Source organism: Paenibacillus sp. FSL R5-0345, from assembly GCF_000758585.1.
In the GTDB taxonomy this organism is placed as follows: Bacteria; Bacillota; Bacilli; order Paenibacillales; family Paenibacillaceae; genus Paenibacillus_AQ.
On record NZ_CP009281.1, the window covers coordinates 5012370 to 5243055 of the forward strand.

Annotated in this window: 204 protein-coding genes, 2 tRNA genes, 1 other RNA gene and 2 other annotated features (2 of these 209 only partly in view); of the genes, 33 read left to right on the forward strand and 174 right to left on the reverse strand. The window is 44.8% G+C overall.

The window, feature by feature from the left end; translation table 11 throughout:
- Nucleotides 1–96, reverse strand: partial view of a hypothetical protein gene (locus R50345_RS31420; RefSeq protein ID WP_156114850.1) — the 5' portion only. The gene continues 51 nt to the left of window position 1, outside the view; the window shows 96 of its 147 coding nt (coding positions 1–96); its start codon is at nt 94–96; its stop codon lies beyond the left edge, outside the window.
- 150 nt (nt 97–246) lie between these two features.
- Between R50345_RS31420 and R50345_RS30940 the strand changes: the two genes are divergently transcribed.
- From R50345_RS30940 to R50345_RS31425, 3 genes are all read left to right on the forward strand, one after another.
- Nucleotides 247–423 carry a YjfB family protein gene (locus R50345_RS30940; protein WP_076098563.1) on the forward strand — a complete coding sequence of 59 codons (177 nt, stop codon included), beginning with the start codon at nt 247–249 and terminating at the stop codon, nt 421–423.
- A 151-nt stretch (nt 424–574) separates the two neighbouring features.
- The gene (locus R50345_RS22210) at nt 575–1108 is read left to right on the forward strand and encodes an ImmA/IrrE family metallo-endopeptidase (RefSeq protein WP_042132383.1); all 534 of its coding nucleotides are present in this window, start codon (nt 575–577) and stop codon (nt 1106–1108) included.
- A gap of 49 nt (nt 1109–1157) precedes the next feature.
- The gene (locus R50345_RS31425; RefSeq protein ID WP_231573877.1) at nt 1158–1349 is read left to right on the forward strand and encodes a hypothetical protein; all 192 of its coding nucleotides are present in this window, start codon (nt 1158–1160) and stop codon (nt 1347–1349) included.
- 123 nt (nt 1350–1472) lie between these two features.
- Here the strand turns inward: R50345_RS31425 and R50345_RS31430 are convergent, their stop codons facing one another.
- Nucleotides 1473–1643 (reverse strand): hypothetical protein, encoded by a 171-nt coding sequence (locus tag R50345_RS31430; protein WP_156114852.1) that lies wholly within the window; start codon nt 1641–1643, stop codon nt 1473–1475.
- Between the two features lie 77 nt (nt 1644–1720).
- Here R50345_RS31430 and R50345_RS22215 point away from each other — a divergent pair, with 77 nt between their 5' ends.
- The 4 genes from R50345_RS22215 (at nt 1721) to R50345_RS22230 (ending at nt 4344) form a co-directional block, all read left to right on the forward strand.
- Nucleotides 1721–2053 carry a hypothetical protein gene (locus R50345_RS22215; protein WP_052414697.1) on the forward strand — a complete coding sequence of 111 codons (333 nt, stop codon included), beginning with the start codon at nt 1721–1723 and terminating at the stop codon, nt 2051–2053.
- Nucleotides 2054–2232: 179 nt separating this feature from the next.
- Nucleotides 2233–2727, forward strand: coding sequence for an RNA polymerase sigma factor (locus R50345_RS22220; protein ID WP_042130179.1), 495 nt, complete (start codon nt 2233–2235; stop codon nt 2725–2727).
- A complete protein-coding gene (locus R50345_RS22225; protein ID WP_042130181.1) occupies nt 2724–3713 on the forward strand; it encodes a hypothetical protein in 990 nt (329 codons plus the stop codon). The genes R50345_RS22220 and R50345_RS22225 overlap by 4 nt, the downstream gene beginning before the upstream one ends.
- A gap of 283 nt (nt 3714–3996) precedes the next feature.
- Nucleotides 3997–4344: a hypothetical protein gene (locus R50345_RS22230; protein WP_042130183.1), complete on the forward strand. Its 348-nt coding sequence runs from the start codon at nt 3997–3999 to the stop codon at nt 4342–4344.
- A gap of 156 nt (nt 4345–4500) precedes the next feature.
- Here R50345_RS22230 and R50345_RS22235 read toward each other — a convergent pair whose 3' ends face one another.
- The 5 genes from R50345_RS22235 to R50345_RS22255 all read right to left on the reverse strand — a co-directional run bounded on the left by R50345_RS22235 (nt 4501) and on the right by R50345_RS22255 (nt 7865).
- Nucleotides 4501–5004, reverse strand: coding sequence for a DUF2798 domain-containing protein (locus R50345_RS22235; protein WP_042130185.1), 504 nt, complete (start codon nt 5002–5004; stop codon nt 4501–4503).
- A 588-nt stretch (nt 5005–5592) separates the two neighbouring features.
- Nucleotides 5593–5832: a hypothetical protein gene (locus tag R50345_RS22240; protein ID WP_042130186.1), complete on the reverse strand. Its 240-nt coding sequence runs from the start codon at nt 5830–5832 to the stop codon at nt 5593–5595.
- A 207-nt stretch (nt 5833–6039) separates the two neighbouring features.
- Nucleotides 6040–6642: a restriction endonuclease gene (locus R50345_RS22245; protein WP_042132385.1), complete on the reverse strand. Its 603-nt coding sequence runs from the start codon at nt 6640–6642 to the stop codon at nt 6040–6042.
- Nucleotides 6643–6858: 216 nt separating this feature from the next.
- The gene (locus tag R50345_RS22250; protein ID WP_042130188.1) at nt 6859–7335 is read right to left on the reverse strand and encodes a GNAT family N-acetyltransferase; all 477 of its coding nucleotides are present in this window, start codon (nt 7333–7335) and stop codon (nt 6859–6861) included.
- Between the two features lie 74 nt (nt 7336–7409).
- Nucleotides 7410–7865: a GNAT family N-acetyltransferase gene (locus tag R50345_RS22255; RefSeq protein WP_042130189.1), complete on the reverse strand. Its 456-nt coding sequence runs from the start codon at nt 7863–7865 to the stop codon at nt 7410–7412.
- Nucleotides 7866–8046: 181 nt separating this feature from the next.
- Here R50345_RS22255 and R50345_RS32035 point away from each other — a divergent pair, with 181 nt between their 5' ends.
- A complete protein-coding gene (locus tag R50345_RS32035) occupies nt 8047–8112 on the forward strand; it encodes a hypothetical protein (RefSeq protein ID WP_231574298.1) in 66 nt (21 codons plus the stop codon).
- Nucleotides 8113–8291: 179 nt separating this feature from the next.
- On the forward strand, nt 8292–8594 hold the full coding sequence (locus tag R50345_RS32040) for a site-specific integrase (RefSeq protein WP_231573879.1): 303 nt from the start codon (nt 8292–8294) through the stop codon (nt 8592–8594).
- Between the two features lie 119 nt (nt 8595–8713).
- On the opposite strand, the gene R50345_RS22265 is transcribed toward R50345_RS32040, so the two are convergent.
- From R50345_RS22265 to lspA, 14 genes are all read right to left on the reverse strand, one after another.
- A tRNA-Ile gene (locus R50345_RS22265) sits at nt 8714–8787 on the reverse strand.
- A gap of 44 nt (nt 8788–8831) precedes the next feature.
- Nucleotides 8832–8908 (reverse strand) — tRNA-Met (locus tag R50345_RS22270).
- Nucleotides 8909–8990: 82 nt separating this feature from the next.
- Nucleotides 8991–9155, reverse strand: coding sequence for a hypothetical protein (locus tag R50345_RS31740; RefSeq protein ID WP_019909365.1), 165 nt, complete (start codon nt 9153–9155; stop codon nt 8991–8993).
- 112 nt (nt 9156–9267) lie between these two features.
- Nucleotides 9268–10755, reverse strand: coding sequence for an ABC transporter substrate-binding protein (locus R50345_RS22275; RefSeq protein WP_042130191.1), 1488 nt, complete (start codon nt 10753–10755; stop codon nt 9268–9270).
- A 568-nt stretch (nt 10756–11323) separates the two neighbouring features.
- Complete coding sequence (gene pyrE / locus R50345_RS22280) at nt 11324–11962, reverse strand: orotate phosphoribosyltransferase (RefSeq protein ID WP_042130193.1); 639 nt, start codon at nt 11960–11962, stop codon at nt 11324–11326.
- Nucleotides 11959–12705, reverse strand: a complete 747-nt coding sequence (gene pyrF, locus R50345_RS22285) for an orotidine-5'-phosphate decarboxylase (RefSeq protein ID WP_042130195.1) — start codon at nt 12703–12705, stop codon at nt 11959–11961. Before pyrF ends, pyrE begins: the two co-directional genes overlap by 4 nt.
- 110 nt (nt 12706–12815) lie before the next feature.
- Complete coding sequence (gene carB / locus R50345_RS22290; RefSeq protein ID WP_042130197.1) at nt 12816–16043, reverse strand: carbamoyl-phosphate synthase large subunit; 3228 nt, start codon at nt 16041–16043, stop codon at nt 12816–12818.
- 1 nt (nt 16044) lies between these two features.
- Nucleotides 16045–17223, reverse strand: coding sequence for a glutamine-hydrolyzing carbamoyl-phosphate synthase small subunit (gene carA, locus R50345_RS22295; RefSeq protein WP_042130198.1), 1179 nt, complete (start codon nt 17221–17223; stop codon nt 16045–16047).
- Between the two features lie 118 nt (nt 17224–17341).
- Entirely contained in the window at nt 17342–18625 is a 1284-nt protein-coding gene (locus tag R50345_RS22300; RefSeq protein WP_042130200.1) for a dihydroorotase, read from the reverse strand.
- 110 nt (nt 18626–18735) lie between these two features.
- Entirely contained in the window at nt 18736–19641 is a 906-nt protein-coding gene (locus R50345_RS22305; protein ID WP_042130201.1) for an aspartate carbamoyltransferase catalytic subunit, read from the reverse strand.
- 4 nt (nt 19642–19645) lie between these two features.
- Nucleotides 19646–20209 (reverse strand): bifunctional pyr operon transcriptional regulator/uracil phosphoribosyltransferase PyrR, encoded by a 564-nt coding sequence (gene pyrR, locus R50345_RS22310; protein ID WP_042130202.1) that lies wholly within the window; start codon nt 20207–20209, stop codon nt 19646–19648.
- 431 nt (nt 20210–20640) lie between these two features.
- The gene (locus R50345_RS22315) at nt 20641–21894 is read right to left on the reverse strand and encodes an LL-diaminopimelate aminotransferase (protein WP_042130204.1); all 1254 of its coding nucleotides are present in this window, start codon (nt 21892–21894) and stop codon (nt 20641–20643) included.
- 207 nt (nt 21895–22101) lie between these two features.
- On the reverse strand, nt 22102–23073 hold the full coding sequence (locus R50345_RS22320) for an RluA family pseudouridine synthase (protein ID WP_042130206.1): 972 nt from the start codon (nt 23071–23073) through the stop codon (nt 22102–22104).
- Complete coding sequence (gene lspA, locus R50345_RS22325; RefSeq protein ID WP_042130207.1) at nt 23066–23578, reverse strand: signal peptidase II; 513 nt, start codon at nt 23576–23578, stop codon at nt 23066–23068. The genes R50345_RS22320 and lspA overlap by 8 nt, the downstream gene beginning before the upstream one ends.
- A 246-nt stretch (nt 23579–23824) precedes the next feature.
- Between lspA and R50345_RS22330 the strand changes: the two genes are divergently transcribed.
- Complete coding sequence (locus R50345_RS22330) at nt 23825–24550, forward strand: TraR/DksA C4-type zinc finger protein (protein ID WP_042130209.1); 726 nt, start codon at nt 23825–23827, stop codon at nt 24548–24550.
- A 426-nt stretch (nt 24551–24976) separates the two neighbouring features.
- Here R50345_RS22330 and R50345_RS22340 read toward each other — a convergent pair whose 3' ends face one another.
- From R50345_RS22340 to R50345_RS22520, 37 genes are all read right to left on the reverse strand, one after another.
- Nucleotides 24977–25348, reverse strand: a complete 372-nt coding sequence (locus tag R50345_RS22340; protein WP_419886804.1) for a DUF5665 domain-containing protein — start codon at nt 25346–25348, stop codon at nt 24977–24979.
- 256 nt (nt 25349–25604) lie between these two features.
- Nucleotides 25605–28697, reverse strand: a complete 3093-nt coding sequence (ileS, locus tag R50345_RS22345) for an isoleucine--tRNA ligase (protein WP_042130213.1) — start codon at nt 28695–28697, stop codon at nt 25605–25607.
- Nucleotides 28698–29068: 371 nt separating this feature from the next.
- Nucleotides 29069–29343, reverse strand: a binding site (T-box leader).
- A 240-nt stretch (nt 29344–29583) separates the two neighbouring features.
- Nucleotides 29584–30096 carry a DivIVA domain-containing protein gene (locus R50345_RS22350; protein WP_042130215.1) on the reverse strand — a complete coding sequence of 171 codons (513 nt, stop codon included), beginning with the start codon at nt 30094–30096 and terminating at the stop codon, nt 29584–29586.
- 229 nt (nt 30097–30325) lie between these two features.
- On the reverse strand, nt 30326–31108 hold the full coding sequence (locus R50345_RS22355; RefSeq protein WP_042130217.1) for a YlmH family RNA-binding protein: 783 nt from the start codon (nt 31106–31108) through the stop codon (nt 30326–30328).
- A gap of 9 nt (nt 31109–31117) precedes the next feature.
- The gene (locus tag R50345_RS22360) at nt 31118–31357 is read right to left on the reverse strand and encodes a YggT family protein (protein ID WP_042132388.1); all 240 of its coding nucleotides are present in this window, start codon (nt 31355–31357) and stop codon (nt 31118–31120) included.
- A 34-nt stretch (nt 31358–31391) separates the two neighbouring features.
- Nucleotides 31392–31832 carry a cell division protein SepF gene (locus R50345_RS22365; RefSeq protein WP_042130218.1) on the reverse strand — a complete coding sequence of 147 codons (441 nt, stop codon included), beginning with the start codon at nt 31830–31832 and terminating at the stop codon, nt 31392–31394.
- An 11-nt stretch (nt 31833–31843) separates the two neighbouring features.
- Complete coding sequence (locus R50345_RS22370) at nt 31844–32530, reverse strand: YggS family pyridoxal phosphate-dependent enzyme (protein WP_042130220.1); 687 nt, start codon at nt 32528–32530, stop codon at nt 31844–31846.
- A gap of 3 nt (nt 32531–32533) precedes the next feature.
- A complete protein-coding gene (gene pgeF, locus R50345_RS22375; protein WP_042130222.1) occupies nt 32534–33391 on the reverse strand; it encodes a peptidoglycan editing factor PgeF in 858 nt (285 codons plus the stop codon).
- A 135-nt stretch (nt 33392–33526) separates the two neighbouring features.
- Entirely contained in the window at nt 33527–33880 is a 354-nt protein-coding gene (locus tag R50345_RS22380; protein WP_042130223.1) for a YlmC/YmxH family sporulation protein, read from the reverse strand.
- Nucleotides 33881–34043: 163 nt separating this feature from the next.
- Nucleotides 34044–34826, reverse strand: a complete 783-nt coding sequence (sigG, locus tag R50345_RS22385) for an RNA polymerase sporulation sigma factor SigG (RefSeq protein WP_036683631.1) — start codon at nt 34824–34826, stop codon at nt 34044–34046.
- A gap of 78 nt (nt 34827–34904) precedes the next feature.
- Complete coding sequence (sigE, locus tag R50345_RS22390; protein ID WP_375103692.1) at nt 34905–35624, reverse strand: RNA polymerase sporulation sigma factor SigE; 720 nt, start codon at nt 35622–35624, stop codon at nt 34905–34907.
- A 94-nt stretch (nt 35625–35718) separates the two neighbouring features.
- The gene (gene spoIIGA, locus R50345_RS22395; protein ID WP_042132391.1) at nt 35719–36666 is read right to left on the reverse strand and encodes a sigma-E processing peptidase SpoIIGA; all 948 of its coding nucleotides are present in this window, start codon (nt 36664–36666) and stop codon (nt 35719–35721) included.
- A 459-nt stretch (nt 36667–37125) separates the two neighbouring features.
- Complete coding sequence (ftsZ, locus tag R50345_RS22400) at nt 37126–38247, reverse strand: cell division protein FtsZ (protein ID WP_042130228.1); 1122 nt, start codon at nt 38245–38247, stop codon at nt 37126–37128.
- Between the two features lie 61 nt (nt 38248–38308).
- Nucleotides 38309–39571, reverse strand: a complete 1263-nt coding sequence (ftsA, locus tag R50345_RS22405; protein ID WP_042130230.1) for a cell division protein FtsA — start codon at nt 39569–39571, stop codon at nt 38309–38311.
- Between the two features lie 354 nt (nt 39572–39925).
- On the reverse strand, nt 39926–40696 hold the full coding sequence (locus tag R50345_RS22410; RefSeq protein WP_042130232.1) for a cell division protein FtsQ/DivIB: 771 nt from the start codon (nt 40694–40696) through the stop codon (nt 39926–39928).
- 63 nt (nt 40697–40759) lie between these two features.
- Entirely contained in the window at nt 40760–42043 is a 1284-nt protein-coding gene (gene murA, locus R50345_RS22415) for a UDP-N-acetylglucosamine 1-carboxyvinyltransferase (protein WP_042130234.1), read from the reverse strand.
- Nucleotides 42044–42351: 308 nt separating this feature from the next.
- Nucleotides 42352–43464: an undecaprenyldiphospho-muramoylpentapeptide beta-N-acetylglucosaminyltransferase gene (gene murG / locus R50345_RS22420; RefSeq protein WP_042130236.1), complete on the reverse strand. Its 1113-nt coding sequence runs from the start codon at nt 43462–43464 to the stop codon at nt 42352–42354.
- A gap of 5 nt (nt 43465–43469) precedes the next feature.
- A complete protein-coding gene (gene spoVE / locus R50345_RS22425) occupies nt 43470–44567 on the reverse strand; it encodes a stage V sporulation protein E (RefSeq protein ID WP_042130238.1) in 1098 nt (365 codons plus the stop codon).
- A gap of 54 nt (nt 44568–44621) precedes the next feature.
- Nucleotides 44622–46043 carry a UDP-N-acetylmuramoyl-L-alanine--D-glutamate ligase gene (gene murD / locus R50345_RS22430; RefSeq protein ID WP_042130239.1) on the reverse strand — a complete coding sequence of 474 codons (1422 nt, stop codon included), beginning with the start codon at nt 46041–46043 and terminating at the stop codon, nt 44622–44624.
- A gap of 3 nt (nt 46044–46046) precedes the next feature.
- On the reverse strand, nt 46047–47012 hold the full coding sequence (gene mraY, locus R50345_RS22435; RefSeq protein ID WP_042130241.1) for a phospho-N-acetylmuramoyl-pentapeptide-transferase: 966 nt from the start codon (nt 47010–47012) through the stop codon (nt 46047–46049).
- Nucleotides 47013–47033: 21 nt separating this feature from the next.
- A complete protein-coding gene (locus R50345_RS22440; RefSeq protein ID WP_042130242.1) occupies nt 47034–48440 on the reverse strand; it encodes a UDP-N-acetylmuramoyl-tripeptide--D-alanyl-D-alanine ligase in 1407 nt (468 codons plus the stop codon).
- Nucleotides 48437–49924: a UDP-N-acetylmuramoyl-L-alanyl-D-glutamate--2,6-diaminopimelate ligase gene (locus R50345_RS22445; protein ID WP_042130243.1), complete on the reverse strand. Its 1488-nt coding sequence runs from the start codon at nt 49922–49924 to the stop codon at nt 48437–48439. The genes R50345_RS22440 and R50345_RS22445 overlap by 4 nt, the downstream gene beginning before the upstream one ends.
- A 55-nt stretch (nt 49925–49979) precedes the next feature.
- Nucleotides 49980–51905: a stage V sporulation protein D gene (locus R50345_RS22450; protein WP_042130246.1), complete on the reverse strand. Its 1926-nt coding sequence runs from the start codon at nt 51903–51905 to the stop codon at nt 49980–49982.
- A gap of 80 nt (nt 51906–51985) precedes the next feature.
- Complete coding sequence (locus tag R50345_RS22455) at nt 51986–54151, reverse strand: penicillin-binding transpeptidase domain-containing protein (protein ID WP_231573881.1); 2166 nt, start codon at nt 54149–54151, stop codon at nt 51986–51988.
- Nucleotides 54152–54263: 112 nt separating this feature from the next.
- The gene (locus tag R50345_RS22460; RefSeq protein WP_042130250.1) at nt 54264–54656 is read right to left on the reverse strand and encodes a septum formation initiator family protein; all 393 of its coding nucleotides are present in this window, start codon (nt 54654–54656) and stop codon (nt 54264–54266) included.
- Between the two features lie 23 nt (nt 54657–54679).
- Nucleotides 54680–55633, reverse strand: coding sequence for a 16S rRNA (cytosine(1402)-N(4))-methyltransferase RsmH (gene rsmH / locus R50345_RS22465; protein WP_042130253.1), 954 nt, complete (start codon nt 55631–55633; stop codon nt 54680–54682).
- Between the two features lie 36 nt (nt 55634–55669).
- Entirely contained in the window at nt 55670–56107 is a 438-nt protein-coding gene (gene mraZ / locus R50345_RS22470; RefSeq protein WP_042130255.1) for a division/cell wall cluster transcriptional repressor MraZ, read from the reverse strand.
- 419 nt (nt 56108–56526) lie between these two features.
- Complete coding sequence (locus R50345_RS22475) at nt 56527–57795, reverse strand: adenosylhomocysteinase (RefSeq protein ID WP_042130258.1); 1269 nt, start codon at nt 57793–57795, stop codon at nt 56527–56529.
- A gap of 188 nt (nt 57796–57983) precedes the next feature.
- Nucleotides 57984–59615: a bacillithiol biosynthesis cysteine-adding enzyme BshC gene (bshC, locus tag R50345_RS22480; RefSeq protein ID WP_042130260.1), complete on the reverse strand. Its 1632-nt coding sequence runs from the start codon at nt 59613–59615 to the stop codon at nt 57984–57986.
- A 231-nt stretch (nt 59616–59846) separates the two neighbouring features.
- Entirely contained in the window at nt 59847–60767 is a 921-nt protein-coding gene (locus R50345_RS22485; RefSeq protein ID WP_042130261.1) for an ABC transporter ATP-binding protein, read from the reverse strand.
- The gene (locus tag R50345_RS22490) at nt 60764–61759 is read right to left on the reverse strand and encodes an ABC transporter ATP-binding protein (protein WP_042130263.1); all 996 of its coding nucleotides are present in this window, start codon (nt 61757–61759) and stop codon (nt 60764–60766) included. Before R50345_RS22490 ends, R50345_RS22485 begins: the two co-directional genes overlap by 4 nt.
- 12 nt (nt 61760–61771) lie before the next feature.
- Complete coding sequence (locus tag R50345_RS22495; RefSeq protein ID WP_042132392.1) at nt 61772–62686, reverse strand: ABC transporter permease; 915 nt, start codon at nt 62684–62686, stop codon at nt 61772–61774.
- A gap of 33 nt (nt 62687–62719) precedes the next feature.
- Nucleotides 62720–63652 (reverse strand): ABC transporter permease, encoded by a 933-nt coding sequence (locus tag R50345_RS22500; RefSeq protein WP_042130265.1) that lies wholly within the window; start codon nt 63650–63652, stop codon nt 62720–62722.
- Between the two features lie 222 nt (nt 63653–63874).
- Nucleotides 63875–65584 carry a peptide ABC transporter substrate-binding protein gene (locus R50345_RS22505; RefSeq protein WP_042130266.1) on the reverse strand — a complete coding sequence of 570 codons (1710 nt, stop codon included), beginning with the start codon at nt 65582–65584 and terminating at the stop codon, nt 63875–63877.
- A gap of 151 nt (nt 65585–65735) precedes the next feature.
- Complete coding sequence (locus R50345_RS22510) at nt 65736–66122, reverse strand: DUF3397 domain-containing protein (protein WP_042130267.1); 387 nt, start codon at nt 66120–66122, stop codon at nt 65736–65738.
- A 21-nt stretch (nt 66123–66143) separates the two neighbouring features.
- Nucleotides 66144–67106, reverse strand: a complete 963-nt coding sequence (locus tag R50345_RS22515; protein ID WP_042130269.1) for a ketopantoate reductase family protein — start codon at nt 67104–67106, stop codon at nt 66144–66146.
- 163 nt (nt 67107–67269) lie between these two features.
- The gene (locus tag R50345_RS22520; RefSeq protein ID WP_042130271.1) at nt 67270–67920 is read right to left on the reverse strand and encodes an RsfA family transcriptional regulator; all 651 of its coding nucleotides are present in this window, start codon (nt 67918–67920) and stop codon (nt 67270–67272) included.
- Nucleotides 67921–68265: 345 nt separating this feature from the next.
- On the opposite strand from R50345_RS22520, the gene R50345_RS22525 reads away from it, so the two are divergent.
- Nucleotides 68266–68502: a DUF2626 family protein gene (locus tag R50345_RS22525; RefSeq protein WP_042130273.1), complete on the forward strand. Its 237-nt coding sequence runs from the start codon at nt 68266–68268 to the stop codon at nt 68500–68502.
- A 420-nt stretch (nt 68503–68922) separates the two neighbouring features.
- Nucleotides 68923–70050: a coiled-coil domain-containing protein gene (locus R50345_RS22530; protein WP_231573883.1), complete on the forward strand. Its 1128-nt coding sequence runs from the start codon at nt 68923–68925 to the stop codon at nt 70048–70050.
- Here the strand turns inward: R50345_RS22530 and R50345_RS22535 are convergent.
- Nucleotides 70042–71268 (reverse strand): extracellular solute-binding protein, encoded by a 1227-nt coding sequence (locus tag R50345_RS22535; RefSeq protein WP_042130275.1) that lies wholly within the window; start codon nt 71266–71268, stop codon nt 70042–70044. The two genes, R50345_RS22530 and R50345_RS22535, sit on opposite strands and share 9 nt — an antisense overlap.
- A 385-nt stretch (nt 71269–71653) precedes the next feature.
- The gene (locus R50345_RS22540; RefSeq protein WP_042130277.1) at nt 71654–72985 is read right to left on the reverse strand and encodes a PhoH family protein; all 1332 of its coding nucleotides are present in this window, start codon (nt 72983–72985) and stop codon (nt 71654–71656) included.
- A 105-nt stretch (nt 72986–73090) separates the two neighbouring features.
- On the opposite strand from R50345_RS22540, the gene R50345_RS22545 reads away from it, so the two are divergent.
- A complete protein-coding gene (locus R50345_RS22545; protein WP_042130279.1) occupies nt 73091–73666 on the forward strand; it encodes a YhcN/YlaJ family sporulation lipoprotein in 576 nt (191 codons plus the stop codon).
- Nucleotides 73667–73695: 29 nt separating this feature from the next.
- Here the strand turns inward: R50345_RS22545 and R50345_RS22550 are convergent, their stop codons facing one another.
- From R50345_RS22550 to R50345_RS22575, 6 genes are all read right to left on the reverse strand, one after another.
- On the reverse strand, nt 73696–74148 hold the full coding sequence (locus tag R50345_RS22550; RefSeq protein WP_042130280.1) for a PNPOx family protein: 453 nt from the start codon (nt 74146–74148) through the stop codon (nt 73696–73698).
- 101 nt (nt 74149–74249) lie between these two features.
- The gene (locus R50345_RS22555) at nt 74250–75350 is read right to left on the reverse strand and encodes an LCP family protein (RefSeq protein ID WP_042130282.1); all 1101 of its coding nucleotides are present in this window, start codon (nt 75348–75350) and stop codon (nt 74250–74252) included.
- A gap of 83 nt (nt 75351–75433) precedes the next feature.
- Nucleotides 75434–75730 (reverse strand): YlaH-like family protein, encoded by a 297-nt coding sequence (locus R50345_RS22560; RefSeq protein ID WP_042130285.1) that lies wholly within the window; start codon nt 75728–75730, stop codon nt 75434–75436.
- 125 nt (nt 75731–75855) lie between these two features.
- Nucleotides 75856–77697 carry a translational GTPase TypA gene (gene typA / locus R50345_RS22565; RefSeq protein ID WP_042130287.1) on the reverse strand — a complete coding sequence of 614 codons (1842 nt, stop codon included), beginning with the start codon at nt 77695–77697 and terminating at the stop codon, nt 75856–75858.
- Nucleotides 77698–77905: 208 nt separating this feature from the next.
- Entirely contained in the window at nt 77906–78409 is a 504-nt protein-coding gene (locus tag R50345_RS22570) for a hypothetical protein (RefSeq protein ID WP_042130289.1), read from the reverse strand.
- 219 nt (nt 78410–78628) lie between these two features.
- Nucleotides 78629–79288 carry a TerC family protein gene (locus R50345_RS22575; protein ID WP_042130290.1) on the reverse strand — a complete coding sequence of 220 codons (660 nt, stop codon included), beginning with the start codon at nt 79286–79288 and terminating at the stop codon, nt 78629–78631.
- Nucleotides 79289–79461: 173 nt separating this feature from the next.
- Here R50345_RS22575 and R50345_RS22580 point away from each other — a divergent pair, with 173 nt between their 5' ends.
- Nucleotides 79462–80154, forward strand: coding sequence for a TerC family protein (locus R50345_RS22580; protein WP_042130293.1), 693 nt, complete (start codon nt 79462–79464; stop codon nt 80152–80154).
- A gap of 37 nt (nt 80155–80191) precedes the next feature.
- Here the strand turns inward: R50345_RS22580 and thiI are convergent, their stop codons facing one another.
- The 6 genes from thiI to R50345_RS22605 all read right to left on the reverse strand — a co-directional run bounded on the left by thiI (nt 80192) and on the right by R50345_RS22605 (nt 85040).
- Entirely contained in the window at nt 80192–81478 is a 1287-nt protein-coding gene (thiI, locus tag R50345_RS22585) for a tRNA uracil 4-sulfurtransferase ThiI (protein WP_231573885.1), read from the reverse strand.
- Nucleotides 81479–81481: 3 nt separating this feature from the next.
- Nucleotides 81482–82633 carry a cysteine desulfurase family protein gene (locus R50345_RS22590; protein ID WP_042130295.1) on the reverse strand — a complete coding sequence of 384 codons (1152 nt, stop codon included), beginning with the start codon at nt 82631–82633 and terminating at the stop codon, nt 81482–81484.
- Between the two features lie 129 nt (nt 82634–82762).
- Nucleotides 82763–83473 (reverse strand): lytic transglycosylase domain-containing protein, encoded by a 711-nt coding sequence (locus tag R50345_RS22595; protein ID WP_042130297.1) that lies wholly within the window; start codon nt 83471–83473, stop codon nt 82763–82765.
- 184 nt (nt 83474–83657) lie between these two features.
- Nucleotides 83658–84071, reverse strand: coding sequence for a DUF5353 domain-containing protein (locus R50345_RS22600; protein WP_231573887.1), 414 nt, complete (start codon nt 84069–84071; stop codon nt 83658–83660).
- Nucleotides 84072–84083: 12 nt separating this feature from the next.
- Nucleotides 84084–84305: a DUF1540 domain-containing protein gene (locus R50345_RS30945; RefSeq protein WP_076117472.1), complete on the reverse strand. Its 222-nt coding sequence runs from the start codon at nt 84303–84305 to the stop codon at nt 84084–84086.
- Nucleotides 84306–84542: 237 nt separating this feature from the next.
- Nucleotides 84543–85040 (reverse strand): YpuI family protein, encoded by a 498-nt coding sequence (locus R50345_RS22605; protein WP_042130298.1) that lies wholly within the window; start codon nt 85038–85040, stop codon nt 84543–84545.
- Nucleotides 85041–85349: 309 nt separating this feature from the next.
- On the opposite strand from R50345_RS22605, the gene R50345_RS22610 reads away from it, so the two are divergent.
- A complete protein-coding gene (locus R50345_RS22610) occupies nt 85350–87287 on the forward strand; it encodes a S8 family peptidase (RefSeq protein ID WP_042130301.1) in 1938 nt (645 codons plus the stop codon).
- Between the two features lie 6 nt (nt 87288–87293).
- Here R50345_RS22610 and pdxR read toward each other — a convergent pair whose 3' ends face one another.
- On the reverse strand, nt 87294–88733 hold the full coding sequence (pdxR, locus tag R50345_RS22615; protein WP_042130302.1) for a MocR-like pyridoxine biosynthesis transcription factor PdxR: 1440 nt from the start codon (nt 88731–88733) through the stop codon (nt 87294–87296).
- A gap of 93 nt (nt 88734–88826) precedes the next feature.
- Here pdxR and R50345_RS22620 point away from each other — a divergent pair, with 93 nt between their 5' ends.
- Complete coding sequence (locus R50345_RS22620) at nt 88827–90047, forward strand: aminotransferase-like domain-containing protein (RefSeq protein WP_042130304.1); 1221 nt, start codon at nt 88827–88829, stop codon at nt 90045–90047.
- 527 nt (nt 90048–90574) lie between these two features.
- On the opposite strand, the gene rnpB is transcribed toward R50345_RS22620, so the two are convergent.
- From rnpB to R50345_RS22765, 30 genes are all read right to left on the reverse strand, one after another.
- Nucleotides 90575–90990, reverse strand: an RNA gene (rnpB, locus tag R50345_RS30585) — RNase P RNA component class A.
- Between the two features lie 64 nt (nt 90991–91054).
- The gene (locus R50345_RS22625; protein ID WP_042130305.1) at nt 91055–92170 is read right to left on the reverse strand and encodes a Nif3-like dinuclear metal center hexameric protein; all 1116 of its coding nucleotides are present in this window, start codon (nt 92168–92170) and stop codon (nt 91055–91057) included.
- Nucleotides 92146–92916, reverse strand: coding sequence for a tRNA (adenine(22)-N(1))-methyltransferase (locus R50345_RS22630; RefSeq protein WP_042132396.1), 771 nt, complete (start codon nt 92914–92916; stop codon nt 92146–92148). The genes R50345_RS22625 and R50345_RS22630 overlap by 25 nt, the downstream gene beginning before the upstream one ends.
- A 5-nt stretch (nt 92917–92921) precedes the next feature.
- Nucleotides 92922–93746: a hypothetical protein gene (locus R50345_RS22635; RefSeq protein WP_042130307.1), complete on the reverse strand. Its 825-nt coding sequence runs from the start codon at nt 93744–93746 to the stop codon at nt 92922–92924.
- Nucleotides 93747–93853: 107 nt separating this feature from the next.
- Nucleotides 93854–94987: an RNA polymerase sigma factor RpoD gene (gene rpoD, locus R50345_RS22640; RefSeq protein WP_042130309.1), complete on the reverse strand. Its 1134-nt coding sequence runs from the start codon at nt 94985–94987 to the stop codon at nt 93854–93856.
- 40 nt (nt 94988–95027) lie between these two features.
- Nucleotides 95028–96848 carry a DNA primase gene (dnaG, locus tag R50345_RS22645; RefSeq protein ID WP_042130311.1) on the reverse strand — a complete coding sequence of 607 codons (1821 nt, stop codon included), beginning with the start codon at nt 96846–96848 and terminating at the stop codon, nt 95028–95030.
- A 39-nt stretch (nt 96849–96887) separates the two neighbouring features.
- Complete coding sequence (locus tag R50345_RS22650) at nt 96888–97364, reverse strand: YaiI/YqxD family protein (protein ID WP_042132397.1); 477 nt, start codon at nt 97362–97364, stop codon at nt 96888–96890.
- 239 nt (nt 97365–97603) lie between these two features.
- Nucleotides 97604–99679, reverse strand: coding sequence for a glycine--tRNA ligase subunit beta (gene glyS / locus R50345_RS22655; RefSeq protein ID WP_042130312.1), 2076 nt, complete (start codon nt 99677–99679; stop codon nt 97604–97606).
- Entirely contained in the window at nt 99672–100559 is an 888-nt protein-coding gene (glyQ, locus tag R50345_RS22660) for a glycine--tRNA ligase subunit alpha (protein ID WP_042130314.1), read from the reverse strand. Before glyQ ends, glyS begins: the two co-directional genes overlap by 8 nt.
- A gap of 520 nt (nt 100560–101079) precedes the next feature.
- Complete coding sequence (gene recO, locus R50345_RS22665; protein ID WP_042130315.1) at nt 101080–101835, reverse strand: DNA repair protein RecO; 756 nt, start codon at nt 101833–101835, stop codon at nt 101080–101082.
- Nucleotides 101836–101871: 36 nt separating this feature from the next.
- Entirely contained in the window at nt 101872–102015 is a 144-nt protein-coding gene (locus tag R50345_RS30950; RefSeq protein ID WP_076117313.1) for a YqzL family protein, read from the reverse strand.
- A gap of 112 nt (nt 102016–102127) precedes the next feature.
- Nucleotides 102128–103021: a GTPase Era gene (gene era, locus R50345_RS22670; protein ID WP_042130317.1), complete on the reverse strand. Its 894-nt coding sequence runs from the start codon at nt 103019–103021 to the stop codon at nt 102128–102130.
- 692 nt (nt 103022–103713) lie between these two features.
- Nucleotides 103714–104133 carry a cytidine deaminase gene (locus R50345_RS22680; RefSeq protein ID WP_042130321.1) on the reverse strand — a complete coding sequence of 140 codons (420 nt, stop codon included), beginning with the start codon at nt 104131–104133 and terminating at the stop codon, nt 103714–103716.
- A 265-nt stretch (nt 104134–104398) separates the two neighbouring features.
- Nucleotides 104399–104794 (reverse strand): diacylglycerol kinase family protein, encoded by a 396-nt coding sequence (locus R50345_RS22685; protein WP_042130323.1) that lies wholly within the window; start codon nt 104792–104794, stop codon nt 104399–104401.
- Entirely contained in the window at nt 104794–105291 is a 498-nt protein-coding gene (gene ybeY, locus R50345_RS22690; RefSeq protein WP_042130325.1) for an rRNA maturation RNase YbeY, read from the reverse strand. Before ybeY ends, R50345_RS22685 begins: the two co-directional genes overlap by 1 nt.
- Nucleotides 105288–107543, reverse strand: a complete 2256-nt coding sequence (locus R50345_RS22695) for an HD family phosphohydrolase (RefSeq protein WP_042130326.1) — start codon at nt 107541–107543, stop codon at nt 105288–105290. Before R50345_RS22695 ends, ybeY begins: the two co-directional genes overlap by 4 nt.
- A gap of 14 nt (nt 107544–107557) precedes the next feature.
- On the reverse strand, nt 107558–108529 hold the full coding sequence (locus tag R50345_RS22700; RefSeq protein WP_042130328.1) for a PhoH family protein: 972 nt from the start codon (nt 108527–108529) through the stop codon (nt 107558–107560).
- Nucleotides 108530–108544: 15 nt separating this feature from the next.
- Complete coding sequence (gene yqfD, locus R50345_RS22705; protein WP_042130330.1) at nt 108545–109726, reverse strand: sporulation protein YqfD; 1182 nt, start codon at nt 109724–109726, stop codon at nt 108545–108547.
- Nucleotides 109723–110016: a sporulation protein YqfC gene (yqfC, locus tag R50345_RS22710; RefSeq protein WP_042130332.1), complete on the reverse strand. Its 294-nt coding sequence runs from the start codon at nt 110014–110016 to the stop codon at nt 109723–109725. Before yqfC ends, yqfD begins: the two co-directional genes overlap by 4 nt.
- Before the next feature lie 169 nt (nt 110017–110185).
- The gene (locus R50345_RS22715; protein WP_042130333.1) at nt 110186–110737 is read right to left on the reverse strand and encodes a YqfB family membrane protein; all 552 of its coding nucleotides are present in this window, start codon (nt 110735–110737) and stop codon (nt 110186–110188) included.
- Nucleotides 110738–110755: 18 nt separating this feature from the next.
- Nucleotides 110756–111757, reverse strand: coding sequence for a flotillin-like protein FloA (gene floA, locus R50345_RS22720; protein ID WP_042130335.1), 1002 nt, complete (start codon nt 111755–111757; stop codon nt 110756–110758).
- Nucleotides 111758–111818: 61 nt separating this feature from the next.
- Nucleotides 111819–113183, reverse strand: a complete 1365-nt coding sequence (locus R50345_RS22725; protein WP_042132398.1) for an NfeD family protein — start codon at nt 113181–113183, stop codon at nt 111819–111821.
- Between the two features lie 237 nt (nt 113184–113420).
- Nucleotides 113421–113864, reverse strand: a complete 444-nt coding sequence (locus R50345_RS22730; protein ID WP_019909242.1) for a GatB/YqeY domain-containing protein — start codon at nt 113862–113864, stop codon at nt 113421–113423.
- Between the two features lie 15 nt (nt 113865–113879).
- Nucleotides 113880–114053, reverse strand: coding sequence for a 30S ribosomal protein S21 (gene rpsU, locus R50345_RS22735; RefSeq protein WP_036657994.1), 174 nt, complete (start codon nt 114051–114053; stop codon nt 113880–113882).
- A gap of 140 nt (nt 114054–114193) precedes the next feature.
- On the reverse strand, nt 114194–114553 hold the full coding sequence (locus tag R50345_RS22740; protein ID WP_042130338.1) for a histidine triad nucleotide-binding protein: 360 nt from the start codon (nt 114551–114553) through the stop codon (nt 114194–114196).
- Between the two features lie 366 nt (nt 114554–114919).
- Nucleotides 114920–118336, reverse strand: a complete 3417-nt coding sequence (locus R50345_RS22745; protein ID WP_042130340.1) for an AAA family ATPase — start codon at nt 118334–118336, stop codon at nt 114920–114922.
- 1 nt (nt 118337) lies between these two features.
- Nucleotides 118338–119519, reverse strand: coding sequence for an exonuclease SbcCD subunit D (locus tag R50345_RS22750; RefSeq protein WP_042130342.1), 1182 nt, complete (start codon nt 119517–119519; stop codon nt 118338–118340).
- 40 nt (nt 119520–119559) lie between these two features.
- Nucleotides 119560–123687: a helicase-exonuclease AddAB subunit AddA gene (gene addA, locus R50345_RS22755; RefSeq protein WP_042132399.1), complete on the reverse strand. Its 4128-nt coding sequence runs from the start codon at nt 123685–123687 to the stop codon at nt 119560–119562.
- Nucleotides 123688–123689: 2 nt separating this feature from the next.
- Nucleotides 123690–127202 (reverse strand): helicase-exonuclease AddAB subunit AddB, encoded by a 3513-nt coding sequence (gene addB, locus R50345_RS22760; protein ID WP_042130344.1) that lies wholly within the window; start codon nt 127200–127202, stop codon nt 123690–123692.
- Nucleotides 127203–128096: 894 nt separating this feature from the next.
- Nucleotides 128097–128891, reverse strand: a complete 795-nt coding sequence (locus tag R50345_RS22765) for a MerR family transcriptional regulator (RefSeq protein WP_042130345.1) — start codon at nt 128889–128891, stop codon at nt 128097–128099.
- Nucleotides 128892–129286: 395 nt separating this feature from the next.
- Between R50345_RS22765 and R50345_RS30440 the strand changes: the two genes are divergently transcribed.
- The gene (locus R50345_RS30440) at nt 129287–129961 is read left to right on the forward strand and encodes a DUF4097 family beta strand repeat-containing protein (RefSeq protein WP_052414699.1); all 675 of its coding nucleotides are present in this window, start codon (nt 129287–129289) and stop codon (nt 129959–129961) included.
- 282 nt (nt 129962–130243) lie between these two features.
- Here R50345_RS30440 and R50345_RS22780 read toward each other — a convergent pair whose 3' ends face one another.
- Nucleotides 130244–131668, reverse strand: coding sequence for a class I SAM-dependent rRNA methyltransferase (locus tag R50345_RS22780; protein ID WP_042130349.1), 1425 nt, complete (start codon nt 131666–131668; stop codon nt 130244–130246).
- A gap of 99 nt (nt 131669–131767) precedes the next feature.
- On the opposite strand from R50345_RS22780, the gene R50345_RS22785 reads away from it, so the two are divergent.
- Nucleotides 131768–132754, forward strand: a complete 987-nt coding sequence (locus R50345_RS22785; protein WP_042130351.1) for a Na/Pi cotransporter family protein — start codon at nt 131768–131770, stop codon at nt 132752–132754.
- Between the two features lie 53 nt (nt 132755–132807).
- Here R50345_RS22785 and R50345_RS22790 read toward each other — a convergent pair whose 3' ends face one another.
- From R50345_RS22790 to R50345_RS22805, 4 genes are all read right to left on the reverse strand, one after another.
- Nucleotides 132808–133638, reverse strand: coding sequence for an energy-coupling factor transporter transmembrane component T family protein (locus tag R50345_RS22790; RefSeq protein ID WP_042130353.1), 831 nt, complete (start codon nt 133636–133638; stop codon nt 132808–132810).
- Entirely contained in the window at nt 133635–135341 is a 1707-nt protein-coding gene (locus R50345_RS22795; protein ID WP_042130355.1) for an ABC transporter ATP-binding protein, read from the reverse strand. Before R50345_RS22795 ends, R50345_RS22790 begins: the two co-directional genes overlap by 4 nt.
- A gap of 110 nt (nt 135342–135451) precedes the next feature.
- The gene (locus R50345_RS22800) at nt 135452–136021 is read right to left on the reverse strand and encodes an ECF-type riboflavin transporter substrate-binding protein (protein WP_375103717.1); all 570 of its coding nucleotides are present in this window, start codon (nt 136019–136021) and stop codon (nt 135452–135454) included.
- A 143-nt stretch (nt 136022–136164) separates the two neighbouring features.
- Nucleotides 136165–138393, reverse strand: coding sequence for a hypothetical protein (locus tag R50345_RS22805; RefSeq protein WP_042130359.1), 2229 nt, complete (start codon nt 138391–138393; stop codon nt 136165–136167).
- Nucleotides 138394–138602: 209 nt separating this feature from the next.
- Here R50345_RS22805 and R50345_RS22810 point away from each other — a divergent pair, with 209 nt between their 5' ends.
- Entirely contained in the window at nt 138603–139337 is a 735-nt protein-coding gene (locus tag R50345_RS22810; protein ID WP_042130361.1) for an AzlC family ABC transporter permease, read from the forward strand.
- Entirely contained in the window at nt 139328–139654 is a 327-nt protein-coding gene (locus R50345_RS22815; protein ID WP_042130362.1) for an AzlD domain-containing protein, read from the forward strand. The genes R50345_RS22810 and R50345_RS22815 overlap by 10 nt, the downstream gene beginning before the upstream one ends.
- A 938-nt stretch (nt 139655–140592) precedes the next feature.
- Here the strand turns inward: R50345_RS22815 and mtaB are convergent.
- From mtaB to R50345_RS22870, 11 genes are all read right to left on the reverse strand, one after another.
- Nucleotides 140593–141936, reverse strand: a complete 1344-nt coding sequence (gene mtaB / locus R50345_RS22820; protein WP_042130364.1) for a tRNA (N(6)-L-threonylcarbamoyladenosine(37)-C(2))-methylthiotransferase MtaB — start codon at nt 141934–141936, stop codon at nt 140593–140595.
- A gap of 3 nt (nt 141937–141939) precedes the next feature.
- Complete coding sequence (locus R50345_RS22825) at nt 141940–142704, reverse strand: RsmE family RNA methyltransferase (RefSeq protein ID WP_042130366.1); 765 nt, start codon at nt 142702–142704, stop codon at nt 141940–141942.
- Nucleotides 142705–142982: 278 nt separating this feature from the next.
- On the reverse strand, nt 142983–143666 hold the full coding sequence (locus tag R50345_RS22830) for a site-2 protease family protein (RefSeq protein WP_042130368.1): 684 nt from the start codon (nt 143664–143666) through the stop codon (nt 142983–142985).
- Between the two features lie 2 nt (nt 143667–143668).
- The gene (gene prmA / locus R50345_RS22835; RefSeq protein WP_042130370.1) at nt 143669–144724 is read right to left on the reverse strand and encodes a 50S ribosomal protein L11 methyltransferase; all 1056 of its coding nucleotides are present in this window, start codon (nt 144722–144724) and stop codon (nt 143669–143671) included.
- Between the two features lie 256 nt (nt 144725–144980).
- Nucleotides 144981–145559, reverse strand: a complete 579-nt coding sequence (locus tag R50345_RS22840; protein WP_042130373.1) for a DNA-3-methyladenine glycosylase I — start codon at nt 145557–145559, stop codon at nt 144981–144983.
- Nucleotides 145560–145695: 136 nt separating this feature from the next.
- Nucleotides 145696–147372: a DUF4179 domain-containing protein gene (locus R50345_RS22845; protein ID WP_042130375.1), complete on the reverse strand. Its 1677-nt coding sequence runs from the start codon at nt 147370–147372 to the stop codon at nt 145696–145698.
- Nucleotides 147332–147892: an RNA polymerase sigma factor gene (locus tag R50345_RS22850; RefSeq protein ID WP_042130377.1), complete on the reverse strand. Its 561-nt coding sequence runs from the start codon at nt 147890–147892 to the stop codon at nt 147332–147334. Before R50345_RS22850 ends, R50345_RS22845 begins: the two co-directional genes overlap by 41 nt.
- A 198-nt stretch (nt 147893–148090) precedes the next feature.
- Nucleotides 148091–149002: a methyl-accepting chemotaxis protein gene (locus R50345_RS22855; protein ID WP_042130379.1), complete on the reverse strand. Its 912-nt coding sequence runs from the start codon at nt 149000–149002 to the stop codon at nt 148091–148093.
- A 168-nt stretch (nt 149003–149170) separates the two neighbouring features.
- Nucleotides 149171–149545, reverse strand: coding sequence for a hypothetical protein (locus R50345_RS22860; protein WP_042130380.1), 375 nt, complete (start codon nt 149543–149545; stop codon nt 149171–149173).
- 91 nt (nt 149546–149636) lie between these two features.
- Complete coding sequence (locus R50345_RS22865; protein ID WP_042130382.1) at nt 149637–149816, reverse strand: YfhD family protein; 180 nt, start codon at nt 149814–149816, stop codon at nt 149637–149639.
- Between the two features lie 42 nt (nt 149817–149858).
- Complete coding sequence (locus tag R50345_RS22870; RefSeq protein WP_042130384.1) at nt 149859–150218, reverse strand: hypothetical protein; 360 nt, start codon at nt 150216–150218, stop codon at nt 149859–149861.
- 285 nt (nt 150219–150503) lie between these two features.
- Here R50345_RS22870 and R50345_RS32240 point away from each other — a divergent pair, with 285 nt between their 5' ends.
- From R50345_RS32240 to R50345_RS22885, 3 genes are all read left to right on the forward strand, one after another.
- Nucleotides 150504–155051, forward strand: coding sequence for a S8 family serine peptidase (locus R50345_RS32240; RefSeq protein WP_052414700.1), 4548 nt, complete (start codon nt 150504–150506; stop codon nt 155049–155051).
- A 108-nt stretch (nt 155052–155159) separates the two neighbouring features.
- Nucleotides 155160–155558: a helix-turn-helix domain-containing protein gene (locus tag R50345_RS32060; protein WP_042123336.1), complete on the forward strand. Its 399-nt coding sequence runs from the start codon at nt 155160–155162 to the stop codon at nt 155556–155558.
- Nucleotides 155510–156310 carry an IS3 family transposase gene (locus R50345_RS22885; protein ID WP_231574208.1) on the forward strand — a complete coding sequence of 267 codons (801 nt, stop codon included), beginning with the start codon at nt 155510–155512 and terminating at the stop codon, nt 156308–156310. The genes R50345_RS32060 and R50345_RS22885 overlap by 49 nt, the downstream gene beginning before the upstream one ends.
- A 249-nt stretch (nt 156311–156559) precedes the next feature.
- Here R50345_RS22885 and dnaJ read toward each other — a convergent pair whose 3' ends face one another.
- From dnaJ to gpr, 17 genes are all read right to left on the reverse strand, one after another.
- Entirely contained in the window at nt 156560–157681 is a 1122-nt protein-coding gene (gene dnaJ, locus R50345_RS22890) for a molecular chaperone DnaJ (RefSeq protein WP_042130386.1), read from the reverse strand.
- Between the two features lie 257 nt (nt 157682–157938).
- Nucleotides 157939–159786, reverse strand: a complete 1848-nt coding sequence (gene dnaK, locus R50345_RS22895; RefSeq protein WP_042130388.1) for a molecular chaperone DnaK — start codon at nt 159784–159786, stop codon at nt 157939–157941.
- A gap of 218 nt (nt 159787–160004) precedes the next feature.
- Nucleotides 160005–160586 (reverse strand): nucleotide exchange factor GrpE, encoded by a 582-nt coding sequence (gene grpE / locus R50345_RS22900; RefSeq protein WP_042130389.1) that lies wholly within the window; start codon nt 160584–160586, stop codon nt 160005–160007.
- 49 nt (nt 160587–160635) lie between these two features.
- On the reverse strand, nt 160636–161667 hold the full coding sequence (gene hrcA, locus R50345_RS22905) for a heat-inducible transcriptional repressor HrcA (protein ID WP_042130390.1): 1032 nt from the start codon (nt 161665–161667) through the stop codon (nt 160636–160638).
- Nucleotides 161668–161771: 104 nt separating this feature from the next.
- Complete coding sequence (locus R50345_RS22910; protein ID WP_042132402.1) at nt 161772–162263, reverse strand: N-acetyltransferase; 492 nt, start codon at nt 162261–162263, stop codon at nt 161772–161774.
- 93 nt (nt 162264–162356) lie between these two features.
- On the reverse strand, nt 162357–163529 hold the full coding sequence (hemW, locus tag R50345_RS22915) for a radical SAM family heme chaperone HemW (protein WP_042130393.1): 1173 nt from the start codon (nt 163527–163529) through the stop codon (nt 162357–162359).
- A 196-nt stretch (nt 163530–163725) separates the two neighbouring features.
- Nucleotides 163726–165975 carry an FAD-dependent oxidoreductase gene (locus tag R50345_RS22920; protein WP_042130395.1) on the reverse strand — a complete coding sequence of 750 codons (2250 nt, stop codon included), beginning with the start codon at nt 165973–165975 and terminating at the stop codon, nt 163726–163728.
- A 19-nt stretch (nt 165976–165994) separates the two neighbouring features.
- On the reverse strand, nt 165995–166822 hold the full coding sequence (locus R50345_RS22925; RefSeq protein ID WP_042130397.1) for a carbohydrate ABC transporter permease: 828 nt from the start codon (nt 166820–166822) through the stop codon (nt 165995–165997).
- A 62-nt stretch (nt 166823–166884) separates the two neighbouring features.
- Complete coding sequence (locus R50345_RS22930; protein WP_231573337.1) at nt 166885–167769, reverse strand: carbohydrate ABC transporter permease; 885 nt, start codon at nt 167767–167769, stop codon at nt 166885–166887.
- A gap of 91 nt (nt 167770–167860) precedes the next feature.
- Nucleotides 167861–169024, reverse strand: a complete 1164-nt coding sequence (locus R50345_RS22935; protein WP_231573892.1) for an extracellular solute-binding protein — start codon at nt 169022–169024, stop codon at nt 167861–167863.
- A complete protein-coding gene (locus R50345_RS32065) occupies nt 168985–169164 on the reverse strand; it encodes a hypothetical protein (RefSeq protein WP_231573894.1) in 180 nt (59 codons plus the stop codon). The genes R50345_RS22935 and R50345_RS32065 overlap by 40 nt, the downstream gene beginning before the upstream one ends.
- 95 nt (nt 169165–169259) lie before the next feature.
- Nucleotides 169260–170027: a response regulator transcription factor gene (locus R50345_RS22940; protein ID WP_042130400.1), complete on the reverse strand. Its 768-nt coding sequence runs from the start codon at nt 170025–170027 to the stop codon at nt 169260–169262.
- Nucleotides 170012–171817 carry a cache domain-containing sensor histidine kinase gene (locus tag R50345_RS22945; RefSeq protein ID WP_231573896.1) on the reverse strand — a complete coding sequence of 602 codons (1806 nt, stop codon included), beginning with the start codon at nt 171815–171817 and terminating at the stop codon, nt 170012–170014. Before R50345_RS22945 ends, R50345_RS22940 begins: the two co-directional genes overlap by 16 nt.
- A 108-nt stretch (nt 171818–171925) precedes the next feature.
- Nucleotides 171926–173740, reverse strand: a complete 1815-nt coding sequence (gene lepA, locus R50345_RS22950; protein ID WP_042130404.1) for a translation elongation factor 4 — start codon at nt 173738–173740, stop codon at nt 171926–171928.
- 134 nt (nt 173741–173874) lie between these two features.
- Nucleotides 173875–174360, reverse strand: coding sequence for a hypothetical protein (locus R50345_RS22955; RefSeq protein WP_042130406.1), 486 nt, complete (start codon nt 174358–174360; stop codon nt 173875–173877).
- Nucleotides 174361–174521: 161 nt separating this feature from the next.
- Entirely contained in the window at nt 174522–175892 is a 1371-nt protein-coding gene (locus R50345_RS22960; RefSeq protein WP_042130408.1) for a stage II sporulation protein P, read from the reverse strand.
- 156 nt (nt 175893–176048) lie between these two features.
- Complete coding sequence (gpr, locus tag R50345_RS22965) at nt 176049–177050, reverse strand: GPR endopeptidase (protein ID WP_042130410.1); 1002 nt, start codon at nt 177048–177050, stop codon at nt 176049–176051.
- Between the two features lie 318 nt (nt 177051–177368).
- On the opposite strand from gpr, the gene rpsT reads away from it, so the two are divergent.
- Nucleotides 177369–177641, forward strand: coding sequence for a 30S ribosomal protein S20 (gene rpsT, locus R50345_RS22970; protein ID WP_042130412.1), 273 nt, complete (start codon nt 177369–177371; stop codon nt 177639–177641).
- A gap of 201 nt (nt 177642–177842) precedes the next feature.
- Here the strand turns inward: rpsT and holA are convergent, their stop codons facing one another.
- From holA to R50345_RS22995, 5 genes are all read right to left on the reverse strand, one after another.
- Nucleotides 177843–178862, reverse strand: coding sequence for a DNA polymerase III subunit delta (gene holA / locus R50345_RS22975; protein ID WP_042130413.1), 1020 nt, complete (start codon nt 178860–178862; stop codon nt 177843–177845).
- Between the two features lie 381 nt (nt 178863–179243).
- Complete coding sequence (locus tag R50345_RS22980; RefSeq protein WP_042130415.1) at nt 179244–180491, reverse strand: anti-sigma factor family protein; 1248 nt, start codon at nt 180489–180491, stop codon at nt 179244–179246.
- A complete protein-coding gene (locus R50345_RS22985) occupies nt 180488–181036 on the reverse strand; it encodes an RNA polymerase sigma factor (protein WP_036677530.1) in 549 nt (182 codons plus the stop codon). Before R50345_RS22985 ends, R50345_RS22980 begins: the two co-directional genes overlap by 4 nt.
- Nucleotides 181037–181411: 375 nt before the next feature.
- Nucleotides 181412–181648, reverse strand: coding sequence for a hypothetical protein (locus R50345_RS22990; RefSeq protein ID WP_139328458.1), 237 nt, complete (start codon nt 181646–181648; stop codon nt 181412–181414).
- A 235-nt stretch (nt 181649–181883) separates the two neighbouring features.
- Entirely contained in the window at nt 181884–182525 is a 642-nt protein-coding gene (locus R50345_RS22995) for a bifunctional 2-keto-4-hydroxyglutarate aldolase/2-keto-3-deoxy-6-phosphogluconate aldolase (RefSeq protein ID WP_042130419.1), read from the reverse strand.
- 344 nt (nt 182526–182869) lie between these two features.
- On the opposite strand from R50345_RS22995, the gene R50345_RS23000 reads away from it, so the two are divergent.
- Nucleotides 182870–183820, forward strand: coding sequence for a sugar kinase (locus R50345_RS23000; protein WP_042130420.1), 951 nt, complete (start codon nt 182870–182872; stop codon nt 183818–183820).
- A 409-nt stretch (nt 183821–184229) separates the two neighbouring features.
- On the opposite strand, the gene R50345_RS23005 is transcribed toward R50345_RS23000, so the two are convergent.
- From R50345_RS23005 to R50345_RS30450, 7 genes are all read right to left on the reverse strand, one after another.
- Nucleotides 184230–185374 (reverse strand): IS3 family transposase gene (locus R50345_RS23005; protein ID WP_156114702.1). Its coding sequence is split into 2 segments (ribosomal slippage): nt 184230–185086 and nt 185086–185374, totalling 1146 coding nucleotides; the frame shifts between segments, so codons are not numbered across the junction.
- A gap of 138 nt (nt 185375–185512) precedes the next feature.
- A complete protein-coding gene (locus R50345_RS23015; RefSeq protein WP_042130422.1) occupies nt 185513–186529 on the reverse strand; it encodes a LacI family DNA-binding transcriptional regulator in 1017 nt (338 codons plus the stop codon).
- Between the two features lie 72 nt (nt 186530–186601).
- A complete protein-coding gene (locus R50345_RS23020; RefSeq protein ID WP_042130424.1) occupies nt 186602–187720 on the reverse strand; it encodes a hypothetical protein in 1119 nt (372 codons plus the stop codon).
- Nucleotides 187717–188268, reverse strand: coding sequence for an RNA polymerase sigma factor (locus R50345_RS23025; protein ID WP_231573897.1), 552 nt, complete (start codon nt 188266–188268; stop codon nt 187717–187719). Before R50345_RS23025 ends, R50345_RS23020 begins: the two co-directional genes overlap by 4 nt.
- Before the next feature lie 986 nt (nt 188269–189254).
- A complete protein-coding gene (locus tag R50345_RS23030) occupies nt 189255–191957 on the reverse strand; it encodes a ComEC/Rec2 family competence protein (RefSeq protein WP_052414702.1) in 2703 nt (900 codons plus the stop codon).
- Between the two features lie 111 nt (nt 191958–192068).
- A complete protein-coding gene (locus R50345_RS23035) occupies nt 192069–192587 on the reverse strand; it encodes a deoxycytidylate deaminase (RefSeq protein ID WP_042130426.1) in 519 nt (172 codons plus the stop codon).
- Between the two features lie 115 nt (nt 192588–192702).
- Nucleotides 192703–193359 (reverse strand): ComEA family DNA-binding protein, encoded by a 657-nt coding sequence (locus tag R50345_RS30450; protein WP_052414703.1) that lies wholly within the window; start codon nt 193357–193359, stop codon nt 192703–192705.
- Between the two features lie 187 nt (nt 193360–193546).
- On the opposite strand from R50345_RS30450, the gene comER reads away from it, so the two are divergent.
- On the forward strand, nt 193547–194398 hold the full coding sequence (comER, locus tag R50345_RS23045) for a late competence protein ComER (protein ID WP_042130429.1): 852 nt from the start codon (nt 193547–193549) through the stop codon (nt 194396–194398).
- 59 nt (nt 194399–194457) lie between these two features.
- Here the strand turns inward: comER and leuS are convergent, their stop codons facing one another.
- From leuS to R50345_RS23075, 6 genes are all read right to left on the reverse strand, one after another.
- Nucleotides 194458–196908, reverse strand: coding sequence for a leucine--tRNA ligase (leuS, locus tag R50345_RS23050; RefSeq protein ID WP_042130431.1), 2451 nt, complete (start codon nt 196906–196908; stop codon nt 194458–194460).
- Nucleotides 196909–197080: 172 nt separating this feature from the next.
- Nucleotides 197081–197343 (reverse strand) — a binding site (T-box leader).
- A gap of 79 nt (nt 197344–197422) precedes the next feature.
- Complete coding sequence (locus R50345_RS23055; RefSeq protein ID WP_042130433.1) at nt 197423–198490, reverse strand: AI-2E family transporter; 1068 nt, start codon at nt 198488–198490, stop codon at nt 197423–197425.
- Nucleotides 198491–198703: 213 nt separating this feature from the next.
- Entirely contained in the window at nt 198704–198913 is a 210-nt protein-coding gene (locus tag R50345_RS23060) for a hypothetical protein (RefSeq protein ID WP_036677557.1), read from the reverse strand.
- Between the two features lie 14 nt (nt 198914–198927).
- Nucleotides 198928–199449, reverse strand: a complete 522-nt coding sequence (locus R50345_RS23065; protein WP_042130435.1) for a PRC-barrel domain-containing protein — start codon at nt 199447–199449, stop codon at nt 198928–198930.
- 100 nt (nt 199450–199549) lie between these two features.
- On the reverse strand, nt 199550–200695 hold the full coding sequence (locus R50345_RS23070; protein WP_042130436.1) for a cysteine desulfurase family protein: 1146 nt from the start codon (nt 200693–200695) through the stop codon (nt 199550–199552).
- Between the two features lie 229 nt (nt 200696–200924).
- On the reverse strand, nt 200925–201374 hold the full coding sequence (locus R50345_RS23075) for a 2-thiouracil desulfurase family protein (RefSeq protein ID WP_042132406.1): 450 nt from the start codon (nt 201372–201374) through the stop codon (nt 200925–200927).
- Between the two features lie 125 nt (nt 201375–201499).
- Between R50345_RS23075 and R50345_RS23080 the strand changes: the two genes are divergently transcribed.
- Nucleotides 201500–202168 (forward strand): SOS response-associated peptidase, encoded by a 669-nt coding sequence (locus R50345_RS23080; protein WP_042130437.1) that lies wholly within the window; start codon nt 201500–201502, stop codon nt 202166–202168.
- A 249-nt stretch (nt 202169–202417) separates the two neighbouring features.
- Here R50345_RS23080 and R50345_RS23085 read toward each other — a convergent pair whose 3' ends face one another.
- The 3 genes from R50345_RS23085 to R50345_RS23095 form a co-directional block, all read right to left on the reverse strand.
- Complete coding sequence (locus R50345_RS23085; protein ID WP_042130440.1) at nt 202418–203515, reverse strand: glycosyltransferase family 4 protein; 1098 nt, start codon at nt 203513–203515, stop codon at nt 202418–202420.
- 26 nt (nt 203516–203541) lie between these two features.
- Nucleotides 203542–204750 (reverse strand): glycosyltransferase family 2 protein, encoded by a 1209-nt coding sequence (locus R50345_RS23090; RefSeq protein ID WP_042130442.1) that lies wholly within the window; start codon nt 204748–204750, stop codon nt 203542–203544.
- A 160-nt stretch (nt 204751–204910) separates the two neighbouring features.
- On the reverse strand, nt 204911–205285 hold the full coding sequence (locus tag R50345_RS23095) for a hypothetical protein (protein ID WP_042130445.1): 375 nt from the start codon (nt 205283–205285) through the stop codon (nt 204911–204913).
- A gap of 264 nt (nt 205286–205549) precedes the next feature.
- Here R50345_RS23095 and R50345_RS23100 point away from each other — a divergent pair, with 264 nt between their 5' ends.
- Both R50345_RS23100 and R50345_RS23105 read left to right on the forward strand, forming a co-directional pair.
- Nucleotides 205550–205915: a hypothetical protein gene (locus R50345_RS23100; RefSeq protein ID WP_042130447.1), complete on the forward strand. Its 366-nt coding sequence runs from the start codon at nt 205550–205552 to the stop codon at nt 205913–205915.
- A 114-nt stretch (nt 205916–206029) separates the two neighbouring features.
- Nucleotides 206030–207166 carry a sialidase family protein gene (locus R50345_RS23105; RefSeq protein ID WP_231573899.1) on the forward strand — a complete coding sequence of 379 codons (1137 nt, stop codon included), beginning with the start codon at nt 206030–206032 and terminating at the stop codon, nt 207164–207166.
- 195 nt (nt 207167–207361) lie between these two features.
- Here the strand turns inward: R50345_RS23105 and cymR are convergent, their stop codons facing one another.
- On the reverse strand, nt 207362–207781 hold the full coding sequence (gene cymR / locus R50345_RS23110; protein ID WP_042130450.1) for a cysteine metabolism transcriptional regulator CymR: 420 nt from the start codon (nt 207779–207781) through the stop codon (nt 207362–207364).
- A gap of 292 nt (nt 207782–208073) precedes the next feature.
- Here cymR and mnmA point away from each other — a divergent pair, with 292 nt between their 5' ends.
- Nucleotides 208074–209195, forward strand: a complete 1122-nt coding sequence (gene mnmA / locus R50345_RS23115; protein ID WP_042130452.1) for a tRNA 2-thiouridine(34) synthase MnmA — start codon at nt 208074–208076, stop codon at nt 209193–209195.
- A gap of 349 nt (nt 209196–209544) precedes the next feature.
- Here mnmA and R50345_RS23120 read toward each other — a convergent pair whose 3' ends face one another.
- The 16 genes from R50345_RS23120 to R50345_RS31450 all read right to left on the reverse strand — a co-directional run bounded on the left by R50345_RS23120 (nt 209545) and on the right by R50345_RS31450 (nt 227582).
- On the reverse strand, nt 209545–211392 hold the full coding sequence (locus R50345_RS23120) for an oligopeptide ABC transporter substrate-binding protein (RefSeq protein ID WP_042130453.1): 1848 nt from the start codon (nt 211390–211392) through the stop codon (nt 209545–209547).
- A 19-nt stretch (nt 211393–211411) separates the two neighbouring features.
- A complete protein-coding gene (locus R50345_RS23125) occupies nt 211412–212317 on the reverse strand; it encodes an ABC transporter permease (protein ID WP_042130455.1) in 906 nt (301 codons plus the stop codon).
- Nucleotides 212318–212344: 27 nt separating this feature from the next.
- On the reverse strand, nt 212345–213307 hold the full coding sequence (gene opp4B, locus R50345_RS23130) for an oligopeptide ABC transporter permease (protein ID WP_042130456.1): 963 nt from the start codon (nt 213305–213307) through the stop codon (nt 212345–212347).
- A gap of 4 nt (nt 213308–213311) precedes the next feature.
- Nucleotides 213312–214247, reverse strand: coding sequence for an ABC transporter ATP-binding protein (locus tag R50345_RS23135; RefSeq protein WP_042130458.1), 936 nt, complete (start codon nt 214245–214247; stop codon nt 213312–213314).
- Entirely contained in the window at nt 214234–215250 is a 1017-nt protein-coding gene (locus tag R50345_RS23140; RefSeq protein WP_042130459.1) for an ABC transporter ATP-binding protein, read from the reverse strand. Before R50345_RS23140 ends, R50345_RS23135 begins: the two co-directional genes overlap by 14 nt.
- Before the next feature lie 374 nt (nt 215251–215624).
- Entirely contained in the window at nt 215625–216929 is a 1305-nt protein-coding gene (locus R50345_RS23145) for a replication-associated recombination protein A (protein WP_042130461.1), read from the reverse strand.
- 197 nt (nt 216930–217126) lie between these two features.
- Nucleotides 217127–217408, reverse strand: coding sequence for a CD3324 family protein (locus tag R50345_RS23150; RefSeq protein ID WP_042130463.1), 282 nt, complete (start codon nt 217406–217408; stop codon nt 217127–217129).
- A 391-nt stretch (nt 217409–217799) separates the two neighbouring features.
- On the reverse strand, nt 217800–219983 hold the full coding sequence (locus tag R50345_RS23155) for a HelD family protein (protein ID WP_042130465.1): 2184 nt from the start codon (nt 219981–219983) through the stop codon (nt 217800–217802).
- 129 nt (nt 219984–220112) lie between these two features.
- A complete protein-coding gene (locus R50345_RS23160) occupies nt 220113–221411 on the reverse strand; it encodes an NCS2 family permease (RefSeq protein ID WP_042130466.1) in 1299 nt (432 codons plus the stop codon).
- A gap of 238 nt (nt 221412–221649) precedes the next feature.
- Complete coding sequence (locus tag R50345_RS23165; RefSeq protein WP_042130468.1) at nt 221650–222405, reverse strand: tRNA threonylcarbamoyladenosine dehydratase; 756 nt, start codon at nt 222403–222405, stop codon at nt 221650–221652.
- 66 nt (nt 222406–222471) lie between these two features.
- Nucleotides 222472–224250: an aspartate--tRNA ligase gene (aspS, locus tag R50345_RS23170; RefSeq protein WP_042130469.1), complete on the reverse strand. Its 1779-nt coding sequence runs from the start codon at nt 224248–224250 to the stop codon at nt 222472–222474.
- 83 nt (nt 224251–224333) lie between these two features.
- Nucleotides 224334–225587 (reverse strand): histidine--tRNA ligase, encoded by a 1254-nt coding sequence (gene hisS, locus R50345_RS23175; protein ID WP_042130470.1) that lies wholly within the window; start codon nt 225585–225587, stop codon nt 224334–224336.
- Between the two features lie 197 nt (nt 225588–225784).
- Nucleotides 225785–225925, reverse strand: a complete 141-nt coding sequence (locus R50345_RS31445) for a hypothetical protein (RefSeq protein WP_156114854.1) — start codon at nt 225923–225925, stop codon at nt 225785–225787.
- 350 nt (nt 225926–226275) lie between these two features.
- Entirely contained in the window at nt 226276–226725 is a 450-nt protein-coding gene (locus tag R50345_RS23180; protein WP_042130472.1) for a hypothetical protein, read from the reverse strand.
- Between the two features lie 44 nt (nt 226726–226769).
- The gene (locus R50345_RS23185; RefSeq protein WP_042130474.1) at nt 226770–227279 is read right to left on the reverse strand and encodes a type 1 glutamine amidotransferase domain-containing protein; all 510 of its coding nucleotides are present in this window, start codon (nt 227277–227279) and stop codon (nt 226770–226772) included.
- A 147-nt stretch (nt 227280–227426) separates the two neighbouring features.
- Nucleotides 227427–227582 (reverse strand): hypothetical protein, encoded by a 156-nt coding sequence (locus R50345_RS31450; protein ID WP_156114855.1) that lies wholly within the window; start codon nt 227580–227582, stop codon nt 227427–227429.
- A 284-nt stretch (nt 227583–227866) separates the two neighbouring features.
- Between R50345_RS31450 and R50345_RS23190 the strand changes: the two genes are divergently transcribed.
- From R50345_RS23190 to R50345_RS23200, 3 genes are all read left to right on the forward strand, one after another.
- Entirely contained in the window at nt 227867–228559 is a 693-nt protein-coding gene (locus tag R50345_RS23190; protein ID WP_042130475.1) for a response regulator transcription factor, read from the forward strand.
- A gap of 2 nt (nt 228560–228561) precedes the next feature.
- Nucleotides 228562–230025 carry a sensor histidine kinase gene (locus R50345_RS23195; protein ID WP_197069708.1) on the forward strand — a complete coding sequence of 488 codons (1464 nt, stop codon included), beginning with the start codon at nt 228562–228564 and terminating at the stop codon, nt 230023–230025.
- A 130-nt stretch (nt 230026–230155) separates the two neighbouring features.
- Nucleotides 230156–230686, forward strand: the 5' end (the start) of a protein-coding gene (locus tag R50345_RS23200; RefSeq protein ID WP_042130479.1) for a TolB family protein. 591 nt of this gene lie beyond the right edge of the window; 531 of the gene's 1122 nt are visible here — the first part of the coding sequence; the start codon lies at nt 230156–230158; its stop codon lies off the right edge, out of view.

Sequence of the window (230686 nt, forward strand, 5' to 3'; positions counted from 1 at the left end):
AATAGCTCCCGTTGAAGTAAAAGGACTACACACCGGACCTACGTTTGCTGGGCTTACTACAGGACCTACGTTACAACCACAATGTTCCATTCCCATTTTTAATTCCTCCTAATGATTAATGACTACAGCACAAGATATGTAAAAAGGAGATAAGCCGTTTGGGCGAATTGGCAAACAAAATGCCGAACACCTAATGAATTAAATGGACAGAGTCGATATACAGGATATACACGAAGGAGGTGCAATATGGATATAGCTGCATTATCAATGGCAATGAGTCAAGCATCCTTAGCTCAGAATGTGGGGATACAGGTCATGAATATAGCCAAAAATCAGGCTGAAACCCAGAGTCAAACGATGGTGGAAATGCTGGGGAAAAGCGTTGCTCCGAATTTAGGAAAAACACTTGATATTAGTGTTTAATTGCATTATGCTAAGGACACACAAGAACACTCGTTCTTATGTGTCCTTATATTTTTTTTACTTTACATAGCCTTCGGGCTTTTCTTTTGTTCATTTATACGAACATACGATCCTATAATTGATTCTGAATGAGGTGAATGATGTGGATAACATGAAATCCTATTATCAAATGACTGCACTGGAGAAGTGGACGGAAGATTTATACAAACGTCTAAACCTTACTCAGCCTTCGCAAATTTCGATTGCCTATATTGCAGAACGGCTTAATATTTGGGTTCATTATTTGGATGTAAGAAGCAAGAGTATCGAAGCATCAGCGGGGATGTACACCATGTTTATCGATAACCGGCTTCCAGCTAGCCTGCAGCGGCTAGAGTTTCTCCACGATCTCTGTCACCTGCTCCGGCATGGTACCAATCATATATTGATGCCAGAACATTTTACGCGGGCACAGGAGGATGAATCCGAGCGTTTTATTCTTTATGCAGCTATGCCCTACTCCATGATCTCCCGTTTGAAATTGCCAGAACAACGAGAGGAAGCCATTAGCTATCTTGCAGCAGAATTTCAAGTGCCAAGCGAGCTGGCTTTACAGCGGATTGATCAGATCCAAAGACGTGTTTTTCAGGGGCAATTATTGGCCGTGATGGGAAGAAACGAAGAACGATTAACACATATTCAATAATGACTGCGGAGATAATAAGGGTAGTCGCAATGAAGGACCATTAATGATTATGGTGGAATTTCTCGCAAGGGGGAACGATATGGAAGCCATTAAAGTAATTGAATTATTGATGACTCATCCAGATTATAACGTAGATGCAGTACACCCCGAAATTCCGGATTTTGTTGGGATCGAGTCGATTGAAGTGGATCATGAAACAGGGACCTTCTCCATTTTATTGCAAGAACCCAAAGACGACTGAAGATGATTTGTGTAAGCTCATAATAAAAAGGCAGCAAGTATAGTATACCCAGGCAATTCTTTACCTACACGGGTTTAACTATCGGCGGGAAATTTGCTGCCTTATTTGTAATTATAAGCTCTGTTATGCGACAAATTGAATCAAACCAATAAGAATTAGAATGAGGAATATACCCACAACACCCCAAATAATAAACCATAAGACTCTTAGCCCTGGCAGTTTTGGACTTGAATGATTCTCGAGTACCTTAATACGTCGCTCCAACTCCTGTATTTTTTCCTCTTGCTGCGTCATCTTTTTTCCTCCCTTCTAATGTGTAAACTAATATATTATCTTATAATATATACATTTTATCTAAATGGAGGAAATTAATGAAGAAAAGAACAAAAATAATTCTTGTTACTCTCATTATTGTATATGGAGTTGCTTCCTTAGCGCTTCACTCCTTCCGAAATCAGATGAACAATGAGATCATTCATTATCTAGTAGATGCTAGAGATTATATGAATGAAGATCTTTATAAAGTTTATACCCAGATTGGTAAGGCTCCCGTAGTAAGCACAACGGTTATCTTTGCAGATGAACCTAACGCAAGATACTTTTATAGAAAAGAGAAGGATCTGATTTATCAATACAGCATGGCTCCTGTAAAAGGTTCTGATCCAAAATATACATATAAACATATTGAGGAGCGTCTCCCGTAAAGGGGGAACTTCTATTATAAAAACGCGATTGTCTCAGCAGTCAGGATTATGGCTACTAAGACAACCGCGTTTTTTTAGATCCTAACCCTTGATCTATATGTCTAACAAAATTTTCTCAGGAACATAATGTGACCAAATGCCGTCCTAAATGGTGTTATAGGTAAAGGGGGCATAGAATCATGCAGCGATCCATGACCCGGCCGGGAAATCATGTGATAAAGAGTTACGAAATCTACGCAGATATGCTGTTCCGAATCGCCTTGGTCCATCTAGGCAGCCGCCAAGATGCCGAAGAAGCTACTCAGGAGACCTTCATCAAACTGATAGAAAAGGTGCCAAAGTTCAAAGATGCTGAACATCAGAAAGCATGGCTGATCCGCGTAATCACCAATCATTGTAAAACATTACTGGGTAGAGGCTGGCGAAAGCGTGAGGTTAAGCTGGAAAGCGCTGAGCCGATTGCGGTAGACAACCCCGAAGAATTGGCTCTATTGCAATTAGTTATGGCGATGCCCATGAAGTATAAAACTGTAATCCATCTTTATTATTACGAGGATTATCCCATCCAGGAAATCAGCAAGATTCTGCAGATTAGTCAGTCTGCTGTGAAGATGAGACTTCAGCGGGGACGGCAACTGTTAAAACTGGAGCTGGAAGGAGCGGAATCACAATGAAGGAAGATCAGTTTCGAACATTATATACGAAAGCGGTGGATTCTATGAAACCAGGTGAAGAGATGAAAAAAGAATTGATCGACAAACTGGTGCACCAGCAGGAGCGGAAACGTCCACGCAAAACGGTTTATATCGCGGCAAGTATCGTGCTTGCTGCCGGAATCGGCTTGGCTGCACCGAATATATGGCAGCAGTTGAACGGTCAGAGCACCCAAGGACAGATTGCTCAGGTAACTCCGGGCCCAAGTGATGCAGGCAATCCTAGCACAGATACATCCAGAAGCATTATCATCCCCAAGCTGGAACTGCCGGATCCCAAGTCTGGTGTTAAGGCAGATATGATCGCTCTAGTCGTGTATAAAGATAATATTTATACACAGTCTGCAACTCGCATCGACGCCACCGACGCTGCCGCTCTGCGCGGTGACAAGCTGGGACGGACTACAGGCGGCATCGATGAATGGAGCGGTAAAGACAAATATATTGAGCTAGCTTCTAACATCGGAGAGACGGATATCTATTCTGTGAAGGGATATGATTCCAATTTCCTGATTATGTCCTATTCGGAAATCAACGGCGAGGTATTCGCCGAACTGTATGAACATACGAACGGCATCACCGTAAACAGCGGTGCTGATCTGTTCGGCAAGCTAAATCTTGAGGGCAGAATTACTTCAGCTCAGTGGGAAAGCTTCGACAGCTGGAACAATGGACTACAGAAGTACACACCGCTTGCTGTCGACGAGGCGTTTAGCGGCTTCCTGACGGCACTCAACGGGGCTAAACCACTGGCAGCAGAGCCACTTATCGAGCAAGGCATCTACGACAGCGAAGAGCGCAAGATCATCTATCTACAGTTGGAAGACAACGCCCGGGTAGAGCTGACGCTGTTCGGTCAAGGACTTGTACGTTACGGTCAGGCACCGGTATTCTTCGAAGTCGAATCTGGGGCATTCCAGAAGCTCTGGGATAGTATGAAACTATAGGGATGTTGGTCGGAAACCCAGCATACAGCGATTGGGACAACGATTACTACAACGTTACGGGCGCTATCCCCATTAGAGAAGTCTAGCTGGATACGCAAAAAGGGCACTGCTTCCAAACCATTTCATGGCTTTGCGACAGCGCCCTTTTTATGTTGGCTATATGGTTTGCATTGCACCATGCCAGAATATCAGATTCTAAATAAAAATCCATATATCGCCAAAAGTTTTTGTGTAGTAGAATGATTTTGTCGATTAATATATGTGTTTAAGAAGGAGTGATTAGATGGGTGCAAAAAATAAAGTTATAGCTGGTGACTATGAAGGTAAAGTAATAATGTCTACTCTTGGAATTGTAAATTTGCAAACTGGTTTTTTAAAAACAATCACACTAGACAAAAACACTGTAGAGGATTATGAGATAATGGACGAAACTCATTCCAAAAGTGCTGTGAGTGCTGTAGGAAGAGGATTAGTGGGAGGATTTCTACTCGGACCGGTTGGTTTGCTTGCTGGCCTTTCAGCTAAGAGCAAAGGGGTTCATATCATTGCAGTTCAGTTCAAGGATGGAAAGAAGAGTTTAATAGAAATAGACGAAAAAATTTACAAAGCTTTTTTGAAGAATTGTTTTTAGAGAAAGTATATAGTGTAAAAGAGCCGTTGTAGGTTAATCCTATGATGGCTCTTTTACTTGTTCAATGTTGCTATAACATAGGGAATCAAAAAAGGAACGCCCACCATGGACGCTCCTTGAATTTGTTATTCGTCTACTCTACAACATTCTAGCTAGTTACGCATTTACACTTTCCGTTTTACGATCCTGTCTAGCATGTAATGTTTTCATCGCAAATCTTGCGATCGGCTGCGCCACCAATAGTTCAATCCAAAATGCTATACCAAAGTTTCTTGGCCAGATGTGAAGAAAGTTTTTAAGTGGCTCTAAGCTTATTTGCTTCGTCCCCACCCACGTGCCGATAATCGATAGTAAAATAGATAACACTGTAACATTCAAAAAAGTATTCAACAGCACCCTAGCATTAAATCCATCGGTTTGTCCCATGAATTTCGGCATCACTTTCCCAACAATCGGCCCTGCAACTAATCTTACGGATAAAACTACGATCATCCACATAAACGGAATAACCTTTAGTGTATCTATATACACTTCCTTACTGAAGCCACGTTCCAATCCCACAATAATAGGGGCAATAGTGTTTACTGAAATGATTGAAATAATGAGTAAAAATAATATACCTTCTTTTCCGTTTCTGGGCAGTCTTGTGTCTCCATGCATGTTTGTCATCTCCGTGAATCATATTTCAGATGGCAGACGTATCATGAGACATATATTTTTGGCCCAATAAAAAGACCAATATCTCTACACACTGATTTAATAATTATAGCACTTTCATCAAATGAATGTCAGATTTCTATTTAAGATTTAATAAATCCCTCTGCTCTTTAGTGCATTCAAAAGATTTAAACTATCCCTGCGGTAAGCGCATGACGATAAATCTTGCATCAGTAAATCCGTTAGCAAACTCGAATTTCGGGCCTTCCTAGTTCTCTTCCCTTTGAATCTATGTGCCTATAGACAGCAAAAAACCCTTACAAAGTAAGGTTTTTGATAAGTGGGCCCTGAGGGACTCGAACCCCCGACCAATCGGTTATGAGCCGACCACTCTAACCAACTGATATAGAGGAAAGGGGTAAATACCTTAAACTCTATTCAGGAATTCTTGTTATTATTGGGATTATCTAATATTGATTAAACTTAATTAAAATGAGTTTGTGACCAAATTCGTGACCAATGTGACCATTGAGTTTGTCCTGGTTTCTTTATGGGCTTTTAAGCACAACTACAATCTCAACATGATCACTTCTAAAAAGATAAGTTACAAAGCGCTAATCCTAATACAATAACTCCTACGATCATCACAACAACACCTTTTCTGTTTTTCAAATAGTTATATCCACCAATAGATATGAGCGCTCCACACATCATTACAACCAACAAAGATTGTTGTTCCTCAACATCATAATCATTGAACAATAATGAAATGCCTAGAAGAATTGTTGCCGCACAAAAATGGACACCAAATTCTTTGAAGATTTTCTTCATTAAAGCACTCCTATGTATTAGAATACCTGGCCTCATTTTCTCTGCTTTATGTATTTCTTAATCAAATAAAACAATACAAATCCTAACAACACAAAGCCAAGTATGGTGATCCATAGAATCGTTTGATTCCCTACGAAAAAGTATGTATTTCTGTATTAAAAATCTTCATTGTTCATCAGTATAAAAGCTCCTTGTTCTACGAACTATTTATTTCTTCGCAACCCATCGGTTTTCAACTTTGAAGTCCTTCTTAATTACTTTATTATCCCATGAATCCAGTATAATCCTGGGCTCTGACTCAAGGATATCCTTTGCTTTATCAATCTGCCCTGACTTGAAAAAGTTTATAATTTCTATAAGGTCACTTCTACTATGTAATCTTACGGCGTTATAACTAGCAAGTTCTTCACACGCTGAGGTATATTGATTTGAGGATATTACCATGGACTTTTTTGCCCTGTAATATCTCATGGAACTATAGATCTCTCGAACAGCTCCTAACCCTACTGGATAGGAATAACGCTTTGCCTGAACGACATTCCGAACCCCCTCCCCGTCTGTAAACACTAAGTCAGATCCAAAATTTCTGCCTCCTTTCGTTTTATATGCATCACTATAACCCATGGCCAAAAATAAACGATACAGATATTCTACAAAGCCAGTTCCGTCTTCCATTCGGTCTATGTCCTGGATCGTAATCTTAAGTGGATCAATTACAATACTTTGGGTAGGGTAACTCTTCTTTCTTGATAAAACTTTGAATACAAAAACAGCAGTAACGATAACAAGAATAACCAACAAAATTATCATTTTTATCAACCAGCAACCCCCATTAATATAAGAACCTCGCCAATGTCGGCGAGGTTCTTCCAAATTGCAATGCCATTACTCCCAAACTCTATAACCTTAATATAAATTATTTGGAACATTATGTATATGTTACTGGTAAGAAAAAGTCCTAAACTACTGTTGGTTTTTGGACTCACGTTTCCCGTTAGCGTAAGCCCTTGCTAGTCCTGAATATCATTAACTAATGAATACTTGTATTCTTCTTCCTACTTCAATTCGTTCAGTAAATTTACCTCCTGTATACTCTTCTATTGCCTTTTTCCAAAAGAGTTGAGCGGGCTTGTTGTTATCTATTTGGTAAACTTCCCATTTTCCCTGGTGCATATCAAATATATCTTTAGCAACCAATCTCCCTAATCCCAGCCTACGATACTTCTTCGCAATAAAAAATTCAGCAATAGAAAAATATGCGTCATCTTCTTCCCGATTTTTTAATTTGACTAAGACAAATCCAATAATTTCCCCATTGAGACTGATTAAATATGGATAATTGGGGGCTTTAGACCAATATTCATCAATTGGATAATTACCATATTTACCGTTTGCCTCAAACTGCAACTCCATAAATTCTGAGAAATCATAAATATAGAATTGTAACAGGTTGCTGAGTATTTCTTTATGTTCCAAGGTTGCTATTTTGATTTCATAGTCCATGTTTGATACCATCCCTCTGTAGATTCAACTATCGTTTCCCGTTAGTTAAGTCCAAAAAAACATATTGCGATAAATTACTTTATAGTATCGTGCTCATAGATTTTGGTGGGTCGTCCCCATTCGAAATTATCCAAACCGATTTCTCTGAATCCATATTTCTCATAGTAACGGATATGGTCAGTCGTTATATAAACCTTCGTATATCCCAATTGCCCCACAATTTTTCTGGCATGCTCCAACAATACTGAACCTAAACCTTGCCCTCGCTCATTCTCGTCAATGAACAAAGGAGCAATCCATGGCGATAAATCTTTTCGAATTATATATTCCTGTTCAATCAATTGATAAAATCCAATTATTTTGTCGTTTTTTAATAACAGAAATGTTAATGGCAAACCATCTTCAGCCGATAAACTCTCGTCAATTTTAGGGAGTACCACCTTCTGTACGTTTGGCCATTTTTCTTTAACATATTCAGCAAACTCTATATGACGCTCTGGACAATCTATTATAGATTTAATAGCTTGCATTAAGTCACTCCTTCATAAATACGGTTCTTGATGAGTATCACCTTCAAAAAAGGTGCTTTCAGATTACACCTTATGTTAACTGCGGGAAACGGAAAGTTTAGTTTAAGTTAAACTATACTGCCTGTTGGCTTGATGAGGCGCCCGCCAGTCTATTGTGTTTTCATTGGCAATTTATACTGGAATGAGACGTGGTGAGATCCTTGGAATTCGCTGGGATGATATCGACTTTGAAAAGAAAGAACTCTAGGTGATTCAGACGGTCAACTGGACACGTGATGGTTTAGTCATTCAACGTCCAAAAACGAATGATTCCATACGACGGGTAAAACTTTTTCAGAATATTATTGATGACCTTAAGGAACGCTACAAGCAAATCGGGGCTGATAAAAAAGAATATGGAGACTCATATGAGGATAATGACTTAGTATGTTGCTAGCTGGCGGAGGTTATATAAAGCCAAAACGAATTACTGAAGGTATGTTCATACTTGTTCGTAAAGCAGGTGTCAAAAAAATTAGTTTCCACGACCAGCGACATACACATGCATCATTCTTATTGGCGATCGGAATAAATCCAAAGGTAGCTGCTGAACGACTGGGTATGACTCCATCGATGTTCAACGAACGATACTCAAACCTACTCCCAATCATGCAGGAAGAGGCCATTGACAAAATTGAAGCCGAACTGAATAAATATGCTGAAAAACAGCTCGAAACTGCAGAAAAATAATTCACGTTAGCAAATCCGTTAGCAAACTTAAAATCCCGGCCTTTCCCCATCCTATTTTCTTTATATCACTAATCCTATAGACAGCAAAAAACCCTTACAAAGTAAGGGTTTTCTCTAAGTGGGCCCTGAGGGACTCGAACCCCCGACCAATCGGTTATGAGCCGACCGCTCTAACCAACTGAGCTAAGGGCCCGGATCTAAAAATATCCGAATGTACAATTGCTGTTGTAAATAAATTGGTTGCGGGGGCAGGATTTGAACCTGCGGCCTTCGGGTTATGAGCCCGACGAGCTACCGGGCTGCTCCACCCCGCGTCAGAAAAAATATTCAAACAGCGACAATAAATAATATACATTACAAATTGGGTCTACGTCAAGGAAGAATTTATAAAAGTTCTTAAGGCAGAAATCTAACTCCGTACCTTCCCTTACGGGATCGATAAATTTCTACAAAACGCGGGTCATGATAACCGTAAATCCAGCCATCTTGCTCCAATCTTTTAGCCAAACAACCTGCTTGAAATCTGGTCCTGAACAGTTTCGCGAAGTATATCCAATTCATGATGCCCTCTTCTCCTTTTCGCAAATTTATGATACACCGCTCTGAACTTATCATGCCCAAGTTCCACAAAATAAGCCACCAGAAAACTGGTGGCTTAGGGCATATTTCAGAGTCATTCAGCGATCGATTCGAAATAGACCGCGGGATCTTTTTCAAGTGTATCCAGCATGGTATTTCCTTGCTTCTCCCAAGCTTTGAGCGCACTCTCGACCGTTTTCTTCCCCTGATAGACATCAATGAATAATTGCCGCCCAACATCGCTAATTCGGCTAATCCCAGGCTTCTGCATCTGTAGATTGATCAATAAAGGATCCGTTGCAGGTAATGGTCGAAGCGTATAAAAAGCTTCCAAATTTACAGAAGGGGTCTGAGCGGTAATATAATCCTTGCGGGAAGTCAGTTCACTCTTGTTATGGGCTTTAATTTTGGCAACCTCATTACTGTTGACGAACTTAATCAAATCCCAAGCATCTTCTTTATTAGTAGCCGTAGAACTAATAGCCATCATATTCCCAAGCCATGTTCCAATAGCAACACCAGGCTTTTCTTGATAAGTGGGTACATTAACAACCCCCCATTTGAAAGGATGGTAATTCTTGATCTTAGCAGCATTACGCTCCACTACCGCCAGATCATTGAGATAGCCGTATTCCCCAACGACCATTGCCGCTTTTCCTGCGAGGAATAAATCCCCTTGGATTGGACTATAGCTATCCCCTTCTGTTCCTGCAAAATCCAACCCATTTAACCCAGGTACAATTTTCTTTTTAACCAACTGACTGTAAGTAGTCCAAGCCTGATGCCATTGTGTAGTATTTACAGTCATATGCTGACCTTTATTATCGTACATTGTAAGTTCTAGCGGTGCGACGTAGCTCTGCATATCCCAGAATGGATCACTTAAGTAACGGTTCATCGAGAACCCATATATCTGTGTTTCTTTATTTGTTGATCTCTTCGTCACCTTATCTGCCAGCGCAAACAGTTCATACCAAGTCATCTTGTCCGTTGGGTAGCCGACACCAGCAGCATCAAAGATTCCCTTATTATAAAATAGCGCACTAGATGAGAAGGTCGGCGCCAACGCAAAAAGACTTCCTCTTCCTAGCTCACGAACTCCATTCAGCGTTGTAGGCGCTATATTGCTTAAATCATACTGATCACGCGCTATAAGCGGCTCCAGCGATTGGACAAGATTATGATCTACCAAACTCTTCACTAATGCGCTATCACCGACAATCACATCAACAGGCTTATCCCCGCCCATAATCGCACGGATATTCTCTAAATTATCAGAGCTTGTGTCTGTGGAGGTGTTAATGTACCGAAGCTCATTCGTATCTATGGCCGGAATAATCTCCAACTTGATCTCTGGATGCTGCAATTCATACATATCCGTAAACTGCTGACGAAAAAAAGAATCGTCCTCCCCAGACCATAGACTCCCAATACGCAATACACGCTGCTCCGTTGAAGCCTTAGAAGGCTCAGCCCAAGCTGTATTCCACCCATCTGATATTAGTGGTAGTAACAGCGCAGCACATACTCCAAAGCTTAACCAGCGGCGCCACAGTCGCTTATTGTTGTTTATATGATTCATTATTGTATCCTCCTATAAAATACTTGATCCTTCTACAACTTATGGATAAATAATCCATAATGCTAGTAACAGTATAAAGCTTTAATCCGGAGGGGAAGTTACAGGTCGTTTAAAGTTATACTACGATTTCTTCATATTATTCCTATAAAAATGTTACTAGGAGGTTTCAAAAGGTGCCGTTACCTGCACAATTCCACCCTCTGCGACTGGATAGTTGCACTTTCTGCATCTATTAGTGGTGATTAAGTTCTGTTTCTACTTTTAAGTGCACTCTATGCAGTTAAAACACGTTACTAAGAGCTTCCGGCGAATAACTAGCTGATTATAATTGCATAAAGTGCAACTATAGTGCCCGTTCCACTAAGGGAAGTTAGTTTAAGTGCACGAAGTACAACTATTGGTGTCTGAGATGAAGGAGCGATATAAGTGTCAAGACATAGAACAACTGTGCATTGAGCTACTGTGACATAGATCAACGGTATGCAGAGCATCTGTGCAGTTAAAAAAAGCCCCCCACTATAAAGTGAGAGGCTCGCCAAAACAAAACTATACTCAATTTATTTAAAAATTAAACACCAAATGATGACGGATCTTTTCTCCAAGACTTCAGTACTTCTACGTCTGTCGATTCAATTTTGCCTTGTGCAAGAGCCACATCAATCAATGTGCTGTAATTGGACAAGCTTTGTAATGGCATTTCAGCTGCAGCAAAAGCATCCACTGCACGATCCAGCTCATAGCTGAAGATTGCAAGTACTGCTAATACTTCTGCGCCTGCTTCTTGCACGGCCTGAGCGGCTTTAATGGAGCTTCCGCCAGTGGAGATCAAATCTTCAATAACAACTACCTTTTGTCCCGGCTTAATCAGTCCTTCGATCTGATTCTGCTTACCGTGGCCTTTAGCTTTATCACGGATATAAGCCATTGGCAGATTAAGTTTATCTGCTACCCAAGCCGCGTGTGGAATACCTGCGGTTGCTGTACCTGCGATCACTTCAGCGTCCGGATACTCGCTCTTAATAAGCTGTGCGAAGGCATCTGCAATATAGTTACGAACTTCTGGGTAAGCCATAGTCAGACGATTGTCGCAATAGATCGGCGATTTGATACCAGAGGTCCATGTAAAAGGCTCCTGTGGACGCAGTGCTACTGCTCCAATCTCCAACAGATAACTTGCTACTTGTTCGCTTCTATTTAATGTGCTCATGCTAGGGTCATCTCCTCAATAATGTTTAGTGCTGCTTGACGTGGATCTGGTGAAGCTGTAATCGGCCGTCCTACAACAAGGTAATGGCTACCCTGACGAATGGCTTTTCCAGGTGTCATAACCCGGGACTGATCGTCCAGAGAAGCACCTGCAGGTCGAATACCTGGTGTAACCGTGCAAAATGCTGGGCCGCAAGCTTCTGCGATAGCTGCAGATTCTTGTGGTGAAGCCACTACGCCGTCTAGACCTGCATCGGCTGCCAGCTTAGCGTATCTTACCACAGTATCCGCTACCTCACCTGCGATCCCAATTTCATTATTCATCACTTCTTGACTCGTACTGGTTAGCTGGGTAACTGCAATAATCAAAGGCATCTTAAGTGCAGCATTAGCACTGATTGCTGAAACCGCTCCTTCACGTGTTGCCGCCATCATAGCTGTGCCCCCTGCCGCATGTACGTTAAACATATCAGCGCCAAGAGTAGTAAGACTTTGAGCGCCACCTTTGACCGTGTTAGGGATATCATGCATTTTCACATCGACGAACACAGAATAGCCACGAGATTTCAGCTCTTGAATAAATTCAGGTCCTGCCGCATAGAACAACTGCATGCCTACCTTCATATAGCAAGGAATGCCTTCAAGCTTATCGATCAAGGCTCTTGCTCCAGTCACATCAGGATAATCCAAGGCGATCATCAGTCGATTCGCCATTGCTTTCCACTCTACATCTCCAACTCCCATAACCATGCTCCTATCCAGTGCAGACTACATCCACACCCTTTATTTATTAGACCCTAGGCATAGCGGAACGGTCTGCGTAAACGCAAACCGCCCTATGCATCTTTATGAGATTAGTTCAATTGTCCGACAAAAGCAGGCATGGACTGTGACGAGAAGTTAATCGTCTGCAGCATTCTGAGAAGTGCAGTTACTGTATCCAGTGAAGTCATACATACGACGCCATTCTCAACCGCTTCACGGCGGATACGGAATCCGTCACGTTCTGGTGTTTTGCCTTTAGTCAGTGTATTAAAGACGAAGTTGGCTTGCCCGCCACGAATCAAGTCGAGAATGTTTGGCGCACCTTCATCCAGTTTATTCACATTCATTACGTTGAGGCCTGCTTCTTCAAGCGCTTGTGCCGTGCCTCCAGTAGCAATGATTTTGTAACCCATGGAGTGGAAGCCTTTCATAAGTTCTACAGCTTCTGCTTTATCCTTATCCGCCACCGTAACGATGATAGCGCCTGTAGCTGGAATTTTCATCCCTGCTCCGATCAGACCTTTGTATAAAGCTTTGGCGTACAATTTATCACGGCCCATAACTTCACCGGTTGATTTCATTTCAGGTCCGAGTGTAGGTTCTACTCTGCGCAGTTTAGCAAAAGAGAACACCGGCACTTTAACCGATACATAATCGCTTTCCGGCCACAAACCTTCTGTATAACCGTCATCCTTCAGCTTGCTGCCCAGAATGATCTTGGTTGCCAAATGCGCCATTGGGATTCCTGTCACCTTGCTCAGGAAAGGAACCGTACGCGAGGAGCGCGGATTTACTTCGATTACGTACACTTCGTTCTGATAGATAACAAACTGGATGTTAACCAGTCCAATCGTCTTCAGTTCCTTAGCGATCTTGATAGTGATTTCGGCAATTTTCGCTTTCAGACCTTCATCCAGATATTGCGGAGGATATACAGCGATGGAGTCACCGGAGTGAACACCTGCACGCTCGACATGTTCCATGATACCTGGAATAACTACTGTCTCACCGTCACAAATCGCGTCTACCTCAACCTCTTTACCTAACATGTAACGGTCAATCAATACCGGATGCTCTGGATTCACTTTCACCGCTTCTACCATGTAGCTGAGCAGTTCAGTATCGTTATATACAATTTCCATTGCACGTCCGCCTAGTACGTAGGAAGGACGAACCAGCACCGGATATCCAAGGGATTGTGCAGTTTCTACGGCTTGATCCACGTCTGTAACTGTCTTACCCTTCGGTTGAGCGATATCAAGACGAGCCAGCAATGCTTCGAATTTCTTACGGTTCTCAGCTTCATCAATGCTGTCAAGACTAGTTCCGAGAATCTTCACACCAGCAGCACTTAGAGGTGCCGCAAGGTTAATCGCAGTCTGACCACCGAATTGAACGATAACCCCAATCGGATTTTCTTGTGCAATTACGTTCATAACATCTTCGAAGAATAGTGGTTCAAAATACAACCGGTCCGAAGTATTGAAGTCTGTAGATACCGTCTCAGGGTTATTATTGATGATAACCGCTTCATATCCAGCCTTCTGAATAGCCCATACTGCATGCACTGTAGAGTAATCGAACTCAATCCCCTGACCGATCCGGATTGGACCAGATCCCAGCACAATAACCTTTTGCTTGTCAGAATGAATGACTTCGTTCTCAGTCTCATAAGTCGAGTAGTAGTAAGGTGTAGTAGCTTCGAACTCAGCCGCACAAGTATCTACCATTTTGAACACAGGTGTTAAACCTTGCTCCAAACGTAGCGCGCGCACATCCGCTTCTTTAGTAAACTTGCCGTCCGCTTGTCCTTCTGCACGAATCTCAGCAATTGCACGGTCTGTAAAGCCCTTGCGTTTCGCTTGGTATAGAGTTTCCGCAGACAACGTTTCTTCACCGCGAATCACATCTTCAAAGTTAATCAAACCTTCAATTTTGGAGAGGAACCACCAGTCTACGTTCGTAATATCCTGGATCTCTTGCAACCCGTAACCACGACGGAAAGCTTCAGCAATCAGGAACAGACGCTCATCGTCAGGCTTCGCAAGACGTTCACGCAGTACGCTCTCTTCCAATGTCTCTGCACCTGGCAGACGGAAACGGTGTACACCAATTTCCAAGGAACGAATCGCTTTATGAATCGACTCTTCAAAAGTACGGCCGATCGCCATTACTTCGCCTGTCGCTTTCATTTGCGTACCCAGCTTACGGTTCGCGTGAATGAACTTGTCGAACGGCCAGCGTGGAATTTTACTTACGATATAGTCAAGTGTAGGCTCGAAGCATGCATAGGTCTGTCCGGTAACCGGATTGATGATTTCATCCAGCGTGTAACCCATTGCGATTTTGGCAGCCATTTTGGCAATTGGATATCCAGTTGCTTTGGAAGCCAAAGCCGAGGAACGGCTGACACGCGGGTTTACTTCGATTACATAATATTGATAGCTTTGTGGATCAAGTGCGAACTGTACGTTACATCCACCCTCAATATTCAGGGCACGGATGATTTTGAGCGAAGCTGTACGCAGCATTTGATATTCGCGATCTGACAACGTCTGGCTAGGTGCCACAACAATACTGTCACCTGTATGTACGCCTACAGGATCAAAGTTTTCCATGTTGCAGACAACGATACAGTTGTCATTAGCATCACGCATAACCTCATATTCAACTTCCTTCATGCCGGCAATACTCTTCTCAACCAGACATTGTCCGATCGGGCTATAACGAATACCTGCTTTAACGGTTTCACGCAGTTCTTCTTCATTATCGCAGATCCCGCCGCCTGTGCCGCCAAGTGTATAAGCTGGACGAACAATCAGAGGGAAACCAATTTCCTCAGCGAATTTCATTGCTTCATCTACAGTAGTAATAATCGTGCTATCTGGTACAGGCTGTTCCAATTCACGCATTAGATCACGGAACAAATCGCGATCTTCTGCTTTCTCGATGGAATCAAGCTGTGTACCAAGAAGCTTAACATTCTCTTGCTCAAGTACACCTGCACGAGCCAATTCTACAGCCATGTTCAGGCCGGTTTGACCGCCCAGCGTTGGAAGCAAGCCATCCGGACGTTCCTGGCGAATAATCGCAGTTACGAATTCAAGCGTAATAGGCTCGATGTACACTTTATCTGCGATATTTGTATCTGTCATAATCGTTGCTGGATTGCTGTTAATCAGTACGACTTCCACGCCTTCTTCTTTAAGGGCTTGGCAAGCCTGAGTTCCTGCGTAGTCAAACTCCGCGGCTTGACCGATGACGATCGGTCCGGAACCGATCACTAGAATTTTTTTAAGCTTATCGTTCTTTGGCATGTTATAGAGCTCCTTTCACGGCTTCAAGCTGTAAGTTAGTTTTTGGCGCCGTGATTCTGGCGTTTGCCGCAAGTTGTGCTTGACGTGAAACAACAGGTGTCTTAGCTTTATGATCTGCAATCATTTGCAGGAAGCGATCAAATAAGTAGCTGCTGTCATGTGGTCCTGGCGCTGCTTCCGGATGATATTGCACCGAAAATGCAGGGTAACGGGTATGTTTAATTCCTTCAACAGTCTTATCATTATTATTAATGTGAGTAACTTCTAGTTCAGTGTTCTTCACAGATTCCTCATTGACGGTATAACCATGGTTCTGGGAAGTGATGAAGCAGCGTCCGCTTTCCAGTTCCTTCACAGGGTGGTTCCCACCGCGGTGACCGAATTTCAGCTTCTCTGTATCTGCTCCGCAAGCCAGCGCAAACAACTGATGACCTAGGCAGATACCGAAGATCGGATATTCGCCAAGCAATTCGGAAATCGTCTTGACAGCATGAGGCACATCTTTCGGGTCCCCAGGGCCGTTAGACAGTAGGATACCATCTGGGTTCAGACGGCGAACTTCTTCCGCTTTTACATCATGTGGTACAACAACAACATCACAACCACGGTCGTTAAGTTCACGTAGGATACCAGCTTTTGCACCATAATCCACAAGCACAATTCTTTCTTTGTTGCCTGGGCTGCTGTACGAACTTGCAGTTGATGTACGAGCTACCTGATTGCGCAATTCCTCAATCGTAGTATTTCCCATCATTTCCATCAGTTCCTCTACACGTTTGTTAGAGGTGGTCAGGATCGCTTTCATTGTTCCGTAGTGGCGAATAATCCGAGTCAACATCCGAGTATCAATCTCGCTGATCCCAGGAATATCGTATTCTTTCAGCAAGTCGTCCACACTATATTCAGCACGCCAGTTACTAGGAACTTCTTCATGACGACGCACTACAAAACCGTGTACGAAAGGTCTAACCGATTCAAAGTCATCCCGAGTAATCCCGTAGTTCCCGATCAATGGGTAAGTCATTGTAACGATTTGTCCGCAATATGAAGGGTCAGACAGCACCTCTTGGTATCCTGTAATTCCTGTATTAAAAACAACCTCGCCTGTCTTTTCGCCTTCAGCGCCAAATGCGGTACCTGTAAATAAAGTTCCGTCTTGCAGCAGCAATCTCGCCTGCATTCCATTCCACTCCTTCATGTTTCTGTAGTCTAATGCTTATGCCTTACAAGCCTTCCGGAGTGTACGTGTATTCAATCGCTGCATCCATTAAGATCAGCAACTCCGCCCCACCGGTCCGCTAGTTTTTCTCAGTCCATACGGCTTTGCCGTCTACCCATGTCATTACTGGCCAGCCCTTAAGCTTCCAGCCACCAAAAGGAGTATTACGTCCTTTACTTGCGAATGATCCTGGGTCTACTTCTTTCTCTTGCTCCAGGTCAATCAGTGTCAAATCTGCAGGAGCTCCGATATCCATCACACCGGTGTTCAGTCTGAATACCCGTGCAGGGTCAGCGGTCATTCTTTGTACTAGTAAGGATAAATCCCATTTTCCGGTTGCTACAAACGCTGTGTACAGTAGTGGAAAAGCTGTTTCGAATCCAACGATACCAAAAGGTGCAAGTTGCATGCCTTTAGCCTTCTCTTCCTCACTATGCGGCGCATGGTCCGTAACGATCATATCTAGTGTGCCGTCAAGCAAACCTTCGATACATGCCTCAACATCGCGGCGGGAGCGTAGCGGCGGGTTCATTTTCCAATTCGCATCTAGGCCTGGAATATCTTCTTCAGAGAGCAGCAAGTGATGCGGACATACCTCAGCAGTAACTTTAATGCCGATTTCTTTCGCTTGGCGAATCAATCGCACCGATTGTTCAGTACTTACATGGCATACATGGTAATGAACGCCTGTCGCTTCAGCCAGCAAAATATCGCGTCCAACATGGATGGCTTCCGACTCATTTGGAATTCCTTTGAGGCCATGCTTTCTTGCGAACTCACCTTCGGCTACACAGCAGCCTTCAACCAGTGAGTTATCCTCGCAGTGAGCAATGACTGGCATATCGAGCGATGCTGCGATGTTCATTGCATCTTTCATCATTTGAGCGCTTTGGACGCCCACGCCGTCGTCGGTGTAACCGATAGCTCCAGCTTCTTTAAGCGCCGCAAAATCAGTCAGCTCACGTCCGAGCTCGTTTTTCGTAATGGCTGCATAAGGAAGTACTTTAACAAGTCCTGCTTCACGCGCTTTGTCTTTCACAAATTGTACGATTTCCGGCGTATCTGTTACCGGACGGGTATTAGGCATACAAGCGATGGTAGTAAATCCGCCTTTGGCAGCCGAGCGACTTCCGGTTTCTACGGTTTCCTTGTGTTCAAATCCCGGTTCGCGTAAGTGCACATGCATATCAATGAGCCCTGGAATGAGCAGCTTGCCTTCTGCATCAATGATCTCTCCCGCTTCTGGAGCAGCTTCATTTCCGTCGATTATGGTCGAGATAACACCTTCTTCAAGTACAATATGTTTCCGCTCTAACAAGCCTTCCTCATTCAATACACTGGCGTTTCTAATAATCACTGTCATGATTCTACCTTTACCCTCAGATCCCAGCTGCGGGCCCTCTCATCATTATATAATAAAAATTCATGTTTGTGTATATTTATTAGTCCTTATACATCATCATTCTTAGAACTTTATAGTAAAGCTCTTTCGAGAACTGCCATCCGAACCGGCACCCCATTAGACATTTGCGGGAAAATCCTTGATTGACTGCACTCTACAACTGCATCATCAATCTCGACATTCCGGTTAACCGGTGCTGGATGCATAATGATTGTATCTTTTGCAAGCTTAGCAGCGCGTTCTACCGTTAAACCATAATGTCTGCGGTAATCCTCTGCGGAAAGTACGATTCCGGAAGAATGGCGTTCCAGCTGCACACGAAGCATCATGACTACATCTGCTTTAAGTGCTTCCTCTATAGTTACATAAGGCGCGTATTCCATAAGCTCAGGAGCCTTCATATTCTCCGGTGCACAGAATTGCACTTTAGCTCCCAGCTTTGTGAGTCCCCATAGATTGGAGCGCGCTACCCGGCTATGCATGATGTCCCCGATAATAGAAACCGTGAGACCCTTTAAATCTCCAAACGTTTTAGTCATGGTGTAAAGATCAAGCAGCGCTTGTGTTGGATGTTCATTGTTGCCGTCGCCCGCATTAATAAGCGGTATGGACACCTTCTCAGCTAACTGCTGCAGCACACCTGCAGGCTTCAAACGCACAACTCCGGCATCGATCCCCATCGATTCCAGTGTGCGTACTGTATCGTAGATCGACTCCCCTTTTTCTACACTAGAAGCTGCAGCCGTAAAATTAAGTACTTGTGCACCCAGTCGTTTCTCTGCCATTTCGAAAGAGAAGCGTGTGCGTGTGCTGTTCTCAAAAAACATGTTAGAAATAAAATGCGAGTTCAAAATGGGAGTTAGCTTCTCACTTTGATTGTCCCAGTATGCTGTTCTATCCAGCAATTGGGTGATTTCCGACCGATCAAGCTCTTTTATACCCAGCAGACTACGTTCCTTTACCTTGGTAAGCGTCATGATGTTATCGTTCCTCCCGGTTTGAAATAATGTAGACCTCGTCTTTGCCGTCGTATTCCTTCAGCGCCACTTCAATCTGCTCATGCTTTGAGGTAGGTACATTCTTACCGATGTAGTCCGGCCGGATTGGCAGCTCGCGGTGTCCACGGTCAGCCAGTACTGCCAGTTGAATCATTCGTGGGCGTCCGCAATCCATCAAAGCATCCATCGCCGCGCGGATCGTGCGTCCGGTGTAAAGCACATCGTCGAACAAAATGACCTTCTTATCATGGATGCCATCACTGCCGGAAGTAATAATGACGTTACTCTTCACTACAGCTTCACTGCCTCCTACTTCACGGTCATCCCGATAATGTGTGATGTCGAGTTCGCCGTAAGGAATCTCGACGCCTTCAATTTCCTTGATACGCTCAGCGATGCGCTGTGCCAGATATACGCCTCTTGTCCGGATACCCACCAGTAGACAATTCTCAATTCCTTTGTTTTTCTCCAAAATCTCATGAGCAATACGGGATAATGCCCGGCGGATCGCCGTTTCGTCCATAATTACATTTTTCTCAGTAACCATAATCTTGTCACCCTCCACTTGTTTCGCCTATTCAAGTTCCCGGAAATCAAAAAACTCCTTGCCTATAACAGGCAAGGAGTGAAATCCGCAGATGAAGAAGATGATGGCCGCGCGCATAAAAAGACAGTCCGGTGTATACACACGGATACCTTTCTAAGAGTCGCGAACCTCGATTCACGTTACCTTGCCAGCCTCACAGGACTGAATTAAAGGCGCTATTCATTTAATGAGAATTATGACAGAACAAACCCTGCATGTCAACTTTATCTGCCTAAACTACAACACTTTCCAAACTTACTTCTATTAACAACAAGAGGAAGCCATAACGATGGATATAGCTTTTATTTTCGTATTTTCTACCTGGATTAACGTCTAACATAAAGAAAAGCCACCCAAGGTTACCCTAGGCAGCTTCAATTTCTAACTATAGATTAAAATTCAAATTCCACATCGCTTAGGCGTCTTTGGATTTCAGAAATGACACGTCTTTCTTCCTCTTCCCCTTTAGCAATAAAGGTAACGGAGAAACGTACAAATGGACCTGCATCATCCCAAGGCACAGTGGAGATTAGCTTCTCACGGATCAGGAATTGCGAGAAATCTTCACCAGATTCAAAACGGCGACCGCCTTTGACACCTTTTGGCGCAGCAACATAAAGGAAGAAAGAACCCTTTGGTTTCTCAGCTTGGAAGCCGAGGCTGTTCAGTGCATCAACCAACAGGTTATGACGACGAGAATACTTGGCCGCAATCGCTTCAGTAATCTCTGGATGAGCAAGACCGTAAGCCGCAGCTTTTTGAATCGCAATAAATTGACCGGAATCATTATTATCCTTCACATCACTGAAGGCTTTAACAACTAAAGGATTCCCGGCAACAAAGCCAATTCTCCAGCCTGTCATATTGTAGGATTTGGACAAGGAATGTAGTTCCACGCCAACATCCTTCGCACCCGGCACAGAGAGGAAGCTAAGTGGCTTCAAACCATCATAGGTTAAAGCCGCATATGGCGCATCGTGGATAACGACTACATCATATTTTTTAGCCCATGCAACGACTTCAGCAAAAAATTCAGGAGTCGCGCTAGCGCCCGTTGGATTGTTTGGATAGTTCAAGTAAAGAAGCTTAGCTTTATGAGCAACTTCTTCTGGAATTTCGTTGAGATCTGGAAGGAAGTTATTCTCCTTCTTCAGTTCTACTGTAAACACTTGTCCACCCAAGTATTTAGTATGTGTACCCAGCACTGGATAACCCGGCACCGTCATAATCGTAATATCTCCCGGATTGATAAAGCAAGAAGGCAACATCGCCAGCGCAGGCTTAGATCCGATAGAGTGAACTACCTCTGTAACAGGATCAATACCTTCCACACGGAATACTTCCCGCAAATATTCGGCAGCGGCTGTCTTAAACTCAGCAATTCCATTGTCCGCATAACCACGGTTTTCTTCCTTAGCTGCTTCTTCAGCAAGCTTAGCCACGATACCGGCATCAGCCATCTCATCCGGCTCGCCTACGCCCATGTCGATCAATTCAATATCAGGAAAATCCTGTTTAGCGGATGCTTTGGCACGTTTGATTTTCTCGAATTTATAAATCGAGGTATCTTTGCCATAGTTCGCACCACCAATGCGGTCTGCAAAATTAGTCTGAATGAAGCTGTCTTGGTATTGTTCAATACTCATACTTTCATCTCATCTCCTGGCTATCTATTCTAATTTCAGAAGAAACGGCTTCGCCGTCCCTTGGATGGCTTATGTTTCTAGAGATCCGTTTCTGTGATAAAAAATAAGGATAAAGAATAAGGCATAACCTTCTCTTTATCCTTATGTTATTAAATATGATGGAAAGCAGAGTTCAATACCATAGACTATTTATCACTTCATTTGTACTTATCTGCTGCGCAATGCGAGTAGAACTTCTTCCATGTCTTCCGGAATAGGTCTGCTGAATTCTTTATATTCACCTGTCGTAGGATGAATAAATCCAAGCACCGCCGCATGTAATGCCTGTCCATTCATAGTTATTCCCTTGCTGCGACCGTAAACCGGATCGCCCACAAGCGGATGACCTATGAATTTCATGTGCACTCTGATCTGATGCGTGCGACCAGTCTCTAGCTGCAACTCCAGCAGTGTACATTCGCCGAAACGCTCCATGACCGTAAAATGGGTCACAGATTTCTTGCTGTTCTTTTCCGTTACAGTGTATAGCTTGCGATCATGTGGATCTCTACCGATCGGAGCGTCAACCGTTCCTTTGTCATGCGACAAGTTGCCGTGCACAACAGCTATATAGCGGCGTGTTACACTGTGCTCTTTAAGCTGTGCTGCGAGCGATGCGTGACTGGCATCATTCTTAGCCACCATAATAAGACCAGAGGTATCTTTATCAATACGGTGGACAATACCCGGACGAATCTCACCGTTAATACCGGACAGATCCTTGCAATGATACATCAGTGCATTCACCAAAGTGCCTGACGGATGACCAGCTGCTGGGTGCACAACCATTCCACGTGGCTTATTAATCACAATGACATCGCTGTCTTCGTATACAACTTCAAGAGGAATATTCTCTGGGATCAAGTCCGTCACTTCTGCTTCTGGTACGACAATGGAAACTTTATCGCCTTCTGAGAGCTTATAGTTAGCTTTAACCGGTGCCCCATTAACCGTAACATGCCCGCCACTGATCCACAGCTGTACCTGAGAACGAGAAATATCCTCTTCCCAAGATTCCGTAATATATTTATCAATTCGCTCCCGCGCGTTCTCCGCCGAAACGGTCCACTCCGTGACGTCCCTCTCTTCTTCGCTCGTAGATGCCGCTTGGTGATTGACGTCTTTACTCAAATCATTCATTCCCTTCTTTTACTTCCTTTGCTTCTTTTACTTCTTTGATTTCCGTGATTTCTTCACCATTCTTAAGATCGCGGAAGGAGTCCAAAAGAATCAACCCAACCCCAATGACGATACATGAATCCGCAACGTTAAAAATCGGGAAGCTATAGCTTCCAAAATTAAACAGAAGGAAATCGACAACCTCACCACTGATCATCCGGTCTAGGAAGTTACCAATCGCCCCACCCAGAACAAGCCCAAGGGCAACCGATAGCATCTTCCGCGAATGTCTAGTTTTGTTTAAGTACCAAACGATACCTGCAACCACTACAACCGTAACTAAAAAGAAGAACCATTGCTGACCTTGTAGAATCCCAAAAGCAGCCCCGCGATTACGATGTGAAGTAATTAGGAAGAAATTACCAATCACCGAAATCTGTTCCCCAATCTCCAGACGTGTGGCAATGAGATACTTCGTTCCCTGATCCACCAAAAATACAATAAGAGCAATCAAATAGTACACCACAGAAGTTGTCACTCCGTTCTTATTTTTCCCGCCAAATGCGGTACGAATACTGTTATAAGACTTGTATATTGTAGCACAGCCCTTAGAAGATCGTCTATTGCGTGACACCTCTCGGGCGCTTAATCTTGGGGACTATTTTCCATCGCTAAAATAACGCCTCTCAGGTCAACCTAACAAAGAACCATCCGGTGCAAATCGGTAAGTCGGAAGGATTCTTAAAAAAGTACAGAAAGGAGCTTACTCATCATGACGCACCTGACAGTACAGCAGCTCTCAGAGCTACGCGCCCGATTAGAAAAAGATCGTGATACTATTCAGCAAAGGCTTCAGAATAATGAAAATTACGGCTTACAGGAATCCATGCGAGATGGCACCGGAGAACTTTCCGAGAATGACAACCATCCGGGGGACGCAGCCACCGATTTGTATAATCGCTCCATGGATATTTCACTGCTTGAGCGGGACGAGCATGAGCTGGATGATATCGAAGCTGCTCTCTCCGCAATGGATGAAGGCACCTACGGGATATGTAAGGCTAGCGGTAAACCGATCCCTTTTGAGCGTTTATCTGCCATTCCTTCTACACTTTACTGTAAGGAGCACGCCCCACGTCAAAATGCACCTTTTACTCGGCCAATTGAAGAAGAATTTTTGTCTCCTCCATTTGGGCGTACCAGTCTCGATGAGCGAGAGGATCAAAACGGCTTTGACGGTGAAGATGCCTGGCAGATAGTAGAAAGCTATGGTAACTCCGATTCCCCCGCTATGGCGGAGGGCAGCAATATTGACTCTTATAACGATATGGAGATTGAAGCGGATGAGCTGGAAGGCTGTGTAGAGCCTTGGGAGAACTTTATTGCCACCGATATTACAGGGAACCATTTAATTGTAGTACCGGGACGCAGCTACGAACGCTATAAGGATAGTGGCGAGGGAAGTTACATGCTTGATCCGCTCGAAGGCGAAGAGTAAAAGCATTATCCCTACTAGAAAAATGAACAGCGTGCGGTTCCAGTTTTATTGTGGAATGCCCGCTGTTTTTTTGTTTTTTTATGCTCTATGTCATTTTGTTAAGAAAATGTTCAGATTCAGATGTTAAACTGATCTAACGCATGATGAAATCGACATACAAGGAGTGTACCGTAGTGAATCACGATTATTTCAAAAATGTACAACAACTCAGTCATGAAGATGACCGACGATATTTATTATTAATGAGAGGCTTACGCATCATACACGAGGAAAATAAGCAGCGCAGCCCTCTCCAAAGATTAAAGAAGGAAAGGTCAGGACTGGGGAGAAACATAAAAGCTCAAGGTTGGGTAAATCCACCTAAGAAAATGGACCGGACTCTAATCTCTCCTTCAACCCAAATAAAGACGGCTTCGCCTTAACAAGCTATTTGAATTCCAGCTGACGCTGTACAATCCGTACAATATCCGCAATATAATCTCCGATGATCGGTAGATTCAAGGCTCCAAGCCCCTGAAGGACATAAATGATCGTTGCCGCAAAAAAAGTAAAGCCTAGCGCGATCCCAACTCCACGAGCCGTTCCATATAAGATGTTTCGCCAAATGAGACTCCAAGGTGAATATAGCAGCTCTGTATACTTATAAATTCGTGATTTTTCTAAAATATGGGCCCATTCAAAGGTTAATCGATACATTGTATTCATTTTTTCTTCCAGTGGAATATCTTCCGGATTACGATGATCTGCTGTTAAACGCTCAGGGTTTGCCTCAGGAATAGCCTTTTTCTCCGCTCCCATGTCTGGGCTGTTCTTGTTGCCCGATGTCTTGACGGAGATTCTGTTCTTCTGATCCTCCACAGCCACAGCTCCTCTCATACGTCTATACACGCCCACAAAGTAAACGAGCCCGGTCAAAGAGAATGAATCTCCTTGAGCACGAGGCTCGTTATTTTTTGCGGGCGAAATATAAAGACTATATTTCCCGCATAAACAGAAGTTCTCCGTTTACACTTGTGCCGCTAGTATATGCTGTTTTGGGACAGGTAATGCAGATTTACGCTCCAATATGGATACCGATAGATTTACCACCAACATCTACCGTTTCAAAAGCGTGTTCTCCGCCAAAATCAACCGTAGTCACAAGTACATTGTCTCGCAATACATTCTCAAATGCTGTAACTGCTGCTTTGAGCTCATCGTCTACATTCAGCGTGAGTGCGATCCGTTTCTCGATCGGCAGATCCAGACGTTTACGGTAGTCTTGAACCGCACGAATGATCTCACGAACCCAGCCTTCTTGTTCAAGCTCAGGCGTGATTTCAGTATTGAGCGCAACCGTAATTCCATATCCAGAAGCTGCGGCGAAACCTGCTTTGGCTTGTTTTTCAACGAGTAGCTCTTCGGAAGTGATTACGAGCTCTTCTCCCTCTGGCGTCGCAATCGTGATTGAGCCATCTTGTACCGCTTTGCGGGTAGAGTCACTATCCAGAGCTTTCAGGAAGCCTTGCAGGAAGCCAACGTTTTTACCGTATTTTTTACCGGCAACCTTAAGATTCAGCTTAAGTGTGAAATCCACAAATCCGCTATCACTAGTCTCCAGCACGATGTTCTTGATGTTGATCTCTTCTTTGATGATCTCTTCATACTCAGACAAATGGAAGTCACGGTTCATCGAAACGATCAGCTCAGACAGTGGTTGACGATTCTTAATGCCTGTTTCGTTACGCACGTTGCGCGCCAGCTCAACGATCTGTCTTGCACTTTCCATATCCTCTTCCAGCTCTTTATCGATCAAGCTCTCATCAGCAACCGGATAATCTGCTAAATGCACGCTTTCTCCGCCGCCAAGGTTCGTGAAGATATCTTCAGACAACATTGGTGTAAATGGAGCCATCAAAGAGGCTGTCGTCAAAAGCACATGGGTCAGTGTACGATAAGCATCAAGCTTATCTTCACCTAGACCACTCCCCCAGAAACGGTCACGGGAACGACGGATATACCAGTTACTCAGCTCATCCACAAAGTTCTCAATTGCTTTGGACGTGTTTACGAAGTCATTTACCGCAAGTCCTTTATCTACCAAAAGAATCAAGCTGTTCAGACGGGATAGAATCCAGCGGTCCAGCTTATGTTCGGATACTTTAAAAGGATGATCGGCTGGATCGTAACCATCGATGCCTGCATAAAGCGTCAAGAACGCATGTGTATTCACCAGTGTATCTACAACTTTAGATTTGGTTTCCCCTACAAGACCACGAGAGAACCGTTTGTTGTTCCACGGTGCACTGTCAGACAGAATTGCCCAACGGAAAGCATCCGTTCCGTATTCATTCATGATTTCCCAAGGATCAATAACATTGCCTTTGGATTTGGACATTTTTTGACCGTTCTCGTCGAGGATATGGCCTGTAGCGATTACCGCTTTATATGGTGCTTTACCTTTAAACAAGGTAGATACTGCTAGCAAGCTATAGAACCATCCACGGGTCTGGTCGATCCCTTCACAGATCATATCCGCTGGATACTGATCATTCAGCTTATCTTCGTTCTCAAATGGATAGTGGCTTTGGGCAAAAGGCATTGAACCACTGTCAAACCAAACGTCGATAACTTCCGGTGTGCGAACCATCTCTGCACCTTCACTGAAAGGACTACGTAGCTTGATCTTATCTACAAAAGGCTTATGCAGCTCGATATCCTCAGGCACATCGCCGATTGCCATGGCTCTCAGTTCTTCAATGCTGTGTGGAGCGAACTCTTTGCCCGTTTCTTGACATACCCAAACATTAAGCGGTGTACCCCAGTAACGATTACGGCTGATATTCCAGTCCACCAGTTCATCCAAGAACTTACCAAAACGGCCTTCGCGTACATGCTCAGGGTACCAACTTACGCTGTTGTTGTTAGCAATGAGCTGATCCTTGATCGCTGTAGTGTTGATGAACCAGCTGTCTGTTGCGTAATACAAGAGCGGTGTATCACAACGCCAGCAGAACGGATAGCTATGCTCGTATTTTTCTTTACCGTAAAGTAATCCTTTTTCAGACAAAGCTTTAACGATATCCAAATCGCAATCTTTTACGAAGCGTCCGGCAAAATCAGACACTACATCGGTATACTTACCGGAATTATCAACCACGTTTACGAAGCTGATACCGTTCTCGCGGCAAGTCTTGTAGTCATCTTCACCATGCGCTGGTGCCATGTGTACGATCCCTGTACCGCTGGAATCTGTAACGAAGGAAGCACCTACGATGACATTGCTTTTCTCTGCTTTGATGTATCCGAAAGGAGGAGCGTAAGTTTTGCCGATGAACTCGGAACCTTTATGTGTCGAAAGGACGGTGTGCTCGCCTTTCATTACTTCTTCCACCAAATTCTTAGCAACGATGTACACACCATCTTCTTGTTGTACACGTACATAATCCATGTCAGGGTTCATGGCTAAAGCCATGTGCGCTGGCAATGTCCAAGGTGTAGTCGTCCAAGCTAGTACGTAGTCTCCACTGTCATCCAGTTTGAACTTTGCAGTCGCACTAAGATCCTTGACGGTTTTGTAGCCTTGAGCTACTTCGTGGGAGCTTAGGGTAGTCTGGCAGCTTGGGCAGTAAGGGCTAACGCGGTGTCCGCGATAGAGCAACCCTTTGTCATGAACCGTAGCCAAGATGTTCCACACGCTTTCGATATATGTGTTATCCAAGGTTACGTAAGGATTATCTAAATCCGTCCAGTATCCGATACCCTCTGTAAACTCGCGCCATTGCTTCTCGTAGCCGAAGACGCTGTCTTTACATTCCTGAATGAATTTCTCTACACCATATTCTTCGATCTCTTGTTTACCGGAGATCCCAAGCTTCTTCTGCACGCCTAGCTCTACTGGAAGACCATGTGTATCCCAGCCCGCTTTACGTACCACACGATAGCCTTTCATCGTTTGGTAACGACCGATGAAATCCTTGATTACACGGCCCAGCACGTGCCCGATATGCGGTGCACCGTTCGCTGTAGGAGGACCTTCGTAAAATACATAGTTCGGACGTCCTTCACGGTTCTCCATGGATTTGCGGAACGTATTTTCGTCGCTCCATTTCTTCAGTATGCGGACATCTCTTGCCCGCGCTTTTTCTCTGACATCTACTTTTTGCATGTGATGGTCAATCCTTTCATGATTTAGTCTCTGAGCGACCTTGCACAGCTGGTCGCACGTGCTTTTGTTCTTGGCACCCGAGCCGCGATCCCGCAGGGCAGCAGGGGCTCGGGGGGCCAATTCGCGATCTTGCGCAGCTGGTCGCTCACCGCTTTTGCCGTGAAGGCCCCGCAGGCGAACCCGCCAGGGGAGCCTAAGAAGGGCCGCTCCTTCAGCCACATGAGTCCGTTCGCTTCCACCACCGTACCCATTTGCACGAGGCTTTACTTTGCGGGTGTCCAGAGGGCGGCAGCCCTTGGGGTCCCCCTTAGCAAGGGGGATTTAGGGGGATGGCCCGCCCCGGAACAACAAAATAAGCGTCATCCCACCCCCAAAGGGGCGAGACGACGCTCGCGATACCACCCTAATTCTGCGCATGAGCACATCCTTAAGGGGAGTGTATTCAGCACAATCTCAGTCCCGCGCGTAAATCTCATGCACAGGTCCGGTGTAACGTCCGGCAGACGGCTAAGCTTACGCACGATCAACGCTTCAGCTTAACTTCTAGGGGAAGATCTTCCGGCAGGGTTCGAACAATCGGCTCTCAGCAATCGCCGACTCTCTGGAGAACGTTACCTTGTCGTACTTGTCCCGTCATCGAATACATATAAACATTATACAGATATGTTCTATTTATAGACTTTTTGAGTCTAAATGTCAACAACCGCTTGCCAAATCTGCAAATAGGAGCATACCTGCGATGGCGGAAGATCCTTTATTATGATCGATTTTAACGGAAAATAAAAATAGAGGGAATAGCTCCCTCTATTTAGCCAATTCTGGTTTGAAATTATAAAAGTCCAAAATCCTTCCTACTCACAAACCAAATCAGCATTCATCACAATGATTAGATACGATGTAGAACATCATCCTTAAAAGTTACGTTCTCGCTCGCCTCACGACTCTCCAAGGCATTCCAGTCATCCTGTGACAACAGCTCCAGCTGAGCTTCCACCAATGTCCGGAAACGAGTACGATAGATTGAAGCTTGCTTGCGCAACTCTTCAGTCTCAATAGCAACTTTACGGGATTTGGATAACGCTTCGTTAATAATCCGATCTGCGTTCTTTTCCGCTTCCTTGATAATAAGCTGCGATTCCTTCTTGGAGTTGTTCTTCACATCATCTGCCGCTTCCTGAGCGACTAAGATCGTCTTCGATAAACTCTCTTCAATGTTTACAAAATGATCCAAACGCTCTTGAATGGACAAAAGCTGATTCTGCAGCTCTTTGTTCTCACGGATAACACTTTCGTAATCTTTAATTACTTGATCCAGAAATTCGTTGACCTCGTCCTCATCATAACCGCGAAGTCTCCGAGAGAACTCCTTGTTATGTATATCGAGCGGTGTTAATGGCATGCTGTGCACCTCCTAGAAATTTCGGACCTTCTAAGTCTCTGAACCATACCTGTGCAGCAGACAAAGAAGAAAGACTGTACTTCAAGTAAAGGCAGAGGATATATATCGACGATCCAACTGCCATTCATGGTTCGCCTCTTCTATAAAATATCGGCGTCCTGCTTTAAAAATGTTTGATTCCCTCGAAATAATCAATTTCGACAAGTAAAGCCGGATTCCTGCAAGGGATTCACACAAATTTACCAACCTGAACACGGTATCGGCCCTTTTTCGTCAAACTACCGACTTCTAAAACCTTGAAACGACCGAATCCTTGAATAGATACCATGTCACCATCTTTAAGTCCGCAGGAAGGGTCTTCCTCCACTTTCCAATTTACCCGAACGCGTCCAGCCTTGATGGGAGCAAGAATTTTGCTGCGGCTAAGCCGTGTTACATCTGCGGCAATGCCATCCAATCGTAGGGACGCTACAGTCAAATCCATCATTTCCAGCTTCACCTCACTATTACGCAAGGAAGAAAGTGGCAATACCTCCGTACTCACCTGTATCCGGTGTACTCCGGTTAAATTCATAGCTAAATAATCCGCAATATCTGCAGCTACCACCACATGACAGCCATCATCCAGAACATGAATGTCCCCGATTTTACCGCGTTTTACTCCGAGTCCTAGAATAGCACCCATGTAGTCCCCATGCTCAAGCGCCAGAAACTTCTGTTCACCAGAGGTTATCGCAAGAACCTTCAGCTCCATATCCTCTTGATCCAAATCACGATAATCGGGAGCAACGAGCGCTCGCTTTCGTTCTGCCTCTGCATGCCCCCCCTCCCATGTGACAATTACATCAGGATGGCGGTTGACGAGACTTTGCAGAATAAAGCCTTGGCGCGGGTCTAGAAATTCGGTCAGTTTCGTCTCATGATATTCTCCGGCATGGGTAACCCATTCCCAAGCCTTGTCCACAAATTGTCTTTCATCGGGATGAAAATGCCCGTAAACTTCCGTCTTCATCACTTCTGCCTAAAAAATTAAGTGCAAAATGGATTTGAGTCCACCTGCCGCAAATTCCAAGACGAGTAGTGCAATGATCGGGGAAATATCAAGCGTACCGAAGAGTGGCGGAATAAACCGACGAAATGGTGTTAAATACGGTTCAACAAGCTTGCTTAGCAGTTCACCAATAAAATTATCACGAACGTTTGGCAACCACGACATCAGTACATAGAAAATAATCATGTAAAAATAAATATTGAAAAGCATATCAATAATGGAATCAATTTGGAGCAAAGCTCATTCACCTCATTCTGTTATATTCTGGATCGTCACCGAGGATTTCCGTGATAGCACCTTGAATTTCAACGGTATCTGGCGTGCACATAAATATATTGCCCCCAATTTTAGAGATTCCTCCCCCAAGGGCATAAACAGTTCCACTTAAAAAGTCAATAATTCTCATCGCTTGATCATTGCGAACACGCTGAAGATTGATCACTACCGTCCGGTGAGAACGGAGATGGTCCGCAATTTCCTGAGCCTCATCGTACGAACGTGGCTCATAAAGTACAACTTTTACATTCTTCTGCGAATGGATACTGACAACGTTGCCCCTTTGATTTTTGCGGGTTTCGACAGGGGCTGGCTCATACTCATCCTCTTCGTGGATTTGCTCCCGCTCCACAACTTCTTCTTCCTCCTGCAAGCCCAAAAAACTCATAAATCGGTTCATAACGCTCATCACGATCCCTCCTAATGGCCTACTAACACCGTACCCAGGCGTACCCAGGTAGCTCCTTCCTGTATCGCTACCTCAAAATCATTCGACATTCCCATCGATAGCTCCGTAATCGGCTCAGGTGTCAAAGCAAGTTGATTGAGCTCATCGCGCAGCTCACGAAGTCCGCGAAATACAGGACGGGTAAGCTCCGGATCACCTTCTAAAGGCGCCATTGTCATTAGTCCAATTACTTTTACACGGTCGAGACTAGCAATTTCACGTAAAAATCCAGGTACTGCCTCAGGCGACAGACCAAATTTCGTATCTTCTCCAGAGATGTTCACTTGAAGAAAGACATTCACTTCTTGATCTGCGGCAATCGCCTTTTTGTGTAATTCTTGTGCCAGGGATATCCGGTCCAAAGAGTGTATATATTGAAACTTGCCAATAACGTCTTTAACCTTATTGGTTTGCAAATGCCCGATAAAATGCCATGTCCCTTGCTCCCCTAAAACCTTCCATTTGTGCTCAGCATCCTGCCAGCGACTCTCGGCAATATGCTCAAGGCCTGCCTCCAATACGGAGGACACCATTTCCAGAGAAACATATTTCGTCACCGCAATTACCTTGACGTCATTTCGATCCCGGCCGCTTGCCGCGCAGGCACGTGCTACACGTTCCTCTACCTCAGCAATTCTCTCCTGCAGTGTTAAAGCCAACTTTCAACTCTCCTTTATTCCGATCCAGCTCGTCATCCTACCTGTAACCCCATTTTCTTTACGATAAGAAAAGAACAAATCCTGATTACAGCTTGTACACCAAGATGTACATTCGATATGAGTCGGCAAGATTCCTGCTTTAATCATAATGCGTCGATTCATTTCTTTCAAGTTTAGCATGTATTTGTTCTTATCTGTGTCAGATGTTCTGTATAGCCCCACAGTGTCAGTTGTTTCTGTCAGCTTGCTCAGCTCATCCTCCAATTGACGAACATGCTCCATCACATAATCATCCACCTCATAACAGCAGTCGCCAATGGACGGTCCGATCGCTGCGATAATGTCCTGTAGATGGCTTCCGTAAATGTTCTCCATTTTACTCACCATGGCGGCTGCAATCTGGGCCACAGTTCCCTTCCAACCGGCATGCGCAAGACCGACGACTTGATTCACTGGATCATAAAAGTAAAGAGGCACACAATCCGCATAAAAAGAAGTCAGCAAAACTCCCGGTACATCCGTAAGTAAACCATCCGTTGCCTGAAATGCCGAGGCTCTATCCTTTTGCCCACGACCACGATCAGCTTCCCTTACCACTGCTATTTCTGCTCCATGGGTTTGTTCTCCACAGGTCCAAGCTTCCGGCTTGAAATCAAGCGCTTCAGCAAGTGCCCTACGATTCTTTAAAACATCATCTGGAGCATCCCCAACATGAAATGCACAATTCAGGCTGTCATAAGGCTCTTTGCTAGCCCCTCCCTGTCTACCGGTAAAACCTGCTGTAATTTCTTTATGCTTCACACGCCAAGGCTCCAGATGGAGCAGCATAAGTGTTTCCTTTCCCTGCACAAACGGTTCCATTTCCTCACCTCCGCCTTAGTGTACCACATGTAAATACCCCCACAAAATGCCGATTAAGCTAGAAAGCTCAATTTATTAACTTTTTAAGCTATGTCATTTCGAATCTTTTTATAAAAAAACAAAAAACGCACCTAATTAATAAGTGCGCCGTTCGCTTCGGTCCCCTCGTTCCCCTCGTTCCAGATACATCGTCTCCCGCTCGTCCTGCCCTTGAGGCATTCTTGATTCCTCAATCTTCACAAGCACTACATCAGACCCGATTTTGACAATATTTCGCCATGGAATAATCAGATCTGTTCCACCTCCGAACAATCCCATAAACCGAGTGTATCCGGGAATTACGATGGCATCAATAACACCTCGGCGTAAATCAAGCTCCAAGTCGCTGATTTGGCCCAGCCGCTTACCGTCCACAATGTTAATAACGTCCTTAGTCTGAAAATCAGAGATTTTCATTTTTTTAGCTGATCCTACATAATCCTCGTTCATTTCACCACCCCTGTACAATCAGACCTACAGTCCAATATATGTTATGAAAGCTTGGCCACATGCATGAAAAATCCCCACAAGTATATACTTCCTGAAACCATAAAAAGAGGAGATCACCTAGAATCCTTAAACGGATTCTAGATATCTCCTCATTTCAGACGATTTAAGACTTCACATGCTTTTGCATTTGCTGAATCGCAGATTTCTCTAGGCGTGAGACCTGTGCCTGTGAGATACCAATCTCATCTGCGACCTCCATTTGAGTCTTTCCTTCGAAAAACCGCATGGATAAAATTCGTTTCTCCCGCTGACCTAGCTTTCGCATCGCTTCACGTAAGGCGATTTCTTCGATCCACGACACATCCTTATTCTTATCATCGCTAATCTGGTCCATTACATAAATAGGATCGCCACCGTCATGATAGATCGGTTCGAATAAGGACACTGGATCCTGAATAGCATCAAGGGCAAACACTACATCTTCCTTCGGTACACCAAGCGCTTCAGAAATTTCGAATATCGTCGGTTCCCGCGAATTCTGATTGGTCAGACTATCGCGTACCTGCAGCGCCTTGTAAGCAATGTCTCTGAGTGAACGCGATACTCGTATTGGGTTGTTATCACGCAAGTAGCGGCGGATCTCACCAATAATCATCGGAACCGCATATGTGGAGAACTTAACGTTTTGTGATAAATCGAAATTATCGATGGCTTTCATCAGACCGATGCAGCCCACCTGAAACAAATCGTCAACAAATTCTCCCCTGTTATTAAACCTCTGGATAACACTTAGAACGAGCCTAAGATTACCATTTACCAATTTCTCTCTGGCGGATCGCTCGCCCTGCTGCTGCAGCGAAGTGAACAGTTGCCGCATTTCCACGTTCGTTAGAACAGGCAGCTTAGCAGTATCCACACCGCAAATCTCGACTTTATTTCGGGTCATGATGATTTACCTCCCAAGGAGAAACATTACTGTACATTATCTCCCGGGCTGGCCATTTTATTCCTTGCTAATTTCACCCTACACCATCTTGTTAAACTCCTTACGTAGCCGCTTAATAATTCGTTTCTCCAGACGAGAAATGTAAGATTGGGAAATACCAAGCAGATCCGCCACATCTTTTTGTGTCTTTTCTTCGCCTCCACGCAGTCCGAATCGCAGCTCCATAATGAGTCTTTCTCGTTCGCTCAGCTTTTCCAGCGCCTTCTGCAGCAGCTTGCGATCGACCTGTTCTTCAATGTTTCGGTAAATGGTATCATTTTCAGTTCCTAATACGTCTGAGAGCAGCAGCTCATTACCATCCCAATCAATATTAAGAGGTTCATCAAAAGAAACCTCACTCCGTGTCTTACTATTACGCCGCAAATACATCAAAATTTCATTCTCTATGCAGCGAGATGCATACGTAGCTAGTTTTATTTTTTTCTCGGGATCAAATGTGTTCACCGCCTTGATTAATCCGATAGCCCCTATCGAAACCAGGTCTTCAATATTGATTCCGGTATTCTCAAATTTGCGAGCGATATATACTACGAGGCGCAGGTTACGCTCAATCAGCATCGCACGAACAGCTGCATCACCGCTGGATAGCCGCTGAAGCAGATACTCTTCTTCTTCCCGTGTCAGCGGTGGAGGAAGAGCCTCGCTCCCGCCAATATAATAGATTTCCTGACTCTTCAGCCCCAGTAGAAACAGCATGCGGTAATATTGCAGCTGCAGAGCAATTTTCCATTTGATCATTATTGTTCCTCCTCCAAGAAGTACACGGTTCGCATATGAAGCTTTCAATTCCCGCTTTCAGCCCTCAAAAGTTTAGCTCAGCTAGATTTTAAGATTAGGAAGGTAGTGCTGCATCAGTAGTGCTCTCTCTTTGAGTTAAATCCGGATGAATGATCGCCCGATAGGCCCCATCTCCAGACAGTGTCCCGCCATCCAGCCCAATTAAAACTCTTTTACTATAAAAGGTATCTTCACCAAGCTTTATTGTCACAAGGTCCGGCTTCAGTGCGAGCATAAATGATGACCCTCGGTTAATCCCCCTATAAGGTACTAGCCGCATCCTATCCTGCCAAGCGAACGACTGCCCGTCCGTTTCTAGCAAAAGTCTGTCCGCACCATCCTGAGTGAGTCTCCCTTTCCATGTAGCAGGCAGATGCCCCTCCCATAGCGTCGATTCCATCACCATCACCGGAATGCGAGTCAAAGGGTCACAGAGCCGGTTACCTGTGTCTAACAGGCCAGGACAGGAAACACTTACCCCATCAATTTCAACAACCACCTCACCGATATAGGTTTCAAGCTGCTCCCTTCTGATTCGTGAAGATTGCACTGCCTTGAAGCAGATTAACACCAGGGGAAATACCGCAATGACAAACCAGAAGCCGATCTTTAAGCCGTAAGCATGCCCTCCTGAAGCGGTGAACATAATACCATTCCAAATCTCGCTGGAGCTCTGCAACAAATAGTGAATACCAACGATCCCACCCGCAGCTGCAAAATTGATAATATAGAAAGCTCCCATAGTGCGAAGGTAGCTTTGCAGACTCCCAAAACCAAAGGCAATCCATAGCATAACCACCGACAATCCAAACTTAATAAGGAAGGTATACATGAAAGACAGTTCCGGTACAAACATCATCACCACATACAGTGCGCCAACAAGTGCTGAGAGGATTAAACGCCACCATGAGATTCTCAGCTTAACCATCCAGCCTGTCAGCCACAAAAGAATTCCGTCGATCACTAGATTGGCGGCGAATATCAAGTCAATATAAACAACCAGTGCATTCACCTGCTTAATGGCGGAATCTATCCTGTAGCCAAAATGGATCAGGCTCTGTTTTTTGGACGATATGATTAGTATAGAAAGTCTCGCATTCAAAGTCTGTCTAAACTTGGGGGGCATTCTTGCGGTTTTTTTGTCGAGTTATAGCGCGTGAGGATTTATTCCTTCTTTATGGAAATTCTTTAAAACTGCAAATATATAGCTTTATCCTTACTTTTGGCTAGAAATCATTTTCTGGTGCAAGAAAAGCTGCAGATTGGCAGGATTCGCCACCGGACGGCGCTTGGCGGTTTCCAGTTATCGTTAACGTTTAGCCAACCATGAACATCTGTGAGCCACACCATGCTGTTGACTCTCTTGATCGATCCTTACTTACATGTATGCAAAAAACACCGTACCGCCATAGCTAATCAGCTAAGCGATACGGTGTTCTCGTATAATCTTAATACTTTTTAATTAATCGTTGTTGCCCCGAGTCCGATTACGCAGGAACGTCGGAATATCGAGCTGATCAGAAGAACTCTGATTGCCGAAAGGACGTAAATTAGCTGAACTCTTATCCGGTGCTGCCGCAGGCTCGTTATTCGTCGAGACTGGACGACGTCCTGGAGTTTCAGGCGATGGTTTATGTTCAAAGCCAGTAGCAATTACTGTTACTTTGATATCATCCTTCAGGCCTTCATCAATAATCGCACCAAAGATCATATTCACTTCAGGATCAGACGCGGATGTAACGATCTCAGCCGCTTCATTAACTTCATATAGAGAGAGGTTGGATCCTCCCGTAATGTTCATGATTACGCCGCGGGCGCCTTCAATAGACGTTTCCAAGAGTGGGCTCATAATGGCTTTACGTGCTGCTTCAGACGCACGGTTCTCACCATTTGCAATACCAATACCCATAAGCGCTGAACCGCGCTCTGTCATAATCGTCTTTACATCCGCAAAGTCAAGGTTAATCAGACCAGGAACCTTAATTAGGTCAGAGATACCTTGAACAGCCTGCCGGAGAACATTATCTGCTTCACGGAAAGCTTCCAACATCGGTGTTTTCTTATCAACGATCTCAAGCAAACGGTCATTTGGAATGACGATTAGCGTATCGACTTTTTCTTTCAAAGCTTCGATTCCAAGCATTGCCTGATTATATCGTTTTCTTCCTTCAAAAGTGAACGGGCGAGTAACTACACCCACAGTCAAGGCTCCACACTCTCTAGCAATTTCAGCTATAACTGGTGCTGCACCTGTTCCAGTACCGCCACCCATCCCTGCAGTAACAAACACCATATCTGCGCCCTTAAGGGTATTAGAGATTAAGTCACGGGATTCTTCCGCTGCCTTCTTACCGACTTCAGGATTAGCTCCTGCACCCAACCCGCGGGTCAGCTTGTCCCCGATTTGCAGCTTGTGCTCCGATTTGGCCATATGCAACGCTTGGGCGTCTGTATTAACCGTAATAAATTCTACACCCTGAACGCCATTTTCAATCATCCGGTTGACAGCATTACTACCGCCGCCGCCCACGCCGATGACTTTTATTTGCGCCAAGCTCTCCATTTCAAAATCAAATTCTAACATATTGTTCCATCTCCCCCTCAATGTGCTTGGATGGCCAGTCCAAGTATATCTGGACTTACACTTATATAAACTCGCTGAACATGTTCTTTAGACGCTCGACAAACCCGGTCTTATGAACCGTTTCCTGATTTGGAGCAGCGTTCTGCTTACTCCGGTTGACCGTCTTTTTGTTGCTGCTTCCGCCACTACTTCTTCCACGGAAGCTACGGACAACATTATGCAGGATACCGACACCTCCGGTAAACCCAGGGTCCCGCACACCGATATAATCCGGTACAGCGATGCGTACAGATGCGGCCAGCTCAGTCTGAGCCGCTTTTAATACGCCAGGCATCGAGACAGTTCCACCCGTTAGTATATAACCTCCAGGCAGTTCACTGTAACCAAGCCGTTTCACTTCCTGTTTAATCAGATGGAAGATTTCTTGCACCCGTGGCTCGATAATTGCCGCTAAATCCTCTTGGTTAAATTCCTTCTCCACGTTACTGCCAATGCGCAGCACTTTGAAGACAACGTCAGAAGCTGCATCGTCAATCCATGCGCAACCATACTTCAGCTTTACTTTCTCCGCTTGATCAGTAAGTGTACGTAGTCCGTATGCAATGTCATTAGTTACAAATTCTCCTCCGATCGGAATCGTGGAGGTTGCACAAAGGGAACTTTCTTCGTATATGGCGATCGTTGTCGACCCGGCACCGATATCAACCAGAACAGATCCCATCGATTTCTCGTCCTTGGATAGCGCCAATCCACCAGCTCCAAGAGACATCAGCACAAGATCCTTCACTTTCAGTCCTGATTTCTCAACACAGCGTAGTAGATTATGTATTGGCGTCTTAGCACCCGTAATGATGGTTGCGTCAACTTCAAGACGAACGCCAATCATCCCGCGCGGGTCCTGAATACCTTCGAGACCATCGACGATAAATTGTTTAGGAACAACATCAATCACTTCTCGCTCCGGAGGCATTGCGATGACTTCCGCAGCTTTAATAACGCGATCGATATCATCCTCACCGATTTCACGATCCTCATTCTGAACGGCCACGACACCGTGGCTGGATTGCAGGCCAATATGATTACCGGAAATGCCTACATAAACCTCTGATATTTGAATACCCACCATTTGCTCTGCATGATCTATAGCACTTTTGATCGATTGCACAGTTTGGTCGATATCTACAATCGCGCCTTTACGTATTCCTTCCGAATCAGCAGATCCAACGCCAATAATATTAAAGGTTCCATTGGTAACTTCCCCAATTATTGCCCGAACTTTGGATGTACCGATGTCCAAACTAACAATGATGTCATTGTTGCTCAAGTCCTATGGCACCTCCTGTTATAATCGAAATAATTTGCATAACCTTATCCCTGTCCCGGGAAACTTCTCTGTACATATTCAACATACCTAACCCTTTCCCTCTTTTTTCTACAAATTTTTTGAACGGAATAATATTCCAACATCCCTTAATGTGAATAGTTAATCATAATTTTTTATAAGAATGACAAATATCACAAGAAATATAAGCCTTTTTTTGGTTATTTGAACATTTACAACCACATAAAGCATTATATTTCAAAAAAATCGAAGAAAAAAGAGGGATATAGCTTCTTGCCCGTAAATCCGATTGTAGCATTTTTTTAACTCTATTAGTAGGGACTATTGACCTCTACTCTACTCTTGCACATCTTTTTGCTCATCGCCCTTTTGCTCCTCACTTTCGACCTGAAAAGGAACATACGAGTCGGCTTCCAGCATCGTGATAAGTCCAGGCTCCTTGGTCTCTATTACCTGATTCAAATAGGACACTTTACTCTTCAATAAAGAGATAGATGTAATCACCTCGAAACGGGATCTTGTATAGAGCTTGATACGGTCTGGAAATGACAAAGTTGGTGAGGGAACAATCTCAGAAATATCACTTGTCAACTCATTAGCAATACTTCCTAGCGTTTGACATAGGATAGCCTTATTAGGATCGGCTGGATCCCAGTTAGTTAATATAGGCTTCTCTACAGCAATACCAGTCTCATTAATAGACACCGCTGCCCCACTCGACAGAATCGCCTTTAAGACGCCCCCCTGTTCCAGTTCATAGGCCACCGCAGGAAATTCTTCAATCTTCACTGTGATTACCCCGGGGAAATCCTTCTTTACGGTCACATTCTTAACCGTCTTAAGCTCTAACAGAGATTGTTCCACATCCTTCGTAGAAACAGCAAAGAATTGTCCACCTATATGAATTCCACTTTGCGAGAGTAATTCTTCACTAGTAGAATACTTGCTTCCCTGAAAATCTATCACTGTAATGTGACTAATAGACGATCTGAAAAAAATCACAGCAAGAAGTGCAGTGAACAATAGCAGCAGGATCGCCGTAATTTTACGGCTCATTTTTTTCTTAGGCTTGTCCTCTTTAAGAAGAGGTAATCGGGTTGTTGTCATTCTCATATCTCCGTAATAAGGCCCTGTCTCCTTCCTAGCTAGAACTGAAGGAGACAGGGAGCTTTAATTGGCCAAATCAAGTGGATCCGGTATGGGTACCTTGCGGCTTATACGCGCGCCAAGCTTCTGAAACAGCATCTCTATTCCATCATACCCACGGTCAATGTGGTGTGCTTGCTCAACGACTGTAGTCCCTTGTGCAGCAAGACCAGCAATGACCAGAGCAGCACCAGCCCGCAAATCAGTAGCTTCCACAGTAGCACCATACAATCTCTGAACACCGCGTATAAACGCACGATTCAAGTCGATAGAAATATCAGCGCCCATCCGAGCCATTTCTTCAACATGCTTGAATCGTCCCTCAAACACCGTCTCTTTGATTACACTGAAGCCATCGGCAAGAGACAACAGCACCATGACCTGAGATTGCAGATCTGTTGGGAAAGAAGGATAAGGAGAAGTCACAATTCTCTCAACAGCACGCGGGCGCCCCATACAACTGACATTAATTATATCATTGCACACTGTGATTTGAACACCAGCCCGCTTGAGCACATGAATAAGCGAAGTCAGATGCCCCGCGTTGGCATGTGTCAAAGTCACATTCCCCCGTGTAGCCGCCGCCGCAATCATTACGGTTCCAGCCACAATCCGGTCAGGTATCACCTCGTACGTACAGGGATACAGGTTCTTAACACCTTGAATCGTAATGGTGTCCGTACCTGCACCTATAATCTGAGCACCCATACTATTCAAAAATTGCTGCAAGTCCTGTATCTCCGGCTCTCTCGCTGCCCCCGATATCGTTGTTGTACCCTCTGCCTTTGCGGCAGCCATCATAATATTCTCCGTTGCCCCTACACTTGGATAGTCGAGATGAATATCACTCCCTATAAGCTTAGAGCCTCGACAGAATATTCGTCCATTGCTCTCTTCGATCTCCGCACCAAGCGCCTTAAGCCCTTGTAGATGAAGATCGATTTTACGCTCTCCGATTGCACAGCCCCCTGGCTGATAGATCGTTACCTCTCCAAATCTGGATAACAGCGGTCCCATTAGAAAAATAGAAGATCTCATCTGCCGCATTAAATCCTCAGGGATATGAGATGTCCCGACGGCAGACGTATCTATCGTCACCGTATCCTCTTGATGCACGCACCTGCAGCCCAGCCGATCTAGGATGTCTAGCATAGTCTCGATGTCCAGCAGCTTCGGCACATTATGCAGTGAGTGAACTCCTTCGGCCAGCAGGCTTGCCGCTAGAATCGGCAGCGCCGCATTTTTTGCTCCATGGATACGAATGGTGCCTGACAGGGGATTTCCACCCTCAATCACCAATTTGTCCAATGTATCACCTCCGAGATTACCGCTCACCCACCACAAACACTTCCGTTAAAAGCTCATATGAAATGTACAAGTATAAACGTCTTCGGCGTCCTTTATAAGGACGATAGGCGTTTAAGCGAGAAATATAAGGATAATGTATAACGTGAAACTTATACTTTCTTATATTTCAAGAATATCCTGCACTACATCTCAGGTTTGGAAGTGTCCTGGGTGATTGTCACGATTATAGGATTATCCTATGTTCGTTCCTCCAAGTGTGTGACAGAGAGCTGCCAATAAGGAAAACCCATATAGAAAAAGAGGATTTCTTAAGACTTCTTACCTGTAAGTCTTCGGAGCTCGCTTGTGATCACTGCTGCAGAATCTCTTTTGCCGAGTCGCTTGGAAGCCGCGGACATCTGCTCACGCACTTCGTCTGCTCCGATGATTTTTTGAACCACCTCATAAAGAGCCGTGCCGTTTAAATCTTTCTCAAGCAGCACCACAGCAGCACCCTCACGTTCCAGCTGTCTTGCATTCGCTTCCTGATGGTTGTTAGTCACGTTAGGAGAAGGAATGAGTACAGAGGGAATACCCAGCGCTGTAATCTCAGCGAGAAAAGATGCTCCAGCCCGATTAACGATCAAAGAGGTACAAGCCAACACCTCTGGCATATTATGAACATAAGGAAGGACATGCAACCAGTTTGGTAAGCTACCCAGCTTTTGACGCAATTCCACCCGGGTCTCTTCAAAATAGGGTTCACCAGTAACATACACATAATGAACACCATTACCCTTACCCACTAATGGGGCCATTTCAATCATGGCTCTATTAATAGCCTTAGCTCCCTGGCTGCCTCCAACTACCAAAACTACAGTACTGCCATCCGAAATACCCAGCGATGCGAATCCTCGTTGCGGACTTGCTGTAGTAACTGTTGTAGCACGTGGGTTACCAGTATAAATCACATGCTTGCTCCCCGGAAAAGAGGACTCTGTGCCTTCAAAACTTACGGCAACCGTACTCGCATATCGACTCAAAAAGCGATTAGTTAAACCTGGTATAGCATTTTGTTCATGGATCAAAGTAGGAATACCTAACCGGGATGCAGCATAAACAACCGGACCACATACATAACCGCCTGTTCCAATCACAACATCTGGCTTGAATTCTCTTAACATCTCTTTGGAAGCCTTAACACCCTTCAAGAAACGCATCACGGTCTTGACGTTGTCTATGGACAGCTTGCGCCGAAAACCGGTGATGTCAATAGATTTGAAAGGGATATTTTCTTGTGGAACAAGCTTACTCTCTAAGCCACGCGATCCACCTATATACAGGAAGGTAGATTTGCTATCTTCCAACTCCATTTGCCTAGCAACAGCGAGCGCAGGATAGATATGTCCACCCGTGCCTCCGCCGCTTAATACGATACGCATCTCTTTCACCTCGCAAAACGGGATAAGTTCAATAGAATGCCAAGGGATGTCAGCATCAGTGTAAGCGAAGACCCGCCATAGCTAATCAGAGGAAGCGTGATGCCTGTTACAGGCATTAGACCGATAACAACACCAATATTAATAATGACTTGCACAGCCACCATACAGACGATGCCAACGGCCAGATAGCTTCCAAAACGGTCAGGCAGACTCATCGCCACCTTCATCCCACGCCAGATTAGAATAAGAAATAGGATCAACACAGCCAAACCACCGATAAACCCCAGCTCCTCGGCCAATATAGAAAAAATAAAATCAGTTTGTGGCTCAGGAACATAACTGTACTTCTGCCGACTCATTCCTAATCCGAGACCACCGAGCCCCCCAGGACCGATCGCATATAGCGACTGAATAATCTGGTAGCCTGCACCAAGGGGGTCGGACCAAGGATCAAGAAAAGCGGTAATCCGCTGCAGCCGGTAAGGCGCTGCTGCAATCAAAGCAACAAACCCTGCTGCTCCAGCTACGCCAAGTGAAAGTAAATGCTTCATTCTAGCCCCAGCTGTGAAGACCATCATCAAGGCTGCACCAAACATAACAGTGCCTGTACCCAGATCCGGCTGCAGCATAATCAGTGCGAAGGCTGACCCAATGAGCGCAAGCGGTGGGAGCAAGCCGCGTGTGAAGGAGGTGATGTCGTATTCCTCTTTTCCTAGCCAGTTGGCTAAGAATAGAATCATCCCCATCTTCATGAACTCGGAAGGCTGAATCCCGAAAGAGCTAATTCCTAGCCAACTGCGCGCGCCCCCACGTACTACACCAATACCGGGGATAAGCACAATAACAAGTAAGAAAAAGCAGATCAGAAGTGCCGGCTTAGCCAGCTTTTTCAACACCCTGTAATCGGTATTCGCCGTAACGAACATTGCGACTAGTCCCAGTCCTGCAAACAAAAGCTGTCTTTTTACAAAGTAAAACGAATCTCCATAATTGCGGAAGCCCAGAACGGACCCGGCGCTGTATACCATCACCATGCCGATCACCAGCAAAGATAGAATAGGAATCAGCAACCAAATATCGGGAGCATGACGAGTTTTGTTCATCAGGAGCACACCTCTTGCATCCGTAGTAGGGATGGGGCTTATCCACCCCCCTACTTAAAGGTTATGCACCGCCTCTTTAAAAATACGCCCGCGCTCTTCATAGGATGTAAACATATCCCAACTTGCACATGCAGGAGACAAAAGAACGATATCTCCTTCTTCCGCCAGAGCGGAAGCTTCCTGCACAGCTTGCTCAAGCACGGCGGCGGCACTCTCCCCATTATCGACGGAGATAATCTGCTTTAATCCTGCCAGCTGCGCTACATTCGTTAGCTTGTCCTTAGTTTCCCCTAACGCTACTAGCGCTTTAACACGACCGCTCAGGACAGGCAGCAGCTCCAAATAATCGGAACCACGGTCTAATCCGCCAGCGATCAGCACTACGGGGCGTTTGAAGGACGTTAATGCCATAATCGTCGCTTTGGAGTTCGTTGCTTTGGAATTATTATAATAAGTGGCCCCAGCCTTATCAGCTACATACTCCAGCCGGTGCTCCACACCGCGAAACGAAGCAAGCACTTCGCCCAATAAAGAAGGGTCAGCTCCAGCAGCAATGGCAATGGCACATGCAGCCAGTGCATTTCCCACGTTGAAACGCCCCGGAAGGCCAATGGAATCTACATCAGCAATGATTGTTTCTTGTTCTGCAGATTCGCGGTAGATGATCCGGCGCTTCAGGTCGTCGTCTTGATCCGTAATATAGGACGGGCTAACAAACACACCATGAGTGAGCTCCTCGGACATAGAGAACGGAAGAATAGTAGCCTTCATATATGGCACAAGTTCCCGGCAAAAGGGATCGTCCCAGTTCAGCACAGCCGTATCCGTAGCTACTTGATTAGCGAACAGCTTTGCTTTGGAATCGACATAATCCTTCATGCTCCCATGATAATCCAGGTGGGTCTCCGCAATATTCAACAAACAGCCTATTTTGGGGCGGAAAGTTTCCGTACCTTTGAGCTGGAAGCTGCTGAGTTCGACCACCATCCAGTTATCCTCTGTAGCTTCTTGCGCAGCCTCACAGAGAGGCGTGCCAATGTTACCTGCAACAATCGGATTCATACCTGCGGCTTCCAGCATTTGACCCACCCAGGTCGTCGTTGTTGTCTTGCCATTGGATCCCGTGATGCCAATCATCGGCGCTGCACAAAGACGGTAAGCAACCTCTACCTCTGTAACTACTTCAATGCCAAGCTCAAGAGCCTTTTGCACAGGAGGCGCAGAATAAGGAATGCCTGGATTCTTAATGACCAGACTTACACCTTCATGAATCAGTCCATCCGGATGCCCACCGCTTATAACACAAATTCCCAAAGATTCCAATTCGGAAGCTTCGGGACTTTGATCTCTTTCCTTTTTATCGTTCACCGTAACTACAGCGCCTCGATCATGCAGCACTTTAGCAACCTGGACACCGCTTTTTGCGAGCCCAAGAACTACAACTTCTTCACCACGATACATATCTGGATGTTTCATTCGCTACAACCCCTTGCTAATAAATAGTCCAACAGCGGCTAATACCAAACTTACCGCCCAGAACGAAATTACCACACGCCATTCCGACCAGCCACCAAGTTCAAAATGATGGTGAATCGGGCTCATTCTAAATACACGTTTTCCACGGGTTTTGAAAGAGACCACCTGTATCACGACAGATAACATTTCCACCACAAACACACCGCCAATGATAAGAAACAGCAGTTCGCTCTTCGTGACAATAGCAATTGCACCTATCGCGCCGCCAATACCAAATGATCCGGTATCTCCCATGAACACCTTAGCTGGATGGGCGTTAAAGACCAGAAACCCGAGAACTGCCCCAATCATTGCCGCTGCGCACACTCCAGCTGCAATCGAGGTAGCCTGCATAGCTACAACAGCATAAGCCGCCAAAGCAATAGCACTTACTCCTGACAGCAAACCATCTACTCCATCAGTAAAGTTAACAGCATTCGTTACGGCCATCATCATAATGATAATGAATGGATAGTAGAAAAAGCCGCCCCAGTCAAAGCTGAAATCAGTTCCCGGAACGCTGATACTTGTGCTATGTCCAGCAGAAATTAGCAGACCGCACATTACAGCACCTACCAACAGCTGTCCGAACAATTTTTGACGCGCAGTAAGACCCAACGAACGCTTGAATACGATTTTGATATAATCATCCAAAAATCCGATCAGTCCAAAACCAAGCGTAGCCACTAGTAGTACGTAAAAATCGTTATTCACCACAGAAAATTTCAGATAAGCCAATGTAAAAGCCACGATGATTACGATACCGCCCATCGTTGGCGTTCCCGCTTTCTTTAAATGGGATTGCGGTCCGTCATCTCGCACCTGCTGTCCGAATTTCATCCTGCGCAGAAGCGGAATGAAGAGCGGAGCGGCAATGACCGCAAGGATAAAAGAAACAGCAATAGTCAATAACAATAGTTGATAATCCATGGGTGCACCCCCTCCATTTATTTAGGTCTGTTTATTCTCTTGATTAAGGCTCTGAAGTACTTCCTCAAGCCTCATCCCTCTAGATCCTTTGAACAGAACAATATCCTTAGAACTGCATTTCTCGATAAGAGCAGCTGTTAATTCTGACTTATCTGTAAAAGCCAGCACACGCTCGTTACCGAATCTTTCCTTCGCAGCTTCTGCAATATGGACTGACAATGGGCCATAGGTATATACAAAATCAGTCACTGCGGGGTCAAGGTAGTAGCCAATTTCTTTATGAAACTGTATTTCATCCGGCCCTAGTTCCAGCATGTCCCCCAGTACTGCGATTTTTTTGCCACTGCATTTCATAGTTTGGAGCACGTCAATGGCCGCCTTCATAGAAGTCGGACTGGCATTATAAGCATCATTCAAAAGTGTAAGCCCGGAAGAAGCCCGAATCACTTCAATCCGCATGCCCGTCAACTTGAGCTTACTTAACCCATTCTCTACATTTTGATCCGTTACCCCAAAATGGCGAGCGACCGCTAATGCAGCCAACGCGTTAACAACGTTATGCTGACCTGGCAGCGGTAATGTAAAAGCATGTTCCTTATGAAGGTTTGACGTAAACGTCATACCACCATTATGGGACATCATCCCTGTCGGATAATCATCATTATCCCCGTTCAGGCCAAAACGAAAGGATACCATCCCCTCCGGAGCCTCAAAAGTGGACTCTTGCATTACCTCAGTCAGCAGCGGTTCATCACCGTTATAAATTAGCAATCCACCGGGCTTTAACCCTTCAACTATCTCCAGCTTGGCACGGGCAATTTCTTTGCGTGATCCTAGTTGCAGCAGATGCGACTCGCCTATATTAGTAATGACTGCAATATCAGGTCTAGCCAAAGAAGCCAGCAGAGCAATTTCTCCCCGCGAGCTCATACCCATTTCAAGAACAGCAATCTCTGTATCCTCAGCCATAGATAGAATCGTAAGCGGAAGACCAATATGATTATTGAAGTTCCCCTCTGTCTTATGCACCTTGTACTGCATTTCGAGCAAGGCCATGATGATGTCTTTTGTCGTTGTTTTTCCGTTGCTGCCCGTAACAGCGACAACCTTTGGAGCGACCTCATTCAAGTACGCAGCGGACAGCTTTTGAAGCGCCTCTAGCGTATCTTCAACAATAATGACCCCGCCGCCCTCAGGTGCAGGACCTTTATCACGCTGCCACAAGGTCCCTGCAGCGCCAGCAGCAAGAGCTGAAGCAGCATAATGATGACCATCAAATTTGTCACCCGATAGAGGGACAAATAGACAGCCTGTTGTTATCTTACGGGAGTCAGTAACGACGCCCGTAAGAGGTATATTCATAGCTTCGGCAGCAGGAAGTTCACCTGCGCACATCACAGCAATTTGTCCCAGTGTTCTTGTAATCAATAGCTTCGACCCCTTATAACTTCTTTAGCGACGATGCGGTCATCGAAATCGTGAACCACTCCACCAATTAGTTGATAGGTCTCATGACCTTTCCCCGCAATCAATACTACATCGCCAGAGCTTGCCATTTCAATAGCCTTCCCAATCGCTTCACGGCGATCAACAATCATATGATATCGATCAGAGGTAACTCCATCCTCCACTAATCCTGCTTCTATATCCTTCAGAATTAGCCCAGGGTCCTCCGTCCGAGGGTTGTCAGAGGTTACGAACACCATATCGCTATATTTTGCGGCTATCTTACCCATTAAAGGGCGTTTTGTGCGATCTCTGTCTCCTCCACAGCCAAACACAGTAAGCACTTTTCCTGTAGCAAATTCGCAGACCGTTCTTAATACATTTTCCAGCCCGTCTGGTGTATGTGCATAGTCAACGATAACGGCATATTCTTGCCCCTCATCCACTGACTCCACCCGTCCAGCTACCCCATCAATCGCCTCAAGACTAGTCTTGATATCTGACAATGACACATCTTCCAACAGTGCAGCCGTAATTGCTGCAAGTGCATTATAGACATTGAACTTGCCAACCATACGAAGTGAAATGTCCGTCTCACCCTTAAACGTATCCACATGGAAAAAAGTTCCTTTTGCAGTGATCGATATTTGCGAAGCCCTGACATTAGCGTTGTTATCAATGCCATATGTAATCACTTCCGCCGCAGTTTGGGCTGCAAAATAATGGCTGGCTTCATCATCAGCATTAAGTACTGCATATTTACGTTCTTCTTTCCAAGGGGAGATCACATTTCCTAGTCTAGAGAAGAAGAGACCTTTAACCGCCCGATACTCCTCCATTGTATGATGATAATCCAGATGATCCTGGGTTAAGTTCGTAAATATTGCCGTACGGAAGTCCGCACCCTTCACACGTCCTTGCTGAAGCGCGTGAGAGGAAACCTCCATTACACAACACTCCACACCTTTGGATGCCATATCATGAAGCGAGCGCTGCAGATCTAGCGATTCTGGAGTAGTGCCTGACATCGGATAGCTTTGGCCGTCATAACGCATTTGAATGGTTCCAATCAGACCCGTCTTCATATTCTGGTCTTGCATAATCCGCTCAATAAGATAAGTCGTTGTTGTCTTACCATTTGTACCCGTAACGCCGATCATTCTCATACGGCTGCTAGGTGAGCCAAAGAATGCATTCGACATGACAGACATCGCGAACCGGCAGTCGTCGACAACGATCTGTGGAATATCAAGCTCTAGCTTACGCTCACATACGATAGCGGATGCTCCAGAGGCTACAGCTTGCGGAGCATACTTGTGTCCGTCTACGGTGTGACCGGGTAAACAAATAAATAGATCTCCCGGACTTACACGGCGGGAATCCGTCTGAAGATCAGTAATCTCCACCTCCCCATCCCCATATAGACGCGAAGTAGCAAGACAAGCAGACAATTCATTAACTTTCATAGTAATCCCTCACTCTACATTTTCGGATACGAACTTAAACCTTATACCTTTATCATTATTCACTAGAAGCTCCCATATAAATCCTGATGGTTGAGCCCTGTTCTACTCTAGCCCCAGCTTTCGGAGCTTGGTTGATGACTGTATTGCCGGAGCCTGAACGCGCCAGATTAAAATTCATATTTAAATCCTCATAGATATCCTGCACCGTTGCTCCTGTAAGATCAGGCACGGTCACAATCGGAGTTTCCCCATACTTATACGTTTTTGGAAGCTGGTCACTGCGTTCCGGGACTTTCATATAGTGTAGTGAGTCCTCCAAAATATTCTGCACAATTGGAGCTGCAACAACACCTCCGAATTGAATCCCTTTCGGGTTATCAACCGCAGTATACACCACAATTTGTGGATCATCCGCAGGTGCAAAACCTATAAAAGAAACGATGTGCTCCGTTGGAGAATAACGTCCGTTAATGACCTTTTGTGCAGTACCCGTCTTACCACCTACACGATAGCCGTCTATGAAAGCCGGCCGTCCCGTGCCTTTGGCAACTACGCTCTCAAGTGCTGCCCGCACCTTCTTAGACGTTTCCTCCGAAATAACTTGCCGTACAAGCTCTGGCTTTACTTCCGATACGGTTTCACCAGTTTCCGGATTCACCCATGCTTTTGATACATGCGGTTTATAGAGATTACCACCGTTAATAGCGGCCGATACCGCAGCAATCTGCTGAATAGGCGTAACCGAGACCCCTTGGCCGAAGGCTGTAGTCGAGAGTTCTACCGGACCTACTTGATTGAGCTTGAACAGAATCCCATTAGATTCTCCATTTAAATCAATTCCGGTTTTGCTGCCGAAGCCAAAATCACGGATATATTTGAAGAGCGTTTCTTTTCCCAACCGTTGCCCAAGAGCGACAAACCCGGGGTTACAGGAGTTCTCAACTACTTGTAGAAAGGTTTGACTGCCGTGCCCGCCTTTTTTCCAACAGCGCAGCTTTGCACCTGCAACTTCGATAAACCCGGGATCATAGAAATGATCATTTTGCAGGTCTACCTTCCCTTCTTGCAGTGCTGCAGCCAGTGTGATGATTTTGAACGTCGAACCAGGTTCGTAGGTCATCCAAATGGGCAAATTCCGATTATAGATCTGTGGATCATATTCCTTATATAGCCCCGGTTCATAACCAGGTCTACTAGCCATGGCCAGAATCTCACCATTCTTCGGATTCATCGCTATAGCCCAAGCACCCTGCGCCTGATATTTTACCATAGCTTGATCAAGCTCGCGCTCCATAATGGATTGAATCTGTTTATCAATCGTCAATTGCAGATTAAGTCCATCCTGAGGGGCAGAATACTTCTCCGATGATCCAGGCATGAGTCTTCCACCTGCATCAGACAAATACGAAATATTGCCTGCTATGCCTTTAAGCAAATTGTCGTATATGTTCTCGACTCCGGTAATCCCTTGGTTATCAATACCTGTAAAGCCTAGGATGTGTGCGGCAAGATCGCCGTAAGGATAATACCTTTTGCTATCCTCAGCGACAACGATGCCCGGCAACTGCAAATCACGGATGCTCGCGGCAAGTTCCATCGTAATTTTGCGGCCGCCGGGCTGAAGTTTCACCGACATTGATTTTTTAGTCAGCAAGCTCATCAGCTTCTCCTCGGTCATCCCAAGCAGAGGCGCCAATTGCTGCGCTGTCTTTTCCTTCTCCTTTACCTGCACAGGCACCGCATAAACTGTAGGTGTGCTGATATTATAGGCCAGCGGTATTCCTTCACGATCCAAAATTTCACCACGCTTGGCGGTAAAAGGAATATTGCGGCGCAAGGAATCTTCTACCTTGTCACTTAATTTCTCGCCTTGGGATAATTGCACGTAAGCAAGACGCACGACCAGCGAACCGAATAACACTGCCAGTCCCAGCAGCGTCCACAGCATTCTCCGCCGTGTTACAACTTTCGAAACCTTCATTCCGTTCTCCCCCGCTTTCACCTATAGACATGAGCTCTTATCTTCATGACTATTCGGGACAAACAGGGGTTAGAACAAGCCTATGGCCCGCTCTCCGATTCTGTACCCTCATCAGCAGATGAGGATGCAGGAACATCTTCACTATTATCGTTTAATGGCTTCATCTTCAAGGTTACCAATGTCTTGCCGTTCTTTGTTCCTTCAATCTGTTCCGAGACATATCCTTCGCCTTCTACCGCAATCTCCACTTTTAGTAGGGTAAGAACCTCAAGTGCATCACGCAGAGACTCTCCTTGTAACTTAGGAATAGTAGGCTTGTCCCCTTGCTTGCTTAATAGATATATACGCTGTCCTTGAACAAGCTTGGTTCCAGCCTCTGGATATTGGGTTTCAACAGAAGCTCCTTCACCGACCACTTCAAAATCAAAGCCTTGATCCAGAAGCGTTTCTCTTGCTTCCTTCATCGTTTTCCCCGTCAGATCAGGTGTGGTCCGGAGCGCAGGGGCATCTGTTTTAACTGTTTTTTTACTATCCTTATCGCTAGTTTCAGTTGCCAACTTTGGAACTCCCATGTATTGGAGAGACTGAGATACGATTTCTTTAAATACAGGAGCTGCAGCTTTACCACCGCCAACCTCAACGTTCGGTTCATCAATAATAACAATAACAGCGATTTTTGGATCATTCACAGGCGCATAACCAATAAAGGAAACCAGTACTTTGGACTTCACGTAATCCTTACCTTCAACCTTGATAGCCGTTCCTGTCTTCCCTGCCACACGGTAACCTTCAATATGAGCGTTGCGTCCGGTTCCTTTGACTTGGTCGGCAACAACCTGCTCCAAATATTCACCGGTTTTCTTGGCGCTTGCCTCATCAATCACCTGACGCACTACACTAGGCTGAGTAACCTTAGTGTCTCCGGTGTTTGGGTTCGTAACCTCTTTCACCACATACGGAGTCATCAGTTTCCCTCCATTAGCGATGGCAGATACAGCAACCAACTGTTGAAGCGGCGTGACACCTATTACTCCGTGCCCATAAGCAAGTGTAGCAATTTCAATAGGTCGGTTAAGATTCGGATTTACGAACCCCTTTGCTTCTCCTGGCAGGTCAATGCCAGTCTTCTCATTGAAGCCAAAATCATCAATATACTGTAAAAGTCTGTCTTGTCCTAGCATTTCATAAAGTTTTACAAAAAGGACGTTACTAGACCGCTTCACACCTTCGAGGAAACTGATTTGTCCCCAACCGGAACGATTAATATCATGTAATGCCTTACTGTATCCCTTAATTCTGATAGATCCTGACAAAAATGTAGCTACAGGATCAAAAAGCTTCTCTTCTACAGCTGCAGCAAGTGTAACAATTTTGAAGGTCGAACCAGGCTCGTAAGTTGATTTAATAGCATGATTATAGAAACCTGCGCCTTCAGCCCCTGTTTTCCAAAATTCATTTGGATTAAAGGTAGGCATATTCGCCATCCCCAAAATCTCCATTGTATTCGGATCAGCGGCAATGACACTCATACTTTTCGGCTTATATTGCGCATATGCCTTTTCCATAGCCTCTTGTATATATTTCTGGATCGTACTGTCGATTGTAAGCTTGAAATTACTTCCATTTACTACGGGTTTATAGGTATCTTTCGAATCCGGCAGCTTAACCCCTTGACCGTCACTTTGATAAAGCAGCTTGCCATCGGAACCCTTAAGCTGTTCATCTAAGGATTTTTCCAGACCCATAATCGCCTTGCCATCCCGATCTGTATACCCTAAAATATGCGCAGCAAGCGAACCCTTAGGGTAATATCGTTTCTGCTCTCTAACCAGACCAATCCCAGTCTCTTGAATTTTATGTTCTTTACCTAGGGCTACATAAAATTCTTTCACCTTATCAGCAAGTTCCTGATCGATCTTCCAGCCTTCGTTACGAACTTCACGGTTCTTGAGGTATTTGCCGTTCTCGTCTTTAGCTTCTATCAGCTTCCGTAGCTCATCTTCCGGCTTGCCGAGTAGCTCATGCAATCCCTTGACGACCTCATCACCGATTCCCTTTTCAGCAATGACTGCCGGATTCACAACCACAGTATAAGCGGGGACATCACTAGCGAGCACACTCCCATTACGGTCAGAAATCGTCCCTCGCTCTGCTTTGATAGTCGAGGTATGCGCCCAAAGTGTAGCAGCCTTTTCTTGCCAATCCGAACCCTCCACAACTTGAATCCAGAACACTCTAGCTATCAAAACAAGAAAAAAGAGGGTAATACACCCTCCTATAAACAGCGTGCGAAGTTTTATTCTCTTTACCATAAGCGAACCTCACAACTTTTTTTATTGCGATCTTGCCAATCGCTCACTAATTATCGCCTTCAGTCGATAGCGGACTCGCCGGAATAAATATGGTAGTATTTTCATCCGGTGCTACGTAGCCAAGATCCTTTGCCTTTTGGGCAACCTTCTGCTCCAAATTTTGCTTCTCCATCTCATACGTGGAAATCTGCTTCTTAGCACTCGCTATCTCCTTATCTAATTTCTGGGCCTGCAAGTTCAAATCATAAATATGAACGTAACGTGAAATCAGGGTGATAGCCACCAAAACGCATACTCCTAGCGTCAGCATATACAAAAGTTTCTCTTGCAGCGGAAGTACTCTTCGTTTGGTAACTACTTTTGTCTTCTCGCGGTAAAGGGGGTTTACCTCTTCTTTTCTTTTGGGCTGAACTGCTAAATTGCCGCGGGTATAGGCCATCTCTGACTCTCCTTTATCGTCAATTACAATTTTTCTGCAATGCGCAGCTTAGCTGAACGGGCTCGAGTATTAAGCTCAAGCTCTTCCTCAGAGGGCACAAGCGGTTTGCGGTTGATTAACTTAAGCGTGCCTTTCGCGCCGCATACACAAAACGGAAAGTCAGGCGGGCATGTACATCTGCTTAAATAACTGCTTAGTATTTGTTTGCAAATTCGGTCCTCGAGTGAATGAAAAGTGATAACGGAGACTCTACCTTCTGGTGCAAGGCAACGTACTGCGCTATGTAATCCTTCTTCAAAAGCACCCAACTCGTCATTAACAGCAATCCGTAAACCTTGAAAGCTCCGTTTAGCGGGATGCCCTCCCGTTCTTCGTGCAGCAGCCGGAATACCTTCCTTGATAAGCTCTGCTAATTCTCCGGTGGTCTCCACAGGACTTTCTTCTCTTCTGTCTACAATTTTCTTAGCGATTCTTCGCGAGAACTTCTCTTCTCCATATTGAAAAAGCACACGGGCGATCTCTTGCTCAGACCACGTATTCACAATATCAGCAGCCGTTAAAAGGGCTGTCTGATCCATACGCATGTCCAGCGGAGCATCATGATTGTAACTAAATCCGCGCTCTCCCTCATCAAACTGCGGAGATGATACGCCAAGATCAAAGAGCACTCCATCCACTTGGGGAATGCCATCTTTTTGTGGTACAAAGGGCACATCCTTTAGTACACTCTCCAGATCACGGAAATTGGTCTTAATAAGTACAACCTTGTCTCCGTATTCGGCCAGTCTCTCTTTAGCGTTCTCCAGCGCCCAATCATCTTGGTCCAAACAGATTAATCGGCCTTCGCCGCTAAGCTTGGAAGCAATTAGTGAGCTGTGACCCGCTCCACCGAGAGTGCAATCTACATAGATTCCGTCTTTTTTGATGTGCAGCCCTTCTGTCGCTTCTTCTTTAAGCACCGTGATGTGGTGAAACAAGCTGCATCCCTCCAGGACAGTATTCGATATTGTGTTTTATAGATCAAAATTGAAATCCACCAATTTTTCGGCAATTTCGTTGAACGATTCCTCGGACTGTTCGAAGTACTGCTCCCATAGCTCTTTGTTCCAGATTTCCACCCGGTTCGAAACGCCCAGAATAACACAGTCTTTGTCCAGTTTGGCATACTGCCTTAAATTGGCCGGCAGGTTTACCCTTCCCTGCTTATCCCATACACATTCTGTTGCGCCTGAGAAAAAAAAGCGGCTGAATGCGCGGGCATCTGATTTCATCAGTGAAAGGCTTTTTAGCTTTTGTTCCATGATTGCCCATTCTTCCATGGGATAAACAAATAGACAGGAGTCTAGGCCGCGGGTCGCCACAAAGGAGGTTCCAAGCAATTCACGAAGTTTAGCCGGAATAATGATTCGGCCTTTGTCGTCAATGCTGTGTTGATACTCTCCCATGAACATCCTTTTCCCACCCCTAATCCCCGAATCCCCACTTTGCCCCACTTTTCACCACTTAAGCATAATAGATTCGCCATTAAAAATCAAAAACCTTTTTCTGGCGCAAGGAAATTTTTTCTAAATCAGATAGATCATTACCCGAAAAACATTTCTCCACCTAGCATAAACGCCTGGAGCATCCTAATACGGACGTTTAGCGTCTAAATGTGTAATATAAAAAAAGCCATACAATCGGAATCTTGTCCGTTGCATGGCTTTTCAAGCATAAACGTCCTCGGCGTCCTTTTAAGGACGCGAAACGTTTAAGCGAGAAATATAAGGATAATGTATATCGTGAAACTTATACTCTCTTATATTTTTAAAAAGTTGCTTCAGTTCAAGGTAGACTTGGTTAATACTCTTTATCGTTGTGCGTACCGCAATTAATCGTTTAAATTCCAGCTGTCCAAATAATCCACTTGTGCTGGAGTCAGGCTATCGATGTTAATACCTAGACTTTCCAGCTTATAGCGTGCTACCTGCTCATCCAGCTCATAAGGAACATTCTCAACTTTTACGCCAATGCTCTTATAATTATCATTTACATATTTCAGCGACAGCGCCTGAAGCGCAAAGGTCGTATCCATAATTTCGGCAGGGTGTCCATCCGCAGCACCCAGATTTACAAGTCTGCCTTCTGCAAGCAGATATAGTTTACGGCCGTCGCGAAGCTGGTATTCTTCGATATTTTTGCGAACAGTTCGCTGGGATACGGATCTTTCAGACAATTCAGGCTTATTCACTTCAACGTCGAAATGGCCTGCGTTGCACATGATTGCTCCGTCCTTCATAACATCATAATGCTCCCCGCGAATGACATAACGGTTACCTGTAACTGTAACGAAGAAATCACCGACCTTAGCAGCTTCCAGCATAGGCATCACTTCGAAACCGTCCATATGTGCTTCAACGGCTTTAATGGCATCGACTTCAGTGACAACCACTTTGGCACCTAAACCTTTGGCACGCATCGCAACACCTTTACCACACCAGCCGTATCCGACAACAACTACGGTTTTGCCCGCAACGATCAGGTTAGTTGTCCGAATAATGCCATCCCATGCAGATTGGCCTGTGCCATAACGGTTATCAAACAAATATTTGCAATAAGCATCATTTACTGCGACCATTGGGAACTTCAAAACACCCTGTTTTTGAAGAGCTTTTAGACGAATGATGCCGGTTGTTGTTTCTTCAGCACCCCCGCGAATATTCTCCATCAGATCAGGACGCTCCGAATGCAGCAATGTAGCAAAATCCCCGCCATCATCAATGATCAAATCCGGTTTGCTTTCGAGTGCCTTGATATTCAGAGCTTTGAACTCTTCGGGAGACGGGTTGTATTTAGCAAATACTGTGATGCCGTCCTCAACAAGTGCCGCACATACATCATCCTGGGTGGAAAGCGGATTCGATCCGGTAATAGTTACTTCTGCACCGCCTGCTTTGACAACCTTCGCAAGATATGCGGTTTTAGCTTCCAGATGAAGCGTAATTGAGACTTTTAGACCTTTAAATGGCTGTTCAGCTTCGAACTGCTCACGAATACGGTTCAATACCGGCATATGTTGACGGACCCAGTCGATTTTCAAATGTCCTTCGGGTGCGAGTGACATATCAGCCACGATACTATTTTGATTAGTTGAACTCATAATGAAACCTCCTAAAAGTTTTGTGAGCGTTACTACATTGAATATACTTCGTACAAAACTTGCTTCGTAAGCATAATCCATGTTTTGTGAGCGTTACTACATTGAATATACTTCGTACAAAACTTGCTTCGTAAGCATAATCCATGTTTTGTGAGCGTTACTACTTTGTTTTGTGAAGCATTACTTCCCTACATATAAATGATGCGATGTGTCCCACTATAATCCGGTTCTATCGCCATCAGCTCATCCAACCATGGAAGTCCGTAGCGGTTCAAGTAATACATGATATTGTATACTCTTTCTTGCAGTTTACCCAGTGGCATTAACGACAGCTCGATTCGCTCCCATTGTCGGATTGCAGCTTCATTCTGTTTCGCCATTGCATCTAGGGCCTTTGCTTGTAAGAAAGTAATCTGATCCAAAATCTTATCTTTATTGTTATTTCCTAGTTTAAGTAGACCTGCCTGTATGGATCCAAGCTGTTCGATGAGCGGTTCGTACATAGCTGAGAAAGATGCTTTAGTTTCCTCAAATCGACGTTCGATTCCCAGCTCATCCTGTGCAGCCAGCCATTCATGTCTTTTACGATCTAGTCCCTGTCTTACATCCTCAAAGCTTAGTTGATATTTATCCATATGCTTATGAAGCGTACCTTCTACCACAGTGAAAGACATTCTTGGGATGATTAAAGGCATTTGTCCCCCGACCACCTCAAACGCACGATGCGGAATGGCCCAATAAGCAATCTCTCCTTGACCTAGCACCGTTGCTATAACCGGCAACACATAATCCTGCATAAGCGGGCGTGTCAATACGTTGTTGCTGAAGCGTTCCGGATGTGCTTTTACTTCCTCTAGTAATTCCTCACGGGTAAATGATACCTGGCCCTTGCGATCGGCAAAGACTCCATCCTTCTTGTGAAGCAATAACCGTACACCTTCATGAATATAAAAGAGGTTGGCATTGCCTGCCGTAACGTCGGCTTGAAGTTCATACCCAGCGTTCACGATATCAGAAGCAGAATTCATATACGCTGTTTCCAGTGCATCGTTCTGCATAATTAGCGATGTAAAGAATGGCTCTTCTAACTTGCGTAGATTAGGATCAGCAGAATCAAGCAGGATCAGACCAAATTTACCAAATAAAGAACCCATTAGCTTGGCAAAAGCATCCGTCATACTATCTGCTCTAAACGAAGAAGATCGAATGAATTCCATAATTTGCGGTTTAAAGTCACTATCTTGAAGCATCCCATCCAGCTGTTCCACCACTTGCTGCCAGCTTTCCTCTTCTACACGAATATTACTCACTGAGGAACGTTTCTCCTCTGATTTCTCTATCTTAATCTTTGTGATCTCCTGCGTACGATTCAATACATACGTATGATTCACTTCATCCCAGTCATGATCCTCACCTGCGATCCAGAATAATGGCACTACAGGTCGATCGAGCTGCTCAGCAGCTTCTTTTGCAGCCATAATGGTTGTCATTGCTTTATACACTACAAGTAGTGGTCCTGTAAATAATCCGCTTTGTTGCCCACCAGTAACTACTAACGTTCCCGGCTGTTCCAAAAGCGCCAACGAAGCCTTCACCGCATCATGTGAATTATGCTTCTCATTATATTGACGGAGACATTCAGCAATTTGTGTTCGGTCGGCACGGAGATTCTCACTGCGATCCAGCCACTCTGCCCGAGTGCTTCTACGCTCTTTACTTCGGAAATCCCCACCATACAAATGACTAACCTTTTCAAAATTTTCTATATAGTCGCGCGCGAGTGCAGATCCACCCGGGAGCGGTTCCTTTACAATATTCATTTGCTAGTGCCTCCAGTTCTACTGAGCAGTTATATGTAAACCCAAGTTCGTAAACTCTTTATGATTGTATCCAAAGTCAGAGGCCACGTCAAAAGAAATGCATCCTGCAAAAAAAGCAATGCATTAGCAGCCGTATTATTTTTTCGTACTATAAACTAATTTTTAAATATCCCCACTACATACAAGAGGCGAGAGCATAACGCTCCCGCCTGTCTAATATTCGCTATGGATTTAAGCAAATTTTTTGCTTACCCAGTGTCCTTTTGATACTTCTACTAATTCAAAGTCGCTATCATTGCTCTTTTCGTTAGCGGAATAAATAGGACTACCAAGCTCATCATGTAAGTGAATGCGTTTCTTGTTCACTTCAATTTCCGGATCCGGAATTGGAATAGCTGACAAGAGAGATTTGGTATAAGGGTGGATAGGATTCGCATAAAGCTCTTCACTTTCCGCCAATTCTACCATTTTACCCAAGTACATAACAGCTACGCGATCACTGATATGTTTAACCATGGATAGATCATGCGCGATGAAAAGATAAGTCAATCCCAGACGATCTTGCAATTCTTTAAGCAAGTTAACGACCTGAGCCTGAATGGATACGTCAAGCGCGGAAATCGGCTCATCACAAACGATGAACTTAGGATTTACCGCTAACGAACGGGCAATCCCAATACGTTGGCGTTGTCCACCAGAGAATTCATGCGGATAACGAGTTGCGTGATCGTGGTTAAGACCAACCATATCGAGCAGCTCTTCGATCCGCTTTTTACGTTCTGCACGGCTACCAGCCATTCCGTGAATGTCCAGTGCCTCGCCGATGATATCAGAAACCGTAAAACGCGGGTTAAGCGATGCGTACGGATCTTGGAAAATCATCTGCATGTCACGACGCATAGCTTTCATTTTGTTAGAAGGCAATTTATAAATGTCTGTACCATTATATTTCACACTTCCGGCAGTTGGCTCATACAAACGAAGAATTGTACGTCCAGCAGTAGTCTTACCACAACCGGATTCTCCTACCATTCCAAGCGTCTCGCCCTCACGGATGGAGAAGTTAATATTATCAACAGCCTTAAGAACCTTGCCTTTACCTACATTAAAGTATTTCTTAAGACCTTCTACCTCTATTAGGTTCTTACTCAAGAGTACTGCACCTCCTTGGCCATCGAATGCAGATTCCAGCAACGCGCCATATGCGTTTCGCTGAATTCTGTGGCGCCGGGATCGATTTGTTCGCAAACATGCATTGCTTCGTTGCAACGCGCGGTGAACGGACATCCGATCGGCGGCTTGATCAGATCTGGCGGTGTGCCGATGATCGGAATAAGCGGCTCGCCTTTCTTTTGGTCCAGACGCGGCATTGAGCGCAGCAGACCTTTGGTATATGGATGTTGTGGATTCTTAAAGATTTCCCATCTTGTTCCAGTCTCCACAACTTCACCTGCATACATTACGATAACCCGATCACACATACCGGCAACGACGCCTAGATCATGGGTAATCAAAATAATGGAGGTACCTAGTTTTTGCTGCATCTCTCTCATAACTTCCATGATCTGCGCCTGAATGGTTACGTCAAGAGCCGTTGTAGGCTCGTCCGCTATGAGCAAAGCCGGACGACAGGCCAACGCGATTGCAATCATTACACGCTGGCGCATGCCGCCTGAGAATTCGTGGGGATATTGGTTAAAGCGAGCCTCAGCATTTTTGATACCAACTAAATTAAGCATCTCAATACCTTGCTTTTTCGCTTCGGCCGCTGACATTTTCTGATGTTTAATCAAAACTTCAGTGATCTGTTTGCCCACTTTGATGGTTGGGTTCAAAGATGTCATCGGGTCTTGAAAAATCATGCCAATATCTTTACCGCGAATGGATTCCATTTCTTTCATGCTTTTGTCTAGCAGGTTTTGTCCTTGGAAAATAATTTCTCCCTTTTTCACTTTAGAAGGTGGGGAAGGGATCAAACGCATAATCGATTGTGCAGTTACACTCTTACCGCTGCCGGACTCGCCGACGATGGCAACCGTTTCACCTTTGCCAATTTCAAAATTCATACCACGGACAGCTTGTACCTCTCCGCCTTTAACAAAAAATGAAACATGCAAATCTTTGACTTGTAAAATAGGTTCCATCCTTAATCCCTCCTATTTCTTCAGCTTAGGATCAAGCGCGTCACGAAGACCGTCACCGAAAATATTGAAAGAAAGCATGGTTAAACTGATCAGAATGGCAGGGAACAGGAAGCGCCATGGATAGTACAACCAACCGGTGAGTGAATCGTTAATCATAGATCCTAGTGAAGCGATAGGAGCTTGTACACCAAGACCCAAGAAGCTTAGGAAGGCCTCAGCAAAAATTGCATTTGGTACAGAAAGTGTAATGGTTACGATAATCGGACCAACTGCGTTCGGCAGAAGATGCTTGAACAACAGTCTTGCAGAACCAGCACCCATGGAACGGGAAGCCAATACGAACTCGCGATTCTTGAGTTGCATAATTTCTCCACGTACAATCCAAGACATCGTAATCCAGCCTGTTATGGTTAAAGCTAGGATGATTGTACCAAGACTTGGCTCAAGCACGACCAAGAGCAAAATTACAACCAGCAAATAAGGAATAGAGTACAAAATTTCAGAGAATTTGTTCATGATATTATCTACACGGCCGCCGAAGTAACCCATAATCCCACCATAGATAACACCAATAAACAAGTCGATGGCTGCAGCAGCTAAACCTACGATCAAGGAGATCCGTGCACCGTACCAAGTACGAACGAAAATATCACGTCCAAGATCATCCGTTCCAAACCAGTGTTCAGAGGAAGGGGGCTTATTGGTGCTCATCAAGTCATTGGAATAATAGTTGTATTTCGAGAAAAAAGGAGCGAAGATCGCTGCAAGCACGATCAAACCTAGAATACCAAGCGCGGTCATTGCCATTTTGTTCTGACGCAACCGTTGCCAAGAATCTTTCCAGGCAGAGAGACTCTCCCGCTGAATTACCTCGGCTTCTTTTTCATCTATACCGACTTTTTGAAAGTCTTCCGGTTTTAGATTCATGTTCTTTAGCAAGTTATTATCACTAGCCACTAATTAGCCCTCCTTTCCTCCACTTAGTTTCATACGTGGGTCAATCAATACATAAGCAATATCAGTAATGAAACGGGCTACCATGAGTAGTACACCATAGAAAATGGTAATCCCCATAATAACGGTATAGTCACGAACACCAATCGCTTCCACGAACTGTTTACCAATGCCCCCAACACCAAAGATCTGCTCGATTACAACCGAACCAGTTACGATGTTAGCTGTCATAGGTCCCATGTAAGTAACAACAGGCAGGATACCATTGCGAAGTACATGGCGGCTCAGAATAGCCATCCAGCTTAATCCTTTAGCCTTAGCCGTTTTGATATAATCCGCATTCAGAACCTCAAGCATACTTGAACGGGTCAAGCGAGCTATAAAGGCTATCGGCTGTGCCGAGAGTGCTGCTACAGGCAAGAAATAATAGATTGGCCCTTTAAATCCTGAAACCGGTACCCAACCCAATTTGAAAGCGAACACATACTGTAATAATGACGCGACTACAAAGCTCGGAACCGCAATCCCCAGAACTGCCAACACCATCGCGGCGCTGTCAAGAAACTTTCTGTGATAGAGTGCCGCTAACATGCCGAGAAGAACCCCAACAATAACCGCCACAACAATTGCGACGAGTCCCAGCTTCAGCGACGCTGAAAAGGTTTGACTGATCAAATGAGATACATCTTGATTCAGGCGTTTCATGGATACACCCAAATCACCTTGGACAATATCACCTAAATACTTAAAATACTGATGAGAGAGCGGCTTGTCCAGACCATATTGCTCCATCAAACGTGCTTTAATTTCTGGCGGTACTTTTTTCTCAGAAGTAAACGGATCCCCTGGAATAGCTTTCATCAAGAAAAAAGTTGCTGAAATCAGTACAAATAATGAAACCAACATATAGAAGAATTTATTTGCGACATAACGAACCATCCCCATCACACCTCCTCCGACAAATTTTTTGAGAGCATTATATTGATTTTATGAAAAAAACGGATTTTTGTCCATTTTCTAAATATGTTATAAATAACAATAAATAACAAATAGACTGGAATACAAAAAAAAGGGATATATATGGAGTTCCACATATATATCCCGAAGTATTGTGTTACTTCAGTCAACTAACTATTCTGTTTAAATTACTAGAGCAAAATCTTAGTGCTCAAGCAAGTATCCACGAGTCAAGTCAATTGCACCACTGAAGTCAAGAGTAACACCTTTAAGGTACTCTTTAGTCAGGGAGTTGTTAGTGTAGTAGTACAATGGAATCAAAATTTGATCTTGCTCGATGAGCAATTTCTCTGCTGCTGCAAACTTGTCTTGACGTACTTTCAAGTCAGTGCTTGCTTTAGCTTCGCTGATCAATTTGTCATATTCAGGATTAGCGTAACCAGTATCATTGTTACCGCCGCCTGTTACCCACATATCAAGGAAAGTCATTGGATCATTGTAATCCGCAGTCCAACCAGCACGTGCAACTTGGTAGTTCAGGTTTTGACGGTTTTCGATAAATACAGCCCACTCTTGGTTAACGGTTTGTACGTCAACACCAAGATTGTTTTTCCACATATCAGCAATTGCCAAAGCAATTTTCTTGTGACCTTCACTTGTGTTGTAAGTCAAAGAGAATGTAGGCAATTTGTCAAGGCCTTCTTCTTTCAGACCTTCAGCAAGCAATGTTTTAGCTTGTTCTAGATCTTCAGTGAAGTAGCTATCTTTAACTGCTGTACGGAATTCACCATCAGCACCAGCAATACCTGGAGGTACAAAACCGAATGCTGGGAATTGTCCACCTTGTACTACATTGTCAATCAAAGCTTGACGGTTAATGGACATTGCAAGAGCTTTACGGATTTTTGCGTTAGTGAAAGGTTTTTCAGTGATATTGAATTCGTAGTAGTATACGGAAGCAATACCTTTACGGCTAAATTCTTTTGGAAGTTCTTTTTGTACGATTGGAATTTGTTCTGATGGAATTTCACCAGTTGGTCCACCTGCACGATCGTATTCACCGTTCTTGTAGCTGAGCAACTCAGTTGCACCGCTGTTTACAAGAGAGAAATCGATTTTGCTAAGTTTAATGGAATCTTTATCCCAGTATTTATCGTTTTTAGTTACAACAAGTGTTTGACCTGTAGTCCACTCAGTAAGAGTGAAAGCACCGTTAACGATCATAGTGTCTTTGCTTGTTGCCCATTTTGGATTACTCTCAATGGATTTGTGTACAGGGTAATAAGTGTAGAAGGAAAGCAATCCAAGGAAGTAAGGAGTTGGGGCTTCAAGAGTAACTTCTAGAGTTTTCTCATCAACCGCTTTGATACCTACTTGACTGAAATCAGTAATTTCCTTGTTATAGAACTTTTCAGCATTTTTGATGTAATACAATTGATAAGCGTAAGGTGCAGCGGATGCAGCAGCAGGATCGAGCACGCGTTTCCAAGCGCGAACGAAGTCTTCTGTTGTTACAGGATCGCCGTTACTCCATTGTGAATCACGGAGTTTGAAAGTATATACCAGACCGTCAGCGGAAATGTCCCAGCTTTCAGCAACACCTGGTTCAGCTTGACCAGATTCAGCATTCATGCGAGTCAGACCTTCGTACATTGTTGTCAGGACAGTGTGAGCTTGGCTATCTTGAGCCAATCCTGGATCAAATGTTGGAGGCTCAGAGCTTAGGTTGATTCTCAATGTTTGGTCCGCAGCCAATTTCTCTTCTGTAGCCGCATTACCAGTTGCCGTGTTACCAGTGTTACCAGCGTTACCTTTGTTGCCGCTGTTTGCATTGTTTCCGCCGCAGCCAGCAAGCACTGTGCCGATAACAAGTACTAATGCAAGCATTAGCAATAGACTTTTACTCTTCTTCATCTAGCAGTTCCCCCTAAATAGAATGTGGTATATGGTTTATGATTATACAACCAGTGGTCAAAAAAATCTAGTGGAATGTTTTCAGAAAATTCTTTTTTTATTAAAACTTTAAACTTTTGTGACGTTGCCGCTTCACCGGAGCAGTGGAACATTACATCGCTTGTGATATGTACTTAATTAGCCCTACAAACATAAATAATAAATATCCTACACTCATAAAAAAGAAAGAAAGTCTCCAAACTGCCCGAAATAACCGCTTTCCATCTACCTTTCCTTTCAGTCGATTCTGAGCGCCGCCAATCAATCCAGTGGATATTAATACAATAAGTAGTATAAGATAAAACCCAAAACCGTTATTAAATAAGTTGTTAAATAATGCTGAGACCGATAATAATAAAAAAAATGTAGTCACGTCCATAGCGAGCATAAAAGTTTTCTTTTTATCTTTTTTTAAGCCTCTTCCAATGAAATAAACAATTAAAAACGGTACTATTGGAATCAAGCTTAAAGTAATGACCGAATTCATCAGCAATCCCATAGCTTCACCTCTCCTCCGAGATCATACCTTTATTCCTTCTACTAGTTGACAGATCAAGCGATGTAAAGGAACCAACGTTCCCGTTCTTTCTGCCATATTAACAAGACTTCCATTGATCCATTGAATTTCTGTGGTTCTCGAAGCGAGAACATCTGCCAGCATGGACGAAGTATTGCCAGCCGTATTCCTGCAGACTTTAAGGATGTTATCCCACGCATCGTGATCATAAGCAACTCCGCAGGCATCATATACCATAGTAGCTTCTCTAAAAAGTTCTTTCATTAACTGCAGGCGCCCTTCTGATGCAAGCAGCTCACCATTTGGAACACGCCAAATCGCCGTGAGTGGATTAATTACGGCATTGATTAGGAGCTTCCGGTAAATCATGGTACCCACTTCATTCGACAAAAAGGCGGAGAATCCTGCCAAAATGAGGACTTCTATTAAATATTTCGCTTGTAAATCAGTATGTATGATATGAGCTTGTCCATTCTTTAAGCCCCATCTCCCTATCCACACCTCCCCGGCACCTGCATGAATCACCTCATTCATAGATTTGCGCTTCGCAGCTTCTGTTGTAACGGCAGCATATAAATTAGCTTTCGGTAACAAGTCTCTGAGCATCTCCATATGTCCTATGCCATTTTGAAAACAAATGATGTGTGCCTGTTCTTCCCTAAGGGGGGATAGAAATTCAGGTAAAACATTATGTAATATATCCTGTTTAACCGTCACTATGATCCAATCACTTGGCTCACGAAAATACGCATCTGTAAACTCCTCTATGTGTGCGAACGCAAATCGAGCCCCCGAAATCGAAATCGAATCGCGGCCATCTTCATAACTCACAGTTAAGCCCTCGTTCTCTAATTGCCGGCACTGCTCTATCCCTCGACACCACAATCTCACTTTATTCCCGGATGCAATCAGCCTTCCTGCCAAAAGCAGACCAAGTGAACCCGCACCGATTATATCGATTCTCATCTGATCCTCCTGTTGATCTCAAGCGCAATTTTTCTAAGTATAGCCTTAATATACCAAGAAGAAACGTCGTTGTCCTCCTTTATAAGGGGCAATACCCAATCAAAACACCCGCAAATGGCGCTAATAAAGCGAACCACTTACGGGTGTTTAGTTTGCAAACCGTTTATTCAATACGTTCTAAATTTCCATTCCCATCCATTTTAAAACGAGTCTTCATTTCTTCTTCTTCTTCGTTTAAGAAAGCGAGCCTACGAGCACGATCCATAATCTGAATTAAAGCTTTGTAATCATCGTTGACTACCCGGTAGTCACTTTGAGCAAGATTAACCTCTTTGGACAACCGCTCGTTCTCAGATCTTAATTCTGTTAATTCATCTTCCTTCTCACGCAAATCTCTCTCCAGCATTTTCAGCTGACGTCCTGCTTCCTGGATTGTACCTTTCCATTGTCTCAGGAAACGTATAACCGCATCAATGGATAATGTGTTCTCGCTTAATCCTTCGCCTCGTCCGAATTCCTCGTCGGTATCCCCGAGAATCAGACCCGCTACCTGTGCTCCTCTAACTGACGGTTGCTTTTTCAGGTAACTTCGTTTCTGACGTTGACCTTTTGCAATTCCGATTGCGCCTTCATAGCTTTTTCGAACACAGCTGTTCCAGCGGAATCCGCACGCAGCCGACGTTCTGCCGATTTTCTCGCCCACTTCTTCAAAAGCAGCAAGTTGTGTACTGCCCTCCCGAATGTGACGCAAGGTTACTTCTGCCAGTATTAGATCATCTTCTGCACTCCAAGCATCCTGTCTAACGGCTGTCATCCAACCAAACCTCCTAACAACATCTTGAAATAACCATCTCCATAACCGGCAGCTCTGCCGGGTAGTGAATAGGGATAAAAGCTGCTTACTCCATTTCTATGCTTCTCATAGAGTTCATAGAATCTATTTGATACTAAATTGTATTTCCATTATCTGCCCACATCATACGCTTTAAGTTATAAATTCTCTTTTTTCAAGCATTAATCACCTCAGTCAATTATAAAAATCACATTTTATGAAGATTAGTACATTTTTTTCAATGAATTCGTTTACACATTTTTACTGAACGGGTATAATAAGTCGAAGGAATATTCGTGAGATACATACTGGAAGGGGGACTCTCTCTTGGACCGCATGTTTCGGGTATTAGGTTTTTTTACACTGGCTATTGGATTGATGGCTTTTGCCGGAGGTCTGACAGAAATGGCCTTGCTTTTCTTTTTACAAACCGCTTTTTTCGTAATTCTCGGTTATTTGAAGTTTACTGAAAAAACTTATGTCCTACTTTTTTGGGCATACATGATTTTGACTTTCACCGGTTTCAGCTATTGGACGATCTTTCAAATGGGTCTTCCACTATAAATTGCAGTACTCTCTTGAAGCGGATGAGGTCCTTATCTAATAAGGATCACTTCCGTTTTTTTGTTTATAAGCTAGTATATATATGAGGCCCCCACAAAATACCCGAGTAAGCATCGAAGCAATAACCCCTTCGGTGTCCTAAAGGACGGTAAGCGTTTATGCGCGAGATATAAGGATGCTGTATAACGTGAAGCTTATACTTTCTTATATTTGAAGGATAGCCTCACTTTGTGGGGATATTTTTGTATGTATGCTATTTTAGAAGGGTTAAACATATTATTAGTACATACATATATCAATTCAAGAAGAATCGGCTTTGCCGACCCTTTTTGGGACGGTTTCCGTTTCTACGAGAAATAGAAGGATGATTTATGGAGTGAAACAGAAATTTCTTATATTTCAAAAAAAGGTGGTGGTGTGGTGCGCTCCCGCAATTCCCTAAGCCGCATGATGGCAACCATACTAATTCTCTTCTGCTGTACATTGTTTCCGTTACAATCTACGATGTACCTGTCTGCCGATCCAAGCGGTTCTTTTTTCAATTCCTCTATACCAGATAATGAAGAAACCCGTAAACTTCTGGAGCAGACTTTGTCATCCGCAGAAATCGAGCGGGAAATCATCAAGATTACAGCCGAGCAAAAAGCGCTTGAAGAAAAGGTAGAATCCCTCGAAGAGCAAGCCAGCCAGAAAAAATCTGCCATCGCAAACCAACAAGAGCGTGCAGGCGCAGTCTTGCGTTCTTATTATATGGGGGATAGAGACGGTCTCATGGCTGCATTTTTATCCGCGAAAAGTATTAGCAGATTCCTGGCTCTATTCGATTATTATGAAATTATTATTGGAAATGACCGCGACATTCTCACACAATACGAGGATCAGTACAGGGATCTAAAAAAGACCCTCCAAGCTGCTCAACGCAGCTCGAAGGATCTTGCGGAGCTGCGAACTGCTCTTGAGGAACAGAAAATTCGGGTAGCTGCGCTCAATAAAGAAATTGAAGGAGGGATTAAAGACAGTAGTGATCCTGATAATATGAGCGCTCTTCTTCAAGAATTCACATTATATTGGGAGAATATTGGTTTACGCGAGGTAAAGACCTACTTCAAAGCATTATCATCTGCTATGAATAAGTTACCGCAGTTTGTCCAGAATCGAGAGGGCGTCCTTACTCGTAAGGGGATGACCTATGTTCTGAATCTGAAAGAAGAGGATCTCAACGAATTTCTTCAATCCCAGAATAAGCTATTTAACGATTTCGCTTTTCATTTCAATGACGGATCGATTACTGCCACTGGAAAAAGCGGAGCGTTAGCCCTTTCATTAACCGGTCACTACATCATTCAGGAGGAACCCATCAACGGACTTATATTCCAAGTAGATCATGTTGTATTTAATGGTCTCGAATTACCTGACACCACAAGAAGGACACTGGAAGAGGAATTTGATTTAGGTTTTTACCCTGGGAAAATCGTTTCTTTTCTACGTGCCACAGAAGTAGATAGTAAAGAGGGCGTCCTTCAAGTTAAACTTTCGATCTCATTCTAGACCTTCCTTAATGAAGTCTTTGTACCCTGCCGTATCAATTTTTCCTGTAAGCAGTAAGGATACTGCTTCAGCAATCTTACTCCAGCCGCCTTGGGATTCGAACTCCGGGGCGGTTTCTTCTGTCAGTAAGAGTTCGACTCCGAAAGGAAGCTTATATTTAAAAGCATGCTCCGAACGATAAAGGACATCCAGTGCAGGCAAGCTCCCCGTGTTCTCCAGCCAATCCATCTGAGAATCCTCCGAGGTAATAAATGTCAACCAATTCACGGCTTCCTTTGGACTTTGAGATTGCGCCGGAAGCGCAAAGGAACGGCTGTAATAGGATTCAAGTCCTTTCCCGTCACTTGCGGTCAGTGGTGCTTCAGCAACTAAGGAAGAATTGCCATGTTTTTGCCACTCTGATAGTGGTAGAGCAGCAACAGCAACGCTTCCGCTCTGAATCATATCCCAAACATCTTTGTTATATCGACTGGTAAGGTAAAAATAACTGCGAGCGTTCTGAGTCCAATTCATCACTTCTTGGTTATCCGATAACAAACTGCTGTTCATACTCTCCATAACCGCCGACAATCCATATGGATTACGTGTATCCATCGCGAGCAAATATTTCCCTTGCTCTTTAAGCACATTCTGAAGCAATGTATTCCACTGTTCCAGACTTCTTGGTAAGGTGGTGAACCCCAGTTCCGCAAGACGCTGTGGTGAATAAACAAGGATATAAGGGTCTATATCCAGCGGCACTCCCCAATTATATCCGTTCCATTGCATCCATGGGATCAACTGAGTTAACGGTGCAGTTCCTGGAATGCTCTGATAAACATCCACCGGTAATAAATATCCTCGTGTAGCCCAGTCGAGAATACTTCGTCCATCCGCCATGACGATATCCGGACTGTCTCCGATGGTTAGATCATGCTTCAAAACTTCGTCTGCATCCTCGCTATCAATATTGCTTAATATCACCTTTACTCCACTTTCTAAAGTATAACGATTGCTTAGAAGCTCCAACTCACTGAATTCCTCGCTATTTAGCGATACTGTTATACGCAGACTATCTATAGAACCCTCTTCCCCTGAAGAAGGATTTGTTGACTGACTTTGAGGCTTTTTCATAGGATGTGGGTCGTTATTGGTACTCAATTCCATACTGGGCGACAAGCTTGTCAGCGATAGTAGTAAAATTGCAAAAAGCAGCCAATAATTTTTGCGTTTAAGCACGATTTCCCACCTTCCCCATGATTCGTCTCCACTATTTTACCAAACCCGTCGCTGCTTGTCTTTAGAATGTGAAAACGTTCTCTTTCTATTATATAGGTGAAACGAACGGAGACAATTAAAAGACTGGGTAATCTTAGCGCTAAGGGCGCTCCGTGTGCAGATTATTCTTCCGATCGCTGTTGTCTCCAGATTTATGGATTATATTCCTAAACGGTATAAATCCGGAGACAAAGGCGAGCGCTAACGCTTCTACAGAACAATTCCTCCCCCTCCGCTGACCGCGCTCATTCTATAGCACCACAACCGTTAATTCCCTCCGTCGTTTCTGAGCGGGCAGGAAAAAGCCGGGAGTTATGTTTCTCCCGGCTGAAAAGAGGATTGAAGGTTAGAGAAGATCCGCGGCCAATTGGGCCAGACGGGAACGCTCGCCTTTTTCCAAAGTAATATGTCCGCTAATCCCTTGCTGCTTAAACTTCTCAACGATATAACTAAGCCCGTTGCTCGCAGCATCCAGATACGGATGATCGATTTGCTCCGGATCGCCCATAAGAATGACCTTACTTCCTTCACCCGCTCTGGAAACGATCGTCTTCACTTCATGACGGGAAAGGTTCTGAGCTTCATCAATAATGATGAACTGTGAAGGGATAGAACGTCCACGGATATAGGTCAAGGCTTCTACCTGTATGCTGCCTAAGCCCATTAATATTTTATCAATATCTCCAGCTTTTTTGGTATCGAACAGGAACTCTAAATTATCATAAATAGGCTGCATCCACGGTCTTAACTTCTCATCCTTCTCCCCGGGTAAATAACCAATGTCTTTCCCCATGGGAACTACTGGCCGGGCAATGAGCAGTTTTTTGTATTTATGCTCATCCTCAACTTTGAATAGTCCGGCAGCAAGCGCCAATAACGTCTTCCCTGTACCAGCCTTACCTGTAATGGTGACAAGTGGGATTTCATCATTTAGAAGCAGTTCCAAAGCCATTCGTTGTTGAGCATTTCGGGCGCTGATCCCCCAAACCGAATCATTGCCTAGATAGAGCGGATCTAGACGGGTCGCATCACTATTCACTTTGAGAAGAGCTGATTTGCCCGTGCCGATCTCATCCTTGAGGATCACAAATTCATGAGGGTACAAGGGATACGACAACGCGAGCTGTTTAACCGTTAAAGAACGGTGACTGTAATATTCATCAATCAATGCCGGATGAACCTGCAGAGATTGGTAACCAGTGTAAAGTTCATTTAAATCTCCAGTACGATCTGACAAATAATCCTCTGGTGTAATCCCTAGCACATCCGCTTTAATACGGACCAGCACATCCTTACTCACAAGCACTACGGGACGCGGATCTGGCTTCTCCTTCTCTTCGATTAAATAATTGAGAGCTACAGCCAAAATCCGATTGTCGTTAGATACCTCACCAAACATTTCCTGTACCTTCACAAAACTGCGATGGTTAAGTTCTACCTTCAGCTTACCTCCATGCTCCAGTTCCACACCACTATGCAAATGCCCTAGTTCACGAAGTCCATCAAGCAATCGGGAAACCGTGCGGGCATTCCGACCGATTTCGTCAGCGTTGCGCTTTTTGGAGTCGATTTCTTCCAGCACAACCGCCGGAATAACCACCTCATGCTCCTTGAAAGAGAAAATCGAATTGGGGTCGTGCAAAAGCACGTTGGTATCTAGCACAAATATCTTGTTCATATTATCCCCTCCACAGCGCCTGGTTTGATTGATCATACATAACTCTTTCCGCCAAGGGAAAAGATAAGGTACAGAAACGATCTTGGCTGAAAGGAGTAAGCACATATGAGAAAATCAATGTGTCTGTTGCTGGTACTGCTGCTACTGACAAGCTGCGGTATCGCTAATAAAAAGACATCACCCTCTCCTCAGAATAAACAATCAGCGAATGCTGTAAAGGGTCCGGGGAACCATGAGGTTCGACAATTGTCCAATGATGGTGTGACTAATCCTAAGGCCACCTCAAAAGCTGGTCAAGCCGTTAGTGTTAAGGGCGAAAGTGAAATTGCACTTAAGGACCATTTTGAACAGTTAGCAAAAAGAGTCCCTGGTGTGAATGGTGCACACTGTGTAGTCATGAACAAGGTGGCCATCGTTGGTCTTGACGTAGAAGGTTCTCTAGAACGGTCACGGGTAGGAAGCATTAAATATTCTGTAGCGGAAGCTATTCGCAAAGACCCAAGAAGTGTACGTGCGCTTGTCACAGCCGATATGGATCTCTCCAGCAGATTAGCAGACATGAGTCGCCATATCTCCGAGGGACATCCGATTTCCGGATTTTCATCCGAATTGGCTGATATCATCGGTCGAATCATGCCGCAGCTGCCAGAAGATACAAAACCGCGAAAAAATGCACAGTAGAGGACAAAAAAAGCCCAGTGATATTCTCACTAGGCTTTTTTCATGGCAGCAAATACTTGTCCGTCCAGCTTCTCAGCGGCACGTCCATCATAAACCTTCGCATATCTTGGGGCGGATTCAAGCTGCGCTCCATAAAAAAGCGCATTACGCACCGCCATAATTTCAACATCAAAGCAGCACATTTTGAAAGGGACATCCTGAAGCGGATCCTGTCTTACAACGGCAGTGCCGTTAATAGCATGAACAGTTCCCTCACCAAACACAGTAATAGTTACTAAAGGGTTGATCTTCATGTTGTTCACGAGTCTGGAACGATGATCTACAGCCAGACGCACAGTACTAGGACTAACTGCATAAATCCACGATATGGCCGTGGACGTTGGACCTCCTGATTCCGCATCAACTGTGTTGAGAAGAACAAAGGTTTCCGATTGCAGCATCGATAACAAGGTTTCGTTCAGCTGAGCAACGGCTTCGGACATAAGTACTGGCCCCCTATGCGGCGTAAATTCATTCAATTTATTATATTATAGCACAGGCTGAAACTTGCATTCAATTTTAGAGCGAAGTGTTATTAAGGTCTTTAAGGCGCCTCAGTGGATTCCGAAGTGGAGCTAGCAGAAACTCCTGCTAACCGATCCTGCAGGCTTTTCTTGGCAGCCTCAAGCTCCTCATCATTAATATATACATACGGACTTCGCCATGTTCCAGTCACAGGCTTGAATTCGATATCCTCTTTGGAAATCTTCCAATAAGTCGCAATCATATCTTTAATCTGCGAATTTTCGATATCAGTCTGCATGTTGCTGTCCACTGCGTCAAGAACCTTGCCTATTTTTAATACTCCGCCAAGCGATTGCATCTGATCCACCAATGAATGAAGGACCTCATTCTGACGTTTGTTCCGATCAAAATCATCTGAAGCCTTAGTCTTAGGCTTACAATTAGATTTACGATATCGCACATAATCTAGCGCTTTATCTCCATTAAGCTCTGCCGGACCTTTTTTCAGATTGATATTCGTACCGTCTACACTGTCTGTATAACACATATTATCGCTAATGTTGACTTTGACTCCGCCAAGCTCGTCCACCACATCACGGAAGCCTTGGAAATCCAGAATCGTTGTATAATCCACATCAATATCTAGATATTTCCCCATCATGGTCTTCATCTCATCTTCTGCCAAAATACCAGAGGACTTCTCCTTACCTTTGAAGCGAGCATAGAATTCGTTAATCTTCGTTTGCTTGTATCCACTGAGCTCAACTAAGGTATCGCGTGGAAGAGAGACAATGGTTGCTGATTTTGTCTTAGGATTAAGCGCTGCAACCATAATAACATCTGTCAATCTAGATTCATGCTTCGGTCTATTATCCGTACCTAGTATAAGCATCGTCAATGGTTTTTCTGTAGCTGAATGTCCTGGGGCAACCGTTCCTTTGTTCCCTGCGTTAAAGACCCCATTCTCAAGCTTCCAATACAGATAGCCGCCGTAGCCCAATACGCCAAGAATCGCAATAATCAGCAGGGTTAACAAGATTCTAACTAATCTGCCAAAAAAACCTCTTTTCTGCGGTTTCTTACGCTTTTTTTTCTTAGGAGCACCCTTTACAGGCTGTTTTCTATTATTGGGTTGTTGCCCACTTGCTCTTGGAGGTAAACTGCTGTTTCGTGTACTCATAGTAGAATAAAGTCCTCTTCATTTCATTTGGAATTAAAATTGCCACACTTAAATAGACGTTACATAAGCAGTAAAAGTTTCGTTTACTGTCTTTTTGCTGCAGTTGCAGCCTTTCTCTTCTGCCGAGCTTCCATGATATAACGTACTCGTACGAGCAACATCAATCCGACAGCAACCAGCAGACACTGGATGATCGGTAGCTTATCATGTTGAAAAATGAGGAGCATGCCGGAGCCGATCGCCATCATTATGTAGAGCATAATCTCTTTGCCAATCGATAACTTCTGATTCACACGAAATACCTGATTATACACAAATGTCAGCAATATAAAAATAACAATATAGGCGACGATTGGATGCTCAGCAAACCAGACCTGCATAGATACCGCACTCCTCCCAAATTTAAGATACGTTTACATTATATCATCAGTAGGGGAAGTTTTTGTTATAAAAAAAACCGCCGAAAGTTAAACCTCCGACGGCTCTTTACTATGATAAGTTGATCTTACGCGTTTGCTTGTGCCATTTTACGCTGCTTCTCTACACGTTCGCGTTCGCCTTTGTTCAAAATCTTTTTGCGCAAACGAATGGATTTAGGTGTGATTTCACAATATTCATCATCATTCAAATATTCAAGCGCGCCTTCCAAAGAGAAGGTACGTGGTGTCTTCATTTTTACAGTATCATCTTTGCCTGAGGTACGCATGTTTGTAAGTGCTTTTTCTTTACAGATGTTAACGATAATATCGTTATCACGGGTATGCTCGCCTACGATCATACCTTCATAAATTTCTGTACCTGCATCCAAGAAGAGAATACCACGATCCTCAACACCCACGATTCCATATTGAGTTGTTGATCCAGTCTCACTTGATACAAGAACACCTTGATGACGTCCGCCAACTTGACCAGCAACCAGTGGAGCGTAGCTGTCAAAAGCATGGTTCATAACGCCGTAACCGCGTGTCAAAGTCAAGAAGTAAGTGTTGTAACCAATCAAACCACGTGCAGGAATCAGGAACTCCAGACGTACTTGACCCGTACCGTTGTTAATCATGTTGACCATTTCGGCTTTACGGGTACCCAGACTCTCCATAACAGAGCCCATGCTTTCTTCTGGAATATCAATCATTAGACGCTCAAGCGGCTCCATTTTGACACCGTCGATTTCTTTAATGATTACTTGTGGTTTAGAAACTTGCATTTCATAACCTTCACGACGCATATTCTCGATCAGAATACCAAGGTGAAGCTCACCGCGTCCAGAAACGATAAATGCATCAGGACTATCAGTTTCTTCCACACGCAAACTCACATCTGTTTCAAGCTCTTTAAAGAGACGCTCACGTAGTTTACGGGAAGTTACCCATTTACCTTCTTTACCAGCAAAAGGACTGTTATTCACAAGGAATGTCATTTGCATGGTTGGCTCGTCAATCTTCAGAACTGGAAGTGCTTCAGGGTGTTGTGGGTCAGCAATGGTCTCACCAATGTTGATATCCTTGATCCCTGCGATAGCAACGATATCCCCTGCGCCCGCTTCTTCTGTTTCAATACGTTTCAAACCTTGGAAGCCGAACAATTTCTCAATACGCGCGGTCTTACTCTTACCGTCACGCATAATAACTGTTACAGATTGACCTTGTTTGATTACACCACGGTTTACACGGCCAATAGCAATACGTCCCAGGTATTCATTGTAGTCCATCAAAGTAACGAGGAATTGAAGAGGCTCTTCAACACTTTCGGTTGGAGCTGGAATGTGCTCTACAATTGTTTCATATAGGGAAAGCATGGTATCATCTTGTTTTTCAGGAACCAAGCTTGAAGTACCATTAAGGGCAGATGCATAAACAACAGGGAATTCCAATTGTTCGTCATTTGCTTCAAGTTCGATGAACAAATCGAGTACTTCATCAATAACTTCCTTAGGACGAGCAGCTGGACGGTCAATCTTGTTCACGACAACGATCGGTGTAAGTTTTTGTTCCAATGCTTTACGCAGAACGAATTTCGTTTGCGGCATGCAGCCTTCATAAGCATCAACAACCAGCAATACACCATCAACCATTTTCATGATCCGTTCCACTTCGCCACCGAAGTCAGCGTGTCCAGGTGTATCCACAATGTTGATCAAAAACTCTTTATAAGTTATTGCTGTATTTTTAGCTAGGATTGTAATTCCGCGTTCCCGCTCGATATCGTTAGAGTCCATGGCACGTTCTTGAAGGTGCTCGTGTGCGCTGAAGATCCCCGATTGCTGAAGAAGCTGATCGACGAGTGTTGTTTTGCCATGGTCAACGTGGGCAATGATCGCAATGTTGCGAATATCTTTTCTTGAATGCATGATTTGTATCCAAATCCTCTCATTTATCAAATTAAAACTGTTAAAATTCGTAGCATGTCACGGCAGTCTCACAAAAGAAGCGCCAGGCAGAAAGCCGACGCTTCAACATAACATTAATATTATAGTGAAAGCACTATGAAAAGCAAGTCTTTTTATGAAAAAAGCAGTTTCCAATTTTCGTTTTTTTAGGATGGAACATCGGCTAGCTTCAATTCCATCTATTCCAGCTGCGTGTTCTGCCCCGTCCAGTAATCAGCCAAATCCCTGCAGCGATAAATACAATACCAATTAGATAGATCACACCCGTACCCATAAGACTGAAAATACAAAGCGCTATGCTTAGAACGCCTAATATAACAGCAATTGCAGAAATTCCCCCAGTCCGTCTTGGAGAATTGATGGAATATTCATACAGGCCTACGGCAATGCCAAGCAGAAGCACAGGCCATAAATATTTCATAAGCCCCCATCCCCATATATTGCAAAGACCAAACAATAAACCATACACCGTTAATATCCCCGCGGGAATCAATACTGTTGCCGAAGCGCGGCGGCTAAAAAATAACATATGTAGAACCAATCCAGGAAGTAAAATCACTAGCGGCCAAAGGGCACGTCCCAAAAATCCGAAGACCCCCAGCTTACCGAATAAAATCACGATGCCAGCAGCTACAATGAATACTCCTAGTCTAATGTCATTCTTGGAAGACATCTTTCACCCATCCCTTCAAATTCACGTCTACCTCACTACCATGTCATCTCATGCCCTTAAAACGACAGGATTCTTATTCATATCTTATCTGAAATACACTCAAAATGCCATCACTGACCACGCAAATTATCCCCGCAAAGTGACTTTCTGATACGTCAAAAAAAGGACAATTCCAATTTATGGAGATGTCCTTTTAGTATTGCCTTTTATTGCACATTATTAACCTGCAAATGTTGTTCTCCGCTTAATGGCTCCGGTTACAACCACTAATATTCCTAAAGCAATCGGCAGGATGGAATGCGTGGATGGGAGTAAAAAGGATAGCATTGTCCCTAATTTTGCATCCTGAAGCATCATGTCACCTGCTGTAAAGGCTAAAATATACGCGCCGATAAATACGAGTACCGGAAATCTATGCAACCAGCCTACAATGAGGCCACTTCCCCATACTACAATCGGAATGCTGAGTGCAATCCCGATGACAATTAAAGCCAAATCACCTTTGGCTAGACCGGCAATCGCCAAGACATTATCGAGACTCATAATAAAATCAGCCACGAGAATCGTTCGGATTGACTTCCATACGGAGGATACTTCCGCTACCCTGAGATCCTCCTCTTCTTCGAGCAGCAGCTTGAACGCAATCCATAGCAGCAGAATTCCTCCTCCAGCTTGGATATAAGGGATTTTCAACAGTAATACCGCGACAAATGTAAGCACGCAGCGCAAAATAACAGCTCCCGCAGCTCCCCACCATACCGCAATTTTCCGGTGTTTCTCCGGAAGGTCTTTACTGGCCATCGCGATGACCATTGCATTATCTCCACTCAGCACAAGATTGATCATCAATATTTCACCAAGGAGCAATAATGATTCCATTCTCTCTTACCTCCCCGAATCACATGTAACTACATGTATGTTCGGAAGTGACAAGCTATGCTTCCTGTCCAACTTTTTTTTGAGGATGAAAGCATGTATGCCCTTTTTTTTGCGTATACAAAACTAAGCATATCTTCGTGCTGATCTTAACTAACTTTAGGGGTGACTACGCCTTGAATACATCCATATGGGAGTTTGTATTATCACTGCTCAATATTATCTTTCTAGATCTCATTCTGGCGGGAGACAACGCTATAGTCATCGGGCTTGCTGCGCGTAATTTGCCCAACAGTACTCAAAAAAAGGCTATCGTGCTCGGGACAGCAGGTGCCGTCGTATTACGGATTTTCGCAACAATTCTGGTCGTGTGGCTATTAAAGATCCCCTGGTTACTACTAGCTGGCGGGATTTTACTTATTCTGATTGCCTATAAGCTGTTAACAGATGAGAACAATTCAGCAAATATCAAGGCTGGCCAAAGCCTATGGTCTGCTGTGGGTACAATCATTCTAGCCGATGCTGCGATGGGACTGGATAATGTCATCGCCATTGCTGGCGTTGCTAAGCACAATATCTCTCTAGTTGTCATAGGACTGTTAATCAGCGTGCCAATCGTCGTCTGGGGAAGTACTCTCTTTATTAAATTAATCAACAAATATCCATGGATTATTTATATTGGCTCAGCTGTCTTAGGGTTTACAGCGTCAAGCATGATTACAGATGAGCAGCAGCTATCCCCATTCTTTGACCAGCATCCGCTATTGAAAGCTCTGTTTATATTCGTGATCATCATTGGCATTTTAATTGGAGGACACTGGAGACGTCAATCCAGTCATAAACAATCAAAAAAGCTGCCTCAGCCGTAAATATTGCTACGAATGAGACAGCCTTTTTTTTATAATATTAAAACCATTCTTCCTGTAATCCAGCCTGGGCACTTACTACATCTTTAGGCTTCTCATCTCCATAGGGAGTGATCAGCACGGTCTCCGTGGCTTCAATCGCTGCATCCAGCATTGCAGAATATCCAGGGAGCGTAGCTTCAATTTTATCTACAATCCGTAAATTCGGGTTCGTTGTAGGTGATTTTGGAACGAATAAAGTGCAGCAATCCTCATAAGGAAGGATAGATAAATCATAGGTGCCTATATTCTTAGACAGCTCCACAATATCACTTTTGTCCATCATTACCAGTGGACGTAGGAGAGGAAGATCTGTAGCACGGCCGATCACGTTCATGCTTGGTAACGTCTGACTAGCAACCTGACCCAGACTTTCACCGGTTACGATTGCGAGTGCCCCCTCACGTTCAGCAAGCTGTGTAGTAATCCTCAACATAGCTCGACGCATCAACGTAATAATCAGGTTATCCTGACCTATTCCAGTAAAAGATGTCTGTACCTCTGTAAAGGGCACCAAATGCAGTTTGATGACTCCCGCATATCGTGACAAAACCCTCGTAAGATCAACCACCTTTTGCCGAGCAAGCTCACTCGTATAAGGATAACTATAGAAATGTACACATTCCACCTCAAGTCCACGACGCATGGATGACCAACCCGCTACAGGACTATCAATGCCTCCGGACAGCAATAACATTGCTTTTCCATTCGTACCAAGCGGAAATCCACCAACACCAGCAATATTTTCACAAAATATATAGGTATGACCTTGGCGAATTTCGACCTTCAGCTCCAGTTGAGGTGATTTTACATCCACAGTAAGTCCGGAGTATCCTTGCAGCAGTGGGGTTGAGACTAGCTTATTCATCTCCATAGAGCCATACGGGAACTCCTTCCATACTCGTCGCGCATTAACCTTAAATGTAGTTCCCGGTGCAGGAGCGATGATCTCTAAAAAATGGCGGCTGACAGCCACAATATCCTCGAGCTCTGACTTAGCCACCTTTACTGGACTGATAGAGGCAATACCAAATACGTTCTTTAGCGCTTCTACCAATTCAATAGCAGGTTCTCCGTTCAGCTCTACATAAATTCTTCCAAACTCCTTGGTTAGAACTACCTTTGGATAAGGCTTAATCATTTCCTTCACATGACGCAGTACAGTTTTCTCAAATCTGGCACGGTTCTTGCCCTTTAATGTAAACTCCCCGAAACGCAAAAGCAGCATATCGGCATAATCTATACTATTGGCACTGCCTTTAGCAGATTCCTGATTCATCACACTCATTAGTTACTTCATACCTCCTTCAGCAATCTTTAAAGCTCGTACCGCAGTAATTAGTGCTTTCTCAAGTGCCGCGACATCTTCTTCAGTGTGACTATCACCGAAACTGATACGGATGCCTCCTGAAGCAACAGAAACATCTTTGCCCATAGACAATAGAACACGACTAGGTTCTGCCAGTCTGGAAGAGCAGGCCGATCGGGTAGAAACAGCCATCCCTAATTCCTCCAGCTTGCGGGCAAATACCTCACCTTTCATGCCTGGGTATGAGAAATGCACAATATGAGGGGCTCCATCCTCTCTGCTGTTTATAACAAATTCAGGAACGGTGTGCAAGAAGCGTAGCAGTCGATCTCGAAGCGGAAGCACTCGAGCATTGAAGGTTTCGCGTTGCTCACCACTCATCCGCACTGCTTTGGACGATGCAACAATCGCAGGTACATTCTCTGTTCCAGCACGTTGCCCCTCTTCATGTGAACCACCTGAAAGTAAAGGGAACAGTTGAATTCCTTCTTTAATATAGAGAAGCCCCGCTCCGCGTGGGCCTCTAATTTTGTGAGGAGACAAGCTGTAAAGATCCGCTTTCCATCCTTTAAGATCAACAGCAAGCTTGCCAAATCCCTGAACGCCATCTACATGAAATAAGGTTCGTGAATTGGCGGATTTAATCAACCTGCCAATCTCCTTTAGCGGCTGCACTGTTCCAATCTCATTATTTACATGCATCACACTTACGAGCACAGTATCACGCCGTACTGCAGCAGCTACTCGCTCTGGATCAATCATTCCAGTACTGTCCGGCGCTACAAAAGTAATCTCCCAGCCATTTCTCTGCAGTTGCAAACAGCTTTCATAAACAGAGGGATGCTCTATTTCCGTAGTTATAAGATGACGTCCTCTTGACTGATACTGCAAAGCAGCACCTTTAATAGCTAAATTGTTACTCTCCGTAGCTCCAGATGTAAATAGGATCTCCTTCGGTTGGACAGCTAGCGCAGCCGCGCATACTTCTCGCGAACGCCTGATCAGCTTAGCTGCTTCACTTCCAGCACGATGTAAGGATGACGGGTTAGCATAGTGCAGCTTCATAATTTGTTCCATCGTCTTCACTACATCTTCATAGGGGGGTGTAGCGGCGGCATAATCCCAGTAAAGCATATATCGATTATCTCCTTTACTTCCTTAAAGTACAAAAATCATTCTTTCTTAAATTCCGAAAAAGGATCAAACGGTAATCCCAAATACCAGCCATGTGGTTTAAGGGAACTGCCCGTTTGATCCTTTATATTATACAGCGTATTGCGCGCGAGCGCGTTCTATTTTAGTGATATAGGACTGCGTCTCTTTTGGAAGCAGTGTAAGCTTCTCCAATAATTCCTGATCACTGCTTACCCCAAGGTTAATGACCCTGCCTGGTCCAGCATTGTAAGCCGCTAATGCCATCTTTTCCTGTCCGTCAAAGCGTTTCAATTGATAAGACAGATAGCGTACACCGCCATCAATGTTTTGAGCCGGGTCGAATGAATCTGAAACCCCTAAACCGCGTGCTGTTCCATCCATTAACTGCATTAATCCTTTTGCACCAGCCGTTGAGACAACGTTTGGATTAAAGGATGATTCTGTATCAATTACAGCTTTTATCAAATCAACTGGCACCCCGTATTTAGCACTCGCCGTTTGAATTAGATCATCATAGCTCGTTGGTTTAGTATCCGTTATTTCCCCGGAAATTACACTCTCGATGCTTTCCGCTGTCCCACCTATCTGTTGCCACAACAGGCTGCTAACAGATGACGCGTCCGGGAGTGACGTTAAGAAGCTTGTATCCCCGCTGTTAGAGGTGTTAGAAGACAAAGCTTGCAGCATTGCTGCAAATTGAGAAGCTGACGCACCTGACCTTTCAGTTTCATTCGCTGAACTACTCTTGGCGGTTGCACTCTTTAAGCTTATCCATTTAAGCTGCCCTAACCCATTGGTTACAGCGGGATTAATCTCCATACCGGCGCACTCCTTTTATCCTGTTGTATCATATATATTGATCTAACCTTAGATTTCGATGAATTACGGCTTAATATTACATTTTATCCGAGATTATTGCTATATGCTGGAATGAAAAAACAGACTTCAGACCCTGATATTTAGGTCTAAAAGCCTGTTATAATTCAAACTTTACGCTTCTTGTTTAGCGGGCAAAGGGGATCATCACAAAGTAACTAAGTGTGGATACAATCCCTAAACCCATCGCCCATGCCCCAAGCGTTTTTTGTTCTTTGGCATATGCATAATATCCAATTACAACCGATATAGGTCCAAGAATGATGGACCAGAGAAATAAGGAGGCAATACCCATAGCCAGCCCAGTATAACCCATCACTTGGCTGCCACTGTATTCCACTTCATTCTCTTTAGTTTCACTCGCCACATGCGGTGTTGTATCCCGAATCGGCATTGATACCGGATTCACCTCTGCGGCATATTCCTCTTGATGTTCTCTGTCCCGGCGAGGATAGTCAACTCTGCGCGGACGCAATATGACTTTTCTCGGACCGGATGGTCCATTGGATGAACTTGATTCATGATCCTTTTCTCTGTCCATTAGGGCGGCCTCCTAGGAGTTCGGCTTAAAAGTTAAACAGCATGTTGCAGACGATGTTGCGACATGATCGTGGTGACCCTCATTCGTCATTTCTTCAGCATATTCTTCTTTAAATCCACTACCCGCATGCTTGTCGATCTCAATAATAATTTCTTCAGCCCGGCATAAATTATGCTCGCCCCAATAATGACAATTGCTCACACTACATTTGACTAATGGCTTTACACTCGACATATTTATCACCTCGGCTTCATTATGTCCGCTCGATTTCCCGCCTATTCGACAGGCAGGTTTCCAGTTGATGTAACGAAGCCCACGCAAAATATCCCCACAAAGTGGGGGGTGCTTCGATGCGTACTCAGGTGCTTTGTGGGGGCCCCAAATATATAAATTCTAATACGTCAAAAAAGGACCAGCCTTCGCCATTATAAATGAACGAAGTGCTGATCCTTTACACGAACAATTTAACTGTTAAACCTGATTTTGCATACGTTTCTCAGTCAAATAGTCGTTCTCATAATAAGTAAGGTCATCGCGTAACTCTTCATAAGTCTTGGTAATTTCAAGAATGATATCACGCGCCGGACGAACTGGCTTTTTACGGAAACGAATGGCATCCTGTCCAGTATAAGCATAACGTCCATCTTCAGAATAGCTTTCATTCTTTGGATAGAAGAAGTTATTCACGCCATAGTGATACACATTATAAAGCGCTTTCTGCGCAAAAGATTCATCGAATGTAGCACGACGCAGCGCAACTCCCAGCTTCTCATAAGACATTTCCGAGAACACTAACAGATGACGAACATCGGACAGAAATCCTTGATAAAAGTGTACAGTTTCCTCATCACTTTCAGTTACAAGTTGAGGCAACGCATGCTCGTTTAGAAAAATCTCCATCTTATCAATTACATCTTTAAGTTTGTCTCTCGTCGATTCACATAATTTCTGCACATTGGCTGCTGACATGGCGGTTGCTCCCCCTTATTATTCCCTGCTCTTGTAGTCAATAAAGTTAATCCTATGAAGAAATAGTCTCTAGACGTATCTCTTTATTCTTGCAATATCAGGATGTAAACACAGAGAAGTCTAACCTTCTGAAAATTAAAAGAACATCTATCGACATATCTCCTGCAATATCAGGATGCGAACTCCAGATGCTTATTCTCTCTGATATTATCATAAAAAACGTAAGGAAGGTATCCTTTTCTAAGATGCATAAAACATACGCTCTCTTCTAAACCTATAGACATTACAATGTGTAGAGGAGCGGAAATCATGTCACGAAAAAATCTAACGGTTGCAGGTCTGATAACAGCTGCGTTCACAGTTGTTTTACTCACCTTTGCGCTGCGCCCTGCTGCTAATGGGACAACCAGAGAAGTCGCTAATGTCGCTGTACCGAATCCTGCTCCAACTTCAGCCCTTCATTCAGCACCAAATCCTTCACAGGAAAAGTCGTTGAAGAAAACCTCCTTATCTCAAGATGTTGATGCGACGGATCACCTGAATAGAGTCGATGTCAGCAGACATTTGACCAAACTCCTCTCTGAAACGGATGGAATGACTTCGCTCCATGATAAATCAGTGTATGCGAAACGTTTGCAGCAGAACCACGGATTTATCACCATGCTAATGTGGATCGATTTTCGCAAGCATAAAACGGAAACCTTTAAGTCCTCCTCATTTCCTCAAGGGACCGAACAGGAGAAACTACAGCTGCAGAAATATCTAAAGACGGCGAAATCAGCGATCCATGGTCATCAATCCTATGAATCTCCAACGTTTACAATCGGTAAAGAGAAATATTACTTTATCGCTCAGCGGAACAAAGAAAAAAATGTAGGCATCATCGCACTTATTAACCAAAAGGTGCTTGGGCGTGTGGCAGATCATCAGCTGAAGAACCTGCGTCTCATTCCTTATCCGAAGGAAGGCAAATACCGTGTAGAGTCTGTCCATACCGACAATTTAAAGGATATCACCGTCAAGACTGGTCATGATAACGAAAACGCCAGCCATTTTTATGAGAATGAAATTGTCGTCCGTTTCCGCAACAACTCACCTACACCGGGGCAGCTTCAAACGATAACCGCTGACATCAACGGTAAGAAGCCGCGTAAGCTTGGGTATGCCTATATTTTTCGTTCGGAGAAGATGACTTATTATGAGCTCAAAGACTATTTCACCAATAAATGGCACCCTGAATATACAGAGCCCCACTATATGTATTTAACCAATGATACGATAACTAAAAACGCAGAGGGAACCGTTACTCCAAATGACATGTTATTCTCCACTTATCAATGGAATCTGCCGGCGATAGAAACCGAACTAGGGTGGAACCTTTCTAAGGGTAGTAAAGAGGTTGTCGTGGCTGTGGTGGATACCGGAGTCCAGATCAATCATCCAGATCTAAAAGGTAAGCTTTTGACCGGGTATAATGCGATCACCAACGGTTCCACCCCAGAAGATGATGTAGGACATGGCACACATGTATCTGGAATTATAGGCGCACTGGTTAATAACGGAGAAGGCGTGGCGGGAATTAGCTGGTATAACAAGATCCTTCCGGTAAAAGCACTCGATAATTCAGGAGCAGGTACCACATATTCCGTAGCAGAAGGAATCATTTGGGCAGCTGACAACGGTGCAAAAGTCATAAATTTAAGCCTAGGCAACTACGCGGATTCCCAATTTCTTCATGACGCAATCAAATATGCCTATGACCGAGATATCGTCTTGGTATCTGCTGCAGGCAATGATAATACAGAACGCCCAGGATACCCTGCTGCCTATCCTGAAGTGATTGCAGTAGCTGCAACCAATGCTTCGGGGGAAAAGGCTTCCTTCTCCAACTACGGCGATTATATTGATGTCGCTGCACCCGGAGAAAGCATAGCAAGTACTTACCCTGATAGCCAGTATGCCGCTTTATCCGGAACATCGATGGCCAGTCCTCACGTCGCTGCACTGGCAGGTCTGGTTCGTTCACTGAATCCGAATCTAACGAATACCGAAGTTATGGATCTTATGACCAAAAATGCCGTTGATTTAGGCACTCCCGGTCATGACAAATATTTCGGCTGGGGTCAGGTCGATATCTATAAGACACTGCAAGCCGCTAGCGGCAATCAGGTTCCGCTACAGCTATGGCCACAGCATGTGCAACAGCAAATGAATCAATTGAAACAAAGATTAAGTAACTCTAAGTAACACCCCTTAACCGCTCACCCGCAAAAACCGACCAAGCAGACGGAGAAATAACCGTAAACCTTCCTCCATATCCGTTTCATTCATTTGCGAATAACACAAACGGATATGCCGAGAAGGAGTTTCTGCGGAATAACAGACATCACCAGGTAAAAAAGAAATGCTCTCTTGTTCGGCAAGCTCATGTAATCTTGCGATATCGGGAGAAGCTGGTAGCTCCAGCCATAGATTAAGTCCTCCCTCAGGAAGAATATAGTTCACTCCAGGCGGCGCGTAGAGCTTAAGCAGCTTTGCCGCCTTTTCCATGCGACCGCGAAGTGTAATTCGTAATTGAGCAGCATAGGATTCATACTTACCCGCAATAAACGGTAATACTGCCCGTTGCGTGAGGAGAGGACTCCCTAGATCACTTGCAGACTTAGCGGCGATAAGCCGAGACAGAATATTCCTCTCTGCTGCAACACAGGCAATTCTACAGCCGGGTGCTATAACTTTACTGAAGCTCTTCATATAAACAACATGCCCTTGGGAATCCATCGATTTGATTGCCCCAGGCGGAGGCGCATGAAAATATAAATCACTAAATGGATCATCCTCTACAATAAGGCAACGATAACTGCGGGCTAATTCCAGCAGCCGTTGTCTTCTTGCCATGCTCATGGTTACTCCGCTCGGATTCTGAAAAGTAGGGATGGTATAAATCAGTTTAGGCGGTCTCTGATCACACATTCTTGTCAGAAGGTCCACCCTCATCCCTTCACTGTCCGTAGGTACAAAGATCATCTCTGCACCTCGTCCTGCAAAAACATCAATAGCCCCAGTATAACTAGGCGCCTCAAGATACACAGTATCTCCAGGTCCGACAAAGGTACGAGCTACCAGATCAATGCCTTGCTGAGTTCCGCTTGTGATCATCAAATCCGAGGAGGTGAGCGAAATTCCACGTGTTTTCAAATGATCTCTCATGATTCCTCGCAGCTCCAGATCACCTTGGAAGTTCCCATAGGTTGCCATAAGCTCCGGCTGCTGTGTGACTAATGCTGCATAGGAGTCACCGATATTTTTTAGAGGGAGTAGCTCACTATGAATTGCAGCTATATGAAAGGGATACTTTACTTCAGAGTAATCAAAATTGCGCCAAAGCTGAGCTCGCGGCAAATAATCATCATATACATCCTGCCAGCGCCCCTCTTCCTGACGTTTAATATGCCCAGGATCGGCTACAAAGCAGCCTTTACCCTGTCTGCAATAAATAAGCCCTCGCTTCTCAAGCACATCGTAAGCCTTGCTTACAGTAACCTGACTTACTCTCAGAGTTGTAGCCAAACTTCTTACGGAGGGCAGCCGGACACCTTGCTGGAGCAGTCCTGATGAGATCCGCTGATTTAGGGTTTCACTGATCTGATGGGGCAGAGACTTACTGCCGCCTCGAATCAAATCGATATGCATGAACCCTTCACCTCCACTGTTATATTCAACGCTTTACTGTTATACAGTACTCCTATTATGATAGCACCAAATCGAAAGGTGGAGAACTCATTTATGGATATCAAGTACTCAACAGCAGCCAATCATCTAGGATCATCAGCCGTTCGCGAGATTCTAAAAGTTACACAGGGCAATGACATCATTTCACTTGCAGGCGGGCTGCCTGGGGAGGATTTGTTTCCCTTGGAGGCCGTACGGGACGCTTATAACCGTGTACTCTCCAGCGATACCTCAGCACTTCAATACGGACTAACCGAGGGCTTTACTCCACTACGTGACAAAATCGCTGAAAGACTTACTCGGCAAGGAATCCCTGTTTCAGCGTCTGAAATGATTCTGACTACTGGTTCCCAACAGGCCATAGATCTACTATGTAAAATACTACTTGACCCGGGTGATGCTGTCCTTGTTGAAGCCCCCACTTATCTAGCAGCCTTACAGGTGTTTGGCTCCTATCGAGCTGATATTCATACGATCAATAACGACGAGCAAGGCATTCTGCCAGATCACCTGGAGAATCAAATTCAAAAACTACGTCCCAAACTCCTATATGCAGTTCCGACCTTCAACAATCCTTCAGGCGCAACCTGGAGTAAAGAACGTCGTGAGAAAGTGGTTGAAATCTGCCGCCGTTACAATGTTCTGATCTTGGAGGACAATCCCTACGGTGAAATAACCTTTGAGGAAAATAAAGATCTATATCCACCCTCACTAGCGTCCATCGACAGAAGCTATGGCGGCGATTATTGTGTTGCTTACACTGGAACCTTTTCCAAAATCGTAGCCCCTGCCCTGCGTACCGGCTGGATTATCGGTGATTCTAATCTCATCAAGACCATCGCCAAAGCAAAACAAGCAGCTGATCTGCATTCTAGCACTATTGACCAGCGCGCTTTAGATGAACTGCTGCTTCATTTCGATATTGAGCAGCATATCCGTGTCATCTCAAGAGAATATTATTCTCGAATGAAACTTTTATCCGCTGAACTCAGATCACAGAACTGGGAAGGTGCTCATTTTCTAGAGCCACGAGGCGGTATGTTCTTATGGCTTACGCTTTCCCAAGAGATCAACACGAAGGAATTACTTCCGCTAGCAGTAGAGAACGGTGTTGCTTTTGTTCCAGGTGAGGTGTTCTATTCATCACAGCCCCTGAAGAACAAGATGCGTCTGAATTTTACACATACGCCACCTGAACTTATCCCCGTTGCTGTTCAGCGTCTGGAGAAAGCGTTGGTACAATGGCGGGAGAATCAATCCACGGTTCGATCGTAATCATGATCTAATAACCCGGCTTCTTCATCCTTTAAAGGATGGGGAAGCCGGGTTATTTAATTCCCTGCATGCCTAGAGTAATTTACTTCTTAGACACTTCTATGCTATCTTTATTGATCCTAAAATATCCATTTTCAACAAAAGACATGATTCTACTGACACTTACCCCTGTTTGAAGGGATATATTTAATACCATCGTGTCGGGTGAAGTCTCTACGATTTGCCTGATTCTCTGATACATCTCATCACAACTATTGCACATTCTCTTATTGTTTCGTTCATATAAATGTCCGCAAAACTCGCAAATCTGATAATTACCCATGCTACACGTTTCCCACTTTCTACATATCTTCTTGCCACGAGCATAAACACCTTTAGCGTTATAAGGACGGTAAGCATTTATGAGAGAAATATAAGGATAATGTATAACGTGAAGCTTATACTTTCTTATATTTATAAAAAAGCGACGTGATCCGGTTTCCCGAGATACGCCGCTTGTATGGTGTTGTTAAAAATGACGTTGCAGTTAGGAAAGTTTGCCGTAAGCCGGGTTCTGTGCTCGTCGTGGTTCGATCGGGAACTACCCTCCCACCATAAGCGACAATCATCTATCTAGGCCGTACATTACTGCACAGCTCCAGCGACCAACCTAGACGCGCCTCAGGCTAAGGCTGCCTATTCCAATAAAGGAATCTGCTGCGTCTCATTAGGTCTTGCTCCAGATGGGGTTTACCAGGAACGAAGTCACCAGCGTTCCTCGGGGTCTCTTACACCTCGGTTCCATCCTTGCCTGTGCCGCCCTAAGGCGGCCATCGGCGGTCCATTTCTGTGGCACTATCCTTCGGCTCGCGCCGACTGGACGTTATCCAGCATCCTGCCTTATGGAGCCCGGACTTTCCTCCCGTGACGTCTTCACGTCACCGGCGATTGTCTGTCAAACTTTCCGAACAACATTATATATTATACAGACATCACATGTCTGGCACAAGCATTATTAACTGGCAATTTTATAGAAACTTAAATGGCTCCGTATTCACCTGCGAAGCATGTACAGCTGTATCGTACTTATGCTCCACTAGTTTCCCCGTCATCCACTCTGCTACTTTCTCTTTCATGATCTTCTCCGCGTTATGTCCCGGATCAATCAGAGTGATACCAGCAAGCACGGCATCCTGTGCTGTATGGTAATCAAGGTCACCGGTAACCAGTACATCCGCACCACGGAAAATAGCACTATTATAATACTTTCCACCGGAACCGCCGAGAACAGCAGCCTTACGAATCGGACGCTCCAAATCACCCACAACACGAACATGGTCTACCTTCAGGCCTTTTTTTACCGTCTCAACGAATTGCCCAAGTGTTGTAGGCTCTTTGAGCTTACCTACTCGCCCAAGCCCTAAACTGCGACCTTTAAGATCCATCGTGTACAAATCGTAGGCAACTTCTTCATACGGATGAGCCTTGAGCATAGCCTGTACCACTTTATTGCGGATAGTGTGTGGCACGATCGTCTCAATACGAATCTCTTCGGCACGCTCCAGCTTACCTTTTTCCCCGATATAAGGGTCTGTGCCTTCTCCCGGAATAAAAGTTCCGTATCCCTCGATATTGAAGCTGCAATGACTATAGTTCCCAATTGCCCCTGCTCCTGCATTCAGGATAGCATCCAACACTTTCTGATGGTGGTCTTTTGGCACAAATACCACCAACTTCGACAATTGCTCTGAATGAATGTCTTTGATAGGCACTCCGTTCTCTATGCCCAGAGCTTCCGCCATCCAATCGTTCATTCCACCTTCAGTAACATCCAGATTCGTATGACTGATATATACCGCGATGTCATTTTTGATCAGTTTTTCATACATTCTACCCATCGGTGTATCGGTCTGAATCCCTTGAAGTGGACGGAAAATAATCGCATGGTGGGCTATGATTAGATTACAGCCGAGTCTAATCGCTTCTTCGACGACTTCATCATTAACATCCAGTGCAACCAGCACATTGGTAATTTCTTTTTGTAAGGAACCTAGTTGCAGACCGACTTTGTCCCACTCTTCGGCTAAATGTTTCGGAGCCAGTTGCTCCATATATTGAATTACTGTTTGTCCTTTGGCAAGCATTGCAGCACCTCCGTAATCTCCTTGATCTGATCTCGAATTAATTTCCGTTTATTCTCCGCAGATTCGAGTTCTGAACGTGATAATGATGTTAGAATGCCTTCCAATTTCTGAATCTCTCCCTGCCACTTAGCAAAAAACACTTCATTCGGTGCTTGAATCAGAAAAGGTCCCATCTGTAGCAAGGTATCCCGACCACGAACCATAGCGGAATCGCCTAACGTAACCTCACGATATACATTGGAATTTGTAATTCCCGCACTTGAATCCTCTGGTACAGCGGTCAATACTTCATACAGCTTGCCGTCTTCTTCCAGAATGCTTTCAGCTACAAGAACCCAATCATTATTTAGCAGCCATCGGCGCAAAATATCCTCGCCCACATTCGGCTGGAGTACAAGTGTTGTAACATCCTTTAGCTTGCCTTGACTTTGACCACGGTCTAAAATCGAGGCAATTAAAGCCCCTCCCATACCTGCGATCGTGATACAATTAACTTCACCAGGTTCCAGTACCTCAAGGCCATCTCCTCGCCGCACTGAGATCACCTTCCCTAGTCCGGCCTCTGCAACGCCTTTACAAGCAGCATCAAAGGGACCCGGGTTCACCTCACCTGCTACTGCGAATACAGCCTTACCGCTTTTTACAGCAGCTACAGGAAGCAGAGCATGATCAGAGCCGATGTCTGCCAACCTGCTTCCTTGCGGAATTTGCTCCAGCAATTGCTGAAGACGATCTGATAATTTCACATTGTTCATGTTGCCACCCACGTTATCCATTTTTTTCGAAACAAGAACAGCAGGACCAAACCTACCGCAATTTTAAAAATCAGCATAAACGAAATCCACTGTGGATAATCCTGTCTGAATAAAAGCGCATCGAGCTCAGGCATGATCCATAGCGATACTCCCACTGCAAAAAAAACACTAGCGACGCCTTTCACTCTGTGATGTAAAAGCCAGCTTAGCCACACCATCATTACACACAATGGTAGCCATAAGAGCTCAAGCTCTAACATCGAAGCCTCAGGGCGTTTACCCCCAAAGAATCCCGCATATAGTAATGCCCAAAAAGCATAACCGCAGTACTGCAGCAAGCCGATCCGGAGTAGAAATCCCAAAATACACCATAACAAGCCACAGGCCCCAATCAGAATCGGTCTCCAGAGCTGGGGATCAAGTTCATGCAAAGCAATCAACCATAGTCCAAAACCAAGCGTTAACACACTGCCTAGCCCTGCTAGGATAAGACTAATCACATGATTTCGATCCCTGTAAACCGCTGAGTATCCATAACAAACAATTAATACGGATAGTGCTGTTGCAAGTTGCAAAGGCCAGGGAAAAACGCTAAAATAAAGACTAATCAAGAAAATCAAGGAAATAATTCCAAAACCAAACAGCCAAATTTTGATGTTTCCCTGCTGTAGATTCTTCAGCGAAATTGGATTGTTGTCCTTAGCCGCAGCTTCATCGTCATACAGGTTGGTTAAGAAGTCGCAATATTGCTCTGGAAGCAATCTGTTATTTCTCCAATACTGAATCTCTTTTATAATAATTTCGCGTTTTTCCAAATTCACTGGCTCATCCTTCTTTCCAGATACACAAGGTCAGCACTTTTTAGGGTCGTAATTCAAATAAAAGAACCTCCTGCTACTGAGCAGCAGAAGGTCCAGTTCATGAAATACTATTCAAGGAAATCCTTAAGTCGTTTGCTACGGCTAGGATGACGAAGCTTACGTAATGCTTTAGCTTCAATTTGGCGAATCCGTTCACGGGTAACACCGAACACTTTGCCCACTTCTTCAAGCGTTCTCGTCCGGCCATCATCTAAGCCAAAACGTAGACGAAGTACATTCTCTTCACGCTCTGTGAGCGTGTCCAGTACATCCTCCAGCTGTTCCTTCAGCAGTTCATAGGCTGCTGCATCCGCGGGAGCCAAGGCTTCCTGATCCTCAATGAAATCTCCCAGATGAGAATCGTCTTCTTCACCGATCGGTGTTTCGAGCGATACTGGTTCTTGGGCAATCTTCATGATTTCTCTAACTTTCTCAACCGTCAGCTCCATCTCAGCCGCAATTTCCTCTGGCGAAGGTTCACGTCCCAGTTCTTGCAGCAATTGACGAGAGACACGAATCAGCTTGTTGATCGTCTCCACCATGTGTACAGGAATACGAATCGTACGTGCCTGATCCGCAATCGCGCGGGTAATGGCCTGACGAATCCACCAAGTTGCATACGTACTAAATTTGAACCCTTTGTTATGGTCAAATTTCTCTACCGCTTTGATCAGACCCATGTTACCTTCCTGAATCAGATCGAGGAACAGCATACCGCGTCCAACATAACGTTTAGCGATACTTACTACGAGACGTAAATTCGCTTCCGCGAGACGACGTTTGGCTTCCTCGTCACCATTCTTAATCCGCATAGCAAGCTCCACTTCATCGTCAGCCGACAACAGCGGAACGCGTCCAATTTCTTTCAGATACATACGAACAGGGTCATTAATCTTAATCCCTGGCGGCAGTGACAAATCATCATCAAAGCTGAACTCATCGCCCTCTTTGTCTTCATTGTCCTCATTTGGCCGGAGGCTGTTAACCTCTTCATCGTTCTCGTTTACAACTTCAATCCCCAAATCACTGAGTTGTTCATAGAACTCCTCCATTTGCTCGGGGTCTTGATCAAACGGCGATAATTTCTCCATAATATCTTTGTATAGCAATGATGATCTTTTCTTGCCTTGCTCAATAAGCTGGTCCTTAACCTGATCCAAAGTAAATTCTGCTTCCAATTCAGTATGCTGATCGTTCGCCATAATTCGACTCCCTCCTCCCTAGGTACATCCTGTCAACATTTCATTGTCTCTCTAGGGCTATAATCTCACTTGCTATTTGTGCCGCACGCAAAAAGTCACCTGACTTTTCCGCCTGAATCATCTCTTCACGCTTCTGATCCATCTTGCGCTGCAGTGGGTATTTCCGTACTTCGCGGATACAATCATCCAGCACCTGCATATTCCAGTCTGGAGGTGTATCCATCATGGAAATTGATGTAGCAGTTTTCTCTAGACGATCATCCTGAAGCGATGATAGAAACCGACTAATGCCGGGTGGTTTGCCTTGCGCGTAATAGGCATATAGATAAGCGGCAATTGCCGCATGATCATCGATGTTAAAATCTTCTCCGAGGCGTTCGCCCACATACGTGGCGGCTTCCGGGTCCTGAATCATAAAGGACAGTAGACGCCGTTCCGCGACATGATAAGCGGGCAGCAAAGTTGGTGTCTGCACTTGCCCTTTTTTATGCCTACCATTATTCCACCTTTTGTCGTTATTATCCCCTTCCGGGATGTTTTTTTGCATCGATGCCCTAAGTAAATTACAATCCTGCTTCAAACTATCATATGAAAGTTCCAGCTCAGAAGCGATTTCCCTTAGGTAAACCTCTCTCTCGGTCGAGGAATGTAACGAAGCAATGACCTCCAAAGCTTCTTTGACGTAGGCAATTTTGCCATCTTCCTCTAGGAGTATATGGTTTTTTTTCAGATATATAAGCTTAAATTTTATGGATGAAACCGCTGAATCAATAACCTGATCCATAAACCTTTCTCCACCATGCTTAGAGATGAACTCATCTGGATCGAGCCCGCTTGGCAGTAATGCGATCTTTACACGCAGACCACTGCCTTCAAGCATAGGAATGGACTTCATAGCAGCTGCTTGTCCTGCCCGGTCACCATCATAAGACAGTACAATTTCATCGGCCAGACTCTTCATCAGTGCTACATGACTTTCAGTTAAAGATGTTCCCATTGTTGCTACACCGTTATGCACACCTGCTTCCCAGGCCGAAATGACATCTCCGTATCCTTCAAAGAGGACGATTTGCCGCGTTTTGCGGATGGATGCTTTGGACTGGTGCAAATTGTATAAAATCCGGCTTTTGTTAAATAATCTGCTCTCTGGAGAATTCAAATACTTGGGTTGTCCTTCTCCAAGAATTCTTCCGGCAAATGCAATCACCTTGCCTGTGCGGTTCGCAATCGGAAAAATAATCCGACCACGGAAACGGTCTATATATCCTTTGCCCTCGCCTCGAGCAGACAGGAGTCCACCTTTCTCCATCTCAGCAAGATCAAAATTCCGTTTCTCCAAAAATTGTAGCAAAGTATCCCAGCGGTCCGGAGCATATCCGATCTGAAACTGGTCAATCATTTTATCGCTGAAGTTCCGGGCTCTTAAATACTCCATAGCGGCTTTGCCGTGTTCCGTATTCTTCAGCAAGTAATGATAAAACTTTGCGGACCATTCATAAGCTTGAATCAACCGATCGCGTTCCGGATCAGGAGGAGACATCAGGCCTCCCTTACCTTCAGGTACGGGAATATCACTTTCTTCAGCCATTATTTTGACGGCTTCGGGGAAGGTTAATCCTTCGATTTCCATCCTAAATTTGATGGCATTTCCACCCATGCCGCAGCCAAAGCAATGAAATACTCCCCGTTCGGGGGTAACTGTAAAGGAAGGGGTTTTCTCCGAATGAAACGGGCAGAGGCCCCATAAATATTTCCCCTGCTTGGACAAATGGACAACCTTACCGACTGTATCGACAATATCATGACGTGCAAGCACGCTTTCGATAACTTCTTCCGGAATATTCCCGTGTCCGCTAGCCACTTCAACCACCTTCAATTCTTAACAAATAAATATAATTCGCTATTGCTCCACATTCTCCTGCAAAAGTATTAAAAGTTTTGTCATTTTATGTTGAAAATATAATTTTTCTTCTGCCGTTATAGGTTTCGGACCCTTAGAATAATGTCCCCGTCTTCGTTCCACGGCCCTGGCATGCCTACCTTCCAACATAAAATCCATTTTGGAATCATCATATTCCTGGCCACGAAAAGAAAGCACACTGCATCGTTTGCCGAGCGCAAGTGCTGCGAGACCATAATCTTGCGTCAATACCACATCTCCTGCATTAATATGATTGGCAATATATAGATCGGCGCTCTGATCTCCCCGGTCCACCTGCACAACCGTTACACCCTCTTCAGCTTTCAGTGCATGGTCATAAGAAGATACCATCAGTACTGGCACACCAAAAGCGCGCCCTACTTCGGCAATTTCTTTTTTGACCGGACAAGCATCCCCATCCACGACTATAGTTCTAGATTGGGACTTCTTCTCCATGATCATCACCAATTTCCCGTGTAATATATATACGCCCTCACCGCAAGAAATCCTTCTTTCTATGCATAAATACGGAACGGATGTCAAATGACGCATTGGCACCGTTCCGTATATTTATACCCCAAACCAACATTCTATACCATAAGACACAAACTTTTCTTATAGATGTTGTTCAAAAAGCTTTCCTTTGATCAAACGTCGAATCTTGAATTCAGCCGGGAACTCCGGTGCTCAGTCGTCTACCAGACGAGCTTGCCAAAATCAGCAAACGCCTTGGAGTCAGCATCAATCCCAGCAAGCAGAGCTAAACGGTTAGCACGTACCTGCTCATCCTCCGCCATAACCATAACCGAATCGAAAAATACTGTAACAGCATCTTTTAGACCCGAGAGAATACGAAGTGCTTCTTCGGCATTATTCGCAGACATCGCTTCAAGATACGGTGTGTGTAACTCCTGCCATGTATTGTACAGCTGCAGCTCAGCATCTTCTTTAAGCAAAGAAGGATCAATCACTTCGCTGGTTGCTTTCGCTGCCAGATTACTGACACGAGTGAGTGAATCTACGGTAATTTTGAAGTCTGCCTGGTCTAACACAGCACTCATAAGTGCACGGCTTCTGCCTACAACATCTACCACATCATCAAAGCCCGCCGCTGTAACAGCGTCCACAACATCATAGCGTACATTGTCGGATAAAAGGCGTTTAACACGCAGACCGAAGAACTCGTACAGGTTTATACGTAGTTCATCGTCAGAATGTTTCGAATTCCCTGAATTTTTATGAATTTCAATCGCTGCTTCAAAAATTTCACGCAGCGTAATCGGCAATTTATGCTCAAGAACGATTTGAACGATCCCTGCAGCCTGACGACGCAGTGCGTAAGGATCCTGGGAACCTGTAGGAATAATACCGATGGAGAAGCATCCTACAATCGTATCGATCTTATCCGCAATACTGACAACCGAGCCGGCATCTGTCGAAGGTACTGCATCTCCAGCGAATCGTGGCTGATAATGCTCGAAGATCGCTTTTGCCACAGTTTCAGGCTCTCCTGCTTTGCGTGCATAATCTTCGCCCATAGTGCCTTGAAGTTCCGGGAATTCATAAACCATTTGAGTCACAAGGTCGAATTTGCAAATATCAGCAGTCCGACTTACTTCAGTGAGGGACCTATCAGACAATCCCAACTTTACAGCAAGACGATCGGAGATTTGGCGAATACGACGAACTTTATCTCCAACACTGCCAAGTTCTTCATGGTAGACGATATTCTCTAATTTGGCTAGTGCATCGTCAATCTTCATCTTTTGATCTTCTTGATAGAAGAATTTGGCATCTGATAGACGAGCACGGAGCACCTTCTCATTACCCTTAGCAATAACATCCAAAGATACTGCATTCCCGTTACGTACCGTTACGAAGAAAGGTAGAAGTTTGCCCGCTGCATCAAATACTGGGAAATACCGCTGATGCTCACGCATCGAAGTAATCAGCACATCCTGTGGAATGTTCAAGAACGATGGGTCAAAGGTTCCAAACAGTACGGTAGGTGTTTCCACTAGGAACAGTACTTCCTCCAAAAGATCCTCTTTGATCGCAATCGTCCAGTTTTTTTCTTCAGCCAATTGGTTGATTTGTTTCAGGATCAGTTCTTCCCGTTCCTTCACATCTACAAGGACATGCTGCGCACGCAAGCTCTCCACATATTGTGCAGGCTCCGAAATTACGGTCTCTGTTCCCAGAAAACGATGTCCACGGCTCACATTACCTGCTTTTACATCCGTGATTTCCAAATCAATAATATCTTTTCCAAAAAGAGCAACTAACCAGCGGATCGGACGCACGAATTTAAAATCGTAAGCTCCCCAACGCATGTTTTTCGGAAAAGTCATTGCATTTACGATCCCCAAAAGACCTTCAGAGAGCAACGAAGCTGTTTCTACCCCTGCACTATTTCTAGTAGCATAAATATACTCAACTCCAGCAAGCTCTTTGAATGTAAATTGCTCTGGAGATACACCCTGACTACGGGCAAATCCTAAGGCAGCTTTACTCCAGTCCCCGTTGGCATCCAGTGCGATTTTGCGCGATGGTCCTTTAACCTCTTCGCTAATATCCTCTTGCTTCTCAGCCGCATCCTTAACCAAAACAGCGAGACGACGTGGTGTTGCATAGGCAGTAACTCCAGCATGGGTAATCCGTGCAGAATCCAACCACTTGGATGTTCTATCTTGTAGCTGTTCCATCGCAGCGCGGATAAAACGTGCTGGAATTTCCTCCAGACCGATCTCAAACAGGATATCTTTAGACACGGTCAGCACCTTCTTTCTTCAGCAGCGGGAAGCCAAGCTTCTCGCGTTCCTCAAGATATGTTGCCGCTACAGAGCGGGCAAGATTACGCACTCGGGTAATAAATCCAGTCCGTTCAGTAACACTGATGGCTCCACGCGCATCCAACAGATTAAAGCTATGTGAACATTTCAACACGTAATCGTAGGCTGGGAATACAAGATGTTGCTCCATCGCTCTACGCGCTTCTTCTTCGTACATGTTGAATAGTGAGAATAGCATTTTTACATCAGATACTTCAAAGGTGTAAGTAGAATGCTCAAACTCCGGCTGATGAAAAACATCACCGTAAGTCATGCCGCTAACCCATTCAAGATCGAATACATTTTCTTTATCTTGAATGTAGGATGCTAACCGCTCCATACCGTAAGTGATTTCTACGGCTACTGGATTGGCTTCAATTCCACCCACCTGTTGGAAGTACGTAAACTGAGTAATTTCCATACCATCCAGCCATACTTCCCATCCTAGACCTGCACAACCGAGTGAAGGGTTCTCCCAGTTATCCTCAACAAAACGAATATCATGCAAGAGCGGATCAATGCCGAGTGCTTTCAAACTATCCAAGTAAATCTCTTGAATGTTATCTGGCGATGGTTTGATAATAACTTGAAATTGATGATGCTGATACAGACGGTTCGGGTTTTCTCCATAGCGTCCATCGGATGGGCGACGTGAAGGCTCTACATACGCAACTCTCCATGGTTCAGGACCTAGTGAGCGTAAAAATGTCATAGGGTTCATTGTACCGGCGCCTTTTTCAGTGTCATAAGGCTGTACGATAATACAGTTCTGTTCAGCCCAGAACTGCTGCAGCGTCAAAATCATCTGCTGAAAGTTCATAATACCGTCTCCTTCGCTTTACAAGTTTTTAAAATATAAGAAGTAAAGCATCACACAATACTTATTTCTTATATTTCTCGCATAAACGCTCACCGTTCTTACAAGGACGCCGAAGGCGTTTATGCTTGCCTCTGCTTACTTAAAACTTCTTACCATGGAGGCGGCATTTTTCGCTCCGGACAGCAACAAAAAACCCCCGCCCCCATGCCTGATTAACAGACATAGGGACGAGAGCTTAACTTATTCTCCCGCGGTTCCACCCTACTTGATTCCAACCTTGATTCAGCAATATTACTGCTAAAGACAAGAACGAAATCCACTTTCATTCGCCATATCCGTACTCCCGGGTGCCATGTTCATGAACATTGTCCCGCCAGGCTCTCACTACCCCCGGCTCGCTGAATCGCGACAAAAACGCTCACTACTTTCCCGATCAATGCACGTTCTCCCAAAATGGAGCGAAACGGCGATAAATCTTATAATTAAACTGATCCTATAGTAACGGAAAAATCAGATTTCGTCAAATCTTGTACTTGTCGAGCTGATCTAGGAAATTCTGTGATTTCAGCTTTAATCCAAGCTGCACATCCATAAAGGCTCGCATAATTTTTTTCAGTTCATCGCGGCTGCTTTCTTTAACATCCACATTCCCTAATCTAGTTAGATCAAGTCTGGCGAATAAACGCAACAATTTCAATGCGCGGGCAGAGACCTCCATTGCTGGAGGATCATTATGTTTACAGCTGCGGCATAGTGCCCCGCCCAGGCGAGGGCTTATCAGCAGTTGTTCATCAGGCTTTTCAGCTCCACATATCACACAGGTGTCGAACTCTGGACCATAACCAGCCGCTTGCAAAATCTTCATTTCAAAAACATTTATAATAACTCCAGGTTCCTTATCTTCTTCAAGTGCGTTCAAGCAAGCCGTAAGCTGGCGAAACCAGAAGCTCCCCGTTTCCTCATCATGCAGAACCTTATCAAGCAGTTCACAAGCGTAAGACGCATATGCAGCTTTGATCAAATCCTCACGCAAAGGGTGGTGAGACTTCGTGATTTCGCCGGAATTCAGCGTCCCAAGACCTCCATTATTTCTAAAAAAAACAAATTCCCCGACGGTGAACAGCTGGATCAGGGCAGCATGGCGGCTTTTGACCTTCTTAGCGCCTCGTACCAGAACCCCTACTTTCCCGGCGTTCTCGGTGCAAAGCGTAATGATTGCGTTCCCCTCGCCGTAGTCCATGCTGCGGATGACGATCCCTTCCACCCTGTGTAGCATGCCTCTTCCCCCAACCATTCGGCAAGCAACCAGTCCTTATTGCGCTTCTTCATCACAGACCTTCTCTTCTTCCACTAGCTGTAATCCACTGTCTTCAAGTGGATAGCCAGCTTCCTTGTATAGCAGGTAAGCATCGACGTCTCCTGTCATTGCAAAATACTTCCACGAAAAGTTTCGCATTCGTATTCATCCTTTCTTGGGAAAGACGATGTCTCTTCAAGAATTAGGATGTGCGATGAGCCAGGTTCTATCCTTGCAATTCCTGCCAAACGAGGAATGACGGAAATAGATCTTAAAGGTCTTTATGGAAGCCCAAATCCCGCAGAACGCGGTCCTGATTGCGCCAGTCTTTTTTCACTTTTACCCAAAGCTCCAGAAAAATCTTCGAACCCAAAAGGTTCTCAATGTCTGTCCGAGCCCGTCTGCCAACCTCTTTCAGCAGCGCACCTTGCTTACCGATAATAATCCCCTTTTGCGAATCACGTTCGACAAAAATAACGGCAGACACATGTACCACACCATTCGGCTCAACCCTCATATCTTCGATAGCCACAGCAATGGAATGCGGTACTTCTTCGCGCGTCAAATGCAGAATCTTCTCACGGATTAGTTCTGCGCACACAAATTGCTCAGGGTGATCCGTAATTTGATCTTCTGGGTAGTATTGTGGACCTTCTGGCAAATACTTAGCGACTTGCTCTAACAGCGTGTTTACATTGCTGCCCATCTTAGCGGAAATCGGAATGATTTCAGCAAAGCTGTGCAGCTTGTTATACTCAGCCATAAGCGGGAGCAACGCTTCCGGCTCTATTTTATCGATCTTGTTGAGCACAAGAATAACCGGCGTCTTAAGTCCGTTTAATTGCTCAGCAATGTATCGGTCTCCACCACCCAAACCATCTGCAGCGTCCACAAGGAACAGCACAGCCTCAACTTCACCCAGCGTGCTCATTGCTGTCTGGTTCATGTAGTCGCCTAGCTTGGACTGTCTTTTATGAATACCTGGTGTGTCCAGGAACACGATTTGTGAATTATTCGTTGTATAGACCCCATGGATTTTGTTTCTAGTGGTCTGTGGCTTATCCGACATGATTGCAATCTTCTGTCCAATAACCTGGTTCATGAGTGTCGATTTGCCTACGTTCGGTCTGCCGATAATTGCGACAAAGCCTGATTTGAATTTCATATTATCTTCCTTCCATACTTTCCTTCTAGTTCAACCTTTTTCAAACATTTATTCTTTTTTAAAAAGCTTTTTCGATCCCCTAAATCCCCCTTCGTCGGGGGATTTAGAGAGCCCCGTCCCGCTGGATACCCGGAAATAGGCGTATCTGCAACGTTCGGCGGGATTAGAGGGACGATGTGCATGAGCGCTTTCGTCCCCTATCGGGGACACGCTTCACTGTGGCTTATCCCCACGGCTCGCACGCTTCTGAGCTCACGATGATAAAGAAAGCAGAGATGTAGCTACAGGCAAGTTTATAAGTAACAATGTGCTAGAATTTGCTAGCTCCGTTTACGTATGCTAGGAATCGCTAGCGGCTTTGCCGTGGTGCTTACCTCGTAATGTTACTCTAACAGCACATAATTTGCATCATTCTAACCTAACTTGATGATGATCGCACACTTTTAATTGTATTTTGTACAGTTAATTCGACTTAGAACTATTTCTTTGATGTGATAGTTGTATTCTGTGCAATTAAATTCTGTCTTACGAACCAACTATGGATTTAAACAAGAAATTAATTGTATTTTCTACAACTAAACATAGATTAATGTGAACTCGGGGCGATTTAACTGTACATTGTGCAATTAAAACAGCAGCCTTCGTTAGTTTAAACTTGATCTGCCTTTACTGGCAAAATTCAGACTCTCGTTTTACTCAGGAGCTTGTCCTTGCTTCAGATCTACGGGACCAAATGCGCCTGGGAGTAATTCTCCCACAGTGGTCTCAACGATATCACCCTTCATGTTTCCAAGGATAACCTTCATGTCTGGTGAACACAACTCAATCATAACTTGCCGGCATACACCGCAGGGTGATACAGGACCATCTGAATCGGCAACAACGGCGATCGCCTTAAATGAACCGATAGCATGACCGTCAGCGATAGCACGGAATAAAGCTGTCCGCTCTGCGCAATTGGTTGGGCCAAAAGCAGCGTTTTCTACATTACATCCGTGATGAATATGACCATCCTGATCAAGGAGGGCGGCTCCGACTCCGAATCGGGAGTAGGGAATATATGCCTTAGCACGTGCTTTAATCGCTTCTTGCATAAGAAGAGCGGAATCCATATTGGTTCCTCCTAAAGTTTTGTTAGCGTCACTTCATAGAATTACTTCGTACAAAACTACTTCGGAAGCATCCACTTCGTTTTGTTAGCGTTACTTCATAGAAATACTTCGTACAAAACTACTTCGGAAGCATTCACTTCGTTTTGCAGAGCGTTACACCGTAGAATTACTTCGTACAAAACTCGCTTCCTAAACATCCAGTAACCAAAGAGGCGGAATCGCAAAACGCGGGTCCGCCTCTCCCCTGAATTGAATTGTAACCTGATTATGACATAAGTCCGCTAATCCAGTCCATCACCGGGTGGTAAAAAACATAGACCCCAACTAAGACAGCAAACACCGCCGTAAGAAGCACAGCTCCTGCGGCGGTATCTTTAGCTCTCTTAGCCAGTGGATGAATCTCCGGCGAGATCAGGTCTACCGTCGCTTCAATTGCCGTATTGAGTAGCTCGGCGGTTAAGACAAGCGTGATTGAAAAGAGTAACAGCATCCAACTGGCCAGTGGAAGTCTGAACACGGCAGCGGCAACAAGTACAACCACAGCCAAACAGCAATGCACCTTCATGTTAAGCTCGGATTTGAATGCCGACACGATGCCTTGCGATGCAAACCGAAAAGAGTGCCAGAACTTCTTGTGTCCTACCGCCGTGTTCTTCACCATTAGCGAGTCAACCCAACCTGAGCCAGTACCTTCTCTTGCTTAGACATCATCTCAGCCTCTGAAGCTTCATCCTGATGATCGTATCCTAACAAGTGCAGAAATCCGTGCACGAAGAGGAAACCAAGCTCACGCTCCAGCGAATGACCATATTCCTCCGCTTGCTCCTGAGCACGAGTTACGGAAATGATGATATCTCCCAGTACGTCCGGAACATCTTCCAGCGCTTCGCCTTCTTCTACTTCGTATATAATGTCCAGCTCGTCCTCTCCGCTTTCATTCATCGCAAAAGAAAGTACGTCTGTCGGACGGTCAATTCCCCGGTACTCCAAATTCAACTCATGAATACGAGTGTTATCGACAAAAGTAAGTGCAACCTCTCCCTTATCGATCCCTTCCGCTTCACCTGCTTTTTGCAAAATGCTCTCCAGCAGCGCTATGAGATCGTCCTTTATCTCGTATTCTTCTTGCTCGTTATCCCAAACGATCTCCAAACTCATGGGTTAGCTGCCCCTTCCTCTTTTTTCGGCTTACGCACATCTTCTGGGTATTCGATCCGTGAATGGAAAATTCCCATGACCGTTTCTTTCAGCGTCCGTGCAATAATATCCAATTCTTTAATTGTTAAATCACATTCGTCAAACTGATGATCATCCAGTCGACTCTTAATAATCTTTTCAATCATCGTCTCCACCTGTAGGACAGTTGGTTTACGCAATGATCTCACCGCAGCTTCAACACTGTCGGCGATTCCGACAACGGCCGATTCCTTCGATTGAGCCTTCGGACCAGGATAACGGAAATCTTCTTCTGTAAAATCAGGCTCTACACCTTTTTCTTCCGCCAGCTTCAGTGCCTTATGATAAAAATAATGCAGGAACGTAGTTCCATGATGCTGCTCCGCAATATCACGAATCGGCTTAGGCAGCTTATATTCTCGTTGCATTTCCACCCCATCGCGGGCATGGGCCACTATGATAGATTTACTAAGCTTCGGTTCAATAGAGTCATGCGGATTTTCCATGTTATTCTGATTCTCAATAAAATAAAACGGACGTTTTGTTTTGCCGATATCATGATAATACGATCCTACACGGCACAGTAGACCGTCTGCTCCAATCGCTTCCGCGGCAGCCTCCGACAGGTTACCTACCATTACACTATGGTGATAGGTTCCCGGTGTTTCGGTAAGAAGCTTGCGCAGCAACGGATGGTTTGGATTAGACAATTCTACCAGTTTCAGTGCTGATAGAATCCCAAAGGTTGCTTCGAAGAAAGGCATCAGACCAATCACAAGCACCGCAGTCAAAAGTCCACTCGCAAAAGCAAAACCAACAGCATACAGCGTGCTTACATCTTTCCATTCTCCACCAGCTAACAGCATCAGCATAAAGACAGTCACACAACCAAAAAGGGATACCATAATCCCACCCTTTAATAATGTGGAACGCTGACCTGCACGATGAGTGGCAAAAATAGCCACATAACAAACAACTATTGAAAAGAAGCCAAAAGTGAAATCAAACACCGAATTCTGCTGAACATTCAAAATGATACTGGCGAGTATACTGATCAGAATAGAACAGAAGTACGCTAATGTCATATCCAGAAGCATGGTAATCAGCATAGCACCAATGGCTACTGGAGCCAGATACCCAAGATAGGAATGGACATCCGTCTGCAAAATTGCGGTCAACCGCATAGTGATAATCGTAATAACAAAAACAAGCACCAGCATTAATAACTGGGAATTATTATACTTGAAGCCCGCGGTTCCGCCCGAGTATCGGATAAATACCATCAAACCCGCAGATAGCATGGTAGCAAGTAATAGCAATCCAACCTGAGGCCAATAGTTAACCTCATTACTTAGCAGGCCATTCTCATCCAAAAGAGCGTACAGCTCAGGAGTGATTTTTTGTCCTTTAGCCACGAGGACGTCCCCTTGCTCAATGAACACATCAGGTGTGTTCTCACGAGCCTGTACCTTCGCTTCCTTCGTTGCATCTTCGTCATAGAACTTATTGCTTGTAATAACGAGCCTTACTAACTCTTGCACAACCTCACGCGCCGTACGCTGACTCAGTGAGCTGATACTGACCTGCTCCGCCACTTTGGCGCGTGCAGTCTGGGCGTCCGTGATTTGATCATTCATCAGCCTAGTCACAATATCACGGGCGACTGGCTTCATTTCGATAATGTCCTGAGAGGTCAGTCGTGGAATCTTAATATAAGTTTCATCAGGAATGACATAGGTCTGCTCTTTTATGACGGATTGCATTTCCTCCAAAAGATGATCAGAATAAGTGCCTCCGCCCCGATTTGAGGCTATGAAATTTAAAATAAAATCATTGGCTCTCTGCGGGATCTCATCACGATAAATCTCAGTCTTATCGCTTTGCGAAATCAAATCATCCTGATTGAGGCGATCAATCCGGTCCAGCAGTGAGGTCACAAGATTATCAGCCCTCATCGGGATAATTTTGTACTTAGGCGATACACCTTCGGCAGCTTCTTCCGCCGCTTTTAGCGTTGCCTTCTTGTCCAGAATTTGCTTAGGCGCTGTAATCTCCTTCGCACTGAGCGTATTCTCTTTAATATCATATCGCTTGGGCAGCAGATCGGGCGACAGACTGAAGTAGAACACAAGTCCGAGTAACAGGAAAAGAGCATAGCGTGTCGCCGCGCTATACTTCCACCCGTTGTTCGTATATACAAATCCGCTTAATTTAGATGGTTGCTTTGAAGCCATGAAGACAATCCCCTTTATTGGAGGTTTTCGGCAGAGCGGTCATAGGCAACGATTATTTTCTGCACCAGGGAATGCCGTACTACATCCTGTTCCGCGAAGTAGACAAAGCCAAGTTCTTCTATGCCGGATAAAATTGCTTTGGCTTCAATCAAACCGGATTTCTTGCCGCGGGGCAGGTCAATCTGGGTAACGTCACCTGTAATCACCATTTTGGACCCGAAGCCGAGTCGAGTCAAAAACATTTTCATTTGCTCAGGCGTTGTATTCTGCGCTTCATCCAGGATGATAAACGAATCATCCAGCGTACGTCCGCGCATATAAGCCAGCGGGGCAATTTCAATTAATCCCCGTTCAAGCGCCTTAGCCACCTGATCGGGCCCCATAACGTCGTATAAGGCATCATATAACGGACGGAGGTATGGATCTACCTTTTCTTGCAAATCCCCTGGAAGGAACCCTAGACTCTCTCCTGCTTCTACTGCGGGACGCGTAAGAATGATACGCTTAACAGAACCTTCTTTTAGTGCCGTAACTGCAAGCACCACTGCCAAGTAGGTCTTCCCTGTTCCTGCAGGACCGATTCCGAATACAATATCACGCTTCTTGATCGTTGTCACATAATGCTTCTGGCCAATCGTTTTGACACGGATAGGCTTTCCACGAAAAGTTGTTGTAATTTCTCCTTTGAACAAATCGAGCAATTGATCGACTCGAAAGTCTTTCGCCAGCTCCACAGCGTACTGCACGTCACGTTCAGTAAGTATGTATCCGCCCCGAATGAGGGACAGCAGCACATTAAACAATTGCTCCAGCATGTCTACTTCCCGCTCCGCACCACGTATCGTTAACTCTGCTTCACGGGAATCAATAATAGCGGGAATTTCACTCTCGATGATTTTTAGGAATCCATCCTGCGGGCCGAACAGCGATTGCGCTTCTCCCGCATTTTGCAAAGTTATACGAATGCTTGCAGTCTGTTCTGACAAGTAGCCTCATTCTCCTCAATTGTTTACTATTGGCAGTTCTTCGGAAATTTTCTCTTCTACTTCAAAGATCACTTTCATATAAACTTTACCATTCTCTTTCTTCTCATGCAAAACTTTTTGACTTTTGATTACGCTATCAACGCCATAACGCGCCAAAATATCATTCTTCGCCCGCTCGATTCCCTTTTCAAATCCAGCCTCGGGAGTCAACGTCTCACTCGTTTCACTAATCTCCAATTCTTTCTCAGTCATTAGGCCCAGCGGCAGCTTAATGGACCGCCAGGACAGCGGATCATGTTCAGTAAGCGTCCGTGATTTCTCGAAAAGAGATTCGCCATAACCCCATAGCTGTATAGCCCATTTGCCAAGCACCAGATAGGTTCGATCCTTACGTTCCCCTGTATATGAGCTGTTCGTTGTTGTAAGAGGCACCTCTATATTGTATTCATGCCATACTAGACCTTTAACCTCACCTTTAGCTACCACGTACTGTACATTTTCTTCGTCGCCTAGAGCACCAGAGATCAGGATATCGCCTTTTTTAACCCGAGAGTTTCGAGCCACAACCGGTCTGCCCTGCTCCGCATATATTTCAGTTACCACCGCATCTGTTCTGCTAATCAAATGCCGCTGACTAAGTAGAGGTTTGATATCCGGCTGTTTAGATTCTACCACTTGAATTTTAATGCTCGTCCCCGTCCGCTGCACCCCTATCCATGAAACGCCAGGTAATTGGGCTAGGAGCCCCTTAGAGAGCTTGTCCGGCTCATCCAGACGCCATATCCATTGAAAAGGATACACGCCCTCCTGGCGAGCAGCAGCCAATATATCCTCAGAGGCGATCTTTTCATTCCCCTCGACTCTGATGCTCCACACCATCGTAGATAACATAAAGAGCGTAATCCCGAATACCAATATCCCTATGCCAAAAAATTTCCGTTTCCACAGACGCGCCATTAGAAATGGTAGTCCGCTTCTTCCTGTAACGTGCATCCGACAGCCTGTCTTTTTTAAAATCGGACGGAGGACATAAAAATCATCCAGAAGCAGCTTAAGGGAAGCGCCGCCCTCAGCGGGCCTCACATCCCAAATCACTATCCCTGCTTCAGAAATGACATTAATAAATCTCTCCACCTGAGGCCCCGTCACAAGCAGTGTAACGGATCCCCGCAGTGCTGAAAGAGGTGGTTCCTTCATGATTTCCCCTCGCTTTCGTTATATCTGATCTCTCCGATAATGCCTTCTACCGCCAGTTCCTGGCCAAGAATATTGCGGATGACAAGATTCTCTCCCGTGATTTCAAGCGATCCTTTAGCTAACGCGAGCTTAAGCTGGCCTGATGAAAAATGCAGCACGCCGCGATGGTTCTCGATATACAGTTCTTTGTTGCCGATCAGGGTGATCCGGGGCATTTCCTGTAATAAATCCTGTGGTAGATCTAGCACCCCGTTTGTCCATCCCCGCAGCCTGCGGCCAATACGGGTCATAAGTAGACGTTCCCCCTTCCTGCCTTCTGTACACCTTATGCGGCAACGCTTTTGTTTATGAGAAGAAGTAATAAAGGAGCAACTTTCAGATATAAAAAATGCCAAAAAAGCCTTGGCCTCCTATCGCAAAGATAGGAAAACCAAGGCTTAATTGTTACTATGCTCGAAATTACGATCGTCGGGTGGAATGCGGCTGGCGAGCACGCGGAGGTCCTAGAATCTCCGCCCAGACTACACCATTGCGCAGTTCATCCCTATTCCCTGTTCTATTTGACTGAACAGCTATGTCAGAGGACGAATTCTTCGTCTTCTTCGACTTGGGATCCGCTCCTGCTATTCCATCAAAAGCAGATTGAAGACGCCGCACCTCTTCCTGCATTCTTTGTGTGCGCAGTTCAACTCCGTCATCAGCGTACTCCAAAGACATACCTTCTCCAGTAGAATAATCTGGCGTTGGGATGTAGGCAGGCTCTGGAAAGGCAGGTGATGCGTCATACTCACGGGAGGATGTAGTAACAGGGGTTGGAAAACCACTGCCAGTCTGTTCCGGTCGGTCTCCGTTCCCGTCTACATCTTTATTACGGCGGAGAGGATTCCCTTCTCCTCCACCAAAAGTAGGCATTCCTCCGCGTGTAGCACCTTTGGGCTTGTTCTTCGTAGCCTTGTTCACATTGGATACAATCGCGAAGATAATTACCGCAACAATATAGATCCAGCTCATGGAGATTCACATCCCCTTTTATTTGTTATTGTTAGGACGATTATTGTCGTCCTGATCATTCATTTTGCCGAGGGAGCCGCGCATTTGCGTATCCGCCTCAATATTTTTGATGTTCATGTAGTCCATCACACCGATTTGACCATTTCTGAGCGCCTCTGCCATCGCCATAGGTACCTGAGATTCAGCTTCAACAACAAGCGCCTTCATCTCAACTACGCGCGCCTTCATCTCTTGCTCATGAGCAACAGCCATTGCTCTGCGCTCTTCTGCCTTGGCTTGCGCAATACGTTTATCCGCTTCTGCTTGCTCGGTTTGAAGATAAGCACCGATGTTCTTGCCTACATCGATATCCGCAATATCAATGGATAGGATCTCAAAAGCAGTTCCTGAATCCAGACCTTTGGACAATACTGTACGGGAAATCAAATCCGGATTCTCCAGGACATCTTTGTGTGAATCACTCGAACCCACTGTTGTTACAATCCCTTCACCAACACGGGCAATGATTGTTTCTTCACCTGCACCACCCACGAGACGGTCGATATTGGCACGTACAGTAACACGTGCTTTTACCTTCACTTCAATCCCGTTTTTAGCGACAGCCGCAACAACCGGTGTCTCAATTACACGAGGGTTAACACTCATTTGCACAGCCTGAAGCACATCGCGACCTGCAAGATCAATAGCCGCTGCGCGAGTGAATTCCAGAGGAATATCTGCACGTTGTGCTGCAATAAGCGCATTAACAACCCGGTCTACATTACCACCAGCGAGATAGTGACTCTCCAGTTGATTAATATTCAATCCAAGACCTGCCTTAGTCGCTTTAATCATTGGATTAACGATGCGACTTGGTGTTACTCGACGCAGTCTCATCGCCACTAGTGTAATAATGCTGATTCTTACCCCTGACGCCAATGCTGAAATCCAGAGCATGACCGGGAAGAAGCTTAAAAATACGCTCAACAAAATGATCACGACTACCGCGATGAACAAAAAAGTAATTAAAGATGCTTCCATAACCTTATAACCTCCAGTAAATTATTGTGGAGCTAATTCTTCATACCCTTTATCTTTTACCTTATTCCTTAATTTCCTTCACCACAATCCGTCCGCCCTCAACTTTTACAACTGAGACCGGTGCATTAACGCTTATAAAGCTGCCTTCTGTAACGACATCTACCCGCTCGCCGCCAATCATAGCTGTTCCGGATGGACGAAGTGGCGTAATACTGTTTCCTATAGCTCCAACTAGGCTTAACTTCTCTTCAACAGGTACAAATCCCTGATCTTTAGAGAGCGTATCCTTTAAAATAAACCTATTCCAAATTCCACGTTCTTTAAATGCGACAGCCACAATCACAATGACTACAATAGCAGCCGCGAATGCGATGCCCAGACTAAACAATGCATGTGTAAAGCTGTATGCTGCGCGTACGACACCTGCCACAAGACTCACGGAACCGAGTAACCCCAATATCCCAAAGCTCGGCACAAACAGCTCCAGCACAAGCATGACAAGTCCGATTATGAATAAAAGCCAAGTCTCAGATCCGGCAAACCCTGCTACAGAGTTTCCGAAAAAATATAAAACAAAGGCTAATATTCCAATAATCCCAGGCGCACCAAAGCCCGGTACGATCAGCTCAATCACAACACCTGTGATCCCGATGAATAACAGAATCGTCATAATAATCGGATTTGTCAGAAATTGCGACATTTTCTCGGCACCCGTATGCTCCACACGAAAAATGTCATCTGTAGTATAACCTAACCAAGTAATCGCTTCTTCAGGAGTGGTTGTAATTTGATCAGCATAGCCAGCTCTTAAAGCTTCGTCACTAGACAAGGCAATAATTTCGCCCTGCGCTTTAGATACGCCTAGATCCGGCTTATCCACAACCAAATTACTATCGACCATTCCCGCAGCAATATCAGGATCACGTTCATTTAGAGCAGCGGCTCCAATCATTTTCGATTTCCAGTAGGACACCATCTTCGCGTCATCTACTTTCTGGCCGCTACTATCCACTAGAGATGCAGAACCTATCATGCTTCCCGGCTTCATGATGATTGCACCTGCGTTTAGTGCTATGTAACTGCCTGCAGAAGCGGCATCACCTTTAATAAATGCAGCTGTAGGTATGTCACTATCTCTTACCATCGTCCCAATCTGTTCTGCTGAATTCACCAATCCACCCGGCGTATCCACCTCAAGTACAATTAGAACTGCACCATAATTAGCAGCTTCTGCAAACCCTCTTTCCAAAAAGCTCTGAAGACCTCGTTCAATTTTTTGATCAACCGGAATAATAAACACAGGCCCTTTCTTCATCTCGCCACTTGCAGCTATCGGTGCTTTTGGTGCTGTTACATCAGCGCTTACATTCGGAATAAACGGGGTTAAGAGCAGTAACAGCAGAACAACGGGAATGCTTGCTAACATAATTTTCCGTATTCTTTTCAATGTTTTACCTCCCTTCTTCAACTTGACCCGGGATACATAAACGTTATTACGCCGAAAACAGATTTACGTTTCAAAACAAGCTAAAACGCCTACAGCGTCCAATTAAGGACGGTAAGCGTTTATGCGAAAATTATAAGGATAAAGTATGGTGTGAAACTAATAATTTCTTATAATTCAAAGAAAAGCACCCCTTTTACAAGGGGTGCTGGCGCTATATTATTGCAGAAATTGTTGAACCGCTTGGTTCACGAGTTTACCATCGGCGCGACCTTTGACCTTAGGCATCAGTGCGCTCATGACCTTACCCATTTCACTTTTCGAAGAAGCACCGGTTTCCTGGATGGTCTGCTGTACAATTACTTTAATTTCTTCTTCGGAAAGTTGCTCGGGAAGATACTTAATAATAATCTCGATTTCTGCCTTCGTACTCGCGGCAAGCTCATCGCGACCCGCTGATTCAAATTCTTGGAGGGCATCTTTGCGCTGTTTGATTTCACGACTAAGGATATCAAGCACTTCGTTGTCGTCCAATGTTCTCTTCAAATCTATTTCAAGATACTTTATTGTAGAACGAACCATTCGAATCGTGGAGAGCGTGAACTTGTCCTTACTCTTCATCGCTTGCTTCATATCTTCGTTCAATCTCTCGCTAAGATTCATGCGTGGGTAATCCTCCTAAAACTTTCTCTTACGAGCAGCCTCAGACTTCAGCTTTTTCTTAACGCTTGGCTTTTCGTAATGTTTGCGTTTCTTCACCTCAGCCAAGACACCATCTTTTGCGATGGAACGTTTAAAGCGACGAAGTGCAGCATCAATTGTCTCGTTTTTGCGAACTTTCGTTTCAGACACAGTTTCCCCTCCCTCCGACCATACCGTCCAAGAGCATAACACGGTTTATCAAATTCCATTATAGGTCAAACGGAAATAGGGTGTCAACCTTCGTGTTATTCTTTTTTTCTGGCAAGTTCTTCAACATTTAATGATTGTACTTATGCGTGAGAAGCTGAGTTTCCTGTAAGAGCTCCCAGCTTGGCCCCACCAAGCAAGTGATAATGAAGATGAGGCACAGCTTGTCCACTATCCGGACCACAATTATTGATCAAACGATAACCAGACTCAGCAATCCCAAGATCGATAGCGATCTGTTGCGCTACACTGTGAATTTCTGCGATCAGCGGAAGATCCTCAGGTGTGACATCATTCATGGAAGCAATGAACTTCTTTGGAATGATCAACACATGTACCGGTGCAGCCGGCTCGATGTCGTAGAATGCAAGAATACGTTCGTTTTCAAATACTTTTTTGGAAGGAATAGTACCCTCAATAATTTTGCTGAACACGGTCTCCATAGCGTACTTGCCTCCTAAAAATTGGTGAAATTTTGCTTCATCATAAGATAATCATACAGGATAATCACCAATTACGAAAGACGCCAGGAGATTCAACATCCACACTCTAAAACTGTATCTATTACAGAATGAAATTCCTTAAACAATTAAGTCGTTCTATAAAAACACCCGTGGGTCTAAAAAAGGCAAAAAAAAGAGAAACACCCTTCACAGCTTATAAAGCTGATTCGGCGGCGGACGTATGAAAAGGAGTACATTCCCTGTCATACGTCCGCCGAGGTGTTTCTAAAGTAATGTCGGCTTAGCTGTATTATAACAGCGTGATGATACTGTATCTGTGATATCAATCACAGAGTTTAAAATCCTTCACATTTTTTCCAAAAGGATACGAGATCCTCCTCCGCCCTGTTCAGCAGGAACTACTACCAGCTTACGCGGCAATCTTGCACGAAGCTCTGGAACGTGGCTGATAATACCAACCGACAGCTGATCGTTATGCAATCTTTCAAGTGAAGTAATCACTGTATCCAGCAGTTCTGGATCGAGCGTACCAAACCCTTCATCCAGAAAGAAAAACTGCAACGGATATTGTCCCCGGAGCTGGATCTGAGCTGAAAGAGCAAGTGCCAGGGAAAGGGATGTGAGGAAGGTCTCTCCACCAGACAGAGTTGAGACAGGTCTTCTCACCCCGCCGTTCCCATCATCTCGGATTACAAAGCCGCCACCCGAATCAACCTCCAGCGCATAACGCTGTTTGCTCAGGAAACGAAGCCGCTGAGAAGCGGACTGACACACCTGCATCAACTGCTCCTCCGCAATGTACTCAACAAAGGCATTCCCACGTAAGACAGTCTGCAGTTTGGATAGCTGATCTTGCAAAGAAGCGTGATCAATCCGCTGAGCTTCAAGCTCCATCCAGCGAATATGCCGATGCCGCAAATCCTCCAGATCACGCTCTGCACGCGCTCTAGCCTGTAGAGATATTTCATCCTCAGTCTTGCTTTCTCTCAAGGTGCTCTGGCTTACTTGCCATTCCTCTTCACTTAAGCTGGCCCCGTCAAGCTTCTCTTCAATGTTACGCAGCTGCAAGGAGACCTCAGCTTCTTCGGCACGATGAGCACGTACCCTGGAAGAAGCGATTTCCCGTTCTTCGGGTGTGAGCGCTGCTCCTTCAACCTCAGCAGCTGAACTAAACGGTGAAGATGCCAAGCTTTGTTCCCAATGACTGGTAGCTGCTGCGTAATGTTCACGCGCAGATTCTGCAGCCTGGCGAGAAATCGCAGCTTCCTTAACCTCATGCTGAGCCTTCTCCGCCGCTGTGAGATGTGATTGCTTACTTGCCTCCAGAGCCGTTAACAATTCCTGCAGACGTCCTTCACACGCCGCTAGAAGAGGAGCTGCCGCGCGACCATTCGTCCACTCCAGTAGACGCTGATCTTTTTCACGTTGCAATTGTTCCTTCCCTTCGATCTGTGTGATCCACTGGGCCAGCTCTTTGTCCAACCCTGTTATGGTCTCTTGAAGGCTCTGCACTGAAGCGCTCTTCTCTTCCAGAAACTTGACGCTGATATCAAGACGCGATCTAATTTCTTCAGCTTGTGCATCCTTCGCAACCAGCTCACGATATGCTTGTTCTACTTCACCTGGTGCCAAATCCGGGAATTGCTGTGCCCAGTTCTGCCGCATCGTCGTTAGCTGCGCGCTGAGTTCCTCAGCTTTGGCAGTAATTCCTTCCACCCAGCTACGTTCACCATCGACACCTGCTGCTTCTTTGAGGCACAGCTGCTGAACCTCCTGCATTGATTGCTGCCATTGTACCGCAGTTCGGCGCAGTTCACCGGACTGACCCTTTAATGCCAAAAATGTAGCTTCAAGTTCTGACAATTCTTTTTCCCCGGGAATAGACACATCGGTTGGAGGAACTTCAGCAGTACGGACTTCTGAACCTGCAGCTGCAGGGTGATTTGCCGCTTCAATAACTTCATTTCCAAATACCTGCTCCAGCCATACCTGATCCTGTTCACGAAGACCGCGGAACAGATGACGAGCTTCTAATGCCCGTCTGGATAACGCCCGGACTTGCTGAAGCTTCATTTCCAGTTCCTGTTGCTCTAAGCTATTCTGCAAGAATGCAGGTGCAGGATGATGCTCACTGCCGCATACAGGACAAGGTTGCCCTTCTTCCAGCTCCTTAGCTAGTGCAAGGGACAATCTGTGAAGCTCTTGATCCTTCATAGCTGCTTCCAATGCACCGATATCTTGCTCCAGGCGCTCCGCTGCGGTGCGCGCAGCTTCTTCTGTTGCCAGCAGCTTCTCTTGATGCAGCGCCGCCTCGCGGATCAGTTGCCCGCGAGCAGCTTCCTGTGACTCGCGACGGCCCTCGGCCTCCGCGAGTCGCGCCTGCGCAGCCGCCAGGGCAGCGGCACGCTCGAGGCGCTCCTTCTCCGCCTTATCCCACTGGGATTCGGCGGAGTGCAGCCCTTGCAGTCTCTGCATCGCTTCTTGCAGAGACTGCCGCTCCTGGGAGCGGACACCGAGCGGCTGCAAGCTCTGCTGAAGCTCTTGCTGGCGCTTTTGGCCCTTGGCTAAAAGCTCACGCTCCCGAGCCATGCCCTCCCGCAGCTCCGCTAGCTTGCGGGAGGCCTCTTCGCGGCGCTCACGCAGAGCCGCGAGTTCGCGCCGTAGCGCCCCGAGCTCGGACTCGAGCTCGAGCGCGCGGCGGTAGGTGCCGGCCCCCTCCCGGAGGGCCGGCTCTTCCGCCGCAAGCGCGGCCTGCGCAGCAGCCGCGGCGGCAGCGGCACGCGCCGCCTCCTGCTCGGCGGCGGCGGCCAGCACCTCTTGGCCCTCCGCGCGGGCCAATCGGCTCTTAAAGGCTTCTTCCGCGCTGCGCCATGCTTTCAGCGCGGGAAGCCTTGCCTCGGCCTCGTCAGCTTGGCCGAGCTTCTGTTCAAGGAGGAGAATCTCCTCCTCCTTGGCGAGCAGCCCCTGCCGCTGCAATTCGCGGCGGGTCCGTTCCTCTTGGAGCTCGCGTATACGCGCGAAACGCTCCGAGACCTGCAGCGCCGCCTCCAGCTTTCGACGGCATTCCGCAGCATAAAGGGTGGCCTGCTCGAGGCGCTCCGCCGCTGCCTCTACATCCCCTTTGCCTGCGCTGCCAAGACCCTGTTGCTCAGCAATCAGCGCGCGGAGCGCCGCCTCATTCTCCTTCACCCGTCGGCTAAGCTTGATTGCAAGCTGATCGCCATACTGTTCCAGATGGAACAGGCGCTGCAGCATTTGCCGACGATCTACGCCACGAAGCGATAAAAATTCGGCAAATTTCCCCTGCGGCAATACAACCGCTCGCGTGAAATCATCCATTTTTAGACCGATATGCTCCTCCACGCAGCGCGTAACATCTGCGAGCTTATCCGCCATGACGTTATCCCCGTCAGGTGTAATCTCAATGAAACGGCTAATCGTGTTACTGACGGTTTGCTCACCTGTCCGTTTGAACTTCCGTTCAACACGATAACGATGTGCCCCAGCGGAAGAAGTGAGCTCAAAGGTAAACGCCACGCTGAGTGAATCCTCAGAGTGATTCATAATCCCCTGTGTTCCATTAACAGCGCGCTCCACTTTTCCGTACATTGCCAAAGTAATAGCATCTAGCAAACTTGATTTACCGCTACCTGTTGGTCCAAAGATCCCGAACAGCCCCGTCTCACACAGACTTTCAAAATCTATTTCTTGCATTTCTCTATAACTCTGTAATCCTGCTACTTTTAATAGAATAGGCTTCACCTTAGTTCTCCTCTCCTTCCTCTGGCTGACGCCGTTCTTCTTCGGTTAGCTGTAAGAAAAGTTCTATCAAGCTGTCTTCCGGCTCCGCTCCGCCTGTCTGACGCTGATAGAATTTACGGAATAACTCTTGCACAGGCATACGCGAACGGGAAATTTGTTCGAGCTCCATCTCCATTTGCGGGTAGATCGGACGAATATGAATGATCCCCTCGCGTGACTTGCGCAAGCGTTGAATATCGTTCATCGACATAGCCTCACTAAGCCGAATTTCCAAATCTATAAAAGCAGAGGCATCTCTGCCTTCATCCAGCCAGGTATATACCTCCTGTAATCCGCCAGTGGAACTCCATCGTACAAGTGGACGCCCACAACGAAGATAAATTTCTTCGAAGGTCGGTTCACCACCCGGCGCAACATCAATCAGCGTCACCGACTTGGCCTGTCCTGCTTCAGAAAAGCTATATGCCAGCGGGGATCCGCTGTAACGGATCATTCCTTCCCCCTTAACTCGCTGTGCGCGATGAAGATGACCCAGTGCCGTATATTGCGCTCCACAGGCCAAAGCAGAAGGATCAACAGTATAAGCTCCGCCCACTTGAATTGGACGTTCCGAATCACTTTCCACTCCACCAAGCACATAAATATGGCTCATCGCCAAATTCACGGTCTGTGGTGTGAATTCCCGTCCCAACAGCTGCATGAGCTTGCCTACCCGCGCGCTGTAAGCCAGTCGAAGCTCCTCTTCCCCGCTGTCTCCAGCAAGAAGTTCACCGAGACGTGCCTCCGAGGGATAGGGAAGGGCTGCGATTTTAGCAATCTCACCCGTACGCGCAGCATGAATAGTCACTGGCTCAGAAGTAGGAAGACCCACCAATGTAATCCCCTGTCTTAATACAAGCGGTGAAACAGAAGATACGCGCTCCGGTTGGTCATGATTTCCGGCGATCACAACAAGTGGTCTTCCCCCTGAAGTCAGCCTAGCAGCAGCTTCATAGAATAGCTGTTCTGAAGCCGCTGGTGGATTAACGGAGTCATATACATCTCCCGCCATCATAATCAAATCCACTTTATGAAAATCGGCGATCTCCACCAATTCATCTATGAACTGCTCTTGCTCCTTCTGCCGGCTTCTTCCTTCCAGCGTTCGGCCGAGGTGCCAATCTCCCGTATGCAATATCCGCATCTTCGTCCTCTTTCCCCGCTCTATGCGGCAATGAATAGATTTATAATTTCACAGCATGTCCGCCGTCAAAAAAGTACAGCCAAATTTCGCTGATCGGTTCTCCCAAAATATCATGTAATGCCTTGCTGTATAACTCTAGCTGAAAACGATATTTTTCCTTAAGCGCTTCTATCCCACCCTGATGTTCTAAAACAGAGTCCGTCTTATAGTCTAGCAGAATGATCCGGTCCTCTTCACGGAACAGGCAGTCAATCACCCCTTGGATCAGCACAGCTTCACTAAAGCTTTCATTATGATTCTCTGGGTTTAGCTCTGATACGGCTTTATTCATATAATCGAGCCCTCGATAAGCCTCCTCTGCAGGAACCATATAACTGAAAGGCATTTCTCTAAGCTTCCAAGAAGAATCTATTAATCTACGACCAAGTTCATTCGTATAAAAGGCCTCTATCTGAGCCGGTTCCACCGCCTCCACCTGCTCAGCAGTTAGAATAGCCACTCTCTCTAGTCGTGCTAATGTTTCTTCCACAACCTTAGGGTCAACTGAACCCTCAAGCGGAATATGCTGCATAACTGTATGGTAGGCTGTCCCGCGCTCCGCTGGGGTTAGACTGCGTTTCTCCATAAATTTCGGACGGCGTAAATGAAGACTGTCTGCTCCTGCCACATTTGTACGTTTATTGTTTTCTGTTGAGGTAGCAGGGCGGCCGCCTTCCTCTAGGAGATCATAAGAAGGCTGGTCCTGCATCGACAACAAAGCTTTTAACTCTGTAACAGAGGTTTTGGCAGGAATGCCAGAGGCAGCCGTATACGGATAAGGCCATTCTAGTCTTCTGGCAATCTCTTCGCTATTCTCTGATCTATAAACATTTACAGATGCACCTTTTTGAAGCGCCTTGAGTACAGTTAGACGTTCTTCTGCTTTGTCTTCAGCGTTATCCGCTGGAAGGAATGCCCCTGAATTCAGGTCCGAAGCATTCTGTACAGTGATGCTCCAGTTCGAGATATCGCTGTGCAGCACTGTCGAGACAGTACCTTCTGAACCACCTAGCTTACGAAGAATAGCCGCTGCCGGATGCCGGATCAATGCCGGTCCAACCCAGTCCAAATAGCTACGTCCCCGGGCTAATAAATGATCAGCAAGCAACAATTCTTCCCGATTCTGCACACTGCTCCAGCTAGCGATTTTCCTTGGTAAATCTCTTACGGTACCGACTAGAATCATCTTATCTCTCGGGCGAGTTAAAGCTACATATAATACCCGCATTTCCTCAGCCAATAATTCAAGTCGTGTACGACGATTAATAGCCAAATAAGGAAGCGTTGGGTAGCTGACACGTGTTTCCCGCTCCACAAAACGTGGTCCGAAGCCGAGTTCTTTGTGCATCAGGAATGGAGAGTGCAGATCCTGCCGATTAAACTGCTTCGCCATACCCGCTATAAAAACAACAGGGAACTCCAAGCCTTTGGATTTATGGATGGTCATTATTCTGACCCCATTGCCCTCTTCACCACCACCACCTGCTACACCAAGATCTCCGCCATTCTCACGAAGCCGTGAAATGAACACCAGAAAACGGAACAACCCACGCGCCGCAGTATCATTCTCAAATTGAACCGCCCGATCATATAAAGCCTTAAGATTGTTCTGGCGCTGCGAGCCTCCAGGCAGTCCTCCAACCCACTCCAGATAGCCGCTCTCACCATAAATACGCCAGATCAGCTCACTGAGACTGCCTTGTCTAGCTGCATCTCTCCAGCTATCAAGCTGTCTCAGGAAATTCTCAAGCTTACGCTTCAACTCTGGGTTGATCTGCGGTACAGCTTCACTTTCTGCTCCTACATCATGAACGCCATTGTCAAAAGAGGCCTCATTAGAGAACGTATTTATATCAGCTGTGCTTGCGGATTCCATTTCATGGGCTGAGAAAAGATCGTACTCTTCCTCAGTTGCTTTTACATCTTGCATGTTCACTGCCACTTTTACAGCACGATAGAAAGAACCATGGCTGCACATCCGAACCGTAGCCAATTCCTCTTCAGTTAAACCAACAACAGGTGACCGAAGCACGCCAGCGAGTGGAATATCCTGCTGAGGATTATCAACTATTTTTAAGAGTGAAAGTGCAATTTCTACTTCTGTGGCTTCAAAATATCCTTTATTCAGATCTCCATAAGCAGGGATTCCCTCCATCCGCAGCTCTTCGATGATTAAAGGGGTCCATATTCTCGCCGAACGAAGCAAAATCACGATATCACCATAAATCACTGGGCGCATAATCTTAAGCCCTTTATCATAAATCAGCAGCGGGGATCCGCCATTCAGGCCAGTCATCTGTGAAATACGCCGAGCAATCGCCCGTGCTTCCAGTTGCGCAGTCTCACTCTCAATGGCTTCACTCTCCTGAAGTGGAGTCTCACTGTCCTCAGAAGTCTCTTCTACTTTACCTGCTGCCGCTCCGCGATCGATCAATAATAGCTCCGGTGCAAAAAAAGTATCTGGCCCCTTCTCTGCTGCACCCGGGAAATTCGCACCATACACAAGCTCAGCACGTTCGTCATAAGTTATCTCCGCCACTGTCTCGTTCATAATCTGCCGAAAAATCATATTTACGGCATTTACAACCTCCATACGACTACGGAAATTACGTGCTAGATCGATAACCGAACCGCCGGACGATTCATTAGGCTTATCAGATAACTCGCTTAACTCGGATTCGCCTACTGTATTGCTGCCACCTCCGGCATTATTAGAGCCAAAGCTGCGGTATTTATCCAGGAACAGCCCCGGCTCTGCCAGACGGAACCGATAAATACTTTGCTTCATATCTCCGACCATAAATCGGTTACCAGGTGTTTCGCGGGAGATAAGCCGCACAATCTCTTCTTGCACACTATTCGTATCTTGATATTCATCTAACAGAACCTCATCGAATTGGGCACGGTACTCCATCGCTGCATCAGAAGGCAGGGAATGGCCCGGTAGAGAATCTGGATGACGTAAAATTTGCAGACAATAATGCTCCAAATCACTGAAGTCGACGAGACCCCGTCCTGCTTTTTCGACTCGGTAACGTTCACCGAACGCTATCACCGTCTCAGCAAGCTCTGCCATAAGAGGAGCCGCCTCATTCAGTTCTCGCAAAAAAACATCCGCAGGACGGCCAAACAATGCCTTCTGAAGATCTAAAATACTCTTCTTCACACTATCGCGCAGTTCTTTAACCATTTCCTGCAGTCCAGGATCTGTCGAATCCTTCTTACAAGCTTTCAATTTCCCAAAGTATACTTCCATGAAAATATCATATAATTCTGCCCATGGCCGTTCATTCACAGCCTCCTGCAATGCATTTACCATCTCAAGATCGGCCGTCAGATTCTCGGCATAAGGCGCCGGACCACCTGGCTGTAGCGCGATCTCTCGGCCTTGGATAAGCTGACTGGCTGCACCCGCAAGGGTCAGCTTCGCTTCTTCAAGAATACTTAGCACCCAAGGAGTCCGACCTAAGCTATCTGTGTCTGGTAATGAGAAATCAGCTGCGGTATCACGAAGCCACTGCTCTGGCCAAGGATGGCTGCGGGCATAATCATGCAGTCGCTGTATGAGCGCATGTACCGCATCATCGCTGCGTTCACCACTGAACCAGTCAGCAAGCTGTACAAATACACTATCCGCGCCATCTTCACCTACTTCACCGTATTTTTCCTCCAGTAGCTCTTGAAGCAGCTCCTGCCGCATCATCTCTGCTTCATGTTCGTTCAGTATACGGAAACCGGGATCTATAGGAATAATCTGATAGTAACGCCGAATCACTTCCAGACAGAAGGAGTGTAGTGTTGTAATCGAGGCTTTCCCGAGCAACGACAGCTGACGGCGTAAATGGTCATTATCTCCATTCTCCTCAAGCTCCCGATCGAGTGCTTCCCTAATCCGCTGGCGCATCTCGGCAGCAGCAGCTTTGGTAAACGTAGCTACTAGCAATCTATCTACGCTAAAGCCATTCTCTTCCTTGCTGATTTTGCGAATAATCCGTTCTACAAGTACCGCTGTCTTACCGGAACCTGCCGCCGCGGCAACGAGGATATCATCACCGCTCTCAGCAATGGCGCGCCACTGGTCATCACTCCATATGCTTCCTTCCGGTTTCGCTTCTATTTCAGACTTCATACTCACGGTGTAGTTCCTCCTTTGCGGGACAGCAGATCCCAAATAACGTCCTTCCCTGGCTTACCCAGATTGTTGTAGCCATTACCTTCCACGGCTTCATCGAACTGGCAGACGGGTCTAAAGGAACAGAATGTGCAGGCTGTCTCCTGCCCAATCCGGTATGGCTCAATCGCCACATCACCTTCCGTAATGCGTGTCCCGATATCCGAGATCGTTCCCCGAACGGATGATAATAAGTGCCCCCATTGCTCTGGTGTAGCTACAGAAGCACTACTATAAAAACTGCCATCAGCTTTTACTGCTACAGGCACGATAGAAGAATACCCTTTGTCTAAAGTCGTATCCATCAAGGATACGACCTCGCGGTCTGCTGTAAGCAGTCCTTTCATCTTGAAGCGTTTCAGCAATTCTTGTTCTGCCTGTTCCTTGTTCATCCCGTTAGATGAGGTTAACAGTGGGTCATGTACGTGAAAATACAGTGTCCCTGCTGGAAGCGCCGGTTGCCCGAGCCATTGCTCCGAGTACGTAAGCAGCACATCCAGATAGGTCAGCATCTGTAGCGATAATCCATAGTACACTTCATGCAGTTTGAGATCTTTTTGAGACGATTTATAATCAATTACTCGCAGAAGAATTCCATTCTCTCCACGGGCCATGTCTACACGGTCAATCCGTCCAACAACCTCCATCACACAGCCATTCGGCAGCGTAATTCTTAAAGGAGGCAACTCCTTATCCGGTCCAAAATCCAGCTCCAGCCCTACCGGCTCAAAGCTACCTCGGCGGGCATGCTCGCCCAGAATCACAGAAGCACGTCCAACAATGTTTTTTAGCTTGCGGGAAATGTATCCGTAACGTTTAGAGCTCATCAGAATTTCACCCTGTAGCATCGGCGATAAACGTTCTACCGTTTCACTTGCCTCACGCCGACATTCCTCTGGAGACAAGCTTCCCCAGCCGCGGCCCTCTTCTTTCAGTCTTACCGCCATGTCACTTAACGCAGCATGGAACAGTTGTCCAATATCAGGTGCTTGCAGCTTATATAGCTGGCGTTCCTTCAATCTAAGTCCATAGGATGCAAAATGGGAGAAGGAGCAAGCAACAAACTTCTCCATCCGGGACACACTGCCACGCAGTGTCGATCCCCCATACAATCGCAGGCTAGTACCTCGCTTTAGCTTCGTTCCCTCATTACGATAAAACAATGAACTGAGCAGACGTTTCAGTTCGAGGCTTCGTTTCTCATCAGACGCAAACCAATTATAAACATCCCACCACAATACAGGTATCTCGGTCCCTTGACGCCACTGGCGTAGCTGCATAATCAATGCACGAAGACTCTGTTCTGGATGACCAATGTAACCCAGGTGAATGGAATCTCTGACTTCATCTGGTAGTCCCGCAGAGGGAAGTGTGGATAGGATGTGCTCATGAACCCTTGGGAACATTCTATGCAAATGACGGATTACCTCAGAGGGAAGAAGCGCCTTGCCCTCATCATCAGCAGTGGCGTAGCTAATCCAGAGCTTTCGACTTCCTGTCGTTAGCGCATTATAGATCAAAAACCGCTCGTCCAGCAGCTTACGAGAAGCACCAGGAGCAAGCTCCATACCGGCGTTCTCAAGCACAGAGCGTTCGCCTTCCGAGAGAATTCCATCTTCCTTAAACTGCGCAGGCACAACACCTTCATTAAATCCAAGCAAAAAAGCGTATTTAACTCCCGTTGGTCGAGTCCGATCCATGTTACCAACCAGTACTTGATCGAGCGCGGGAGGAACAAGTCCCATCTTAAGCTCAGCAAGTCCTGTCTCTAGGACTCCGGTGAACACATCAAATTCAAGTCTTTCGTTGCCCATCATTTCAACGATCTGATCAAGCAGATCAAGCACTGCACCCCACAGCTGACTATGTTCTCTAGCCTTCTCGGGTTGCCCCTTCTCCATAGAATCAACACTAAGTTTCTCCAGCTTTCGAGCAACATCCGTCTCATCCAGCAGCTTGTACACGGCGGTACAAAGTTCAAGACCGCTTCTACTCTTCTGTATCCGTTTCTCAAAAGCAAATAGAGGACCCGTTATACTGGCACGGCATCGTTCCATCGTAGCAAGCAGTTCTTCATCCATCTGTCTGCCGCCTTCCAGCGACAAGCTAGGAATTCCTTTCCAAGAACGGCCATCCGTCCAGCGATACCCTTGAATCCCACAAGCCAGCACATAATTCTCTAAATCATCCATATCCTCACGCGTAATACTCCCGTCCAGCGGCAGCAAAAGCTCTGTCTTTACGCAGCGGAAAACATCCTCGAAGCGCCAGCGTCGACGCACTACATCCAATGCGGAACGTACAAACTCTACCAATGGATGATGCAGCTCATTTACCTTCTGGTCCAGAAAAAATGGCACTCCATAATCTTGGAACAACGGTTTAATCAGCTGTTCGTAATCTCCAATATTACGCATTAATACGGCCATTTCACCATATTTTGCACCTTCATCTCGTGCCAGCCTGATCATTTCACGCAGCGCTCCCTCAACCTCTGCTCTGTGAGAAACTGCTGCACCTATAGATATTGCTTCATTTGCCAGTTCATCTGCACCAAACCAGACCTTTCGACGGTCATATCCCCTTTCGAGATGAGCAAGAGCAGGACTTTCTTCAAAACGCGGAAGAACCGCTGGCTCCAAAAGCTCGTCCCACACATCCATGCCCAGCTCTTCAGCTATTCCACGCAGTTTAATGTAAGTAACCGCAGTTGGGTGAAATAATTCAAGCTCATTCAACTGATCTCCATAGGGATAGGAGCGATCAAGTGTAAGTGAGACGGTCAACTTCGATGCTTGCTGCATTAATTCTCTAAGCACTACGAATTCCTGTGGGGTAAAGCCATGGAACCCATCTACCCAAATCTCCGCTCCACGAATGTAGGAGGAATCAGGAATATGCTCAGCTAGTTCCGCTAAACGATCCTCTTCATCGATGTAGAGACGCGACATCTCCTTCTCTAAATCGCTGAATACCACCTGTAAATCATCCAGCTTTCCTTCAAGAATAGGGCTTCTTGCAATAGCGCCTCGCATTGCAGACAACTGTTCCTCTAAATCAGTGGAAGCCAAGCAACAACGCTTCATCTCCGTATGCAGTTGATTCAGCCGTTCCACAAAACCCGGTCTGTCTGCTGAGGCACCGAACAATTTCAGTTCCTCTTTGCGACGGCGGATAATTTTATAAATTAACATCTTTTTGCCTTCTTCACTGATAGGCAGGCTAGCGCTACCCCCAGTTTCCTGTTTCACCCGATAGGCAAGCCGAGAAAAGCTTAGTGTCTGCGCCCGAATGCTCCCCTTCACATTCCCTACGGTGAGAAGCCCCCGTTCTGCTCCAAAGGAACCTTGCTCTGGTACTAGAATAATGATCGGTGCGCCAAGAGGCTCCTTCTCTAATGAAGAAGAGATAGACTCCCATATTTTTGTTGTCTTGCCACTGCCTGAGCGGCCTAGTAAAAAGGTTACCGACATAAATGATAGACTCCTTCCGTAGCGGAGAAAATGTATATGATACAAGGTGAAATACTCACCGTGTGATGATGTTCAAATGAAAAAGTTCAGTCGTTCCTCGTCCCCTCAGTATAGCATAACTGCACAAATCAGAACATGCGTTTGCTAGTATTTTCTAATGATTTACAATAAAAAAACTACGAAATAAACAGCAACTAACGTATTTTGTTGACTTGCTGTTTAGTATTTCTAGTTTGTTAATACCCGGTGCGCAACGTTCGATACTTTCTGTTTGGAGCGTAGAGTTAGGGTTCGAGGTTCTCCATCAACATTCTGCGTTCAACACTCAACATTTTTGCTTCTGCTAGCTACATTAATTACTTGCGGACTCAGGAGTCGTTATTCATGAATTTCGAGCTGTTCTGGCAACTTTTCGGACTCCAGTGAAGCTATTCGTCGCGAAAGTCCCCCATCTCGGCTAGTTTGAGGTCAATAGCGCCTGTGGAGTCCGCAACGGTCAAAATCTAGGCTTTTTTCGCTGTTTAGTTTCGTTTGAGTCCTATAGCAACTTCTTCCCTATGAACACCCTAAAGACTGGAGTCGTTGATTTAACGCCGTTTCTGAATTGAAAAATCTTCAGCTATTGAAAAATAACGTTTAGACTGATCCATTAAAAGAAGCAGCGGCAGACCAAAACTTGATAAATAAAGTCTTAGACTGCCGCTGTTATCGTTGAACTAACGCATACTAATCCTAAGAGGCTTATAGCGTTATCTGCCAGTTAGCTTAATAGATAACATTTAACTATAGTTAAATATTTTTCTAATCGGCGAAGTATAACGTTCTTGTCCTCAGTCAGGGGCAAGAAACATGATTCTTTAATCAAAAAAAGCCGCTAAATTAGCGACTTCCAATCTAACATGAGCGTTTCTTAATGAACAGTTGTATCTGATAATCCCACTGCAATATTCCAGTCACAATAATGTTATGAAGAACAAAATCTGGACACACATCGTATTCCGTCTTTGCCCTTTCAAGTAAATTTTGTAATACAGCATTCTTATTCTCTTCGGTACAAATTGCACACAGATAGTCCCCTTCTGGTAGCACAGTCAGCCCCTCTAAAGACGGATATTTCAAGCAAACAGCAAATAATCGTGTTATTCCTTCAGTCGTGAACATTCCTGCCATATCTTCAAACAGAAATTCTGAATGCAGAGACGTTTCAATTTGTTGATAGAAATGTCTGTGGTAATCCCATAAATTCTTAAGTGTGGGGCTTTCCATTTTATTTGAAAGCATAATTACCCTTTCCTCTATGTGTCTGACAAAGTAATTTTCACTTTGACTATAACCGTCGTGGAACTTATTTTCATAATGTAGATAGGCACGTTTAATTTTCGATTTTGCATACTGCAGACGAGCAATTTTATCGTCTGCTCTTTTTTCTGCTTGTTTTAGAAATGCAATTACTTTAGAGAGATCATTCTGCTGCAAAATATCTTTAATATCCATTAAAGTAAGATCCATTGCTTTGAGCAGTTCAATGGTTTGCAGCTTTACGAGCTCCTGCTCGGAATAGTATCGATATCCCGACATTTCATCTTTATGGCAAGGCTTGACTAATCCAATACGATCATAGTGCCGCAAGGTCTCAGTGGTCATCTCTACGATCTCTGCCGCTTGCTTAATTGTAAAATAGTTGTTCATATCTACCCTCTTGACCTTTTTGTAACACAAAAGTTTATGATGATTAAAACATATGCGACTGATAAACGCAACGAAATACAAAATGAATTTATTACCAGAAAGGAAGGCAAACATGAAGAACTAAACCATGTATCAAAGGATTATCAAACATGTATTGCTGTCTATGCAGTCATATTGGTATGGTCGGCTGACAGATCCTACTTTAGTGACTATCATTTTGTGTATTTATTCCAATCCAACCCTTGCAACATATTTGGTAGACTTTTTCAATATTATTTGTTCAACTCTAATGCTTTGTTGCATATCGGAACTTGTCTGCATAACAGCTTAAGATTGGCATTCGTAGGACAGGCTATATTTAAAAGAAAAATGATTTAACGAAGGAGCGTTTTATAATGAAAAGTACTGCAAAAAAATTACTAACTACTATAGGCATATTGGTGACACTATTGATATCATTAGCAGGATGTTCCTCCGACTCCACTTCCATGGAGGAAAAAAATTACACCATACCTGCCCAAAAGATTGATACCTTAACAATTGATGTAAAAGACAAAAAAATAAATATCCTCCAATCTAAAGATGAACAAATTCATATTGTTTACTATGAAAGTGAGAAAGATTTTTACAAGATTGATCTATCTGACGATAAAGAACTGTCAATGGTAAGTGACAGTAATAAGGAATGGAACGACTATATCGGAGGAAAAGGCTCGCAAGTAACCAGAACTATTCAGGTATGGATACCTGATGCAACTTTAAAAAATTTGAGTTTAAAAACATCAAATGAAAGTATCGTATTACCAACAATCATGTTTTTAGGGACAGTGGAAGTAAACATAAATAACGGAAATATCCAACTGGACAAATTGAATGTAGGGACGGCTATAACCCTTGAAACAAAAAACGGAAATATTAGCGGTTCAATTTCAGGGTCATATGATGATTTCGCGATCTTAAGCAAGGTAAAGAAAGGTGATAGCAATTTGCCTGCCAATAAAGAGAATGGTTCAAAAAAACTATCTGCTTATACAAATAACGGCGATATTAACTTACAATTTTCTGAGTAGTGATGTACCCGAGAGCCAAAATTAAGCTTGATCGTGACTTCCTTCAAAATAAAGTATAAGCCGCATTACAGCGGCTTATACTTTCTGGATTACATTCGGACTCAGGAGTCGCTATTCATGAATTTCGTGCTGTTTTGGCAACTTTTCGGACTAAGTGGACAAACCTTGTTAATCCCGAATTCAACTTTTTTTCAGAACATAACAAAAAATCCGCAAAAGGAGACCTCAAATGAGGACTCCTTTTACGGATTAAAATCCATTACCTATATGTGAACAGTCAGCTTACTTCTTACTCCGCACTTCAAAAATCGCAAACTTCAGATAGTGTCCTTCGTTAACGCCTAGAATCTGCGGATGGTCTTTTCCTGCGGCACGCCATTCCACAAGTCTCAATACTTTACCAGCATCTTTTGCTGCGTCTGCAATCGTTTCGAGGAATAGGTCCGGCTGCATGTGGTACGAACAACTTGCTGTAACCAAATATCCACCTTCATTCACCAACTTCATGCCATGCAGATTAATATCCTTATAACCGCGGCATGCACCTGCTACTGCACTTTTAGTTTTGGCAAACGCTGGAGGGTCTAGGATAACTACATCCCAAGTTCTGCCTCCACCTGCTGTCATCGGTTTGGAGGTATCGGTTTTGGTTGCTTTGCCCCCAGATTTAGCATTTGTAGTCGCTGCTGTTGATTCCGTTCCGCTTGCAACCGTCGCCCGCTCTGAACGTTCCTCCACCCCCTTGACCTGATTGCGCAGATAGGCAAAAGCATCATCCACTACAAATTCCACTCGGTCACTAAAGCCATTCAGCTCCACATTGACCTTCGCACTCTCTATAGCATGAGCGGAAACATCTAGGCAGGTTACTTTTTTCGCGCCATATTTGCATGCATGCAGAGTGAAGCTGCCTGTGTGCGAGAAGCATTCCAGCACTGTAGCACCATCCCAATAAGGGAAGGTTACGTGTTTACCACTCTTATTTACCGGCAAAGTCTGTAGCGAGCCGTCTTCTGTTTCGATTTCTTGCAGTGTTATGCCGCTTCGTCCACCCCAGCCCTTCATGAGTGGCGCAATGGATGCTCTATTCTCACGCTGATCAAAGAAATAACCTGTCTTCTGGCCTTCTTCAATATCTACTACCAGCTTCAAGCCATTCTCACTTACAGTAACATGCCGTGGACATTCCCCGTATAGCACCCCTGTAGTCTGCTCCAACCCTTCCAGCTCGCGCACGCTAACATCACTGCGTTCATAAATACCACGCGGTGCCATAACCTGTACAAGTGCTTCAACAATCTCTGTACGGCGCTTGTCCATTCCGAGTGTAAGCAGCTGCACAACTAGAATATCTCCGAACCGATCCACAATAAGCCCTGGTAAAAAGTCCGCTTCACCATATACCAAACGGTAAGCATCTGCTCCCGGCAGGAACCGATTTCTATGCTGCAGACAATTCTCGAACCGCTCAGCGAAAAAAGCGGTGTCCATGATAGCCAAAGGTCCCTGTGATACAATTCTCACCCGAATTTGTGATGCTGGATTGTAATATCCTACAGCCAGAAACCGACCTTGATGATTAAGGACATCAACCAATCCTCCTGCTTCTGGGTTTCCTTCTACTGATGCCACTTCACCTGCGTAGACCCATGGATGGCCCTGTTCTAGTCTCTTTTTGCGATTACGTTCTAAAATAACCGATGCCAATAACTTCAACTCCCTGTTTTTCTAAAAATGATTTTATACATGTCCTACACGTTACTTTCATATATTGGTGTACAACCCTCGTCCAAAGGAGTATGCCCTATGTTCCGTGATCTGCTTTTCCCTATCATATATGGTCTTGTCATTTTTCTGGCTGGCATGAAGCTAATGGAAACCGCGTTGTCCAAGCTTGCAGGCCCTCTGTTAACTACAAGCCTGAATAAGGCTACTTCTACACCTATTAAAGGCTTGATTGCAAGCAGCGTACTGTCAGCCCTGCTCCAGAGCAGCACTGCAGTAACTGTACTCACCATCGGCATGGTAAATGCCGGCCTGCTCACCTATGCTCGTACACTCGGCATTATCTTAGGCAGCAACATCGGTACCACTTTGACTACAGAATTGATCGGACTTCACATCAATTCCATGGCTTCCCCACTGCTGGCTGCCTCGCTGAGTCTGTGGGCAGCAGCCGTTATAGCTGGGGAATTACCGCATACGTCACGAGCGGCAATACTGTGCCGGAAAATATCAGAACCGCTGCAATTCATCAGCCTGGCTGTATCAGGATTCGCTCTAGTCCTATGGGGAATCGCAGTTATGCAGTCCATCGGCGGGACACTTCAGGAGAGTGGCCTATTCCTCTGGTTCCTGGATCATGCTGCCACAAGTGTCCTGTGGGGACTAGCCGCTGGCGCCTGTCTAACAGCCCTGCTACATAGCAGTGCAGCGGTTATTGCCATGGCAATGAGCATTGCTGCCTCGGGTGCCATGCCCCCAGAGCTCGGCATAGCCATCGTGCTCGGTGCTAACGTCGGCACCTGCGTCACAGCTGTCATTGCTTCCATCGGCGGCTCATCATCTGGTGTCTTCGTCGCTTGGTCGCATGTAGCCCTTAACATTGGCGGAGCGTTGTTATTCCTGCCACTTATCGGGCCCCTACAAGCAACTGCTGCATGGATTGGCGGAGGGGTCGCCTCACAAATCGCCCATGCACAGACTATTTTTAATGTAGTATGCTCGCTAATCGCACTCCCATTATGTTACCTGCCTGTATGGTCAAGACTGGAGAAACGTCTTCAATCGTAACGATATACTGTAACGCCTAAAACCCAAACTTTCCACAACTGTACTATTATACTTCAATCGAAAATATTATAAAACCGCGATCCATCGTAAAATGTAATTACTGTCGAGGATATTGCGATCAGAGCGAATAAGATCAAGGCAATATAATCGTTTTTGGAGAACGGACGACTGCTGTACCAAGTCCGTTTGCTCTTAGTTCCAAAGCCACGTAATTCCATAGCCGTACTAATATTCTCAATTCGCTCAATGCTAGTCAGAATCAAGGGCATAAGAATCGAAATGATATTTTTAAGCCGCTTAGGCAGCTTTTCTTTTCGAGAGATGTCTATTCCTCGTGCCTGAGCAGAGAACGAAATATTCTCATAATCTCTTTGGATATCCGGAATGTACCGCAGCGCGAGCGATACAGAATATGCGATTTTATAGTTCACACCAATCCGGTTTAAGGATGCTGCGAATTCACTGGGATTTGTGGTTAAAAGAAACAATAACGCCATAGGAATTACTACTGCATATTTAAGTGCAATATTTAATTGATAGAATAGTTGCTCCCATGTAACGGTATACCGACCTACAAGATGAACAATATCATGACGTGAACCGTAAACCTTTACACCTTCCAATGGAGAGAAAATAAAGATAGCTATATGATTAAGCACAAAGAATATCAAGATAAAATATAGTACAAAGGCGTAATCCTGAAATTGAACTTTAGAGATTCTAAAGGCAATTAAACTAAATAGCAGCATCACTATCAGACATCTTGTATCATATGTAATCATCCCTGTCACAGACCATACTATAAATAAAATCAGCTTAGTGGCGCCTGTAAGACGGTGAATAGGTGAATCCTGCTTCGTAAAAGTTAACATTGTGGCCTTCATCCGCCCCGGCTCCTCCTATCATATGCAATAAATCTTCTTACAAACTCTTCTGGCTGATCCAATTGGGCCTTCATAGCCAATGTAAATAGTGAGGTTTCCTTTAAGTTAGCATTCCTAACCACTTCTATATTGGTTAATACTCGCTCTGGTCTGTCATCCGCAAGCTTCACTCCATCAGATAACACTACAGCTCTATCAGCATACTCCAGCATAAGATGCATGTCATGCGTAATCATAATGACCGTCATTCCCTGCGCCCGCAGCGTGAGAAGGAATTCCATCATTTCGTTATAGTGCCTATAATCCTGAGCTGCAGTCGGCTCATCCAAAATGATGAGTTCCGGCTCTAGAATCATAATAGACGCAATAGTAACACGTTTTTTCTGACCATAGCTGAGCGCCGAGATCGGCCAGCTACGAAAAGCATATAGACCACATATTTTCAAAACATGATGCACACGCTCACGAATAAGCTCCTCTGACACGCCTCGTAACTTAAGGCCTAGCGCAACCTCATCATATAATAGCGTCTTAGAAATCATATGATTTGGATTCTGCATCACGAAACCGATCCGCTCTGCCCGCTCCTTAATCGTATCCTTGGCAATGTCTCTTCCGTTCATCAGTATCGATCCGGAGGTGGGCTTATAAAATCCACAGATTAGCTTAGATACCGTGGATTTTCCTGCCCCATTTCGACCAGCAATACAAAGCATCTCTCCTTTATTGATGAAAAGGTTAAGCTTATGCAGCACAGGCTGATTTCTCACGTATCCAAAAGAAATATCTCGCAGCTCAAGTATAGGTGGACTATCCACCTTATCCTGTCGCGCATTATTGTTGTCATACCAGGTTTTAAGTTTACTTGAACAAGCCTCCAACTGAATATCGTTTATATGCTGTGGATTCATATCTGATGTAATCGTACAACCTGCATACTTTAAAGCCGCCAAATAAAGAGGTTCCCGAATACCTACCTCTGAAAGTAGCTCAGTGCTTAACAGCTCAGCGGAAGGCATATCCGCCGCTACGCGTCCGTCATGGATCACAATAATGCGGTCCACCACACGGTGCAGTACTTCCTCTAGTCGGTGCTCGATAATAATAACTGTCTTGCCGGTCTCTTTTTGCACTCGGTCAATGAGCTCTATCGCTTTTGTGCCGGTATATGGATCTAAGTTTGCCAAAGGCTCATCAAACAGCAGGATGTCCACATCACCAACCAGAACACCGGCTAAGGTTGTTTTCTGCTTCTGTCCGCCGGACAGTTCCTGAGGTGAAGATCCCAAATAATCTTGGATATCCACCGCTGTTGCCGCAACTACTACTCTTTCTTTCATCTCAGCCTGCTGAACCGCTTGATTCTCCAGACTGAAGGCGATGTCCTCTCCAACCGTTAATCCCACAAACTGTCCGTCCGGGTCTTGCAATACTGTCCCTATCTGATCCGACAATGCTGCGATACTTAGTTCTTTCTGCTCCTGACCCATAATTTGCAATGATCCAGACATTTCACCTTTATAGGCAAAAGGGATGAGTCCGTTTATACAATGAGCCAGCGTACTTTTTCCAGAGCCTGAGGGTCCTACGATAAGCACCTTTTCCCCTTCGGCAATCGTTAAGTTGATACCTGTGAGTGTAGGTTCTTGCTGTGCTCGATATTGAAAACTGAAATCCTTAAATTCAATCACTGCTTTTCTCATCCTTGACCTTCCTCTTAGCTTCGTTTGAAGATATTCACAACCATTAGATGTTCAATAGCCATAAAAAAGCCGGTGATCTCCACCGGCTTTTGGTTTGGATTATATGCTACTCAGGCTTCTCTGGTCAAGCTGCCTTGCTTCGTTCTTGTCTTAGCATATGCAATTGCAAGTAGTGAGCCAATCACTGCCACAGTGACTATATTGGATGCTCCGGCGATAAGTCCTTGAGTGAATACTTTATTCGCTGGTTCCGCATAGATTAGAATATCTAGTACAGGTGCTACTAAGAACCAGGCGATTGCATTCGCTACAATCTGAGCCAGATTAAAACGAATCAGTTCCTTTCGTCCGAACTCCCCATCATGAATCCCAATTCTAGCCACCAGCAGACCAATGACGAGACCAACAATTCCAGAAGCGATCACCCAACTGAACCAAGGGGAACCGTAAAAAATTGCATCCTTCAATGTATGGCCGATCAGGCCAATAAGTAATCCGGCAAACGGACCGTACAACAGTGCGAACAATGCTAGTAAAGCGTATGTAGTTTCAATGTTAGTGTTTGGAATTCCGGATGGAATCGAACCGAACCTGCCCAATATAACGAATAAAGCAGAACCGATACCAATCGCTACAATGGTCTTGATCGATAACACCTTTTGTTTTGCCATCTTTTTCATCTCCCCCAACGCGTCTTCTTTATTTTATGTGATTATACATCGGAATAGTCGGAATTACTATAGACTAAAATAAAAAAATCTGCAAAGCAACATGATGTTGGCTTTGCAGACCCAAGATCTTTTATACAAGTAGCTTGCTCTATCTATTTCACCGTAACGGTTACCGTCACTGTCTTGGTGCCAATCTTACCTTTAATAGATGCCGTTCCTTTGCTCACAGCTACAATTTGCCCACTAGCAGATACTCTTGCTACAGAAGGCTTAGAGCTGGTCCACGCTGCACTTCCAGTAACAATGGCCGTCTTCCCCGTATCATACTGCGCAGTCACAACTGCATTCTGCACAGCTCCCGGAGCCATCTTCAGTCTATTTTCGTTAACAGTCAACTTCATTAGTTTAGGAACTACATTAATTTTGACACTAGTAGCAATCCCTTGATAAGAACCTGATAACGTTGCTGTTCCTTCAGCTATGGCTTTAACGGATGTACTTTTAACCGTTGCAACTGCCTCATTCGAGGACTCCCAGTTCATGCTACTAGAAATATTCCCCGTCTTGCCGTTTGAGTAGTAAGCCGTTACCTTTATAGATTTAGAGCCTTTAATGTTCAGTTCGATCGCATTTGGTTCTACAACAAGCTTAGTAACCTTTTGTTCAATGGTCACCGGGATGCTGATCGTCTTATTAGCGTAGGTTCCCTTTAAAGTTGCAGAGCCCTTTACCAATCCTTTGATTACCTTACCGGAAGCTGTTGTCTTGATAATTGCATTCGTACCAGTAATTTCCCATTCCATAGTGCCAGTAGCATCGAGTTCATTCCCATTTTCCATCACAGCTTTTACTTCAGGAACGGCCTTCTCTTCGCCAGTAACAACCACAAAGTTCTCCTCTGGTCCTAGCAAGATATGTACCTTATCCTTAACTGTAACACTCACTACAACACTTTTATCTCGAATTGCCGCCTTGGAGGAGGTAGGGTTCTCGGATTTTATTTTACCGACAATATTAACAGTACCAGCTGCTTCAGCAACAAGCTTGCCATCCTTGATAGTGGCAATTTCATCATTGGCAGAAGTCCATTCGATTTCTTGACTGAGATCTAGCTTCGTTTCGTCCAGCTTGGTTCCGTTTACCTTTGGCAAGCTTACGGAATCTTCTGTGAAAATATCCAGCTCCGTCTTATCAGCTTCCAGGTTTGTAATCGTTGGATATACAGTTACTTTAAAGCTCTTACTAACGCCCATATGTTCTGCTTTAACAGTCGAAGTTCCCACTGCTTTTGCAGTGACTGCTGCAGTATCACTTCCCGCAGTAACCGTTACCGCGAGCTGATTGTCTGAAGTCCATACTGCACTACCCGATACATTCGGAGTGGAATTCGCAGCATCCCGAACCTCTGCTTTAACGTTCAAACTCTCACCCATGAACAAGAATTGATCGCCTGATGGGGTTAACATTAATGCCTCAAAAGGAGCACGTACATATACATCCACTGTTTGTGTAATTCCCAGATAAGCTACTGTAATTACAGCTTTTCCTGCAGATAGGACTTTAATTTCTCCCTTATCTACCGTAGCAACACTTGTATTAGAAGAAGACCATTCCGCTTTCGCGGTAATATCATTTGCGGTCGATTTTGTAGTCTCTTTGGTAAACGCAGCTACTTTCACCGGATTATCGCCAACGAGCATTTCAATTTCCTTAACAAGGGTATCATCATCATTCTTAATCTCAATCCCGGAATAAGGCAATTTAACTACTGCTTTGAAGGTTGCTGTTAAGTCCTTGTATTTAGCAGTAATGGTTGAAGTACCTTCACCTGCCAGGGTAATCTTACCTTCTGCAATCGTTAATACGCTTGCATTGGAGCTGCTCCAAGTGGTATCAGCCGTTACATCCTTTGCAGAAGTTGCTGTATCGCCACCAATTGCATTGGCTTTAACCAGCAATTTATCCTCTTCATCACCCAACTTATAGTTCCCCTCGGAGCTATATTCGAGCTTCAATTCTTTGATCGGATGTGAAACCTCTACTTCAATAGTAGCTAACGCATGATTATAAGTAGCTGTAATAATAGCTTTCCCGCTATCTATTGGAGTCAAAAGACCATTTACTACTTTTACAGCGTTAGTGTTAGAAGAATTCCATACCACTGCGCCAGTCACATCTCTTTTGGAGGAGGATCCTTCCACATTCGCATATACCTTCAGTTGCTTTGGCGTTTGTCCAACCGTAAGCTGCACTTTGGCTGAGCTTTCGAATTCGATCGAGTTGATGTCGCCGGTAGCTGCAAAGACACTTACCGGAAAAACCGCAGTAGCTAACAATATCATGATGAGGAGTATTTTCGTCATTTTCCTGTACACAGTCATTTGTTCTCTCCCTTAGGCTATAATGTCGTTTGGTGGTTTAAACCCACACTCTTTTACTTATATCGACAATTGTACACCAAGTGTTTACCCTATAACTCCATAAAGCCAAATTCAGGACTTTCAGACTAGATGAAAAGGTAAGGGTTGATCAATATATAAGGAAGTAATATGCTAGCTACTACATTCTTTATTGAACCAAGGGGGTTACGATGAGTACAGAGAACGTTCAACTAGAGGCAATCCCTTCTCCAAAACAGGAAGATAGCTTCCTTAAAGGGGTAAAAGATTGCATTCCCACACTACTCGGTTATTTGAGCATCGGACTTGCCGCAGGGGTTGTTCAAAAGACTGCCGGACTCAGCATTGCTGAGATTGCCTTAATCAGTCTGATTCTTTACGCGGGATCAGCTCAGTTTATAGCTGCTGGAATGATAGCCGTAAGCAGCTCGCCTGCGGCCATTATCATTACGATTTTTATCGTTAATCTTCGTCATATTTTGCTTAGCGCAGCTCTTTCACCTTATTTCCGACATCTTACCCCACTGCGAAATATGCTGGTTGGTTCTTTATTAACCGATGAGACCTTCGGTGTCGCCATCAATCAAACCTTGAATAAGGAGCAAATCAGTGAACAATGGATGCACGGACTTAACATCACCGCTTATTTAAACTGGTTTCTTGCAAATATAGCCGGTGCTTTTTTGGCCCAGTGGATTTCAGATCCGGATCAATTCGGTTTGCAGTTTGCGTTACCCGCCATGTTTATCGGCATCCTTGTGATTTCCATGATGGACCGCAAAAAAATAAGACTTGATTTAGTTGTCGCAATCCTTGCAGTGACCATAGCTATAGGAAGCTCCTTCCTGTTCTCCAGTAGTGTTGGAGTGATTATCGCAACAGTTATTGCATCTACAATAGGGATGGTGTTTGAAAAATGGAAGTAAGATGGGATGTTCTGTTGATCATTCTGGGGGCAGCTTTGGTGACCTTCATTCCAAGGGTGGTTCCATTAATGATTCTAAGCCGTTTTGAATTACCAGAATGGGGAATGCGCTGGTTAAATTATGTCCCTATCTCTGTCATGGCGGCATTAATAGGTCAGGAGATCTTCTTGAATGATGGAAAATTCACACCTATAGCCAATAATATTGAGCTTTTTGCAGCAATTCCTACTTTTTGGATCGCGATAAAAACCCGGAGTTTACTCGGCACTGTACTGGCAGGTGTAATTTCAGTTATGATTCTGCGGATGTTTTTTTGAACATGCAGGGGACCCCAAAAGCCATGAATTGCAGTGGCTGCTGATGCACCCATCTCTTATCTGACTACTTCTTGGCGCTACGCTTAAGAATTCGTTATCAGGAGTAGCTCATTATTTGGTGTTATATTTGGTGAATTATTAGTACTTTAATTGGTGTTTTTTTGGGTGCATTTTATGCACTCCATTTGGGTCACTATCGAACTCCCTTAGTCGCTGTTGGCATAAAAAAACACCAGATACATCAGAAGTGTCGTAAAAAACAATTTTTCTGCGTAATGATCATGATTCATCATGCCAATTTCGTCCATAAAAGTGTTAAAAAGATGACGTAGTACAAGTCATTTATTGTGATTGTAAGCGAGAGCTTCTCTTTCAGTCGTTCCGCGCCATTCGGGCGTTATCTGGGGGATTTATACACCTCTTTCTCACATTTCCCACCTTTCCGGCGTTATCTGGGGGATTTTTCCACCTCTTTCAGCCGTTTCGCGCCTTCTGGGCGTTTTCTGGGGGATTTATACACCTCTTTCAGTCGTTTCGCGCCATTCGGGCGTTATCTGGGGGATTTATACACCTCTTTTAGCCGGTTCGCACCTTTCGGGCGATATCTGGGGGATTTATACACCTCTTTCTCACATTTCCCACATTTCGGGCGATATGGGCGCAGTTTTGGCCTACTTTGCAAAATCACTGCTAATATATGTACCACTTTCCCAAGGAAAATTTTCCTTGGGGTCCGAAAGTATGCTCAAACTGATAAAAAGCATGCTAGTAATCCCATAGAGAGCCGCAAGATTAGGAGAGAGCTATGCCTCTCTCCTATAGCTGCTATGCCTCGGCTATGCGGTTGCATTCCTCAGCCAACGCCAAAAACACAAAGGAGCAATTCTCCATTAACGGGAGAATTGCTCCTTTGCTGTCTTTTAACTAACATCTATTCCTTAACGAACAGCCTGCTTAAGACCGCTCTGACTTACCCCGATCAGTTCGCCTCGGCATTCATTCACACCAGCTTCGGTGATCTTCACATCACAAAGTTCGCCTTGAAGTGAATCCTCACCCTCAAAGAACACCTGTAAATAGTTATCACTGAAACCATGTTGCGTACTGCGACCCGGCGCACCCTTGGCTGATCTTTCTGGAATTACGCTAAGCGTCTGTCCAACAAACTTACGGGCATAAGCTAATTGCATCTCTTCAGATAGATCAATCAGTTCCTGAACGCGTACATTTTTGATCTCCTCGTCGATCTGATTCTCCATCCGTGCTGCAGGCGTACCTGTCCGCTTGGAATAAGGGAATACATGCATCTCGGAGTAATTTATAGCTTTCATGAAATCGTAACCTGCACGGAACATCTCATCGGTCTCACCCGGAAATCCAACGATAACGTCAGTGGTAATTCCCACATCTGGCATCGCCTGGCGGATCAATTGCATTTTGGCGTAATACTCTTCGGTCGTATATTTACGGCGCATCGCCTTCAGCACATCATTATGTCCGGCTTGTAGCGGGATATGCAGATGACGGCACATTTTGGAGGAACGGTTCAGCACCTCAAGCAGCTTCTCATCAATCTGACTAGCTTCGATAGAACTGATACGTACGCGTTCCAGTCCATCCACCTTATCTAGATCCCACAGCAAATCGGAGAGACGGTAATTATCCAGATCATCGCCGTAACCTCCGGTATGAATACCCGTAAGTACAAACTCCTTATATCCTGCTTCTACCAATTGATGCGCTTGAGCGACAATGCTCTTGGGATCACGACTGCGGGACAGCCCACGCGACCATGGAATGATACAGAAGGTACAGAAGTTGTTGCAACCATCCTGAATCTTCATAAACGCACGCGTCCGATCCGCAAAGCCTGGTACATCCATCTCTTCGAACTCACGTGTCTTCATAATATTACGCACAGCGTTAACCGGCTGGCGTGAGGCTTCAATGTTCTTCACATGCGTCATAATCTGATCTCGGTCCTGGTTACCAATAACAAGATCGACTCCAGGAATATCTAGAATCTCCCCAGGCGAAGTTTGCGCGTAACAGCCTGTTACGGCTACGATAGCCTCTGGATTACGGCGCACGGCACGGCGGATCATTTGACGGCTTTTTTTGTCACCTGTGTTAGTTACAGTACAAGTATTAATCAGATATACATCGGCGGGACCCTCGAAATCAACCTGCTCGTAACCTTCATTTTTAAATAGCTGCCAAATGGCTTCGGTATCATAGAAATTCACTTTACAACCTAAAGTATAAAACGCTACGGATGGCATCTCTTAAGCTCCTCCCATTTCTCCAGATTCATATAAAATACAAGCAGCAGCAACCATGCCCGCTGTCTCACAGCGCAGAATACGCCGACCAAGTCCTACGGATACTGCCCCGGCTTCCTCTGCCTTTTGGCATTCCTCCGGCGTAAAGCCTCCCTCAGGACCTACTACTACCATTACCTTCCCACCAGTCTCTGGCGAGAGCGATGCTAACCAAGGCGCAACACTGCTACGAAGCTGCAAGCCTTCCTCTTTTTCATAGCAGAAATAAACGGCATCATACTCGCTAAAAGTCTGCAAGAGCTGTTTCCAAGAAAGAGGTGAAGCTACAGCCGGAACGATATTCCGGTGAGCCTGTTCGGCAGCTTCCTTGCAAATTTTACGCCAGCGATCCAGTCGTTTGCTTTCCTTACGCTCGTCGTATTGCACTATCGTGCGCTCTGACAGAAAAGGAACAAAGCTCACAGCACCAATCTCTGTGCACTTCTGAATGACCGTTTCCATCTTATCAGCCTTAGGCAAGCTCTGAGCTACTGTAATTTTAATTCGAGGTTCATGCGTCATCTCCAGAGACTCCAAGATGTTCACAGTGACCTCCCCAATTTCAATCTGCGCAATCTCTACTAATGCCTCACGGGAAACACCATCGCTCACAATAAGCTTGTCCCCTGCCTTACCACGCATCACTTTAGCAATATGACGGGCATCTTCCCCATCAATTCTCACGGTATCCGCACCAAACTGCTCCGGCGTAACGAAATATCGCTGCATCTCATCATCATCCTGTTCATGAATTCAGTAACAAATATAAACGCCTTCGGCATCCTTATAAGGATGGTAAGCGTTTAATCAAAAAATATAAGAAATAAAGTATAACGTGAAACTTATCCCTTATTATATTTGAAGAAACGGCTTAGTCGCCCTTATAAGGACGTCACCCGTTTCTTCAAGAAATATAAATATGGCTCAGGCGAAAATCAACTATCAAATTTTGATCAAATTACATAATACAATGTTTGACAAAGGTTGAACAGAGTTCATTCCTTGCCTTAGCTGCCAAAAATTCTTAGTGACAGCTGTACAAATGTTCTCGACATTTCACTAGCCCAGATTGCTAGCGGATCAATCGTATAAGTCCGTAGCCCAGGAATAAACAGAATCAATAAAAAGAGGAATACAGCCCATTGTTCAAACTGCTGTAATTTGCCGCGGATCGAACGTGGGGCGATATCTTCCACAATCCGATAGCCATCCAGTGGCGGCAGCGGAATAAGATTGAACAGAAACAGAAAGAAGTTCCACTGAATGAAGGTGCCAAAGAATAAGTATACAGCCTCAAGCATGCGATCATTCGAGATATTATCTAGAACTCCAGTTGCCGCAAGTGCACCGTATATTATAGCACCAATAATTCCTAAGAGCAGGTTACTGATTGGTCCCGCAGCCGACACGATGACTCCCATGAGACGAGGACGACTAAAGTTATCGCGGTTTACCGGAACCGGACGTGCCCAACCGAAGCCGGCAACTAGCAGGAGCAAAATACCAAAGAAATCGAAATGAACAGCAGGATTAAGCGTCATACGGCCAAGTAATCTTGCTGTTGGGTCACCAAACTTATTTGCGAAATAAGCATGACTGAATTCATGTACTGTAAAAGCAATTAAAATCGTAATCAGCAGGAAAGGAAGCTGATCTAAATCTACTCGAATTATATTTTGTAATATATCCATCTTTACCTCTTTCCGGCTGTAAACGCCACCCAATCTTCCTCACGGGATATTTCAATAATCTCAAAGCCAGACGCTTTCAGCGCGTTCGCCACAAGTCCTTCTTTATCCTTGTAAATACCAGAGGTAATGTACAGCCCCCCAGGTTGAAGCGCGCGGTATACATCATCCGTAAACAATACGATGATTTCCGCCAAAATATTCGCAACTACAATTTGTACAGGCAATGTCACGCCAAGGCTGCCTTCTTGCTCTTGCTTAGCAGGAACGGTTCCTTCTAGTGAGTGACCAGGTCTAGCGGATGGCCACATCTCTCCAGCCGCTGTATCAGCTACGCCTTCCCCGCCCAGCAGCGATAGAAGATCGCTCTCTTTTACCGTTATGGATGATTCAAGCTTGTTAAGGGCTACATTCTCCCGTGCACTTTCCACAGCCACCGGATCTAAATCTAAGGCCAATACGGATTTTGCACCTAGCAGCATCGCACCTACAGCCAGAATTCCTGAACCGGTGCCGACATCGATAACTTCTTCACCGCCGCTAATGTTCTTTTCAAGTGCACGGAGGCACAGAGCTGTTGTAGGGTGAGTCCCGGTTCCAAATGCCATGCCAGGGTCGATCTCAATGATGGCTTCATCTGGGTTCTGAGGCGTATACTCCTCCCAGGTTGGTTTAATCGTGAGACGCTCCGATACCCGCAGTGGTTTGAAGTATTGCTTCCAAGCATGCGCCCATTCGTCTTCATCCACAGTCTTCCAAGAAATCAACGCTTTGCCTGGATCAATCCCGTACTCATGCAATTCGGCTACCCGTGGAGTCAATTCTTCTATAACAGCATCCATATCTGTGGAATCGGCATAATACCCTTTTATGACCGCTTCCCCTTCAGGAATATCATTCAAAGGTTGGTCGTACAATTCACCATAACGTGTATCCCGTTCTTTATTCAGTGTGCCGGATTCCTCAATAGAGACCCCACCCGCACCAGCTTCATATAAAAAATTCGAAATCATTTCCTGTGCTTCTTCTGTTGTATGTATCGTCACTTCATGCCATAACATCCTTATGTAATCCTCCTAAAAGTTTTGTGAGCATTTGCTTCATTGATTTACTTCGTGCAAAACTGACTTCGAAAGCATAGGCTTAGTTTTGTTAGCATTTGCTACACTTGAATTTAGTTCCTGCAAAACTGACTTCGAAAGCATAGGCTTAGTTTTGTGAGCATTTGCTTCATTGATTCACTTCGTGCAAAACTGACTTCGAAAGCATTCGCTTCATAGTATAACATTTCTTATTGGTGTAACGCCAAACTACAGCTCAACGACCTGCGACATCCTCTTTACGCCTACAAAAGCAGTTGAGCGAATGGTCATCCACCATCCCCGATGCCTGCATAAAAGCATAGCATATTGTAGTACCCACAAACTTCATGCCTTTCTTCTTTAATGCCTTACTCATCTCATCAGACTGAGCCGTCGAAGCAGGTACATCTGCACGAGTATTCCAATGATTAACAGTTGGCACACCTCCGACAAAGCTCCAGAGATACTCTGCAAAGCTGCCATATTCCTCGCAAATTTGCAAATACACACCCGCATTACGGATAATAGCATCAATTTTCAATCGATTTCTAATAATCCCTGGATCACTCATTAGCTCTGCAATTTTGGTTTCATCATAATGAACAATCTTATTTGGATCAAATCCGTCAAATACTTCTCTGAAACGCGCCCGTTTTTTTAGTACCGTGTACCAGCTCAGCCCTGCCTGCATCCCTTCCAGCATCAGCAATTCAAACAGCTTTTGGTCACCATACAGAGGCTTTCCCCACTCTTCATCATGATAGGCAATATATAGAGGATCATCATTGACCCAAGCACAGCGAGTGACTTCCATCATTTCCCCCCTTTAATTATTCATAGCTAAACCTTTACAACGTCTACTCACTGTATACGAAAAAAAGGGAAGAACACAAGGTTCATCCCCTAAAAAAGTTATTCTATTTTCTATACGCTTACGTATTGCCTACCTCTTAAGGCTGGATCTGCACTCTCGATTCTTTATCCGGATCATCAGTTGTATAGTAGAACATATATATAGTAGCTTCTGTACCTTTAAAATCCTTATACACATCAATGGCCTTATTATTTCCATCCCCCGCGAAATTGACGGTTATCGGTTTACCTAGAATACGCTCTTTACCCAGCCCGATATGTGTCTGGTTAATTCCACCGAAGCGTGCATCTTCACTCCCAGTTTCTACGTAAAGATCGGATCCCTGCATATAGTATGTCCACTTCACCGGATACCCGCTGAGTTGCTGGATAATCGTCTGTTTCTTTTGAGAGATATTCGTTAAAAGCAGCGGTATTTTGTCAGCATTATTATTGGTGATTTTATAGCTGCCATGCTGAGTCACCTTATATTTAGCTACAAAGGTAATCGGAGTCTCTTGGGTAATTTCAAGGTCAACTGGCCATTCGAAACGAAGCACTGTCAGCTCCGGCTCACCTTCTGGAGATCTCCATAAATTCCCCTCAAGCGTCTTGCCTGCTACTTCAAGAGCATACTTTTTATAAGGGAAGCTATTGTCTATATCTTTACTTCTAACAGTGACTCGAATTTGTGTAGGCGACACAATCATATTCTCAAGTGTATGATCAGTTTCACCTACCTCAAGCGGCAGATTAAGACTCGTTTTTATCGTCCCGCTTTCCATCTGTTTTTTGCTTAATTGAAGATCGAATGAAAGTGGTCCATTAACATCTTTTTCTTTCTTCATATATTGCAGCTTATAAGTCATTTGACCGCCGGAAACATCCTCCGCTTTAAAGTATTGCTGCGCTGTATACTCCCCTTTTTCTCCTGGTGTACCGAAAGTACCTCCAGGCAGTGAGTTTATGAGCGTTCCGTTTTTGTACCCGACAATATTTGGATAAGCCCAGCCTTTGGCTTCCGGCTGATCAAAAATGATCGCTGAAGAGAATAACATTTTCTCTTGACCTTGGGTAAACGGCTTCACCTCTATGCTGCGCATCCCCTCCTGTCCAATAGGGAAGCTCTGTGTCTCCGTCGAGTGAATATCCAGCGGCAAATCTAACGATTGTTCACTAAAAGCCTGCATATCATTTGTAACTAGCTGAACATTCACGGTGTCCTTCTCTGGTGTCCATTCACTTTCGAAATAACCGTTATAAATTTGGTTTTTCTCGTCCCAGTTCAGATAGTTGTACGCTTCAGAGCTGTTCGCCCCCTCAGTTCCTTTTAGCGTCATCTCATTCACACGCCAAATTTCATTGTCCTGTCGTTGTCCAACATCCAATGTGAATAAGATGACCGTCCGATTCTCATCCACGATGGCTGTATGTAGCTTTAATGTTACTCCACCCTTCGTTATCGATTGATCCAGCTTTTGGCCGAGATTTTGTGCCAGAACGGCTTGAATTCCACCTCTTCCATGGAGCATTGTATCCCAGTTATAATGAACTGCCGCATACACCGGCGCCGCCGCTAGAACTACTGAGAACGATGAGACAAGTGCTATTTTACTCCAGTTTCTCCCCCGTTTCTGGTTACTGCTACTCATCCTGGCGTGAAAAGAGGTTGTAGTGTTATGTTCAATTCTCTCCCACATGCTTTCAAAATCAGGATATGTTACACTTTGACCCTCATTTAACTGATGCTCCAGCATATTCTCCAACTTTTTCATAAGATTCGCCCTCTTTCCGTTCAATTTGAACCCCAGCCTCCAGCAAAATTCTCCGCAATACCTTTAGCCCTTTATGCAGCCTTGATTTGGTCGTCCCGAGCGGGATGGATAGCAGGTCTGATACTTCAGCCAAGCTGAAATCATGCATGTACCTAAGCGTAATCACCATCCGAAGTTTGACTGGGAGCTGGCTCAAATATTTCGCCCATTCCATTGTCGTCTCCCGCTGCTCAATCAATCGTTCTACAGGGATTTCAGGAGATTTTTTAAATAAATAAAGATTGTCTGAGACCTTTTGCTGTAAAGTTCGCTTCCGTTTCAAATGATTCAGGCAATGGTTGACCGTTATTTTCATAATCCAAGCCTTCATATGCTCTACGTTCTCACGATTCGTACGAAATACAGTAATGAACACATCCTGAGTCAAGTCCTCCGCATCAGCCGCGTCATGCACCATATAGTAGCAGGTCCGATATACATCCTTGTTGTAGGCTTCGAATAACTCTCGGTTAGTCTCCAAATCTTGCGCCCTCCTTTCTTTACTGTGATATCTATATGACAACCAGTCTTTGGAAAAGGTTCGTTTTTCTGAGCATAAACTATAGAGGCTGGTAATAAAAGATTGAAGATCTCAACTGTACTCACAACGCAAAAAGCCACTCCCCATAAATCTGAGAACTGGCTTTCCTTTATATTTGCCACTAACAGCCTACAAAAATTAAATAATATTCATAACCTCTCGTGCTTGTATATCTAAATCTTGGGCTGAGGAAGAAATATTCTTAAAATCATCTAATGCTATTTGAATCTGCTGTTGACTATCTTCTATATTTTCTTGTACCTGGTTTGTTCCTTTGGAGATTTTATCGATTTCCAGCGTGATGGCATCCACACTATCTTTTACTTGAATGATCGAATCCTGCACCATGGAGGATAGCTTTCGAACTTCTTTAGCAACCACGTCAAAACCTCGCCCAAACTCCCCGGCATGTGCCGCTTCAATAGCTGCATTAAGCGCTAATAGTTGCGTTTGCGAAGCAATATTACGAATAGTTTGTACAATTCCCTGAATCGATACCGCTTGTGTCTCCAGATTAGCTAGGGTCTGTGTATTTTCGATTGATACTTCAGCAATTTTGTCGACGCTCTGCAATAGTTCCTGACTACGTTCAATGCCTTTCTCGGCTCTTTGATTTAAGCTGTCAGACATCTCTTGCATCCGCTGTACCACGACACTCATGTTATTTTGCCGATCCGTGATATTAGTCGCAATCTTAGATACGCCAATGACTTGTTCATTATTTTCATCAAAGACAGGCATATAGGTAGCTTCCAGCCAAACCACATTTCCTTTTGCATCCATACGTTCAATTTTATCCTGAAAACTTTTTCCTGAAAAAAGATCCTGCCAGAACAATTCATAGCCTGAACTATTTACAAAGTGAGAAAAGCAAAACTGTTTATGATGCATCCCATACATTTCTTCTTTGTTATACCCCATCGAACTAGCAAAAACGTCATTTACATAAGCCACTCGTCGATCAAGATCGAACCTTATTATAGCTAAATTTCTTTCTAAAGATCGAACGACAAGCTCATCGGTAACTCCTTGAGAATATACCATTCCCATATAATAATTCCTCCTGGATATCTATATGTTATTCGCGTCATCTTGAAGTATATTTCAACAATTATACGCTCTTATTCCGCAGAGAGAAATACATGATTGTTATTAAAATAAATTGAATTCGTGACTAAAAAAGACTCCAGGAAAGTGATCTCTTATATGTACATTTCTTTATTTCTTGGACCCGTAATCCCCCATCTTGATTCCCCACACTGAATCCTTTTGATGAGCTGCGGCTTCTTTTAGACTAGGGAGTCTTGTATCCAGTGGACTATGTCGTTCCAGATACATCACAAAGGCTTGACGAAGCCCAATCTCGGCATCCAGTTTATTAAGTTCGCTCGGGTGTTTCTCCATCTCGGCTAATTCTACTTCCCAACGGTATAAATCGCTTGCCTCAGATCGTTCCAACCGAACTTTTTCAGTCAGCTCCCGCAGCTCACGGTAAGCTTGTTTAACTTTTGAAGAATAGAGTTGCTTCTGATTCATAATAGTTAAGCATGCGATAAGCAGCGCTAATCCGGTCCATAAAATAACGTTATCCATATTTTCCCTCCAGCTTGGGCTATTCTCCTAATTATACACACCAGAACGCAAAAATACCCCACAATGTGAGGTATCTTTCTTAACTTAGTTCCTATTCTTTTTTCATAATTTCATGCAGCTGACGTTTGTCTGCTTCTAGCGCTCGAGCCTGTGCTTCGATATCCTCTAAATCAGCCTCTGCAGCTGAGAATTCCACGTCTTCTGCCTTCGCCTCGTACAGCATTTTCATCTTCTCGGTCTTTGAGAATATTTGTGAGTTCTCTCTATCCATAGTATCGTTATTCTCCCTTCGTCTTATTAATGAAGTAATTATTCAAATCATCCCGCCCGCTTCTTCAATTAAGCGTAATGCCTGATCATAGGATTCTGAATGCAAGATCACCGTAAGTAAAATATCTCTACCCGTCGGTCCTCCATCTCCGCCATGACTCATCCCGCTCGCGCTGGTATCCGCAGCAGCTAGTATACCTGTGTGTGCACGCTCAGCAGTCAGGGAGTCCATTCTGGCAACATTGCCTGTCACTGGATTTACCCCTGAGCTAAAGCTCGTGCCTCCATATCTACTGAAGCGATCAATGGAGATTTCAATGGCCCGAAGTGCACGGAGCTTACGAGCAACACCCTCTGCTTCCTCAGGACTTTTAAAATAAGCCAAAATAGATCTTTCCGACATCTTATCCCCGCTCTCGCTTGAAATTCAGATATCTGTTGCATTCCTTTATATTGTCTTCCTTTCGCTTGTTTTATGCCTTTATTTTCTCATATTCCACTAATCTACTAGGAATTCGACATTTTCTTCAACTCTTCCCTGCAATATAGTACTAAAGTTGTATATTCGATTTGAAGTTATAGCTGTAGAATAAATTTAATTTTCATAATTTTTTACATTTTACGTTGAGGAGGAGAATTACAGATATACACTGCAATATAAAAATTCATTTTGGGAGGATGAACTTATTTGAAACGTACCTTTAAACACTCTATTCAAAGATTTGGTATTGGGGCGGCGAGCTTCGGACTGGCTGTTTCTGTCCTTTTTCCATCCGCTGCATTTGCGAACTCATCCCTTGAATCATCAACTAACCTAGTTAATAATGTACAGTCTCAAAGTGTGACCCCTCATAACTACGCGGGTGTGCTCAAAGGTTCAGCACCAGTATCCGTAATTGTGGAATTAACTAATAAACCAATCAGTGTGTATGAAAATGAGGCGAAAACTTCTTCTTTACGATCCTCAGTCTCCTTACAACGCAGTAAAATTATCTCCGAACATAAAAGCTTTATTTCCTCAGCGCAGAAAATAGATGCCGACATCGGTTTTGAATACAGTGAGATTTTTAACGGATATTCCATTACTCTGCCAGCCAATCAAGTTAACAAGCTGTTAGAGCTTCCGGGCGTTGCAGCTGTTTATCCAAATGATGAAGTCCATGCGTTAGCAGACAGTGTTGAGGTAGCGACTTTGCCTGTTACACGTTCTTATTCGGACAGTGGCAATCTTATAGGTGCGGATAAACTACACGCATTAGGTTACACAGGAGAAGGGGTACAGGTAGCGGTTGTCGATACTGGCATCGATAAAAATCACCCTTTATTAAAGGATAATTATAAGGGGGGGTACGATGCCTATGATCAGGATAATGATCCGTCAGAAACACCTCCTGACGCTAACTTCCCTCCAAAAAATGGTAGCCCATATGAGACCTCGCATGGCACTCATGTAGCCGGTACAATATTGGATGTTGCACCTGAGGTGGATTTGTACGCGTATCGCGTACTTGGCCCTTACGGTTCCGGTCCAACAGCGGTTGTAATCGCGGGTATTGAGAAAGCGGTCGCTGATGGAGCCGATATCATTAACCTCTCCCTGGGCTCTGATGTCAACCAAAGCTATTCCGCAAGTTCAATCGCGATAGACAACGCCATAAAATCGGGCGTAAATGTTGTTGTTGCCGCCGGTAACGCTGGACCGGATGTAGGAACATTAGGCGAACCTGCTGGATCTCAACTTGCACTTAGTGTAGGTGCTTCTACTACCCCAGTGAATACCCCATTCTTTGATATTGGCGATGTTAAAAAAATTCCAGGGACATTAGCCACTTATTCCCCAGATTTAGTTGATAATATCGCTGGTAGTAAGATCGTTTACGCTGGTCTTGGAGCTACTTCCGATTACACAAATTTGGATGTCAAAGATAAGGTAGTCCTTGTCGATCGAGGTGTGCTGAGTTTCGGAGATAAATCTCTAAATGCCAAAGCAGCTGGAGCCAAGCTTGTCCTAATTGCTAATAATGCTGCAGGTGAAATCAGTCCCACCCTCGGTGCGCCCGGGAATTACATTCCTACCTACGGAATTACTCAAGCAGATGGCAAAGAGATAAAAACTCAGATGAAGGCTGCTAAAGATATAATCAGTTACTATATAGCGCTTGAAGTAAATCAGTTAGCTAATTTTAGCTCTATAGGTCCTGGGATGCCGGATTATCTAATCAAACCTGATGTTGTTGCGCCAGGGGTCAATATCAACTCGACGATTCCTAGCTGGACTGGGGATTACGAACATGCTTATGGCTTAAAAAGCGGAACCAGTATGGCAACCCCACATGTTGTAGGAGCTGTCGCTTTGCTACTGAGTGAAAACTCTAACCTTAAGCCAAATGAAATTAAAGCACTGCTGATGAACAATGCGGATCCTATCTTTAAGCGTAATGGAGATGCTTACTCTTTATATCAACAAGGTGCCGGATTAATTAATTTGGAGAAATCAGCAAAAGCTGAATCTATCGCTAAAGTTGGGGAGAGCTTAATTAGCGGCCTTCCTGGGACTGTAGAAATCCCTTATTACACAGGTTCCTTGTCCTTTGGCCTGCTCCCAAAAGGAGCTAGCGTAACGAAATCAGTTTACGTAGAGGACTTTAAAGGGATTGGATCAACCTACACGCTGTCCACCGAATGGCTTACAGAAGCGCCTGGTGACATTAGTATTAATATTGCACCAAAAAGTATTACCTCAGGTGTAGACCATTATGCACAATTTACACTGAAGGTTTCTGACACTGCAAAAGAGGGAGCATATGAAGGCATCCTGTTCCTAACCTCTGATACAGAAACTCTTCGTCTTCCCTTTAATGCACTTGTTGGCGATAAATACAATTTAGAGCCTGTTAATCAACTTTCTTTTGAAGATCCACAGATCTCTCCTAATGGGGATGGACGCTCAGACGATACCACCTTTACCTTCTCTGTCAATGAAGAGCTGGATGGCATAAGTTTTGTAGCCTCTTCAATAGATGCTCCTGCGACAGTTTTAGGTGCAGTTTATTCTATCGATGAAAAGGTCTATCGTGGCGTGTACGAAATTACAAATTGGGATGGAACGTTAACAGACCTGGAGACCTCCGCCAAGTCCACTTTACCAGATGGTCACTACTACATCACTCCTGTGCTTCCCAATGGACAACAACTTGAGACACAAAAGATCAAGTTCACAATTGATACCGAGAAGCCATTAGTTTCCGGCATCACACTTGAGGAGTACGAACGTGAGGCGCCAACCGATCCTGGTGCGGCAGAAATTAGTGGGTTCATTGATGATGACCTAATGGCCTATTATATTTCTAATACACAACCTATTGGAAACTGGTTTACCGTGTACGCCGAAGGTAAACATTATGATGGAAACACTTATAAATTCGGTGGAGTAATTGCAGGTAATGGTGCTTTTTCCATTGACGTTCCGGTTAACGAAGGGCTTAATGAGTACAAAATCTATGTGGTTGATAAAGTAGGCAATGGCGCAGACGACGATGACTATGCACAGCGACTTCTTTATAGCACAGGGGATGGTATTTTCAATGTAAATCCGTCTCTATCTGCAACCACTATTGATTTGGGACAGCCGGTAACCGTTGATCTAGGGTATTCCGTGACTGATGAGGTTTATGGCGTCTATGGGGCTTCATTCGCTGTCATCTACGATGGTTCTCTCGAAACACCAGCGATCCAGCCAAGCGTACAACTGGCAACGTATCAAGAGGAGAATTTCTATGGTGTTCCACTTACAGAATTCTCAGAAACCTATGATCTGGGAGACGGCCGCAAACTGACACAGTATAGCGTCAATCTGTCAGGTGGTGCTTATCACGGCTCCGGCTCACTAGGCAAAATAACCTTCAAACCATCTAAAGCGGGAAAATACGACTTGGAGCTGTACGATGTACAGGTCTGGAATGATGCTACAACATCAACAATCCCATCTGGGTTGAGAACAGTAAGCGTAACAGTTAACACACCTGAAACACCGAAGCCAACACCAACACCAACAGAGTCACCAACAGCAACTCCGACAACGACACCGACACCAACACCAACACCGACACCAACACCAACACCTGAATCGAATGTACCTACAGCAACTAGTGCTCCCGCTTCTGGAATCGCATTGAAATCTGGGAAGCTAGTAGAGACTGCAGATCCAGCAGGTGGCAAGTCTTCAGCGGTGTTCAACATCTTAGACACTGTATTAGCAAATTCGATCCAGAATGCAAAAGATAAAACTTCTGTACTTGATCTTAGCGATGTAAGCTTCAATAAATATAGCCAAGTTGTTGTTACTCTTACCCCGGCCCAAGCCGAGCAGTTAAAGAAATCGGAGAATGCACTCCGCCTAAATGGTAGTGGATTCAATGTACTCATTCCAGCGGCGACACTTCCGGATTTCATCAACAGCAACGGCTTAACCCTTACGATTAGTCTGACCGATGCGGGCAACACAGCAGTTTTAGCAGGTAGCTCAGCAGCATTAAATATCGGTTCTTCTATTCTCACCATCAGAAATGGTTGGACAACCGGAAAGCCGATCATCCTTCAGCTTAATCTAAAAGCCGCCAGTCTTCATGATGCTCGAAAGACTGCCGCTTATGTAGAATCAAAAGATCGTAAATGGTCCTACCTGCAACCTGGTTTTATCACTAAAGATGGTATTCTTCAGTTTAGCGTTACTGGTGATGGTTCTTACAGCGCAGCATCCAGAAATATAAGCTTTAAGGATATTGGCACACACTGGGCTCAAACCGATATCGAGGTCCTTGCTGCTCATGGTATCATTGCTGGCAAAGGAGCCGACGGCAGCTTTAAGCCTGCCGACACCTTAAATCAGGCAGAGCTTCTGACACTCTTCGACCGTCTACTTGGAAAAGGTGACACATGGAGTACTCGCATCAAAGAAAGTGGATCTCGTGATGTGCTAACTCGCGAGGAAGCAGCTCTTATCATCGCTAAGGCCCTTGGTGCTGATCTTACAGTAGCCAAGATACCTTTAAGCTTTAAGGATGCCGACAGCATCGCTGCGGAAGCACGTAACGCCGTAGCCTATGCTGTAAGCAAAGGTTATCTAAAAGGTGTTACTGCGGACAACTTCAACCCACAAAGTACTCTGACTCGTGCACAAGCAGCAACGATTCTAAGCCGAGTGCTTGAGGATCTGCGTTCTTCGAACAACATTTAGTTGCACTTTAAAAGAAAGCCCCAGCAGCCAATGTGAAGTGCACCCCTTAGAATAGACATTGGAAAAAACCCCTGGTTTATCCGATGAAATTCTAGGGGGTGCATTTTTATGGCGATTAAAGGACAGAAGTTTAAAAATTACTCAGATGAGATTAAAAAAGAGGCCATTCGTTTACATGTGGAGGAAAGATGGACTTATCGGAAAATTACGGAGCATTTTGAGATACAAGATCAAGGACGGGTAAAGAGATGGATGAAGAAATACCGAGAGCTAGGGGAATTTGGGCTACTAGATCAACGGGGGCGTCGTATTGAATATATCGATCAAGATAGGTATGTTCAAAAGCTCAAACGGGAAAATGAAATGCTAAAAAAGTGTTTGGAAATCTGGATGCAGGAGGTGAAACGCACAAATATAGAGTCATTGAGAACGCTGCAAAAGAGTATGCCGTTAGCAACCTGTGTAAACTCTTTAGGGTCTCTAGAAGTGGATACTACGCTTTCCTGAAGCGCAAAGGAACAGATCGGGATCAGGAAGCAAAGGCGCTCATTCAGAAGGTCTATGAAAGGTATGAAGGAGTCTACGGTTATCGCCAAATTCAATTGTTCTTGCTACAAGACCACGGGGTTTGGATGAATCATAAGAAGGTACTCAGAATTATGCAGGATTTAGGCATTCGTTCGAGGATCCGCCGAAAACATCGTTGTAATTATGCTACTTCTGAAGGAGACCGTGTGGCGAAAAATATTTTGAAACGGGATTTCAAAGCGGATGCTCCCAACCAAAAATGGGTGACAGACATTACGCAATATCGTGTAGGCGAAAAGTGGCTCTATCTTTCTGCGATTAAAGATTTATTCAATAACGAAATTATCGCTTATCAAATGAGCGCTAGGAACGACAACGAACTGGTTCTCCGGACCTTTGAGCAGGCGTGGAGTCAGCAAAAAGACGTGACTGGACTGATCGTTCACAGCGATCAGGGATTCCAATACACGTCTCATGCATACCACGACATGCTGCCAAAGGTTGGGGCCCGAATCAGCATGTCTCGCCGAGGCAATTGTTATGACAACGCCTCTATGGAGAGCTTCTTCTCGCATCTCAAAACGGAAGGACTCTATCCTTATGATATCCGAAATATGGATGAGGCACAAAGGAAAATTGAAGATTACATTCGATTTTATAACCAACATCGGCCACAACGAAGGTTAAATAAGCTGCCTCCGGTAGAGTACCGGAAACAGCTTATTGCCTAGGGTCTTTTTTCAGTGTCTATAAAATGGGGGCTTGACCAAATGGCTGCTGGGGCTTTTTCGTCTTTAGGTCACATTTGTGTTTCCGAGGCAGCCAGCAAATGACCCTAAACGCAGCCGTGATCTCACGTTTACGGGTTACGTTCTGCATTAGCAAGCAGCCATAACCAAAAAAGCAGAGCAGCGATCCCCAAATAACGGGAGGATCGCTGCTCTGCTATATTATTTATTCAATTAATGAAGTTAGAAATATCAGTCCCCGCGGAACGCACGCTTCACACGATCAAAGAAAGATTGCTCATGCTCATGTGTGTTTTCTCCATTAAGAGAGGCGAACTGTCGCAACAAATCTTTTTGCTCATCATTCAGCTTGCTAGGTGTCACAACAATGACTCTAACATGCTGGTCACCTTGGCCAGATCCACGTAGACGTGGAACACCCTTGCCTTTAAGGCGGAAGAAAGTACCCGTCTGAGTTCCCGCAGGAATCTTCAGCTTCACTTTTTCCGTTAAGGTAGGGATCTCAATCTCATCGCCAAGTGCTGCCTGTGCAAACGTAAGTGGAACCTCGCACATAATATCGTCGTTCTCACGTACGAAGAAATCATGGGATTTGACACGGATGACAATATACAAGTCTCCAGCAGGACCACCGCGTAAGCCGCCCTCGCCTTCGCCAGTCATGCGAAGCTGTGCACCGTCATCAACTCCGGCAGGGATGCGCACATGAATCTTACGTTGCTTCTTAACTTTACCCTGTCCGCTACAAGTCGTACATTTTTCCTTAATAATCTTACCTGTACCACTGCAATGCGAACATGGACGACGATTACGCATCTGTCCAAGTGGCGTATTCTGTACGAATTCCTGTTGCCCACTACCATGACAAGTGGAACAAGTCTCTGGTTTAGTACCCGGTTTAGCCCCGGAGCCGTAGCAGGTATCGCAAGTTTCCGTACGTGGAATAGTAATATCGGTTTCCTTACCGAATACCGCTTCCTTGAATTCAATGGTCATCGTATACTGCAAATCCCCACCGCGCTGTGGTGCGTTAGGATCACGGCGTCCTCCGCCACCAAAGAACATATCAAAGATATCGCCTAGTCCTCCGAAGTCGCCACCGCCGCCTCCGAAGCCGCCCATACCTTGGTTAGGATCAATATGGCCATATTGGTCATATCTAGCTCGTTGTTGACCGTCGCTAAGAACATCGTAAGCTTCTTTTACTTCTTTAAACTTAGCTTCAGCATCATCTGCTTTATTCACGTCAGGGTGATATTGGCGCGCCAATTTCCGGTACGCTTTCTTCACCTCATCGTCTGAAGCATCTCTACTGAGGCCAAGCACTTCATAATAATCGCGTTTATCTGCCACTGCTTTCACCTCCGTACGTTACATACTCAAATTCCTAATTACCTGTCAAAGAAACCATTATACGATAAAACCCTAGGATCTGACCATCCAGTTCCAGCAGATGTTTATTCTTACAATATCAGAAGGCGCATTCGCGAAGAGTGTGCAAACTGATATTACAAAAGGAAAGTCAAAACACGGGATGACCCGGTTTTGACCTTCCCTTCTTAACTATATAAGAATTTATCAGTTACGTCCTATACACTTATCGTTTAAGGTTACCCTTGATTCTTATCTTCGTCAACAACCTCATAGTCAGCGTCAACTACATTGTCTTTCTTAGGAGCGCCTTCAGCGGCTCCAGCGCCACCTTCAGCACCTTGCTCTGCTTGAGCAGCTTGTTCGTACAGCTTCATGGACAACTGTTGTACAATCTCAGTCAATGCTTCTGTAGCAGCATTGATTTCTTCAAGATTGTCAGTTTCAAGTGCTGCTTTCACTTTATCTTTAGCTTCGTTTGCTTTTTCAACTTCGGAAGCATCAGCTTTATCACCAAGATCTTTGATCACTTTCTCAGTAGAATACACGAGTTGGTCAGCACTGTTCTTCGCTTCTACCAATTCTTTACGCTTACGGTCTTCCTCAGCGTGAAGCTCGGCATCCTTCATCATTTGTTCTACTTCTGCGTCGCTCAGACCGCTGGAAGAAGTGATAGTGATCTTTTGGCTCTTGTTTGTACCTTTATCTGTTGCAGATACATTCACGATACCGTTGGCATCAATATCAAAAGAAACTTCAATTTGTGGTACGCCGCGTGGTGCTGGTGGAATCTCGTTCAGCATGAAGCGTCCCAGTGTTTTGTTGCCGTTCGCCATTTGACGCTCACCTTGTAGCACGTGAATCTCTACGCTAGGTTGGTTGTCAGCAAAGGTCGAGAATACTTGGGATTTACTTGTAGGAATTGTAGTGTTACGCTCGATCATCTTCGTGAACACGCCACCTGCAGTTTCGATACCGAGGGAAAGCGGAGTTACGTCGAGCAATACAACGTCCTTAACATCACCAGTCAATACACCCGCTTGAACAGCAGCACCAAGAGCTACAACTTCATCCGGATTCACACCTTTGTGTGGATCTTTACCTGTAAGCTTCTTAATTGCATCTTGCACAGCAGGGATACGAGTAGAACCACCAACCAGAACGATTCTGGTAAGGTCTGCAGGTGTCATACCAGCATCAGACAAAGCTTGACGAGTTGGTCCCAAAGTACGTTCTACCAGACCAGCAGTAAGCTCATCAAACTTCGCACGAGTTAAGTTGATCTCTAAGTGTTGAGGTACTCCGTCTACTACAGTGATGAACGGAAGAGAAATAGTAGTTGTCAGTACGCCCGACAATTCTTTTTTCGCTTTTTCAGCTGCATCTTTCAAACGTTGTACAGCAGATTTATCTTTGCTCAGATCAATGCCTTGTTCTTTCTTAAATTCAGATACCAGGTAATCCATAACCACTTGGTCAAAGTCATCGCCACCAAGTTTGTTGTCACCGCTTGTAGCTTTTACTTCAAAGAAGCCGTCGCCCAATTCCAGGATGGATACGTCAAACGTACCGCCACCAAGGTCATAAACAAGGATAGTTTGATCTTCGGATTTCTCCAGACCATATGCCAAAGCTGCAGCTGTTGGCTCATTCACAATACGCAAAACTTCCAAGCCTGCAATTTTACCTGCATCTTTAGTAGCTTGACGTTGGCTGTCATTGAAATAAGCAGGAACTGTGATAACTGCTTGAGTAACAGTTTGGCCAAGATATGCTTCTGCATCGGATTTCAGCTTTTGAAGAATCATTGCTGAAATTTCTTGTGGAGAGTAGTCTTTACCATCAATGCTTTCTTTGTGGTTCGTACCCATATGACGTTTTACCGAGCTGATCGTACGATCAGGGTTAGTAATCGCCTGGCGTTTAGCTGTTTCACCGACGATACGCTCGCCGTCTTTCTTAAAACCTACAACCGAAGGGGTTGTACGCGCGCCCTCTGGGTTTGGAATTACAACGGCTTCGCCGCCTTCCATTACGGCAACGCAAGAGTTCGTGGTTCCTAAGTCAATACCGATAACTTTACTCACAATAATTTGCCTCCTCTTAAGGTATATGGAGCATACGCTCATTTTAATTTTAAAAATACAAGCATAAATGCCTTCGACGTCCTTATTTAGAACGATTAGCGTTTAAGCGAGAAATATAAGGATAATATATAGCGTGAAACTTATGCTTTCTTATATTTTCAAAAAAAATCTGATTGGTACCACTGGTGGACAGAAACTGCCCGTCCTATATTGACAGACTACATGCTGACTTTGACCATAGCAGGACGAAGAACTTTATCTTTCAGGAGATATCCTTTTTGGACTTCTTCTGTTACGATACCCTCTTCGTACTCCTCGCTCTCCACCTGCATGATAGCCTGATGGTATTCAGGATTAAAAGGCTGTCCTACTGTTTCCATAGCCGTAAGCCCCTCGGACTTCAATACCCCATCCAGCTGACGGAAAATCATATTAACACCCTTCACAAAAGCTTCGGACTCAGGGCCACTAGGAGTAGTGACTAAAGCACGCTCGAAATTGTCCAGTACTGATAGCAGTTCAGTCACGAGCTTGGAGGTGGCATATTGAGCCAACTCTTCTTTCTCCTTCTGAGTACGACGACGGAAGTTATCGAAATCAGCCTGCGCACGCAGCGCACGTCCTTGATATTCATCAGCGAGATCCTGCAGACGTTTTACCTCCGTACCTGTGTCTGAAGCACCTTCACTAACTTCCTCTGCCGTAAATGAGTCGGCTTTCGAAGCTGCATCAGCCTCAGGTTCCTCATTTATCAAATCATCTTTGAATTCATTAGCATCTTGAACTTGTTCCTTTTTCAAGTTGTCTTCACCTCCTTAAAATCATTCACGTAATCAATGTTGACTCTGTTCACTTATACCAGTGTGCCAGCATCGCTGTCAAATCTCGGGATAAAATGCCCAAGATCCCCATCACTCTTGCATATTCCATTCGTGTCGGTCCAAGGATGCCAATGCTTCCCAAGGCCTGCCCATCCAGTGAATAAGTGGCGGTGATCAGACTGCAGTTTGCGAACGCTTCATGATTGTTCTCCGTCCCTATTCGGACCTGAATACCTGTGCCGCCTGTTGTAGGGGCTAGCATTTTGAGCAATGTAGGCGTCTCTTCCAGCAGATCAAGAATGCTCTTCACCTTGTCAACATCCTTGAACTCAGGCTGTGTAAGCATATTCGTGGCTCCACTGAGATAGATACGCTGCTCTTGATCACTTTCCAGCGCAATGTCCAGCACTTGCATTAATTCTTCATAATGTGAGATGTGACGCTGCATTTCCTCGCCAAGCTCGGAATACAGCCGAGTCTTCAGCTTATAGAGTGGTACATTGACCAGCTTACTATTCAGTAGGTTAACCACTTTCTCCATCTCGGAAACGGAAATCTCCGGTGGAATGTTCACCGTACGGTTCTCAACTTGCCCCGTACTTGTAACGATAATCGCTACAGCGGTTGTATCATCTAGCGGTAACAACTGAAAATGACGCAATGATGTATGAAAAACCTCCGGTCCCAGAAGGATGGAAGTGTAATTCGTCATATTGGAAAGAATCATCGCCGCATGTTGGATGACCTGCTCCATCGCATTCAGCTTCTCGGCAAAAAAAGCGCGGATCGTGCCCATCTCTGCCGTTTCGGCGGAATTCCACGGTACCAGATGATCCACATAGTATCGGTATCCTTTATGGGAAGGTATTCTCCCTGCCGATGTATGAGGCTGCTCGAGATAACCCAAATCCTCTAGGTCAGCCATTTCATTTCGAATGGTCGCAGGGCTGTACCCTACATCCCCCCGTTTAGAAATGCTGCGAGACCCTACTGGTTCTGCCGATGAAATATAATCATCTACAATTGCATTTAGTATCATTCTCTGGCGATCAGTTAACATGTTATCCCCTCCTATCGGCTGTTGGCTCCGATTCGTTAGCACTCGACTCAGATGAGTGCTAACCACTAATACAAAAATACCAAACTGACATTGACATTGTCAAGTCAGTTCAGCATCTTAAGTACTGCTATTTCATCGCAGGCATGCTGCTTTTTACAATTCACGCAATCTGTCCATACCTTTTCGGGGAAAATCTCTTTCTCGACAACTTCGAATCCGTTTCTAAGAAAGAAATCTACGGCGTAGGTTAGTGCCATGACCTTAGGGATTTTTTGGTTTCTGGCTTCCTCCACCAGCTTCGCCAAAATCATAGAACCTATTCCTTTTCCTTTCCCCTCGTCATTCAGGCCGATCGAGCGAATCTCTACGAGATCATTCCCGAGCTTGAAGAGCGAACCGCAGCCTACGAATCTACCCTCGATTTCCGCAATTACAAATTGATCGATCTGGCGAGTCAGCGCCTGCCTGGAACGGGGCAACATGATACCGCGCTGTGCGTATTCTTCTATCATCAGATACAACGGCTCAACATCTTCTACCACTGCATTTCTACAAATCACCTGTGCGTCTCCTGCTGGAGACGAATGGCGGATCATTTCCGTCTTGGCAAGCACTTTAATTCACCCCTCTGTTGATAATATGAATAAATATACAACAGAGTGAATTACAATTCAAGGGGTATTTTAAAATTAAACTTCTGTCAGCGCGCCTACAAATTCTGCGAAAACATCGTTACCAAAAAGGATCCCTTGCTTGCTGAGCCGGTACGTCCCCTCTTCGTGTTCAAGCAGACCCGCATGCAGCATCCTATGCAGGGATTTCGCAAATACATCCTCTATCGAACGCCCAAATTGCGCCTGAAATGCCGCATTAGAGACACCTTCATGCATACGCAAGCCAACCATCATAAAGTCCTCCATCGCTTCTGCTTCAGTGATTGGGTATGCGTCCAATCGTGGCAGGCCTTTACGTGTAGCTTCAACATAAGGATTTACACCCTTAACATTAATATGTCGCTGACGACCTACATATCCATGTGCACCTGCGCCGAGACCATAATAATCTTCATTACGCCAGTAAGTGATATTGTGACGACTCTCCATGCCTGGTTTTGCGAAGTTACTGATTTCGTATTGGTTGTAGCCCGCTTCCTTCATAGAAGACATCAACAAGAGGTACATTTGCAGTTCATCTTCTTCATTAGGTAGAGGAAGTTTGTTCTTATTAAATAGGGTGTGAAAAAGAGTGTTCTCCTCCACCTTCAAGCTGTAAATAGAATAGTGGGGTAAATCTAGCTCGAGCGCCTTGCGAATACTTTCAGCCAGCATCTCCACCGTTTGGTTCGGCAAACCAAACATAAGGTCAACCGACAGGTTGTTAAGTCCTACTGCACGAGCATTCTCCAAGCTGCGGTATACATCATCAACATTATGAATCCGGCCAATGCCCGTCAGGAGTTCGTTCTGAAACGCCTGAACACCAAAGCTCACCCTATTCACGCCGCCTTCTTTCATAACCGTCAACTTATCTTTATCCGTAGTTCCCGGATTTGCTTCCATAGAGAACTCGATATCTTTATCCCAATTCGGGAAATGTGTGCGAACAGATTTTAGAAAATAAGCCATCTCATCGGGTTTCAGTACAGTGGGAGTACCTCCGCCGACAAAGATCGTTTTGATGACACCCGGTGGGGTGTTCTTAACGGTCTGCTCCATTTCTCGATCCAAGGCTTCGAGATAATCCATAACCGGCTGATCCTTGAGAACGTAGGAATTAAAATCACAATAAAAGCACTTATTGGTACAAAAAGGTATATGAATGTACACGGCCTCAGGGGGACGGCCATTAGTATTCGTAGTCATTAGCTGTCTCCTTTATATAAAAATATCGTTTGACTAGTGTAATCTAAAAAACAAGAAAAGGAAAGCCTGACGGCTTCCCTTCGAGGGGCGATCATTTATAAATGATCTCTATTTTAAAATACAAAAAAGTATATATATTTTGTATTTCTCGCAGAAACGGATACCTTCCCTATAAGGATGGCTAAGCCGCTTCTTCTTAATATATCCGCATTTCCACGAGTTCTGCACGTTCTCCTCCGTTAGTTTCATGAATAACGATCCGAACAGTGTCCGTAAGGACAGGCTTCTCTAAACGATGTACGTTCTTCCGGCGATGATTGTCTTTGACGCGGAACATGACTTGCCACACGCCATCAATGAGCAACTCTACATCGTAAGCCTTTACTAGTTCAGGAATCACTAGAAATGGCGTTTCATGGTGATGTAGGTTGATAAGATCCTCATTAACATCATCGTTAAAAGTAAAATGAATTTCAGAGACTGAAGCAGCATCCGGGAGACGCGCCTCTACCCACTCCGTTCTACCAGCAGTCATCGGCTCAGAAACCCAGCTATGTGGCCCTGCAAAAGGTCGAGCATACCCGTCAGTGACTTTGGATGCAGCATATGCGGATGTTTCTACCGCAAAGCAGAAATGCCTGCGTACAAGCTGTTTCATGCTCCACTCCATCACCGGCTGATCTGGCTGATGATCCTCCAGCGCTGAATCGACTACTGGTTTAACGCCTCGCTCAAATGTAATAACACCTGTGATTGAGGTTTCTGAGATATGCAATTGAATATGCTCATTAGCTCGAATAATAGCGAAGATATTACACTCGCCGATTGAACTCCACTGCTCCTCTTGTACCGGAACATCAATCCATTGCTGCTCTCCAGCTTGTACTAATACAACATCAACCTGTCTACACTCTGCTGGAACGTAATTTTCCGCACGCCCAGTCGTCCATAGCTCAACCGTCAACTCTGACTGAGTACTTGCTGACACAAGCAGCTTCAACCCAAGGATATTTCCTTCAACCGGAAACAATATTCCTACGTCATGAGAAAGCTCATAAGCTTCAGCTGGACGATCCAGTAATATGCCTTTCATCGTACTGGACGCATGAATCTCACTATTTCTCGCGAGGTCTAGCGGATCTTCGTTGCGCAATCCAATAATCGAAGCATCTTGCTTTAACATCACCTGTTGCAATTCATGCATATGCTGATTGCGAATTTCACGAGGGGTTACACCTTTGATGACGGATAATGCTGCACCTGCTCCAGCCGCTTCACCCATAATCGCACAGGTCGCCATGACGCGTGTTGTTCCAAAAGCCACATGAGATGCGCTGATATTCCGACCCGCGAAGAGTAGATTTCGCACATTTTTCGAATAGAGCGAACTAAATGGAATATGATAAATCCCATCCGCATGCAGATGTTTCGAGCCACTCTCTTCTGCGTACATCCCTTGCGGTGGATGCAGATCAATCGACCATCCTCCGAATCCAATCCGGTCTTCAAATTCACGCTGCGCAAGAATATCATTTTGCGTTAAGATCGTATCGCCAATAAACCGTCTGTATTCACGTTTACCCGGAATTGATCCAACCCACTCCAGCGTCATATTTTCGGCATCAAAATGACCTGAGTTTTTAATGTAATCCCAAATCCCATAAATAACAGAGGATAGCTCATCACGTATACGTTCATTCTCATCCACTGTATCAAGCTCACCACCCCACTCAATCCACCAGTAGTGACAGCCTGAATCTCCACTCCGAATGACCCGACGGATCGGAATCGACGTTGTTGTAATATCCTTCGCGAACGATGGAGCAACATAACGTACCGGTTTTCCTGTATCCTGTGTATAAAACAATAATGTACTGCCTAATGTAATGTTATCAGGCACTTCAGGTGCCCATTCCTCATTAAATTCATGGCGGGCTTCACGTCCTAAACGGAAGTCAGCTCCTGCTAGGAAGCCAACCAAACCATCGCCCGTACAATCGATGAACGCCTCACTCTCGAACGTAATCAACCGCTCAGATCCCATCATCCAACCAATCACACTGCGAATCGTCCGCTCCTCTGCCTCACCTTCCGCTTCCACTTCGCGTACATCGGTATTTAGAAACAGGCTGATATTCGACTCTGCCTTCACGGCTTCGAGTAAGGTTAGATCCCATAAGTATGGATTTCCCTCCGGGTTCCGGTATTGATTCTCGATGAATAACTCACCCATAATGCCTGTCTCACGTGCATATCGATTTACACCATGTCCTGTTGCACCACATACCCATACCCGAACCTCTGAACTCGAGTTACCACCAAGTACAGGACGGTTCTGCACTAGTGCTACCTTTAATCCTAGGCGTGCTGCAGCGATCGCCGCGTTCATTCCTGCAAGTCCACCACCGACCACTGTTACATCGGATTTAACCGTTTCTGTTCTCATGTTAGTACTCCTCCTAAAGTTAGCCTTTCACAGCCGAACTTGAAATCCCTTGAATAATGTATTTCTGACCCACAAAGAAGATAATAATCATTGGAATAATTGCAGCCGATGAAGCAGCCATCATCCCGTTGTAGTCCACATTGTTCTCAAGAATAAAATTCTGCAATCCAAGCGGAATGGTATATAGTTTAGGGCTTTGCAAGAATACAAGCGCATTCTCATAATCATTCCATTGCCAGGAGAAATCGAGAATAGCAAACGTTGCTATTGCTGGCTTCGCTAATGGCAGAATTAAGCGGAAAAATATCTTATAATGCCCCGCCCCATCCAAAAAAGCAGATTCCGTAATTTCCTTAGGAATGCCCATAAAGAACTGCCGAAGCATAAATACACCGAAGATTGAGAACATGGCTGGTAGGATCAGCGCCCAATGCGTATTGTAAATCCCAACCCAGTTAAACATGATAAACTTTGGAACAAAAAGCACCTGAGGTGGAACCATCATCATGGATAAATATATGACAAATAGTCCATCTCGACCTTTGAACGAAGTACGTGAAAATCCGTAAGCGGCAAGGGCAGATAGAAACACAGCCCCCACAGTTCCAATAATTGAAATTTTAAGTGAATTTAAATAATACGGAACAAAATCATGACTTCCTGTCCACACCCGAATATGATTGCTCCAGTTGAGAGATGAAGGCAGCCATTTGTTAAACACCTCGGCAGGTGTCTGAAAGGATGTGCTGAGCATCCATAGGAAAGGCACAATCATAAATAGTCCTAGAACAAACATGATGATCGTTACTGGCAGTTTCACCTTCATGTTTCCTGCTTTTTCATTCATACCGCCTGCTCCTTTAAATTATGGTTTCGGGGCCCCCGCAAAGCTTCACTTTGTGGGATCATTTAGTAATGAACCCAGCGCTTTTGGCCGATCCACTGAATGACTGTAATGACGAGAATGACGGCGAACAAGAACCATGAAATGGCTGAAGCGTATCCCATATCGTAATAACTGAATGCTGTTTTATAAACGAATAGTGATAAGACCGTCGTACTTCCGCTAGGACCTCCAGCCGTAATGGCTTGAATAATCGAGAACGATTTCATCGTCATAATTAATCCGGTAATCATTAATAAAAAAGTTGTAGGACTAACAAGAGGCCATACAATTTTCCATGTTGTTTTGAATGTGCTTGCGCCATCGATCCGGGCAGCTTCCAGCTGTTCTGTCGAAATTTCCTGTAATGCAGCTAAATATATGATCATATTGTAGCCAAGCATCAGCCAGATTTGTACGATATCAATGGCATACATTGCGGTTTCCGTATCCGCAAACCACCCTGGCGGCGATGTTATGCCAATCCAGCGAAGCATTTCGTTGATGGGTCCCTGTGAAGGCTGAAATAGCAGCATCCAGACAAATGCAACGGCTACTCCACTGGAGATATACGGTAGGAAGAACATTCCACGTAATACGCCTTTAAGATACACACTGCGGTTTAGAAATAGCGCTACAATAAATGCGAGCACCATCGATACTGGAACCGATATCAGGAATATCACCGTATATTTGATCGAGGCATAGAAATTATCGTCATGGAACAATCGTTTGAGATTATCCAGCCCAGTAAATTGCCAATTCGGATTTGAAAATTGATAATTCGTAAACATGAGGACAAAGGAATAGATTGCAGGAATAATAAAGAACAAGAGAATACCAATCATATTCGGAAGAATAAAGGTCATGCCGATCCAGCCTTGTCTGTCCATCCAGCTTCTCCGCTTCACGGTATCGCCGCCTTTCGTATGCTGAAAAATGGGTACACGAAAGAGAAGAACGAAGAAATCTTCCTCCTTCTCTTTTGTGCTAGCTATTTCATTATTTCAATAACTCTTGCGAACGGGTTTGCATATTCTTCATCGTGGTTTCAATATCTTGCTTATTTAAGAAGTATTTTTCATACTCTTCTTTACGTGCATCAATGGCTTGTTGAGTTACATTTAGCTGGAAGGACGGGAATTTGCCGAATACAATTTTATTCATTGAATCTGTATCATATTTGTCTTCCACACCCTTCATGAGAAGGCTCATTGCTTCCTTACTATCTACACTCTTAGAGGCTGGAATACGACCACCGCTTGCCATTGGCAGCATACCGCCATCCGCATACCATTTTGCGAACTCCCAAGCTGCGTCCAGGTTCTTGGATTTCGCATTAAGAGAAAGCATGTCACCCACACCGCCCGAATATTTATAATCCTTTTGATCTTTATTCACTTTTGGAATAGCGGCGAACGCGGTTTTGAAATCATGCGGATAGTCTTTCAAGTTGTTCGCATTTCGGAAAATAAACTCACCTGCTGCCAGCATTGCCGCTTTGCCTTGCAAGAACATGGTGTCAACCGGCATTTTACTTGTCAATTGCTCGCCATATTCCGGTGTGGATTTGTCCACGAACATCATGTTATGCAATATTTCCAGGTGTTCTTTCCATAGATCATTCCCAAAGTTTGAAGTACCATCCGCCTGTTTCACACCCATTCCAGCAAGCGTACCGTCCATCGTTGTTGAGAAGGAGGAATCTGCCTGCAATAATCCGTACACACCAGGCTTCGTTAGCTTCTTCGCATACTCCTGAAGATCTGACCAGGTCCAGTCCACCGCAGGAATCGGTAATCCTGCTGCATCCAGCATATCTTTGTTCAACCACACAAACGCCATGTTTTTCTTTGTAGGAATCCCATAGTACTTATCATTGATTTTCCACATTGCTGCGTCCTCGCCGATCTGGCTGTCGATATCATAATCTGTCTTCGTGCTTAGATCCAAGGCAACGCCTGCATCCATACGTTTCTGTAAATGAGCAAGATCGTAGTTCATGAAAAGGTCTATGTTTTGATTGGTCATCAAGGCAGTATCTAGCTTTAAGTTTCCAGCATCATCATTTACATTACGGATATACTCGACTTGAATGTCTGGATGATCTTTATTCCAGTTATCAATTACAGCTTGAGGCCCGGCTTCTGCCGGAACTGCCCCCACATCGTAAGCTTTATTTTCTCCTTTGCTGTTTGTCCATTTGCACTGCCCTGCGCATCATTACTTCCACTAGTACCACAACCAGCCAGCATCGTACCTGCTAATAAGACAGAAAGCACTGCAGGATACCACTTTTTCTTCATCGATATCTTCCCCCTTGGAAGGATTATGTGTTGTGCTCTACGTCTATAACTTTATCATCAGAGCGGATTCTGGGGGATGAACTACATTTGGGAAACTATAGAACGTTTTTTGGTTCTTTGCGAAATTCATTCGGCGTGACGCCACACCACTTTTTGAAAATTTTAATAAAATAATTATCGTTCTCAAAGCCCACCTGCTGCCCAATCTCACTAATTGTTAGCTTCGTCTCTGCAAGCAGCATTTTTCCAGCCTGAATACGCCGCTCTTGAATATAATTCGTCAACGTTTTCCCTGTCTTTTTCTTGAATAAGTCACTTATATAGCTGGCATCCATTCGGATCAACTCTGACATGGATTTGAGCGAGATGTCCTCAGAATAATGCTCTTCAATATAAGCAATTATTTTGTTCATCTCCACATGATCTGTCGGTCCCGTTTGTTGCTTCTCAGGAAACCATTTATCGGCCTTTTTCATCTTCACCATTTGCTCCAGCTCGGCATGAACCTTACCCATGGTCTGCTTCAAACCTTGTAGATCTAAAGATAGCTTCAGAATGTAGTCCGAAGCTCCAAATACGAGCGCTTGCCGAGCGTATTCAAATTCACTCAATGCGGTCAACATTACAAATCGACAGTCGAAGCCTTCCTCTCGCGCAACTTGAAGGAGCTTCACCCCATCCATCACTGGCATATTGATATCCGTCACTACCACATCAGGTCGAAGCTCACGAATCATTTGCAAGCCTACTTCTCCATTCTCCGCCTCACCTATAATTTCAAACGGGATTCCAGCCTTTAAAAATAACTTCCGTATACTTTTAACCGCGGGTTGTTCATCATCCACAATTAACGTTCTCCACATGTGAGCTTACCTCCATCGTAAGGTTTTGAAATAAGAAGTGGAAAATGGATAATCACTTCAGTTCCTGTGTCTGATGATACAATGTCCATGCCTGTCCGTTGATTCTTGAACAACAGCTCCAAGCTCTCCCTAATATTCTGAACACCGATTCCTTTCCGTTTCCGTGCAGCCTTATTCAGCTGTGCTCTATCTATCCCCATGCCGTTATCTTTAACCTGCAGATATAGTTGCTGTCCAGTCACCTTAGCGGAAATATCAATTCTCCCTTGTTTCACAGACTGACCGAAGCCGTGAATCAAGCTATTTTCAATTAAGGGTTGAAGACAGAATTTAGGAATTAATGCGTATTGTAGTTCCTCGTTGATATCATATTGAATCTCAATCCCATGTCCGAAGCGTTGCCGCTGAATTTCCATGTAAGATTCAATTAGTACAATCTCATCCTTTAACAGAATCAAATCCACTTCCGTATTTAAGGTTGTTTCCAATATTTTGCCTAGTGCAACACAAATTCCATAAATTTCATCATCATCTTTATCTAAGGCGATGCTCTTTATCGTATTCAATGTATTTAGTAGGAAATGTGGATTCATCTGCGAAAGTAACACCTGAAATCGAACGAATTGCTTCTGTTTTTCTTCAAGCTGAAGACGCTGCAACAGCTCATTTAAATCATGGATCATTATATTGAAACTCTGAGTCAGTGCCAGAATCTCTCCCCGCCCTTGCTCGGGTAATTTCATTTTGAGATTCGTTTTAGCGGTCATCTCCATCTTCTTCTGCAGCTTCTTTAGCGGCACTGTAATCGTCGATGATATAAAATAAGTTAATAAAACAAATAGCAGTAGTATGACTCCAAATACAGCAAAAAATCGTTGCTTCTGCTTATACACCTCAAGAAATAGCTGTTCTAGCTGTACCTTTTTAACGACATAACCATTCAACTCTTCGATGTAGCTGTATGTGTATAAGCTTTTCTCCTTCGGATCGATGATGGATGCAGCACGCTCTGTCTGCCGCTGGTGGTCACTCTTCACAATACTCTGCGCAATATCTGGAGAAAAGGTCTCATCCTTATCCGGATTAAGCATCATTCTCCCTGAGGCATCGAGCAGAAAAAAAGAACCTTCCTGTTTACTCCCTAACGTTGATTTAATAAACCACTCCTCATAATCGATACTTAGTCTTGCATAAGCATAAATGTTAAAACCATTATCACGCATAACCTCATAGAGGCTAAGCATTTTCTTACTTGTCGTACTTTCCCGGACCACATTATTCTTGTCATTCGGATTCCATATATATCGATTCGCTCCTTCTCGCTTCAACGCTTGAACCCAATCTTCCGATTGGATTTCGTCGTAGCTCAAGGTTTCCCTCGGCATAAAGGAAGTGTATGCGTTTCCATGAAGGTCGATTAAAGTATAATATACCGTCGCTCCACTCATGAAGAATGTATTTTCAATCGCTCCAAACTTGTTTTCAACGAGCTTTTTTCTCGTGATTTCATCAGATTGCTCGGGATTCTTCATTATCGATAAAATCGTTGTATCTTGTTCAAGTAATGATCCTGTTTTCATAACGAGACTCATGAGATCAACAAAACCATTCTTAATCCCAATAAGCTGCTCTATGTTCTTCGTTTCCGCATTATCCTGAAGCATTTGTTCTGTCTCTTTGAAGTTATACAGAACGAGCATGGCAATGGGTGTTAGTACCAACAGTAAGAAAGCTAACAAAATCCGATTCTTAAAGGTACTTGGCGTAAGTTTTAAATATAATCGTTTCAAAAGAGGACTCCCCTTACAGTGTATGTGCTTACAATCCTTCCACCCTATTGTAATCTTCTCCTGCTCAAAAAAATAGAGCCGGGATATTCTCCCGGCTCTACCTAATTTCTACTCGTCAATCTTCAGAACGGCCATAAATGCTTCTTGCGGTACCTCGACACTGCCGACTTGCTTCATGCGTTTCTTACCTTCTTTTTGTTTCTCGAGCAGCTTACGCTTACGCGAAATATCACCGCCGTAACATTTAGCAAGTACGTTTTTGCGCATCGCCTTAACGGTTTCACGCGCAACCACCTTCGTACCCACAGAGGCTTGAATCGGCACTTCGAACATTTGACGAGGGATAATCCCACGCAGTTTCTCACAAATGATACGTCCGCGGTTATACGCACGATCACGGTGAACGATAAAGGACAAGGCATCAACCTGCTCGTTGTTAAGCAAGATATCCATCTTGACCAGATTCGAACGACGGTATCCTGAAATTTCATAGTCGTAGGATGCGTAACCTTTGGTACCAGATTTCAACTGATCAAAGAAATCATAAACGATTTCTGACAGTGGAATCTCGTAAGTAATCGTTACACGATTAGTATCTAGATACTCCATATTTACGAACTCGCCACGTTTGTTCTGGCACAGCTCCATTACGGTACCCACAAAGTCGTTAGGCACGATGATCGCTGCTTTAACATACGGCTCTTCAATGTAGTCGATCGTTCCGATTTCCGGATAATGTGACGGGTTGTCGATTTGAATCATTTCGCCATTGGTCAGCATAATTCGGTAGATAACGCTCGGTGCGGTAGTAATTAGCGGCAAATTGAACTCACGTTCAATCCGTTCCTGGATAATTTCCATATGCAAGAGACCAAGGAATCCGCAACGGAAGCCAAATCCAAGTGCGCTAGAGCTTTCCGGCTCAAAGCTTAGCGAAGCATCGTTAAGCTGAAGCTTCTCAAGGGCCTCACGAAGATCGTTATAATCGGAGGTTTCAATCGGATACAAACCACAGTATACCATCGGGTTAATCTTACGATAACCTGGAAGCGGCTCAGCAGTAGGATTCTTGGCATCGGTAACCGTATCACCGACACGAGTATCCCCAACATGCTTGATACCAGCTACGATAAACCCAACATCTCCGATGTTCAATTCATCAACAATGGTCATACGCGGCATAAATGCACCAACCTCAATAACCTCAAAGGTCTTTTCGGTTGCCATCATCTTAATCTTCGAACCTGCGCGGATCTTCCCGTCCATTACGCGCACATAGACGATAACGCCTTTGTAAGGATCATAATGTGAGTCAAAGATCAATGCTTTAAGCGGTTCTTCCGAATTACCGGATGGAGCAGGAACCTGCTTCACCACTTGCTCAAGGATTTCCTTGATACCGATACCGGCTTTGGCAGATGCCATAACCGCTTCACTGGTATCCAGCCCGATAACATCCTCAATTTCCTGCTTTACCCGGTCTGGGTCAGCGTTTGGTAAATCAATTTTGTTGAGGACAGGCAGAATTTCCAGGTTGTTATCCAGCGCTAGATACACATTGGCAAGCGTCTGTGCTTCAATCCCTTGTGCCGCATCTACTACGAGCAACGCGCCTTCACATGCCGCAAGACTGCGGGAAACTTCATAGGTGAAATCGACGTGTCCCGGTGTATCAATCAAATTGAGATAATACTCCACACCATCGTCTGCACGATAGGTTAAACGCACGGCTTGCAGCTTTATTGTGATACCGCGTTCGCGCTCCAGATCCATCTGATCGAGTACCTGTTCCTGCATTTCACGCGTGGTTAGTGCCCCCGTGTATTCCAAAATGCGGTCAGCTAGTGTCGATTTACCATGGTCTATATGTGCAATAATCGAGAAATTGCGAATTTGTTGTTGTCTTTTCTGAACGTCAGTCATTCCTTACCCCCACAGACAGCCTGATATTAATCCACTTATTATAACAGTACAAGCTTACTCCATCAATCCCGCCCTTACGTAAAACAGAAGAAACAGCTATTCACGTATCCGTGAAATAACTGTTTCTCCTGAAATCATTGTGATTCTTCCGCCGAATCGAACAATGAAACTACCCAGCGTATGCCCTTCTGAGAAGCCTGCTGGAGAAGGCCCGCCGTTTTATCTGCTATCACATCGACTGTCGGCTTTTGTTCCTCAGGAATCAGAATCTGTTCCGGAGTTTTCGTACTATACCCGTCTACCACCTGCTGAGGAAGATCTCCATTTGGGGCAGGATTGCTATTCTGAGGCAACGGGGAAACAGGCGTATATGCACCTGTGATAGGGTCGATCACCATCGGAACATACACATAAGTCTGCCCACCTTGTGTAACCCCATTCTTTATCGGTTGTGATTGCATGCCCGTCACTTGGCTGGTTGGCGTAGTCGAAAGATCAGTCCAGCCTGGCAGCAGCTTAGAGACAGTTGCCCCTCCGCTGCCACTAAACTGCATACCTAACAGTATACCGACCCCTGCCCAAATACCGACCATAACCAGTTTTTTACCGAAACGAGACATGTAAGCCACTCCTTTTTAAAATTATAAGAAAGTATAAGTTTCACGTTACACATTATCCTTAAAATTCTCGCATAAACACTTACCGTCTTTAAAAGGACGCCAAAGGCGTTTTAGCTTGATACTTGGTAATTAGGCTGTTACTCTAAATGAATGTCTAAAGGTTACGAAGCTCCGTCCGATGACTTTTGAGGTGCTGTAGCATTGGTTTGTCCCTTGCTCTCTTGGGTTGTGGGATTCGTCGCCTTGCCAGCTGCGTTTACCTTCTCCGAGTCATGACTGCTCCAATACACATCCGCAATAGCATCTGCCAAAATATCAGCCGTACGCTTTAATTCCTCTGCTGTATTATCAACACCGCCCACCTCAATCAAGACACTATTAGGTGAGAGGGTCTGGTTGTACTCCCCGTTGTTTCCTTTACCCGCAGCTTTTCCCCATATTCCGCGAGATATTCCTGGGTAACTCTTTTCAATCGTTTGATGAATCTTGTTCGCAAACTCTTCGTTCTTCTTCCAATCTTTATTCGCATGTCCAATAATAAAATACACCTGAGCGTAACTTTTCCCATCAATCACTGCAGTTGTTTTGCCATGACGCTGCGAGTCGCGGTGAATGTCGATAAGTTCACTCATTTCTTGGTTTGAGCTCATTGCAGATTTAACCAACATTCGAGAGTATTTGTAGGAAAAATTCCAGTTATAGTCGGCAATTTTAGTTAGAAAATCTTCTTTGGCATGAACTGTACCAATCCCGCGTTGTTCCAATCTTTTCGTAATATATGATCCTACCAGCATTACATTTTTAGAAGAAACCGCCGAGCTTGGATTTTCGTTCGTCACTCCTAGTAGAGGGTTATAGGCCTCTCGAGGATGTGAATGATAGATAAGAACCCGTTTGACCGAGGTATCCTTATCTGTCTCGCTTTGAGGATCACTCTTATCCGTGCCTCCCGTAGCTCCTGATGGCTCAGGAGACGGAGTTATCGTCGCTTCAGGTTGCTGTGATGGGGTATCTTCAGGCTTGTCCACTTCGTCTGGAACAGATGGATCATCCGATTCCCCTCCACCCTCAGCCAGTTCATCCGTTCCCGGATGATAATCAACAGGCGCTCCTGTAGAACCACCCGAGCCTTTTCGCAATAGAAACGGATCATCCGCTGCCAAACCTGGCACTTCACGAGAGACTAGACTCTTCGGATCACTTGGATTCACACTGGTCAGCAATTGAAATACAAAGGAAGTTACTTTTTCACCTGAAAAAGCGGAAGGCTCTTCCCCCTTCGGTAAATGCGGTACCTCCATCCCCAACAGCTCCATGAAAAATCCACTGGATAGTGAGGCCGCAAGCCCCTTCATAGATGGAATGGGTGAAGAGTTCAACTTCTGTCCGGCCAAACCACCAGCTCCAAGCAGCATAAAAAATACTAGCGAACCTCCGGCCAACAGCAGCATCGTTCTTCCCAGCGATAAAGCATCCAGCACTCTTCCACGTAAGCGGCCGATGTTCCAAAGCTGAAACCATTTTTTATTCATTATATTTATGTCCTCCTCCAGCCCTCTGTAATCTCTTATACTCCAAATCTATGAGCGAACGAGAAATAGTAGAACCGAAAATGAGAGAATAGACATAGAGCCCGTACAGGATACTGTAGATCAGCATCCCGCCGGACTGTGCTAGCTATGATTCAATTAGTGGGTATAAGCACCGACATTCTCAGGATCGACCGCATCATGCAAGGCCGCATTCAAACCACTGGCTACAATATTGGCGATACCTTCAATAAATTCATCGATTTCTTTAGGTGTAACGATCAGATCATGTCCAAGTGGCTCAAGAACTTCCTTCACCAGTGACAATCGCTCCTGCTCGGAAATATCGTCCAACATCCCCATGATTTCTTTAGTGTGACCAGCTCCTTGCCCGAAATGATTCTTCATCATCTCCAGTACATTATTTACAATAGTCGAAGCATAGCAAACTGTAGGAACACCGATGGCAATACAAGGAACACCCAGAATTTCCTGCGTCAATCCGCGTCGTTTATTTCCAATCCCTGAACCCGGATGGATGCCGATATCAGCAATCTGAATTGTCGTATTGATCCGTTCAAGCGAACGGGATGCCAGTGCGTCAATGGCAATGATGAGATCCGGCTTTGTACGATCCACAATCCCCTGTACAACCTCACTTGATTCGATACCGGTCAATCCCAATACCCCAGGAGCAATAGCACTTACCTTGCGATAACCTGGAGAGACCTGATCCGGCACCAGCTCATAAAACTGCCGAGTAATGAGCGCATTCTCCACAACCAGCGGACCCAGTGAATCTGGAGTCACATTCCAGTTACCAAGTCCGACGATTAGCACAGATGCATCCTTACCAATGCCAATCCTAATCAGGAAGTCCTCGAATTCGCGAGCAAAGACTTCAGCAACTTTTTGCTGTAAACCGGTATCTCCACCGCGCAGCGCTGGCACCTCAAGCGTGACATAATTTCCAATCGCGCGGCCTATCGCTTGTGATCCTGCTGCGTTAGCCACACCAAGCCGGGTAACTTTTATCCCATCAGACTCTTCCACTTCTTCGTTCACACCAGGAATTGGCGTCCTTTGTGGCCCTTGGGCCATTTCCTTTGCTTCTAACGCCAAGTCCGTGCGTACCGAATATAGCTGCAGATCCGGTTCCATCGTTATACCAGCCTCCTTAAAGGTTTTGTAAGCATACACTTCATTGAGTAACCTTCGACAAAACTTGCTTCGTAAGCGATACTTAGTTTTGTAAGCTTTCGCTTCGTCCTTGAGTTACTTTGAACAAAAACTCAAATTACAAGCTTCTGCCTATGCTCTTTTGTCGATAGTGTGCGAGAGAAAGCCCTTGTTTATGCAGGTTAAAATGGTTTAATTTGAAAGCTTTAAGTATTGCTTTTTACTACCGGTCATGCTAAACTATTTTAAGTTGTGAATCATTTGATAATGATTTCGAATGTCTTACAGGAGGTGAATGCAATGCCAAATATTAAATCCGCGGTTAAACGCGTAAACACGAACGAAAAACGCCGTGCACTGAACGCTTCCCAAAAATCCGCGCTTCGTACAGCTGTGAAAACTGCTGATGTAGCACTGACAGGTACGGAAGTTGAAACTGCTCAAGCTGCTTTCCAAGCTGCTTCCAAAAAGCTGGACAAGGCCGTAACTAAAGGTCTGGTTCATAAAAATGCGGCTGCCCGCAAAAAATCCCGCTTGGCGAAGAAATTGAACGCTCTTAAGGCTCAAGCCTAGGACGACATTCATAATGAGCAATTGAAGAACCTGACCGCTATGTTTCATACGGTTGGGTTTTTTTGTGCCAGCAACTCCTTCTGAACCGCATAATCGTGAATAAAAAAAGAGCAAACCCAGCATGATTAGCTGAATTCACTCTTCTTCGCTTGTATTCTATTCTTTCAAGTTCCTTCACAATCTACTACAGTAACCATCGAACTAGGCTGCAAGCCGCAGCATAAACAGCTCCAGACCAAGCACTTTATCTATAGCCCCTGTCTTCATCTTATAATCTAGATCAGCCAGTGCACTTAAGATTTGCCGCAGACGTTCACTTGAGAACTTGTGAGCCTGCTCCCCTGCAAGCTTAACTGCATAGGGATGAAGTCCGATCTGCGAAGCAATCTGACCTTGCGAATAACTATGTGCTGATAAATCCTTCACCTGCAAAATAATTCGGAACTGCCGCGCAATTAACGCAGCAATCTTAATAGGTTCTTCCCGCTGCTTCAACAGCTCATACAGCGTATCAAGCGCCTTATCCAAACGAAGGTTAGCGATATCTTCCACAAGCGTGAACACATTTTGTTCTGTTCCGCGGTGCACTAGACTCTCTACCGCTTCTGCGTCCACGGTTCCGCCCTTCCCAGCGAATAAACAAAGCTTGTCCATTTCCGCAGATAAGCCTTGCAAACCTGTTCCTGCATTGGTTATGAGAATTTCCGCAGTCCCGGGCGCCATCACACAACCTCGTTCACGAATCCCTTTCTCCACCCAGCGCAGCAGTTCTTCTGCTCCGAGCGGGTTAAAGGCTAATACCGTGCCCGCTGATTTAACAGTCTTCACAATTTTCTTACGCTCATCCAGCTTGTCATTATTCACCATAAAGACGATTACACTGAAATCTACAGGATGCTGCAAATAATCACTTAAAATATCTATACGATGCTCAAGTTTGGCATTCTCTTTTCCTGCAGTAAATAACGATGCGTCCCGCACCAGCAATAATTTACGTTCTACCATAAAGGGTACAGTCTCAGCTTCTTCTACCACAGCCTGCACCGGCGTCTCAGAGAGATCAAAGGGAATAACCGCGAAATCACGATCCTCTTTGGCAATCAGCTGGTCTTCCAGCAATGCCGCAAATTCATTCATTCGAAATTTTTCACTGCCGTACAAAAGGTACAGCGGTGAGATTTTCCCTTGTTTGATTTCTTTTATCGCCGTTTTGGCATCCATTCCGCCACTTCCTTTTCCATTCATCTAGCCCAATTTGCCCAGAGTCCTATTGTAGCAAAAAAAACGACAAAAATGCACAAGTATAACCACCTTCGGCATCTTATATGGACGGTAAGCGTTTAATCGAGAAAAATAAGACATAAAGGATAAGTTCCACGCTATACTTTATGTCTTATTTTTCATGCAAAAACGGAGAAACTCTGGCAGCCATGGCCAAAGCTCCTCCGTTTCAGCGGCGCATCTATATAAACGCCGGAGTGAAAAGCCCTAGAAACTTCCCATCCGACGGTCATACCGATGTTCTGCAAATCCAATACTCTCTAGTTCCTGTCCGGTTGCTATAGTATATTCCGAAACTTCGAAAAATGTTCCGGCCTCATATTAATTTGTTGACGAAGCAGCCGGTGTTGCTGATGGCGACGCGGCCGGAGTAGAAGAGGTAATTCCCGCTTTTTGCACAGTGTACACTTTGGTAGTATTAACTCCATCTTTCTCCGTCACATACGTGAACTGCGAGCTATCCGCCGACCATTCTCCGGAAATCCAATTTCCTTCTAATGGATAAGAAGTTACTGCCGTCCTATCTTCCACTGAGCCTTCAGGTGAATTCTTATATATTACAAGCTGCAGCCCAGCGAACTCAACCGCATAATGCCCATCAGGTGAAGTCCAAGTCTGAACATTAGAATCCGTAGAATCCGAAGAAATGTTAAAGCCCATAACTTCTTTTCTATAGTCACTAGCAATATCTAATGCTCCCTCAGTAGGTGGCGCTAAATCAGCTGCGCCCCCCTTATCTATAGAAGCGGGTTGATCCTTCTTATCAGCTTTGGGCTGATTATTACTAGTGTCGCTAACATCCGGGGGTTGAACTTTCGTAACTGCATCCGGCTTCGGCGTCATAATCTTCTCAGTAGGATTAGGCCTCACACCATTAGTTGGTTCCGGTATCGATCGTCCTCCAGATCCAGCATTAGTTTCAGTTGGGGAAGGCGGCATCGACGCAGGATCAACCGGTCCCATTGCTCTATCTAATGGGGCGTTACCCTCATCCACACCAGGCGCAGCCGGTAGAGCCCCGGAATCTGTTCCGCTATTAGCAGGCGCAGCCTCATCTAAACTAGCAGATGTAGAAGCTTGAGCTTGCGATTCAATAGCCATATCAGCAGAATCATTGCTGGCTGTATTAGCATTATATTGTAAGCTTTGTTCTACCTCTGCCCCAGGCATTTTATCCGGCATATTAAAAATAGCGATCCCTAATATTACAGCAGCTGCAATAGCTCCAATGCCTGTCCGTGTTGCTATAGAGGTTCCCTTGGAAGCTTTACCGCGGGAGCTTTCACGTGAAAATGGAACTACAACTGGCTCCTCGGTTCTCACAGCGCTTTGTTCACGACTGCTTCGATCCAATTCTGCAAGCTGAGGTAAAATAGAGTCAACCAGACTAAACGGGGGTTTCACGTCTGGCAATTGCTCCAATTCATTGGAGAGAAGTGTCAGCCGCTCAAAGACTTCCGCGCAGGAAGGACAATTATCGATATGACGGAACATTTCAACAATCTCATCTTGGCTCAAATCTTTGTCTAAATAGCGGTGCATCCATTCCATCACCTCCGCGCATTTCATCCCGATACACCACCTTTCTGGTACTCCTGAAGTCTATTCTGCAGCTGCTGTCTGGCCCTAAACAGGTATGATTTCACTGTATTCAAAGGCAAATCCAGGCAGTCTGCAATCTCGTTGTAAGAAAAATCTTGTAAATAGCGTAGGACAATGACTGTCCGATGATGTTCGGGCAATTGATCAATCGCTTCACGTATATCCTCAGCTAAATAAGAGGATAGAACTTCGCGTTCCACATTGTGTTTATCCTGAAACACCATTTCATGTTCATCAATAGAAACTGTAGGTTTAGTTCTTCTGAATTTATCAATGCAAATATTGGTAACGATTCGCTGAACCCACGTTTTGAACTGGGCCTTTTCCTCATATGAACCGATTTTGGTATAAACCCGGATCAAGGCCTCCTGTGATGCATCCAGTGCATCTTGTTCATTATGCAAAATGTAGAAGGCCGTTTTATATACATGCCCTTCAATTTCTCGCAATAGGGTGATTAGAGCGTCGCGATCGCCCGCTTGAGCGGCTCTGATGAGTCCCTGCTCCACCACGAAGGTTCCCCCTCTCTATGCAATCTTACTGACGCGCAAGACTGCGAATTTGTTGCAACCCTGTAATTAATATTTTTAGAATACCAAACTTTTCTTAGAACGTCATGTTAAGCCATCTTTTATAAAGCGCTAACGCACAATTCGCAGCCAATAATTCCTACTAAGCATACAGGGGAAACTTCAATCATTCAAATACTCTTTTGAATAACTTTATAACAAAAATGACACAAGTATAAACGCCTTCAACATCCCTATAAGGACAGCAGGCGTTTAGGCATGAACTATCTCCCATTCCCAAAAGAAAAGGGCTTATCCTCCTGTCGGAAAAGAAGCCGTCAGCTAACAAGAAATGGCTCTAAAATTAAGCACATAACTCTATTTATATAACACAATCTTGCAGAGTAAGAATACTGCGTAGTTGTCCCTAGTTTCGTCATCCACAACATACGCCTCTCCATTCTCAAAAATATGCGGGTTATTGTAATTTCGCTCTAATCTATAGATCTGGCCTTCCGTCACCTTACAACCATGGAATGCCGATGCAATTTCTACGTATTCAGCATCCTCTTCATCAGCTGCTTGATACAACTTTTTATCATGATAAGCAGGCATATACTCACTCCCGGTCCGATAATAAACCATTCCAATTTGTTGACGTCAGTCAAACATCATAACTCTCCTACTTTATAGTTTATTGCCTTTGTCCTCATTCTATACTTTATGAAAAACATATATTGCAAGAAATTGTGATTAGCAAAAAATAAGCATAAAAAAAGCTGTATAACTGACATCCGTCAGCATACAGCTTTCAATAATCGATCCATTTGAATTTATGAGACAAACAAAGTTAAATTCCTTTTACTTCTTTAAACTTCGCCACATACTGAGCCGCAAGATCAGTAATCTGATCATATCGGCCATCCTTCGCTGGTGCAGTCAAATTGCCCCCGATACCTACTGCTATACAGCCGTTGGCAATCCACTTCTCCATATTATTCAGATCCACGCCACCTGTTGGCATAATGTTCACATGCGGCATAGGACCTTTAACCGCTTTCACATAATCCGGACCAAAAGCACTGCCAGGGAATAGCTTAAGCACATCCACTCCAAACTTCAACGCTTCCTTCATTTCATTTAATGTCATGCAGCCAGGCATGTATGGAATACCATAAAGGTTACACATCTTAGCTGTCTCTGCTTCAAAAGAGGGACTAACCACAAATTCCGAGCCTGCAAGAATGGCTATTCTGGCCGTTAATGGATCAAGTACAGTACCTGCTCCAATCACTGCGCGATCTCCGTACTCTGCAACCAATCGTTTTATCGCCACATCCGCATCCGGAGTCGTGAAGGTGACTTCAATATTATTCAAACCGCCTTCAATACAGGCAACGGACATTTTAAAAGCTTCCTCAGCACTATCAGCACGAATAACAGCTACAACTCCAACGGACGCCACATTCTGCAATACTTTCATTTTCTTCATCAGTAGACTCCCTTTCTCTTGGTACGATCGTAGATGAATATGAAATACTAATTTAGATAAACTTTTTATTAAATTTACTAATTATTGCGACATAATCTATAATGAGATAGTAATAATAATACGGGTAACAGTCAATACAATTTTATATAGATCATGATATATTTTCATCAAATTCACCAATTAACCCTTATAAAATAAGGACTTAAACCTAATTATTTTACTTTTATTAAAAATATGTTTTTGATCAATATTCATTCTTTTATTGTACAAAACCGATTTATGTGATAATTTCAAGTTACACATCATTATACTGGGATAAATTCATTACCCTAGGAGGAACTCAAATGAGTAAACAGCTGGATGCCGTCACTTTCGGGGAGCCGATGGCGATGTTTTATGCGAATGAAACAGGCCCCCTGCATGAAGTCTTTTCATTCTCCAAAGCGTTGGCAGGTGCTGAGAGCAATGTAGCTACGGGCTTATCACGCTTAAATCATCCTACAGGTTATGTTACGAAGCTTGGTGAAGATAACTTTGGTCATTTTATTGCTCAAGCTATGAAGAAAGAGAACATTGATACCGACAACATTACTTTTACTAAAGAAAATTCTACGGGTATGTTAATCAAATCAAAGGTCGTTACCGGCGATCCTAAAGTCGAATACTTCCGCAAAAATTCCGCGGCCTCCAAGCTTAGTCTGGTTGATTTTGACGAGGCATACTTTAATGCTGCAGGACATTTACACGTGACAAGCATCTCCGCCGCCTTATCCAAGAGCTGCCATGAATTCGCTGTTCACGCTATGGAATTTATGAAAAGACAAGGCAAGACTGTCTCCCTAGATCCAAACCTGCGCCCTAGCTTATGGCCGGATACGGAAACGATGGTAAACACGATCAATGATCTGGCTACACGCTGTGATTGGTTCCTTCCGGGACTCGGAGAAGGCAATATTCTTACAGGCCTAAGCACGCCGGAAGAGATTGCAGACTATTATCTGGCGCGTGGGGTCAGCTTAGTCGTCATTAAGCTCGGACCTGAAGGCGCTTTCTATAAATCCGCTGAAGGAGAAGGCTACGTAGATGGATTTAAGGTAGAAGAGGTCGTTGATACCGTTGGTGCAGGTGATGGATTTGCAGTTGGCGTAATCAGTGCAATGCTGGAAAAGTTTCCGATTGCCGAGGCCGTCAAACGTGGCAATGCGATCGGCGCGTTAGCCGTCATGTCGCCTGGCGATATGGATGGGCTTCCGACTCGTGAAGAGCTTGCGAAGTTTATGCAGCAGGAGGATTAAGCACATAGATTTGAGTCAGCTTTCGCAACATAATCTCAGTAAACTTCTGTAATTCTCATAAATAGCTGAATGCAACCAAATCTACACAACATAGCTGTACTCTATACAACTATATCGAGTCAAAATCGTTTCTTCTCGGCTTTAATTGCACTTTATACATTTAACAACCAGGTGAACATCGCTGTCAGCAATTTCCCGCAGAAATAACTGCACAAAATACTATTAAACTCTTAATCCAGGAAGCACAAACTAAAATAGTTGCAGAAAGTACAATTAACCACAAGATGAAACAACAACGTTGCAGCCTTATAGTCTAGCAGCTTGGGAGTTTTATTATTAAAAAAAGCCGTCTCACAGTTGATGGGACTGACCCCCGTTTGTGAGACAGGGATCAAAACACCTTACAAGTTTAAGTAGCCAGTCGCCGGAAATCCATCGGTGACTGGTTATTTAGTTTCGCTTGAATTCGAATTGAGTTATAGTAAATGATGTAGTCTCGAATGGTCTTTACAACGATTGCAGTCGTTGTAGATGTGAGATCTTCGAGGTAGAACGTTTCAGACTTTAGAGTGGAATGAAACGATTCAATGGGGGCATTATCAGCGGGCGTTCCTTTACGGGACATGCTCATGGTAATGCCTTTTCCTTTTACAGCTTCCTGGTACGCAAAGGACGTATACACGCTGCCCTGGTCGCTATGCAACAACATCTTTTTCTGCTTTGGAAGTTGATTTAATGTATCCAACACCAAAGAGGTATCTTGTTTATCTGCTATACTGTAAGCCACAATCTCACCATTGTACAAGTCTAGAATGCTGGAGAAGTACAACATCTTCCCGCCAAATGGCAAATAGGTAATGTCCGTGACGAGTTTTTGCAGAGGTGCTTCTGCATGAAACTGTCGCTTGAGCAGATTTTCAAAGGAGTGTACAGATTGCCCAGTCACCTTTCGTTTTTTCATCCTCACGCGGCACTGAAGCCCCTCACACTGCATGATCCGCTGGACTCGCTTATGATTTATACTCTGCTCTATCCGAAGGAGCGCCGTGATTTTTCGGTACCCATAGCGGAATTTATGACGGATGCAAAGCTCCCGGATTTTCTCCACCAGTTTGTCTGTATGCTTTGTCCCCACAGCTGCTTTCCAGCGGTAGTAAGTCGTTCTTGCGATTCCGAGCCATCTACAAGCCTCAGACACCGTCACTTCGTTTCGAATGGATTCAATCCAGGCAATAACGGCCTCTGGTTCCACCTCCTCTCCAACTCCTCGTACTTTTTTAGCAGATCTAATTGTTGTTTTAAGAATCGGTTCTCTGCCTTTACTTTTTCGAGTTCCGAAGAGTCCTCCGGACCTTTGCCATAGCTGTACTGTTTACCCACCGGCTGCTCCAAACGATGTCGTTCACCATTTCGATTCCATCTCATCCATGTCTTTAGCTGTGTCTTATTCCGTATTCCGAGCTGCTCCATAACCTCTTTCACAGGTACTCCTGCTAATCTCATTTCTATAGCTTTCATCTTTATTTCCACGGGATAACTTACTCTGGTTGCCAATGCAAAAACACCTCCAAGATGATCTCCTTATCTTACGACAAGGTTCCATTCTCTTGAAGGTGTTTTGATTTGTCTCATGTTATGGGGTCAGTCCCTTGATCTGTGGAATGGCTTTTTTTGTACTTCTATAGCTTGTAGTCAGTTATATGACTTCACAGATTGCCCTTGTTGTAAGGACGGCGGGAATCGATAGGTGATTGGAACGGAAGCGCCCTTGTCCTCAATACAAGAGAGTATAATTTTAGCGGCTTGCATACCCATTTCGTATGCAGGCTGACGAATCGTTGTAATGACCGGATTATAAATTTGCGCGAACTCCGCATCATCTATCCCGATGACAGACAATTGTTCTGGAATAGCGATGGCATTTCGATTCGCATATTTCAAAATCTCTGCTAGCGTGATATCGTTCGTAGCCAATAGCGCTGTCGGAGGGTCCGGCAATGCTAAAAGGCGCATCAGTCCTGTAGCTAATTCTTCTTTTGGCACACTACAGATATACTCCTCACGCAGAGGTATGCCGGCTTCTTCCATCGCTTTTTTATAACCACTGATCCGCTCTTTACGAGGGGTAATGGCATGTTCACCTAATGGAAGGGAGACTAGAGCAATTCGCTCATGTCCTTGTTGTGTCAGCTGTCCCACACCTATCTTGGCCGCCATTTCATTGTCGAGCAGCAAACTCTGCGTGGTGATTCCATCTACCAGACGATCCATAAACACTAACGGAAAATCCGCCTCGATCAATCTGCTGTATGCAGATGGATTGTTCCCCGTCGGAAAAATAATCAAACCGTCCACCTGGCGGGCGATTAAAGTTTCTACGTACTTGCTTTCTTTTTCCGCATTCTCATCGGCATTGCATATGATTACTTGGATCCCGTGTTGTTGCAGCTCATTTTCAATCGCCCGAATACACTGGATAGACAGCGAATAATCGATATTAGCAACAATGATTCCGACCATATGCGTCCGATTCTGCTTCAGACTGCGTGCAAGTCCATTCGGTTGATAATTGAGCTCCTCGATCACAGCCTCGATCCGATTCTTCGTCGCTTCACTCATATATTTAAAACGTTTATTCAAAAATTGAGAGACCGTACTCTTCGACACTCCCGCTTTTTGAGCCACATCATCAATCGTCAACTTCTTCATCTCTTCGGCTCCACTCTTCTCAAAAGAAAATACTTTATCAAAAAGTATAGCTTTTATTTAGTGAATTATCTACTAGGGAGTCTGACTCATAAATTCCTGATACAGCTCATTTCGTTGCTCTTCTGATAAAAAGGCCCAATCTTCATCTATCCATCCTAGCCCACCTTTCACAATAATATCCGCTTTGCGTAGTACCCCATCCACTTCATAATCCATGGTTAATGTTTCTCCCTTTATCTCTTTAAACCCTTTGGTTATTGCAGTTGATCGAATGCTTAAGGTCTCTAGATCATAAAGCACTGTTTTGTCTTGGTATGTCTTATCTACCGGGTATTCTAGGTAACTTATTACGAGATATTCATTCTCCTTATCCACAGCGAATAAATACTTGTAGCTTAACAGTGTTTCATCAAAGTTCGTAAGCTCCATCGGTACCACAGTTTCCCCTGCCGCTGCTTTTTTAACATTTAGCGTAGAAATTCTACCATTCTCCGGTTTGTCTGAACCTAAAGTTCGCGTGGAGGAACTCAGCAGGATATAATCTCCCGCTCCATAGAATCCATTCATATATTGATAAGTACTTGCCCCTCCCGCATAAAGAGGAAATGTATAAATCCTAGTAGCCGAAGAAGCCGATAACTCCGTCTGGTCCTTCGAGCTCAGGTAAAGGGTGAACGGTTCTGTAGGATGTGTATACTTTGGCTTCTTGTAGTCAACCATCGGGGGTGGCGGCGACCAGAGAATTCCCGCTGTTGTCTCAACGGCATATGCTTTAGTCTTATCTCTGCTCATTGGCAAAGGCATATAATATTTCTTACCGCTAATCTCAAACTCTGCCGGACTTGTCGGAGGCTCTAACGCTTTGTCATTAGTAGCAGGAGTAGAAGAAGGTAATATCCCTGCAGCTTGTGACTGCACCGATGAAGATTGGACTGGACCATGACTCTTCCATGCTCCTATAGGCAAGTTAAGTGCACCTATCAACAAAATCATAGCCACACTGGTCAGTAGCACACTTTTGTTAATCCGATAACGTCCATGGCTTTTATTTTTTAGCACAGCAGCCTGCTCAATCCGCATCATCAGCTCAGGTGTAAAGCCATCCTCAATAAAAGGTCTTTTGCCTGCTTGCGCATACCAATCATTCTGTCCGATCATCACTGAGTTACTGTCATCAGCTTTGCCTTTCATTCTCTCTCCTCCTTCTGGATGGCTTGCTTAACCTTCTCCCTCGCTCGCGCGAGACGAGATTTCACAGTCCCCTGTGGTACATTCAGTAAATCGGACATTTCACCGATCGATAGTCCATGCTGAATATCCAGTACAAGCACCTCTCTGTTCTTATCTGGTAGGGTCATAATAATTTCCCAGATTCGGTTCGCATACTGTTTGCCGAGCGCTTCTTTTTCTGCAGACAGAGCAGTTATAGTGACAGGTTGATCCCCAAATGGTATAAATCTGCGCCAAAAGCTATTTTTGCTCCAACTAAAGGCTGTATTTCTAGTAATCGTGAGTAGCCAAGTTTTCATCGACGATTGTCCCCGGTACTTCCCCACATTTTTATATGCCTTCAAAAACACTTCTTGGCTAATATCATTCGCTTGCTCACGGCTTCTACTTAAGAAAAAAGCATAGTTCCACACATCTGATCCATACTCCTCCATCATTTCCCGCAAGGTCATTTCGGACGCATACGCTTCTGCATATGGCATATCTTCGCTTAGCATGTTTCGTCTCACCCCTTGCCTAATAAGACTTTTCAAACTTGAAAAAGTTCCCTTTAAAATAAATAATTAGGTTATATATTACTTAACAGCATAATCTCTATATCTGTCTATTAAAAAACACCACCGATGAACGCGTGAACGTCCATCGGTGGTGCTCGTGTGTCGGATTAGAAAGAATCTACACATTAGGGTTTATCCTCTGGAATCGGGATGTATTGCAGGTGTAATGCACATTCGCATATATCTTATATCTTCAGATAAACTTACTTTCCATGTGGTTTAAATTACTGGCATAATGACCAAACCATCTGCTATGTCTCGGATACATCCGTAAATAGCTTTCTATTGTATTTCGTGCAATAGAAGTAGATTTTTCTACTGTAAAAAGAGATTCTGTTGCACTTCATACAACAGATGCTGCTAAATTTCAGAGAAATAGGCGATTTTCCTCATTTTGAGTGTACGAAGTGCAATAGAATGAAGATTCAACTACTTCGACGTGCGTTCTATTGCATAAAGTGCAATGAGAGGCGATTGGTTCGAATCATTCTATTGGACTTTCTTCGTTGAGAGAAGCTTAATGTGTTCTATTGGACTTCGTTCGGTGAGAGAAGCTTTATGTGTTCTCTTGTAGCATGTTCGATGAGAGGTGACTAGTATGTTGTTTTGTACTTATGCAATAAGAGGAACTTGGGGCGTTCTGTTGCAGTTTGTGCAATCTTGTGCAACGTATTGAGTTTATGAGTTTTATGTGTGCTATTAGTTATGTAACGGGAGGAGCTAGGTACCCCACCTCCCCTTCAATACTCTCTCAATCCAATACTTCAATCCTTCTTCCATCCCACTTTCCTTCCTATTTCCCTATTTACCTAATCCCCGATCCTCTCCTCTTACTTTCACACCTTTACCTACTTCCCAATCTTCTCCTTTACTTTCACACCTTTACCTACTTTTTCCTATCTCTACCTACCTTCCCTATATCCTATCTCTACTTATCTTTACTTATCTATTCCCACCCCTTCCTCCCCCAACTTATATCGCACAGCAATCCCCTCCGCCCGCACCCGCATCTGTATCTCCCCCTGCTGATCCGTCCGGAATATAGCTGCATGATGATCTTCCAACCGCTCCAATACCTCAGCTTTCGGGTGTCCATACAAATTATTAACACCCGCAGAAATTACCGCTGCTTCAGGATTCCAGAACTCCAGCCAAGCTTCACCGGTGGATGTTTTACTCCCGTGATGAGCTACCTTTAGCACATCAATGACAGGTCCGGTGCTGATGCCCTTTTGCCGGGCTAGCCCTACAATCTCCTCCTCTGCTTCCAGATCCATATCACCGGTGAAGAGAAAGTTCCTTCCATTCATCTCTAAGCGAAAAGCCACTGAATCGTGATTCTGCTCTTCCAGTAGTGGGACTTCATTCAACGGCGGAGTACCTGACACCTCTCCACTCCTTCCCTCCGGCCATAAAAAAGACAGCTCTGTCGCATCATCCGGAGAAAGGGTCATTCCTTGATGCACAGCATACAGCTGAACCTTCCGCTCCATCGCAGTCCTCATCAATTCCATATAAGACTCGCGATCCGTAATCGTCCCATTAAAAAGCAACGCCGAGACCGGAATATCTTCCACAACAGCTTGGAGTCCTCCGGTATGATCCTGATCTCCATGTGTCAAAATAATCGCATCTAAACGGTGAATGCCGCGTTTTTTAAGCAAGGGCACCAGTACTTTAGCTCCTACCTCGAACGGACTTCGGCGAACGCGCCACTCTTCTTTTTGACCAAAGTTTAAAGTTCCTCCACCATCCACTAAAATATGGGCTCCGCTCGGTGTAGTTATGAGTATACTGTCGCCTTGTCCGATATCCAGATAACTAATCGTACCTTTCCCTGCCTGACTCTCCGACTGATAACCTTTGTACAGCAAGATCCCCAGTCCAAGTACCGACACCAAAACAATCACTCCGCTCCAATGTACGAGCAAAGGCGTTGCAATATTAAGATACTGCCAATTCCCCATTCCCCCGTGTCCACTACGACCACCATAACCACTGCGCCCAGGGCTGTTCAAACCAACCTCCGCTAATGGTCTCGTCTCGTCCTCCATATACTGCGGTGCAGCACGAGCTTCCTTTCTTAGCTTGGCAACATACAACAGACAATACAACAAAACATAGTACACCCCGACCCACAGCAATGATGGCGTGCCCCAAATCAGAACTCCACCAGCGAATCCATTGATCCACTCCACAGCGTAAAAAGTAGCGTTATTAAAAAGCTCAGTTATATGTGCCAACATCCCCGCAGCATCTTCCCACAACCGTCCAAGCAATAGCGCAAGCGTCCCTAGTGGCAAAACTACAAAAGTAATAAAAGGCACAAAGACCAAATTGGCGGCAAAGGACAACAACGAAAACTGATTAAAGTAATAAATTGTGAGTGGAAACGAGACCAGCTGGGCTACAAGAGTCACAGAGACGGCACCTTTAAGCCAGCGTGGCAGTGCACTCAGAAGAGGATTCATAAGCGGAACGTAGACCATCAAGCCTAAGGTTACTAGAAAAGACAGCTGGAAGCTTACACTAAGCAGCATATAAGGATTCCAGATCAACATGACTAATGCCGATGCCGCCAAAATATTCAGACCATCCTTCAGCATCCCAACCCGTGCAGCAAGCAAGGCAATCATACTCATCAACCCCGCTCGCACAATGGACGGACCTGCTCCTGACAAGAGGACATAAACAGGAACGAGTATAAAAGTTAGCGTTAGCGCGGTTTCTTTTGTCAGACGTAAGCGCCTGAACAGAAATAAAAGAACACCTACATATACAGCCACATGCATACCTGAAATGGCGAGAATATGTGTCAACCCGAGCTGAGAAAACTGCTTAAAGGTATCCGGATCGAGATCATCCTGCATACCAATGATTAAACCCTTCATATACCCAGAGTGACGCTGCCCAAAAAGTTGATCCAGTTCTGCCCCAAGAACCGTCCGCGCACTATCATTTAAGCGAAAAATCGTTAACGGACTCCATGAATCCGGAACGTTTGCCCTCACATTTTCCACTCCCTGACCCTTCAAAAGCCAGTGAATCTTCTTCGTATGTAAATAGGCACGATAATCGAAGGCTCCAAAATTACGCGCTTCTGCCGGCTCTTCCAGCACACCATTAAGCAGCACTTCATCCCCTCTCCGCCATTCCGCAGCGACAGTAATTTCTTGCTCGGTCAGAAGTTTGATCTGCACTGCGATTAACTCCCCCTGTACTCTTTTCTCCTGTTCATCCGCAGGATCAGATGCTTTCTCTTCATCCTCTGCAAGTAGATCCATATGTGAGAGCTTCATCGTAAAATCAACCCGATCCCCGTCCCGTTCCACGACAGAAACGATCGTACCTCTAGCTTCCACAGGACTCCCACTCAGCTCTGCAGTCGACCTATCCAGTAATTCAGGAATTCCGCTAATGTTGCGAGCTTCATTCCACTCCCAATATCCAGCACCTAATGAAATGGAAAAACACAATACGGCTATGTATTTCCAGCTCATTGTTTCCCACATCATCAGGCTCACCAGTAAAAATATTAATCCAACCCACGAGAGCAGTAGTCCGCTCCCTGTGCATAAGCAAGCCGCTGCGCTTCCAGCCACCCAGCACACTGTAAAGCCTAATAAGGGTCTTTCCTTCATGTCCCTATCCCTCCTTTCTCAAGCAAAAAAAAGAACCTCTGCATACGCCATAAAAGCGTACGAGAGGTTCTTCCTCAAGTCATCTTATTGAATTAATGTTGAACATTACAGCTACTCCGACACTTTGATCATCGTTTCACTAGGCGGTTCATAATTCTCCAATTGGCGGAAGACGATACCCTTGGTAGCCATCATTGCTTCAACCTTTTCCATATCCTTACGATAAGGACGATAATACACGATTTCCACTATACCACTGTTCGCCAGCATATTAGCGCATGTCCAGCAAGGCTCATCTGTCACATAGACGGTACTGCCTTCCCGATCGATCCTGTCTGTAAATAGCAAAAGATTCTGTTCCGCATGAATCGTGCGAATACAGCGCTGTTTCTTCACCATAGTCTCTACGCCATCCACGATCTCCATCTCATATTGTTCCGAGAGCATACAGCCTGCCTCCGAGCAATCTGGTACGCCCATTGGCGCCCCGTTATAAGCGGTACCAAGCAGCTTTTTTCCTTGTACCAGCACAGCACCTACATGTCTACGATTGCAGCGTGAACGAGTTGAAACCATGCAAGCAATGTCCATGAAATAAGTATCCCAGTCTTTACGATAGGTAGCAGTCATAATCAATCTCCATATCCTTCTAAATAGTTGTTAACTATTGTAACACATCCCCGCAAGTTTTCACTAGGACAACGGTTTTAGTACATTCAACTGCAATTTCAATACCATCTTATCTTCAAAAAACTACTAACGGCTTTAACTTTTCCAGTATTTTGGGTCCGATGCCCTTGACCTTCCCCAAATCAGACAGATTACGAAAAGCCCCTTCACGGTTGCGGTAATCGATCATAGCCTGAGCCTTCTTCTCTCCGATACCCGGTAGATCCATCAGCTCCCTAGCTCCTGCAGTGTTCACATTTACTTTACCTTCCTGAGAAGTAGCTGGCGCGGGTACTTCCAGCGCTCCCGCTGACGCAGCTGCGTTACCCCCTGCTGGTGTTTGGCCTTCTCCCGCTGTTTGCGTTTGGCCCCCAGACTCCATCCCATCCCCCGCGGCATTCTGCCCAGCAGTTGTCGTCCCCTTTTCATCTGCTGGAGTTGAGGCAGCGTGATCCGCTTGTTCACCATCCTTAACCTTCTCAGCGACATCAGACCTATCACTAGCTTCAGCCTTCCCGGCATTTTTCTTTTGATCCTTCGTCTCTTGACTTCCCTCTTTGCCCACTATCGCCGAAGCTTCATCAGGTTCAGCGATTCCAATCGTTTGTTCCATACTCGCATTCAAGGTTTCCCATCCGGCAATGCCGGAATTTCCCTTACTCCCACCAACCCATAGCAATCCACTGCCCAAAAGAGCTACAGCCACTCCGAGCACTATTCTTCCTTTGTTCAAAATGCGCTCCTCCTCACGGAAAATCGTCCTATACTTTTTTCTGAATCTTCATACATTCCTTTAATTGGAATTCCCTTTAATAATTCATACAAAACCTGTCATTTGTCCAAGGCTATCTTGCATACATATAACGAAGAGAATTCATGTCAGTTAGTTAAAAAGCAACGCTAGAAAGGAGGAACCACAGGTGAAAGTAGGATTTATCGGAACAGGCAGCATGGGCAGCCTGCTGATCGACGCCTTTCTTTCTTCCGGAGCGCTAGAACCGTGTGATGTGCTTGCCAGCAACCGCAGCCTGAACAAGCTGCTGGAGCTTGAGAAGCGTCACCCCGGCATTTCCATTTGCGGAAGCAATAGGGAGACAGCGTTAGGAAGTGATATCGTTTTTTTATGCGTAAAGCCACTTGAATTTAAAACATTAACAGATGAGATCGGCTCATGTCTCCGGAGTGAGCAAATCGTCGTATCCATTACAAGTCCAGTTCAATTGCATCATCTGGAATCCGCTTTGCCGTCCAAAATTGCCAAGATCATCCCAAGCATTACGCACTGCGTCAAGAGCGGGACTTCATTGTGCATATTTGGCAGCAGGCTTAATAAAGAAGACAGGCTTGTACTGCTACAGCTATTGTCTTTCATAGGTGTTCCCTTAGAAATCCAAGAAGCACATACCCGAATCGCTTCTGATTTCTCCAGTTGTGGGCCTGCGTTCTTAAGCTATTTCATTGAGCGCTGGATTGAAGCAGCCGTTGAGGCCACCGGAATTGAAGAGACATTAATCAGCCGACTTGCTGGTGAAATGCTGCTTGGAACAGGCAAATTGCTGACAGAAGGAGAGTTCACCCCTCAAGAGCTTCAAAACCGGGTTGCAGTTCGCGGCGGCATTACCGCTGAAGCACTAAATCACTTGCGTACCAGTCTAGAAGGTGTATTTGAACGCCTCATCACGACTACACATGATAAATATGATGAGGATGTCATTAAGCTTGATGAACTATTCGGACATGAAACTATTAATAAAGGTCCTAAAGAGCGTTAGAACAACAAAGCCCGCAGCACGGATTTCTCCGATGCTGCGGGCAAAATTGCGTTCTTCGCTTAACCCACTACAATATTCACAAGCTTGCCAGGAACCGCAATTATCTTGCGTACGGTTTTACCTTCTACAGCAGCACTCACATTCGGGAGTGACAGTGCATGAGCTTGCATTTCTTCCTGACCCATATCCAGCGGGATCAGTGCGCGTTGTACGATTTTACCATTCACCTGAATAACGATTTCAACCTCAGCATCGACTGTCCATGCTTCATCATAAGTTGGCCAAGTTACGTAGCTGATACTTCCTTCATGTCCAAGCAGTTGCCACAGTTCTTCAGCAATATGCGGCGCCAGTGGCGACAACATTTGTACAAAGTGTTCCGCAGCTTCATGGGACAATGTTTCTTGCTTGTAGGCATCGTTAATGAAAATCATCAACTGGCTAATCGCCGTATTGAAACGCAGATGCTCGAAATCCTCAGTCACTTTCTTAATCGTTTTGTGCCAAGTACGTTTGAACTCATCCGTACCGCCATCTGCTGTGATTTTGGAATTGAGCTTCCCTTCCTCATTCACGAACAGGCGCCATACACGGGATAAGAACCGGTGAACCCCTTCCACACCTTTTTCATTCCAAGGCTTGGTTGCTTCCAGAGGGCCCATAAACATTTCATAGACACGCAGTGTATCTGCACCGAAAGCTTCAACAATTTCATCAGGGTTGATGACATTTCCGCGTGATTTACTCATTTTTTCATTGTTATTTCCAAGAATCATGCCTTGGTTAACCAGCTTATGGAAAGGCTCTTTCGTTTCCACTACGCCGATATCATAAAGCACCTTGTGCCAGAAACGTGCATAGAGCAAGTGAAGTACGGCATGCTCCGCTCCGCCAATGTACAGATCCACTGGAAGCCATGCTTTTTGCTTCTCAGGGGAGCATAGCTCTTGATCGTTTTTCGGATCAATATAACGCAGGTAATACCAGCAGCTGCCCGCCCATTGCGGCATGGTGTTGGTCTCACGGCGAGCCTTCATACCAGTCTCAGGATCGATCGTTTCCACCCACTCTGTTACATTGGCAAGTGGAGACTCCCCAGTACCCGATGGTTTGATTGCATCTACATCCGGCAGTACCAGCGGCAGTTGATCAACTGGAACAGTCTTCATTGTTCCATCTTCCAGATGCAGAATTGGAATCGGCTCTCCCCAGTAGCGTTGACGACTGAACAGCCAATCACGCAGACGATAGGTTACTTTACCTTTACCTACGCCCTTCTCTTCCAGCCAAGCAATCATCTTCGCAATCGCTTCTTCATTCTTAAGTCCGTTCAAGAATTCAGAATTGACATGCGGTCCATCTCCGGAATAAGCCTCTTCTTCAATATTACCGCCTTGCACGACTTCCACGATATTCAGACCAAATTGTTTAGCAAACTCCCAGTCACGTGTATCATGACCTGGAACCGCCATGATTGCTCCTGTTCCGTATCCGGCAAGTACATAATCTGCAATCCAGATCGGTGCCTTAGCGCCATTCACAGGATTGATTGCATACGCTCCCGTGAATACACCGCTCTTCTCTTTGGCCAAATCTGTACGTTCCAGATCGCTCTTATGAGAAGCTTTCACACGATATTCTGCAATCGCTGTACGTTGTGCTTCTGTTGTAATGGCATCAACCAGTTCATGCTCTGGTGCCAAAACGCAGTAGCTTGCTCCGAACAATGTATCTGGACGTGTTGTAAACACAGTCAGGCTGGCATCGTGACCTTCAATTTCAAAGTTTACTTCTGCGCCTGTGGATTTACCGATCCAGTTGCGCTGCATATCCTTGATACTTTCAGACCAATCCAGCTCTTCCAGATCTTCCAGTAGACGCTCAGCGTATTCAGTAATTCTCAGAATCCATTGACGCATCGGTTTGCGGACAACCGGATGTCCTCCGCGCTCACTTTTCCCATCAATAACTTCTTCGTTTGCAAGTACTGTACCCAGTGCTTCACACCAGTTAACAGGTACTTCTGCTACATAAGCCAAGCCTTTGTTGTACAACTGGATGAAAATCCACTGCGTCCATTTATAGTAGTCTGGATCTGTAGTACTGATCTCGCGATCCCAGTCGTAGGAGAATCCCAGCGATTTGATCTGACGACGGAAATTATCGATGTTCTTATCCGTAAAGTCACGCGGATGCTGACCCGTATCCATCGCATACTGCTCTGCCGGAAGTCCAAAAGCATCCCAGCCCATAGGGTGCAGCACGTTATAACCACGCATCCGTTTATAACGGGATACGATATCCGTTGCTGTGTAGCCTTCTGGATGACCTACGTGCAGCCCTGCACCTGAAGGGTACGGGAACATATCCAGTGCATAGAAATTCGGTTTGGTTGGATCTTCACCTGTCTTGAAACTTTTGTTCTCATCCCAGAACTTTTGCCACTTGGGCTCAATAGCCTGCGCCCGGTAACCGCCGGCAGGTACACTGTTTGTTTGATTGTCGCTCATTGTCTGCTCCTCCTTGGAGTATTACTATAGATTTCTTAACCAAGCATACCCGCCATCGACATCCTTATAAGGACGGTAAGCGTTTATGCGAGAAATATAAGACATGAAGTATTTCGTGAAACCTATACCCTCTTATATTTACAAAAAAACCTCCCATCCCTAGCGTATTATCGCTAGGGACGAGAGGTTATAATTCCCGTGGTACCACCCTAGTTAGCGGCTGAATATACTTTATTCTGCCACTCACTTTGCACCCTTTAGCGGGGGTGAGGCGACGGCGGTTCACCTAGGACTTCCGTTAAGTTTAACGAATATCCTGAAACTTGCGCCGTTACTCCGAGGTGAGTTCACTCCGTTCCGTTAACCGGCTCGCACCTTAGTGCCGGCTCTCTGCAATAACGGTATAGAATTAATACTCCTCATCATCGATCAACTATATGTACTGATTGTTCATCAGTAATATTCCCCAACATTATATACAAAACAGTTGACTATAGTCAATGTTTTAACCCTTTTAAACAGGCTTTCGTTTGATTAAATACGTCATAAAGTGTTGAATAACGACTTTTCCAGCCGCGAAGAACGGTACAGCAAGGATAAGTCCGATCATTCCCGCCAATTCACCGCCAACCAGAAGCGCAAAAATAATGAGCAACGGATGCAAGTGCAGCTTCTTCCCCACCACCTGAGGTGAAATAATGTTACTCTCCACAATTTGGCACACTGTGTTAACCACTGCAACCAACAGCACCAAACGAAAAGAAACGGTTGAAGCCATTACAATGGCTGGCGCAGCCCCCAAAAAGGGACCCATATACGGAACAATATTGAACACTGCCACCACACTGGCGAACAGTAAGGCATATGGCATTCCGATGATGGCATAACCAATATAGGCAAGCACACCTATAATAATGCAGACCAGAAACTGTCCACGAATGTAGTTGCCAAGTGCATCATCGATATCTTTTAACAAGGTTACAATAGACTTACGACGTGCGCGAGGCAGACAAGAGACCACCGTCCGTTCAAACACGTCAAAATCCTTCAGAATATAGAACACTAGAAACGGTACGATAAAAGCATTGAACAGCACATTAATCGTTGTCCCTATATTATCGAGAAAATTAGAAATTCCTTCTGCGAGACGACTCTCCAGTTGAAAAAACCAGTTGTTCATCCCCATCTCGACCCCAGGCGGGATTAGTCTAGAATTCATATGTCGCATTAGCCCTTGGGCTTGCAGTGTCATCTCTGGCAAATGTTCATTTAACTCTTCAAGCTGCTCGATAAACATCGGGATAAGGTTAATTGCAATTACCGCAATCGCCGTTAGGAACACTGCATATATAAGTAGAACAGCCACACTACGCGGCATCTTCCGTCCGGCCAGCATACTAACGACGGGATTCAGCACGTAGGAAATAATCATAGCTGCCAGAAATGGAGCGAGGATTGCCTTCAAAAACACAAATATCCCCTGCAGCATTGGACGAAGTAACCAAACAAAATACAAAATGATCAGGGAGAGCAGCACTCCGATCATCCAGCGGAACCACTTACTTTGGGACCATTGCTCCATGAGTGTACCCTCCTGCGGCTATAGCCTGGACTAGCTTCGTAAATAAGTATATGTATGGCCGCAGCAAAATAACCATCAAGCACACAAAATAACCCCACAAAGTGAGGTTCTTGTCCCAAAAAAAGCGCCAATAACCCTGCAGCTGATTTCAGCTGAAAGGAAATTGACGCTTAAGTACATAGATCATTCTCGCTTACAAAGCAAGATTCATCGTTATGACGACGCATGAATTTGTGGGAAATCCTGAGTCATATCATCCCCGGAGAACAGATCGTCCAGCGAGCTGAGTGTACCGTCTTCTTCAACCTGATACACCGACATTTTCTCACCGTTTACCGTTAATTCAATGAAACAGCCCCAGCAATAGAACTGGTGGGAACCAATTTTTCCGATATCTTTAGAGTTGCAGTTTGGACACTTCATATAATACATTCCACCTATCCGTTAACAATATTAATGGCTTTTTGTAGCCGTTCTTCGCTCATCGCAGGAACCATTAAAGCATTCTCACCAATGGACATCTCATCAGAACAAGGCAGCCATTTGCGGCCTTCGATCAAATCAGTCACAAGCCCGTCACTGATTTCCAGCGCTCCTATTGTGTTTCCCAACTTTTGGTCAAAATAAACATCCGATATTCGTCCAAGTATAGTTCCCGTTGTAGTCAGTACTTTTAAATCCTTAAGTTTGTTCTTTCCAAGTAGAAATGTACAAGGTATATGATCGGCATCTGTCTTATCAATCGACTCTTTACTACGAATCATGACAGCATCCTCGCCGTAGGCCACAATATCTTTCCATGCCACAAATTTCACATGGCCGCCAAAAAAAGATTTGCTTTCCAGTTCAATACCCGTAATATTCCAGTTTGAATCGAGCAGAATATCGACAATCTTGCCGATTTCATTACCCTCTTCAACTTCATATACAGCCAAGCCGATCAGATCTTGAAGTCTCATGGCTGCCTCGTTCCCCTCACTTTGAGTGTAATTACGAGTTCTCAGAAAGCCAAAAGCCCGAATCGCCCCGATACAGATCGAAACCTAAAAGTAACTAGTCTCATTTACGTAGGCGTTTCAAAATGGTTTCAACTTTTTGAGCAACGTACTCGATTTCTTCAGTAGTATTACCCAAACCCATACTAAATCGAATCGCGGACTCTAAAATATTTTGGGGAAGTCCCATTGCTTTCAGAACATGAGATATTTCCAGTGATCCTGACGTGCAAGCCGAACCGCTCGCTGCTGCAACCCCCTCCATATCCAGGTTCATCAGCATAACATCTGTCCCAGCCCCTGGGAAGCTCAAGTTCAGTATACTAGGTAAAAAATGCTCAGAATTACCGTTAAGCGAGTAACTCTCCCGTCCAATCAGAGTATCCAGTGTCTCAAGTAGTGTATTGCGCAGGCGCTTCATATTTTGTTGACGTTCTGAGAGACCCGTAACCGCTATTTCAACGGCTTTGGCGAATCCAGCGGCTCCTGCTAGATTCTCTGTTCCGGCGCGTCTGCCACGCTCCTGAAGGCCTCCATGAAGCCTAGGATGTAGTGGTGCTCCGCTTCGAACGTAAAGACCCCCTATCCCTTGTGGGCCATTGATTTTGTGAGCTGTGAAGCTCATGTAATCTACGGGAAGTTCTCGGAGTTTAATTGGCAGTGCACCTAGAGCTTGTACAGCATCAACATGGAACAGAATGCCTCGTTCTCTAGCGAGCTGACCAATCTCTTGAATCGGTTGAACGGTGCCTACTTCATTATTGGCATACATTACGCTGATCAGCACCGTGTCTTCCTGCAATGCTGCCTCTATGTCTGCTACGGATACCCTGCCCGACGAATCCACAGGAAGATAGGTTACTTTGAAACCTTCCTTCTCTAGCTCTTCGCAGGTATGTAACACTGCATGATGTTCGATCTGGGTGGTGATAATATGTTTTCCTTTATGGGAAACTGCCGCTGCTGCTCCATAGAGCGCTAAATTGTCACTCTCTGTGCCGCCTCCAGTGAACACCCACTCTTCAGATGAACAGCCCAAAAAGGCGGCGATCGAATCGCGCGCCCCATTCAATATTCTTTTAGCTGAACGTCCGAACTGATGTACACTAGACGCATTTCCGTATTGTTCTGTCATTATATTCAACATGACCTTAGCCACCTCGGGATGAACCGGGGTTGATGCGGCGTGGTCCAAATAGATGGATTTCATAATCATTTCTCCGCTTCTAGAGTATAGGAAACTAGTTAATCTAAAATATAAGTAGGTATAAGTTTCACGTTATACATTATCCTTATATTTCTCGCTTAAACGCTAACCGTCCTAAGAAGGACGCCGAAGGCGTTTATACTTGGAACTATTAAATTATACCGCGCGAGAAGTGAGTTTTCCACAAGCGAAAGAACACAATATTGTAATCATTTCCCTATGAAAGCTAGGATTATAATAACCAGTTCTCTTCAGAGGTTACCTCAATGCCATTTTTTCTAAGTAAAGCTGTAGTAACGCCATTTCCTGCAATTTTCTTCCCCTTGAATTCCCCGTTATAAATCATGGCGCTGCCGCAAGAAGGACTGTTTTCTTTGAGCACTACCATCGTAGCTGAGACCTCTTGAGCTTTTGCAAGCGTAATATAAGCACCCTTTAAATACATATCTGTAACATCTGTTCCTGAACGATCCACTACTTTAGCCGTCCCTGCCAGCACATCCTCGCCATTTCCACCAATGATTTCGGCTGGCTCCCTAGGCGTAGAGAATCCTCCTAGTAACTCCGGACACACCGCAATGGCTTTATCCTCATTCAAAAGTTTCTGGATCATCTCGTCCAAACAATCCGTTCCATTATATCTTACCTTCATACCAGCTAGACAAGAGCTTACCAGAATCACCAATGAGCACCTCTTTCTTCATTCATTCCGCATCGTTTATAATAAGAAATATTTCGAGCATAACATGCTGAATTTGAGCTGTAAACTGAGCGAACTTCTAATCTACTGAAAGGGGAGTGTAAATCATGTGCGGACGTTACACAATAACCGTTACCATGGAAGAACTGATGGTCAGATATTTTGCGAATGATTCAACCATTATCCACTATGCCCCTAAATATAACGCTGCGCCCATGCAGCAAATTCCGGCAGTCATTAATACAGGCTCCAGCAATAAGTTAGGTGAGCTACGCTGGGGTCTGGTTCCTTCATGGGCCAAGGATGACAAAATCGGCAGTAAAATGATCAATGCCCGGGCAGAATCACTGCTCGAGAAGCCTTCTTTCAAGCGCTTAGTAAGCTCACGTCGCTGCATCATCCCGTCTGACGGCTTCTACGAATGGAAGGCGCAAGGCAGCAGTAAACAACCCATGCGGATCGTGATGCGTGATGGGGGTATTTTCTCCATGGCCGGATTGTATGATATTTGGATGGACCCGGAAGGGAATAAACTAAGTACCTGTACCATTATAACGACTACACCGAACGATCTAATGGCTGAAATCCACAACCGCATGCCGGTTATTTTGAAGCCTGAGGATGAGACAGAATGGCTGGATCGGGGCAATCAGGACACAACCTCTCTAATAAAGCTTCTGAAGCCTTATGATCAAAACCAAATGAGAGCCTACCCTGTTTCCACAGCTGTGGGAAATGTTCGGAATGATACAGAAGAATTAATTAAAGAGGCATAGAAAGGAGGGAGGCTTATCTATAAAGCACACTTAAAAAAGTGGATCGTAGCGATATTAGTGTTTCTGAGTTTATTCAAAATTTTGTTTTTTATATTAAAGGATGTCATCTTCTCTTATATCACTCTACCTGACCCTTATAACAATGTTATTCAGATGATAGGGATGGCTCTGACCCTCTTATTAGCACTGGTTCTGACCTCACTTTTAATCCATGAAAAACCGTCTTAACTCTGCGGGTTAACCGCAAAGTTAAGACCATCGACGCTCGATCTTTGACCGGCGTCTCATCAATTGATGAGACATCTTTAGAAATCTATCGGCGTACAGCTCGGAAGAAAGGTTTTTTCGGATATGCCATTCTCCATTCATCCTAATGCTGGTCCGAAGCGCTGGATCATGCATTAAGGATAGCGCCGCATTCACAGCTTCATCCAGTTGCCCTCTCGTATATATTTTTCCAGTGTGATTATTAATAACAAGTCTCCGAATGCCATCTGAATCCGTAGTAAGGACAGGACAACGACACAACATTGCCTCAGCCACCGCATACCCAAATCCCTCAAGAATAGAGGTGGAGCAGAGCAGACCTCCCGAATCACCAATAATGCTCATATAATCTGCCATTAGCTCATGAGGGACATTGGAATGCGAGATCAAACGTGAAGAAATTCCGGTTTCCGCTACAAATTGTTCAAAGCTCTCTTTTTGCTCCGGATCAAACAACGTATCGTCCTGAAAAATCCATAAATAAAGCTCGGGATGGATCGCCAGCAGCCTCTGTCCAATTTGAAGAAATTCTCTCCAGTTCTTGTTCGTTTGAATTCGTCCCACCCAGCCGAGGATGGGAAAGCTTTTCGCTGGATAATTGGTATATCCAAATTCTTCGCAATCGATCGGATTATCAAAGCAATACTGCGGAATAGAGGGAAATCCACTTTTGAAAATCGTCTGCAAATGGGAGGTCTCTGGATAGAGCAGTGCATCGGTTAGCTTGTGAATCCGTTCATTAAAATTACTAATGACCTGCTCCGCTTCATCTAAAGTTCCTAATCCTTGCACCTCAAAAACAAGCGGTCCCTTGTAACCAAACCCTCTGAACCTCTCTGCTAAGTAAATATCCGTACACACTACAATCAAATCAAAGGCTTCCCGAGTGAGCAATTCCCTGATCTCGTCATCACTATTCGTAATATAGGTTTGAATGTTCGGGATATCTTGCTGTCCTTTTCCAGGGTGCGTGTACAGCAAATGGCACTCTACACCGCGATCACGCAACGCTTGGCAGCGCACTCGATTCAGGGTTTGCATACCTCCACTCGGGTTGTAAAAGGTGAACAAAACTTTCATTACGATCACTCATTCGCATATTATTTTTAGGAAAAATAGATCTTCAACAAATCATACAAATCTGTGCTTCGAAACAGCTCGTTATAGTAGTGAGTTTTGGTCGATGGGACATGTCTGTGCCGAAATCCAATCAAGCTGTGATCATCCGTATAATAATTGGAGATCGCTTCCCCACCGGTAGTAATCAAAGCCTCCAGCATGTATTCAATATCGAGTGCTCCTATGAAAATTTTGGGACCTAAAACTATCGTGTAGGGAGTGGACATGTGCTCAAGTGCTCCACAAATCGCGTGCGACTCCACAACTTCTGGCATCCAAACGAACTCGGTTGCAGGATGAGGGATTGAACCCAGAAGAACAGATGGTTGACGCGTAGGCGATAAATCCAGCACCCGACACTCATAATTGCTGTACGTCTGTTCATACAGATTCTCTATCCTCGCTATTTCCTCCGCACTAGCATTTACTACAGGAAATAAAACGGTAATCATAGGAGGAATCCCTCTGCGGAATCGCGCCTGATGGCGAGTTAAATGATACGTATATCTCCATCTGCGATGATTTTCAATGGAATGTAACTGTGCGGATACACTAAAGGTTGAATCCACACGATAATTTACAAGCTCCACGGGTATAAAGCGAATATCACAATGTTCAGCCAGTCTCAGCCAGTAATCATAATCCTCCACAGGCTCCATTCCGTACCCTCCAACAAGCTTTGCAACCTGCGATTTGTACATGAAAGAAACGCCTATTAGCGAATAATCCAGCAATCTCTCTTTGGGCTGTGACTGATAATTTCGCTGAGTAGCCAGTTGGTGTTCGTTATGAAGTTGGTTTCCCTCGTTATCTATACTTTGAAAAGAACTGTACACGATCCCTAGCTCCTGCGGCCCCTTCACTAGTGCACCTCGAAGGATCTCGAGGAAGCGGGGTTCATAAACATTATCACTGGAGACCCAGCTCAAATACTGAATATTGGGTTCGTTAAACAAAAGATCAAAGCCCGTATTCAGCGCATGTGCGATCCCCCTATTCGGCACATAAGAGATAACAGCTACCCTTGGATCCTCCGCTATGATGGACTGCACAAGCGGTTCCATTTCTGGCGCTCCATCAATCACAATGATCAGTCGGAATTCGGTGAAGGTTTGGCGCAGAACAGACTCCAGAGCTTGCCGGAGAAATTCCGGCTTTTGGGTATACAAAGGCATAACTACCCCTACATCCACCATGATTTTTACCTCTCTCTACATTGGAGTATAAGATTAGTATATTTAAATTCCACATTAGTGCCTGTGCGAATGCCTTTATGAGATTTATTGCGCCTAAAAAAGAAGCAACCACCCTGTTTGTATCGGTGATTGCTTCTTGCTTTCCCCCAAAAAAAACTTGTTATACAGGTATAGAAAGTGCCGAAATCTCCGTTAATTCAGATTGAAGCACTCTCTGATCGGTAACAAGATTTCCAAACTCGTCCAATCCGTACGTGGAACATACTACATTTGCTAATGGAAAAGAGGTACTTATCTGAACCTCGTAAGCGACATTCCCAGCAATGAAGAACTCTCTGATATCAGAACTCATCGCAGGAACATAATAACCTGTGACATAAAGCGGAGTAAGTGCAAGCGTTGAATACGGAACCCCGAAGATTTCGACGATCACCATTGCGTTTGCATTACTAGTATTACGAACACTAACAGCTACATTACTCGCCGCTGTTCCAGTTGCTCTTGTGTTGGTAATAAGACCGGTAGTAAAAGGCATTTCCATCACTCCTTCCCTCATTTTCTATCAATATACTCAGGAGTCATTTGGAAGTTGTGAGACAGGAGGTCGGGGAGATTCATGGAATAATCGCCAAATAGACAGGCACACAGTTCTTTTTATTCATTTATCATAAAAGAGATTTTCCCCTTCAATACTACTTATCATATCTCCAATTTCCGCAATTTTTCTGATGCCCTTGTCCAAGCACAATGCACCTCAATTCATATATATATAGCAAACTAATATAAGAGGGTGAAGCTCATGGCAAGCACAACAGGTATAATTACGAACACAGGTACTATCCCAGCAACCAACGTGATCATCAACATCGACAATGACAACCTTAGTTTTTCTTCTAACGTGGTCTATCACATTTACGTATGGAATACTCTTGTTAGTAAGGCTTTAGTCTACTCCAGCTCATTGAATATTAATGCTAACACCAGCCAGTTTCTCGGTTTTAATATCGCAGGCAATTCAGCATATGAAGTACAATTTCTCGTAACTGGAAACGCACCGGCAGACACGATTATTACAGTATTCGGAACGGATTCGTCAGGAAACGTCATCCCTCATCAAAGAGTGCTGCAATCCGAACTTACTTTCATAGCTCAGCTGAACCCGTAAGTGCCGAAAACTCTATGACGAAAGGAGCTTTGTATGGTTAATATTCAACTTTCGCCGAGCACAAGCACTCAATTCGAGCCCACCATCGCGGTAAATTGGCTTAATCCTTCGGTCATGGTCGCCGTGGCTGTAGATCTTCGAACAGGCCCTCCCAATATAGGTTTGTACAAATCTATTGACGCAGGTGCCACTTGGACAACAACGTTATTACCGTTACCCACAGGGTTTGCAGGCATCGAAGCACCACATATTGATTATATTTTTCCGACCACGTTCGTAGTATTGGCTCATGCCTTCGATTCTGACGGTCTCAGCGGCTCGATCGTTTCCTATACATCTGTCGACAACGCATCTTCATTCGGACCGCCAGTCATCGTAAATCAAGGGTTTGGACAGTTTGTGAATGATGACCAGGTGGTCGTTGTCACCGACAAGGCTGGATCAAGTCCCTTTTTTGGCAATGTATATACTGGTTATACGCATGATTACAACACGCAATTCATACCAGGAAATACGATATTCTTCAATCGTTCCCTAGATAGCGGTAATACCTATTCCAGTCCCAGCCTGCTGTCTTCGATCGAAGAATTTGAAGAATTCCCCGGTATAGCCATTACATTAAATGGGATTGTTGTTGTGGGATGGATCAATCAGCCTCCTGGTAATACCGATCTTAAAATTACCACATCTCCAGACGGCGGGGTCACCTTCACCCCTGAAACCAGGGTCGCCAGCGTTGTAGTCCCACCAGATCCATTGCCGGGATATACATTTAGATGCTTGACATACCCTTCCCTCGCAGCAGATATTTCTAATGCACCGACGACGCGAGGGAATGTCTATGCTGTGTGGCAAGATTTTCGAGAAGGCTATTCCGATATATTTATTGCTACTTCCACTAATTTCGGTGTGGATTGGGGTGCACCCATATCCATTACGGGTAGTCCAGTAGGCTCCCAAAACTTTTTCCCAGCCATCACCGTGTCCCCAGCGGATGGTGCAATATTCGTTAACTATTACACGAATCGAGTTAATCCTCTCAACCTTGATGTTTATCTAGCTACATCTAGAGATGGCGGTATGACGTTTATAAACACCCGTATAACGACAACTTCCTTTGACGTCACCGGCATTCCCCTAATTGGGGACTACATCGGCAATGCCATCGTCCCCCAAACAGGCCGTCTAGTGAGTGTATGGACGGACACGCGGACTGGTACAGAGAACATCTGGTTCGGTGATAATCAATAAGCTATGAATAAACCTGTGATGATTAATTAGAAGAGTGTTAAATTAGTACATCCACCTACAATAAAGGATGCCCAACCAATATGGGGCATCCTTTATTTGTGATTTTTCAAGTAATTTTTTCATTTAAAAAGCCCCCAAAAGGGGGCTTAGACTTTGATAAACCAAGATTTTAAGTTTTTGTTCTACATACAGTAACTAGATATAGAACATATAATTGTCTGCTAAGCTCTCTTCTTTAAAATTAATCAAGTCATGAAGCGTTGTGGAATCCAGTACGTCTGCAATGCTGTCGCGAATACGCAACCATAAATCACGTTTTGCCGCATCATCTTCTTCAGTGAAATCTACCGGAGAAATTGGACCCTCCAACACACGAATGATGTCTCCTGCTGTAATAGCACTGGCCTCACGTGATAAAATGTATCCACCGTATGCACCACGAATGCTTTTTACAAGTCCTGCGTTACGCAGAGGAGCGATTAGTTGCTCCAGATAATGCTCAGAAAGTCCATTTTTCTCAGCGATACTCTTAAGTGAGGTCGGTCCTTCACCAAATTTCAGTGCAAGCTCCATCATAATTGTTAGTCCGTAACGTCCTTTGGTTGATATTTTCAAAGGGGCACCTCTTTCGGTTTAGTTTCTAGTTATTGTATACTATTGATTTGGTAAGTCATGCGATTGTCATATCAAGGTATTCCGATGATTACTCTTAGTTTATGTTATCATATTCGAAGTCACAAATGAAATGGCAAACGAAACATTTTGCAAAAATGTTCACCCCTGGTGGACATTTTTCTATTTTCAGCCTCTTATTTTAGGGTTTACAGTAGACAGGTATGTTATAATACTTTTTGAGCCGGGTGTTCCATGAATAACCGGTATTTTGGGTACAGAAATGGTGATTACGATGACAAAAGCAAAACAAGACACCCGTGTCGTCGTCGGCATGTCCGGAGGGGTCGATTCCTCCGTCACGGCGCTTCTGCTCAAGCAGCAGGGCTATGACGTCATCGGCATCTTCATGAAGAATTGGGACGATACCGACGAATTCGGAGTATGTACAGCCGAAAGCGATGCAGAGGATGTTCGCCGCGTATGCGAGCAGATTGATATTCCTTACTATACCGTTAATTTCGAGAAGGAATACTTCGACAAAGTATTTTCATATTTTCTCGATGAATATAAGGCCGGCCGGACGCCTAATCCAGACGTCATGTGCAACCGAGAGATCAAATTCGGGGAGTTCCTGAACAAAGCCCTTCAGCTTGGCGCCGATTATGTAGCGACTGGACATTATGCACGCGTTATAGAAGAAGATGGTGTGTACAAGCTGCTCCGCGGTGTAGACAACAATAAAGACCAGACCTATTTCTTGAACGCGCTGGGCCAATATCAGCTCTCTAAAGCAATGTTCCCGATTGGTCATCTTCCGAAACCGGAAGTTCGGAGAATTGCCGAAGAAGCCGGACTCTATACTGCCAAGAAAAAAGACAGTACAGGCGTCTGCTTTATCGGTGAGCGTAACTTCCGTGAATTCCTCAGCCAGTATCTGCCTGCACAATCTGGTGACATGGTAGATATAGCCACTGGGGAAATCAAAGGCCGCCATGATGGTCTTATGTACTATACATTGGGTCAGCGTCAAGGCCTTGGCATTGGCGGATCCGGTAACGGCGAACCTTGGTTTGTAGCCGAAAAAGACCTTAGCCGCAACATTCTTTATGTAGTTCAAGGAGACAAGCACCACAGCCTGTACTCCACTAGTCTAATTGCCTCCGGTGTAAACTGGATTAACGGGCATGAGCTAGGTCCTGAGCCGCTAAAATGCACTGCTAAATTCCGGTATCGCCAGCCTGATCAAGGTGTAACGCTCACCGCACGGAAAGACGGAACGATAAACGTAGACTTTGATGTTCCGCAAAAAGCGATTACGCCAGGCCAAGCCGTTGTCTTCTATCTCGGTGAGCAATGTCTCGGCGGCGGCACGATCGAATATGCAGAAAAGGTCGTTCCTTCAGCGCAAGCTTAAGTGAAGTCTATAACTTACAACATAAACCCTAGAATAAACCTATGAAATAGCTGTATTTAATACAGCTATTTCTTGTTTTTAGAATTTCTTTTTGACTTAGTTGTATGATGTACATCTAAATTCTCCCAATCTCCCTTTTCTGTCTTCACATTCCAAAAATAGATGTATGAACTGCAGTTATACTACATCATCAGCGCTAAAATGAGGTTTTAGTTGTATGAAATACAACTAAATGACTATGGAGCCAGCGATTCAAATAGAAACAAAAAGAACAGCAGTTCAGATATCGCTATCTGAACTGCTGTTCTTTTATTACTAATAGTATTAATTTAATTCCTGCTATTCCTACTTACTGAGCTACTACAGCTTTATCCGCAGAAACTGCAATGTCATTATAGTAAAGTCCAGTTCCATCACCAATTCCATAATTCAGTATACGGTTGTTGACCGGAACTAGGGCCGCACGATAAAGCGTAGGGAATACAGGAATCTCGTTAACCATAAACTGTTGCCATTCTTTATAGATCTCTTTACGTTTATTTACATCGAATGCATCCTCGGAGACTCCTTCAGCGAGCAACCGATCATTCTCTGCACTCGAGTAACGCGGGAAGTTAAAGATCGCGTCTTTACCATAAAGACCTGTTGGGTCAACATCAATTCCTACAGTCCAAGCACCTTGGTACACATCAACGGTAGGATCATCCTCACCATTTTGTCCAACACGGTCATAGAACGTATTAAATTCTACCATCTCCAAATTCACATTCAGACCAATCGCTTTCCAGGATTGTACATAATATTGAGCTAATGGTTCTGCGATGTCCGATCCTGTCATCGAGATGAAATTAATTTTCAGCTCACTACCATCCGGATTCGTTCTAAATTCACCGTTAAGTTTGTAACCAGCATCATCCAAGATCTTCTTAGCAGCTTCTGGATCATAAGGTACACCTGGATTAGAAGCATCATGGAATTCCGGATGAGAAGGTGGAATTAAAGTTGTCGCATTCCAGCGAAGACCACTATAGAACTTCTTACCCACTGTATCATTGTCTACAGCAGCCCACATGGCTTTACGCAGGTTCACATCCGCCATTTTAGCTTTAGGATCGGTAGCAACGACTTTTTTCTCCGCATCCCATTTACCAAGCTTAAATCCAATATACGTATATGCACGGTCAACAGCACCGAGATACTCAACATTGGACATCTTTGCATTATCCGGGAATTGATCAATAGGGAAGGCATCCACCAAGTCAACTCCACCAGACTTCAGTTCTTGCACAACAGTCGTAGGGTTGATTACCTTCAAAATTACTTTATCCAGTTTAGGTGCGCCGCGCCAGTAATCTTCATTCTTAACGAATACTACAGACTCACCAGGAACGATACTTTCCACTTTAAAAGCTCCGAAGCCAATTGGCTTTTGACGAACTTCAGGGGATGAGGAGATTTTGGCAACATCCATACCACCAAAGATATGTTTAGCTAATGGATAAATCCATATGCCACCTGTTAACAGGGAAGGGGAAGATTTAAGATAAGTAATTTGCAGCTTCTTCTCACCCAGAACTTTAATACCAGAAATGGTCTTTGCTTTTCCGGAGTGGTATTCTTCCATACCTTCAATATTCGTAAAGTCAGAGCCGTAACGTGGACCATCATATTTCGGATTACCAATAACCTCATGCGCGAACAGCCAATCTTCTGCTGTCACCGGCTTTCCATCCTGCCAGTTCACATTGTCGCGAATCGTAAAGGTAAAGGTCCGTCCATCTTCTGCTACTTCATAAGTTGCTGCACCATCATTCGTGTACACATAGTCTTTGTCCCAAGTTAACAAACCTTCATCGAACCAATTCAGCACTTCAGCATCTGGAGCTCCAGAATAGAAGTTCAAGTTCAAGGTACCTTCAAACGGACTGTCGGAAACGAGTCCAAACGTAATTGTCCCGCCATCAATAGCTTCACCTTGATTAGTCTTAATGTTACTGAAATCTTTAATGTTATAAAGTCCGTCTTCTGCTTCAGGAGCTGCCGTCGCTTCTGCGGTTTCCGCAGGAGCACTGGCACTTGGTGCTGCTGTTGACTCAGCCGCTCCGTTGTTGTTCTTGGAGCCGCAAGCCGCAAGAGCGAACAACATTACTAACATTAATGAAACTAGTAAAGCTTTTGAACGAATGGCTTTTCTCATTTAATCATTTCCTCCCTTATCATCCTTTTCTTTGTCTTGCGTCGGTCGCACGTTTGAGCGCTTGACCCACATTATTTATACTCAACATCAGTACCAAGATCAGCAGTGATGCGGGTAACCAGATCCACCATCTGAACTCAAGCGTTTGCGGATTTCTCGCATAGCTTACAAGAGTACCCAAACTGGGTGTACTTTCTGGAAAACCAAAACCTAGAAAGGATAGGCCTGATTCCAAGCCAATATTAGCTGCCAAATTTAAAGTCATCGTGACAATAATGATGGAGCTTAAGTTCGGCAGCACTTGTGTGAACATTATTTTTAGATTGGAGGAACCTAGGGTCTTAGATGCCTGAACGTAATCCAGTTCCTTCTCTTGTAACGTCTTGGAACGAATTAACCTGGCAATCCCCATCCATAGAAAGGCAGTCATGATAAAGGAGAAGGTTAACGTATTGTATTTAGGAACTGCACTCACAAAAGCTATAACAATCATTATAAAAGGTAAAATCATGAAGAAATCTACAACACGCATCGCTACATTATCTACCGTTCCACCAAAATAACCTGAGACTAACCCGACTAGAATCCCAATAACGCCAGTAAAAAATGTAACCATAAAAGCAATAGACATAGAGTTTCTTGTACCAATAATTAATTGACCGAATACATCCCGTCCTCCATAGTCGGTCCCCAGCCAATGCACAGCCGAAGGCTTCTCATACAGGGCGAACAAGTCAACCGTAACAATTTCTTTTTGATCTAAAAATAAGGAAATCCCATACACAGCAGCGATAATCGTAAATAGGAAAATCAGTGAGATCAGTGCCAACTTATCACGCACCAATTCCCGCCAAACAATTCTGAAGCCTGATGGACTTTTATCTGAATCCTGCAGCAGAGCTATCTCTGCGCTTGTCTTTGCCATTTCATTCACCTCAAAGTGTTCATCTTCTTATTTAATCCGGATACGAGGATCTACGATACTTAAGATAATGTCTGATAACAACGCACCGACGATGGCAGCAACCCCATACAAAAGAACTAGGGCCGTTACTACGCTGAAATCCCGGATCGTTATCGAGCTGAGAAACAGCATACCCATACCCGGATAGCTGAAGATACTTTCAACGAACACCGTACCACCAATGAGCCCAGTAATCTCATATCCGAAAAATGCAGCGATCGGCAGTAAGGAATTACGTAATATATGGCGATTATATACACGAGACTCTGAAGCGCCTTTGGCTCTTGCCGTGAGAATGAAATCCTTTTGTTTCGTATCAATGATTTCATTTCGCAAATATTGTACCGTTCCTACCGTTGCAATTAGCGCCATTGATAAAGCAGGGAGTAGCAAATGGTATAACTTACTCCAGAAGTGGCTTAGCGTACCCGGAACTTCTCCGGGACTAACACTGCCACTAGTAGGAAACCAATGAAGATGAAATCCGAAGAGCCATACCATTAAGAGAGCGAAAATAAACAATGGTGCGGCAAAGCCAATATAGGTGTATCCAGTAATGAGGCGATCCAGCCATGAATCGTTATAACGACCACTAGTAATACCAAGTGGAATAGCAATAAGGTATGTAAGGATTAGCGTGACAATGGCCAGCCAAAGTGTATTCATGAGGCGTTGACCGATAAGCTCTGATACAGGCATCTTGAAACGGAAGGATTGACCAAAGTCTCCTTGTATTGCTTTAGTGATCCAATCCCAGTACTGGATGTACCATGGATCATTTAGGCCAAGCTTCTCTCGCATTGCATCAATGGCCGCAGGATCAATATTCGGATCGAGCATTCCTGAGAGTGCGTCGCCAGGCATTGCCTTCGCCATAAGAAAAACAAGAATACTTAATAGAAATACTTGAGGGATCATTATAAGAATTCTACGAACGATAATCTTCCACATATTCTCAACCTTTCTCAGGCAAGGCTACCAGATGAGTCTCGGAAATTGATTTTAATGGATAAGCCATGCCTTCTTCATCAAAATAATTCCGGTGCGCTTGTTCATATTCCATACTTACTGATTTTCTAAACTCCGTCTGCTTTTCTCTCTGCTTCGGATCAATATCAGGAATGGCAGCAATGAGACGTTTGGTATAAATATGCTGAGGATTGTCAAAAATATCTTTAGCTGTCCCTTGCTCCACATGTCGTCCTTTATACATAATCCCAATGTGATCGCACATATGTCTGATGATCCCGAGATCATGACTGATAAATAGAAAAGTAAGATTCAGTTCTTTTTGAATGTCCTGCATGAAATTCAGCACTTGTGCCTGTACGGAGACATCTAGCGCAGATACCGGCTCGTCAGCAATAATAAGTTTGGGCTTGAGGGCAATCGCTCTGGCAATTCCGATCCGCTGCCGCTGACCGCCTGAGAATTCATGCGGATATTTCAGGATGTTCTCAGGGCTTAAGCCTACTTGTAAAAGCAATTCCTGCACTCGACGCTTTTCTTCCCCCGGAGACATTTTTTCAAAATTACGCAACGGCTCAGCAATAATATCCAGCACGCGTTTCTTAGGATTTAAGGAAGAGTACGGATCCTGAAAGATCATCTGAATGTCTTTGCGGACATTTCTTTGCTTACGCACACCCTTCAAGGCTAAATCTTGCCCTTCAAAAATCACGCTACCGCTAGTAATAGAATTAAGTCCAATGATTGCACGACCAGTAGTTGTCTTACCTGATCCGGATTCACCGACGAGACCATAGGTTTGCCCTGCCTCAATGGTAAAATTAACATTATCGACAGCCTTGACTACGCCAACTTCCCTTCGAAAAACGCCGCCGTGGATCGGAAAATGAACCGCTAAATTTTTAACCTCAAGAAGTCCCATTGTGGCTTGCCTCCTCGTTAGTATCAGGGAAATGAAAGTTATTATGGCAGGTGCAGCGAACAAAATGCCCGGGGGCTACTTCATGCAGCTGCGGATTCTCCTCGTGCTCCCATTCCGGAATCCAAGGTGTCCGGGCCGAGAAACGGCATCCTTTACGCGGAAGATTCTGTAATGGCGGGACAATCCCCTGAATCACATGAAGTCTAGATTTCTCTTCTTTAACGGTTGGAATGGAGTTCAACAAGGATCTTGTATACGGATGCTTCGGATTAGAGGTCAACGTATAAATATCTGCGATCTCTACGATTTGTCCGGCGTACATCACCGCAACTCGATCAGCCATTTCACTCACAACCCCTAGATCATGAGTAATTAAGATAATACCTGCTTGCATATCGGTTTTTAATTTTTTTATAAGTTCAAGGATTTGCAATTGGATGGTTACATCTAGTGCCGTAGTCGGCTCATCGGCGATCAAAAGCTTGGGACCATTGGCAATCGCTATAGCAATCACAACCCTCTGCCTCATTCCACCAGATAATTCGTGGGGGTATTGCTGATATGTATGCTCGGGACGGGAGATTCCAACCTTGGTCAGGAGATCAATGACCTTCTCTTTTCTTTGCTTCTTCGAAAGCTTGGAATCATGTAGGATGAGTACTTCTTCAATCTGTGAACCGATAATCATAAGCGGATTTAAAGCGGATAAAGGGTCTTGAAAAATCATAGACATTTCTTGACCACGCAGCTTGTTGAGTGCAGCAGGAGTCATAGTAACGATGTCCTGACCCTTGTATTTGATTTGTCCGTCTATTTTGGCCCTTGTGTGCAATCCCATTATCGAAAAGGCAAACGCACTTTTTCCCGAACCGGACTCTCCAACAATAGCAAGAATCTCATTTTTACGAACAGATAGGGTAACATCATCTACTGCGGCATAATAATCATCTACGATCCTGAACGATGTCGATAAATTTTTGATTTCTAATAATTCTTCGCTCAAATTAATCCCCCTAACGGCAAGAGTTTCAAAATCCATACAATGAAATATTATGTAAATTTTGATATAAACAGTATTTATTTTCATGAAACATAACAAAACACATACTGTCATCATTATTAACACCATTAACGATACTATAAGTATTTCAATCGGATTTAAAAAATGATTTCCCGTAACTTTGTAGTTCATTTTAATTAACTTATGGTAAATTATCAATCTTTTCCTATAAAAAATTTTATTTCATGTGATTAAATGTAACGTAGAAAACAAAAAAACGGCTCTAGGCCGCCTTTTTTTGGAATAAATAATATTGTGAATAAATTATTTTTTTGTTCAATAGGGGAGATTTGGAGGTTGTTGCAGTCACTAGTGGACTATTGTTCGCGTCGTAGTCGTTGATTATGACGAATCTTTATTTCATTCCCTTGCTCTGTAGCTTGATAAAAAACACGTTGAGAAATCTCTTTAGGCAAATACTCCTGTTTCACATAATGCCCCGGAAAATTGTGCGGATATTGATACCCTTCATGCCCTAACGCAGTAGCCCCTTTGTAATGGGTGTCTCGTAAGTGTAAGGGTACCTCGGCAGATTTAATCTCATCCATACTCGCCATTGCATTTGAAATCGCAGTAACTACAGCATTAGACTTTGGACTCTCCACCGCAAAAAGAATCGCTTGTGCAATGTTTAGCCTCGCTTCTGGCCAACCGTTATTCCTATACGCTTCGAGCGCGCTCACGGCTTGGACCATGGCTTGTGGATTAGCCAGTCCAATATCCTCACTGCTAGCCGCAATCAATCGCCGAATAAATGTCATCGGGTCCATCCCAAGCTTTTCTACCGCATATAGAAACCAGAACAACGCAGCATCACTAGAACCACGTATGCTTTTGTGAAAAGCGGAAAGCACATCATACTGCGTCGATTCATCTGCTTTCACAATAGGGCGCCGAATTGACTCTTCCGCCACCTCCAGCGTGATATGCACACTGCCATCTGCCTCGGGAGCAGTAGTTAACGCCGCTAATTCCAGAGCATTTAATGCCCGCCGAATATCTCCGTTAGCCATCGTAGCGATATGCATTAATGCCTCTTCATCAACCTGAAGCTCCATGAATCCAAGCCCTCTATCCTTGTCCTCTAAAGCCCTGCGCATCGCGATCAGACTGTGTTCACTCGTTAATGCCTCCAGCTGAAACAAGGTAGAACGGCTCATAAGCGCTCCGTTAACATAATGGAACGGGTTCTCTGTAGTTGCACCAATAAATGTTATGGTTCCTTTTTCTACCGCCGGCAACAGCGCATCCTGACGTGAACTATTGAACCGATGTACCTCATCCAGAAAAAGAATCGTCTTAGAACCGTATAGTGTTTTATTATTTTGAGCTCGTTCAATGACCTCTCGCACATCCTTTACGGAAGCCTCCACCGCATTCAGGCGTACAAACTCCCCTTGCGTATGATGAGAAATGATATGAGCCAATGTTGTTTTGCCACAACCAGGAGGTCCATAGAGCAAAATTGAAGAGACCTGATCAGCCTCAATCGCTCTTCGCAGTAGCTTTCCCCGGCCTATGATATGTTCTTGACCAATATATTCATCCAGATTCTCCGGTCTCATTCGGTCCGCAAGCAGCCGTCCGCCCCCAGTGTCCTCTCCCATAGAAAATAAATCCATAACTCCACTTCCTTGCTATATTCTTGTAAAAGCACAATGTAAACCTCTCCCTATCATACCATATCAAAGCGCTGATTTAGGATGCCCTTCCAAGCAAGGTCACTGTATCAGCCTTGATGTATTCTCCGTAAAAAAATAAAAAGAGCATGATCTCGTCTTAGAAAGGCGGGAGCCATGCTCTTTTTTCAAATTGTACGCTAGCAGTTTATCGCCAGCCTCATTTTTGATATGATTTTACGAATGCTTTCTTCCGACAGATGATACTTCTTCTGAAGCTCAGCTACGGAATCGCCTTCACGATGACAACTGAAAATTTCCTTATTGCGATTCGCTATCTCTTTCCTCGAACCGCTGTTCTCGCCCCATCTAACCCGCTCTTCCGTTTTCTTCGGGATGTAGAGCAGTTCACCTTGGATGTATCCCTGAAGCTCTTCGAGCAAGCCAGGGGGGAGCACATCCTTCCCATTTACATAACTCAACTTGCATTTCCTCCTTCAACAGGTGTGTCCCTATGCGTCGGTCAACTAAGTTTTTAGTTATAATCACGTCACCTGCCTCCTTTCTTCTCCTCATATTTGGAAAAATCCGTAATTTCATTATATAAAAACCTCTTGGTAGCGTCTACATTCTAATTCATAAATTTCGTTTTTATGGATAAGTGTGGTACTTCCTATGTTAGTAATAAGGAGGCCATACGGCCTCCTCGCTTTAAGCGGGTTTCCGTCTTAGACGGAAACCACCTCGTATACTGAAATCATCTCAATCAGCCTCCTTCCAGAAGTGTTCTTGCCCGGCCGGACACTTATTATTAAGCCATACCTATAGGGGAGTTACAAGTTCAAAAACAGTTATAACTGTTCTCCACCAGTCTTAATTCCCCTCAGAATCGCTTTCAGCCGTCATTTGCACATAGGAAGGCATTTCCCCATTATGAAGCAACCAAAGCTCGTGGAGTGCTCGTGTACAGCCTACATACATCAGCTTTGCATCCCATGCTGTCGCCCCGTAATGATCTCGATCGGCATCCGCTAAGATTACCGCATCAAATTCCAAACCTTTAGATAAATACACAGGCAGCACCGATAGTCCACCCTGATATTGCGTCATGCTGCCGTCTATCAGATGTATATCTTCAAAATGCTGCTCCAGCTCAGCGTACAGCTCTGTGGCTTCACGCAAACTACGTGTTAGCACAGCCACAGTACGATATTCCCTTCCAGACAAGGACTTCAGTGAGTTGCTTATTGTCCGCAGACGAGCTTGCTCATCAGCCACCAGTTTCCCAGTATCCTCCCCGTAGGCGATCATTCGCACGGGATCTCCACTACGAAAAACCGGAACAGCCAGCAGAGAGCTTTCCACACCGGAAGATAGAATGCCATTAGCGAAATCTATAATTTCCATAGTAGAACGATAGCTCCGTGTCAGTGCGTGATAAGCCGTGTTCTCAGGGGCAAACAAGGTCTGCATCTCTTCCCAAGCGTGTACGCCTTTATAGGCGTGTATGCCCTGTGACAGATCACCCAGGATCGTAAAGGAATGACCCCGCACATATAAATCCAGCACCGCAATTTGGAAAGGAGAAAAATCCTGAGCCTCGTCAATCACCACATGATCAAAGCGAGTTACACCCTCGTCTCCATTCAAAAGATAATGGATATACAACAGAGGCGGTAAATCCTCTTCGCGTATAATTCCTTTTTTCAGATCTTTTGCCGTTTCCTTCAGCACAGCTACCGGAATATTCTCTGGCGGATTCACAGGCCAATCTTCCGGGACTTTAGCCGCACGGAAGATTTGCTTGTAGATCGTCAACGGATCGTACTTAGGCCATTTTGCACTGTATGCTTTTTCTCGCGCAGCACCTTTTTTCTTGCGATCCTTCATAGCTGCAGCCGATGGACTCTTCTTCAGCTCCATCTCGATCCAGCGATGTATCCGTGCCATTACACGTTCCTTCCGCTTCGCTGGCGGATAAGGAGCGTACTCTTCATTATGCCAACGTAAGATCATCGATCGGCGCAGCACAGCGCCCTCCCACGGGATAAAATCTCCCTCAGGAACAGAACTTGTCTCCAGCAGCTTAATACTTGATTCAATAATACTCATCAGAACCGTAGAGCCCTTGAAACGTCCCGGCGTTTCTTCTGTAATCACAGGCATACCGCCAGAGGTTTCAAACCAGCGGTTCATCGTCTCCGTCGCATCCTGTTCTGGAAGCTCCAGACCTAGTACATTTGCCGCCCAATCCGGAAAGGTGCTCTGAGCAATATTACCTACTCCTAGTTCAGGCAGTACATCTGAGATGTAATCCAGAAACATCCGGTTCGGTGCAAAAATAATCATTTTTTCCGCAGAAACCTGATCCTTGTATTGATACAGCAGAAAGGCTAATCGGTGAAGTGCAACTGTTGTTTTACCACTTCCCGCTACGCCCTGAATGATCAGCGCTGTATTTTTGGCCGCACGGATAATCTTGTCCTGCTCCTCCTGGATGGTAGATACGATATCACGGAGACGATTGTCTTTGTTCTCTCCCAAACGATAGACGAGAAACTCGTCTGATACTACAGGCGCGTCACTCTCCCGATTGTACGTATCTGCGACCCGCTCCAGAATCTGCTTACGAATCACCACGTTGCGTTTGAGGTATACCAGTCCTTCTATCAGTCCCTCAGGAGCTTCATAGGAGGCTGGCTCCGTACCACCGGTAAACGAATAGAACAGGCTTGCTACCGGTGCGCGCCAGTCAATGACTAGCGGACGGTCGCTTACCTGCTCGCGGTCTACGCCGATTTTTCCTATATAGAGTGCCTTCCGCTGCTTCTCATCATTGCCCTGAAAATCAAGCCGTCCGAAATAAGGCTCCTGCCGAAGCTTGGCAAGATCTTTGCGCTTCTGTTCACGGTTCGCTTCTAACACTTGTTCCGTATAATCGTGTCCCGTGTACACCGGAGTCTGGTTAAGCTTCTCCAATAAGGTGTCAATCTCAGTAAGCGCTTGATTCAGCCTGTCTTCTTCCTCTTGATAGGCACTTTGAAAGTTGTCTTCCAATTTCAGTTACCTCCTAAAAGTTTATCGAGCTTAAATTTTCATTCTCCTCATTCCCTCTTCTCACACAAAAAGGATACCCATTATAGCACAATCAGCACTAAAATACCAAATCTTTCAAGAGAGCCCCCACTATAGCACAGCTTGTAAAATAAAGTTAGCTACAAACAAGCCCGCAATCCCATAGAGTGCAGGAGGCACTTCTTTCCCCTTGCCCACAGCAAGCTTCACGATCGGATAAGTGATGAAGCCAAAAGCCATCCCGTCCACAATACTATAAGTGAATGGAATCATAACCATGATCAAAAAAGAAGGGAAAAGCTCTGTCAAATCGCTCAAGTCCATCTCACGCACATTTTGTACCATAAGGCCACCGATTACAATCAAGATCGGTGCGATAGCACTGTCTGGAATGTAGGAGAGCAAAGGGAGGAACAAGAATGTTGCCCCGAACAAAAGACCTGTCACAAGCGAGGTCAGACCCGAACGTCCACCTGCAGCAATCCCTGCATTGGATTCTGCAGCGGCGACTACAGGACTGCTTCCAAAGAGACCTGCGGCGATATTGGCAATAGAGAGTGCTCGTAAGCTGCTCTTGAAGCGCTCAGGACGTCCAGCCATCATCGTCTGAGAGGCGACTAGCCCAATATTTTCAAATACAACGATTAACAGCAATAGGAATACCGCAATCCAGAATACGAGGCTTACAATACCACCCCAGTCCATTCCAAAAAACAGGCTTCCATAACCCGTAAATACATGGCCTGATGCCTGCTTCTCAGGCGCGTGAGCCGCTCCCAGCAAGTAGGCTAGACCTGTACCAACCAGCATACTGATAAGCAAACCACCGTTGGTCCCGCGGATAAACAGTACTAAAGCGAGTAGCAAGGTTACGCAGGAAGTGATAACTGCAGGATCACTAAAATGTCCTATAGCAACAAAAGTGGTCTGATGTGCGATCACAATTCCGCTTTTTTGCAGCCCTATAAAGGTCAGAAATAGCCCTATCCCGACAGTTATCGCATGCTGCAGGTTTTGCGGAATCGCTTCACTAAGAATACGATAAAGCGAGGTGAAGGCCACGATAGCGAATAATACCCCCGTTATAACGACTACCGTAAGCGCCTCTCTCCAGCCCAAATTCATGGAATGAACAAGTGTGTATGTGAAAAAGGCGTTAATCCCCATACCTGGTACTACGATGATCGGCGTCTTCCCGCCGAAGGCCATTAATAGACAGCCTGTAATGGCAGTCAATAACGTAGCCACCATGGCCGGTCTAAGCGGCATACCAGCGTCATGAAGAATCGTCGCATTCACCATCACAATATATACCGAAGCAAAATACGAGAGGATCCCTGCAGCCCATTCCCGTTTCCATTCATTCTCAGGCGCAAGCCCTACACTATTTCGCCAAAAATTCGATTTCATGTACAAAAACCTCCACTGATATTAAGTTCCGCAGGCGGATATTACCCGGATTATAAGCTTAATAACCAGCGGTTCATCCCGGTTTAGCTATTATGCCTATATGTCGTCTGCATCTTGCAGACTCACCTGCTAACCACAACAAAAGGGCGTACGCAACTGGATTCCAGCTGCTCGCCCTTTTGTCCATTTTATTTACTAATTTCGCTATAATTGAAACAGCCTCAGCTCAGCGGTTCACTTACAAGCTGACGCCTCCAGCCTCAAGCAAATCACGCACGGCAACGCTGACCATGATCAGACCGGCTACCGGTGGAACGAATGCATTGCTGGCTGGTGGTTGTTTCGCTTTACGTCGATCCGGCGCATTCTCCGGAACGATCTTATCTGTAACATCCTGACGCGGCTTCATTGGCGGCTCTGTAGAGAATACCACCTTCACGCCCTTTTTAATCCCTTCCTTACGCAGCTTCTGACGAATGACACGAGCAATAGGGTCATAGGTTGTCTTGGAAATGTCTGCTACCTGGAATCGTGTAGGATCCATTTTGTTGGCAGCACCCATGCTTGAGATCATTGGAATTCCACGGGACAGACATTCTTTGATCAAATGAACCTTATAAATAATCGTATCCGAAGCATCGAGTACATAGTCAGGTTTTAATTTGAACAATTCCTCATAGGTTTCTTCTGTATAGAACATGTTGAGCGCAATCGCTTCGCATTCTGGATTGATCAGCTTCACACGGTCTACCATCAATTCAGCCTTCTTCTGCCCAACCGTTGTGGTGAGTGCATGAATTTGCCGATTCACATTAGTAATATCTACAGAATCCTTATCAATCAGAATCAGCCTGCCGATACCGGTGCGCGCCAAAGCCTCAACAGCCATACCGCCAACACCGCCGATGCCTAGCACCGCTACCGTGCTGTTCTTCATTATCTCCAGACCTTCCGGTCCGATCGCCAGTTCCGTACGTGAGAACTGATGTAGCATGAGGTACAGCCTCCTTCAAAAGCTATAGCGAAGCAGAAATCTGCCTAGCCCGCTTCGATTAGTTAATTATTCTTTTTCTTTCTTCGGTTTAAGAGCCAGCTTAATGTGCAGTTGCTCCAATTGTGAACCATCTACTGGCGAAGGTGCATCCATGAGCAGGTCTGTTGCACTTGCTGTTTTCGGGAATGCGATGGTTTCACGCAGATTCGTACGACCGGACAATAGCATTACTAGACGATCTAAACCGAACGCGATACCGCCGTGTGGAGGTGTACCGTATTCGAACGCATCCATCAGGTAACCAAACTTCTCGTAAGCAACCTCTTGCGTGAAGCCAAGGGCTTCGAACATTTTCTCCTGTACGTCACGTTTGTAAATCCGCATGGAGCCCCCGCCTACTTCATAACCGTTCAGAACGATATCATAAGCTTGCGCACGGATTGCACCTGGATCTGTGTCAAACAGATGCAGATCCTCTTCACGTGGACGAGTGAACGGATGGTGTTCCGCCACATAACGTTTCTGATCTTCATCATAACCAAGGAGTGGGAAGTCAGTAACCCAAGCGAACTTGAATACGTTGTCGTCGATCAGACCGAGTTGACGTCCGATTTTGACACGAAGAGCGCCTAGAACGTCTGCTACAACCTTTTTATTATCAGCAGAGAAGAGGAGAAGGTCGCCTTCTTCAGCGCCTGTACGCTCCTTCACAGCCGCAATTTCTTCTTCGGAGAAGAATTTCACAATCGGCCCTTTGAATTCACCGTCTTTCACTTGAATCCATGCCAACCCCTTCGCGCCATAACGAGCGGCATAAGGTCCGAGGTCATCGATTTCTTTACGAGTCCAAGTGCCACAGCCTTTAGCATTTAGACATTTCACTTCGCCGCCTTTTTCGATTACAGAAGCGAACACCTTCACACCGCTAGTTGCAACAATATCATTCATTTCTACAAGTTCTAATCCAAAACGAAGATCTGGTTTATCAGATCCGTATTTGCCCATAGCCTCAGCATAAGTCAAACGTTGGAATGGAAGCTCGATATCTGCTCCTACAGTTTCCTTGAACAGACGCTGCATCAGCTTCTCCATCATACCAAGCAGTTCATCTTGTGATAGGAATGAAGTTTCGATGTCCACTTGAGTGAACTCTGGCTGACGGTCAGCACGCAAATCTTCATCACGGAAACAACGAGCGATTTGGTAATAGCGCTCCACGCCGCCCACCATCAACAATTGCTTGTAGATTTGTGGAGATTGCGGTAATGCGAAGAATTCACCTTCATGCACACGGCTTGGCACCAAATAATCACGCGCGCCTTCCGGAGAGCTCTTAGTCAGGATCGGTGTTTCTACGTCGATGAATCCTTCACCGTCAAGGAAATCGCGGAAAATCTTAGAAGCTTTCGAACGAAGCAGCAAGGTTCTTTGCATTTCCGGACGACGAAGGTCCAAATAGCGATATTTGAGACGCAGAGACTCGTCTACTTCCACACCATCTTCGATGAAGAACGGAGGTGTCTTAGCTGCGTTCAGCACTTCAATGTCCGTAATTTGCACTTCAATTTCACCTGTTGGCAGGTTGCGGTTAATGGTTTCAGCATCACGTTTAACAACTTTACCTTTAACAGCCAGGACGTATTCACTACGAACCTTATCAGCAATTTGTAAGGCTTCGCCAGAGTAGTCTGGGTTAAATACAACTTGTACAATACCGCTTCTGTCACGCAGATCAATAAATAGTACGCCCCCAAGGTCGCGGCGAGTCTGCACCCATCCGTTCAAGGTTACCGTCTGTCCAATATGTTCTGGCGTTAATTGTCCACAATGATGACTTCTTTGCATAATTTATCATTCCCCTTCATGGTTAAAAATACATTTTTAATCTTTCTCTATACAGTCACCATAAGACGATGTAGTCAGATGGTCTAAACTAGTGCCTGACCCAGCTCTTCCAGCTTCACGGTGCGCTGCTCCCCGGTATTCATCGACTTCACTGTAATTACTCCATTCTTCAGCTCATCTTCGCCAAGAATGGCAGTATAACGTGCCGACATACGGTCTGCCGATTTCATCTGCGCCTTCATCTTCCGGCCTAAATAATCGCGTTCTGCCGAGAACCCTTGGCTGCGCAGAATATATAGCTGTTTAGAGATTTCGATATCAGCTTCTTCACCGAGAGCTACGAAGTACACATCCAGTGGCTTCGCCGTCTCCAGCTCTACCTTCTGATCCTCAAGAATGAGGAGAATTCGTTCCAGCCCAATCCCAAAACCAATCCCAGGTTGGTCCGGTCCACCAATTTCTTCAACCAAACCGTTGTATCGGCCACCGCCGCCCACGGTATCAATCGAGCCAATACCTGCTGCTTTATATTCAAACGCTGTATGCGTGTAATAATCCAGTCCTCTGACAAGACGAGGGTTAATGGTGAATTCCACTCCCATGATGTTAAGGTGCATCTTCACCTTCTCAAAATGAATTGTGCACTCTTCATCCAGACTATCCAAAATGGATGGCGCATCTGTAAATTTATCCTGATCTACCTTGCAATCCAGCACGCGAAGCGGATTACGCTCAATCCGACGCTGACAGTCACTGCAAAGGGTATCCTTCATGGGTCTTAAGAAACCTAATAGTTTCTCCCGATAAGCTGCACGGCTAGGTGCGTTACCGACAGAATTGATTTCAACTCTTACATCCTTAAGGCCAAGATCCTTATAGAATTGATAGCCTAAAGAAACTACTTCCGCATCAATAGCCGGATCCACGGCTCCAAAAGCCTCAATACCAAACTGATGGAATTGACGATATCTCCCTGCCTGTGGACGCTCATAACGGAACATGGGTCCGATATAATACAGCTTGCTTACATCCGGTTCACCATATAGCTTGTTCTGAACATAAGCTCGGACTACACCTGCCGTTCCTTCAGGACGCAGCGCCAAATCGCGATCGCCTTTATCCTTGAACGTGTACATCTCGCCTTCCACAATATCCGTTGTTTCGCCTACCCCACGCTCGAATAACCCCGTGTTCTCGAACATTGGTGTACGGATTTCACGATAATTGAAACGACGGCACAAATCTCTAGCCTTCCCTTCAATGTACTGCCATTTCTCCACAGTCCCCGGAAGCACATCCTGTGTTCCTGTAGGTTTCTCGAATCTTTCTTTAGCCACAGTCTATCCCTCCTAAAAAATACCCCTCTAAATCTGCTCTCTTCATCACTTCATCATGCTAAACAAAACAAAAAATCCCCCGTCCTGTTTATAAAAAACAGGGACGAGGGATTATCATAACCAATAATACACCCGTGGTACCACCCACATTCCGGATCAGAACCATTCTGAATCCGCTCAAAGCGGTTAACGCCCGCCTACGCGTAACGGCTACTGATCGCGGCAACATCCATTGCCCACTTTCGCCGTACGTTCTCGGGGAGGTCATTCATTCGCTCATCAACAGAATCCTTGCAGCCAAGCGGAAACGATAAATCATCCGTTGTACTGGATGTCATCTGAATCTACAGGGGATTCCTCTCTGGGGTTGTGGGTCCTCGAATTACTTGTTCCCGTCATCAAAACCATATGATAAAATCGTATATTTTTAAATTCTACTGAACTACTGTGCTAAAGTCAAGGCAGTAAATACGAAGCTGAATAAAAATTCGACAACTTTCAACTTCTAACCTTTCATTTGAACCGTTACAAAAAAAATGACCTGCAGCCAAATGCTGCAGGTCCATCATCATATATTATTAAAAAGGGGGTCATGCCTTTATTATAAACACGCTATATTAAGGAAACATGTATGTAATATTACGATTATATTACATTCATGAAAGCGGTTTATTTTAATAGTTTATTGTTAATCGAATTGCTCAACAAATGCCCCTTTACCCCGAAGGATTTCTACAACCTCATTATAATTCTCTTCTGCGACACTTAAATCCATCACATAACGCAGTTCACTTAAATCCCCATCTGTAAGCTCGTCATCGGCTACATCCGCACTTACCTGGTCTTCATCTACACTATAATGAGTCTCAGGTTCATCCCGAGTTTCGGAGGCGGCAACACCAGGAGCCAGCATAGCTCCAGCTGCCGGAGTGCTACCCGTTCCAAGCGTCCCTATTGTGCCTGCAGCTAATGTTGTATTACTAAATGGCGCGATGGGAAACAGGATTCTACGATCTTCCCCAATAGGGTCCGTGAGCGGCCAAACTTCCAAGCCATCCACCTTGTAACTAATCAATGCAATTTTAGCACCTTCTGCTTCATTTTCCGTTCTAAAATATGCTTGGATTTTTCTGGTCATTACCATTACCTCCTTTAGATTATAAGACTCAGTGTTATAAATTGCTATTTCAGGACCTTCAATATTTCACGAACGAAGGCAGGCTCATCTTTCGGTGTACGCGAAGTAATGTAATTACGATCAACTACCACTTCTTCATCTTTAAACTCCGCACCGGCGTTCACAACATCATCTTTCAGCGGAGGATAACAGGTGATGGTACGTCCCTTAAGCAAGTCTGCACTAATCAGAATTTGAGGTCCGTGGCAAATAGATGCGATTGGTTTACCAGCTTCATTTGCTTCTTTCACAAACTTCAGAATATCCGCATTTTGCCGCAAGTTTTCGGGGGAAGAACCCCCTGGAATTACAATCGCGTCATAGCTGCCTGCTTTAACATCGGCTATAGCTTTATCAGCTGCGTAAGAGACTTCTTTCTTTTTGCCTAGTAAGGTCTCCCCCTTCTTTAAACCAATAATGTCAGCTTGATGTCCTGCCTTTATAACTTCATCATAAGGAACCTTCATCTCAGAATCTTCAAAATCATTAGCTAGTAAAAACGCAACATTACTCATGTGATAAGTTCTCCTCTCTGCTTGTTCATATGAAAAGGTAGTTATTGTTCTTTCTTGTCGTCTATTACCCTTATCACAATGATTTCTAAACTCTAATCAGAAAATACACCCCGTTAACTGCATCAAAAAGCCGCCTCTACCACCATTTCAGGTACGCGGTAAGAGATTGCGGCTTCTTCCTTTGATCACTTGAGATTCAATTTCTTCTTCTGTCTTTTTGGCTAATGCATAGGCTTCTACAGGACTCCCAGCCGCTAGTGCCGGGATGCTTCTCCATACCCATGCCTTCTGTGATTGTCTCATTACCTAAGCTCCTTGCTTTGTGCGGGATCACTGTCTACCTTTAGTTTATCCAGCTCCAAGTGGCTCTATCCGCGCAAGTATCTACTTACAACACAACAGATACAAGCAGACTTTTACGCGAAGGACGCTTGTAGCCATCAGAAGAAGGAGGATTACTGGAATTTTGGAATTTCCGTTAGAGCTGGTGTTTGCTTTCAAACCCCCAATTGGTTCGCTTTTGCTGAGCGCAATATGTAGAATAGGCGTATCACAACAACAATAGCGAGGTGGAAAGGATTAACAGCATGGATAAAAGAGTGCTTGTCGTAGACGATGAACGCTCTATCGTGATAGCTATCGCCTATGCACTGCGGCGGGAAGGCTTTCAGGTCGAAACGGCCGCTGATGGCGAAGCCGCGCTTAGGCTCGTCGAATCGTTCAAGCCGCAAGTGTTCGTACTGGATGTTATGATGCCAGGGCTGTCTGGTTATGATGTGTGCCGTCGGCTGGAGAACCGGAGAGGGATTGGCATCCTATTGCTCACGGTCAAGAACGACATTGTAGACAAAGTACTAGGCCTGGAGCTGGGTGCAGATGATTATATGACCAAGCCGTTCGATATTCGGGAGCTCGTCGCCCGAGTTAGGGCGCTACACCGTCGAGTCGAGAAAAGCGTGGAACACGCTCCCTCCGACAGTCCAATCATAATTGGTGGGGTGACAGTGAACCCGTCACATCGAGACGTACAGGTGACCGGTGAGAAGGTGGGGCTGACGCCCAAAGAATTCGAGCTGCTACACCTGCTCGTCCTCCATTCGGAACGGGTATACACGCGCGAGGAACTACTAGATCTTGTCTGGGGGCTCGACTATGACGTGGGCACGCGCACAGTAGACATTCATATACAGCGCATCCGCAGCAAGTTGGGCGACGAAGGTCAACGTCTGCTCCAGACCGTATACGGAGTAGGTTACAAAGCCACCCGGGAGTCCTTATGAGGGTGAGTTTACGATGGAAGTTCTCCCTGCTGCTCGCGGGCTTGCTGTTGTTCACGGTGAGCGTGCTTAGTGTGCTAGTACTACGCAGTATCCGTCACAACCAACGTACTGGACTGGAGCGTGAAATGGCGGAGATGACGAACCGCGCCGAATTGACGGTGAAGATGAGCTACTTGTCCGGGGAACAGGTCAGCTTGAAGGCATTCATGAAGTATCGTGGCATGGATCTCTCCAATCGATTGGGGCAATCCAACGGACTGCACGTCCGACTGTACGATGAGACCGGTGTCGAGATCGGGAATTCGCTGCCTCTCGTTCCTTCCCCCACTATGCCGGATGCGCTGCAGTATGCACTCCAGGGCAAAGTTGCTTATTCGGACGTCCAGGACGTGCTATATTATTTCACACCCATCATGTTCGAGGAACAACTGATCGCTGTAGCCGAATTCCAGAGACCCGTGGGCGAGCTGCATGCCTTTTACCGGGAGACAAGAACAATGTTTCTCCTATCTGGCTCAACCGTTCTGCTCGCCAGCTTCCTGCTTGGCTTCCTCTATGTCTACCGACAATCCAAAGCTATAACTCTGCTCAAGCAGACAGCGAACAACATCGAAGCAGGAGCGTATATTGATCATGCACCGCTAGTCCGTAAGGATGAACTTGGCGAATTAAGCGAGGGCATTTATAGCATGAGCCGTGAGATCGAATCGAGTATGAAGAAGTTAGAAACGGAGAAAGCGAAGCTATCGCTTGTCGTAGACAAGCTGCAAGTGTTGGAGCAGCAACAGAAGCAATTCATTAATAATATTAGTCATGAACTTAAGACACCTCTCACTTCTATCACTGCATATGCCGATCTACTGGAACTATACCCAGATGATCCTTTACTGTTTCAGCAAGCGATGGAAAGCATTCGCAAGGAATCGTCTAGACTGCACAAGCTAGTGGAAAACGCGCTGCGCCTTGCCTCACTGGAGAAGTACGAATTCGAATACCAGGCTGAAGCCGTGTCACTTGATATCGTGCTGGACGAACTCGTCTCTCTTATGAAAGGCAAGGCTGACAAATTCGGACTAACCTTTCAGCTTCACACAATACCTGCCACCATATGGGCGGAACGAGAGAGTTTAATACACATCTTCGTTAATTTACTGGACAACGCGATCAAATACAACCTCCCCGGTGGAAGCATCAATATTCGATTGTATACCGAACAGAATCACGCAAAAGTAGAAATTGTTGATACGGGAATTGGCATTCCTTCCGAATCCCAGGAGCGAATCTTTGAACCCTTCTACACCGCGAACAAGGCGCGTTCAAAAGAAACGAGAGGAAGCGGCTTGGGACTTGCTCTCGTTCAACAATGGGTGGAGAAGCAAAGAGGAATCATACAATTGAAACGCTCAGACTCCACTGGGAGCGTGTTCGAAGTACAGTTTCCCCTCTATCATCATGATTCTGTATAAGTCCCAACTTCTCTCTTCTCCAAGTCTCGATACGTTTACAACTTGGAAACAATTCGAAATACTGTGGAGACATCCTGTTGGTACACTCTTATCAGATTTATAACACAGCTTAGAAGGAGATACATCAATCATGAAGATGAAACAAGTTGGGATCGTATTACTAGCGGTTGGGATCGCAGGCTGCAGCAGCATAACACAGAATAACGGCGGTGGAGCAACTAATAACCCACCAGTTACCGTCATCGACAAGAACAAGCCAGAGAATCCTGATTCGCAAATCGATGAACCAATCACCATGGATCAACTCGAGCGACTTGACGGCCTGTATGCGCAGGATTGGCTGAACGAGAACGAATTGTTAATTGCCCAGACGAATCCGGACGCGAAGAAGATTGATTCCGACTCCGGTCCAATGAAGCCTACCCAGCTGTATATTTACAATTTGAAAACGAAGCAGGTCAAAGCGCTGAAACCGAGCGAAGACCGCGTGCAAGAGAGTCCGATTGTCTCGCCGGACGGCCAATATGTCTTTTTCCATGAAAACACCTCGTTCATGATGGACGGTGGCCGCGGTGTCCTTGTGCATTTGCCAACCGGAACTAGCCGAATAATCACGGATAAGGATAAGGGCGGACAGGAATGGGGCCAGTGGACAGACTCC

Coding starts and splice junctions, on each gene's coding strand:
- R50345_RS30940 (WP_076098563.1), top strand. CDS start 247: ATGGATATAGCTGCATTATCAATGGCAATGAGTCAAGCATCCTTAGCT.
- R50345_RS22210 (WP_042132383.1), top strand. CDS start 575: ATGAAATCCTATTATCAAATGACTGCACTGGAGAAGTGGACGGAAGAT.
- R50345_RS31425 (WP_231573877.1), top strand. CDS start 1,158: ATGGTGGAATTTCTCGCAAGGGGGAACGATATGGAAGCCATTAAAGTA.
- R50345_RS31430 (WP_156114852.1), bottom strand. CDS start 1,643: ATGACGCAGCAAGAGGAAAAAATACAGGAGTTGGAGCGACGTATTAAG.
- R50345_RS22215 (WP_052414697.1), top strand. CDS start 1,721: ATGAAGAAAAGAACAAAAATAATTCTTGTTACTCTCATTATTGTATAT.
- R50345_RS22220 (WP_042130179.1), top strand. CDS start 2,233: ATGCAGCGATCCATGACCCGGCCGGGAAATCATGTGATAAAGAGTTAC.
- R50345_RS22225 (WP_042130181.1), top strand. CDS start 2,724: ATGAAGGAAGATCAGTTTCGAACATTATATACGAAAGCGGTGGATTCT.
- R50345_RS22230 (WP_042130183.1), top strand. CDS start 3,997: ATGGGTGCAAAAAATAAAGTTATAGCTGGTGACTATGAAGGTAAAGTA.
- R50345_RS22235 (WP_042130185.1), bottom strand. CDS start 5,004: ATGCATGGAGACACAAGACTGCCCAGAAACGGAAAAGAAGGTATATTA.
- R50345_RS22240 (WP_042130186.1), bottom strand. CDS start 5,832: ATGAAGAAAATCTTCAAAGAATTTGGTGTCCATTTTTGTGCGGCAACA.
- R50345_RS22245 (WP_042132385.1), bottom strand. CDS start 6,642: ATGATAATTTTGTTGGTTATTCTTGTTATCGTTACTGCTGTTTTTGTA.
- R50345_RS22250 (WP_042130188.1), bottom strand. CDS start 7,335: ATGGACTATGAAATCAAAATAGCAACCTTGGAACATAAAGAAATACTC.
- R50345_RS22255 (WP_042130189.1), bottom strand. CDS start 7,865: ATGCAAGCTATTAAATCTATAATAGATTGTCCAGAGCGTCATATAGAG.
- R50345_RS32040 (WP_231573879.1), top strand. CDS start 8,292: ATGTTGCTAGCTGGCGGAGGTTATATAAAGCCAAAACGAATTACTGAA.
- R50345_RS31740 (WP_019909365.1), bottom strand. CDS start 9,155: ATGAATTGGATATACTTCGCGAAACTGTTCAGGACCAGATTTCAAGCA.
- R50345_RS22275 (WP_042130191.1), bottom strand. CDS start 10,755: ATGAATCATATAAACAACAATAAGCGACTGTGGCGCCGCTGGTTAAGC.
- pyrE (WP_042130193.1), bottom strand. CDS start 11,962: ATGAGCACATTAAATAGAAGCGAACAAGTAGCAAGTTATCTGTTGGAG.
- pyrF (WP_042130195.1), bottom strand. CDS start 12,705: ATGGGAGTTGGAGATGTAGAGTGGAAAGCAATGGCGAATCGACTGATG.
- carB (WP_042130197.1), bottom strand. CDS start 16,043: ATGCCAAAGAACGATAAGCTTAAAAAAATTCTAGTGATCGGTTCCGGA.
- carA (WP_042130198.1), bottom strand. CDS start 17,223: ATGCAGGCGAGATTGCTGCTGCAAGACGGAACTTTATTTACAGGTACC.
- R50345_RS22300 (WP_042130200.1), bottom strand. CDS start 18,625: ATGACAGTGATTATTAGAAACGCCAGTGTATTGAATGAGGAAGGCTTG.
- R50345_RS22305 (WP_042130201.1), bottom strand. CDS start 19,641: ATGACGCTTACCAAGGTAAAGGAACGTAGTCTGCTGGGTATAAAAGAG.
- pyrR (WP_042130202.1), bottom strand. CDS start 20,209: ATGGTTACTGAGAAAAATGTAATTATGGACGAAACGGCGATCCGCCGG.
- R50345_RS22315 (WP_042130204.1), bottom strand. CDS start 21,894: ATGAGTATTGAACAATACCAAGACAGCTTCATTCAGACTAATTTTGCA.
- R50345_RS22320 (WP_042130206.1), bottom strand. CDS start 23,073: ATGAATGATTTGAGTAAAGACGTCAATCACCAAGCGGCATCTACGAGC.
- R50345_RS22330 (WP_042130209.1), top strand. CDS start 23,825: ATGACGCACCTGACAGTACAGCAGCTCTCAGAGCTACGCGCCCGATTA.
- R50345_RS22340 (WP_419886804.1), bottom strand. CDS start 25,348: ATGGGAGCGGAGAAAAAGGCTATTCCTGAGGCAAACCCTGAGCGTTTA.
- ileS (WP_042130213.1), bottom strand. CDS start 28,697: ATGCAAAAAGTAGATGTCAGAGAAAAAGCGCGGGCAAGAGATGTCCGC.
- R50345_RS22350 (WP_042130215.1), bottom strand. CDS start 30,096: ATGCCATTAACACCGCTCGATATACATAACAAGGAGTTCTCTCGGAGA.
- R50345_RS22355 (WP_042130217.1), bottom strand. CDS start 31,108: ATGAAGACGGAAGTTTACGGGCATTTTCATCCCGATGAAAGACAATTT.
- R50345_RS22360 (WP_042132388.1), bottom strand. CDS start 31,357: ATGCTTTTCAATATTTATTTTTACATGATTATTTTCTATGTACTGATG.
- R50345_RS22365 (WP_042130218.1), bottom strand. CDS start 31,832: ATGAGCGTTATGAACCGATTTATGAGTTTTTTGGGCTTGCAGGAGGAA.
- pgeF (WP_042130222.1), bottom strand. CDS start 33,391: ATGGAACCGTTTGTGCAGGGAAAGGAAACACTTATGCTGCTCCATCTG.
- R50345_RS22380 (WP_042130223.1), bottom strand. CDS start 33,880: ATGAACGAGGATTATGTAGGATCAGCTAAAAAAATGAAAATCTCTGAT.
- sigG (WP_036683631.1), bottom strand. CDS start 34,826: ATGACCCGAAATAAAGTCGAGATTTGCGGTGTGGATACTGCTAAGCTG.
- sigE (WP_375103692.1), bottom strand. CDS start 35,624: ATGATCAAATGGAAAATTGCTCTGCAGCTGCAATATTACCGCATGCTG.
- ftsZ (WP_042130228.1), bottom strand. CDS start 38,247: ATGTTAGAATTTGATTTTGAAATGGAGAGCTTGGCGCAAATAAAAGTC.
- R50345_RS22410 (WP_042130232.1), bottom strand. CDS start 40,696: ATGACAACAACCCGATTACCTCTTCTTAAAGAGGACAAGCCTAAGAAA.
- murG (WP_042130236.1), bottom strand. CDS start 43,464: ATGCGTATCGTATTAAGCGGCGGAGGCACGGGTGGACATATCTATCCT.
- spoVE (WP_042130238.1), bottom strand. CDS start 44,567: ATGAACAAAACTCGTCATGCTCCCGATATTTGGTTGCTGATTCCTATT.
- murD (WP_042130239.1), bottom strand. CDS start 46,043: ATGAAACATCCAGATATGTATCGTGGTGAAGAAGTTGTAGTTCTTGGG.
- mraY (WP_042130241.1), bottom strand. CDS start 47,012: ATGGATTATCAACTATTGTTATTGACTATTGCTGTTTCTTTTATCCTT.
- R50345_RS22445 (WP_042130243.1), bottom strand. CDS start 49,924: ATGAAAGTTAATGAATTGTCTGCTTGTCTTGCTACTTCGCGTCTATAT.
- R50345_RS22450 (WP_042130246.1), bottom strand. CDS start 51,905: ATGAAGGTTTCGAAAGTTGTAACACGGCGGAGAATGCTGTGGACGCTG.
- R50345_RS22460 (WP_042130250.1), bottom strand. CDS start 54,656: ATGGCCTATACCCGCGGCAATTTAGCAGTTCAGCCCAAAAGAAAAGAA.
- mraZ (WP_042130255.1), bottom strand. CDS start 56,107: ATGTTCATGGGAGAGTATCAACACAGCATTGACGACAAAGGCCGAATC.
- R50345_RS22475 (WP_042130258.1), bottom strand. CDS start 57,795: ATGAGTTCAACTAATCAAAATAGTATCGTGGCTGATATGTCACTCGCA.
- bshC (WP_042130260.1), bottom strand. CDS start 59,615: ATGAATATTGTAAAGGAACCGCTCCCGGGTGGATCTGCACTCGCGCGC.
- R50345_RS22490 (WP_042130263.1), bottom strand. CDS start 61,759: ATGGAACCTATTTTACAAGTCAAAGATTTGCATGTTTCATTTTTTGTT.
- R50345_RS22495 (WP_042132392.1), bottom strand. CDS start 62,686: ATGAATCTAAAACCGGAAGACTTTCAAAAAGTCGGTATAGATGAAAAA.
- R50345_RS22500 (WP_042130265.1), bottom strand. CDS start 63,652: ATGGTTCGTTATGTCGCAAATAAATTCTTCTATATGTTGGTTTCATTA.
- R50345_RS22505 (WP_042130266.1), bottom strand. CDS start 65,584: ATGAAGAAGAGTAAAAGTCTATTGCTAATGCTTGCATTAGTACTTGTT.
- R50345_RS22510 (WP_042130267.1), bottom strand. CDS start 66,122: ATGGGATTGCTGATGAATTCGGTCATTACTTTAAGCTTGATTCCAATA.
- R50345_RS22515 (WP_042130269.1), bottom strand. CDS start 67,106: ATGAGAATCGATATAATCGGTGCGGGTTCACTTGGTCTGCTTTTGGCA.
- R50345_RS22520 (WP_042130271.1), bottom strand. CDS start 67,920: ATGACAGCCGTTAGACAGGATGCTTGGAGTGCAGAAGATGATCTAATA.
- R50345_RS22540 (WP_042130277.1), bottom strand. CDS start 72,985: ATGAACAAGATATTTGTGCTAGATACCAACGTGCTTTTGCACGACCCC.
- R50345_RS22545 (WP_042130279.1), top strand. CDS start 73,091: ATGAGAAAATCAATGTGTCTGTTGCTGGTACTGCTGCTACTGACAAGC.
- R50345_RS22550 (WP_042130280.1), bottom strand. CDS start 74,148: ATGTCCGAAGCCGTTGCTCAGCTGAACGAAACCTTGTTATCGATGCTG.
- R50345_RS22555 (WP_042130282.1), bottom strand. CDS start 75,350: ATGAGTACACGAAACAGCAGTTTACCTCCAAGAGCAAGTGGGCAACAA.
- R50345_RS22560 (WP_042130285.1), bottom strand. CDS start 75,730: ATGCAGGTCTGGTTTGCTGAGCATCCAATCGTCGCCTATATTGTTATT.
- typA (WP_042130287.1), bottom strand. CDS start 77,697: ATGCATTCAAGAAAAGATATTCGCAACATTGCGATCATTGCCCACGTT.
- R50345_RS22570 (WP_042130289.1), bottom strand. CDS start 78,409: ATGTCTTCCAAGAATGACATTAGACTAGGAGTATTCATTGTAGCTGCT.
- R50345_RS22575 (WP_042130290.1), bottom strand. CDS start 79,288: ATGGAATCATTATTGCTCCTTGGTGAAATATTGATGATCAATCTTGTG.
- thiI (WP_231573885.1), bottom strand. CDS start 81,478: ATGAGTGTGATGAATCAGGAATCTGCTAAAGGCAGTGCCAATAGTATA.
- R50345_RS22590 (WP_042130295.1), bottom strand. CDS start 82,633: ATGCTTTACTGGGATTATGCCGCCGCTACACCCCCCTATGAAGATGTA.
- R50345_RS22595 (WP_042130297.1), bottom strand. CDS start 83,473: ATGGAGATTAATCCCGCTGTAACCAATGGGTTAGGGCAGCTTAAATGG.
- R50345_RS22600 (WP_231573887.1), bottom strand. CDS start 84,071: ATGGACAGAGAAAAGGATCATGAATCAAGTTCATCCAATGGACCATCC.
- R50345_RS30945 (WP_076117472.1), bottom strand. CDS start 84,305: ATGTCGAGTGTAAAGCCATTAGTCAAATGTAGTGTGAGCAATTGTCAT.
- R50345_RS22605 (WP_042130298.1), bottom strand. CDS start 85,040: ATGTCAGCAGCCAATGTGCAGAAATTATGTGAATCGACGAGAGACAAA.
- R50345_RS22610 (WP_042130301.1), top strand. CDS start 85,350: ATGTCACGAAAAAATCTAACGGTTGCAGGTCTGATAACAGCTGCGTTC.
- pdxR (WP_042130302.1), bottom strand. CDS start 88,733: ATGCATATCGATTTGATTCGAGGCGGCAGTAAGTCTCTGCCCCATCAG.
- R50345_RS22620 (WP_042130304.1), top strand. CDS start 88,827: ATGGATATCAAGTACTCAACAGCAGCCAATCATCTAGGATCATCAGCC.
- R50345_RS22625 (WP_042130305.1), bottom strand. CDS start 92,170: ATGCTTGCCAAAGGACAAACAGTAATTCAATATATGGAGCAACTGGCT.
- rpoD (WP_042130309.1), bottom strand. CDS start 94,987: ATGGCGAACGATCAGCATACTGAATTGGAAGCAGAATTTACTTTGGAT.
- R50345_RS22650 (WP_042132397.1), bottom strand. CDS start 97,364: ATGGAGAAGAAGTCCCAATCTAGAACTATAGTCGTGGATGGGGATGCT.
- glyQ (WP_042130314.1), bottom strand. CDS start 100,559: ATGAACTTTCAGCAGATGATTTTGACGCTGCAGCAGTTCTGGGCTGAA.
- recO (WP_042130315.1), bottom strand. CDS start 101,835: ATGCTACACAGGGTGGAAGGGATCGTCATCCGCAGCATGGACTACGGC.
- R50345_RS30950 (WP_076117313.1), bottom strand. CDS start 102,015: ATGCGAAACTTTTCGTGGAAGTATTTTGCAATGACAGGAGACGTCGAT.
- era (WP_042130317.1), bottom strand. CDS start 103,021: ATGAAATTCAAATCAGGCTTTGTCGCAATTATCGGCAGACCGAACGTA.
- R50345_RS22680 (WP_042130321.1), bottom strand. CDS start 104,133: ATGGATTCCGCTCTTCTTATGCAAGAAGCGATTAAAGCACGTGCTAAG.
- R50345_RS22685 (WP_042130323.1), bottom strand. CDS start 104,794: ATGGTGAAGAACACGGCGGTAGGACACAAGAAGTTCTGGCACTCTTTT.
- ybeY (WP_042130325.1), bottom strand. CDS start 105,291: ATGAGTTTGGAGATCGTTTGGGATAACGAGCAAGAAGAATACGAGATA.
- R50345_RS22695 (WP_042130326.1), bottom strand. CDS start 107,543: ATGGCTTCAAAGCAACCATCTAAATTAAGCGGATTTGTATATACGAAC.
- yqfD (WP_042130330.1), bottom strand. CDS start 109,726: ATGAAGGAACCACCTCTTTCAGCACTGCGGGGATCCGTTACACTGCTT.
- yqfC (WP_042130332.1), bottom strand. CDS start 110,016: ATGACCCGTATTGGCCGCAGGCTGCGGGGATGGACAAACGGGGTGCTA.
- R50345_RS22715 (WP_042130333.1), bottom strand. CDS start 110,737: ATGAGCTGGATCTATATTGTTGCGGTAATTATCTTCGCGATTGTATCC.
- floA (WP_042130335.1), bottom strand. CDS start 111,757: ATGGAAGCATCTTTAATTACTTTTTTGTTCATCGCGGTAGTCGTGATC.
- R50345_RS22725 (WP_042132398.1), bottom strand. CDS start 113,183: ATGTTAGCAAGCATTCCCGTTGTTCTGCTGTTACTGCTCTTAACCCCG.
- R50345_RS22730 (WP_019909242.1), bottom strand. CDS start 113,864: ATGAATCTTAGCGAGAGATTGAACGAAGATATGAAGCAAGCGATGAAG.
- R50345_RS22740 (WP_042130338.1), bottom strand. CDS start 114,553: ATGGAGACCGTGTTCAGCAAAATTATTGAGGGTACTATTCCTTCCAAA.
- R50345_RS22750 (WP_042130342.1), bottom strand. CDS start 119,519: ATGCGGATATTGCATACGGGAGATTGGCACCTCGGCCGAACGCTGGAA.
- addA (WP_042132399.1), bottom strand. CDS start 123,687: ATGAAGTCTGAAATAGAAGCGAAACCGGAAGGAAGCATATGGAGTGAT.
- addB (WP_042130344.1), bottom strand. CDS start 127,202: ATGTCGGTAACCTTTTTACTAGGCCGCTCAGGCAGTGGCAAGACAACA.
- R50345_RS22765 (WP_042130345.1), bottom strand. CDS start 128,891: ATGAACAACTATTTTACAATTAAGCAAGCGGCAGAGATCGTAGAGATG.
- R50345_RS30440 (WP_052414699.1), top strand. CDS start 129,287: ATGAAAAGTACTGCAAAAAAATTACTAACTACTATAGGCATATTGGTG.
- R50345_RS22785 (WP_042130351.1), top strand. CDS start 131,768: ATGTTCCGTGATCTGCTTTTCCCTATCATATATGGTCTTGTCATTTTT.
- R50345_RS22790 (WP_042130353.1), bottom strand. CDS start 133,638: ATGAAGGCCACAATGTTAACTTTTACGAAGCAGGATTCACCTATTCAC.
- R50345_RS22795 (WP_042130355.1), bottom strand. CDS start 135,341: ATGAGAAAAGCAGTGATTGAATTTAAGGATTTCAGTTTTCAATATCGA.
- R50345_RS22800 (WP_375103717.1), bottom strand. CDS start 136,021: ATGAAAAAGATGGCAAAACAAAAGGTGTTATCGATCAAGACCATTGTA.
- R50345_RS22805 (WP_042130359.1), bottom strand. CDS start 138,393: ATGACTGTGTACAGGAAAATGACGAAAATACTCCTCATCATGATATTG.
- R50345_RS22810 (WP_042130361.1), top strand. CDS start 138,603: ATGAGTACAGAGAACGTTCAACTAGAGGCAATCCCTTCTCCAAAACAG.
- R50345_RS22815 (WP_042130362.1), top strand. CDS start 139,328: ATGGAAGTAAGATGGGATGTTCTGTTGATCATTCTGGGGGCAGCTTTG.
- mtaB (WP_042130364.1), bottom strand. CDS start 141,936: ATGCCATCCGTAGCGTTTTATACTTTAGGTTGTAAAGTGAATTTCTAT.
- R50345_RS22825 (WP_042130366.1), bottom strand. CDS start 142,704: ATGCAGCGATATTTCGTTACGCCGGAGCAGTTTGGTGCGGATACCGTG.
- R50345_RS22830 (WP_042130368.1), bottom strand. CDS start 143,666: ATGGATATATTACAAAATATAATTCGAGTAGATTTAGATCAGCTTCCT.
- prmA (WP_042130370.1), bottom strand. CDS start 144,724: ATGTTATGGCATGAAGTGACGATACATACAACAGAAGAAGCACAGGAA.
- R50345_RS22840 (WP_042130373.1), bottom strand. CDS start 145,559: ATGGAAGTCACTCGCTGTGCTTGGGTCAATGATGATCCTCTATATATT.
- R50345_RS22845 (WP_042130375.1), bottom strand. CDS start 147,372: ATGAAAAAGTTGGAGAATATGCTGGAGCATCAGTTAAATGAGGGTCAA.
- R50345_RS22855 (WP_042130379.1), bottom strand. CDS start 149,002: ATGGGAATGGTATATTCTCAAGGAGTTACCGATGAGCTTGTCGTTCGA.
- R50345_RS22860 (WP_042130380.1), bottom strand. CDS start 149,545: ATGGATAACGTTATTTTATGGACCGGATTAGCGCTGCTTATCGCATGC.
- R50345_RS22865 (WP_042130382.1), bottom strand. CDS start 149,816: ATGGATAGAGAGAACTCACAAATATTCTCAAAGACCGAGAAGATGAAA.
- R50345_RS22870 (WP_042130384.1), bottom strand. CDS start 150,218: ATGTCGGAAAGATCTATTTTGGCTTATTTTAAAAGTCCTGAGGAAGCA.
- R50345_RS32060 (WP_042123336.1), top strand. CDS start 155,160: ATGGCGATTAAAGGACAGAAGTTTAAAAATTACTCAGATGAGATTAAA.
- hrcA (WP_042130390.1), bottom strand. CDS start 161,667: ATGTTAACTGATCGCCAGAGAATGATACTAAATGCAATTGTAGATGAT.
- R50345_RS22910 (WP_042132402.1), bottom strand. CDS start 162,263: ATGATCCGCCATTCGTCTCCAGCAGGAGACGCACAGGTGATTTGTAGA.
- hemW (WP_042130393.1), bottom strand. CDS start 163,529: ATGACTACGAATACTAATGGCCGTCCCCCTGAGGCCGTGTACATTCAT.
- R50345_RS22920 (WP_042130395.1), bottom strand. CDS start 165,975: ATGAGAACAGAAACGGTTAAATCCGATGTAACAGTGGTCGGTGGTGGA.
- R50345_RS22925 (WP_042130397.1), bottom strand. CDS start 166,822: ATGAATGAAAAAGCAGGAAACATGAAGGTGAAACTGCCAGTAACGATC.
- R50345_RS32065 (WP_231573894.1), bottom strand. CDS start 169,164: ATGAAGAAAAAGTGGTATCCTGCAGTGCTTTCTGTCTTATTAGCAGGT.
- R50345_RS22940 (WP_042130400.1), bottom strand. CDS start 170,027: ATGTGGAGAACGTTAATTGTGGATGATGAACAACCCGCGGTTAAAAGT.
- lepA (WP_042130404.1), bottom strand. CDS start 173,740: ATGACTGACGTTCAGAAAAGACAACAACAAATTCGCAATTTCTCGATT.
- R50345_RS22955 (WP_042130406.1), bottom strand. CDS start 174,360: ATGTCTCGTTTCGGTAAAAAACTGGTTATGGTCGGTATTTGGGCAGGG.
- R50345_RS22960 (WP_042130408.1), bottom strand. CDS start 175,892: ATGAATAAAAAATGGTTTCAGCTTTGGAACATCGGCCGCTTACGTGGA.
- gpr (WP_042130410.1), bottom strand. CDS start 177,050: ATGGAACCGGATCTGCAGCTATATTCGGTACGCACGGACTTGGCGTTA.
- rpsT (WP_042130412.1), top strand. CDS start 177,369: ATGCCAAATATTAAATCCGCGGTTAAACGCGTAAACACGAACGAAAAA.
- holA (WP_042130413.1), bottom strand. CDS start 178,862: ATGGATGCCAAAACGGCGATAAAAGAAATCAAACAAGGGAAAATCTCA.
- R50345_RS22980 (WP_042130415.1), bottom strand. CDS start 180,491: ATGAAATGCGCGGAGGTGATGGAATGGATGCACCGCTATTTAGACAAA.
- R50345_RS22990 (WP_139328458.1), bottom strand. CDS start 181,648: ATGCCTGCTTATCATGATAAAAAGTTGTATCAAGCAGCTGATGAAGAG.
- R50345_RS22995 (WP_042130419.1), bottom strand. CDS start 182,525: ATGAAGAAAATGAAAGTATTGCAGAATGTGGCGTCCGTTGGAGTTGTA.
- R50345_RS23000 (WP_042130420.1), top strand. CDS start 182,870: ATGAGTAAACAGCTGGATGCCGTCACTTTCGGGGAGCCGATGGCGATG.
- R50345_RS23015 (WP_042130422.1), bottom strand. CDS start 186,529: ATGAAGAAGTTGACGATTGATGATGTGGCTCAAAAAGCGGGAGTGTCG.
- R50345_RS23020 (WP_042130424.1), bottom strand. CDS start 187,720: ATGAAAGGCAAAGCTGATGACAGTAACTCAGTGATGATCGGACAGAAT.
- R50345_RS23030 (WP_052414702.1), bottom strand. CDS start 191,957: ATGAAGGAAAGACCCTTATTAGGCTTTACAGTGTGCTGGGTGGCTGGA.
- R50345_RS23035 (WP_042130426.1), bottom strand. CDS start 192,587: ATGACTGCTACCTATCGTAAAGACTGGGATACTTATTTCATGGACATT.
- leuS (WP_042130431.1), bottom strand. CDS start 196,908: ATGAGCGACAATCAAACAAACAGTGTACCTGCCGGCGGTTACCGGGCG.
- R50345_RS23055 (WP_042130433.1), bottom strand. CDS start 198,490: ATGGAGCAATGGTCCCAAAGTAAGTGGTTCCGCTGGATGATCGGAGTG.
- R50345_RS23060 (WP_036677557.1), bottom strand. CDS start 198,913: ATGAAGTGTCCAAACTGCAACTCTAAAGATATCGGAAAAATTGGTTCC.
- R50345_RS23065 (WP_042130435.1), bottom strand. CDS start 199,449: ATGAGACTTCAAGATCTGATCGGCTTGGCTGTATATGAAGTTGAAGAG.
- R50345_RS23070 (WP_042130436.1), bottom strand. CDS start 200,695: ATGAAATCCATCTATTTGGACCACGCCGCATCAACCCCGGTTCATCCC.
- R50345_RS23080 (WP_042130437.1), top strand. CDS start 201,500: ATGTGCGGACGTTACACAATAACCGTTACCATGGAAGAACTGATGGTC.
- R50345_RS23085 (WP_042130440.1), bottom strand. CDS start 203,515: ATGAAAGTTTTGTTCACCTTTTACAACCCGAGTGGAGGTATGCAAACC.
- R50345_RS23090 (WP_042130442.1), bottom strand. CDS start 204,750: ATGGTGGATGTAGGGGTAGTTATGCCTTTGTATACCCAAAAGCCGGAA.
- R50345_RS23095 (WP_042130445.1), bottom strand. CDS start 205,285: ATGCCTTTTACTACCGGTCTTATTACCAACACAAGAGCAACTGGAACA.
- R50345_RS23100 (WP_042130447.1), top strand. CDS start 205,550: ATGGCAAGCACAACAGGTATAATTACGAACACAGGTACTATCCCAGCA.
- R50345_RS23105 (WP_231573899.1), top strand. CDS start 206,030: ATGGTCGCCGTGGCTGTAGATCTTCGAACAGGCCCTCCCAATATAGGT.
- mnmA (WP_042130452.1), top strand. CDS start 208,074: ATGACAAAAGCAAAACAAGACACCCGTGTCGTCGTCGGCATGTCCGGA.
- R50345_RS23120 (WP_042130453.1), bottom strand. CDS start 211,392: ATGAGAAAAGCCATTCGTTCAAAAGCTTTACTAGTTTCATTAATGTTA.
- R50345_RS23125 (WP_042130455.1), bottom strand. CDS start 212,317: ATGGCAAAGACAAGCGCAGAGATAGCTCTGCTGCAGGATTCAGATAAA.
- opp4B (WP_042130456.1), bottom strand. CDS start 213,307: ATGTGGAAGATTATCGTTCGTAGAATTCTTATAATGATCCCTCAAGTA.
- R50345_RS23135 (WP_042130458.1), bottom strand. CDS start 214,247: ATGGGACTTCTTGAGGTTAAAAATTTAGCGGTTCATTTTCCGATCCAC.
- R50345_RS23145 (WP_042130461.1), bottom strand. CDS start 216,929: ATGGATTTATTTTCTATGGGAGAGGACACTGGGGGCGGACGGCTGCTT.
- R50345_RS23160 (WP_042130466.1), bottom strand. CDS start 221,411: ATGAAATCGAATTTTTGGCGAAATAGTGTAGGGCTTGCGCCTGAGAAT.
- R50345_RS23165 (WP_042130468.1), bottom strand. CDS start 222,405: ATGCTACATCAGTTCTCACGTACGGAACTGGCGATCGGACCGGAAGGT.
- aspS (WP_042130469.1), bottom strand. CDS start 224,250: ATGCAAAGAAGTCATCATTGTGGACAATTAACGCCAGAACATATTGGA.
- R50345_RS31445 (WP_156114854.1), bottom strand. CDS start 225,925: ATGACATCCAGTACAACGGATGATTTATCGTTTCCGCTTGGCTGCAAG.
- R50345_RS23180 (WP_042130472.1), bottom strand. CDS start 226,725: ATGACCAGAAAAATCCAAGCATATTTTAGAACGGAAAATGAAGCAGAA.
- R50345_RS23185 (WP_042130474.1), bottom strand. CDS start 227,279: ATGAGTAATGTTGCGTTTTTACTAGCTAATGATTTTGAAGATTCTGAG.
- R50345_RS31450 (WP_156114855.1), bottom strand. CDS start 227,582: ATGAGACAATCACAGAAGGCATGGGTATGGAGAAGCATCCCGGCACTA.
- R50345_RS23190 (WP_042130475.1), top strand. CDS start 227,867: ATGGATAAAAGAGTGCTTGTCGTAGACGATGAACGCTCTATCGTGATA.